This is a genomic window from Phaeobacter italicus, from assembly GCF_019801785.1.
Lineage (GTDB): Bacteria > Pseudomonadota > Alphaproteobacteria > Rhodobacterales > Rhodobacteraceae > Phaeobacter > Phaeobacter italicus.
In genome coordinates this window covers 227,446-440,853 of the sequence record NZ_JAHVIJ010000005.1, presented here as the reverse complement: position 1 = coordinate 440,853, position 213,408 = coordinate 227,446, and the positions used below count along the sequence as shown (strand labels likewise).

Here is a 213,408-nt window from a genome sequence, read left to right as displayed (position 1 = left end):
AAAGACCCAGAGACAAAAACCAACCGGTGCACCCTAACTTCCCGGTGCAACCCGCCGATCATTCCCTCAAATATCAACCTCGCTTCACCGCAGTTCCGACCTCAAGGTCCGTCCCGCCGCTCCGTCCAGCGCCCCGTCAGCGCCTCAGCGCCGCCGGTGAAGGGGGTTCTAAGTAAAACAACAAACACCCGCAACCCGAAAATGAACAGAAATCAGACTTTTTCCAAAAATTCTGAAAATAGACGCAAAAACAAAGGGTTATGAACGATCGCACCGCCCACATATCGCTCTTACCACTCCCTTAGCCTCTGATAATGCCTGTCTTTTCTGGACATCAGGCCGACTCGGGGCAGGAATCCAGCCCCCTGCCCCCGCGAGTCACCTGATTTCACGGACGTTTTTGGCGTCGGCGCCGGGATGATCAGACCAAGCGGAGCTTTTGCAGCGGGGGCAGCCGCATCACCAGGAGCCCCCCAATCAAGGCAAGGTAGATCAGTGGCTCCAGCTGGAACCCTTTGGCCAACATCACATAGTGCAATGCGCCAAGCAGAGCGGTCGGGTAAGTCAGGCGATGGAGCTGGCGCCACTTGGGGCCCAGGCGACGAACCGACATGTTGTTGGAGGTGACGGCAAGCGGCAGCATCAGAACAAAGCCGACCATTCCAATGGTGATATACGGCCGTTTGACGATATCGGCGATGATCTGGTCCAGAAGCTGAACGTCCAGCACCAGCCACACCATCAGGTGGCAGACCACATAAAAGAAACAGAGCAGTCCGATCGCGCGGCGAAATCGCATGAGATTGAGACCGGCAAGACGCCGCAGTGGTGTCACCGCAAGGGTGAGGACCAGAAGCTGCAGGGCCAGTTCACCATAACGATGTTCCAGCGCCTTGACGGGATCAACACCCAGATCACCATTGAGCGCCTGATAGAACAGGACGCCGGCAGGCAGAACACCTGCGACATAGACCAACCAGACGGGCAAGCGGCGGAGGAAGGTATTGATCTGCTGCATCAGAAATTCCGTGCCAGATCCATCCCCTCGTAGAGAGAGGCGACCTCTTTCTCGTAGCCATTGAACATCAGTGTTGGCTGACGGCGGGCAAAGAGACCGCCGCCGATGCGGCGTTCACTGGCCTGGCTCCACCGAGGGTGGGAAACATTGGGGTTCACGTTGCTGTAAAACCCGTACTCGCGCGGGTTGGCCATGTTCCAGCTGGTTGGCGGTTCCTTGTCTGTCAGGGTGATCCGGACAATCGACTTGATCGATTTGAAGCCATATTTCCACGGCACAACAAGACGCAGAGGCGCGCCGTTCTGATTTGGCAGGGGTTTGCCGAATATTCCGGTGGCCATGATTGTCAGCGGGTGGCGGGCCTCGTCAAGGCGCAGCCCCTCACGATAGGGCCAATCCAGCACCTTATAGGCAGTGCCCGGCATCTCGGACGGGCGATAGAGCGTTTCAAAGGCCACGTATTTCGCGCCATCCTGCACGCCTGCCACATCCAGAAGATCGGCGAGTTCGAACCCCTGCCACGGCACGACCATCGACCAGGCCTCTACGCAGCGGAAACGATAGATCCGTTCCTCCAGCGTCATGCCGTCGAGAATCTGCTCCATCGAATAGCTGCCGGGACGATCCACCATACCGTCGATTTCCACACTCCACGGTGTCGTGGTCATCTGACCGGCATATGCTGCGGGATCGGTTTTCCCGGTGCCGAACTCATAGAAATTGCAGTAGGAGGTCACATCCTCCCAGCTGTTTGGCTCCAATGCTTCATCGCCTGCCGCCTGTGCCTGCCCCGCTGTCAGACCAGCCAGCCCCAGCCCCGCAGCTCCACCAAGACCGGCCATGATCTGGCGTCGGTTCAGAAAGGCCGCATAGGGCGTGACATCTTCCTTGGTCAGGTCGTTTTTCCAGCGATGGGCCATTCGGCGTCTCCTTTTCTGTCCTCTGCTCTAGGACCTAAGACAGACGCCGGGGCTTTCCAAAACATATCGCCTCACGTCTCCGCGATGGCACTGTAACCTGGCATCAGCTCATGCATCGGGCGACTGGTGCCATCCTCTTGCATGATGCGCACATGCCGACGCCGCAGTTGCCGGGGTTCATTGACCCCAACCGAATGGGCGATGGTCTCCACCTCGTGGATGATCTCGCGCGCATACCGCGCCACGCGAGTTGATTTTTCCTCGACCACGAGGCCCTTTTGCAGGTGTTTGTCATGGGTGGTGATACCGGTGGGGCAGCTGTTCTTGTTGCACTTGAGCGCCTGGATGCACCCAAGCGAGAACATGAAGCCGCGGGCCGAGGTCACAAAATCGGCGCCTGCCGCAAGCGCCCAGGCCACATCGCCGGGGTTCACCAGCTTACCCGAAGCAATCAGGCGAATCCGATCCCTCAATCCATATTCATCACGCAGATTGCATACAAGCGGGAGCGCCTCGCGCACCGACATGCCCACAAGATCAATCAACGGCATGGGCGCAGCACCGGTGCCGCCTTCACCACCATCCACTGTGATAAAATCGGGCGCACTGTCATCCTTGCGGGCCGCGATATGCAGGAACATCTCTCGCAGGGCAGCTTCTGCCCCCACCACCAGCTTGATCCCGACGGGCTTGCCGGTGATCTCGCGAACATGGGCGATCATGTCGAGCAGTTCATCATAGGTGCCGATCTCGGGATGGCGGTTGGGGGAAATGCTATCTTCGCCTTCAGGGATGCCGCGGATTTCCGCTATCTGTTTGTTCACTTTTGCGCCGGGCAGAATACCGCCTTTTCCGGGCTTCGCGCCCTGGGCCAGCTTCAGCTCGAACATACGCACGCTCTCATGGCTCGCGACCTTGCGCAGCTGTTCGTCGCTCAACCGACCTTCGGCATCGCGGACACCATATTTTGCTGTCCCAATCTGGAACACCACATCGCAGCCGCCCTCAAGATGAAAGGGGCTGAGCCCACCCTCGCCGGTGTTGTACCAAACACCGGCTTCTTTTGCGCCACGGCTGAGGGCGCGCACAGCAGGTGCAGACAGCGCGCCATAGCTCATTCCCGAGATGTTAAAGAAAGAAGGCGCCATGTAGGGCGTTCGCGCCGTTGGCCCGATCAGCAGGGGTTCGCTCTCGGCCTTGCCCGTATCAAGCGCAGGGAATGCCGCGTTCACAAAGATAGGCGTGCCGGGAACGTTGAGGTTTCTGGTTGAGCCAAACGCAACAGTATTGCCTTTGCCTTCTGCTGCCCGACCAACCCACTCTCGCTGGGCACGGTTGAATGGCATCTCTTCGCGGTCCATCGCAAAAAAGTACTGACGAAAGAACTCCCCCAAGGTCGAAAAAAGCCCACGGAACCGCCCGATCACCGGGTAGTTGCGTCGAACGGCATCTTCTGTCTGCAGCCGGTCCACGACAAACAGACATGCAGCCACCAAAACGATGGCGCCAACTGCAAAAACAAATGCGTAGACGAGAAATTCTATGGCGTTTGCCGCGAAACCCATGCAAAAACTCCTATATATTTATGGAACGCGCGACCCATCGGCCTGTCCGCCCCTGACAAGCTTGCCGTAATCCGGTCAGCGGGCAAGTCACCTTTGTTCACAATGGGAGAATATTCATGTTTGCCAGAAACCGTTTGAAGTCTGACCGTGCGCCCGCGTTCCTTGCCGTAGTCATTTCCTGTCTTGCGATGGCCCCAATCCCCGCAGCAGCCGGAGAAGAGGACCAAATCGTCAGCTATCAGACAACTCTGTCATTTGATGATGTGACCTTTGGTCTGGAAAATGCAATCACCGACCGGGGGCTTCTGGTGGATCATACCAGTCACGTTGGTGACATGCTGGAGCGCACGCGCGAGGATGTCGGTTCTGACATTGTGCTGTTCGAGCAGGCCAAGGTTTATTCCTTCTGCTCTGCCCGCTTGTCGCGCGAAGTGATGGAAGCCAATCCGATGAATATCGCGTTCTGCCCCTATGACATTTTTGTCGCCCAGGTCCCCGGCTCTGAAACCGTGACGATTGGCTTTCGCGCGTTCCCAGAGGGAGAGATGCAGGTGATCCAATCCCTGCTTGATGAAATCGTGCTGGAGGCCATCGAGGAGTAATTTCCCCTCAGATCCTTCGCGACCTTTTGCTATAGTCCCTGCAAATACGGATCGGGACACATTCATGATAAAGCATCTGGTTGCAGGCCTTCTGCTGGCAGCATCTTTCCTGAGCGCCTGCGCCGCACCGCCCCCGCCCGAAGACGGTGAGGTCTCGCAACTGGCGGACGCGCTGCAGCAGATGGGGCCAGGCATTGACCCGGACGAGGCCCGCCGCGCCGCTGCGCTGGCCTTTGCGCATTCAACAGATCTGGCCACATCCTATGGGGTGACGACCTCTGCCATTTTGCACAACACACTGGTCAACAGCGGCGTCAAACAGCGTGGACTTTGCAAACACTATGCCGAGGACATGCAAAGAAGACTGTCGCAGGAGGGGTTCACGACCTTGACCGTGCTGCGCGCTATCGCAGAACCACGCAACAGCTTTCGCATTGAACACAGCTCTGCGGTGATCGCGCCCGTTGGTGGTGACATATATAATGGGATCATCATCGACCCCTGGCGCGACGCCGGCGATCTGTATTGGTCGCCGACCCGCGCAGACCCACGTTATGACTGGGAACCCCGCATGACAGTCTTGCGACGCAAACATGAAAGGCGGCTGGCGTCAGATGGCTGAGCCTGCGCCGCACAGGACGCCGACAACGGCAGAACCAACACCAGTGGAAAAACGCAAAAGGCCCGCAAGAAAAAGCGGGCCTTTTTAGTTTCTCACTTCAGGCTGGCTTCAGCCGGGCAGCAGGTCAATGGACCACTGCATCATCCGGTCGCGGCCGGTCCGTCGTTCCGATGCGATCGCCAATGATGAGCCCCTCGGTCCCGGCTGACACCGGTACGGTGTCACCATCGCGGATATCCCCGGCAAGCAACATCTCGGCAAGAGGGTTCTGCAGCGCGCGTTGGATGACCCGCTTCAACGGCCGCGCACCAAAGACAGGATCATAGCCCTCATCAGCAAGCCAAGTTTTGGCGCCATCGTCCAGTTGCAGCGCGATCTTGCGACCAACCAGCCGTTTCTCAAGCCGGGCCAGCTGCAGCTCGACGATGCCATCCATATCCTTGCGCCCCAACCGGTCAAAGATGATCGTCTCATCAAGACGGTTCAGGAACTCCGGCCTGAAATGCGCGCGGACGGCATCCATCACATCGCGCTTGGCATCCGCGGCATCCGCACCATCGGGCAACTGGCTAAGGGCCTGCGCACCGAGGTTCGACGTCAGGATAATAAGCGTCTGCTTAAAGTCGACCGTCCGGCCCTGCCCGTCTGTCAGCACACCGTCATCCAAAACCTGCAGCAGCACGTTGAAGACATCCGGATGTGCCTTCTCGACCTCGTCGAACAGAACCACCTGATACGGCTTGCGCCGGACCGCTTCGGTCAGAACACCACCCTCATCATAGCCGACATAGCCCGGAGGTGCGCCGATCAGCCGGGCCACGGCATGTTTCTCCATGAACTCCGACATGTCCACGCGAACCATCGCGCTGTCATCGTCGAACAGGAACTCGGCAACCGCCTTGGTAAGCTCGGTCTTGCCGACGCCGGTCGGACCAAGGAAGAGGAACGAGCCAAGTGGCCGGTTCTCGTCATTCAGCCCAGCGCGGGCGCGACGCACTGCATTGGCAACAGCGGTCACCGCCGCATCCTGACCAATCACACGGCCATGCAGATCATCTTCCATCCGCAACAGCTTCTCGCGCTCACCCTCCAGCATCTTGGAGGTCGGGATGCCGGTCCAGCGCTCTACCACACCTGCGATCTGCTCAGGGCGCACCGCCTCTTCGACCATCAGCCCGTCGCGTTCAGATGCTTCTGCCTCGCTCAGCTGCTTTTCCAATCCCGGAATGACGCCATAAGACAGCTCCCCCGCGCGGGCGAGGTTGCCCTCACGCTTGGCAATGTCCAAATCAGCGCGCGCCCGATCAAGCTGCTCTTTCAACTCGCGGGCTGAGGCCAATTTATCGCGCTCAGACTGCCATTGCGCTGTCATCTCTGCGGATTGCTCCTGCAGGTCAGACAATTCCTTTTGCAGGGTCTCAAGCCGATCTTTGGATGCGGCATCATCTTCAAGCTTCAGCGCCTCTTCCTCGATCTGCATCTGCAAAATCTGGCGATCCAGCGCATCCAGTTCTTCGGGTTTGCTGTCCACTTGCATTCGCAAACGCGCGGCCGCCTCGTCCACGAGGTCGATCGCCTTATCAGGCAGGAACCGATCAGTGATATAGCGGTGCGACAAGGTCGCAGCGGCAACAAGGGCAGCATCGGCGATGCGCACGCCATGGTGCAGCTCGTATTTTTCCTTGATACCACGCAGGATGGACACGGTGTCTTCAACCGTCGGCTCGCTCACCAACACGGGTTGGAACCGGCGCGCAAGAGCCGCGTCTTTTTCGACGTATTTGCGATATTCATCCAAAGTGGTCGCACCAATACAGTGCAGTTCACCCCGGGCAAGCGCAGGTTTGATCAGGTTGGCCGCGTCCATTGCACCGTCGGATTTACCGGCGCCCACAAGGGTGTGCATCTCATCAATAAAGAGAATGATCTCGCCCGCAGCCTCTGTGACCTCGGTCAGGACCGCCTTAAGACGTTCCTCGAACTCACCTCGGTATTTCGCGCCCGCGATCAGGGCCCCCATATCCAAGGACAGGAGCTGCTTGTCGCGCAGGGATTCAGGCACATCCCCATTGACGATGCGCAAAGCCATCCCTTCAGCGATTGCGGTTTTACCGACACCCGGCTCCCCAATCAGCACTGGATTGTTCTTGGTGCGGCGGCTCAGCACCTGCATCGCACGGCGGATTTCCTCGTCTCGGCCGATGATCGGGTCAATCTTGCCCTCACGAACGGCTTCGGTCAGGTCGCGGGCGTATTTTTTCAGCGCGTCATAACCATCTTCTGCGCTGGCGCTATCCGCCTTGCGCCCCTTGCGAATGTCATTGATCGCCTCGTTCAGGGCCTGAGCTGAAACACCCCCCGCATCAAGGGCGTCCTTTGCCTTGGACTTCACCATGCAGAGCGCCATCAAAACCCGCTCTACAGGGACAAAGCTGTCCCCAGCCTTTTCAGCGATCTTGGCCGCTTCGTCCAAAACCTTCGCGGTCTGACCGTCAAGATAGACGTCAGCAGACGCACCCTGCACCTTTGGCAGCTTGGACATAGACAGATCCAGCGCCTGAACCACTTGGGCCGGGGTGCCGCCTGCACGGGAAATCAGATTGCTCGCGAGCCCCTGATCATCATCCATGAGAGCCTTGAGCAAATGCTCAGGCATAAGTCGTTGATGATCTTCACGTCGCGCAATGGTCTGGGCCGCCTGCACAAAGCCACGGGCCCGTTCAGTGAACTTGTTCAAGTCCATCTTGCTCTCCTTTTATAAGCGCCCCGTTCAGTGGCAACGCCCGCTTTGCGGCACGTCCCGGTCAGGGCCTCGCATCAAATGTGGGAGATCTTGGCGTCTCTTCAAGATCACCATGCGGCAAATATGTCACCAAATCCCTGACTTCGATCAAACTTCCCCGTTTCTGCACGATAGCCACATGGATGAACCTGCACTGCAAGAATTGGGGCTTTCCTCCCTGCTCTGGCGGGTCTAAGCAGGCTGGCAATCCCAGACCATGCCAGCCCAGTAGGAGATCTCTGATGACGACGCTTGCCGATGACCGCCTGATCGTAGCAATGGACGTACCCAACGCCATCGCGGGTTTGAAACTGGCCGAAGATCTCGGAGACGCCGTATCCTTTTACAAGATCGGCCTTGGCATGCTCACAGGAGGTGGGCTTGCGCTGGCGAACGAACTGAAACAGGAACATGGCAAGCGCATTTTTCTGGACATGAAATTGTTCGACATCAGCGCAACGATTGAGGCTGCTGTGCGAGGCCTTGCTCAGTTTGATCTCGATTTTCTGACAGTGCACGGTGACCCGCATGTGGTGCGCGCCGCAAAAGAAGGTGCAGCGGGCACAGATCTCAAGATCCTCGGTGTGACCATTCTGACATCCCTCGACCGGGGCGACCTTGATGAGGGACTGATCAAGGCAGGAGATATCCCGGATCTGGTCCAGGAACGCGCGGGGCTTGCCCTGTCTGCCGGGGCCGATGGAGTTATCGCAAGCCCGCAAGAAGCCGCGCTTATCCGCGCCCTGCCAGAAGCGTCGGGCAAGCTGATCGTTACACCAGGCGTACGCCCCGCAGGTGCAGACCTTGGCGATCAGAAGCGGGTCGCAACCCCTGCAAGCGCTCTTGAAGCTGGCGCAGACCATATCGTTGTCGGCCGCCCGATCTGGGCCGCGCAGTCCCCGCGCACTGCAGCACAGGATATTCTGGCGACCCTACCGCGCTAAGGCAGAAGCCCCGCGCAGATCGCTCTAGCGCTGCTCCAAAATTTCAAAAACACGATATCCCCTGTCGTCGAAGCCCACGGCAGGGGATTTTCAATACCGGACAAAATGACCCTCACGGGCCTACCCTGATCAAAACGCCCAATAATTGGGCAAAAAGAAAATTTGGTGGGAGACCTAGAGAGAGCCGCATATCAGGCCCCCAAAACATACATTGACCTTAGGTCAACTTGCCAAAACCAAAGGAAACTTTTCTTGGGGCTCGCTACAGCTGCGCCGAATTGTCCTGTGCCCCCAAAACCACACACCCAAAAGCAGAATTACATAATCCTGCGCTCGTGCTTTGAGAAATGGACGAAATGACCGACCCTGAGGTCAAGACACTCCCCAAGACGACCAACTCTTCCTGAGGTTCGTCACCTTCCCCCGCTTTCAGCAGCGGGGGCCTTTCTTTTCAGCGACAGATCCGTTTCGGCCCCGCATGCCCATCGGCGTGTGCAAGATACTGCCTTAGATAGTCCGCGAAATGGGGCACTGCGAGGGGATGATCCAGGTACCAGTGCGGCGTCACCAGCGCCCATCCCTGCCCCTCACCTCCCAGAACGATGTCACGCTCCCTTTGCGCGGGCAGATGAGCAGCAAAGAACCAAACCCGGCCATTTCGCCGTTCATAGATTTGGCGCCATGTGATTGCCGACACATCAACCTCAAGCCCGACTTCTTCCCGTGTCTCGCGCAAGGCGCAGGCTTCCGGGGTTTCTTGACCTTCACGTCCGCCTCCGGGGAAATCCCAATGGCCAGGGTAAGGAATATGGGCAAAATCATCCCGTTCGATCACCAAAAGGCGCCGACCGATGAACAAGGCCAGTTTTGCACCGTTGAATGTCATCTGAGCTGTCGTCATTTGAATGCGTCCTAAAGACATTCGCCGCGTCGGAGGATAACTTGCTGTTCTGCCCGGATCGCGCGATTCCCGCCCGCATCTGAACATGTTGTTTTGCCCGATGACAGACCCTGAGACGACACACCCCCATATTGACCCGTCAGAGGAGCAGGCGCCTGTTCCTTTGCAGGTGCTGTGCCGGGAATGTCTGTCCTATGGCGTGATGAAACCAAAAGGTGCCAAAACCCCCGTCGCGCGCCGTTGTCCTAAATGCCAAAGCCCTCGGATTAAGGCCCATAGCGAGCTTTTCTCGCTGTCGATTGCTCACATGGACTGCGACGCTTTCTATGCAAGCGTCGAGAAGCGCGACAATCCCGATCTGGCAGATAAGCCGGTGATCATCGGAGGCGGCCGCCGCGGCGTGGTTTCAACAGCCTGCTATGTGGCCCGCATTCGTGGTGTTCGCTCGGCCATGCCAATGTTTCAGGCGCTCAAGCTGTGTCCGGATGCGGTGGTGATCAAACCGCGGATGGATGTCTACGTCGATGTAAGCCGCAAAATCCGCGCAATGATGGACGAGCTGACCCCCGATGTTGAGCCCCTCTCACTGGATGAGGCCTTTATGGACCTGAGTGGGACGCAACGGCTTCACGGGGCTCCGCCCGCGGTCATGCTAGCCCGCCTTGTGAAGCGGATGAAGGATGAACTGGGGGTCACAGGCTCTATCGGGCTGTCGCACAACAAGTTCCTGGCAAAGGTGGCGTCCGACCTCGACAAACCACGTGGATTTTCAGTCATCGGAGCTGCCGAGACCGCTGATTTTCTGCATGACAAACCCGTTCGCATGATCTGGGGCATCGGTCCCGCTGCCCAGGCCTCTCTCGAAAAGGCAGGGATTCGCCATTTCTCCGATCTGCTGCGCTGGGAGCTCATTGATCTGACCGCCCGCTTTGGCTCGATGGGGGAGCGGCTCTATCACCTCGCGCGGGGCCAGGATCGCAGGCGTGTATCGGCAAATACACCAGTGAAATCCATCTCCAAGGAAACCACCTTCAACGAAGACACTGCCAATATGGAGGTATTGGACGGGCACCTCTGGCGCCTTGCGGAAAAAGTCTCGGACAGGGCCAAGGCAAAGCAGCTCGCTGGCCGTGTTGTCACACTCAAGTTGAAACGCGCCAATCACAGCAGCCTCACACGGCGCCAGTCTTTGCGGGATGCCACCCAGATCGCAGACACGATTTACAGAACTGCCCGCAGCCTGCTTGATCAAGTCGGAGACGAGGGACCTTACCGTTTGCTTGGCTGCGGGATTTCAGAGCTCGTACCAGAAACGCAGGCAGACATCACAGGGGATTTGCTGGACCCTCAGGCCGTCCAGCGGGCAAAGGCCGAACGCGCCACAGATGCCATTCGCCAAAAATTCGGCGATGCTGCCATCCAGAAAGGGCGCGCCCTGCGGTAAACCTATTCGGCGGCCAGGGCGATCCGATCAAATCGGAGTTGCGAGATTTCAGCGACCACATTGGTCAGAACCTTGCGCAGGGGCTCAAAGTTCGCCGTTTTCTCAATTCGCGCTTCATCCATATAGAGGCTTCGGTCGATTTCGACCTGAATGGCGTGCTGCCCCCGCGTTGGCCGACCATAGGCCTGGGTGATATAAGCCCCCGCAAATGGCGCATTGCGGGCGACCTTCAGCCCTGCGGACACAAAAGCCGCCTCGACCCTATCGATGATCTCTGCGCTGGATGCAGCGCCAAATCGATCTCCAAGGACCACATCCGGCAGCCCCCCCATCCGGCGGCCAGACGTGGCGATCGCCTCGTGCGGCATGGAGTGGCAATCGATCAGTACCGCCTGGCCGAACTCGACACGGGCCTGATCCAGAAGATTCTGCAAAGCCGCGTGATAGGGACGCCAATGAGTGTCAATTCTGCGATGAGCCTCTGTCTGGCTCAGCTTCCCGCAATAGATTGCGCGACCATGAGCCACGACACGAGGGATCACGCCCAGCCCAGAGGCCACACGGGGATTTTGCCCCCGTTTCACCACCCCGTCGATAAGCGCGGGATCAAGCTCCTCTATCGATCGATTGAGATCCACATAGGCGCGCGGAGCCTTTGCCATCAGCAGCGGCATCCCGAATCGCGGCGCGGCCTGGAAAAGTTCGTGTACAAAGGCATCTTCTGAACTGCGCAGCTGAAGCGGATCCAGAATCGTCTGGGCCAGAAACGCATCGCTGTAGTCCGAACCACTGTGCGGAGACGCGAAAACCACGCCTGAGCGCAGCTTGCGCGGCCTTTTTACCGAAAAAACTGTCTCAGACATACGGGCTCCGGCCGATGAAATACAAGAAACAGCATAGTCTGGAAATTTCTGTGGTCAAAAGCTCTTGCACCCCCCTCCGACTCATTTTATAGACCCCTTCACCGGCGCGGTTATCCGCGCCCCATTCACTTTGGGGCCAACCGCAAACACTGGTATTCATGGGCGATTAGCTCAGTGGTAGAGCACTTCGTTGACATCGAAGGGGTCACAAGTTCGAACCTTGTATCGCCCACCATGAATTCATTGTTTTGATCCACGGATCGGAACACCCGCTAACCCAGGCGCTGGTTCGCGCCGCAGAACAGGAGATAGGCCATGAAGGTCAAGAACTCGCTCCGCTCGCTCAAGAACCGGCACCGTGACTGCCGCGTTGTGCGTCGTAAGGGCCGTGTCTATGTGATCAACAAGACCCAGCGCCGCTTTAAAGCACGCCAGGGCTGATCGCCAGACGCAGCATAGCTGATTTCGGAAAACCGCATCTTCGGATGCGGTTTTCTTCGTTTCAGGGCCTGGGTTCACCTCTATCTCTCCGTCTTTTCCGACCCGCATTCCCTGCCATCGCAGCGGCAGATTTCCGCTGCGACGCTTTTTCCCGATCATTTTTGTCGGTTTTGATTTGCATCTTTTGCCGAATCCTTTATCTGAGCAAATCAGTCGGGTTCAAAAGCGATTGCTGAGAACCCAAAAAAGTTCTGAATAGATGGGATGTACCATGCTGAAATCGACCACCATTCTGGCCGGCGCCCTGACCGCCGCCGTTGCAACCACTGCCGCAGCCGAGGGTGAGCTGAACCTCTACTCCTCCCGTCACTACGATACCGACGAACGCCTCTACACCGATTTTGAAGAGGCAACCGGTATCACCATCAACCGCATCGAAGGCAAAGCAGACGAGCTGATCGCCCGTATGCAGGCCGAGGGTGAGAACTCTCCCGCAGACGTTCTGCTGACTGTCGACACCTCCCGCCTGGCACGTGCCAAGAACGCAGGCGTCCTGCAGTCGATTGAAAGCGCAACCCTGGAAGAGCGCATTCCTGCAAACCTGCAGGACAACGACAACCAGTGGTTCGGTTTCTCCCAGCGTGCGCGCATTATCTTTGTCGACACCGACGAAGTCGCCAACCCGCCGCAAACCTACCTGGACCTGGCAAAGCCTGAGTACAAAGGCATGGTGTGCCACCGTTCCTCCAGCAACGTTTATTCCCAGACCCTGCTGTCCTCGATCATCGAGAACCACGGCGAAGAAGCCGCACGTGAATGGGCAGCTGGCATGGTCGCGAACTTTGCTCGTGCGCCGCAGGGCGGCGACACAGATCAGCTGCGTGGGATCATCTCGGGCGAATGCGACATCTCCGTCGCGAACTCCTATTACTTTGCCCGCGCTCTGCGCAAAGACGTCAAAGGCCTGACCGCGGACATCGACCAGATCACCTGGATCTTCCCCTCTCAGGACGCTGAAGGCGCGCACATGAACCTTTCCGGCGGCGGCGTTGCAGCCCATGCGCCGAACCGTGAGAATGCCATCAAGTTCCTGGAGTATCTCGCCTCTGATCAGGCTCAGCAGTACTTCTCTGGCGGCAACGACGAATTCCCCACCGTGCCCGGCGTGGAGAAATCCGAAAGCGTTGCCAAACTGGGTGAATTTGTTGCTGACGACGTGAATCTGTCTGACGTGGCAGAGAACCTGCCGACTGCACAGAAAATCTTCAACGACGTTGGCTGGGAATAATTCCAACAACACTGTGAACAGTCACGCCACCCGATGACGTGACACGCAAGGCGCAGGGCTTCCCTGCGCCTTTTCTGTGCGGACAAATGCCCAGCAGCCCGGTCCGAATACTCCCCTCCTGCAATTCTGGCACGCCAATGAAGCCAACAGCTCTCTGGACGGCTGCGGGCGCACCGCCTATAGCATCCTCCCCAACACAGGATGCGCCAATCGGGAGGATCGTCACCAATGACACATCAGTCGCAGCAGCCAGAGGCTCGGGCATGATCCGAACACCGGTTACGATCGTCAGCGGCTACCTTGGCGCGGGAAAAACCACGTTGATCAATCGCCTGCTGCAGGAAGACCACGGTCTGCGACTGGCTGTGCTGGTCAATGACTTCGGCAAGATCAATATTGATGACGCCCTGCTGATGGACCGGGGCGCCGAGACCGTCGCGCTGAGCAACGGATGTGTGTGCTGTTCACTGGGCGATGATCTTGCACTGGCACTGCACCAAACGCTGAGCTCTGACACCGCTCCGGATCATATCGTGATCGAGGCCAGTGGCCTGTCCGACCCAGTGGCAATTGCGAACACAGTCATGAATGACGCGCGGCTGAGCTACGGTGGCATCGTGACGGTCGCAGACGGAGAGAACCTCCCCTCCCTGATAGAGGATGACCTCCTTCGCGATCAGGTCTTGCAACAGATCCGCGCCGCGGACACGGTGTTGATCAGCAAATGCGCGCGCCCCGCTGACGGGGTGATGCAGCAACTCGCCGAGCTTGGTGCAAGAACGCCGGTGGTGTTGGGAGAGGCCCCCGTTGCGGATCTGTTGTTTGATGTCCTTCCCCTGCCACTGGGAGCCAAGACGAGAACAGCACATCGCGCCTATGCGACCTGGCACCATAACTCCACCACTGCAATTGATCGCCGCGCCCTTGGCGACAAGCTGGCAGAGAGACCGGAGGGCATCTATCGGATGAAGGGTTTCGTGCTGACCAACGGTGGCGCGTATGAGCTGCACGTCGTGGGCCGCCAAGTATCGGCCAAACGGTGTGAGGCGAAAGAAACCGCGCTGGTGGCACTGGGCCCGGCAGACCGCGTCACCCGGGATGAAATCGAAGCATGGTGGGCCAGCTGATCCACCGCTCTCTTTAGTCAATAAAAAGCCGCGTTGCCTGACGCGGCTTTTTATTGGGCAAGGCGGCTGAGTTAGTGCCTGCGCCCGACCTGTCGACAGATCAGAATGACAGGCAGCAAACCAACCAGCATGATCACGAGGGATGGCACAGCCGCCCCCTCCAGTCGTTCATCCGAAGCCAACCGATACGCCTGCACAGCCAGGGTGTCATAGTTGAACGGCCGCATGATGAGCGTTGCCGGAAGTTCCTTCATCACGTCGACAAAGACAATCAGCAGGGCAGTCATCAGGCTTGGTGTCAGAATGGGCAGGTGCACCCGGCGCAGCATACCCAATGGCCCCTGCCCCAATGACCTTGCTGCTGCATCCATATTTGCGTGCAGTGTCGCCTGCCCTCCCTCATAGGCGCCAAGCGCGGCGGCCATGAAGCGCACCATATAGGCCGCGACCAATAGCCAGATGGACCCGGTAATCAGCAGACCAGTCCGGATTTCGAAGTTCGCGCGCATCCATGCGTCCAACGCGTTGTCAAAGGCCGCAAAAGGCACCATCAGGCCGACGGCGATCACCCCTCCCGGAACCGCATAGCCCAAACGGGACACATGCCCCGCGAGTGCTGAGGGACGCCCCGGACGCAGCCGCTGATAGAACCCCAGACAGATTGCAGCGCCAACCGTCAGCATCGCTGCCGTCATGGCCAGCGTCACGGAATTCTGAAGGAACCCGAGGTAGCGTTTGCTGAACAGGCTTTGTTCTGATTCCAGCCCCATCTCAAACAGGACCAGAACCGGCAGCACAAACCCCAAAAGAACCGGCAGCGCGCAGAACACAATAGCCAGCGCGGCCTGTCCGCCGCGCAGCTCGACCGGTGGCATCTTTGCTTGCTGCTTGCCAGCATGGTGATACCGTGCCCGGCCCCGACTGGTCCGCTCTGCCAGTGCCAGAGCCAGTGCAAACCCAAGGAGACAAAGCGCCAATTGCGCGGCCCCTGTGCGGTCACCAAGAGAAAACCAGCTGGTATAGATACCCGTCGCAAAGGTCTGGACACCAAAATAGCTGACGGTGCCGAAATCAGCGATTGTTTCCATCACCGCCAGCAACACCCCCGATGCAATCGCCGGACGCGCCATCGGCAAGCTGACCCGCCAAAAGGCCTGCAGGGAGGTATTGCCCAAGGCCCGGGCAGCCAGAAATGCACCTGCGCTCTGCTGCACAAAGGCAGCTCGCGCCAGCAGATAGACATAGGGGTAGAGGACCAGAACAAGCATCAGGGCGGCACCGCCTACTGACCTGATTTCTGGGAACCAGTAATCCCGCGGCCCCCAGCCTGTCACTTCACGCAGGGTGGTCTGCACAATGCCGGGGTGGTCCAGAATGAATGTATAAGCATAAGCCAGAACATAGGCCGGGAAGGCCAATGGCAGAACCAAAACCACTTCAAGGAGACGCACGCCGGGAAACCGGGTCATCGTCACAAGCCACGCCGCGCCAACACCGACCATACCGGTTCCGATAGCCACCAAAAGGACCAGAACAAGGGTCGTGCCGGCATAGCCAGCCAGCACTGTTTCCATCAGGTGACGGATCGTGTCCGTTCCCCCTGTTGCAGCAGCCAGCGCGACGGCAACCATCGGCAGCAGGCAGGCAAGAGCCACAATCCAGGCAACGATCGCAAAAGCGGTGCCGCCGCTTTTCTTGCTGCGTCGTCGTTTGGAAGGAACAGAGGATATCTGCGTCGACTTGCTCATGGGTCCGGGCTCATATCAGTGCAGACCTCTATTTCGATCATTTTCGTCGGAATTGCCAGCAACAAAGGCGGCCCGCATCCATTCGCCGCGCGACCGGGGGGCCAAAGCACAAAAAAGCACGACCAGAGAGATATCTCCGGTCGTGCCAGTCGGGGACCCTCATCAGGTCAATTCACCCATCGGGTTCAGTCGTAGCTGCGTTGATCTTCGATCACGAGCCCATCCTTCGGCAGGGCACCGGGCGCGACGATTTCAATCTTGCCCTTGAGCTTCAGCACCTCAACAACAGACTTTGCATAGGCCATCTCGTCGCCATCAGCCGCCTCAATCTGGACAGTCATGGCATCCATCTCGCCGTCACGGCTCGCAACAACGCGGGCCTTCACGATCTCGTCGTGCTTGTCGACCAATGCAGCGACCTGTTCTGGACGAACAAACATGCCTTTGATTTTGGTCGTCTGATCGGCCCGCCCCATCCAGCCTTTGATCCGCATGTTGGTGCGTCCACAGGGGGATTGACCAGGCAAAACCGCAGACAAATCGCCAGTTGCAAATCGGATCAACGGGTAGTCTGGATTCAAAGTTGTGACGACAACCTCGCCAACCTCACCCGCTGCGACTGGCGTGCCAGTGCCGGGCGTGACGATCTCCACGATGACCTGCTCATCAACGATCATCCCTTCCATCGCCGCACTTTCATACGCGATATTGCCGAGATCCGCAGTCGCATAAGACTGTAGGCAGGTGATCCCACGGTCGGCATATTCTTGGCGCAGTGACGGGAACAGGGCGCCGCCGCCGACAGCCGCCTTGCGAAAGCCCAACTCCACCCCCATCGCATCTGCACGATCCAGGATCACCTTCAGATAATCTGGCGTGCCCGCATAGGCGGTTGCGCCGACATCGCGGGCAGCGGTGACCTGCAGTTCTGTCTGACCCGTTCCTGCAGGAAGGACAGCGGCTCCAACGGCACGTGCCCCGCTTTCAAAGATCATGCCCGCGGGCGTCAGATGATACCCAAAGCAGTTCTGGACGACATCACCAGACCCAATTCCCACCGCATGCAGGAAACGGCCCATCCGCCACCAATCATGATCAACCCCACCTGGTTCGTAGATCGGACCTGGCGACTGGAATACATGCGCAAACCCGCTCGCTGGCTTTACGGTAAAGCCACCAAAGGGTGGGTTGGCGGCCTGGGCCTTGCTCAGATCAGACTTTCGCAGCACCGGCAGACCCGCAAGATCTGTCACGCTTGTGATCGCTGCGGCATCAATCTGCCCCAGGCTGTCACCGTAACCGGCCGCTGTCTGTGCGCGGCCGATCTGCTGAGGCAGCAAGCGCGCGATATCAGCTGCGCGTGCATCCGCGCTGCGGGTTTCCAGCTCGTCAAAATAGCTCATGTCAGCCTCCCCGCCTCAGCTCAACCACCGCTTACGACGGCGATAGGACCGCACATCACGGAAGCTCTTGCGTCCTTCGTCCGACATGCCGAGATAGAATTCCTTCACGTCCGGGTTTTCACGCAGCTCGGCTGCTGGCCCGTCCATAACGACGCGGCCAGATTCGAGAATGTAGCCATAGTGCGAGTAACGCAGAGCGACGTTGGTGTTCTGTTCTGCAAGCAGGAACGTAACGCCCTCATTCTCATTGATCGATTTCACAATCTCGAAAATCTGCTCCACCAACTGCGGGGCCAAGCCCATGGAGGGCTCGTCCAGCAGAATGGTTTCCGGACGGCTCATCAGCGCGCGGCCCATCGCAACCATCTGTTGCTCGCCCCCGGAGGTGTAACCCGCCTGGCTGCGGCGGCGCTCCTTGAGGCGGGGGAAATAGCTGTAAACCATCTCCAAATCGCGCTGGATGTTCGCCTTGCCATCACCGCGGGTATACGCACCGGTCAGGAGGTTCTCCTCGACCGTCAAATGTTCAAAACAATGGCGGCCTTCCATAACCTGGATGACGCCCTTCTTCACCAGCTCGGCGGGATCAAGGTCCTGTACCCGTTCACCGCGATAGGTGATGGAGCCCTTGGTCACTTCGCCGCGCTCTGAGTGCAGGAGATTCGAAACAGCCTTGAGCGTGGTCGTCTTGCCCGCGCCGTTGCCGCCCAGAAGGGCCGTGATACCGCCCTTGGGCACCTTGAGGCTGACACCCTTCAGGACAAGGATCACGTGGTTGTAGATCACTTCGATGTTGTTGACCTCAAGCAGCGTGTCTGCCTGCACATCGGTGGGTTTGGCTGTATCCAGCATCTTTTTTATCCTCACGTGGTCCCGACCGTTTCTGCCCTGGACGGGGTTTGTTGCCGGGTCTGTCTGTGGATGCGGCGCAAGCGCGCCGCATCATGAGTTCACTGCGCAATCAGCGCAGGGTGGTGGACCCCAACCCTTGCAGGTCAGGATCCCGCCACATCAGTTGCAGCGCTGTTCGATGTTGTTCTCTGCCGCATAAGCAGCGGAGTCTTCGTCGATCAGCGGCTGGATCACGTCACGGTCGCTCTGGGCAAAATCAGAGATCAGCGTCCACTCTTTGGCAGAGGCATCCCACTGGGTCATGCCAACCAGACCCGGACCACCGTGATTTTCACAGGAGACGTTGAACGCCGGACCAAACAGCGGCATGCCAAGTGCAGACATGCGCGCTTCAGGCATTTCCAGCGCTTCCATACCGTCGCGCATCATCGCAGGGGTGATGTCGGCGGTACCGTGGATTTCCTGAGCAGTTTTTGCAGCTTCGACAGCCAGCATCGCCGCGTACATACCGCGGTTGTACAGAACATTGCCGATCTGATCGCCAGCACCAGCTGCAAGGCCCTTATCCACAACATGTGTCTGAATGTCGTCAAACACCGGGAAGTCACGGCCAACACCGTGGAAGGTCACAGCCTTGTAGCCATCCGCCTTTTCACCTGCCGGCATCACGTCATGTTCTGCACCGGACCACCAGACGCCGATGAAGTTCTCCATCGGATAGCGGATGTTTGCCGCTTCCTGAATGGCAACCTGGTTCATCACGCCCCAGCCCCACATGATCACGAAATCAGGGCGGTCACGACGAATTTGCAGCCACTGCGACTTCTGCTCCTGACCGGGGTGGTCAACAGGCAGGGTCGACAGGGTGAAACCGTGCTTCTTGGACAGCTCTTCCAGTGTGCGGATCGGCTCTTTGCCATAAGCGGAGTTGTGGAACAGCAGCGAGATCTTCTTACCGTTCAGATCGCCATCGTTGGCTTCGAGCAGGTAGTTGATAACACCCGACGCACCATCCCAGTAGTTCGCGGGATAATTGAAGACGTTGCTGAACACCTTGCCGTTCGCAGCCGAGGTCCGGCCATAGCCCATGGTGTGCAGCGGAATGCCGTCCGCGGTGACTTTGGGGATCAGCTGATAGGTAATCCCGGTGGAGAGCGGTTGATAGATCAGCGCGCCTTCACCTTTGGTGGATTCATAGCATTCCACGCCCTTTTCGGTGTTGTAGCCGGTCTCGCATTCGATAACGCGGGCCTTAACACCGCCGATGCCGCCGTCACGCTCATTCACCAGTGTGAAATAGTCAGCGTAGCCATCCGCGAAGGGAATGCCACCAGCAGCATAGGGGCCGGTCCGGTAGCTCAGCGACGGGAACACAAGGTCTGCCATTGCAGGGCCAGCGGCCATCGCGGCGCCCAGCGCCAGTGTCGTCAGTTTCAGTTTCATCGGGTCTCATCCTCCCTTGAATTGTCCGATGGGGGTCATGCAGGGATTGATCTTATTGTTTCCCCGCCGTCTTGGTCAGCCAGCCCCGCCTTAGTGCGGGAAGGGCCAGAGTCTCAGCTTCTCCTTGGCTACGCGCCACAGCTGGGCCATGCCATGAGGTTCAGCAATCAGGAATACGATGATCAGCGCGCCCACGATCACAAGCTGGAAATGGGCCACGATATCTGTCGGCCAGCCCAACACGTCCACGCCAACCACCTTCAGGATCACCGGCAGAAGGACCAGGAACGCCGCGCCGGCAAAGGATCCGAAGATCGAGCCCAGGCCACCGAGGATAACCATGAAGAGCACGAGGAATGACTTGTTGATACCAAAGGCCTCACCGACCTCTACCGCGCCGAGGTAAACCGCAAAGAACAGTGCGCCGGAGATGCCGATAAAGAACCCCGAGACACCAAAGGCCGAGAGTTTGGCCTTAAGCGGGTTCACACCAATGATTTCGGCAGCAATGTCCATATCACGGATCGCCATCCAGCTACGCCCGACGGTGCCGCGGGTCAGGTTGCGGGCAACAAGCGCGCAGAAGGTCAGGAAAATCAGGCTGAACATGTAGGTAGCCCAGGCCGGTGCATTCGGGCCGGTGATGATGATGCCAAACACATCACGCTCCGGCGCGTTGATCTGACCCGAGGCCGAGTAGTTGTAGAACCACGGCACACGGTTGAAGAGCCACACCAGAAAGAACTGTGCCGCAAGCGTCGCAACCGCAAGGTAGAAGCCCTTGATGCGCAAGGACGGCAGACCAAAGGCAACGCAGACCAGCGCCGTGATCCCACCTGCAAGCAGGACGTGAATGAACATGCTCACCTCGGGGAAGGCAGTCATCAGCTTGTAGCAGGCATAGGCGCCCACCGCCATGAAACCGCCGGTGCCCAGCGACACCTGACCACAGTAGCCGACCAGGATATTCAGTCCGATCGCCGCGATCGAATAAATCAGGAACGGCAGCAGAATTGCATTCGCCCAGTAGTCGTTGATGAAGAACGGAATGACCAGAAAAGCAAAGGCCATGACAGCGTAGTACCGGATCCGGTCAAACTTGATCGGGAAGGTCTGGCTGTCCTCTTGGTAGGAGACTTTGAAATCTCCGGCTTCACGATAGAACATGGCTCAGATGCTCCCTTTTTCCTGCGCGCGGTTTCTCTGCGCCGCGTCGAGTTGATTTGTCTTGCTTGCGTAGCCGGTCTGTTCGGCGGCGCGTGCCAGCCGCAGATAGGCCAGAATTCCGGTAATGAGACCTGCCGCAGCGAGCAGGGAAGCGGTCACCATCTGGGCTTCTGTAAACCCTGTTGCGGAGAGCGCGAGGTAGCCAAAGGCCCAAAAACCTGACCATGCGACCACATTGATGATGGCGACCAGCTTGATCATGGGGTCGCTCCGTTAACCAACGACTCAGATTTCCGGCTTTCGCCACAATTCATCCAGCTCTTTCTGCTAGTCTGTGTGCGGGAAAAGTGAGTGGGAACCATGAGTTCAATTTTACAGGAGATCCGGCGGCTGGAGTCCGCCCGGGATCGCGGAGAGCTATCCGCAGAGGAATTTGCCGCCGCCAAGGAGACGCTGCTTGGCTCGGTCGAAGATGCAACTGTGATCTCGCAGGAGCGCCCGCGACGACGGGCCCGGCCTTCGCCAGCTCCGGTCAGCCGCAACGCCCCTTCGGGGTTCTGGGGCATCGTCGCCATTGCCCTTGTCGCGGCCTTGGCGATGACAGTGCTTGTCGGGCAAATGATCGGCGACTTCACCATTGCGCTGACATTGGTGATCAGCGTGCTGGCTGCCGTTCTGGTCGCTGCCTTCCGACGTTTGGAAGGCTGAGCACCCCGCAGACCCGCTACCTTGTGCGCGGCCCCGAAAGGGGATCGCGCATTTGGCATATGCAGATCAGACGCGTTCAATGATCTTCTCCCCGAACAGGCCCTGCGGACGGAACACCAGGAACAGAAGGGCCAGCACATAGGCAAACCAGTTCTCTGTCGCGCCACCAACCAGTGGTCCGACCATGAACTCGAACAGTTTTTCGCCGACACCGATGATCAGGCCGCCCACAATGGCACCCGGAATAGAGGTGAAGCCACCAAGCATCAGAACCGGCAGAGCCTTGAGCGCGATCAGCGAGAGTGAAAACTGCACACCAGACTTGGTGCCCCACATGATGCCTGCAACCAGCGCAACAAAACCAGCAACAGACCAGACCAGAACCCAGATAAAGTTCAGCGAGATGCCGACCGACAAAGCGGCCTGGTGATCGTCTGCCACCGCACGCATGGCGCGGCCCTGCTTGGTATATTGGGCAAAGGCAACCAGACCAGCCACCAGAAGCGCCGCAATGATGGTCGCGACAAGGTCGAGATTGTCGATGAAGAAGCCGTAGTCAAAGATCTCGAAGGTTCGTTCGTCGATCCACAGGTTGATACCCTGCGGCAGGCCAACGTCCAGCGTCTTGATTTCAGACCCCCACATAAGGTCGGCCACACCCTCAAGGAAATAGGCAAGACCAATCGTCGCCATAAAGAGAATGATCGGCTCCTGTCCAACCAGATGACGCATAACAAACTGCTGCACCATCCAGGCCAAAAGAACCATCACGCCAACCGTCAGCAAGATTGCGACGAACGATGGCACCGTCCAGCCAAAGTGGGTGATGTGGCCGCCAAAGATCGCGTTGATGAGATGCGAGAACGGAACTTGTCCGTTCATGATGCCCACCAGCGTCATGGCAGCAAACAGGGCCATCACACCCTGTGCGTAGTTAAAGATACCCGACGCTTTGTAGATCAGGACAAACCCAAGAGCGACGAGCGCATAAAGCACGCCGGCCATCAGACCGTTGAGCGTGACTTCCATCGCAAAAACCAGTTGTTCAGGCATCCCGCTCTCCTCCTGCAGATGCCACTTCGGACATCGGCGCAATCATCTCGAAATTCATTGTCAGAATGGTCCGGTCAGTCATGGCTGACCCCCAGATAGGCGTCGATCACATCCTGGTTGTTGCGCACCTCGTCCGGGGTGCCGTCACCGATCTTTTTGCCGTAGTCCATAACAACCACGCGGTCGGACAAGTCCATGACCACGCCCATGTCATGTTCGATCAGGGCGATGGTGGTGCCGAACTCATCGTTCACATCCAGGATAAAGCGGGACATGTCCTCTTTTTCCTCGACGTTCATGCCTGCCATCGGCTCATCCAGCAGCAACAGTTTTGGCTCTGCTGCCAACGCGCGTGCCAGTTCGACCCGTTTCTTGAGACCATAAGGCAGACGGGCGACAGGAGTTTTGCGGATCGCCTGGATCTCCAGGAAGTCGATGATCCGTTCGACCACTTCGCGGTTTTCCGTCTCTTCGGCCTCGGCCTTGCCCCGCCAGAGCGCCTGCTGCATGAGGTTGGTCTTCATGTAGTTGAGGCGACCGGTCATGACATTGTCCAGAACGCTCATGCCGTCAAACAGCGCGATATTCTGGAAGGTCCGGGCGATACCCTGGCGCGCGACCTCATAGGGGCGCATGGGCGGCCGTTTGGCCCCACGGAACCAGACTTCGCCCTCCTGCGGAACATAAAAACCGGAAATAACGTTCAGCATTGACGATTTACCAGCGCCGTTCGGGCCGATGATCGCGCGGATTTCGCCTTCGCGGATATCAAAAGAGATATCCTTGATCGCGACCACACCGCCAAACCGCAGGGTGATGTTCTTCATCTCCATGACGACGCCGCCAATGGTGCGCCCGTCCTCGGTGATATAGCCTTCTTCCATATCCTTCACGACACCGCGCCTTTCGCCTTGTTGATTGTTGTGCTCCGGCTCATGGCCAGGCCGTACCGCTTTGCCGCGGCTGTGTTGATGCGCTGTTTCATTCGGCGGCCACCGACTGGGGCCGCACAGGCACAACCTTGGCATCGATGATATCGAGCGTCGCACTGATCGACCCTTTGCGACCATCTTCGTAGGTCACTTCCGTGCGGGTAGAGATCTGCGAGGACCCGTCATAAAGCGCGTTGATGATATCGGAGTATTTGTCTTCCACGATCACACGACGCACCTTGCGGGTCCGGGTCATCTCTCCATCGTCGGCATCCAGTTCTTTGTGCAACACGACAAAGCGATGCACCTGACAGCCGGACAGCATCTGGTCTTCTGCGACGGAGGCATTGACCGTTTCGACGTGCTCTTTGATCGACTGCAGGACTTTCGGATGGCCTGCCAGTTCCTGATAAGAGGCGTAGGCAATATTGTTGCGCTCAGCCCAATTGCCGACTGCGGTGAGGTCGATGTTGATGAACGCAACGCAGCGATCACGGCCGTTGCCGAACAGAACGGCCTCCAGAATGTCCGGATAGAACTTCAGTTTGTTCTCGACATACTTCGGCGCAAACATGGCACCATCTGCCATCTGACCCACGTCCTTGGCGCGGTCGATGATCCGCAAATGGCCGCTGCCCTCTTCAAAGAAACCAGCATCGCCGGTTGCCACCCACCCTTCAGGGTCTTTGGTCGAAGCCGTGGATTCCGGGTTGTTGTAGTATTCAACAAATGTACCGGGAGAGCGGTAGTGGATCTCTCTGCGCTCATCGATCTTGATTTCGACACCCGGCGCAGGAACGCCAACTGTGTCGGCACGCACTTCGCCATCAGGCTGAACAGTGATGAAAACCGTCGCTTCTGTCTGGCCGTACAACTGTTTGAGGTTGATGCCGAGAGAGCGGTAGAACTCGAAAATCTCAGGGCCAATGGCCTCGCCTGCGGTGTAACCGACGCGGATGCGGCCGTAGCCCAACGTGTCCTTGAGCGGGCCATAGACCAGGATATCACCCAGCTTGTACTTCAGGCGATCCATCATGCTGACGGGTTTGCCATCAAGGATCTTGCCACCAACCTTCTTGGCATGTTCAAGGAAGTGGTGGAACATCTTGCGCTTCAGGGCGCCCGCGTCTTCCATCCGGATCATGACGCTGGTCAGCTGACCCTCGAAGACCCGGGGCGGAGCAAAGAAATAGGTCGGGCCGATCTCACGCAGATCGGTCATCATCGTGTCTGCGCTCTCTGGGCAGTTCACGCAGAACCCACACCAATACGCCTGGCCGACCGAAAAGATGAAATCCCCGACCCACGCCATCGGCAGATAGGACAGGATGTTCTCACCAACCGTCAGATTGTCGAAATCTGCCGAGTTCCTGGCGCTCTCGATCACGTTGCGGTTGGACAGAACAACCCCTTTGGGCTTGCCCGTTGTCCCAGAGGTGTAGAGCATCACGCAGGTGCTGTCATAGGTCAGCTTGGCCTTGCGTTCTTCGAGATCCGGGGTCCATTCGTCGCGGGCCGCGCGGCCCTGATCTTGTACATGGGAATACTGGTGCAGCGTATGATGATCGTATTTCCGCATGCCGCGCGGATCGAGATAGATCACCTGTTCCAGGTTGCTCAGCTGATCCTGAACCTCGATCACCTTGTCGACCTGTTCCTGATCACCCGCGATGACGAAACGTGCGCCACAGTGGCCCAGCACATAGGCCATCTCTTCTGCCACCGCATCCTGGTAGAGCGGGACAGGAACGGCGCCGACGGACTGCGCTGCCACCATTGCCCAATAAAGATAGGGCCGGTTGCGACCGATGATGGCGATAAAGTCACCCTCATTGACCCCAAGGTTGATCAACCCAAGGGCAAGCGCATCAATCTCCTGCTTGACCTCGGACCAGGTCCAGCACTGCCAGATGCCGAATTCTTTTTCGCGATAGGCCTGGCGATCGCCAAATTGTGCCGCGTTGCGTTCAAGCAGCGCCGGCAGGGACAACATCCCTGCGGCACCCGACTGCGTCTGAGCCACGTTCTTTCTCCTCCCCTTTCCGGCCGATGCGGCCGGAGCGATCGCTAAGCGCGATTCTGATCCCGATTAGGGACGGCCTCATGCTATGGCGTCAACTTTTTCTTGATGTTTTCTCAAATCTTACGAATTGTAACAGGCTCTCGACTGCGTCATCTCGCCCAGCCGGACAACCGACACCGCGCCGCATTCTCCTTTGCCATCGGGGCATTGGATGGTAGCCATGCAGCGGGGAGACACGATGAACCGATCCGAAAAACACCGCGCTGCGATGACAACCGCTGGGCTCAACCTGATTGCCCAAGCCATGTCGATCTATGACAGCGATCTGCGCCTCGCGGCCTGCAACCGCAGGTTTCAGGAAATGTTCGACCTGCCGGATCACCTGATCACACCCGGCGCCCGGTTCGATGAGACCATCCGCCATATCGCAACCAGCGGAGAATACGGTCCGGTTGATGACATCGAAGCCTTTGTGCAGCAGCGCGTCGATCAAGCGTTGGATTTTGTCCCACATTATCTGGAGCGGGAGCGTAGCAACGGCCAGGTCATTTCGATCGAGGGGGCTCCGCTACCGCAAGGGGGGTGGGTCACGGTCTATACTGACATCACACGCACAAAACGGATCGAACAGTTGCTACGCGCCCGCTCTGAAGAGATGTCGGATCAGCTGATCGCGCACACAGAGGAACTGTCTGCAACCAACCGAAAACTGGCCGCTACGATCACGGCGTTGGAAGAGGCGAAAAACCAGCTGACCGAGATCGAAGCACGCACCCGACTGACCACCGAGATGATGCCTGCGCATATCGCTCACGTGGATGCAGACGGCTATTACACCTATACCAATCGGCGGCTCAGCTCGGTCTTTCCCAGCCGTCCTTCCGAAATCCTCGGGATGCACATCGCAGATGCACTCGGTGGGCCGGCCTATGACAAAATCGCCCCACATCTGATGGCAGCCTATCAGGGTGAAAGCCCGGTGTTCGAGTTCAACGAAGACCACGACAGCCGTCGCATTCGGGTGGCCTTTACCCCCGACAACATGGGCGGTGTCTTTATTCTATCGATGGATGTGACGGAAGAAACCCAGACACGGGTGGCGCTGCAGCAGGCGAGACGACGCGAAATGGCCGCTCAGATGACGAGCGGGCTGGCACATGATTTCTCCAACCTGTTGACGATCATTCTGGGAATGCAGGGCAAGCTGGCGAAATTCGACCTGCCTGCTGATGCTGATGAGCTTGTCCAGGCCACCCTATCAGCCGCGCGCCGCGGTGGACGGTTGCTGAACCGGATTGCAGAAATGACAGGCCATCGGAGCCTGCGGCCGCGCGCGACGGATCTGCACGGACTGCTGCAGGAGTTGCAGGTCCTGGCAACACCATCGCTGCCGCAAGGGGTTGGGCTGAGTATCGTGGACCACACGCCGGATGTCCGCCTGTTGCTTGATCCCGGCAAGCTGCAAGACGCGCTGTTGAACCTTATCCTGAACGCCCGCGATGCCTGTGGCAGCCAAGGACAGATTACCGTCAGTGCCCACGTGGTTGGTCAGACCTGGCTCGAACTCAGCGTCAACGACACCGGCCCCGGGTTTTCCAAAACTGCGCTTGAAAAGGCGCTCAATCCCTTTTTCACCACCAAGGGCAGTGAAGGATCAGGGCTTGGGCTGCCGATGGTCTACGACATGGCCAAATCAACCGGGGGCGATATGCGACTTGGGAATACGGTATCAGGGGCCAGTGTGACCCTGCGCATTCCCTACAGGCTCGCTCCGGACGCGGATGGCGGGCTTGCCCTGCTGGTCGAGGACAGCGAAGAGCTGCGAGCGACATTCCGCGACATGCTCATTGATCTTGGATATGCGGTCATAGAGGCCACCAGCGTTGATGAAGCCTGCGCGTTGACCGCAGACATCGAAGGCATCGCTTTGGTTCTGTCCGATATCAAGCTGCAGGGGGCGGCGACGGGGATTGACCTGGCGGACCGCTTGCAGGGAACCGGCCTGCCCTGCATTCTGATGACCTCCTTGCCGACCTCGGACGCGCTGTTTCGGCAGGCGCTGAAACGCTGTCCGGTTTTGCAAAAGCCCTTTACCACACACCAGCTGTCAGCGCTGATCAAATCGGAGCCCGCCGCATGAGCAGACCCCTGATCACAATTCTCGATGACGAGCCGGAAATCCGCCAAATCCTGACGGAGACGTTGGAAGAGGCCGGGTTTCGCACCCAGAGCTTTTCGCGGGCGCGCGAGTTTGAGGCCTCCCTCAATCGGGTCACTCCGGATGTCTGCCTTGTTGACCTGTCGCTGCCCGACACCGATGGTCTCGCTTTGGTGCATCGCCTTGCGTTGGAGCAGGGTGCAGCGGTCATCATCATATCAGGCCGGGCCCAGGTACAGGACCGTGTGACCGGATTGGAACTGGGAGCGGACGACTACATCACCAAACCCTTTGACCCCGCAGAGGTCGTCGCCCGCATCCGGGCACGTCTGCGGGGAGGGCCAAGAACCGTTGCAACAACGGGCAACACTGCCCAGTTCTCCGGCTGGACGGCGCATTTCGATCGCTACATCCTGGAGGATGACACCGGTGAGGAAACACCGTTTTCCCATGCCGAAGGCGAGGTGTTGCGCCTGTTTCTTGAAAGCCCGAAGCGGCTCATTTCGCGGGCGCAAATGCAAGAAAGCCTCGGGGGCGGCGCAGGGGAGAGCTTTGATCGGGCGATGGACGTACGCATTTCACGTCTGCGCACGAAACTGCGTGAAGATCCCAAAAATCCAAGGTTGATCAAAACGATCTACGGAGCTGGCTACATTTTTCTGGGTGATGTCAGCTGGCTTTGACCCTGCCAGGGACTGCGCCCCCACCACTGCAGACTGGACGGCGCGAATCGGCCTCGATATGATTCGGGCATGGCCACATGTCTGCTCTACCGCCAAGCACCGGCGCGGGCTCCGCGCTATTATCGGATCGAACTTGCGATGAACCTCTTTGCCGAGGTCTCTGTCCTGCGCGAATGGGGCGTTGCTGGTAGGAACGGGCAGAGTACCATCAACATCTATGGCAACCTGCGCGATGCATCTGTTGCTGCAGACAAACACCGCAATCGCATGATCAAACGTGGCTATGACCGGGCCTGACCCACAACCGCGCTGCTGATCCTCGTCCTTGGTTGCAATCCAACAGAACTGCCATAGCTCTTGCTTGATCCGCCAGGCGGCAGGCAATGGCTCTGCATTTGCGCGCTATTCGCGCGACATCACACCCAAATCACATATTGGATCCAAAACTTGCATCTGGCCCTTTCAACTGCAGCAAAGCTTGCTTAAGACTTCCCCGACGAAAAGGAACATCGCATGACGCATATCACCCTGGTCCGTCACGGACAGGCCAATACAGGTGCTCGGGATGAAACCAGCTATGACCGGCTGAGCGATCTGGGACATCAGCAGGCGCATTGGCTGGGTGAGCATCTGCGCGACACCGGTGCGTTCTATCCGCGGGCCTACTGCGGAACACTGCGCCGTCACCTGGAAACGGCACAGGCCATGGGGCTCACAGATGTTGTGCAGGATCCTCGTCTGAACGAGATGGAGTACTTTAATCTCGCCGCGGCAATGGAAACACAGCATGGCCTGCCGATCCCGGTGGAGCGGGAGGGGTTTGTCGCACACATGCCCAAGGTATTTGCCGCTTGGGAGGCAGACAAGATTGCCAACCCACCGGAAAGCTGGCGCGACTTTGCCAACCGCACCCAATCGGCACTAGAGGAAATTGCCGCTGGCGAGGGGCCCGCGATTGTGGTCACCTCTGGTGGGCTGATCGCCATGGCCATGCGCCAGACAATGGGGCTGGATACCGGTGGCACGGCGCGCATGGCGCTTGCCATCATGAACAGTTCGCTACACCGTCTACATCCGATGGGCGGCCAGCTCAGCCCTGTTTTGTTCAACGCGGTGCCCCACCTGGAACACCCAGATCGCCAATTCGCACAAACGCATCTCTAGACAGTCAGCGCAGGCCATAGGACCAGCCAAGGGAGGACCGACCAATGCAGCTTTACTTTGCGCCCAACACGATTTCAGTCGCCGTGGCGATCGCCCTCGAAGAAGCGGGACAGGACTACGAGCCGATCCGCATCGATTTTGCGTCCAAGGAACAGACCGGCGCCGCCTATGCGCAAATCAACCCCAAGGGCCGAGTCCCTGCGTTGGTGGTGGATGGCGGCATCCTCACTGAGACCGGTGCCCTGCTGGAATATATCGCAGACATCAGCCCTGACGCAGCGCTGCGCCCACAAGATCCGGTGCTCTTGGCCCGCATGCGCGAAGTGATGTTCTATCTCGCCTCCACCATGCATGTGAACCACGCTCACAAGATGCGCGGTGCACGCTGGGCAAGCGAACGCTCCAGCTGGAAAGACATGCAGAAGATGGTCCCGCAAACCATGAGCGCCTCTTGCGACTACATTTCACAGTTCGGCCTGCGCGGGCCGTTCGTCTTGGGCGATGAGATTAGCCTGGCTGATTGCTATCTCTATGTGGTGTGCACGTGGCTGGAGGGCGACGGGGTAACCCTATCTGATTTCCCCAAGATTCAGGAATTCATGGCAGCGATGGAGGCGCGCGATTCCGTGCGCGCCGTGACTGCCAAAGGTATGCTTTGAAGGATAAGATGATGACGCATTTGTGGGTAAGGGCTGAGCAGCGCCCAAACGAAGAACGGGTTGGTCTCACCCCGGAGGGCGCAAAGGCGCTGATGGACGCGGGGATCAAAGTCACGGTCGAGGAAAGCTCTGTCCGGGCTATCCCATTGCAGGGTTACATCGACGCAGGATGCGACATCGCGGCAGAGAACTCATGGCCCACGGCACCAGCTGATGCGATCATCTTTGGCCTCAAGGAACTGCCCGAAGATGGAACTGCGTTGCCACATCGGCACATCATGTTCGGGCACGCCTTCAAAGGGCAGCACTCAGGCAAGGCGCTGTTGGAACGCTTTAAGGCCGGTGGCGGCACCCTTTATGATCTTGAGTATCTGGTGGACGAAACCGGCCGCCGTGTCGCGGCCTTTGGCTACTGGGCCGGATATGCAGGTGCAGCCGTCACCCTCAAAACCTGGGCCGCCCAACAGCGCGGGGAAATCTGTGGTCCGGTTGGCGTATATTCGGGCAAGGAGGCCCTGCTTGCGGATCTTGGCGCCGAACTGGATGCACTGAATATCGATCGCCCGACCAGCATCGTTATCGGTGCCTTGGGTCGCGTGGGCACCGGCGCCGCGGATCTTTGTGAGGCAATGGGCGTCAAAGTGACAAAGTGGGATATGGCTGAAACCGCAACAGGCGGCCCATTCCCCGAAATCCTTGACCATGACCTGTTCCTGAACTGCATTTTTGCCCGCCCTGGCACCCCGGTTTTCGTGCCACGCGACGCATTGACTGCAGACCGCAAGCTCAGCGCCATTGGCGATGTCGCCTGCGATCCGGACAGTGATTACAACCCGGTTCCCGTCTACGACCGTGCGACCAGCTGGGATGCCCCGGCCCTGCGCGTCGCAGACACCCCCGTTCTGGACGTGATGGCCATCGACAACCTGCCATCCATGCTCCCTGTCGAAAGCTCAGAGGACTACGCAGCCCAATTGCTGCCGTCCCTGCTGGCATTGGGAGATCTGGGCGCAGGCGTCTGGGGACGTGCGGACGCAACATTCAAAGAACACACCGCAGATTGAATGCGGAAACCCTTGGTGCGGAGCAAACCCGCAACCAATGACCAACAGGGAGACAAATCATGACAATTCACTGGTGCGGCACTGGTCTGTCCGCGATTCCCGGCCTGCGACGCCTGCTGGACGCGGGTCACGACGTTGCCGTCTGGAACCGGACCCCGGAAAAGGCGCGCGAAGCTGTCGGGGATCTGACCAGCAACATTCACGCCTTCAGCATCGCGAATCTTGGCCAGATGCTCAGCCCCAAAGATGTGATTGTGTCGATGCTGCCAGGCGACTGGCACGTTGAGCTGGCGGAACTGGCCATCGCACATGGGGCACATTTCGTGTCGTCGTCCTATATTGCGCCGGACATGCGAGCCCTGGACCAAAAGGCAAAAGACGCAGGCGTATGCCTGATCAACGAGGTCGGTCTCGACCCTGGCATTGACCATCTGATGGCTCATGCGCTGGTGGCGGACTACAAGGCATCCGACGCATTCGACAGCGAGAATGAACTGAGCTTCATCTCCTACTGTGGCGGCATTCCCAAAACACCAAACCCCTTCCGGTACAAGTTCAGCTGGTCTCCCTTGGGGGTGCTCAAGGCGCTGCGCTCTCCGTCCAGATCCATCCGCGACTTCAAGGAGCTGGATGTGGCGCGCCCTTGGGATGCGATCTCCACTTACGAAGCCCCGCTGCCCACTGCAGAGAGCTTTGAAGTCTACCCCAACCGCGACTCCATCCCCTTCATGGCGCAATATGAATTTGAAACCGACTGGAAGGTGAAAGAGTTCGTCCGCGGAACCCTACGCCTGAACGGTTGGTCCGATGCTTGGGCAGACGTGTTCAAGGAGGTCGAGACATTGGAGGGCGAGGCTGGTGATGCCCGGCTCAAGGAAATGTCCGATCAGTTCTGGGCCGAAAACGCCTATGACGAGGGAGAGCCCGATCGGGTCGTGCTTTGCGTGGGGCTGAAGGCCGAGAAAAACGGCAGCCCCGTCTGGCACAAGACCTATGTGATGGACGCCTGGGGGGACGCTCGCGGTACGGCGATGGCGCGCCTTGTGTCTTACCCTGTCTCCTTCGCGATCGAAGCCGCGATGAACAACAAGATCGCCCCCGGTGTTCACGCCGCTCCAAGCGATTTGCCGTTGGTGGACGCCTGGATGAGCGAAATCGGAAAGCTCGCGCAGCACCTTGAGGTGGTCGATCACATCAGCTGATGATCGCCAAGAGAACACATCCAAGGGCACCCCGTAAAACGGGTGCCCTTTTCGTTGACGCGACGGTATTGGCTCGTGGCGATTGCAGGAAACCTAACAGACCGATGTGGCTCTAGCGGCCGATCACATCTTCCTCGGCGCCCTGAACATCCATGCCCAAAGCCTCCATCCCCGCTTCCAGATTATCCGCGAGATGCGGCGTGCCGATAAGGTAGTCCGCAGTGGGAGTGGTTGCTTCTTGGCGGGCCGTAGCGATCGCTTCTTGCAGATCGGAGGCATCGAAACTGTCCCGACCGATCCACATGATTGCGACAAGCTCCGCCTGTTCGTCTTCTCCCATGCGGTCGATAAAGGCGCGCAACTCCCCCTCCGCGCGCTCCAGTTCTCTGGCCATCAGCGCAACCTGGGCCACTTTTCTGGCACTGATCTCTAGCATGGCTTCGCTCCTTCTGTGTCCGCGCTGCTGCAGTCTATCACACTGCAGACGAAACCAGCTGTCCTTGATCTGAGGCAAAGACGATGTGCGGAAGGGGGCCTGTCATTCTTCCTTGGCGAAGATGTCCATGACGCCCGACCGCCCGCGCAAGGCCACCGGTGGCAACGCGCGCCAGCGTCCGCGCGCGGGCGCGATCCCTGCGGCCTCCAGCGTCTGAGCAGAGGCGATGATTGTCTCTGGAACGGTCTTGCTATGTTGTTCGAGCCGCGAGGCGATGTTTACCGCATCGCCGAAAACCGAATATTCGAGCCTGTTTTCACTGCCAACCACGCCAGCAAAAACCTCTCCGGCGTGAACGCCGATGCCAACCTCCACGGTGTCCTCCCCCGCCGCAAGACGCTGATCTGACCAAGCGTGGATCGATTTGCACAGTGTCGCGGCACAGGCCAGCGCGCGGGCCGCTCCATTGGGGGCCCCACGCTCTTCGGGCGCCTCCGAAAACAAGAGCATCGCCGCATCGCCCATGTATTTGTCAATCATGCCATCATGACGGGCCGCGCTGTTTTCTACGTGGCTGCGGAACGTGGTAATGAAATCCCCCACGTCCTGCGGATCACGGGTTTCGGACCATTGGGTAAAGCCCCGTATATCGACGAACAGCACCGCCATCGCTTGCCTCTGTCCGTGTTGCAGGCTGTCCAGCCCGCCGTCAGCCAATTGATCGGCAATTTGAGCAGGCAGATAGCGGGTCAGATTTGCGCGCTCTTCCGCAGAGCTGAGTGCCCGCTGAAACAGGCGCCGCATCCGCGCGGCGGCCAGCACCATGACAAGCCCGGCGAGCAGGATCATCGTCAGCTTCATCACATTTGGCGGCCCCGTCAGGAGCCCGGCAATACGGGCCGCCTGATCCCCTTCTGGCGCAGTTGGCAACCAAAAAATCAGTGCTGTCAGCCCCCCGGTCAGCAGCAAGGTCGCATAAAGCTGCATGCGTGGGTGCATCCGCATCACACCAAACGCCATCACGACCGGCACCAACCAGGCGGGCGGCAACAACAACGCCATGTTTCCGTCAAAGCCCCCATTCAGGATGCTGAGACGCACATTCAGCAACATGAACAGCGCATCCGCCGTAACGGTCAGCCAGGCCATCCACGGCCTGAACCACCCCTGAGAGGTCGCGAGGAAACAGCCCGCGCCAAGGACGAAATAAGCGATCATTGTCAGCAGGGCAAAAAACAACTGACGATGAAGATATGGCGCAAGCGATCCCAGGTCGGTTCCGGAAATAGTCAGACCAAAGACAAGCAGCAGACCAGTGGCGACAGCCATGCGAAGAACTGAGACAAGGCGTTCAGCCGCAACCGTCGCGTCCTGCAGCAGTGGGTTGAGGCCTGCCTCGCGCATCAGCTGTCGGACCGTCCCAATGGCACAACATTCACCGGATCCGCACCTTGTCCAATGCCTGACGAGGGCGCGGCGATTTCCTCGAAATCGAAGTTGTCCAACCGCTGAGCGCGGCGCCCGGCCTTATCGGCACTGATCTTGATTTCCGCGATATCCTTGGCAGCCATTCCGAAATGGCGGTCCAGATTGCCAACACGATCCCCCAACCGCTCCACATCCTTGTGCAGCAGGCCAAGTTCGGTTCGGATCGCGCCGGCCTGTTCGCGCATGCGTGCATCCTTCAAAATCGCACGCATGGTATTCAGCGTGGCCATGCAGGTGGTGGGCGACACAATCCAGACCTTGGCAGCGAAGCCCTCTCTCACCACGTCCGCAAAATTGGCGTGAAGTTCCGCATAGACCGCTTCCGACGGCAGAAACATCAATGCACCATCCGCGGTCTCGCCATCCAGAATGTACTTCTCGGCAATCGCCCGGATATGCGCACGCAAGGCGCCCTTGAGCTGACGCGCCGCACTCGCACGCTGCTCAGGTGTCTCTGCGTTGCGCAACGCATCGTAAGGTTCCAGCGGGAACTTGGAGTCGATGACAATCGGACCCGGAGGATTGGGCAGGTGGATCAGGCAGTCAGCCCGCTTGCCGTTGCTCAGCGTATGCTGAAACGCATAGCTGTCCGCCGGCAGCGCCTTGGACACGATATCATTGAGCTGAATTTCACCAAACGCCCCGCGGGTCTGCTTGTTCGCGAGGATGTCCTGCAAACCCAGGACATCTCCGGACAATTTGGTGATGTTGTCCTGCGCCTTGTCAATCACGGCCAGGCGCTCTTGCAGCTGGGTCAGCGACGTCACCGTGCGTTTGGTTGACCCGTGCAGGCTTTCTTGCATCCGCTCCTGCATCTCTGCCAGCGCCCGTGCCTGTCGCAGCGCATTATCCGCGAGCCGATCGTTCATGCGTTGCTGTACATCGCTCAGGCGGCTTTCCATTGTCTGCAGGATCTGCAGCTGTGCATTCGCCTGCGTGTCCGACACGGCCTGCAGATTTCCCCGAAGCGCCTCCTGCCCCATCGACAGCTGCTGGGTCATCTGTCCCAGCCCGCCAATCTGGTGGCCCAGCGGCTCAATCGCTCGTACCGCCCGCGCAGAATTGCGCAGCGACAAGATCAGCAGAAGAAACAAAAGAAAGATCAGCCCGCCACCGCCAACGATCACAAGGGCCACCGCGTCCATGTTTGCGATTGCCATGTCCATGTTTTCCATATCCGGGATCTCTCAGGTGCGGCCGAACAAGCGTTCGATATCGGCAAGCTTCAGTTCGACGTAGGTGGGCCGTCCGTGGTTGCATTGGCCGGAATGGGGTGTTGCCTCCATTTCTCGCAGGAGCGCGTTCATTTCCTCTCCCCGCATCCAGCGACCCGACCGGATAGAGCCATGGCAGGCAACGCGGCTCAGGATCGCTTCGATCTTGGCCTGCACCAACTGGCTTTCCCCCTGATCGTCAAGTTCATCGAGAATATCGCGCACCATCGCCTCGGCGTTGACGGTCCCGAGAATGGCAGGTGTTTCCCGCACCGCAACCGCACCGCCCCCAAAGGCCTCAATACCCAGACCAAACTTCTGCAGTTCATCTGCAACTGACAGAAGACGGGCGCAGTCATTCTCGCTCAGCTCGACGATATCGGGGATCAAAAGCGCCTGCGCCGCAACCCCGTTTTCGGCCATCTGGCGTTTCAGCTTTTCATATACCAACCGCTCATGCGCCGCGTGTTGATCGACAATGACCATGCCGTCGCGGGTTTGCGCGATGATATAGTTTTCATGCACCTGCCCGCGCGCCGCGCCCAGTGGCAGCTCTTCCGCTCTCTGTTCCGGCGGCTCGGGCTGGTCTTCCTGCACCGCCTGGCCCGCCATAGCGGGATGTGGTGGTGCAGGAGCATCGATGACCCGGCCACTATAAGCCGATGCAAATTCCGAGAAACCGGGCGCATTGTCGTCGCCTTGCGGCACAGGGGCTCCGTCCGCGCGGTAGGGGGCCTGTGCCGCATAGGACAGGCTGCGCGCGCCCATAGAGGGTCTGTCCATCTGATAAACACGCGGCGCACCAGTTGCTGTTGGCTGTTCGGGGCGCATCGCGCCCAGCGTCGCCCCGGCAACGGTGGTCGACGCGCGGTGTCCGGCCTCAGCCAGTGCATGTCGCAGGCTGGAGACAATCAGCCCTCGCGCAAGACCCGGATCGCGGAACCGAACTTCTGATTTGGCGGGGTGGACGTTCACGTCAACCAGTGTCGGATCACAGTCGATGAACAGCGCAGCGGCCGGATGGCGATCGCGGCTGAGAAAATCGAAATAAGCCGCACGCAACGCGCCGGTCAGCATCTTGTCCTTAACCGGGCGGGTGTTCACAAAAAGAAACTGCGCCACGGCGGCACCGCGCGAATAGGTCGGCAACGCCGCATAACCGTAAAGCCGAATGCCTTCGCGGCTGGCATCTATCTTGAGAGCATTTTCCGCAAACTCGCGCCCCAGAACAGCAGCCAAACGCCCGTGCAGAGCATCAAACAAATCCCCGCTCAGAGGATCTGCCCGAAAGGTCACTCTCCCGTCACCGCCGCCCGACACATCCCGCAGCGTAAAGCCAACCGACGGCTCTGCCATCGCCAACCGCTTGATCACGTCACCAATCGCCTGACTTTCGGCCCGATCACTGCGCATGAATTTCAACCGCGCAGGCGTCGCGTAAAACAGATCGCGTAGCTCAACCACCGTGCCACCGCGCAAGGCAGCGGGCTTAACCGGATCAAGCTTGCCACCGGACACTCGAATTTGTGCTGCATCATGACCCGCAGCCCGGCTGGTGATGGTCAGCCTGCCAACCGCGCCAAGACTGGGCAGAGCCTCACCCCGAAATCCGAAGGTGTGGATATTCAGCAGGTCCGAGCCATCAATCTTTGATGTGGCATGACGCGACAGGGCCAGCGGCAGATCATCCGGCGTCATGCCGCACCCGTCATCGGTTACGCGGATCAGGGTCTTGCCACCATCGGCGATATCGATCGTGATCCGCGTCGCCCCGGCGTCGATCGCGTTTTCGACCAGTTCCTTGACGGCAGAAGCTGGCCGTTCAACCACCTCGCCCGCTGCAATTCTATTGATTGCGCTGTCGTCAAGCTGCCGGATCACCGGTCGCGAGTTTTCGCTGATGTGGGGGTCTGCATGTGCCATGCCGCTAGATTTAGCACGCAGCGCCACGATTCTTCCAGCCGCATTCGGGACGTAGACAACCACGTTCAAGCGCCTGCACACCACCTACAGGGGAGATGGCTTCAGACGCCTGCAGGGGCCCCCGAGCGCAGGCGACAGGGGCCGAACCGGGCTGCGACTGCCAGCAAAACACCCGACACGGTGGCAATCATTCCGGCTGCACTCACCGCGTCAGAGGCCCCGAGCCACAACGGACCATATCCTGCCAGAACATATCCCAGCACGGCAGAAACTACGGCAAAAACCACGCTCCAGCCAACCTGCCCTTCCAGCCGGTTTGACATCATCCGCGCCGCGGCTGGCGGACAGATGAACATGGCAATCACGATGATGGACCCCACGGCATCAAAGGCTGAAACAGCCGCAATCGCCGCAGTGATCACCAACGCAAGCCCCAACATGTTGGTCCGGATCCCCAGCGTGCGGGCAAAACCTTCGTCAAAGGTAGAGATCTTCAGCGGTCGCCAGAACAACGTGACAAACACCAGAACCCCCAGCAGGGTCAGCGCCATCCTTGACAGCTCTGGCGGCAGGTAGCTCAGCGCCACTGGATCAACAAGGGAGGCCCAGCCAGTCGCATCCAACCAGATCAGACTTTCGAGATTGCCATAAAGGGCGTGTTCCACATCCAGGTGGACCGAAGACGTGTCGGTCTGCTCCAACAGCAATACGCCGCCAGCAAACATGGTCGTAAAGACCACGCCCATTGCCGCGCCGGGCTCGATCCGCCCAAGTCGGCGGATCAGCTCGATCAAAACCACCGCGACGACCGCGGCACCGGCTGCCCCGAACATCATCGGGCCTGCCGCAATCACCCCGGTCAACAAAAAGGCAACGACAATGCCCGGCAGAACCACATGGCTGATCGCGTCTCCGATCAACGCCTGACGACGCAGCAACAGGAAGTTGCCGGGCAGCGCACAGGCCACTGCGGCGAATACACCAATCAAGAGCGGCGTCAGGGACAGCGGGACAAATTCGGATCCACTCATGCCGATACCTCCTTTGGGCCACCAATCAAGGTGTCAATTTCACGTATCTGATCAGCTGTCAGAACCGTTTCGATATCGCGCAAGCCATCATACATCGCAGCTGCGGCTTCGTGGCTCTGATCGCTCCGGACCAAGGCCCAGCGATGCTCGTCGCGCAGCGCTTTGGCTGCGCGGGCCCGCCCCTTCTCCGTCGGCACCCCATCTGCACGCAACAACCCATGACGGCGCAACAGGCGCAGGGTAAGCGGCTCATAAATGAGCTGTTCCTGGGCAACGGCCAACAGCCCCTGACGCAGATGCACTTGTCTCTGGAAACGGATATGGCGCAGCACCGCGGCCAGAACGCCACGATTGGGTGCAAACAGCAGCGAAAGCGCAAAAAGTGCAAAGCTCACCAACACGATGATCGGGCCCGTGGGAAGGTTCGGCGCAGACGCCGAAAGCGCCGCGCCCACATAGGCAGCAACACCACCGGCCACCCCCGCGAGCAGAACCACGAGATCAGAGCGTTCGGTCCAAAACCGCGCGGTCACAGCCGGGATGATGAGGAGAGCCACAATCAGGATCAGGCCGACGATTTTCAGCCCGACAACCGTGACGGCCATCACCAGCCCCATCATCGCCATGTCGATGCGCGACACTGAAATGCCCCGCGCTGCTGCATATTCGGGATCAAAGGCGACCATGGTCATGGGGCGCCGCATCAGAACGATCAGCAGCAGAGCCGCAGCACCGCCCCCCGCGATGACCAACGCATCATTCCACAGCATCCCCGCAGTCGAGCCCAGCAAAAACCCCTCCAGGCCCGCCTGGCGGCCAACCCCGAGCGTCTGGATCACGGTCAGGATCACAATGCCGAATCCGAAGAAGACGGACAGGACCGCGCCGATGGCCGCGTCCTCAGCCAGGCGGGTGTTGCGCGTCAACCAGTTGAGACACCACAGCCCGATCCCGGCCGAAATCGCAGATCCCAGCAACAGACCGGCCAGGTTCCGGCCATCCCCACCAAGCGCGACCATGACAAGAAAAGCGATACCAACCCCCGGCAGAGTGGCATGGCTGACCGCATCACTGACCAGCGCGCGTTTGCGGAGGAACAGAAATGTCCCGGTAATACCTGCTGAAACACCAAGAAGGGTCGCACCGATGGCAACCAGCGTGGCGTTATACCCCAGCTGCAACAGCAGCGCGTCAAGCAACATGATTAATAGGCCCCGCCCAACACGGGTGCCACGCCAAGCTGATCCACCTGCGCTGTTGCCAGGCGCCCGCCATAGGCCGCTTGCAGGGTATCGGCGGTGAAGGCCTCGGACACCGGCCCTTCGGCAACCTTGCGGGTGTTGATCAGAAACACATTGTCGAAATAGTCAGTCACAGTCGCAAGGTCATGATGGACGACAACGACGGTCTTTCCCTCTGCCCGAAGCTGTTTCAGGACCGCAATGATCGCTTTTTCTGTTGCAGCGTCCACGCCGGCAAAGGGTTCATCCAAGAGATAGAGATCTGCCCCCTGTGCCAGAGCACGTGCCAGAAACACGCGCTGCTGCTGGCCGCCTGACAGCTGGCCGATCTGGCGATCTGCGAAATCCGCCATTCCCACACGCTCAAGACAATCCCTTGCAGCAGCCTTGTGGCGGCCAGTGATCCGGCCAAGGAGACCCAGTTCGCGGTAAAGCCCCATAATCACCACGTCGATCACGCGGGTTGGGAAATCCCAGTCGACGCTTGCTCTTTGGGGTACATAAGCGATCCGAGCGCGCTGGGTATCCAGCGGCTTTCCAAACACCTGGACCCGCCCGGAGACCGGAGGCACCACACCCAATGCAGCCTTCAGGAGTGTCGACTTCCCCGCACCGTTTGGCCCGATGATGGCGGTCATCTTGCCTGCTTCAACAGTCATATCCACCGAGAACACGGCTGGTTTTTCGCCGTAGCTGACCGTCAGCCCCCGGATCGCAAAGGGGGACTGCTCCAATGCGGCGGTTCCGTTTGTGGCCGCCGGCATGCCATTGTCCCGAGCAAGTTCGAGTGTCATCAATCCTACCTCTTACAAACCGGCGTGCGACAGCTGGCCTGACATCCCCTTAGCAGGGACATCCGCGCCCAACGCACCGGCGATCGTCGTCATGTTGTGGTCCAGCATGCCGATATAGGTGCCTTCATATGTGCCATCTGCCCCCATCGCGTCCGAAAACAATTCGCCGCCGATGCGGACATCATGACCCCGCGCCGCAGCGCCTTCGATCAGGGCTCTGACAGAGCGGTCAGATACGGAGCTTTCGACAAAGACAGCAGAGACACCGCGCTCCACCAGAACATCGACAAGGGTGCCAATCCGGTTCAGCCCCGCCTCAGACTGGGTCGAGATGCCCTGAATGCCCATCACCTCAAAGCCATACTCTCCACCGAAATAGCCAAATGCGTCATGGGCTGTGACCAGCACGCGGTTTTCTTCGGGCACTTGGGTCAGAATATCTGCGCCATAGGCGATCAGCTGATCCAGCTCCGCCAGATGGGCCGCTGCATTTGCCGCAAACAGCTCTGCTTGGTCGGGACGCGCCTCTGTCAGGGCCTTTTGCACCTCTACCACCACATCCTTCCACAGAACTGGGGTCATCCAGACATGGGGGTCAAATTTGTCTGCATAATCGTCATGTCCGCGCAGCTTTTCCTTTGGAAGCCCCTCTGCCACGGCCACGACAGTCCGCTTGCGGGCCAGATCATGAAAAAACTCTTCCATCTGCGCCTCAAGATAAAGCCCGTGCCACAACACCAGATCCGCGCGGGTCATGGCCACGATGTCAGATCGGGTCTGGCGATAGGCATGAGGGTCGACACCCGGACCCATCAAGGCGCGAACCTCGACAGCATCACCACCAACCTGCCGCACCGCGTCTGCGATCATCCCGGTCGTGGCCACAACATTCAGCGGTGTCTGTGCGCGAGCCATCGCCGACTTGCCCGCGACAAATGGCGCCGCCAACAGGGCCGCAATGGCCAGAAAGGTCACTGCAACCAGCCGACGGTTCAAACCCGTTGCGCGTGTCAGATCTGCGATTTTCAACCACATGGGGAGCCCCCTTCCAGCGTTTCACTGACCTCAATAAGAGCGTGAGTCTCGCGCCTGTCAATGAAAATGCGAATTATTCGCAAAAAGAAATGAGAATCGTTCGCAAAATGCCCGATTTTTTGTCCAAATAGTCAAAAATTCACCACGTCACCCTGGCCCGTCGCTTGCCAAGCAAGGGGTGGCGTGCGATTTTCGCACCAAATTCCAACGAGGATTCCCGGCATGGAAAGCCAAATTGCAGAGCACACTGCGCAGCTGCCGCAGGTGGGCGAACCCCGTAATCCCGGCATGGAGCTGGATCTGGACTGGGCGCTTGGCGTTGAGGCAAACACCTCGGCGATCGAACGTCGCTGTGCCACCCTGCCCGGCCGTCGCAGCGTAAAGAAAGACTATCAGGCAGCCTGGCTGCTGAAGGCGATCACCTTGATCGACCTGACCACCCTGTCCGGCGACGACACGGCCGGTCGCGTCCGCCGTCTGTGTGCCAAAGCACGCCAGCCGGTGCGCGCGGACCTGCTCAAGGCATTGGACATGGGCCCGATCACCACTGGCGCGGTCTGTGTCTATCACGACATGATTGAAACAGCGGTTTCGGCGCTGGACGGATCCGGCATTCCAGTTGCTGCGGTTTCGACCGGCTTCCCGGGCGGTCTGTCTCCGTTTCACCTGCGTCTTGCTGAGATCGAAGAAAGCGTGAAGGCCGGCGCAAAGGAAATCGATATTGTCATTTCCCGCCGGCACGTTCTGTCAGGCAACTGGCAGGCGCTTTATGATGAGATGAAGGCCTTCCGCGAGGCCTGTGGGGATGCCCATGTCAAAGCCATTCTGGCGACCGGCGAACTTGGCACGCTGCGCAACGTGGCGCGCGCCTCGCTGATCTGCATGATGGCAGGTGCCGATTTCATCAAGACGTCCACCGGCAAGGAAAGCGTGAACGCGACCCTTCCCGTGAGCCTCGTGATGATCCGTGCCATTCGCGATTATCACGAACGCACCGGCTATCGCGTGGGCTACAAGCCTGCGGGCGGAATTTCCAAGGCAAAGGACGCCCTGGTCTATCTGTCTCTGATGAAAGACGAGCTGGGCGACCGCTGGCTGCAGCCTGATTTGTTCCGCTTTGGCGCATCCTCCTTGCTGGGCGATATCGAACGCCAACTCGAACACCACGTGACTGGCGCCTATTCCGCAGGCTACCGTCACGCATTGGCCTAAAGAACGGAGAGGCAGATGCCATCTGAATGGGTCGTCAGTGCGATCTTTATCAGTCTCTGGATTGTTGCATTCCAGTGGCGGCGATGGCGTCTGCGTCTTGAAGCATCCGAATTGCCGGAGGCTGCGCGTGATCGTCTAGGGCCTGCGCCCTATTTCACGCCGCCCCCGCGCGATCGCCTTACACCCGAGCTGGTTCAGTTCGCCCGGTTTCACCGCAAAAGCCGGCTGCCGGGGCTAATCCTGCTCTTCCTTTATCTGACAGTCTTTGTCCTGTCGTTCCAAACCGGACAGTAACCGCGATGACCGTAAAAGAGATCTTTGAAACGATGGACTATGGCCCCGCTCCTGAAAGTGCTGCCGACGCTCTGGCGTGGCTGGTCGACCAAGGGGCCCGTTTTGGCCACTTCATCAATGGGGAGTTCACCTCCCCAGCTGACGGGTTTGACAGCAAGAACCCTGCAAATGGCGAGACCCTGGCAACGCTGAGCCAGGCAAGCCAGGACGATGTCGATGCCGCCGTCGCCGCGGCACGCAAGGCCCAAGGGAAATGGGCCGCACTGGGTGGCGCAGGGCGTGCCCGCTACATCTATGCCATCGCGCGCCTGATGCAAAAGCACGCACGCCTGTTTGCGGTTCTCGAAACCCTTGATAACGGCAAGCCGATCCGCGAAAGCCGCGACATTGATGTCCCTCTCGCACAGCGGCATTTCTACTATCACGCTGGCATGGCCCAGCTGATGGAAAGCGAACTGCCTGACCGCGAGGCACTGGGTGTTTGTGGCCAGATCATTCCGTGGAACTTTCCGCTCCTGATGCTGGCGTGGAAGGTCGCACCAGCCATCGCAATGGGCAACACCGTTGTCCTGAAGCCAGCAGAATACACCTCTCTGACCGCGCTTTTGTTTGCTGACATCTGCCGTCAGGCGGGCCTGCCCAAAGGTGTCGTGAACATCGTCACCGGCGATGGTGCAGTTGGCGAAGTGATCGTGAATGCCGATGTCGACAAGATCGCCTTTACCGGTTCAACTGCTGTGGGTCGTAGAATTCGTGAAGCAACGGCCGGCAGCGGCAAGGCGCTGACGCTCGAATTGGGCGGCAAGTCCCCGTACATCGTGTTTGATGACGCCGATATCGACAGCGCGATCGAAGGTCTGGTCGACGCCATCTGGTTCAACCAGGGTCAAGTGTGCTGCGCCGGGTCGCGCCTGCTGGTGCAGGAAGGGATCGCAGATCGCTTCCACGACAAGCTGCGCGCGCGCATGGACAAGCTGCGCGTGGGCAACCCGCTCGACAAGTGCATCGACGTTGGTGCCATCGTGGATCCTGTTCAGTTGAACACGATCAGCGAAATGGTGGCGGCCAACACCGCAGGCAAGGTGCATCAAGCGCGTGTCGACATGCCGGAAGGCGGCTGTTTCTATCCGCCCACGCTGGTTGAAGGGCTCGCCCCGTCTGATGCGCTGATGCAAGAAGAAATCTTCGGCCCGGTTCTGGTCTCCACCACGTTCCGTACGCCGGGTGAAGCGGTCGAACTGGCCAACAACACCCGCTATGGATTGGCCGCGACGGTCTGGACAGAGAACGTCAACCTGGCGCTTGATATCGCGCCCAAGCTGGTTGCGGGCGTCGTCTGGGTCAATGCGACCAATCTGTTTGACGCGGCGGCTGGTTTTGGCGGCACACGCGAAAGCGGATTTGGACGGGAAGGCGGCTGGGAAGGTCTCAGCGCCTACACCAAGCCCAAAACAAAGGCGAAACCACTGGAAAAGCTCATCGGTTTTGCAGGTGAAGGCGCGCCAGTTGATGCTGTCGACCGCACCGCAAAATTGTACATCGGCGGCAAACAGGCGCGTCCGGACGGCGGCTATTCCAAAGCAGTCTACGGCAAATCCGGTGCTTTGCTGGGCCATGTCGGCCTTGGCAACCGCAAGGATGTGCGCAACGCCGTAGAGGCGGCAGCTGGCGCCAAGTCCTGGTCGAAGACGACTGGCCACCTGCGTGCCCAGATCCTCTACTACATCGGAGAGAACCTGTCCGCGCGGGCAGCCGAGTTTGCAGACCGGATCGACGCCATGACAGGCAAGAAATCCGGCGCCGATGAAGTCGAGGCCTCAATCCAGAGATTGTTCACCGCCGCGGCCTGGGCAGACAAATACGACGGTCAGGCGCACGGGGTCCCGATCCGCGGGGTGGCACTCGCCATGAAGGAAGCCGTTGGCGTGATCGGTGCGGTCTGCGCGGATGAAGCACCGCTTTTGGGGCTGGTGTCCGTCATGGCCCCCGCGATGGCGATGGGCAACCGAGTGGTCCTGGCCGCGTCGGAGGCTTATCCGCTTGCCGCGACGGACTTCTATCAGGTTCTGGACACTTCCGATGTCCCTGCTGGCGTGGTCAATATCTTGACCGGTAGCCACGCAGAGCTGGCTGCGCCGATGGCATCACACCTGAATCTGGATGCAGTCTGGAGCTTCTCTTCCACCGATCTTTCTGCCGAGATTGAAAAGGCGTCTGCGGGCAACCTCAAGCGGACCTGGGTCAACAACGCGACAGCTATGGACTGGTCAACGGATCAGACCCGTCGCTTTCTCGAAGCCGGGACCGAGGTCAAAAACATCTGGATCCCCTACGGCGAGTAAATCTTGCCAACCGGGCAACATAAAAGGGGCGCGACCAGCAATGGCCGCGCCCTTTTCATACCCTTCACCAGAGGTGATCAGTTGGTCGACTGCAGACCTTCTGGTCGACCAACGACGACGAAATGAAGCTTCTCCGGCAGCAGAATTTCACGAGCAACCCGATTGACCTCTTCCAAGGTTACAGCGTTCACCTTGTCATTGCGGGTTACGACATAATCGATCGGCAGGTCGTCCATCTGCATGCCCGCAAGGATAGAGGCAATCCGGCTGTTGCCATCAAACCGCAAGGGGTAGGCGCCGGTAAGATAGGTTTTGGCATCTGCCAGCTCCTTCTCAGTTACGCCCTCTGTCGCCAGGCGCGCCCATTCGGTCTGAATGACCTCCACGGTCTCGGCAATCTTGCTGTTATCAGAGGCCACGGACCCCATGTAGACAGCCGCCAGATCCCGTGGGACCAAGTAGCTGTAAACGCCGTAGGTCAGCCCGCGCTTTTCCCGCACCTCAGTCATGAGGCGGCTGTTGAAGGAACCACCACCGAGAACTTGGTTCAGAAGATAGGCCGCAAAGTAGCGCGGATCATCCAGATCGATGCCAACGTGGCCAAACAGTGCAACGGATTGTGGTGTGTCATAGTCGATCACTGTAACCCCACCATCGATTGCCACCTCGGCAGGGCCCGGAATGGGAGCCCCGGTTGCGGGCAAATCCCCCAGCAACTCGTCCAGAAGCGCACCCAACTCTTCAGCCGTAATATCGCCGACCGCGCCGACAAATAACCGGTCCCGGGCAAACGCCGCTTCATGCGCATCAAACATGTCCTGACGGGTCAAAGCCGAGACGCTGTCGATGGTGCCCTCTCCCTCGCTGCCGTAGGGGTGATCACCAAACGCCATCTTTGAAAACGCACGGCTGGCAATCTCATTTGGGTCTTTTTCGTCAGAGCGCAGACCCGCCAGAACCTGTGCGCGAACACGATCCAGCGCATCCTGATCAAAACGCGGTTCGTGAATGGTCAAGCGCAGCAGATCAACGGCCTCCGCCCGGTTTTCACTCAGGAACTGGGCCGAAATCGACACCGTGTCACGATCAGCATCATAAGAGAAACGGGCAGCAAGACTTTCGAGCTCGCGCGCGTAGTCCTGTGCAGCCAAACCACCTGCGCCCTCCTCCAGCAGTCCGGCCATCAGATAGGTCGCACCCCGTTTGCCGGGCTGATCAAGAGAGGTTCCGCCCCGAAACCGCAATTCCAGCGCCGTAAAGGGAATGCTGTGATCCTCGACCAGCCACGCCGTGATCCCACCGGGCGAAACCACTTCCTTGATTTTGACCTCAGCCCAGACAGGCAATGCCAGAAAACACAGGGCCAGCGCGGCACTGATGAATTTCAACGCCTTCATTGGCTCACCTCTTCGTCTCGCATCATCCAGCCCGTTACCGAAACCTCGGGGCGCAGAACCTCACGGGCCACGGCGATGATCTCGTCTGCTGTCACCGATTGCAGAATTTGCGGCCACGCCTGAACGTCCTCGATCGTCAGGCCCGATGTCAGGGCCCGACCGTAACGGTTCGCAATGCCATCCACATTGTCGCGCGCATAGATCTCGGACGCACGCAGCTGCAGCTTGATCCTCTCTAGCTGCGCTTCATCAACGCCTTCTTCAAGAAAACGCGCAAAGGTTTCGTCCAGTGCGGCCTCCGCCTCTTCAAGCGATACATCCGCGCCAGGCACGATCAGAAAATCAAAGGTCGTGTCATCCAGTGACACACCGGAATAAAATGCACCGGTATAGACGGCGACCTGCTGATCGAATTGCAGCGCATTTGTCAGATATGATGTGCTGCCCCCTCCCAACAGCTCTGCCAGGAGGTAAAGCGCGGCCGCCTGCTCCTGTGCCCCGCTGTCACGCTCGGGTGCAAGATAAGAGCGCTGCATGTAGGGCTGGGCAACACGCGCGTCCTTGTAAACCAAACGGCGCGCAGCGGTTTGCGGCGGCTCTTGGCTGCGCATACGCTCCGGGAGATCCGGGTTCGCCGGGATCTTGCCATAGTGTTTTTCGGCCAGACTGCGCACCTCATCCGGTGTCACATCACCAGATACGACAAGGATCGCATTATTAGGCGCATAATACGTGCCGTAAAATGAAAGTGCGTCTTCCATATCCAGCTCTTCCATCTCATGCCGCCAGCCGATGATCGGCTGACCGTAGCGATGGTTCAGATATTGCGCGGCATTCATCTGCTCGCGAAACAAGGACCGTGGTTCACTGTCGGTGCGTTGGTTGCGCTCTTCCAAGATCACCTCGCGCTCGGTTTCGATGTCCCGTCCCGTAAGGCGAATGTTGACCATCCGATCGCTTTCCATCTGCATCATAAGGTCCAGACGATCCGATGCGACGCGCTGGAAATAAGCGGTGTAATCATAGCTGGTAAAGGCATTGTCGCGCCCGCCATTGGCTGCAACCGTTGCCGAGAGCTCGCCCGCCTCCAGCGTGTCTGTTGCCTTGAACAGCAGATGTTCCAGAAAATGCGCAACACCGGACTGGCCGATAGGTTCATCAGCAGAGCCTGCCCGGTACCAGACCATATGCTGCACTACAGGGGCACGGTGATCTTCTATGACAACCACCTGCATACCGTTTTCGAGCGTGAAACTGGTCACTAGGTCATCGGCAGTGGGCTGAGTGGCGCCGCTATCGGCCCTTGCCTGTGCGACCATGAGGCCGGTTTCAGGCACGGTTGCCTCAACTGCCAAAAGGGTCGCAACCACTGCTGCAGCCCGCGTGATCCGCTGGATCATCTGGCGATCTCCTTTCAGGGGCCTTCGTCCAATCCGGGAAAAGGCCAAATTATCTTAGTGCTGCATCGCCCCGCGAACGACCGGAGCAAGAACAGGTGCAGAGCTATCCATGCAAGCTGCACCCTGCACTCCGGAACGGGCGACGCAACACACCCTTGGCGTCCGATCCCGGAAACATAGGATCGGCGTGGCTAAAATCAAACTACGCTTGAAGACACCCTATACAAGGGGAATGGCGTTTTCGTGAACTGCCCCAAGCGGCAAAAGCGCGAAAACGGACCGGTGTTTTACTGGTTCGGTGGCGGGGCCGAAGGTGTTTCGAAACCGGACCGGCGGAACAGTGCATTGACCTCGTCGGGGCGGATTGCCTCGCGTTTGTAGGCTTCCTGATAGCGATCCACCGGGAATAGCTTGAAGCGCGCAGTGCGGTTTTCGCGTTTGCGCTTTTTTGCATCCAAAGCGGCCAGATCGGTCCGCACATTGGGATCGACGCCATAACGACTTGCCGCAGAAACCAAGGCACCGTCGGATGCTGGCACACCTTCCCCCGGAACCAGAGCAGACGCGCGGCCGCCAAGCGCGGCAACGGCTTCACCTTTAGGATTGCGATCGGTCAGGTTGCCCTGGCCCGGTGTCGGTGCCGGCAGGCTGTCATAGGTTGTCGGCTCTTCCAGTGGCTTGCTTGGCAAGATCAGGAATTCGTCCGGCCCGGTGCCAGAGGGTCGCAGATCACGTAGACCTTTTTGCCCGCAGGCAGAAACGGCCAGAGCACCCATCAAAACAATAACACCAAAATGGATCCGCATGACCCGTCACTCCTGCCTGTTCAAAGGCTGTTTATCGCATTTGCCGCGTGAGGTCACGCAGGGTTTTTATGCCGCCCGTCAAATAGAATAAGCCCGGCCGCACCTGCAAAAATAAAGATGTCCGCGACATTGAAGACAAACGGATTGTTGATGCCGCAGCAAGACATATTCAGGAAATCGAGCACATAGCCAAAAATCACCCTATCCACGACGTTCCCCAAAGCGCCGCCAATCACCAGGCCCGCAGAAATCTGCATGGCGCGCGCCTGTGCAGGCAAACGCAGGATCCAGATCACCAGGGCAACACAAATCACCAGTGACAGACCAATGAGGATCCATCGTGTCGTATCCGTCCCGCCGCCAAACAGACCAAAATTGATGCCGGTGTTTTCCCCGTAGCGGAACCGCAGCAGAGGCGGGAAAACGTCAACGGAGAAGCGACTGGGCAGATCCATAACCTGTATCACCAGATATTTGCTGAGCTGATCCAGTATCAGCGCCAGTGCTGCTGCCCAGACCATCATCTTCGCGCGCATACCCACTTCCTTTTGCCTCGTCCCGTCTGCCCCTATCGGGGCTCTATATGCAAAAGCCGGGCAATGAATTGCCCGGCCCGTTGTTCATTCACTCAGCGATCAGTGGCGGAAGTGGCGCATACCGGTAAAGACCATCGCGAGGCCTTTTTCGTTTGCCGCCTTGATCACCTCATCGTCGCGCATAGAACCGCCCGGCTGAATTACGCAGGCACCACCTGCTGCGGCCGCTTCCAACAAGCCGTCCGCAAACGGGAAAAACGCATCCGACGCGACGGCGCAACCTTTGGCAAGGCTTTCTTCGAGGCCCAGCTCGGCGGCCATGCGACCAGCTTTTGCAGCTGCGACGTTGGCGCTGTCCAGGCGGCTCATCTGACCTGCACCAACCCCGACGGTCGCGTTGTCTTTCACATAGACAATTGCGTTGGATTTGACGTGTTTGGCGACTTTCCACGCGAACAGCATATCTTGCATCTGCGCATCTGTGGGTGCCTTTTCAGTGACCACTTTCAGGTCTTCCATGCCGACGTAACCAACATCCTTGTCCTGGACGAGCACACCGCCTGCCACCTGCTTGTAGGCCACGATGGGCTTGCGCGGATCCGGCAGACCATCGGTCAGCAGCAGGCGCAGGTTCTTCTTGGCGGCGAAGATCTCTTTTGCCTCATCCGAAGCACCAGGTGCGATCACCACCTCGGTAAAAATCTCGACGATTTTCTGCGCGGTTGCCGCATCCAGCGGCTGGTTCAGAGCGACAATGCCGCCAAAGGCAGATGTGCGGTCACAATCAAACGCCTTCTGATAGGCCTCGACCAAGGTGGCACCTTTCGCCACACCACAGGGGTTTGCGTGTTTGATAATCGCCACGGCGGCGCTGTCGGCCGGGTCAAACTCCGCCACCAGTTCATAGGCCGCGTCAGTGTCGTTGATGTTGTTGTAGGACAGTTCCTTGCCCTGCAGCTGGACAGCCGTCGCGACACCCGGACGGTTGGTCCCGTCGGTATAGAACGCTGCCTGCTGGTGGCTATTCTCACCATAACGCAGGGTCTGTTTCAATTCACCGGCAAAGGCACGGCGGCGCGGGGCCTTCTCTTCAATCGCCGTCGCCATCCAGTTCGACACTGCCGCGTCGTAGGCTGCGGTACGGGCATAGGCGATCTGCGACAGGCGCTGACGGAAGGCATATGTTGTCTGGCCGTCATTTGCGTCCAGCTCAGCCAGCAGCGCCTCGTAGTCCTGCACGTCGGTCACAACGTTCACAAACAGATGGTTCTTCGATGCCGCACGGATCATCGCCGGACCGCCGATATCGATGTTTTCGATCATCTCGTCATAGTCTGCGCCCCGTGCCAACGCCGCCTCAAACGGATAGAGGTTCACCACCAGCAGATCGATGGCGCCGATGCCGTGCTCGTTCATCGCAGCGACATGGGTGTCGTTGTCCCGCAGGGCCAGCAGACCACCATGCACCATCGGATGCAGGGTCTTGACGCGACCGTCCATCATCTCCGGAAATCCTGTCACGTCGGAGACGTCTTTCACGGTCAGCCCTGCATCACGCAGCGCTTTGGCAGAACCACCGGTTGAAAGCAATTCAACACCACGCGCAGCCAGCGCCTTGCCCAAATCAATCAGGCCGGTCTTGTCGGATACGGAAAGCAGCGCACGGCGTACGGGGTGAAGGTCGGTCATGGCAGGGCAGGTCCTTTTCAGGCTCAGTCGATTAACGCGGGGTCGTCCCGGTTCAGGTCTCGCACGGCAACGGCAGTTTCCTGCGCTTTACTGAGCGTCCACCGGATGCGCGTTGCATAGTTCATTGCCCGCCCGGAGAGAACGATCTGTTTTGCCGCACGCGGCTTCAAGCGGGTCTTTTCCAGGTAGACACTGGGTTCCAGCTTCAGTTCGCAGGTCCCATCATGACGGAACACCCAGATTTCCCCGCTCTTGAGCGCCATGGATACCGCTGCGCCGCCCAAGTCAAGAGCCGCGTCCACATCAGGGTGCAAATGTAGCCGGATGTCGAACCCAACTCCGCCCAAAGATTGGGCATCCATTGCCTTGTCAAAGCGGCGCTTGTTTCGGGTATCTATCGCCAGCAGCATGTCCTCGCCTGCCAGTCCCCGACCGTCCACGGCCAGCTCCAATGTGCGAGCATGGGTCAGGCCAAAGAGACGTTCGTAGCCATTATGCCCGCCCTGAAAGCGATAGCCGTCTTCCAGATCCGACACTTCCAGCGGCACGGTGTCCGGTGCCTCGACCATGATCTCATGACCGCTGCCGCGTTCCGGCGAAGACAGGCGAGCGCTGGAATGCCCTTCAATACACAAGGTCGAATGAGACGGCGACGCCCGACCGGCGCGGCGCCATTCAACGCCAAACGTTTCCCCCGACCCGCAGTTGACAATCAACGGTCGCCGTCCGGATGTCAGCTCGAACGCAAGTGTCGAGGCATGCCCATTCCAGGATGCGCGTCCTTTTGGCGGTACAGAAGCGTCTATGATCACCGAGGTGCGACGCGCCGACAGCCGTGCGTAGCCCATCGCCAGCCCATCGGCGTGGCGCGACGTGACATGGCTGGCTGCAAGCGCATGATCCAAGCGACCTTCCAATCCGCGCCCGCCTCCGTGGAAACGCGCAAGCCCGCCGTCGCTGTGGCGCAGAGTCCGCAAGGTTGGGGCAATACGTTCGATCGCCTGTGTCTGTGCGGCTGGCACGCCGCGCCCTGCATCCACCAGGGCCGCTGACGCCCAGGTCAGAAGTGTGAAAACCTCCAGCAGCTCTTCGGGGTTGCGCGTAGGCAAGCCCCCCTGCTCGTCAATCTGGCTTGCGCATTCTTCGGCCAGAGCCTTCAGCGCGGGATCCACCTGATCCTCGTGCCCCTTCAAAGCAAGCCCTGCATAGATCAGCCCAGTCAACGCCTCGAACCTTGGCAAGCCGGGAGACGCCCCCTGCCAACGCTTGGACAAGAACCAGGTCTGCCGCGACAATGCCTGAAAGAAAGCCTGCGACTGAACAGACGTGCGGCCAGACAAGAGGAACAGCGCATGATTGATCCAGCGGATCACCCTGCGCCCGGTGAGATCCGGAGACCAACCCGGCCCCTTGCCAGTGCCATAGGCATCAATCCAGCCCCAGACCCACAGCTGCGCCTTTTCCCGCGCCTTGAAGTCACCGACAGCAGCAAGATCATCCAACCAGGCGAACCCGTGCCGCTCGGCATCAAATGCCACATCCGGAGCCGCCACATCCCAGAGTGCGGTGGTTGGCGATTCCACCAGATAGCCCGCAAACAAAAGGTTGCCGGCCACCAACTGGCGACCCCTTGCAAAACTGCCGATCGTGCGCGGCTCTGGCTGAGACACAAATTCTGTCGCGCCCGGCTGGCGCCGGGAGCGTCTTGCATAGTAGCGGTTCAGCAATCGTGTGCCACGCCGCGCCATTCTGTCGTATCTGGACATGCTCTCTTGCCTCACGCCGTTGGAATGGTCCGGGGCGTTTTGGCCTGAGCATAGCGACGCAAATGCGCCAAGTCACCGATAATGCGGCACTCTCTTGTTTCCAGAGGCAACAAGCCGCCACCCACTGGCGGCAGCCCAATCGTTCAGGAGGCTTTGCGCAGCTCCGCCAAGTAAAAACCATCCATGCCGCCAAGCTCCGGCCAGTAGTCCGGTCGCAGACGCAGCCCCCCCTCCTCGGTGATCCAGGCAGGATCGATACCGGCCAGATTACGCAGCCCTTCACCAACCTGCATGTCCGGGAACATGTCGAGTGCATCCTCGATTTGGCACTCTCCCTCGTCCGGCAGAAGTGAGCAGGTGCAATAAACCAGGCGCCCTCCCGGTTTCACGAGGCTCCAGGCGTGGGCAAGCATCTGGGCCTGCAACTCGATCAATTCGCCAAAGCCGCTGCCGTCCTTGGCATGAGGCAAATCCGGATGGCGGCGAATGGTGCCCGTCGCAGAGCACGGCGCGTCCAGAAGCACGGCGTCATATTGGCCGGTCTCTTCCAGCGCATCGCCGACCACAACTGTCGCGCTCAGGCCTGTCCGTTCCAGGTTTTCCCGGAGCCGCGCCATCCGGCCCTCGGACTGGTCCACCGCCGTCACATCAGCCCCCGAGGCAGCCATCTGCATTGTTTTGCCCCCTGGAGCGGCGCAGAGATCAAGCACCTTCTCTCCCGGTTTGGCCGCGAGCAACTGCGCCGGCAGGGCAGCGGCGGCGTCCTGGACCCACCAATTGCCTTCTGCAAAACCGGGCAGGTTAGAGACCTGCACGGACCCATGCAGGCGATAGGACCCCGTGGGAAGCTTCACCGCATCATGAGCAGACAGATCCACCCCCGGTTTCGCGGTGAGATCAAGAGGCGCACCAGCCGCATGTGCGGCTTCGATCTCCAGCATTGCCGGAGCCCCCCAAGCCTGCGATAGCGGACTGCGCAGCCATTTGGGCAGGCGCGGCACCCGCAATTTGGCCCATTCTGCCGGCCCCTGGTCTGCCACCTTGCGCAGGACCGCGTTGACCAGCCCCTTCAGCTTGCCATGGCGTTTGTGCGCTGCAACGATGTTGACCATCTCGTTGACCACACCGTGTGCAGCACCGCCCTGACACAGTTCAACCGTTCCGATACGCAATGCGTTGTGCACCATCAGCGGCGTCGATTTCTTGAGGTGTTTTTGCAGAACGCGGTCAGCCCTCTCAAGATTGCGCAGGGTATCGGCTGCGAGCCGTTGCGCACGGGCGCGATCTTCGGGGGCGAGTTTGTCCAAGGCCCCTGCTGCATAACATTCCGACAGCAGCCTGCCCTCTCCCAAGACCTGATCCAGCAGGTAGATGGCACGGCGGCGGGCGTGGGTTCCATTGGACATTGGCGTCTCCTGATGCGGGCAGCGGCGGCATGGGTTGTCGCCAGCGGACGCGGGCGTATATCATAGAACGTGAACAAAGGAACCCGGCATGAGCGACGCTGATATATCCAACATCGAAAACCTGCCTCCCGCCGCCCAGCGCGCCCTGGCAGAGGCTGCAGAACGACGCAAGGCCGCAGAAGCAGAGCGTCAGTCCCAACCAAAGGAACTGGGTGGGCGAGACGGCCCGGACCCCGCGCGCTATGGCGACTGGGAGAAAAAAGGCATCGCCATCGATTTCTGAACGGCCTCAGCAGAGGCCGCCCAATCTATATCGCGGGACTTGATCAGAGCCCCAGCACATCCACCATGTCGTATTGACCGGGCTCCTTGCCCAGGCCCCACAGCGCGGCCTTGACCGCGCCACGCGCAAAAATCGCGCGATCTGTGGCGAGGTGGCGCAAAACGATCCGTTCACCTTGACCAGCAAACAGCACGTCATGCTCTCCCACGATGTCACCGCCGCGGATTGCGCTAAAGCCGATATCGCCACGCTTGCGCGCGCCAGTGATACCGTCGCGCCCGCTGTCACTGACCTCTGACAGGCTGACACCGCGCCCTTCGGCCGCAGCTTCACCCAACATAAGGGCGGTACCAGATGGGGCATCAACCTTGTGGTGATGATGCGCTTCGATGACCTCGATATCGAAATCCTCATCCAGTGCAGCAGCAACTTTCTTGGTCAGCTGCACGAGGAGGTTCACACCAAGGCTCATGTTGCCGGCACGCACCTGTGCACAATGACGCGATGCCGGTTCCAATTGTGCGATCTGTTCGTCGCTCATGCCCGTGGTTCCGATCACATGCACGGCACGGGCCTGCGCAGCAAGGTCGGCAAAGGCAAGCGTGGCTTCCGGGCCGGTGAAATCGATCACAGCCTGAGCCTTGGAGAATGCCTCTAGTGCATCATCTGTGACGGTGACGCCGACCTCGGCCCCGCCCATGGCGGCTCCGATGTCCTGTCCAACCCACTGATGACCGCTGCGTTCGACCGCACCTACCAGCCGGGCAGACGGGTTATCGAGGATTGTGCGGATCAACATCTGGCCCATACGCCCGGAGGCCCCTGTCACCACGATGCCGGGAATGTCGGTGCTGGTCTCTGCCATCGGATCGCTCCTTGCTTGGTTCTGCGCTTGGTTCTGCCGGACCATTGCCCGGATCTCTGTGCTGGATTTCTCCTACCCGCTTGCGCTGCGCTTGGCAAAGCCCCGCTTTCGGCATACATCGAAGGTATGGCTAAGAACAAACTCAATGAGGGCGCAGGCCCCTCCCAACGGCAGCTTCGCGTCGGCGAATTGATTCGTCGTGCGCTGTCAGAGATTTTCACCCGCGGCGACATTCATGACCCGGATCTGAACCGCATGTCGATCACCGTCGGCGAGGTGCGCGTGACCTCTGACCTGCGCATCGCGACTGCCTACGTGCTGCCGCTTGGCGGCAAGGGACAGGACGAGATCCTGAAGCTGATGGCCCGCAACAAAGGCGAGCTGCGCCGGATGATCGGAAAAAAGCTGGGGCTGAAGTTCACGCCCGAACTGCGCTTCCAGTTGGACGAGACCTTTGACCGGATGGATGACACCCGCCGCATCCTGTCCCAGGACGCGGTGCGCCGCGACACCGGTCAGTGATCGCACGGGCGGTGGCCGTGGTGCTGGCCCTTTGGGCCGCACCAGTGGCAGCGGTGGATTGCCGCGACATCGCCTATGACGGGAACCGCTACACAATCTGCGAAGTCGACGCTGCCCAGGACAAGCTGCAGCTGTTTCTGCGAGACGGGGATGGCCAGATCTACGGGCATTTCTCCACCCTCGAAGACGATCTGAACAACCGGGGCAAAGTGCTGAGCTTTGCGACCAACGCGGGCATGTATCACCGCGACCGCTCACCGGTTGGGCTTTACCGTGATGGTGACACAGAAGAGATGCGGCTGGTCACAAACCCAGGTCCTGGAAATTTCGGCCTACTGCCTAACGGAGTGTTTTGCATCGGTGACACCCGGACCGATGTGATTGAAACCCTGACATTCGATGCCACACAGCCTGATTGCCGTTATGCAACGCAATCGGGCCCGATGCTGGTCATTGATGGGGAATTGCATCCCCGGTTCTTGCCCGATTCGACGTCGTATTTCATTCGCAATGGTGTCGGCACCAGCGCCGATGGCCAGCGGGTGGTTTTTGCCATTTCGCGCAATGCCGTGACCTTTCATCAATTCGGGCGTCTGTTCCGGGATGAACTGAACCTGCCAAATGCGCTCTATTTTGACGGCAACATCTCACGTCTGCACGCGCCCCAGATCAACCGAAGCGATGCCGGCTTCATGATGGGGCCAATTGTGGGAGTAGTGGAGCCTGCAACGGACAACCCGGATGCCGACGACGCGACCAACTGATGTAGCTGGCTGATTGACAGGCCAGCGAGGCTGGGCTAACTCGCCCGCCTCTCACTCATAGACGCACGATCGGGGTACGACATGGGACGCAAACGCAAAGGGCGCGATATTTCCGGCTGGCTGGTAGTCGACAAACCTGCGGGGCTGACGTCCACAGCTGTCGTAAACAAGGTACGCTGGGCCTTTGACGCTAAGAAAGCAGGCCATGCGGGCACACTTGATCCAGAGGCAACTGGCGTATTGGCTGTTGCCCTGGGAGAGGCGACAAAAACCGTGCCCTACATCACTGACGCCCTAAAGGCCTATACCTTTACCGTGCGCCTTGGTCAGGCGACCAATACCGACGACGCCGAAGGCGAAGTCATCGCCGAAAGCAGTGACCGGCCCAGTGATGATGCCATCAAGGACGCGCTTTTGCCGTTTCTGGGAGAGATCCAACAAGTCCCACCGAAATTTTCGGCGGTCAAGGTTGATGGCCAGCGCGCCTACAAGCTTGCACGCGACGGGGAAGAGATCGAACTCGCTGCACGCCCCTTGTGGGTCGAAGAGCTGATTCTGGTCGATCGCCCCGACCCCGATCACGTCGTGCTGGAAATGACATGCGGCAAGGGTGGTTATGTCCGCTCCATCGCGCGCGATCTGGGCGAGGCGCTGGGATGCCACGCTCACGTGAAATGCCTGCGCCGCATCTGGTCTGGTCCATTTGATGCGGAGGACGGGATCAGCCTTGAAACGCTGGACGACCTTGCGAAATCCCCCGAGCTCGACACCTATCTGCGCCCGCTCGAAGAAGGGCTAGCCGACCTGCCGGAACTGACCTGTACCCCGGAAGGGGCCAGCAAACTGCGCAACGGCAACCCCGGCATGGTATTGGCTTCGGATGTGGAATACGGCGAAGAGGCTTGGGCCTCTTACGAGGGGAAAGCAGTCGCTGTGGGTCAGTACAAATCCGGTCAACTGCACCCAAGTCGGGTGTTTGTCGGCTGACATGCCCGTGTTTGGCCCGGCCCCGAGTTGACAGCCGGGTACCAGACCGGCACCACGGATGCCATGATCACACGTACCCACACCAAGGGCGATGCCCCATCGACCGCAGTCTATTCGGACTGTGAGCGTTACAGATACAGCCTGACCCGCATCTGGGATGCTGCGGGCGATCGGGTGATGTTTGTGATGCTCAATCCCTCCACCGCAACCGAAGTACAGAACGACCCGACGATTGAGCGCTGTGAACGGCGGGCTCGGACGCTTGGGTTTGGTGGGTTCTGCGCCACCAATATTTTTGCCTTTCGCGCGACCGATCCCCGCGACATGAAACAGGCTGATGATCCGATCGGACCCGATAATCTCGATGCGATCCTCAACGGTGCGGCCTGGGCAGATCAGGTTATCTGTGCTTGGGGGACCCACGGCGCCTTTCGCGATCAGGGCGCTGCGGTCGCCAATCGCCTCGCGGGGGCGGGAAAGCCCCTGTTTCATCTGGGGCTGAGCAAGGCAGGTCATCCCAAACATCCGCTCTACATCCGCTATGCGCAGCAGCCTGAGCTTTGGGATCATCCACACAGCTAGCCAAAGCACAACGTAGCAACGCTCTGCTAACCAATGTTCTCCGTTTGTTTTGATTGCAACTATGACGTGTGCAAGGATGACGGCCTGTGATCCATCTGCTCAAAGGGGCGTCTGATGTTGATGCTGGCCGCACTGCTGGGAATGGCTGCCGTTGGGGGCTTTCTCCTGTTTGACGAGGCTGACGCTACCCCATCCGACACTGATGACGATACCCAGGACCGTGACGCGCCAGACAATTCCCCAGCCGAGCAGCCAACCATTCCGATGGAAGAATTCCTGATCACTGGAAGCGACGGTAGCGATCACCTATCCGGAACAGAACTGCCCGACCGCCTACAGGGCCTAGGAGGCAACGACCAGCTAAACGGATATGGCGGCAATGATGATCTGGCGGGCGACGACGGCGATGACAGACTGTTTGGCGGCACAGGGGATGACACCCTTTCCGGTGGCAACAATTCCGACCTGCTGCACGGCGAGGGTGGCAATGACCTGATCAATGGGGGCAATGGCGTTGACACGCTTTACGGCCATTTCGGCAATGACCACCTTTCAGGCGACGAAGGCGACGACGTGGCCCACGGTGGCGTTGGGCAGGACACGTTGACAGGTGGCAGCGGTGCAGATGCGCTACACGGCAATGACGGGGGCGACAATATCAGTGGGGGCGCCGATCAGGATAGCCTGTTTGGTGGAGGCGGCGACGATCTGCTGAACGGCAGCGACGACGGTGCCCAAAAGGACTATCTAAACGGCGGCGAGGGCAATGACACGATCATCGCTGGAGCAAACGATGTGGTCACAGGAGGCCAAGGCGCCGATCATATCGTATTTGCCCAAACAACCATCGAACCGCGGGTGACGGATCCGGATCACTCTGATGAGACCACCACTCAGCTGGAGCTGATTGATTTTGAACCCGGCGAGGACCAACTGGCTCTCCATTGGGATCATGACGGCAACACAACACCAAGGGTGGAAGTCAAGCTGCAAGAGGGCAGCACAAACAGCCACGTCATCTCGATTGATGGGCAGGAAGCGGTGGTTGTTATCGGCCCCGACACTCTCCAGGCATCTGACATAACCCTTCTGGATCAGGATCAGGCGGCAAACCTGGGCCTGGCTGGGGATGCGCCTGCAAACCCCAGCTGAAACCACAGCCAGATGTAGGCGGCACCTGCGGCACGGATCGCCTACGCGATTCTCTTTGCGTTTCTTTCAGAATCTGCATATATGCGCGTCTTGTTCCAAAGCTGGTCCGCCCTTTCACACGAGCGCGGCGCAGCGGAGGACACCTCCATGGGCCTGCGCTGGACGACATCCCGGCCTGTGCCATTCACACAAACCTTTAAAGGAGACCCCGATGTCGATCACTGCTGAAGAAAAAGCACGCCTGATGAAAGAATTCGCAACCAAAGAAGGCGACACCGGTTCCCCGGAAGTCCAGGTTGCAATCCTGACCTCGCGCATCAACACCCTGACCGAGCACTTCAAGACCCACAAAAAAGACAACCACGGTCGTCGCGGTCTGCTGAAGATGGTTGCTCAGCGTCGTAAGCTGCTGGACTACACCAAAGCCAAAGACGTGGCCCGCTACCAGGACCTGATCAAGCGCCTGGGTATCCGCCGCTAATCGCGTCGGTTTACCGGTCAAAGACAACGCCCGCTTCCATGGAAGCGGGCGTTTCTTCTTTGGAGGCCTGGTTGCCCTGCTTAGGCTGCTGCACTCGAGGCAACAGAGGCCTCCTGTTCCGTCGCGATCGGCTGGAGCGAAATCCCCAATTGCTCCAGAATACGCACCCGGCGGGCTGCAAATGATTGTGCCCGGACCTGCAAGACGGCGATGTTCTCCTCCGCCGTTTCAAGCACTTTTCCGTCCTGTTCCAACCGCTGCCCCTGGGGTGCAAGGATCTGCCAGGCAAACAGCGCCCAGCTTTCCGGGGTCTCATGCCCCTCACTGCGCGCAAGGAGGAACAGCTGCTCCATCCGGTCAACCGCCACGCCGCCACCGGTGACCGGTGATGCAAGGAACGACAGCTTCTGGGTTTCCTCGGACTGTTTGCAAACCGCCAGATTGAACTGACGACACCCTTCAGACCGCTCTGCAATGCCGTCCAACGGCAGGCAAGGAACGATAAAGCCCGCCCCGACAAGATATTTCATCATCCGGGTGATATCAGCCCACTGCATCGCACCAAAGAGCCCCTGCGCGAGCAAATCGCGTACGGTCGCCGGACCCTCGGAGAGTTTCTGCAGGACCGGATCATAGTCGAGCCCTGTCATGTCGACCTCCAGCCCGCGCCACGTCATCTTGACCGGGCCCGTAGAATAACGGCGCGCCAGCGCAAATGGCGTAGCAAACCACGCGCCAACAGCCCCCCGTTCGGTAAACGGAACGCCGCCTTTCACAAACAAATCTGCCCGAAATTGTTCGTTGAGCATGACATCACGCAGGGATTCACGTCGGACCTGATCACATTCGTTATCAAGGATCTCAAGTTGCGCCTTGCTCATGCACAGCTCATCCATCTGATCAAGCAGGTTGGCCGCACCCAAGTAGTCAAGCTTGGCCTGCCCCATGTCTGCCGCGACATCAGCGAAATGAAACGGCGTCCAGTCTTTGTTGAAGAACTCATGTGCAAGGTAGTTGCGAGGCATAGCCCGCATCTTGGTCAGTCGGGTCACCTGATCTGGGTTATAAGCGAAAAAATCTGCGCCGGATTTGCGTAGGGTTTCGGCAAAGGCAATGGCATCATCAATCCGTTTTTCAAGCGGGCCGGTTCCGCGCTCGGCATGGTCGGTGAGGATCCGACGCATTGGCATCGCCGCCGCCCACCCTGGTTGAGTGTTGAAACTCGCGTAGACCACACCACCCGGTTTCAGATGTTTGGCGATGAAATCATAGACCAACTTTTGATTGTCCCGTGAAACCCAGCTCAAGATGCCATGCAGCGCGATCACGTCAAACTCGCTCGGCAGACCGGGAGAGCCTGCAAAATCCGCAAACGAGCGCTCATAGAAGTGGACATTTTGAACGCCGCCCTGTTCGGCCAGCGCCCGCGCCTCCGCAATATGTGCTGGATTGAAGTCCATCGCATGTACGTCAATGTGCGGATTTGCTGCTGCAATCACATTGGCCGTGAACCCCTGACCACAGCCCAGCTCGCAGTAGCTGAATGTTTCGCGACCAAACGGATGCTGGACCCCCTTTGACAGGGCCGCAAGCCCCATGCGGGTTGGCGTCATCGCATGGAAGAAATCGTAGGTATAGCCAATTTCGGCTACATAGCCGGAAGTCCAGTCGTTCATTTAGCACCTTCTGCTGCTGATGAGGGCATGCGCCCTTTTGATCAGCAATTTGGCTAAATTTATTGATGATCCCGTTAACGGCTTCGCAGTTCACAAAGTTGTCAGGAAATCGCCCCATCAACGGCGCACGCGCTGAACCCGCGCCGGCGCTTTTCCTTTCAATCTGTGGAAAAATCCTGTATGCGCCCCCCATCTGAGACGATGTGCCGAGGCCCTGGCACGCGAAGAAAGATAGATTGGGCCGGCGGCAATGGGGCCGCCACGCAAACGGGAGACCCGGAGGGCCGGGAGCGCTCCCTTTTAGGATACGACAGATGTTCAACGTAACTAAGAAATCGATGCAGTGGGGCGAAGAGACGCTCACACTGGAGACCGGCAAGGTCGCCCGTCAGGCTGATGGCACAGTGATTGCCACCCTGGGCGAGACCTCGGTTATGGCAAACGTGACGTTTGCCAAGGAACAAAAGCCTGGTCAGGACTTCTTCCCGCTGACCGTGCACTACCAAGAGAAATACTACGCTGCGGGCAAGGTTCCCGGCGGCTTCTTCAAACGTGAAGCCCGCCCGACCGAAAAAGAAACCCTGACCGCGCGCCTGATTGACCGTCCGATCCGCCCGCTGTTCGTTCCCGGCTTCAAAAACGAAGTTCTGGTCATGTGCACCGTGCTGAGCCACGACCTGGTCAATGACCCGGACATCGTTGCAATGATCGCTGCCTCCGCTGCGCTGACCATCTCTGGCGCGCCGTTCATGGGCCCGATCGCTGGCGCACGTGTTGGTTTCACCGATGGCGAATACGTCCTGAACCCGACCGTCGACGACATGCAGGATCTGCGTCTGAACCCTGAACAGCGTCTGGATCTGGTTGTTGCCGGCACCAAGAACGCCGTGATGATGGTGGAATCGGAAGCCTACGAGCTGACCGAAGCAGAGATGCTGGGTGCGGTGAACTTTGCACACGAGCAGATCCAGCCGGTGATCGACCTGATCATCTCGCTGGCCGAAGAAGCCGCAAAAGAGCCGTTCGATTTCCAGGCACCGGACTACTCCGAGCTGTACGAAGCGGTGAAAGCCGCTGGTGAAACCGAAATGCGTGCAGCATTTGCGATCACCGACAAGCAAGAGCGCACCGCCGCTGTTGCAGCTGCTCGTGAAACCATCAAGGCAGCTCTGAGCGAAGAGCAGCTGGAGGACGCGAACCTCGGTTCCGCGATGAAGAAGCTGGAAGCAGGCATCCTGCGCGGTGACGTCGTCAAAGGCGGCAAGCGCATCGACGGCCGTGACACCACCACAGTCCGTCAGATCGTTTCTGAAACCGGCATGCTGCCCCGTACCCACGGTTCCGCCCTGTTCACCCGCGGTGAAACACAGGCGCTGGCAGTGACGACCCTGGGCACCGGCGATGACGAACAGTTCATCGACGCGCTGCACGGCAACTTCAAATCCAACTTCCTGCTGCACTATAACTTCCCTCCCTATTCGGTTGGTGAAGTTGGTCGCGTTGGTTCGCCCGGCCGTCGTGAAATCGGCCATGGTAAACTGGCATGGCGTGCACTGCAGGCTGTTCTGCCCGCACCGACCGATTTCCCCTACACCATCCGCGTTGTGTCCGAGATCACCGAATCGAACGGCTCCTCCTCGATGGCGTCGGTTTGCGGTGGCTCGCTGTCCATGATGGACGCAGGCGTTCCGCTGAAGGCACCTGTTGCCGGTGTCGCCATGGGTCTGATCCTGGAAGACGACGGTTCCTACGCGATCCTGTCCGACATTCTGGGTGACGAAGACCACCTGGGCGACATGGACTTTAAAGTGGCAGGCACTGAAAACGGCATCACCTCGCTGCAGATGGACATCAAGGTCGCAGGCATCACCCCTGAGATCATGGAAAAAGCCCTGGCCCAGGCCAAGGACGGCCGGATGCACATCCTGGGCGAGATGTCCAAGGCCCTGTCGGAAACCAATGCGTTCTCCGTACACGCGCCGCGCATCGAAACCATGCAGATCCCGACCGACAAGATCCGTGAAGTAATCGGCTCTGGCGGCAAGGTCATCCGTGAAATCGTGGAAACCTCTGGCGCGAAAGTCGACATCAACGACGACGGCGTGATCAAGATTGCATCCGCTGACGGCACTGCGATCCAGAAGGCCTACGACATGATCCATTCGATCGTGGCTGAGCCGGAAGAAGGCGCAGTTTACACCGGCAAGGTCGTGAAAATCGTCGATTTTGGTGCGTTCGTGAACTTCTTTGGCAAACGCGATGGTCTGGTACACGTTTCCCAGATCGAAAACCGCCGCCTGAACCACCCTTCGGATGTTCTGAAGGAAGGCCAGGAAGTTAAGGTCAAGCTGCTGGGCTTTGACGATCGCGGCAAGGTTCGCCTGTCCATGAAGGTTGTGGATCAGGAAACCGGCGAAGAAATCAAAGCCGAAAAGAAAGAAGAGAAAGCGGATTAATCCCTCCTCTTGCTTCTGAAAAAGAGAAAGCCCCGGTGTTTCACCGGGGCTTTTTGCTGGATGGCCAGACTGGACGGCTTGCTGCAAAACACCTAGCAAGACTCCATGACCAAATCATACGTGATACATCTCGCGGCAAGCACAGCGCGCACAGATCTCGTCTCTGCACTGGTTCAGACACTCCCAGGCGGGCAGGTTCTGGACGCTGTGGACGGGCGAAAGATGTCGGCTCAGGAACGTGCCCAGGTTTCAGTGCCGCATTTGCTGGATCCGCGCTATCCCTTCCCGCTCATGCCCTCAGAGATCGGCTGCTTTCTCTCCCATCGCAAAGCCTGGAAGGCCATCGCGGAGGGCGAGGCGGATTTTGGTTTTGTCGCAGAAGATGACGTTGTCACGACTGATGGTTTCGCTGATGCCTTGCAAATCGCATTGGACCACGCAGACAGGCAGAGCCTGATCCGATTTCCCATGGCCCCGCGCGAAAAGCCCAAATCGGTAGTCGCAACGAAGGGTTATGTGAGGCTGTTTCGCCCTCAAGAGATCGGCCTGACCGCCGCGCTTTACCTGCTTGGCAAGGACGCAGCACATTCATTGTGGTCTCAATCAGAGCGGTTTGACCGTCCGGTAGATACCTGGCTGCAGATGCGGTGGGAAACAGGCGTCGATAGTCTGACGCTCTGGCCCAGCTGCATCAAGAGCGCTGCCGCAAGCCACGGCGGCTCCACCATACAGAAAAAACGCAGCCGCATGGACCAGCTCAAGCGAACTTGGCACCGGGCGCGCTATCGCGCAGCTATTACAAGTTTGTCGAAAGGCGGTTAGGAAGCGGCCGCCAGACTGCAAAACGAAAAAAGGGGCCATGCGGCCCCTTTGTTGTTCATTGCGCAGGTCTGCGCGATCACTGCGGCGCTTTGGTTTTGCGCAGGTAAGGGAAGATCGTCTCGAACTCGCCAAACTTGGCTTTTGCGTCCTCGTTCGAAACGGTTGGCGGGATAATGACATCCTCGCCCGGAACCCAGTTGGCAGGTGTGGCAACACCGTTGCCGATCGACATCTGCAGACCGTCAAGCGCCCGCAGGATTTCCGCAAAGTTGCGGCCAACTGTCATTGGATAGGTCATGGACAGTTTCAGCTGCTTGTCGGGCCCGATGATGAAGACAGAGCGCACCGTTGCGCTATCGGCGGGCGTCCGGCCATCGGGCAGATAGGCCTCGGCAGGAAGCATGTCGAACGCTTTGGACACCGCAAGACCTTCATCCGCGATAATCGGGAAGCCCGCGGGGGTGCCCGCAAATGTTTCGATATCGCCTTTCCACTTTTTGTGGTCCTCGGCACCGTCGACGGAAACACCAATCACCTTGGTATTGCGCTTGGCCCATTCATCCGCCAGCTGCGCGACCGCGCCGAATTCGGTGGTGCAGACAGGGGTAAAGTCCTTGGGGTGAGAAAACAGAATCGCCCAGCTGTCTCCGATCCAATCATGGAACGAGATGGTGCCCTGGTCGGTTTCTGCGGTGAAATCCGGAACCACATCATTGATACGCAAACCCATGGGTCTCTCCTCTGCTGTCAAATGGATACATGGTATGGCGCTAACCTAACCACTGCGGAGGCAGGTTAAACCCTTGATGCGCAAACTTCACCGGAAAAGACGATCACGATTGAGGCGCGACCCACAGTGCAGTGATTGTTCCGGACCCGGCGAAAAAGGGAGAACATTTCCCTTGTCCTGCCAACAGGTGGATAATTTGATCAAATTTCTCGCGCCCCCTTGCCGATCCGATATCGCAATGACAGAGTGACGCCAATTGCGGGCAAGGCCCGTCAAATTCTGACATCTGGGAGGTCAGTCATGATCGAAAAACGTGATTTCTACATCAACGGCCAATGGGTCGCCCCCGCGTCTTCCAATGACTTCGAGGTCATCGACCCATCCACCGAATCCCCCTGTGCTGTGATCTCTCTCGGTGGTGAAGCTGACACAAATGCTGCAGTTGCCGCAGCCAAAGCCGCGCTGCCGGGTTGGATGGCGACCCCGGTTGAAGACCGCATCGCGCTGGTTGAAAAGCTGATCGCCATCTACGAGACCCGCACCGAAGATCTGGCACAGGCCATGAGCGCGGAGATGGGCGCACCGATTGACATGGCGCGGACCCAACAGGCCGGGGCCGGCAGCTACCACCTGCAAAACTTCATTCGCGCAGCAAAGAACTTTGCGTTTGAACACCCGCTCGGCGATCACGCTCCCAACGACCGCATCATCCACGAAGCGGTAGGGGTCGCTGCACTGATCACGCCCTGGAACTGGCCGATGAACCAGATCACACTCAAAGTCGGAGCCGCAGCCATTGCGGGCTGCACAATGGTGCTGAAACCCTCCGAGCAGAGCCCGCTCAATGCGATGATCTTTGCGGAAATGATGGACGAAGCAGGCTTCCCTCCTGGTGTGTTCAATCTGGTCAACGGGGATGGCGCAGGTGTAGGCACCCAGCTGTCCAGCCACCCGGATATCGACATGGTCTCTTTCACCGGCTCTACCCGCGCAGGCACTGCCATCTCCAAGGCCGCCGCAGACACCCTCAAGAAGGTTCATCTCGAACTGGGCGGCAAAGGGGCAAATGTCATTTTTGAAGATGCCGACGAAAAGGCGGTCAAACGTGGCGTGCTGCACATGATGAACAACACAGGCCAGAGCTGTAACGCTCCGAGCCGGATGCTGGTTCAGAAAGGCATTTACGATCAAGCCGTCGAAGAAGCCGCTGCTGTCGCCGCCAAGGTAGAAGTCGGCCCCGCCTCCAAGGAAGGCCGGCACATCGGCCCCGTTGTGAACGAACTGCAGTGGAACAAAATCCAGGACCTGATCCAGAAAGGCATCGACGAAGGCGCGCGCCTTGTTGCTGGCGGCACCGGGCGCCCGGATGGGCTGAACAAAGGGTTCTATGTCAAACCCACCGTATTTGCTGATGTGAACAATCAGATGACCATCGCCCGCGAGGAGATTTTTGGCCCGGTTCTGTCAATCATTCCCTTCGAGACCGAAGAAGAGGCTATCGAGATCGCCAATGACACGCCCTATGGCCTGACCAACTATGTTCAGACCCAGGACGCAAACCGCGCAAATCGCATGGCCCGCAAACTGCGTGCCGGTATGATTGAGATGAACGGTAAATCCCGCTCGGCAGGCTCTCCGTTCGGCGGCATGAAGCAATCTGGCAATGGTCGCGAAGGTGGCAGCTGGGGGATCGAGGATTTCCTCGAGATCAAAGCCGTCGGTGGCTGGGCTGCTGAATAAGCACCCGCCGAAATCGTAGATGAGAAGAGCCGCCTAAACGGGCGGCTCTTTGTTTTTCAGGGGGTCAAAACAGGCTCTAATCAGGGAGATGCAACACTAGCTGCGGTTGTCCGTCCGACGTGCATTCAGCTGAACGCCCGTCCCATCCAATGGTCCCCGTAATCCTTTGGCGCCAGGCCGAGAAGCTGTCAAACTGCACCACGTCGACCGCTTCATGCAGATGCAGCGTCACGCGCCGGCGCGCGCCTTCTGCAAAGACTTTGAGGCCCAGAAGTTCTGCGGTGAAGGGCTGCCCAAGATATGTGCCGCGCAGCGTCTGCCCAACCCTAAGGGTCTGCGGTCGTCCGTTTGACAACGGTCTTTCGGCCTTGGCGCTGAGCGTGTTCCAGTCGCGAAAGCCGTACTGCTGCGCAACCATCTCAAGCGCCGCACTATGTGACAGGTCCAGATTACGGGTTTGCAGCTGCTGGCGGAGCCTGCGCGCCTGCTGTTTGAGGTTCCCGACAGTTGGGAGCTCGTCTTGATGTGTCATTTGTCTTGCCTCTTGTTCAATCAACAAGATGCGCCTGAAAACGGGGCCCGCATTGCCATTGGCGCATCGCGTGGATGAGCAAAAGACAGAGAAATCAATTCGAGGGTTCACCTTGGTTCAAAACCGCGGGCGGCGGGGCCTCGTCCCCTGCAAACCGGCATAGTGACATAAGCGTGGTCACGTCAAGTCTGCATGATCACCGGATAAGGAGGACAAATCGCTTGACCTCAACCTGACTTGAGCATGCAGGCTCGCCATTCCTGATCAACTGAGTGACAAGGAAAAGGACAGATGAACCACCACGTGACCGCCACAGCCACCATCGGCACAGAACTCACCGGGGTATATGAAACCCACCTAACAGTCCGCGATCTGGATCGTTCCATCGCATTTTATCGCGACATCATCGGGCTTGAACTGGCCCGCGTCCTGCCGGAACGTCAGGTTGCGTTTCTCTGGGTGGGTGGCCCAGAACAGGGGATGCTGGGCCTGTGGGGGACGGGGACGGCCCCGATGGGCATGCGCCTGCACATGGCGTTTCGCAGCACGCCCGCCGCAATGGATGGCATTTGCGACCGGCTGAGCGATGTCGGCGTGCAGCCCCTCGATTTCAACGGCGCCCCCACAGAAGAGCCAGTGGTTCTTGGCTGGATGCCTGCGCTTTCGGTCTATTTCAAGGATCCTGACGGCCACTCGATCGAAATCCTGAGCTACCTGAACGAGGAGCCAGACCCTGCCTTCGGGGTTGCCGGATTCGCGCAATGGGAAACGCAAAGACGTACCGCCCAATAGCAAGGCTGGCCAGAACCGCCGCAGAAGCATATGACATCGCAAGAGCCGAGAGGAGCCTGCGATGATCATCACCCGCCTGCATGGCCGACTGGGAAACCAGATGTTCCAATATGCCGCCGGCCGCGCCCTGGCGGACCGGGTGGGCGTTCCGCTTGCATTGGACAGCCGTGCGGCCATTTTGCGCGGTGAGGGCGTACTGACCCGCGTGTTTGATCTAGAGCTTGCCGATCCCGTTCACCTGCCGCCTTTGAAACAGACGAATCCGCTGCGGTACGCAATCTGGCGCGGCATCGGGCAGAAAGTCGGCGCCAAACCATATTTTCGCCGCGAGCGCGGTCTTGGGTATAATCCGGCTTTCGAGGACTGGGGCGACAACAGCTATCTTCATGGCTATTGGCAGAGCCAGAAGTATTTTCAAAACAGCGCTGAACGTATCCGGAGCGAATTCACTTTCCCCGCGTTTTCCAATCAGAAAAACGCCGAAATGGCCGCCAGAATCGCGGAAAGCACTGCGATTTCTCTGCATGTGCGACGGGGCGATTACCTGACCTTTGCGGCACATGTTCTGTGTGATCAGGCCTACTACGATGCGGCATTGGCAAAGGTGCTGGATGGTCTGCAGGGCGACCCAGTCGTCTATGTCTTTTCCGATGACCCCCAGTGGGCCAAGGACAACCTGTCACTGCCTTGCGAAAAGGTCGTTGTCGACTTCAATGGGCCAGAGACCGATTTTGAAGACATGCGCCTGATGAGCCTGTGTCAGCACAACGTCATCGGCAACAGTTCTTTCTCCTGGTGGGCGGCATGGCTCAATCAAACGCCAGGTCGACGGGTCGCGGGGCCTGCCAAGTGGTTTGGAGACCCCAAGCTGAGCAATCCCGACATCTTTCCACATGATTGGCTGCGGATCTCCGTCTGACCTCAAAACGGGGCTTTTGCGCGGAACTTCATGGATTCTCCGCTATCGGGGTGTTTGACCCGCAGCTCTTCCGAATGGAGCATCAGCCGCTCATGGTTCCTTGCGGGGCCTTCGGCATAGATCGGATCCCCAAGGATGACATGGCCTAGCGCCAGCATATGCACCCGCAATTGATGCGACCGACCCGTTTTCGGCGTAAGACGCACCCGTGTCGCGGCCTCCTCGTATTTGGTCACGCGCCAATCCGTCACGGCTGGTTTCCCGGTCTCATGGCAAACCATCTGGCGGGGACGGTTGGGCCAGTCAACGATCAACGGCAGATCAACTGTCCCGCTTCTCGGCTCAAGACGCCCGTGCACGCGCGCGACATAGGCCTTTTTCGTCGTGCGCTTTTCAAACTGCATCGACAAATGCCGCTGCGCATGGGCGGTCATGCCAAAGATCATCACGCCAGAGGTGTCCCGGTCCAGCCGATGCACCAGAAGTGCCTCGGGAAAGACGGCCTGAACCCGCGAGATCAAACAATCGGCAAGATGTTCCCCTCGTCCCGGCACACTCAGCAATCCGTGCGGTTTGTTCACCACCACGATTTCTGCGTCGTGGTAGAGAATATCCAACGGATCCTGCGGCGGGTTGTATTCGCTTGAGAGTGTCATGGTCGCGTCCCTAGCGCCCTGCACACCACAGGGCAAGCTTTCGCAACGTCGTGCTTGCCGCGGCAGACCGCCCCCGTCAGGGTTGAAAGCACCATCCGATTGAAGGACCAGATCGATACCATGACCCACCCGACGATCGAGACCCTGCTGAACGTCGTTGCCAAGGGCGATGATAAGGCGATTGCCGCCCTGCTGGCTGAGGACGTGCAGTTTCTGCCGCCGACTTATTGGAAAACATGGACGGGTCGGGCGCCTGTTGCTGCCATTCTAGGGCATGTCGGGCAGATCTTTACCGAATTCCGCTACCGCCGGATCATGGGTGATGGCGCTGATTGGGCGCTGGAGTTTCAATGCAAGGTCGGGGAGCTGGACGCAGTTGGTGTCGATTTGATCACCTTGGACGACACCGGGCTTATCACCCAGTTCGAGGTCGTCATGCGCCCCTACAAGACCGTCGGCGCGTTGCGGGACGCAATCATGGAACGGGTTATGCAAGATCCGCGGTTCATCGGCTTTCAGTCCGCGCTCAGCTGATTGAAATGGACCGTGTCCTGAGGGTCATTCTTTTCCCGGTTCTGGTCGCACAAGCCATTTCCGTCCGTCGAAGCGCGCTGCGCCTGCCAGAACCCATCGGACCACGCAGTGGCGATGTCATTCGCAAGGTCGATCATCCGCCTCTGCGTATCCTGATTGCAGGGGACAGTTCCGCTGCGGGGGTGGGCGTTTCCACCCAGGCAGAGGCGCTCTCGGGTCAGTTGGCAGCACAGCTTTCCTGCACCCACGCCGTGCACTGGCGTCTGCTTGCAACCAACGGGCACCGCACGGCCGACACGCTGTTGCGCCTGCAACAGGAACCGACAGGTCGGGATGTGGATGTCGTGGTGCTGGCCTTGGGGGTAAACGATGTGACCCGACTGACCAGCAAGACGCGGTTTCACATGGAACAGTCAGCCCTGATCAATTTGCTGAAACGGAAATACCGGGCCAAAGTGATCATTCTATGTGGCGTCCCGCCAATGGCTCGTTTCCCAGCCCTGCCTAATCCTCTCGCCTGGTTTCTGGGGCAGCATGCCGCCCGTCTTGACCAGGTGCTTGCCCGCCTCGCTGAAACACAGGCAGACGTGCTGCACCTGCCATTCCAGATTGACCTGTCACCGGACATGGCGGCCCGGGACGGCTATCACCCGTCAGCTAGGGCCTATCGCCTCTGGGCCGAGGTTCTCTGCAAAACCATAAGGGGCTGGGGACACCCCGCTAGGCGCGACGCATCTGACGGACAAGCGACGTGGAATAGATAATCAGAGCCAGCCAGATCATCGGAAAGGCAATCATCCTCGCACGCCCGAACTCCTCTCCAAACAGGAATACAGCAGCGAGAAAAATCATCGTCGGCGCGATATACTGCAGGATGCCAATCGTGGACAGCCGCAACAGCTTGGCACCGTTGGCATAGGTGATGAGCGGCACCGCCGTCACCACACCGCATCCAACCAACAGCACCGTATCCCCAAGATCACCACCAAAATGCGCGCCGCCGGTTGACGCAAGATAGACCAGATACCCGATGGCTGGCGGTGTCAGGATCAAAACCTCCAGCATGAAGCCCTGATTGGGGCCAACCGGGAGGGATTTCTTGAAGAAGGCGTAAAACCCCCAGCTGAGCGTTAGGCCAATCGCAGCCCAAGGCAAACTTCCTGCGTCCACCGCCAGCACAACGACGGCAAGGGCGGCCAAACCGATCGCGACCAGCTGGGCAACAGTCAGGCGCTCTCCCAGCAGTAGGGCGCCCAGCATGACGCTGAACAATGGATTGATGTAGTAGCCCAATGCGGCGTCCAGGGCATGCCCTGTGGCAATGGACCAGACATAGATCCCCCAATTCACGGAAATCAGCGCCGCAGTGACACAGCCCATCGCCAAAACCTTGGGGGACCGCAAAGCAGACTGCAAATCGCGGGTGCGGCGCAGAACCACCAGAAGAATGCCAGCCACCGGGACCGACCACAGAACACGGTGCGCAACGACCTCTGCCGCGGGCATATGAGAAAGCGCCTTCATATAAAGCGGCAGGAAACCCCACATCAGATATGCTGAAATCGCAAAGGCGAGCCCTTGGGGCGTATCGACATTCTCGCGTTTTTGCTGCGACATCCTGTGCCCCTTTTCCTTGCGACAAAGTTGATCCGCAGGATTGCAGCTCTCTCAAGAGTGAAGCGGACACGCCTTTATCGCAGCTCTGCGAAAAAGAAAAAGAGACCTTTGTGTTATCACCGGCATCAACAAAAATGATGGCCCGCGGTCAAATGATCGACTGCGGGCCAATGTTTCACGTGAGAGAGCGGAGCGGCGGTCAGGCCTTCACACGCTCCGATTTGGGGTCGTACATCGGCTTCAGCGAAGCCTCGGCCTTCACCTTCACACCGCAGACGTCGATCTCGTAGGTCGATCCCAGCACATCTGCTGCGCTTTCTCCTTCGCAAGGCACATAGCCCATGCCGATGGCGGCACCCAGCGTATGGCCATAGTTGCCGGAGCTGAGGTAGCCCACGTATTTGCCGTCGCGGATGATCGGTTCGTTGTGGAACAAGAGCGGCTCGGGATCGGTCAGCTTGAACTGGACCATCCGGGCCTTGGGGCCGGTTTCCTTGCGCTCCAGCACCGCAGCCTTGCCGATGAAATCGTCCTTGCCGGTGGCGACCGCAAAGCCGAGCCCTGCGTCGATCACATTGTCCTCGCAGGTGATGTCGTGGCCGAAGTGGCGAAAGCCCTTTTCGATCCGGCAGCTGTCCATCATGTGCATCCCGCAGAGTTTCAGCCCCATGTCCTGCCCTGCCTCCCACAGGGTTTCAAACACGTGGCCCGCCATGTCTGCACCGACATAGATTTCCCAGCCCAATTCGCCCACATAGGTCACCCGATGCACACGGGCGAGGCCCATGCCCAGCTCGATCTCCTGCGCGGTGCCGAAGGGATTCACCTCGTTGGAGAAGTCGTTGGGCGACACTTTCTGCAGCAGTTCGCGGGAGTTCGGACCCATCACTGCCAGCACCCCCTCGCCTGCGGTCACATCGGTGAGCACGACGTTGAAACCGCCCTTGTTACGCATCATCCAGGTCTGGTCGGCAAGGCGGGTCACCGCAGGGGTCACCACCAGATAGACGGTCTCGCTCAGGCGGGTGACGGTCACATCCGCCTCGATCCCGCCGCGGGAGTTCAGGAACTGGGTGTAGACGATCTTGCCCGCCGGAACCGAGACGTTGGCACCGCAGATGTAGTTCAGAAAGGTCTCGGCATCCGGGCCTTCGACGCGGATCTTGCCGAAGGAGGACATGTCGTACATGCCGACGTTTTCGCGCACAGCGCGGTGTTCGGCGGCAGAGTTTTCGAACCAATTCTGCCGCTTCCAGCTGTACTGGTATTCGCGTTCCTGGCCCTCGTTAGCGAACCAGTTGGCGCGCTCCCAGCCGCCGATTTCACCGAAGACCGCGCCCTGTTCTTTCAGATGATAGTGGAACGGTGTGCGGCGCACGCCGCGGGCAGTTGCCTTTTGCCGGTAGGGGAAGTGATCAGCGTACAAAAGGCCCAGCGTCTCTTTGGAACGTTCAAACAGATAGTGCTTGTTGCCTTGGAACGGGTGCATGCGCGAGATATCGACGTCGCCCAGGTCAAACGGTTTCTGGCCGTCTTCCATCCACTGCGCCAGCGCCATACCTGCGCCGCCCGCCGACTGGATGCCGATTGAGTTGAAGCCCGCAGCAACCCAGAAGTTGTCCATCTCCGGCGCCAGACCCAGGTGATAGGCATCATCCGGGGTAAAGGACTCCGGGCCGTTGAAGAAGGTGTGGATACCGGCCTCGGCCAGCATCGGCATACGGTTGCAGGCGGCTTCCAAGATCGGCTCAAAGTGGTCGAAGTCTTCCGGCAGCTGGTCGAATTCAAAGGTGTCAGGGATACCGTTCATCGCCCAGGGTTTGGCGTTTGGCTCAAACGCCCCCAGCAGGATCTTACCCGCATCTTCCTTGTAATACGCACATTCGTCAGGCACCCGCAGGACCGGCATCTGGGTGTGGCCCTCGATGCCTTCGGTGACGATGTAAAAATGCTCGCAGGCGTGCAGAGGTACGTTGACGCCAGCCATCCGGCCAACCTCATGGCCCCACATGCCGGCGCAGTTCACCACCATGTCGGCCTGAATGTGACCCTGGGACTGGCCATCATCGCTGATCCAGTCGACACCAGTGACGCGACGGCCATTTTTGGAGATACCCGTGACCTTGATCCGCTCCTTGACCAGCGCGCCGCGCTGGCGAGCGCCTTTGGCGAGAGCCAGCGCGATGTTTGCGGGATCACCCTGACCGTCCTTGGGCAGCCATACCCCACCGGTAACATCACCGACGTTCAGATGCTCGTAGCGGTCCTTGACCTCAGCAGGAGAGATTTCCTCGACATCGACGCCAAACGCGCGCGCCATGGCGGCCTGGCGGAAAATCTCTTCCTTGCGCTCTTCGGTCAGGGCCACGGTGATAGAACCGCAACGTTTGAAGCCCGTGGCAACGCCGGTTTCTGTCTCCAGCGAGCCGTAGAGTTCCTGACTGTATTTCGCCAACTTGGTCATGTTGGCGGTCGCGCGCAGCTGGGCGATCAGGCCCGCGGCGTGCCAAGTGGTGCCGGACGTCAGCTGCTTGCGCTCCAGCAGAACCACATCCTTCCAGCCCAGCTTGGTCAGATGATAGGCCACCGAACATCCGATCACACCACCGCCGATAATGACCACGCGGGCCTTGTTGGGAAGATCGCTCATCTCATGTCTCCAGATCTCTCTTTGGTCTGAGAATGACACGATCAGGCGACACAAAATGTATGAAAAGCGCCAAGAAGACCCGAGATTTCACCCGCCCCTTCTTCCCCCTCCCGGAGCCCGCCCATTTTCCAGCCGCGATTTGCGAAGGCTAAGCGGGGTAATCCCGAAAAAGGCCTTATATAGGGTCGAAAACCCATTCGAAAATCCACAAGCCAGCCCAATCTCCCGAACGCTCATCGTTGTGTTGAGAAGCAGGTTATTCGCCTTGTTCAGCCGCATTTCCCGATAAAAACCATTGGGGGTCGTCCCCAGATAGGTTTTGAACTTTCGCTCAAGCGATCGGGTCGAGATACCGAGGTGATCGACGATTTCGTTGATGGGCAGCGGATCCTCGATGTGATCCTGCATGACGCGGATTGCCTGGTCCAGATCCGCATCACCCGTGATCGTCGGCTTCACCCCTGAAAAAGGCTGCAAAGAACCATAGTCGCGCACTTTCTCATGCAGCAGAATGTTGGCGACCGTCATCTGCGCGGCGGCTGTTGTCAGCTGACCAATCAAGGTGAGAACCACATCCACAGTGGCCCCCATCCCGGCGCAAGTGACCACCTGGCCGTCTTCGCTGGCGAGCGCGAAGTTGGCGTCAAACAACCCCGAGCGCTCCCGCAGGAGTGTGGCATTCTCCCAATGCGTGGTATGCAGTCGGCCGTCACTCGCATGATCGCTGATATATCTGCTGGCTGCTTCCGCCAAAAGATATACCTTAGCGCCCCGGGTTCGGTAGGTTGCGATTTCCGGCCCAAGGGACAAGGCAGGGCAATCCGGATCACTATTGCCAAGGACGAAAACGCAGTCCGCATCAGGGCGCGGCACAAAGGGGTCGGTTTCGACAACAGCGCCCGCCCGGCAACCGACCTTTCCGCCTGCGGCAGAGCGTAATGTCCACTGAAACGGTGGCTGTGCCAGCACCCGGTTCGCCAGCCGCAGCGGCTCTATCACTGCCGAGAATTCTGTCAGGACAAACCCCTCGGCAAGCAGGATGTCTACTTGCCAAGGGCCATGCTCCGCCCCGGTCTCATGGGGCGGGATGTCGCGCGGATCAGGCGCGGAGCCGTTCATTGTCCGGATCCCACATCGGCGCATCGGCCTGAACGACAGCACGGCACAGCTCTCCGTAGATGTCGACCTGCAGTTCGGTTCCCGGCTCAGCCAAATCTGCCCGCACCATTCCCAGCGCTATTGATGCACCAACACGGTAGCCCCATGCTCCCGAAGTGGTTTCACCCACAATCGCATCGCCGTGGCGAATGCAGGACATGTAAGGGGCATCTGCTTCACCGGCATCGACCTTCAAGGTCACAAACCGCTTGGCCACACCGCGCTGCTTTTCCGCCAGAATGGCAGCCTTGCCGGGAAACGCCTGTGGCTTGTCGAGCTTCACGAACCGCTCCAGCCCACCTTCCAACAGCGAATAGTCGGTCGAGAGATCACCTTTCCAAGCGCGATAGCCTTTCTCGATCCGCAGAGAATTCAGCGCATACATGCCAAAGGGAACTGCGCCTGCCTCCAGAACGGCCTCATAGATTACCGGCATATCTTCGTTCAGTGCGTGAACCTCCCAGCCCAGCTCCCCGGCGAACGACACCCGGATAAGGAATGCCTCACGGCCCGCGACGGTCGCCGACTGATGGGTGAGCCATCCGCTCTCGAAATCGCCATCACTGAGACCTGCAAGAATGTCGCGAGACTTGGGGCCTGTCACGATCAGCGTGTCGCGTGTGGTGGTAACATCGTCCACGGAAACAGAGGCGGGCATCGCAGAAAGCAGAATATCCCTGTCATGCCACTGCGCCGTCGCTGCGGTAATCATCATGAACGCCTCATCCGCCAATCGGACACAGGACATCTCTGTCAGAATGCGACCGCGGTCATCAGCGATATAGACCAGATTGATCCGGCCCACCTTTGGCAGACCACCTGTTATGAGACCTCGCAGCGCCTCGGTGGCGCCTTCGCCTGTGACCATGAACCGCGAAAAGCCCGGCAGATCCAGAACCCCGCAATGGTCACGCACGGCCTCACATTCTTCCTTGATGCGCTGTTCCCACGGCCCTGACCGGCCCCATGTATGCGTGGCTTCAAGGGATGTGTCATCACCGGGCTTGGCAAACCAATTTGCCCGCTCCCACCCGTTGTAGGCCCCCATCTGTCCGCCCAGTTCTTTGACCTTGGCATGTACGGGCGACAGCTTCTTCTCACGCGCAGCGGGCCATTCGTGGTGCGGGAAGTGCATGGCATATTCGTTGCCATAAACTTCCATGCCCTTTTGGTTGCAATAATCCTGATCGGTGTAATCGGTGTAACGACGTGGATCGACAGCCCACATGTCCCATTCGGTATGACCATCCACGATCCACTCTGCCAGCACCTTGCCAGCACCACCGCCCTGCGCGATGCCAAAGGTGAAGGTGTGCGCCTCAAACGCGTTGCTGACACCAGGCATGGGGCCGATCAATGGCAGGCCATCCGGCGCATAGGGAATCGGCCCGTTGATGACGCGACCGACACCGGATGTCGCCATCAAAGGAACCCGTTCCATAGCATCTGTGACGATATCCTCGATGCGGTCCAGATCGTCATTCCAAAGCTGAAAGCTGAAATCCTCGGGCATCGGATCATCTTCGGTCATCCAATGCCCCCTGCAGTTCGGCTCATAGGGGCCAAGGTTAAAGCCGTTCTTCTCCTGCCGCAGGTAATACGAGACATCCACGTCGCGCAGCAGCGGCAGCTTGCCTCCATTTTCCTTGGACCAAGCTTCGATCTCCGGGACTTCATCGGTCAGAAGATACTGGTGGCTCATCACCATGGCAGGCACCGTACGGCCGCCATAGGGTTTGAACCATTCCCCGACGCGCTGTGCATAGTAACCCGCAGCATTGACCACGTAATCGCAGGTGATGTCGCCCTTTTCCGTATGGACGATCCAGCTGCCATCATCTTTCTGGGTAACATCGGTGGCCGGGCAGAAACGGACGATCTTCTGTCCCAGGTCCCGCGCGCCTTTGGCCAAGGCCTGGGTCAGCTGGGCCGGATCGATATCCCCATCGGTCGGATCATACAGCACCCCTTCCAGATCATGCGTCTCCAGAAACGGATAACGCGCCTTTGCCTGTTCGGGGGTCCACATCTCCATCGGAATGCCCTGATAGCGGCCCATCGACATGGCGCGCTCAAACTCCTGCATCCGTTCCTTGCTATGCGCGAGCCGGATCGAACCCGAGACATGGTAATTCATTGGATAATCCACCTCGTCAGCGAGGCGCGAATACAGCTCGGTCGAATAGCGCTGCATGTTCATGATCGCCCAAGAGGTCGAGAACGTCGGCACATTGCCCGCTGCATGCCAGGTCGACCCCGCCGTCAGCTCGTTCTTCTCAAGGAGCACACAATCGCTCCACCCCTTTTTGGCAAGATGATAGAGCGCCGAGCAGCCGACGACACCGCCGCCGATGATGACCACTTTGGCCTTGGTTGGAAAATCAGACATGGTGCCTCCCTGTGTGGCAAAGACCTCTTTGGGTCCTGGTTTCATGTTCCGCCCTGGAACGGATGAGATATGTTTGAAAGATGCGCGGCCTCATCGCATGCCCGCCTGCGGCGCAGAGCTGAGCCCCAAAAGAACGCCGTAGATGACAAAACAGATGGCCAGCAGACGGCGAATCCAGACATTGAACACCGCCGCCATCGCAGCCTTGCCCATGACAACCCCGATCAGTGTGAACCCCGTATAGCTGAGCGTCGTCAGAACCAGCGCAGTCGGCATGATCACGACCATCTGCTCCCAGATCGGCACATCCGGCTGAACAAATTGGGAAAAAGCTGCAAGATATCCGGCCACGCTCTTGGGATTGATCGTCGCTACCGCCAATGCGTGCAGATAGACATGGCGGACAGGCCGCTCCGTCTGGGGCACCGGCCGCGTGGCATTTTGCCAACCGCGCAGTCCCAGATAGATCAGGAAGCCCGCTCCTATCATTTTCGCCAGCCAGAACCCGGTCGGAGACGCCGCAATCAGCGCGGTCACCCCAAGCGCAGACAGAACCAGAAACAGGCTCGCCTGGGTCAGAATGGCAAGAACTCCCACCATCGCCCGCAGAAAGCCAAGGTTCATTCCGTTTGAAATGCAGTTGACGGCGTTCGGGCCCGGCGTGGTGACAAACACCGCCCAGAACAGGGCAAAGACGCTCCAGGCTTCAAAACTCATCAGTACACCGGCGGAGCAATGACCCAAACGGCAACGCAGGGCTCATCATAGGGGTTCGACCACTGATAGGGTTCGTGGCGGATCCGGAAACTGTCTCCCGGCCCGACTGAGAATTCCCGCCCACCAATGACCAGATCCAACCGGCCTGAGATCACATAACCCACCTCCTGGGTCGGCCGATCTGCCGGCGTCTGCATCTGTGACCGGGGCTGAAATGTGGAGTGCACCATTTCGAAATCATCGGTCAGATCAGGAGACAACAGCTCTTCAATCAACCCCTCCTCGCCCGAGCCCATCGGTCGGCGCGCGCCTGCCCGCACCACATACCCCTGCTCATCAGCGGGGGAGGCAGAATGGGCAAACAACATGGACATCGGGACATCAAGACATTTGGCGATGGCCCGCAGATCAGAGATCGAGGGCTCGGATTTGTCCCGTTCCACCTGGCTCAACCAACCAACCGAACGCCCAAGTCTCGCGGCCAGGTCTGTAAGGGTAAGGCTGCGCGACTTACGCAGCGCACGCAAATCAGCACCAAGGGTGGCAGGCTGGGGGCTTTGATCGGTCACAGATATGTCTCGTGAAAAAATGATCTACTTTTTCACAGTGGCGCGAATCGGTGAAAATTCCAAGAATTTTTTCATGCCCTTCCCCCATTCCCGGCCCAAAACGCAAACAGCCCGGCACAGGCGCCAGGCTGTCATCTTTCCCCAAATACTCTGGGGTGAGGCCCGTCAGGGCCGAGGGGCAAAGCCCCTGCGCATTCACAGACGGCCGAAAACCGCCTTCAGGATTTCCGTCAGCGCATCCGCATCTTCCGGGGTAAAGGCGTCAGGCAGATCACTGTCCAGATCAAACACCGCGATAACCTCCCCGGCACCGTTCAAGACCGGCAGAACCAGTTCGGATCGGGTCGAAGAGGCGCAGGCGATGTGACCAGGGAAGGCGTCGACATCCGGCACCAATTGCACCTCGCCGGTACGCGCGGCCGCACCGCAAACCCCACGAGCAAAAGGGATCTGCAGACAACCATGTCCCCCCTGATAGGGGCCGATCTTCAACAGTTCCGGTGCCACTACCCTGTAAAACCCGGTCCAGTTGAACCGCTCATCACTGTGATGCACCTCGCAGGCGACCGTCGCCATCAGCGCCACATCATCGGTTTCCCCCTCGGTGAGGGCAGCAATTGTTCGGGCCAGATCGGCGTAATCTACTCGGGTCATTTCAGTCTCTGCAGGTCAAAGGACAGGAAGGGGGCATTTCTGCCCCCTTCCCTGCGATTGGTCAATTGTCAGCAGTCACAGCTGTCGAAATCAGTCGCGCTCGATCGCGATGGCCGTGCCTTCGCCACCTCCGATGCAGATCGCTGCGATCCCACGCTTGAGCCCGCGCTTTTCCAGCGCGTTCAGCAATGTGACCATGATCCGCGCGCCAGATGCTCCGATCGGATGCCCCAACGCACAGGCCCCGCCGTTCACGTTCACCTTGTCACGCGGGATACCCATCTCGCGCATGAAAGCCATCGGCACGACGGCAAAGGCTTCGTTTACCTCCCAGAGATCCACATCATCGACGCTCCAGCCCAGACGATCCATCAGCTTGCGCGCCGCCGGAACCGGTGCCGTGGTAAAAAGACCCGGCGCCTGCGCATGACTCGCATGGCCCATGACCCGCGCCCGCACGGTCAGCCCTTGCGCCTCGGCGGCCTCTGCCGACGCCATGACCAGGGCCGCTGCCCCATCAGAAATCGACGACGCATTGGCCGCCGTAACGGTTCCATCCTTGCGGAATGCAGGCTTCAGAGTGGGGATCTTGTCAGGTCGCGCGGACTTGGGCTGCTCATCAGCATCGGTCACAACCTCACCCTTGCGGGTTTTCACAGTGACAGCGGCGATCTCACCATCAAAAGCGCCGCTCTCCTGCGCTTCCAACGCGTTGGACAGGGACTTCAGCGCATAGTCATCCTGCTCTTCGCGGGTGAACTGATAGGTTTCTGCGCAATCCTCGGCAAAGGTTCCCATCAGACGGCCCTTGTCGTAGGCGTCTTCCAGACCATCCAGGAACATGTGGTCGACGACCTGGCCATGACCGATCCGCGCACCACCTCGCATCTTGGGCAGCAGGTAGGGGGCGTTGGTCATGCTTTCCATACCACCTGCGATCATCGTGTCTGTCTGCCCCAGCGCGATCTGGTCATAGGCAATCATCGCAGCCTTCATGCCAGAGCCGCACATCTTGTTGAGCGTTGTGGCAGGAACCTCTTCACCCAGCCCCGCAGCAAAGCCAGCTTGGCGCGCAGGCGCCTGGCCCTGCCCTGCGGGCAACACGCAGCCCATCAGCACCTCATCAACGGTCTTGGCACCCGCGCCTTCCAGCGCCGCACGGATCGCTGTCCCGCCCAAATCAGCCGCAGAGACACCATCGTACATGCCCTGAAACCCACCCATCGGCGTGCGGGCCGCACCCGCAATAACAACAGTTTTCATCAATTATTCCTCCCAATGTCGAAATAGTGCATACAAAATCGTAAGGATTAACGTCTAGATTGATCGTCAACACATATTGACGCGGGGACACTCACTCATGAGCCTGACCAGTACAACAGCCGATGGAACACAGATCGTAACCGTCAATGCCGAACGTATTGATGCAGCTATGGCAATCCAGTTCAAGGAGGACATGCGCTCCACGACCGAGAACGGTCCGGATCGCGTCATTCTCGATTTGTCAGAAGTCAAATTCATTGATTCGAGTGGCCTGGGCGCCATCGTTGCAGCGATGAAACAGCTGGGCCAAGGTCGCAAACTGGATCTCGCCGGCCTCACACCGATGGTGGACAAGGTGTTTCGTCTGACCCGCATGGATACTGTCTTTGACCTGTACCCCTCCCTGCCGGATGCGCAGGCGGTGAACCGCGTAGAATCTTGATTCAGGGCGCGCTGAAAAGGCGGAGCGACACGATCATGGTAGATAGTTTTTCCTGCTCGTTCACAGCGACTGAACTGGATGCCCGCACGGGCGTTCAGGATGTTGTGAACCGTCTGCGTGAAATGGGCGTCCCCGAAGCCCGCGCAGACGAGGTTCAGATTGCCCTGACCGAGGCAGTAAACAACGTGGTCGAACATGCCTATGCAGGTATGGACGTGGGCGATGTGCGCATCCGCTGCAATCTCGACCCCGAACAGCTCTGGATATCAATTGGCGATGCGGGTGTTCCATTCAAGGATGGCCAACTCCCCGCTGGCACCCGACAAGACCTGAACGTCAGTCTGGAAGAGCTGCCAGAAGGCGGGTTTGGCTGGCTCTTGATCCGGGAACTTGCCACAGATGTTCAATATGAACGCAATGACGCAGGCAACAACCTATCCCTCCGCTTTGAAATCCAGATGCGCAATGCAAAGCCGGCCTAAGTTCGACAACGGTCAGTTTTTTTGTGGTCCAGACCCGATTGGGTCAGCTTTCATGAACTTGTGAACAAAACCTGACGGCACGGCATCAGATTGCCATTGCCATCCCCCCTTCGCGCTCTAACCTTGCTCCTAGTTGGAGGAGGCATCATGCGCGATTTTCATTTCCCAGGCCGCTCAGCTGTTTACGCTGAAAATGGTATCTGTGCGACATCCCACCCTTTGGCGGCCGGTGTTGCCATCGACATCCTCAAACGCGGTGGAAACGCCATGGATGCCGCCATTGCAGGCGCGGTCCTTCTGGGAATCTGCGAACCGCAGATGACCGGGATTGGCGGCGATTGCTTTGCGCTTTATTCGCGACCGGGGGAGCCCGTGAAGGCGATGAACGGCTCTGGCCGCGCGCCCGCAGCTGCAGACGCCTCTGCCTTGCGCGCCGAAGGGCACGACAGCATTCCACTCCGCAGCGCCCATGCCGTCACCGTGCCTGGTGCCATCGATGCCTTCTGCAAATTGTCCGAAGAAGAGGGCAAGCTGGGGCTTGATGCCCTTCTTGCTCCGGCGATCCACTACGCCGAGGCAGGCGTCCCGGTTGCGCCGCGCGTGGCATTTGACTGGCAGAACGATCAGGATACCCTGCAAGGAGCGGCCCGACAGTCGTACCTGATTGACGGCAAAGCACCAACCATCGGGCAGATGTTCCGCGCGCCGGGGCAGGCAGAAGTCCTGCGCCGTATAGCAAAAGACGGTCGCGATGCCTTTTACTCGGGCGAGATCGCCGAAGACATGCTTTCGGCACTGAACGCCCTGGGGGGGGTGCATACCGCCGAAGACTTCGCTGGTGTGAGCGCGGATGCCACCACCCCAGTCGCGGGGGACTACAAAGGCATAGATCTAGTCGAGCATCCGCCAAACGGTCAGGGTGCGACCGCCATTCTCATGCTCAACATGCTCAAGCATTTTGACATCGCAGGCATGAACCCCATCGGTGCCGAGCGCGTGCATATCGAAGCAGAGGCCGCCAAGCTCGCCTATGACGCCCGCAACCGGTTCATTGCTGACCCAGACCACACCAGTCGCCTTGACCACATGCTGTCACCCGAAACAGCCGTTCAGCTGGCCGAGTTGATCAACCCCCGAAAAGCCATGGCAGGCCCCAAGGCAATCAGCGAAGCGGTGCATAAGGACACGATCTACATCACCGTCGTCGACAAGGATCGGATGGCGGTATCGCTGATCTATTCGATTTTCCACGGCTTTGGCTCTGGCATCGCGTCGGAGAAGTTCGGCATCCTTTTGCAAAACCGTGGAGCCGGCTTCACTCTGGAGGACGGGCAGCCCAACATGCTGGCGGGCGGAAAACGCCCGATGCACACGATCATCCCGGGCATGCTTCGCAAAGATGGGGAGGTTACGATGCCGTTTGGCGTGATGGGCGGGGCCTATCAACCCTGTGGTCACGCACGGTTCGTCTCCAACTTGACCGATTTTGCCATGGACCCGCAGGCAGCGATTGATTTGCCCCGCGCCTTTGCAGATGGCGATGTCCTGAAAGTCGAGCGCGGCTATAGCGATGACGTGCGTCAGGAGCTGGCGGACATGGGGCATGACATCACCATCCCTGACACCGCAATCGGTGGCGCGCAGGCCATCCAGATCCATTCAGCCGGCATTCTTGAAGGGGCAAGCGATCCGCGCAAGGACGGCTGCGCTCTCGGCTATTGACGAATGTTGCCCCCATTTCTGCAGCACAGCAGTGGGGGCAGCGATCAGGAGATCAGTTCAGCTGATACTGCAGCGCGTAGACACCATCGTCAAAGCTTCCAAACATCTCTGACACATCAGGGTGGCCAATCGGCTCCCCGGAATAGTCGGGCAAGAGATTTTGCTCGGATACGTAGGCGACGTAATAGGTCTGATCGTTTTCAGCCAGCAGATGGTAGTAGGGCTGTTCCTTGATTGGACGGCTGTCCTCGGGGATGGCCTGGTACCACTCTTCTGTGTTGGCAAATTCCGGATCCACATCAAAAACAACACCGCGAAAGGGATGCTTGCGATGCCGGACGACCTGGCCAAGGCTGAATTTTGCGCGTGTTCTGAGCATGGATGCTGTACCTACTCTCTGAACATAGGGCGGGACAAGGGAAAATGTCCATAAAACGGCAGAGTTAACGTGGAAACAGACTGTAGGCAGAGATACGACAGTCCACGATCTGCCGTCTCAATCCCTAAAACGCCCCCATATCTGCGCCGATCAGCTGCGGTTTCGGCGGTTCCGCTCTTGGTTTCTTGGCTGTCAGCTTTCATATAAGGGGCAACGACGAAATGGAGAAAAAGCGCATGATCGATATTCTTGGCGGCGCGGGAGACAACGCCCCCGCAGGTGATCTGATCAAGGACGTTACCGAGGCCACCTTCATGCAGGACGTGGTCGACGCGTCGATGCAGGCACCGGTGATTGTTGATTTCTGGGCGCCATGGTGCGGCCCCTGCAAAACCCTTGGTCCGGCTCTGGAAGCCGCAGTGACCAAGGCAAAAGGCGCCGTGACAATGGCGAAGATCGACGTGGACCAGAACCAAAGGCTGGTTCAGGCTCTGGCGCAGCAGGGCCTGCCGCTGCAGTCGATCCCGACGGTTGTGGCTTTTGTACAGGGTCGCCCGATCGACATGTTTCAGGGCGCGGTCGCACCTTCAGAGATTGACGCCTTCATCAAGCGCGCAATCGAAGCCGGTGGCGGCTCTGCAGACGGCGGCCTGGGCGAAGCCGTCGAGATGGCCGAACAAATGCTGGCGGAGGGCAACATCGCGGATGCCGCTCAGACATTTGCTGCGGTGATCGGTGAAGACGACAAAAACGCCGCCGCCTACAGTGGTCTGGCCCGTGCACATGTCGCGATGGGTGACCTGGATCAGGCAGAAGCAGTGCTGAACGGTGCCCCCGCCGAAATTTCGACTGCCCCCGAAATCGAAGCCGCCCATGCCCAAATCGCCCTGGCCCGTCAGGCCGAAAACGCGGGCCCGGTTGCAGAGCTGCGCGCAAAAGTGGACGCAAACCCGGATGATCTGCAGGCCCGTTTCGATCTTGCTCAAGCGCTGCATGCCGCCGGTGATGCAGAAGCAGCGGTAGAAGAGCTGCTGGCCCTGTTCCGCAAGGACCGAGAATGGAACGACGGTGCTGCAAAAGCCCAGCTGTTCACCATTTTCGACGCACTCAAGCCCAACGATCCGATCGTGCTGAATGGGCGGCGCAAACTTAGCTCGATGATATTTGCCTAAGCGGACCCCAGCACTACAGTCCCTAGTCATGATACAGGCTAATGACTTGCCAGACACCTTGCCGGTGTTTCCGTTACCCGGGGCGCTTTTGCTGCCCCGGTCCCGGCTGCCGTTGCACATCTTTGAACCTCGGTATCTTCAGATGCTGGAGGACGCATTAAAGACACCGCAGCGGCTGATCGGGATGGTGCAACCTTTCCCCGGCAAGGACGGCACCAACGAACTGCATAGCATCGGCTGTGCCGGACGCGTCACCCAGTTCTCAGAAACAGAGGACGGGCGCTATCTGATCACACTCTCTGGGGTTTCCAGATTCCGAATTTCAAACGAAATCGACGGTTTCACCCCGTACCGACGCTGCAAGATCACATGGGACGGCTTTGAACGGGATCTGGGCAAGGGCGAGCATGACACCCACTTTAACCGTCCAGGGTTTCTTGATCTGCTTGAGCGGTATTTTGAATCGCGCAACCTGTCGACCGATTGGGAAACGCTCAAGGATGCGGACGACGAATTGCTGATCAACTCGCTGTCCATGCTTCTGGACTTTGATCCGGAGGACAAACAAGCCTTGCTAGAGGCGCCCTGCCTTGCGACAAGACGCGAAACCCTCGTCACGCTGATCGAATTTCTTCTGCGTGGCGGCTCGCATGAGGAAACCCTGCAATGAGCCCTGACACCACCCATTCTGGTCAGCCCGAAGCCCCAGCCTTTGACCGCCGTATGCTTGAGGCTCTGGTTTGCCCCCGCACCCAGACGACGCTTGAATATGATGCTGATAGTCAGGAGCTTATTTCACGCGCCGCCAATCTCGCATTTCCCATCCGCAATGGCATTCCCGTAATGTTGGTGGATGAGGCGCGGGTTCTGGACTGATCCGTCAGACGACAAATAAAAAGCCGGGCCTGATGCCCGGCTTTTTTGGTTAGATCGGACGACCTTGCAAAAGGCGGGGCAAATCCCCTGTGAGGCCAGCCGCCTCTCGGATAAAACTCTGGCGCAGGCCAGGGATAGCACCGACAACTCCCATCCCGATATCTCGCCCCAAACGCAGCAACGGGTTGTCGTTGGAAAACAATCGATTGAATGCATCGGTTGCAGCCGCAAGGCTGGCGGTGTCAAAGCGGCGCCATTGCTGGTAGCGGTCCAGAACAAGCGAAGAAGCGATGTCTTCGCCCCGGCGCCTTGCCTCTGTCAGCACCTCTGCCAATGCACCAACATCACGAAGCCCAGCATTGAGCCCCTGCCCTGCGATCGGATGCACCCCATGGGCCGCATCACCAACCAGCGCCAGCCGCTCTGCGACAAAAGCATTCGCAAGCGTCAAATTCAGCGGATAGGTAAAGCGGTCCCCGGCCAGCCGGATGTCCCCCATGAAATCACCGAACCGCGGGCGCAGAATGGACAGATAGCTTTCTTCGTCGAGCGACTGGATGGCCGCCGCGCGATCGCTGCGCTCACTCCAGACGATCGAAGAGCGATTTCCAGGTAGCGGCAAAATGGCAAGTGGCCCGGGGGGCATGAAGAACTGATGGGCAATCCCGTTGTGCGGACGGTCGTGTTCGATTGCGCAGACCAGCGCGGTCTGCCCATAGTCCCACCCGGTCCGCTTAATACCGGCACGTTCCGCGGTGCCACTGCGCCGCCCATCTGCCCCCACAAGCAAACGTCCCCGCAGGCTATCTCCCGAGGCAAGCGTGACCGTCACGCCTGTGGCATCGGCCTCTTGCGCTATGACCGTCTGCTCATCAACCAGGGTGATCGCTGGCTCGGCCTCCATCGCGTCGCGCAAGGCCCGGCGGAGGTAACGATCCTCGATCATGTACCCCATCGGGCCTTCTTCGATTTCTGCGTGGTCGAAATGCATGAAAAAGGGCGAAGGCCCCTGTCCGGCACGCCCATCGGTCACTTTGATTTCCAGCATCGGCTGGGCTTGCCCTGCCACCGCGCCCCAGACGCCGATCTGGTCGATCAGTTTCTGAGAGGCCAAGGCCAGCGCGTAGCTGCGCCCGTCAAAATCTTCGCGCGCCCGCGCATCGCGGGGCAAGGCATCAATCAGCGTAACAGTATGTCCGGTCTGAGCCAGCGCCAGGGCCAGCGCCGGACCGTTAAGACCACCGCCGACGATCAGGATATCCGATGTGTTTTTCATGCCTCGCAATATGCCCCTGTCTTTGGGATTGTCCATGGGGCGCGGTGCCGCTACCGTCGCCTCATTTCGATAAGCAGGGAGAGACGCCGCGATGCAGGAATGGCTGACACAGACCGCAGCAGAGCTGGGACGCGGCATCGAGGCAGGGGAAATCTGCCCTCTGGCTTTGACCCAAACCTATCTGGACGCAATTGATGCGCACCCTCTGAGGGACCGCATATTCTCGGCGGTCACGCACGACCGCGCCATTGCCGAAGCCACCGCCGCCAAAGCGAGGGCGGAACAAGGCCAGCGCCTGTCTTTGGTGGATGGCGTCCCGATCAGCTGGAAAGATCTGTTTGATACCGCAGGGACCGCAACAGAGGCTGGCTCCGATCTCCTCGCCGGGCGTATCCCGGAAACCGATGCCCTGGTTCTGCGTGCCGCGACATCCCTTGGCACGGTCTGTCTCGGCAAAACCCACATGAGTGAGCTGGCCTTTTCGGGACTGGGTCTCAACCCGGTCAAGGCGACCCCGCCGTGCGTGCATGATGCTGATGCCGCGCCTGGCGGCTCCTCCTCTGGTGCGGCGGCATCCGTCGCCTTTGGACTGGCGGCTTGCGGGATCGGCTCTGACACAGGGGGATCTGTGCGCATTCCTTCTGCCTGGAACGATCTCGTTGGCCTGAAAACCACCTCCGGTCGGCTCAGCCTGGAGGGGGTCGTTCCGCTTTGTCTGAAGTTCGACACCATCGGCCCGCTGGCACGATCGGTCGAGGACGCAGCGATTTATCTGGGGGTGATGGAAGGGACATCCGGGCCAGATTTGCGGGGCAGTTCAATCAAGGGAATGCGCTTTGCAGACCTGCGGACTGTCGCACAGGACGATCTGGAGCCGACGATTGCCGACGCCTATGCCGATGCGCTGACCAGGCTGCGCAACGCTGGCGCCGACATCATCCCGCTTGAAGTTCCCGCACTGCAAGAAGCGATGGGGCTCAGCCCAGTTCTGTTCACCGCTGAGGCCTATGGCCTGTGGCGCGACGTGATCGAGGCCGCGCCACATCTGATGTTCCCGGAAATCCTGGAACGTTTCCGTTCTGGCAAGACGTTCAGCGGGCCGGACTATGTCGCTGCCTGGGCCAAGCTGGAACAGATTCGCATGGAATGGGATCAGGCCACAGCCGGCTTTGACGGCATCCTGTGTCCCGCCTCGCCGATCCTGCCCCCGAACATGCAGCGCCTTCAGGACGATCATGACTACTACGTGCGATCAAACCTTATGGCCCTTCGCAACACACGGATCGGAAACCTGATGGGGCTTTGCGGTCTTTCTCTCCCGACAGGGGTGCCGTCATGCGGCCTGCAGATCCTCGGCCAACCTGATTGCGAAGAGGCTTTGCTGCGGGTTGGCGCCGCAGTGGAACAGGCACTGGCGTGAAAGCCACATTTTGCTCAGGCTGAAATTGCGCGGCTGGACGCAGGGGTATCGGCTCTGTACTTTGTTCGTAAACGGGACACTAACGATCCCGGACCTGAGGCCAGAAACATGAATTTTCCTGAGCGGTTTTCCAACCTGCCGCCTTATGCATTTCCGCGCCTGCGGGCATTGCTGGACCACCACACGCCCGGCGGCGATGTGGTGCATATGACTATTGGCGAACCCAAACATGACTTTCCGTCTTGGGTCACGGACGTCATCGTTGAAAACGCAGCAGGTTTCCAAAGTTACCCTCCAAATGAGGGGAGCGTAGACCTGCGGAATGCAATCGCGGATTGGGTCCAGCGTCGCTATGGCGTTGCAGTTGATCCGATGGCGCAGGTCATGGCGCTGAACGGCACCCGCGAAGGCCTGTACAACGCGGCCATGGCGCTCTGCCCTGAGCAGAAGAATGGTCAAAAACCCGTCGTTTTGATCCCGAACCCGTTCTATCAGGTCTACATGGTCGCCTCGATTTCTGTTGCGGCAGAACCCGTCTTTGTTCCCGCGACTGCAGAAACAGGCCATCTGCCCGATTATGCAAGCCTGCCAGAGGACGTTCTGAACCGAACCGCCGTGGCCTATATCTGCTCGCCTGCGAACCCGCAGGGCGCAGTTGCAAGCCGGGCGTATTGGGCCGAGCTGATCCGTCTGGCTGAGAAATACGATTTCCGCATCTTTGCTGACGAATGCTACTCTGAGATCTATCGCGACAGCGCCCCCGTGGGCGCGTTGACTGTCGCCCAAGAGCTTGGCGCTGATCCTGAGCGGGTCGTCCTGTTCAACTCATTGTCCAAGCGGTCCAATCTGGCCGGCCTGCGCTCTGGTCTGATTGTGTCAGGCCCCGAAACCATGAAGCGGGTTCACCAATTGCGGTCGTATTCGGGCGCGCCGCTCCCTGCCCCGCTGCAGGCTGCAGCTGCCCGTGTCTGGGCGGACGAAACCCATGTTGAGGAAAACCGCGCGCTCTACCGCGAAAAATACCTGATTGCAGACAAGGTGTTTGACGGACTTGATGGTTACATGGCGCCAGAAGCCGGTTTTTTCCTCTGGCTTCCCGTTCCAAACGGCGAAGAGGCCGCATTGAAACTGTGGACGGAAACGGGCGTGCGCGTTCTTCCCGGTGCTTATCTCGCGCAGGGGCAAGGCGCGGACAATCCCGGCCACGGCTACATCCGTGTCGCGCTGGTCGCACCGGCGGCGCAGACAGAGACAGCCCTGCAGAAACTGCGCAGTTGTCTCTACTGAAATTCCGCGCCGCGCCCTCTCCCGGGGGACCGGCGCCAAAAACGATAAGACCCATGGGAACGTACCTGCGGCAAACAGCAGGGCCCCAGACGGACATAATGAAACGAGGTTGGCATGGCATTTCAGACGCGCAGTCGTGATCCCCTGTTGGACAGCACGATGCAGGCAGCCATAGAGAAACGCGGCAAGGAACTGATCGGCGCATTGCTGGTCGGTCTCGGCCTTTTGGTTGCCCTGATGATCGGAAGCTATTCAGCAGATGATCCTAACTGGATGGTCTCGACCGACGCACCGGTACAGAACATCCTGGGACGCACCGGCGCCTCTGTTGCCTTTATTCTGATCACCCTCTTTGGCAAGGCCAGCTGGGCCATCTCGCTGTTCCTAACGGTTTGGGGCGCGCGCTGTATCCTGCACAAAGGCGAAGACCGGTTCCTCTGGCCGCTTTTGCTGTCACTTCCTTGGCTCCTTTTGGTCTCGTTGCATTTTGAAACCCTTGTCCCGGCAGAGGGCTGGCGATCCGCTCATACCTTTGGGCTGGGTGGCATGATCGGCTACACCTTCCTTGGCATGTTGTTGGCCCTGCTGCCCGTCGGGCTGATTTTTCTGGTCAAGTTCCTGTCTCTGCTGACAGCGATTGGCATGCTCACCCTTGGGGCAACCGTTCTGGGCTTCACCCGTCCCGAAGTCATGCGTGGACTGCGGTTCGTCTTTGTCGGACTGGTGGTCATTTACGGCGCGATCGCCGGCCTTCTGGGGCGGGGTGCCGCAAGCGGTATGAAAGCCGCGCTGGACTATCGCAGTCGCCGCGCCGAACGTACCGCAGCAGCTGTTGCCATGACGGATGTCATGGACAACACCGACACGGACCCGCAGATGTTCGAGCCCGTTGATTATGATGATACCGCCTATGCCGCAGCTGCCGCGAGCGGCGCGCCCGCATTGGGGGGCGTACATGATCTCTCTGGCCGGGCGGAGCCGGGTTTTACCGCCCACAGCACGGCAGAACCCGCAGCAGCAAAGGAGAAAACCGGGCTGTTTGCGCGCGTTCCCAGCCTGATCCGCCGTGCGGATCCCGTCATGCCGGAACCGGAACTGGTAGAGCCTGTGCTTGCAGATACAGGCCTTCCGGACAATATCGACGACCTGCCGGGCGACGAACGGATCGCAGAAAAAATCGCCTCTGCCGTGCGCATCCGCCGTGCTGCAGATGTTCCTGTTGAGGACAGCTTCCCGTTGACGAAAGGCCGCGGCCAGCGGCCCGAGCCGTTGATCTTCAACCCAAACCACCCTGATGCCGGCCTGCCAGCTGAGCCGCCTTTGACAGCTGCGGGGAATGCCGCCTTTGTCTCAGCTGCGGATGAGATCGGAACCGCCACTGCCACTGCTGGTTTCCCCCCCGCGCCGTCGGTCCATATGGACATTCCCTCCGCTCCGGTTGATGCAGACGACGTGCCCCTTGGCTGGGATGAGCAGATTGCGCCAGATGCGCCGCAAGCGCCCACACCTGCGACCTTTGTCGATCACGTTCCATCCGAGGACCTGCCCCAGCCCGCGCAGGTACTGCGGCGTGAACCCCAGGTCTCCACTCCGGCCGACGGGCCTCTGGCTCCGGCAGCAGAGGCACCAAGCGCGCCGGTAGACATTCCGATTGCAACCCCACGCAAGGCCGTTGTCGAACAGCCAGTCCGCAAACCCCAACAGCCATCGAGCCGGGCCAAGGCAGAGGCGGAACCGAAACTGGCGTTTGAAGACAACCAGGCCGATTTCGAACTGCCGCCTCTGTCGTTGCTCATGAACCCAGCCAGCATCGAGCGCCATCACCTCAGTGATGAGGCATTGGAAGAAAACGCACGGATGCTTGAATCGGTTTTGGATGACTATGGCGTCAAAGGTGACATCGTATCTGTCCGGCCAGGTCCAGTTGTCACCATGTATGAACTGGAGCCCGCTCCGGGCCTCAAGGCGAGCCGCGTCATTGGTCTCGCTGACGATATCGCGCGCTCCATGTCGGCGCTGTCCGCACGGGTATCTACCGTTCCCGGCCGCTCTGTGATTGGCATCGAACTGCCCAACGACAATCGGGAGAAAGTTGTTCTCCGCGAGATCCTGGGGAGCCGCGATTTCGGCGACGGCACACATGCCCTTCCTCTGGCGCTTGGCAAGGATATTGGCGGCGATTCCGTTGTCGCAAACCTTGCCAAAATGCCCCACCTGCTGATCGCGGGGACCACCGGCTCTGGTAAGTCTGTTGCGATCAACACGATGATCTTGTCGCTGCTCTACAAGCTGACCCCGGCAGAGTGCCGCCTGATCATGATCGACCCGAAGATGCTGGAACTGTCGGTTTACGACGGCATTCCACACCTGCTGTCACCTGTTGTCACCGACCCCAAGAAGGCTGTTGTGGCCCTCAAGTGGGTGGTGGGTGAAATGGAAGACCGCTATCGCAAGATGTCCAAGATGGGCGTGCGCAACATTGCAGGATTTAACAGCCGGGTAAAAGAAGCACTGGCCAAAGGCGAGATGTTCTCGCGCACTGTACAAACCGGTTTTGACGATGACACCGGTGAGCCCGTGTTCGAGACCGAAGAGTTCGCCCCCGAGGCGCTGCCCTATATCGTCGTGATCGTCGATGAAATGGCAGACCTGATGATGGTTGCAGGTAAAGAGATCGAAGCCTGCATCCAGCGTCTGGCGCAGATGGCGCGGGCCTCTGGTATTCACCTTATCATGGCCACCCAGCGTCCGTCCGTGGACGTCATCACCGGTACCATCAAGGCAAACTTCCCAACCCGGATTTCTTTCCAGGTGACCTCCAAGGTCGACAGCCGGACCATTCTTGGTGAAATGGGCGCAGAACAGCTGCTGGGCATGGGCGACATGCTTTATATGGCTGGCGGCGCAAAGATCACCCGCTGCCACGGTCCGTTTGTCTCTGATGAAGAAGTCGAAGAAGTGGTGAACCACCTCAAACAGTTCGGCCCACCGGATTACATCGGCAATGTTCTTGAAGGCCCCGATGAAGACAAGGCAGACAACATCGATGCCGTTCTTGGCCTGTCCACGGGTGGAAACACAGATACCGAGGATGCGCTCTATGACACGGCGGTTCAGATCGTCATCAAGGACCGCAAATGCTCGACCTCCTACATCCAGCGAAAACTCGCCATCGGTTACAACAAAGCTGCACGTTTGGTTGAGCAGATGGAGGAAGAAGGGCTCGTTTCTCCGGCAAACCATGTCGGTAAAAGGGAAATTTTGGTCCCTGAGCAATAAGTCACAAGGGCGGAGCCAGGCTGGCTTCGCCCTCTTCACATTTGGCAAAGCGCACTTATTTTGGACGTATGAAACAGATTGCCTGCGCGCTCGCGCTGACGCTTTGCTCTTCTGCTGCATGGGCGGCCGAAAAGCTCAGCCTAAATGAAGTCTCGCAATACTTGAACGGGATCACCACAGCTCAGGCCCCGTTCAGCCAGATCAATGATGACGGCAGCCTGTCGACGGGAAAGTTGTATGTGCACCGCCCCGGCAAGATGCGGTTTGAATATGACGCTCCAAACAGCGGCGTTGTGATTGCTGGTGCAGGCGCAGTTGTGATCCAGGACCCCAAATCGAACCAGCCGCCCGAAACCTACCCGCTAAAGCGCACCCCGCTGTCGCTGATACTTGCCCGAACCGTTAATCTGGGTCAGGCGAACATGGTGGTGGGACATGATTTTGACGGCACTTCCACCATCGTGCGGGCCCAGGATCCAAAGAACCCGGAATACGGCAGTATCGAAATGATGTTCACCGATAGCCCCGTAGAGCTGCGGAAATGGGTGATCCATGACGGCTCAGGCGGCAAGACCACGGTCATCCTGGGCGGGCTGGAAACCGGCGTGACCCTGTCTTCCCGACTGTTCAACACCAGCGCCCCGCCATCCCGCTGATTGGTTTGCCTAGATCGAAACGCCCCCGCACTGTTACCGAACAGGCGGGGGCGTGTTTGTTTGTCTGTGGCGTTTAGCGGCGGGCCTGCCTGCAGGTTGCCAGCTGGGTCTGATACATGTTCGCCCGCGCCTGTACCTGCCCGGCAATCCGGATCAGCCATGGTTTGGAGCGATAGGTGCCACGTGCAAATCCCGTATGCCCATCATGATAGGCCAGGTATTGGTTGCGGGCATCATAAAGCGACACGCCGTTTCGTTCGCGGGTCTGGTTCATGTACCAGCCCATGAAATCGGTGGCATCCTTGATGCGGTTCCGCTTGGCCCCGCGACGGCCCGCCGATTTCCGATAGTCGTCCCACGTCCCATCTAGCGCCTGACTGTAACCGTAGGCGCTGGACTGGCGACCCAGAGGAATCACCCCCAAGGCAAAGCGATGTGGCGTGCGCGCATCAGACCGGAACCGGCTTTCCTGATAGATCGTGGCCATCTGCACATGCATCGGCACGCCCCACTTTCTCTCGGTCGCGCGGAAGGCTTTCAGGTATTCAGGGCGCTGTTTGATGATGCTGCACGCATTATCAAGATTTCGCGGCGGAGACCCGCTGCCACCACCGCAAGATGCCACGATCAACAAAAGGATCATGGCCCCAATGACTCTGCTCATTACTCTGCCTCTTTATAAACGTCTCGGGCTTCGTTGGCGGCAGTTTAGCCAATTGCCCGCTTCGTGAAAATCACATTTCCGCAGACCCGGCCGCATCGGTGCAACCGGGTCAAACGAAGGCGAAACAGGCGGCACAGGGCCACCTGTTTCAGTCTTCTAAAGATCAAATGTCGCAAAAACAGGGGCATGATCGCTGGGTTTTTCCCACCCGCGCGCGTCCCGCAAAACCCGGCTGGAATGTGCCGACGACTTGATGTCGGACGTCGCCCAGACATGATCGAGACGACGCCCCTTGTCAGCTGCGTCCCAATCCTTGGCCCGGTAGCTCCACCAGCTATACAGCCGCCCGTCAGGGATATCGTTGCGGGTGACATCAGACCAACCACCGGCCTCCATCACATCGGCGAAATGCTCCACTTCAACTGGCGTATGGCTCACAACTTTCAGCAGCTTCTTGTGATCCCAGACATCGTCTTCACGCGGTGCAATGTTCAGATCCCCAACCAACACGGATTTCTCCGGGCGGTCCGCATGAAACCAATCCCGCATGTCGGTCAGATAGTCGAGCTTCTGACCGAACTTCTCGTTCACCTCTCGGTCCGGGACATCACCGCCAGCGGGAACGTAGAAATTGTGGATGGTCACGCCATTTTCCAGCCGCCCCGCAACATGGCGGGCATGGCCAAGACCTGCGAAATCCTTATCGCCCACATCCTCAATCGGCAGGCGGGACAGGATCGCGACCCCGTTATAGCCCTTTTGCCCGCGGGCGATCATGTGACGGTAGCCAAGAGCGGCGAACTGCTCCATCGGGATCTTGTCGACCGGGCTCTTGCATTCCTGCAGGCAGAGCACATCTGGCCCTTCTTCCTCCAGAAGTTTGACGACGATCGGTTCGCGCAGGCGAACTGAATTGATGTTCCATGTTGCAAGAGTAAAGGGCATCGCGGTTTCCTATGATCAGTTGGCCCAATATTGCCCAGCCACCCCGAAAAGCGCCAGACACCCAAAGGCGATCTGCAAAATAATGTTCAACAGGCACGAAATTTCGCGAACAGGTCTTGCCGGTCCTGGTGGTGGACCCGACTGCTGCGAAACCCAGGCGAGACGCAAAGACCACTTGACGCCCTCAGAAAAAAAGCCGGGCACAAAGGCCCGGCAGTCCAACAGGGAGGTGCATGTCATAACCCGGACATGCGCGGGAACTTTCGGAAGCGCCGTCTGCCAGATAGCGGAAGGCGCGTCCACTCAAATCGCGAGCTTGTATCCACCTGACTCGGTAACAAGAATGCGTGCGTTCGACGGATCTGGTTCAATCTTTTGGCGCAGGCGGTAAATGTGGGTCTCGAGCGTGTGGGTCGTGACCCCTGCATTATAGCCCCAGACCTCGTGCAAGAGCACATCCCGCTGCACCACACTTTCATTGGAGCGATAGAGGAATTTCAGAATGTTCGTCTCTTTCTCGGTAAGACGAATCTTGCGCTCATCTTCGGTTACCAACAGCTTCATCGACGGTTTGAAGGTGTAGGGCCCCAGCGCAAAAACCGCATCCTCGGATTGCTCGTGCTGACGCAGCTGGGCGCGGATACGGGCAAGGAGGACCGGGAATTTGAATGGCTTGGTCACATAGTCATTCGCACCTGCATCCAACCCCAAAATGGTATCGGCATCGCTGTCATGACCGGTCAGCATCAGGATGGGCGCCTTAACCCCCTGCTTGCGCATCAAGCGGCACAGCTCGCGGCCATCGGTGTCTGGCAGGCCGACATCAAGAATAATCAGATCATAGAGCGCCTCTTTCGCACGCTCCATCGCGCCAGACCCGTTCTCGGCTTCGAACACGTCAAAGTCTTCGGTCATGACCAACTGTTCGCTCAGCGCCTCGCGCAGATCTTCGTCATCATCGACAAGCAGAATTTTCTTCAGTTGGGCCATCGCCTTGTCCTCCTGTGCTGTTCCCAACAGATGCGCAGTCCTGAGCCCAAGCACAAGATTTGCTGCAAGGGTTTCACGCCGACGTGTCTCTCAGACCGGATTTGTTTCACTTTCCTCCGCTTTCTGACTAGTAAATGGGTCGATGGGCCAGCCAGATGACATGGCCTACCCCAAATGACACGATAGGATTCGCCGCATGAGTCTGATGCCCTCCATGATTGACCTCCTTGCTCGCGCGCGGGTGGACCTGCGGATGGGGCTGCCGGTGGTTTTGACACAACCGGGCCGGGCCGTTCTGGCGCTTGCCGCCGAACAGCTTGATTCTGCGCGGCTGGCGGATCTGCGGGCACTCGGCCCTGTCGACCTCACCCTGACGGCGCGGCGGGCCGAAACCCTGAAGGCACGTGTCTATGACGGCGATATTGCGCGGATCATGATTCCCGCTGACGCAGATCTGGCGTGGGTACAGGCGGTGGCTGATCCTGCAGACGATCTCAACACACCAATGAAAGGCCCGTTGCAAAGCAACCGTGAAGGAGACGCAGACCTGCACCGTCTGGCGATTTCCCTTGCTAAGTCTGCTCATCTTCTGCCCGCAGCGCTGGTCTGCCCGCTGGATCACCCTGCCCAATTTGCACAAAGCCACGGGTTGACCGTATTGCCGCTGGCTGCGGTCGAACCCCTGATGGTTGAAAGTTCACCCCTGCATCCGGTGGCTGCGGCCCGTCTTCCAATGGATGCGGCAGAGGCCGGACGCCTGCATATCTACCGCCCCGAAGACGGTGGAGAAGAGCATTATGCCATCGAAATTGGTCGCCCCGATCGCAACGCCCCCGTACTGGCCCGCCTGCATTCTGCGTGCTTCACCGGCGATGTACTCGGGTCATTGAAATGCGACTGCGGGCCTCAGCTGCGTGGTGCGCTCGCTCAGATGGGGGCTGAGGGCAACGGTGTTCTCCTGTACCTCAACCAGGAAGGGCGCGGTATTGGTCTTGCCAACAAGATGCGCGCCTATTCCCTGCAGGATCAGGGGTTTGATACGGTAGAGGCCAATCATCGTCTCGGTTTTGAAGACGATGAGCGCGACTTCCGGCTGGGCTCTGCCATTCTAAAGAAACTGGGATTTTCCTCCGTTCGATTGCTTACTAACAATCCCAACAAGATCAGGATGATGGAGAATACGGGCATCAAGGTCGCTGAACGGGTGCCGCTGAAAGTCGGCGAAACTGCCTTTAATCAGCACTATCTGGCGACAAAGGCCGCCAAGTCAGGACACATGCTGTAATGGCTGATCTTCTACGGGGCACACGCCCGGAAGACATGGTGCTGACCCCACACGGGGTACGGTTTCAGGGGCGTACCCTGCCCTGTTCCATCGGCAAGGGCGGGCTCAGCAATCACAAAGTCGAAGGGGATGGGGCCACCCCTGTTGGATGTCACCGGATCGTCGGGATGCTGTATCGTCCAGACCGTCTCTCGCGACCGGCGCCATGGGCTGAGATGATCGGACCGCGTGATCTGTGGTCGGATGACACAGACGATGCCGCATACAATCATCATGTCCGCGCCCCCTATACGAAGAGCCACGAAGCGCTGCGACGCGCTGATCCGCTTTACGACCTTGTGTTCATCACCGACTGGAACTGGCCGAAGGCAACGCCTGGTCGTGGATCTGCCATCTTCATCCACCAATGGCGCCGCCCTCGATTTGGCACCGAGGGCTGCATCGCATTTTCCCGTAGCGACCTGTTGTGGCTCGCCCGCCGGGTCACCATTGGCACAAGGCTGATCGTGCCACCGCTCGCAAGCATGACAGTTGCTGGAACGTCAGGGCAATAGCGCCCCACAGGGCGACCTATTACCTGCGAGCAGGGCTGTCAGATTTCGTAGGCACGCGCGCCGAAAATCGCGGAACCTACGCGTACATGGGTCGCCCCAAGCGCGACGGCCGATTCGAAATCGCCACTCATCCCCATCGAAAGCCCAGTCAGGCCATTGCGCTCTGCAATCTTGCGCAAAAGCGAGAAATGCAGGCTGGGCTCTTCCTCTGCGGGGGGAATGCACATCAGACCTTCGATCACCAGATCCATGTCGCGGCATTCCTTAACGAATGCATCCGCATCACGGGGGACGATTCCGGCCTTTTGGGGTTCTTCGCCAGTGTTCACCTGAATGAACAGTTTAGGGCAATGCCCCAGCTCCTGCGCCAATCGGGCAATGGTTTTTGCCAGTTTCGGGCGATCCACAGTGTGAATGTTCTGAAACAGCTCCATCGCTTGGCGCGCCTTGTTGGTTTGCAGCGGACCAATCAGATGCAGATCCAGCCCATCAAACCGAGTCGCGAAATCAGGCCATTTGCCCGCAGCTTCCTGAACCCGGTTTTCGCCAAAGCAGCGATGACCCTCGTTCAATACCGACTCAACCCGCTCGTTGGGCTGGACCTTGGACACAGCGATCAGCTGCGTCGAGCCGACGGCGCGACCGGCCTTTTCCTCTGCGGTATGGATGCGGGATTGAATGTCCTGAAGTGACATGACGGCCTCTCTGAAGTCTTGATCGCGCGCAGAGAAACACGGTTTTTGCACAAAAGAAAAGGGCGAGCTCCTAAGAGCCCGCCCTCGAACCGTGTGGTTCAGATCAACTTAGAAGCTGAACTGAGCACCGAAGTCGGCACGCATCTGACCGTCGGCGTTGCCCGCTTTGGTCTCGCCGATACCACCACGCAGGGAGACACCGCCGCCCAGGTCGTGGATCACGCCCAGACCAACGTTGCGGGTGTCTGCGTCGCCGGAGCCGTCGCCGTAAGCGAAGGTCAGGGTGGTTGCAGAGCTTACGTCGTACGCTGCGGAAACACCGTAGAAGGTGTCAGAAGCTGCAACGTTGCCGCCAATGGTTTCGTCACCAACCAGCAGGGTGCCGGAGAATGCGCCCCAGGAGCCGCCCAGCGACAGAACAACGATGTCGTCGTCTTCAGCTGCACCGTTGTCGGTCTCACCATATGCCAGAGCAGCGGTGATGTTGCCGAAGGTGTAAGCAGCGTGGATGTCGAAACGGTCGCCGTCGCCACCGTTCGGTGCTTGGTCGTAAGACGCTGCAACTGCGAAGTCACCAACTGCGTAACGTGCGTACACGCCGTTGGAACCTGCGCCACCGGAGGAGTAACCCAGGAAGCCGTAGTCAACACCGGAGTACTGACCGACGAAGTTTTCCAGACCCGGCTCGTTGCCGTAGTAGTTGGGCAGGTTGTCGATTGCGCCAGCAACGTTGCCTACGTCAACACGCAGACCGCCGTACTCAACGGAGAAACGCGCGCCGTTCAGGCCAGCTGCGTTTGCTTCGCCGGAAGCAGCATCTTCGTCAGCCTGCAGACGAACGCGAGCGGAGAATTTCACGCCTGCGTCGGTTTCTGCGGAACCGTCGATGTTCAGACGGAAACGGCTTACGATCACGGTGTCGGAGGTGCCGCCAACGGTGCGATCTTCAACGTAACCGATACCAAAGCGGCCGTAGCCACCGAACGAAACGTCTGCAGCTGCAACACCAGCGGTTGCGACCAGCGCAGTCGAAGCGAAGAGAATCTTTTTCATGTTTTTCCCTCGGGTTTAAATTTCCAAGCTCAAACAGGCGCTGAGTGGCACAAGTCTGAGTACGCAATCCGTTTCGCTCTTTTTGGGGTGGTTGCGCAAGCGTGGGAGGAGAGGCGCAAACCTTTCGAGGATAAGTTGATGCATCGATGCCACAGTATCTTAACCCTTGCCGCATCAACAGCTTCGCACAGGGGGAGTCTATTAAAGAATAGGCTTGTTGCCGCCTGATCGCTTGTCTAGGACTAGTCCGCAACCGGTAATAGTAACGGATCTTGCCCATCATGCGCTGGCTTACGACTCTCGGACTTCTTTCGCTTGTGGCTGTAACAGCCAGCTGTGGTGCATTTGGCGGCAAGAGCCGCAAAGGCCCGTCTACCTACAGTGAAAACGTGATTGGCGGAAACCCTCGGGATCCGGACACATACAAGGGGACCACTATCTGGGACGCCTTCAAACCGACAAAGGCCGAGCAGATCGTTCAGGTGAATCGCTATCTTTGGACTGCGACGCTGGATGTGCTGGATTTCCTGCCACTTCAAACGGTTGAGCCCTACACCGGCGTTATCGTGACGGGCTATGGCACACCTCCGGGTGGTGGTCGGGCCTATCGTGCGACTGTTCACATCAAAGACCCGGCGCTGGATGCCCGCTCACTGAATGTCTCGCTGCAGACCCGGAATGGTCCCGTCAGCGCCAGTACCGCCCGCGCGATTGAGGATGCGATTCTCTCGCGGGCCCGCCAGTTGCGGATTGCCGATCGCAAGCTCTGACGCGAGGCGCCCCCCTTTTCTGCCCACTGGAACAGCTGGGCAAACATCACTATCACAAGCGCCAGGCCAAAAACCTGGCGTTTTTATCTACGAAGGACTGCTGTGATGCCCCGTTATGTTGCCCCGGAAATCGAAGCGCGTTGGCAGGACGCCTGGGAAAAAGCCGGGATTTTTCAGGCAAACCGCACAGACGACAAACCCAAATACTACGTGCTGGAAATGTTCCCCTATCCGTCCGGACGTATTCATATGGGACATGTGCGCAACTACACCATGGGTGACGTTGTCGCCCGCTACAAGCTGTCGACCGGCCACAACGTGCTGCATCCGATGGGGTGGGACGCCTTCGGGATGCCCGCAGAAAACGCCGCGATGGCATCCGGGGGCCATCCCAAAGACTGGACCTACAAAAACATCGCGGACATGCGCGGTCAGATGAAGCCTCTGGGATTGTCGATCGACTGGAGCCGCGAATTTGCGACCTGTGATCCGGAATACTATGGTCAGCAGCAGGCCCTCTTCCTTGATTTCCTTGAAAAAGGCCTGGTTTACCGCAAGAACGCGGTGGTGAACTGGGACCCGGTCGATATGACCGTTCTGGCCAACGAACAGGTTGAAAACGGGCGCGGCTGGCGCTCGGGCGCGCTGGTGGAACGGCGTGAGCTGACCCAGTGGTTCTTCAAGATCTCCGACTATTCAGAAGAGCTTCTGGACGCGCTCGACAGCCTCGAGAACTGGCCTGCCAAGGTCCGCCTGATGCAGGAAAACTGGATCGGCAAGTCGCGCGGGTTGCAGTTCTCCTTTGAACGCACCGATGGCGGCGAAGCGATTGAAGTCTACACCACACGGCCCGACACGCTGATGGGGGCGTCCTTTGTCGGCATTTCGCCCGACCACCCGATTGCCAAAGCGCTGGAGGCCGAATCGGACGAAGTCGCGGCATTTGTTGCCGAGTGCCGCAAGGGCGGCACCACAGAGGAAGCCATCGAGACCGCTGAAAAGCTGGGCTATGACACCGGCATCAAAGTGAAACACCCCCTCGATCCGAACTGGGAACTGCCTGTCTGGATCGCGAACTTCATTCTGATGGACTATGGCACTGGCGCGATCTTTGCGTGCCCGGCTCACGATCAGCGCGATTTCGAATTCGCCACCAAATACGACCTGCCGATCATCCCGGTGTTTGAAGATCCCAGCAGTGAAGGCGGCGATCTGAGCGAAGCCTACGTCCCGACAAAGGCCGAGAAAGTCCGCTACGTAAAAGGTTTCTCCGGAAACGGCGAACAAACCGGCGAAGAGGCCGTAAATGCGGCCGTCGACAAGGCAGAGGCTGATGGCTGGGGTGAAGGCGTAACCAAGTTCCGTCTGCGCGATTGGGGTCTGTCCCGGCAGCGCTATTGGGGATGCCCGATTCCCGTCGTCCATTGTGACAGCTGTGGCGTCGTTCCCGAAAAGAAAGAGAACCTGCCTGTCCGCCTGCCCGACGATGTCAGCTTTGACAAGCCCGGCAACCCGCTGGATCGTCACCCGACTTGGCGTGACTGCGACTGCCCGACCTGCGGCAAACCGGCCAAACGTGAAACCGACACGATGGATACATTCGTCGATTCGTCTTGGTACTTTGCCCGCTTCACCGCGCCGGATGCAGATACTCCGACCCGGATGGAGGACGCGGAATATTGGATGAATGTCGATCAGTACATCGGCGGCATCGAACACGCGATTCTTCACCTGCTCTATTCGCGCTTCTTTGCTCGTGCGATGCAGATCTGTGGCCACCTGCCTGAAAAGGCAAAAGAGCCGTTCAACGCGCTCTTTACACAGGGCATGGTGACCCATGCGATCTACAAGAACGCAGAACGCAAGACCGAGAATGGGCGCCCGATCTACCACTACCCCGAAGAGGTGGAAGAACGGGATGGCGGCGTCTACGTCAAAGACACTGGCGAAGCGATCAAGGTGATTCCATCCGCCAAGATGTCGAAGTCGAAGAACAACGTGGTCGATCCGCTACAGATCATCTCGTCCTATGGTGCGGACACCGCGCGCTGGTTCGTGCTGTCCGATAGCCCGCCCGAGCGGGACGTGGAATGGACCGCCGCAGGTGCAGAAGCCGCGCACAAACACCTGAACCGTGTCTGGAACCTCTGCGACAAGATCGCCAGCATGGAGCCCGACGCAACAGGCAGCGGTGATGACGAGCTGCTGCGCGAAATGCACAAGGCGATCCGTGATGTCACCCTCAGCATCGAAACCTTCGGGTTCAATGCCGCCATCGCCAAGCTCTATGGCTTTACCAACACGCTGGCCAAATCCAAGGCGGGCACCGCGGCACAAAAGCAGGCCATCATGACGCTGGCACAGCTGATGTCACCTATGACCCCGCACCTGGCAGAGGACATCTGGCATCATCAAGGTGGCGCAGATCTCTGCGCAACGGCGCCTTGGCCGGTGGCCGACGACACGATGCTGGTCGAAGACAGCGTAACCCTGCCCATCCAGATCAACGGCAAACGTCGTGGTGAAATCACCGTTGCCAAGGATCTCGACAAGGCAGAGGTTGAAAAACTCGCCCTCGCGCATGAAGCTGTGCAAAAGGCGCTGAATGGCGGCGCCCCGAAAAAGGTGATCGTTGTGCCGGGTCGTATTGTGAATGTCGTGGCTTAAACACGGATATCTCGCCGCTTTGGCCGCAACCTTTCTGGTTGCGGCCTGCGGGTTTACGCCGGTCTACGCGCCGGGCGGCACGGGCACGGCTCTTTATGGTGCCGTGACGGTTCAGGCCCCCGAAACGCTTGGGGCCAAGGACGATTCGGACGCCTATTTTCTCGTTCAAAACCTTGAGGAACGACTGGGGCGAACCGCAACAGGGGCCTATACGCTTGATCTGAACCTGCGCACCCGCAGCGAAGGTCAGGCGATCACCGCCGACAACGAAATCACCCGCTATTCCGTCGTCGGTTACGTCGACTACATTCTGACCCGTCAGGCCGATGGCATGATCGTTGCCAGCGGCAATGTGCAGAACTTCACTGGTTATTCGGCAACGGGCAGCACGGTGGAAACACTTGCTGGCGAACGCGACGCGCAGCGCAGGCTGATGACGATTCTTGCTGATCAGATCACGATCGAACTGCTGACCACGGTCAATCTGGCCGAGGGCCGCCAATCAACGGAACAGGCCGGGGAATGAAGCTGAGCCCGCGCGAGGCCGAGGGCTATTTTGCCCGCCCGGATTCGGGCAAGACCGGTATCCTGATTTATGGGTCCGATGCGATGCGCGTATCTCTCAAGCGTCAGCAGATGCTTGCGGCCCTGCTTGGCCCGACGGCCGAAGAGGAAATGCGCCTGACCCGGATGCCCGCCTCTGATCTGCGCAAGGATCCGGCCCAGTTGATGGATGCGGTCAAGGCCGTTGGATTTTTCCCAGGTATCCGGGCGGTCTTTGTCGAGGACGCCAACGACACCGCGACGCCAGCGATCATCTCGGCTCTTGAGGCCTGGCAGCCGGGGGACGCGCAGATTGTCGTGACGGCCGGCCAACTCAAGGCGACATCCAAACTGCGAAAAGCCTTCGAAGGGCACGGTAATGCCTATGCCACCGGCATCTATGACGACCCACCCTCGCGCAGCGAAATCGAACGTATTCTGAGCGAAGCGCAGATTCGCGATGTGCCCGGGGACAGCATGTCCGCACTGGTCGACATCGCCAACGATATTGGCCCCGGCGATTTTTCCCGCATGGTGGAAAAACTCGCGTTGTACAAATACGAAGACAGCTCTCCCCTGACGCTCGACGACATTCAGGCCGTCGCGCCGCAATCCACCGAAGCTGCGCTGGATGACATGCTCAATATCGTGGCCGAGGGACGCGGAGCAGAAATCGGACCATTGATGGGCCGGCTGCAAGCCCAGGGCACCAACGCGGTTACGCTCTGCATCGGGGCAACCCGCCATTTCCGCACCCTTTACACCATCGCATCAGACCCCGGTGGCCCCGCACAGGGCATCGGACGGCTTCGGCCTCCCGCCTACGGGAAACGGCGCGACCGCCTGTTGCGCCAGGCGCAAAGCTGGGGCGCCTTCAAGCTGGAAACTGCGTTGACGCTGCTTACCGACACGGATCTGCAGCTGCGGTCTGCCGGGCAGACGGCACCGGCCCTGGCCTTGATGGAGCGCGCGCTTATTCAGCTGGCCCGCCTCAGCCGAGTGAACTGAGCCAACGTCTTCGACGCTGCGTCGCCTTCACAGCCGGGTGAGGCTGGCTTGACCTGCGCCCTGCAAACCGCTTCCTTTCGCGTAAGAGAGTTAGGGAGATTGGACGTCATGTACACCGTCATCGGCAAGCAGCTTACCCGTTGCTATCGTGTTCTTTGGGCGCTGGAAGAGTTGGGGCAGGAGTATGATCTGAACCCCGCCCTACCGCAGAGCCCGGATGTCCTTGCGCTCAATCCGTCGGGCAAGGTGCCGATCCTGGTAGAGGACGGCGAGACGATCACGGATTCGACTGCGATCATCACCTATCTCGCTGACAAGCACGGACAGCTAACCGCCCCAGCTGGTACGCTTGCACGGGCAAAACAGGACGCCGTGACGCATATGTTGCTTGATGAACTGGACGCCGTGCTTTGGACGGCTGCGCGCCACAGCTTCATCCTGCCAGAGGACAAACGCGTCCCTGAGGTGAAAGACAGCCTGAAATGGGAATTTGCCCGCAGCCTGAACCGGCTCGAAGCGCGCATGCTGGGCCCCTACCTGATGGGGGAAGACTTCACCATCGCAGACATCATCTGCACGCACTGCCTAAACTGGGCATACTCTGCGAAATTTCCGCTCGAAAACAAGGCGCTGCTTGAATACAGCAAGCGGATGCGCAGTCGGCCCGCGTTTCAGAAGGTCGCGGCCTCGGTCAAGTAAGATCGCGCAGATATGCAATTGCGCCCTGCCCGGCCCAGCGACCTGTGGCCAGGCAGGCGGTAAGCAGATACCCACCCGTCGGGGCCTCCCAGTCCAGCATTTCACCAGCGCAGAACACGCCGGGAAGCGCACGCAGCATCAGCTGGTCATCCAAGGCCTCAACAGTCACCCCACCCGCTGTTGAAATCGCCTCGTCCATCGGCCGCAGTCCGGCGTGTTGAACAGGGATCGATTTCAATACACCGGCAAGCGCCTCAGGATCAGTGGGCAGCGGGCGGCAAAACTCCTGCAGCAGAGCAAGCCGCGGTGGACTAAGCTTCAGCACTTTTCGCATATGGCTGGACCAGCTGGCCTTGCCGCGCGGGCGCGCCAGCCTTTGGGCGATTTCTTTCGCGCTCAGATCCGGCAGCAAATCTATCGTCAGCGGCGCCCCATCGCGCACTGCCGCGCAGACAGTGTAAACACCACCCCCTTCAAGACCGCGATCCGAAATCACGGCCTCTCCCCGGCTCACCAGATCACCCGCCATGAGGGCGATCCCCTTGAGCGGGGCTCCAAAATGGGACGCCATATAGGCAGACCAGTCCACCAAGAGACCAACATTTGCCGGTTTGAAAGGTGCCAGCGGCACGGCCTTGCGCTTCAGGACATCGGCCCAGGCCCCATCTGACCCCAACCGCGACCAACTCGCGCCGCCCATTGCCAGAACCGTGCAGCGGGCATCAACGCGTTGCGGGCCCTCCACGGTGTCAAACAAAAGCGCGTCGCCGTCCCAGCCCTGCCAACGCCATCGGGTTCGGCGCTCTACCCCATAGCTGTCGAGCCGGGACAGCCAGGCCCGCAATAGGGGTGACGCCTTCATTTCGACAGGAAACACCCGCCCGGTTGAGCCGGAAAACAGCGTCACGCCCAATCCACGGGCCCAGTCCTGCACCTCCTGCGCGCTGCAATGCGCCAGCATGGGTGCAAGCCAGGCAGCCTTGTCGCCATAGTTTGCCTGCAACTGCTCGCGGGGTTCGTCCTTGGTCAGGTTCAGCCCCGACTTGCCTGCCATCAGGAACTTTCGGGCGACCGACGGTTTGGCGTCGGCAATCAGAACACGATAGCCGGCCGCGCCCAGCGTTTCAGCCGCACGCAAACCTGCGGGTCCGGCCCCCACGACCACAGCGTCCCAGATCTCTGCCTGCTGTTTCGCCACTCTCTCATGCCTCTAATTACGGATTGCCGCCTCACCGCTTGTCATCAGCCGTGCGCGCTGCATCTTTGCATCATCGCCCAGCCATACCCAGAGAGCCTGCAAATGTCACCGCCTGCCGAAACGCCGCCGATCTGCCCCTTGTGCGGGCGCCCGATCCCTGCGGATGTTGACCAGAGCCTGCACCACCTGATCCCCAAGCTGAAGGGCGGCAAGGGCGGCCCCACGGTGCTGCTGCATCACATCTGCCACAAGGAAATCCATGCAACGCTGAGCGAAGCTGAGCTGGCACGCAGTTACAACACGGTTGCTGCCTTGCGGACCCACCCGCGTCTCGCCAAATTCATAGCGTGGATCCAAAAGCGACCGCCCGCATTCCGGTCACGTGTGACGGGCGGGCGGCGCAAAAGGTAAGCCGGGTCACAGCTCGCGGGTGCAGTCCGCAAGGATGGCTGCCGCTGTTGCCGCATCCGCGGCAAGCGCATCGGCCATCAGCTCCCGAGCGGTGTCCAGCAGCTCCTCCGGTGGGACGATGCGGTCCACAAGACCGAACGCAAAGGCGTCCTCTGCGGGTATTTTCTGCCCAGCGGCAAGGATCAGCTTGGTGCGGGCCGGACCTATCAGCGCTGTCATTCGCCATGCATCTGACGGTTGCGGGCGATAGCCAAGCTTCATCACTGGATAAAACACCTTGGCCGTCGGCACTGCAATTCGCAGATCACAGGCAAGGGCCATGCCGTTTGCCCCACCCGCCAGCGTGCCATTGAGGGCCGCAATCGTGAGGCATGGCAAATCCGCGATCGCGCCTGACAGGCGCTCCCACAGGGGAGAGGTGGCAAGCCCTGCCCGCGCAGCATCAAGGTCGGCACCGGCGCTGAACACCTTGCCCGCCCCTGTCAGGATCAGGCCGCGCGCGACATGAGCCTGCCCAGCGATATCACAGAGCTCTTCCAACATCTGTGCCGTAAGAGCATTTGCCTTTTCCGGACGGTTCAACGTAACCGTCCAAAGCCCATTCTCCGCGATATCCAGCTGGATCATATCAGACCGACCCGTTTGCGGATGGCCTCTTCGCGCAATGAAATCTCTTCGCCCAGAAACTCATCCGCATCCGAGCCGCACATCCATAGCAACGCACGGGCGGGCCATTCGGCCGGAATATGGACAGACCAATCAAGCTGGCTGACAGGGTTGACGCCGCTTGCCTTGATCACGCGCTGCATTTCGGTAGCAACTGTTCCCGGGGACAGCCCCATGGCGCGAATGCCGTTTTCCGCCTCTTCCAGATGCAGGCTGCGGGTCAGCATCGCTGCCCCAGCCTTGGATGTGCAATAGCCGCTCCATCCCTCGACAGGGTTATGTGCGGCCCCAGAACTAACGGTGAGGATGGTTCCCTTACCCGCTGCCTTCATGACGGGAAGCGCTGCACGCATGCCGTAGAAAACGCCTTTGACGTTGATATCAATCAGCTTGCCCCAATCATCGGGCTCTGCGGCCTCCAGCCGGGCAATCGGATCCACGACGCCAGCGTTGTTGATCAGGACATCCAGGGAACCGAAATGCGCATGGGTCTTTTCAATTGCGTCGGCCACAGCAGCATAGTCGGACACATCACAGGCAAAGGTCAGCACATTTTCGCCGATCTCTTCTGCCAGCGCTGTCAGGCTGTCTTTGCTCCTTGCCAGCAAGGCCAGATTGGCGCCCTCGGCTGCAAAAACACGGGCAGCATCGGCCCCGATACCTCGGCTGGCGCCGGTGATCACAACTGTCTTGCCCTTGATGTCCATCTGATAAATCTCCAAATCCCTGTTTTGAAATGTGGTAGACTGCTTACGGGGAACGGTCCAGAGCGATGCCCCCTTGTTTCGGCGGTCCGACCTGCCAATGTTGGCGCAAATTTTTTGACCATGAAAGGTATTCTCATGTCCGTTTCATTCGCACGCAGCTGCGGCGCAGCGATTGTCCTGAGCCTGTCCGCACAGGCCGCACTGGCCGATGTGTCTGCACAGGACGTCTGGTCGGACTGGAAGTCCTACATGACGACCACGGGCTATAAGGTCACGGGGACAGAAGCCAAGTCAGGCAATACGCTGACAGTCTCCGATCTGCTTTTGGAAATGCCGGTGATGGACGCTGAGGCAAGCGGTTCCATCGCAATGCCGAACATTCAGTTCGTCGAAAACGGCGACGGAACCGTCAACATCCTCCTGCCAAAGGAAATGCCGCTGCAGTTCAAGATGGATGGCCCCGACGGCGCGGTCGAAGGCACCTTCATCTACTCCCATGACGGCAGCCCGATGCTGGTCTCCGGTGATACGGATGAAATGACCTATGACTATGCCACTGCCCTTATGGGGTTCTCCCTTTCTGGTCTGAGCGTCCCGGGAGAGGACATTCCGGCAGAGGCCGTAAAATTCAACGCGACGCTGACCGATGTGGTCACAAAGACGGTAATGACAAAAACCGATCTGCGCAGCTACGAGCAGACCCTGACCAGCGCGTCACTGGACTATGACTTTGGCGTCACGGACCCCGAAGGCAAGGGTGAGGGCAGCTTCAAAGGGGCTTTGCAGGGTCTGACGTTCAACGGCACGACATCCATTCCTGACGGAACGGAAAGCGCCGACATGGCCGCACTTTTGCGCAATGGTCTGAGCGCCTCGGGTCGTTTCGACTTTGCCGGCGGCAACAGCGCAATCTCCGGCCGCGAGCGTCGCGACAGTTTTGCAATGGAAAGCGCGTCGCAAGGGGGGTCGATCTCCTTTGACATGAGCGACGCAGGCCTCACCTATGACGTGCGTCAGAACCAGACCGAGTTGAACATCAGCGGGTCGGACATTCCGTTCCCCCTGGCCCTTTCCATGGCCGAGACCGGGTTTAAGCTCATGGTGCCTGTGACCAAATCGGACGAAGAGCAGGACTTTGGCTTGGCGGTGTTCCTTCGCGACTTCGACGTCCCCGAGGTGCTCTGGGGTATGGTTGACCCGACCGGCGCACTGCCTCACGATCCGGCAACCATCGCGATTGATCTGGCAGGCAAGGCCAAGCTGGCGTTTGACATGTTTGACCCGGCCTCGATGGAAGCAATCGACAAGGGTGAGCTGGCTCCGGGTGAGCTGAATGCCCTTTCGGTCAACGCGCTCGAAGTCTCTGTGGCAGGCGCCGAACTGACTGGAACCGGCGACTTTACCTTCAACAACGATGATCTGGAAACCTACGATGGCATGCCCGCACCTTCTGGTGAGGCCAATCTCAAACTTGTCGGCGCCAACACCCTGCTCGACACCCTGATCAGCATGGGGCTGGTGTCTGACAGCGACGCAATGGGCGCCCGCATGATGATGGGTCTGCTGGCTGTACCGGGCGACGGCGAAGATACTCTGACCTCCAAGATCGAACTGACCGAGGATGGCCAGATCAAAGCAAACGGCCAGCGCATCAAGTAATCGCATTTCCTGCGTCAATCTCTCAAAGGGGCTGCATTTTGCGGCCCCTTTTTTCGTCTGCGCCCTTGCGACGGCTGGCGGGTCTGTCTAGCTCTAGGTGCAACCAAACCGATGTAGGTGCACATGACACAGACCCCAGAAAGCCTCTGCCAAGCCCTGATTGACGCCGCTCGCAAAGCGGGCGCTGACGCTGCCGATGCAATGGCCGCTGAAGGCAGCTCTCTGTCTATCGAGGTCCGTCAGGGTGCACTGGAACACGCTGAGCGCTCAGAAGGCATCGATCTCGGGCTGCGGGTCTTCATCGGGCAGCGCCAAGCCACAGTATCGGCTTCGGACACCCGCGCCGAAACCATCGAGGCAATGGCCGAACGCGCGGTCGCTATGGCAAAGGAAGCCCCCGAAGATCCATATGCCGGGCTGGCAGATGCGGAACAGCTCGCGACGGACTGGGATCTGGACGCGCTGGAACTTTTCGATCCGGCAGAGGAACCGGCCCCCGCGATGCTGCAGGCCGATGCACTCGCGGCTGAGGCAGCAGGTCTGGCCATCGAAGGTGTCACACAGGTCCAATCTGCTGCGGCTGGATACGGCAGTCACGCCGTTCACCTCGCTGCGACCAACGGCTTTTCCGGGGGCTACAAACGTTCCAGCCGTTCGATTTCCTGTACTGCGATCGCTGGCACAGGAACAGGGATGGAACGGGACTATGACGGGGATTCGCGGACATTTCAGTCCGATCTGCGCAGCGCCGCAGACATCGGCCAGCAGGCAGGCGAACGCGCTATTGCCCGCCTGAACGCACGTCGTCCCAAGACCGGCAGCTACCCTGTCTTGTTTGACGAACGGGTCTCCTCGTCCCTCATTGGCCATCTGTTGGCTGCAGTGAACGGTGGCTCTATCGCGCGGGGATCTTCCTGGCTGAAGGACGCAATGGGAGAGCAGATCCTGCCCGATACACTCAGCGTGCTCGAAGATCCCTATCGCCCACGGATGGCTGGCTCGCGTCCGTTTGACGGTGAAGGTCTGCCAACCCAAAGGCGTGCGATCATCAAGGACGGTATTCTCACCGGCTGGACACTCGATCTTGCCTCAGCGCGCAAACTGGGGCTCAGCAGCACGGGCAACGCGGCACGCGGCATTGGGTCTGTCCCCTCGCCGTCGCAGTGGAATATCGCCCTGACCCAGGGACACCAGTCGCGCGAACAACTGTTGACCGATATGGGCACCGGTCTTTTGGTGACATCCATGATCGGATCCACCATCAATCCCAACACCGGCGATTATTCCCGTGGGGCGGCTGGCTTCTGGGTGGAGAACGGAGAGATTGCCTACCCGGTCAATGAATGCACCATCGCAGGCAACCTGCGCGACATGTTGCGCAGCATCGTGCCCGCCAATGACGCCCGCAGCCACCTGTCGCGGGTTGTTCCATCACTGCTGGTCGAGGGGATGACACTTGCCGGCAACTGACCCGGAGACAGATCTTGCGCTTCTGATCAGGGCGGCGGAAATCGCCGGGGATACCGCAAGCCGGTATTCCGGGCCTGATGCACGCAAATGGGACAAACCCGATGGTGCGGGCCCCGTGACAGAGGCAGATCTGGCCGTCAACGCAGCACTGGCAGATCTGCTGCCGGCGGCACGACCCGATTACGGTTGGCTGTCCGAGGAAACGGAAGACAATACAGACCGGCTCTCGCATGAGCGGCTGTTTATCATCGATCCGATTGATGGCACCCGCAGCTTTGCCGAAGGTTCGCGCACCTGGGCCCACGCCTTGGCTGTTGCCGATCGCGGTCGCATTACGGCAGCGGTCATTTATCTGCCCCAGCGCGAGCTGATGTATACCGCCGCTGTCGGCGAAGGCGCCAAATGTAACGGCACCGCAATTACCATCTCACCCCGGGAGGATCTCGAAAACGCAGAGATCCTGGCAGCCCGCCCGATGCAGGATCCTGTTCACTGGCTGGAAGGCAATGTCCCCCCTTTCCGCCGCAGCCACCGACCTTCGCTGGCGTATCGCATGGCACGGGTTGCCGATGCGCGCTTTGACGGGATGTTGACGCTGCGCCCCAGCTGGGAATGGGACATCGCAGCCGGAGATCTGATCCTGCGCGAAGCGGGGGGCCGCTGCAGCGACCGATTTGGCCGCGACTTGCGGTTCAACAATCCTCATCCTACGCTTAACGGGGTAGTGGCGGCCGCGCCGTCTCTGCACCGTCAACTGATTGCCGCGCTCGACCCCAAGAGCCCGGGCCTGCGCCCGCTTTGACAGCGGCGCGTTTGCAGGAAGATCAACGCAATGGTGAGGCCGACAGCCCTACAAGACCGCAGCCTGCAATGGCCCCCGCGCCCCGCGGGAGAGCTGCTTTGGGTCCACGCAAGCACCACGGAACGATACATGGCGCTCTGCGACGTCGGCCATCGCCTGAAATCGCTGCGCCCTGATCTGTCGATCCTCGTGTCCTGGGGACCGGAAATCACCACGCGCCCCAAGATTGAAGGCTGCGATCTCGCTGTTGGGGCCCCGCCAGAGGATACCCCATCCGATGTTCGCCTGTTTCTCGATCATTGGCGACCTGATCTCTGTATCTGGTCCGGGGGCGATCTGCGCCGGGTTCTGATGCGCCAACTGGCCGAACGGCAGATCGACACGCTTCTTGTCGACATCACCCCAAAGGAATTGCCCGAACGCACCAGTCGCTGGCTGCCGGATCAACGCCGCCGCATGCTGGATCGGTTTACGGAAATCCTAACCCCTTCTCATGAAGCTGAGGCACGGCTTCTGCGCATTGGTGTGGCGCGGGACAAGCTAACGCTCAGTGATCCGCTGCGGTTGTCTGCGACGCCGCCAGGCTGCAACAACGACGAACTCGTCCATATGCAGTCCATCCTCGGCAGTCGGCCAATCTGGTTTTCCTCTGACACCGATCTGCAGGATCTCTATACGATACTGAACGCTCATCGCAGCGTTCTGAAATTGCTGCACCGCCTTCTGCTAGTGGTGGCGATGCGCGACGAAGATGACCTTGCTGAGGCCCGCGACGCAATTCAGCACAGTGGCCTACAGCTCGCAGATTGGGACAGCGGAGAAGAGCCCGACGACTACACACAGGTTCTTTTGTGTTCCTCCGAAGACAGCGGGCTTTGGTACAGGCTCGCGCCTCTCTCGCTGCTGGCGGGCAGTCTGGCGCGGGGCAATGGCGGTCAGAACCCGCTGGATGCCGCCGCGCTTGGATCTGCGATCTTGCATGGTCCCGGTCTTGGCACCCATCACGCCGCCTACAAACGCCTGCATGATGCCGGTGCCGCCCTAGAGGTTGACGGCGTGGAAGGACTGGCACAAGGGGTGCTGAGCCTGTCCGCACCGGATAGGGCTGCAGAAATGGCTCTTGCGGGATGGGACATCGTAACCGAAGGGGCGGGCATGACAGATCATCTTCTGGAACTGATCCAGGACCTGCTGGACAGGAGAGAGGACAGATATGAAAGCTCCTGATTTCTGGGACAAACCCCCACGTGACTTTGACCTGCGCGCCACCCTGTTGGCTCCGCTTGGCCAAATCTACGGTCATGCCACAGCTCGACGGATCGCAAAGACCGAGGGGCTGCGCGTCCCTGTCCCTGTCATTTGCATCGGCAATATCAACGCCGGTGGCACCGGAAAGACCCCCACCGTCATCTGGTTTCAGGAACGCCTGCGGGATATGGGACACGATCCCCATGTCGTGACCCGCGGCTATGGTGGCGCGCTCAAGGGTCCGATCCAGGTCGACCCCAGCCGCCACCGCGCGAGCCAGGTCGGAGATGAGCCACTGCTGCTGGCCGCCTTTGGCGAGGTCTGGAAGGCAGAGGACCGCGCCGCCGGGGCCAAAGCGGCTGTGGCGGCCGGGGCCACGGTCATCCTGCTGGACGACGGCTTTCAGAATCCGAGCGTGGCCAAAGACATGTCTGTGGTCGTGGTCGATGCAGCACGGGGGTTCGGCAATGGCCGCTGTCTGCCTGCCGGTCCTTTGCGCGAACCAGTTCAGGCCGGGCTGAAACGCGCAGACCTTGTTTTGTCCCTTGGGTCAGCGGCTGCCCAGCAGACGTTTGCGCAGAATTGGTCAAACAGCATCGCTCCGCTTCCCCATTTCACCGGGGCACTACAGCCGCTGCAGACGGGGATGCCCTGGGCTGGCACGCCGGTTCTGGCCTTCGCCGGCATCGGACATCCCGAAAAATTCTTTGCAACCCTGCGGGACCTGGGGGCTGATCTGCGCCGGGCCGAGGCGCTGGATGACCACCAGCCTTTGTCCGCTGCCCTGATGACCCGGCTGGAAAACGAAGCCAAGCTCTTGAGTGCGCAGCTGGTCACGACGGAAAAGGACGCCGTTCGCCTCCCCGATAGCTTTCGCAGCAAGGTCATCACCCTGCCTGTCCGGCTTCAGATTGCGGGCGAAGAAGCACTGTTGGCGCAGCTGCGTGAGATTGCACCACCCCCACCCTAGCGATGGAAGTGGTCGAACCAAAGCACGCGACAGATACAAAAAACCCGCCCTCTTGGGCGGGTTTTGTTTGTCTCGGATCACATCATTCGCAACTCAGCCATCAAGTTCCGCATCAATGAGCGCCTTGAAGTCTGCGTAGGACTGGTTGGAGATCTTCTTGCCGTTCAGAATGAAGGACGGCGTGGATTCGATGCCGTGCTCGGTCGCGTTTTCCTGATACCAGTTCACGAGGGTCTGCGCCTTGGCGCCATCCTGCAGACATGCTTCGAGCTGCTCTTCTTCCAGCCCCGCGAGAAGGCCGATCTTGCGCAACGCATCGACGATTTCGGTCGCGCCGCCCGCGCGAGCCCAGTCAGACTGCCCTTTGTAGATCAGGTCGCTGATGCCAAAGAACTTCTCTGGGCCACCACAACGCGCAATCATCGAAGCCCAAAGACCGTAGCGGTCGAAATAGACTTCACGGTAGATGAATTTCACCTTGCCGGTGTCGATGTAGTCTTCTTTCAGCTGTTTGTACGCGCCCTGGTGAAAGTTCGCGCAATGCGGGCAGGTGTAGGACGCATATTCGATCAGCGTAACGGGCGCATCTTCGGCCCCCTGCACCATTTCGATGATGGTGGAGGTATCGACTTCGGCCTCCTGCGCATGGGCGGCGCCAATCAGCGGGTTGCTCGGCAGGGCAGAGCTCCCCTGGAATGAGGCATAACCATAAACGCCAGCCGCTACCGCGAGCGACGCAAAGATACCGGACATCAAACGGGTCATTCGTACCCCTTTCTGAGTGATTTTTGTTTGGTCAGAACATTGCGCCCAAGCCGTTCAAGGGCCGCGCGCAAGTCATCATTTTCAACCCCGGTCGCCGCCTTGGCTGCCGCAGCTACATCTTGCGGATCCGGCTGTTGGGGCTTTTGCACCTTGGGGGCGTATTTGAACGAAACCTGCCCGTCGGCAAAACCGGTGGGCGCGGTCTGGGTGATGCGCACCTTGGAAATGGCATTGTAGCCATAAACCGCATTCACCTTGGCCCGCAGCGTTTCCTTTTGCATTTCAAGCATTGGCGCATTGGCACCGGTTGTCAGCAAAGTCAGTGTCGCCCCAAAACCACCACGACCGTAATTCACATTCACCGGTCTGGCGATTGGCGCGATATCCGGGCCCGCGACCTCTTCCCAATGGGTCAACAGCCGTGACACCGCAAAGCCCCGGCTTTCGCCAGCCTTGCGGATCTGGTCGTTGAGAAGCTGCGACGTGCGTTTGAAACCGCGAGATTTTGTCCGTTGCGTTGCCATGATCATGGTTTTGCTTGACTGCCCGCCCTAATGTAAAGGGCTGCAATGCAAGCGCCAGCGAAACCCGGCCAAAAGAGATAAAGAATGCGTGACCTAGACAGCCAGCCCAAGCCACACAGCGACACCCTGCTGGAATGGTACGATCAGCACGCCCGCGATTTGCCCTGGCGGATCAGCCCTGCGGATCGCGCACGAGGGGTCTGGTCTGATCCTTATCGAATCTGGCTGAGCGAAGTGATGCTTCAGCAGACGACGGTGGCCGCGGTTAAGGACTACTTCCATCGGTTCACCACCCGCTGGCCAACAGTTGCAGACCTCGCCGCAGCCGAAGATGCCGATGTTATGGGAGAATGGGCAGGACTTGGCTATTATGCCCGCGCCCGCAACCTGCTCAAATGTGCGCGCGTGGTTGCGCAGGATCATGGGGGCGTCTTTCCCGACACCTACGACGGTCTGATCAAACTTCCGGGGATCGGACCTTATACTGCGGCAGCCATCTCTGCGATCGCGTTTGACCGCAAAGAAACGGTGCTGGATGGCAATGTCGAACGGGTGATGGCCCGATTGTATGACATCCACACGCCTCTTCCGGCGGCAAAACCCAAGCTGAAGGAAAAAGCCGCGGATCTGACCCCCACAGGCCGCCCGGGCGATCACGCACAGGCTGTCATGGATCTGGGGGCGACAATCTGCACTCCGCGCAACCCGGCCTGCGGCATCTGTCCCTGGCGCACACCCTGCGCAGCGCGGCTCGCGGGAACAGCCACCGAACTCCCCAAGAAGACACCAAAGAAACCCAAACCAACCCGGCTTGGCTTCATCTATCTGGCGCGCAGCGAGGCTGGTGACTGGCTGTTGGAACAGCGGCCGGACAAGGGGCTGCTTGGCGGGATGTTGGGCTGGCCCGGAAGCGACTGGAACGAAGATCCGGTGGACAGGCCGCCGTTTGACGCCGACTGGCAAGAGCTCGGCGCAGAGGTGCGCCATACATTCACGCACTTCCACCTGATCCTGCGTGTAAAACTGGCACAATTGCCAACCGATTATCAGCCCCAAGGGTCAGAACAGATCATCGCCCGGCATGACTTCAGACCATCTGACCTGCCGACGGTCATGCGCAAGGCATTTGACCTTTGGAAAGGGCGCTGATCCCTTCTCATTTGGGTGCAAGAACGCCATAGTTGGCCCAATCTCGCAGCCTGAGATAGGAGGCCCCGGCCCATGATCGCCCCTGACAAACTGCACAGTTGGCAAACAGCCCTGCCGTTCTGGCTGTCATTTCTGCTTGTGCCCCTGCTGGCCATCTCTGCGCTGTTTGGTGGCTGGCTCATCCTGCTGCCCCCTTTGGCGACCTGGTATCTGTTTGCGGCGCTTGATGGCGTTTTCGGATTGAACACCGAAAACGCAGACCCGATGACACCGGACAGTGATCTGCGCTGGTATACCGCTCTCACGATGGCATGGGTGCCTGTGCAGTTTGTTCTGCTGATCGGTCTTCTGATCTATGTTCCGCAGGCTGACCATCTGTCGGCAGTTGAACGGATCGGTGTCTTTTTCGGGATGGGCGTTCTCAGTGGCACGGTTGGGATCAACTACAGTCACGAACTGATGCACCAGAAAAGCAGGTTGGAGCGCTGGCTGGCAGATCTCCTTCTGGCGATGGTCCTTTATTCGCACTTCCGCTCAGAACATCTCTTGGTGCACCACCGGCATGTCGCCACCCCCCGTGACCCCGTTACCGCGCGCTACAACGAAGGGTTTCACCGGTTTTACCCCCGTGTGTTGCGGCAATGCTGGCTGTCGGCCTTTCGGGCCGAAAAGGAACAGCTTTCACGCCGAAACCAGCACTGGACCCATCCCCGTAACCCGTTCTATCGCTACTGGGCTCTGCAGGGGGCGATGCTGCTGATAGCATTTCTTGCCGGAGGGTTGAGTGGTCTGATGCTGTTCTGCATTCAAGCCGGTGTTGCGATTTGGCAGCTGGAACTGGTCAACTATGTCGAACATTACGGTCTGACCCGGAAATATCTGGGAGACGGAAAATTCGAACATGTCCTGCCGCGACATTCATGGAATGCCGCTCATAAGGCGTCGAACTGGCTATTGATCAATCTGCAACGCCATTCCGATCACCACTACAAACCGGACCGGCGGTTTCCCTTGTTGCAGAACCACACCGAAACAGATGCGCCTCAACTGCCCTATGGCTATCCAGTGATGACCGTTGCTGCGATGGTTCCGCCGCTCTGGCGCAGGGTGATGAACCCAAAGGTCCGGAACTGGCGGCAAACCTATTATCCGGAGATCACCGACTGGACACCCTACAACAAGGCCCTCCCAGCCTCTGACCGGCCAGAGCCGACCTAGGATCAGGCCAAAGGACCACGCCCTATCCGGTCAAACCCGCGGCAGAGCCCATAACGACAGGGGTTGGTTCAATCCGCGCAGCTCCTGATCCGGGTGGGCAACAAATCCCTCCCACAGGTCGGGGTCTCCGCCCTCCTCCCGCGCGCGCTGCAGCAGGGCATCGCTGATGATGATCTGCGCCCCCAGTCGTCTGGTGCGCTCTTCCAGCCGGGCCGCAACGTTCACCGTATTTCCGATCACCGCATATTCCAGCCGGTTCGCGCCGATATCGCCCAGAACCGTTTCACCAAAATGCACGCCCATGCCGACCTGCAACTCTTGTTCACCCGCACGGCGACGGTCGGTGTTCCAGCGCTCCAGGGTGAGCTGCATTGATCGGGCACAGGCAAGCGCATTTGTGGCGTCCCTTGCGCCTGCGACCGGTGTCCCGAATGTCGCCATAAGCCCGTCTCCCAGGTATTTGTCCAAGGTTCCGTCATGGCGGAAAACCTCCGTCTCCATCCGGCCATGGAACTCCTGCAAGAGCTGAATGACGTGATAGGCGTCCTGCTCAGCAGCGAGCTTGGTAAAGCCAATGATGTCGATGAACATCACGGCCACATCCTGCCTGCGGACCTGTTTCAGCGGCTCGTCATTCTGGGACAGCTGGCTGACCACATTGGGCGAGAAATAGCGCGACAGGTTGGCTCTTTCCCGTTCCAGCCCGGCATTGTTCTGGATCAGGATATAGAAACGACGCGAGGACGCCGCCAAAGTCGCTGCGACGATCAGGAAAACCACGGCCTCTTGCAGCCGCAGCTGCAATCCAAAGCTGTTGGGGTCCATGAACTCCGCCATGATCGGGTCGTACCCTACCACCGCCATGACACCTTCTGTCAGCCCCGGTACAGGGTCCGTGAGCCACCAGGCAATCAGCGCGGCCACCAGCCACATCGTGACCGTCCAGACGCCAATAGCCATGACGGTCCGCCACGAATAGGCCAGCGTTCCGGCTGCAAGAATGATGAAGAAATACAGGAAATTGTCGAACCGGTACTGCATCGGCAGTGGGGTGGAATTGTCGCTGAACGGATTGGGCACCACCATGCCAAACGTCATGATCGCCAGATCAATGTAGATCAGCAAAAGCTCCATTCGGGACTGGCCGACACGTCCGACCCGGCGGATGAACCAGCCGTTGATGCAGATCAGGGCCAGAATGAAATGGTAGTACAGAACATCCCATTGCGGGTTGATGTAGACAAGGAACACCGCCGTGATCGCCATCGCAATCCAACGTGCCCGCACAGCCAGTTCAAGACCGTTACGTTTGTGCTCTGTCAGCGCGTCCAGCGCATAGGGCGTTTCCTGGCTCGCCAGAGCTGCATCACTATCCAATGGTGGCGGCGGGGCCGTTTTTTCCATCGTGCTGGGTTCCATGCATCAGCGCCTGTCCTGCCATCAAACTAACTGCTGACGGGATCGTTTGCACGTGCGTATCACGCGCGTGAACAGGTCGGAATGTGCGTCCGGGCCGCACCCGCACGAGGACACCCCAGATAGCAAAAAGGCCCCGCCGGACGGGCGGGGCAAGTCTGGCGCCGCCCCAATGGACGGCGCCTGCGGTTTCACACAGGTTGTGAAAAGGGTGGGATCAGTTCTGCAACTCTGCCCGGATCTGCTGACGCAGCACGTCGATTGGCACGGTCTTGCCATCGCGCTTAAAGCACCAGTAGGTCCAGCCGTTGCAGGAAGGCGCGTTTTCCAGATGCGCACCGACCTGATGGATCGATCCTTTGATGTTGTCGCCAATCAAGGTTCCGTCTGCACGGACCTTTGCCTTGTGGCGACGGTTCATCGAGTAAAGCTCTTCGCCCGGGCGCAGCATGCCGCGTTCGACCAACTGGCCAAAGGGCACCCGCGGTTCGGCGCGTTTGCTGGCCGACACCTGAAGCGCCTCGCGGTCGAACTTGCGAACGGATTTGATCCGCTTTTCCGCAACTTCGCGGTAGGCCGCTTCACGCTCGATGCCAATGAACTCGCGCCCCAGCATCTTGGCGACTGCGCCAGTCGTACCAGTGCCAAAGAAGGGATCAAGAACCACGTCACCGGGGTTGGTGGAGCCCAGAAGGATGCGGTGCAGCAGCGATTCCGGTTTCTGGGTCGGGTGGGCCTTGTTGCCGGCCTCGTCTTTCAGACGCTCATGGCCTGTGCAGATCGGCAGCACCCAGTCAGAGCGCATCTGCAAGCCTTCGTTCAGCGCCTTCAGGGCTTCGTAGTTGAAGGTGTATTTTGCACCTTCGGATTTCGACGCCCAGATCATCGTTTCGTGGGCGTTGGTGAAACGCTTGCCGCGGAAGTTCGGCATTGGGTTCGACTTGCGCCAGATCACATCGTTGAGGATCCAGAAGCCCTCATCCTGCATCGCGGTGCCGACGCGGAAGATGTTGTGATAGGAGCCGATCACCCAGATCGAGCCGTTCGGCTTCAGGATCCGGCGGGCTTCCTTCAGCCAGTCGCGGGTAAATTTGTCGTAGACGCCAAAGCTGGAAAACTGATCCCAGTGATCATCAACCGCATCGACCTTGCTGTTGTCCGGGCGGTGCAATTGGCCCTTCAGTTGCAGGTTGTACGGGGGATCCGCAAAGATCATGTCGACCGAATTTGACGGAAGACCAGCCATCACCTCGATGCAGTCACCATCAAGGATCGCGTTTAGAGGGAGCGCTGACGCGCCCCGTGTAAGTGTTTTGTTCATTTGCTCTGCCTCGATAACCACGGCGCATTTTTGCGCTCATTTTGGTTGTCCACAGGATGAGTTATCGGGGAATCGAGGTCAATTTGTTTTTTAGAACAACGCCGTGCGCTTCACTCTTGATACAATATCTTGTGTACCGGCTTAAAGGAACGACGATGATGTGGGGTCACACCGATCTCGATCAGCGCTTCGCGATGTTGTTTGGACGGGTAGCCCGCATTTTTATCCCAACCATATCCCGGAAACTGTTGCGCCAAATCCACCATGATCCGATCGCGTGCCAGCTTTGCGACGATCGAGGCCGCGGCGATCGAAACTGATTTGCCATCCCCCTTGATCACGAATTCCGCAGGCTGCTGCACACCCTTCGGGATCAGGTTGCCATCAATCAACAGATAGTCAGGGGGAGGGTCGAGCGCAGCGACAGCACGTTCCATCGCAAGATGCGACGCGCGCAAAATGTTCAATGAATCAATCTCTTCCACGCCAGCGTGTGCAATAGACACCTCTGCCGACTGAAATATGTCAGCCTCTACCGCCTCTCGTTTTTTGGCGCTCAGCTTTTTTGAATCATTCAGCCCGTCGGGAATGGCGTCCGGGTCAAGAATGACAGCCGCAGCCGTGACCGGCCCTGCCAAAGGGCCACGGCCCACCTCGTCCACGCCAGCGATGCGTCTATGGCCACGCGCGATGGCGGCCGCTTCCAAACTGTAATCAGGATGTTCCATATGACTGTCTGATCCGGTTTTGCGGCGCGGCGCAAGCCACACGCTCTCAAACAGCAAAAAAGGGGGGCCAAGCCCCCCAGGTCTGCTCGACACCCGTCGCCTTATTTCAGCGACGTGTGATGCGATAGCCACGGTTTGTCAGGCACTCGGGCCGGTATCCTGTTCGGTTGCGCTGACCGTTCCAAAAGGTCACGCGGCAGGCGCTCGGCAGGTCGTGCTCGTAGCGATAATTCTTGCGCAGGCAGCCCCGCCCGATCAGCGTGCGGCTCTGGCTGTAGCGGGGGAAATACTTCACGCACTGCGCAGGCAGATCATATCGTGCGATACGCGGGGGCAGCGGCTTGGGCCGATGCGGGTGATGCGGGCGACTGACATGGTGATTGTCGTTATCGTCTGCCTTGTTGACAATCGCCCCGATGATACCCAGCACGGCAAGCCCCGCGAGAACCTTTGCAACATCTTCATCAGCACGGGCCGGTGCAGCAGTAAAACCCGTGATGGCCACCGCTGCGGCCACGACAAGTGTGATGAACTTATGGTGGTGTTTGGTCTTGCCGGTTGTCTGACCAGCGGTGTCCTTGGCGGCGCTGCGAATGCGGAACATGGTGTATCCTTCCTGAGAAGCTGCAAATCAATTGGTCCTGGGACCGATGCAGTCAGCCTGTCTCCACCCCCGCCGGACAGGCAATAACGCCCGCTTGATATCCGATATCAACGCCCGCAACGGCCTGTGGTTATTGAATATCGCGTCCCGAACGCGCAGGGTGATGGCATGAAACAGATGCTTCTTCCCTGTGCACTGATCGCAGCCCTTGTGGGTGGACTGATCGCAGATGCGCGACCAGCGTCGGCAGCGGAATGCTATGCCGATTACAAAGCCAAACAGGATTCACCGCTGCGGCTCCACTATGGTGTGGCGCAGATCGGCGGAGCCTGCAGCAAGCCTGCCGCCAAGGCTGAAATCGCCAGTCGCCTGTCGGCGGAAGGCTGGACCCTTCTCAATGTCATGTCGGTTTTCGGACCCGAAGGACTGGCCCAAAGGAAAGCCGATGCCGGACCCTACTATCTCCGTTTCTGAGGTCCGCGCAGCGGGGAGCCGGGTGATCGCGCTGGGGATTGCGGCCATCGTGGCGCTTTTGGCGATTGCCGGCACCGTTCTGCTTCTGACCCTACCCGACGCCAACGCATTCAACGCCCGGGTCGAGCGGGTGTTTATTGAAAATGACCTGACCACCCAGGCCGAGATCAAGCTGCTGGAAATCCTCGCACAGTCTGGCACAGCTTTCGCGGAAACACTGACCAGCTACCGGATGGTGATTTTCGTGCTGCTGGTTTTTGCGACCATGATGATGGTTGCGGCCTTGGTCGTGCTGGCGATGCTCGTGATGCTGAACAGACGCATGGCACAGATCGAACGGGCGGGTATCCAGGTGACAGAGCTGCTGATCAGCCGCGAGGAAAATACCGTCTACCTCAACAACATGGGTTTCAAGCTGAGCGCCGCGGCGATGGAGACGCTATCGGTTCTCGCAGAAGCCCGCCTGGATGACGACGTCCTGTCAGGTGCGGAAATCGAGGCGATGATCTCTGGCCGTCCCGCCATCGACTGCGAAGAGGCCGCTGGCGCAACCCGGATCAAGCGTCTGCGTGATACGTTGGGCAACCAAATGGTCAGCGAGTTGCTGGTCAAGAACATTGCCAAACGGGGCTATGTCCTGTCGATCAACAAGGATGTCATCCGTATGGTATGATGCCCATTGCCGGATCAGGTCTGGAAAATCCTGACCCGGCGCACCACATCGGTTTTGATATTTGACAGGGACATGTCCCTGCCGACCAGATCCGGGACATCCGAATGAACATGCGCGCCGCTTCCGCCCGCCCGGCCTATGGCATCCTCGTAGAACCCCTGCGCGGACCCGTCACCGCTCGCCTCGGAGGGCGCATCATCGCTCAGAGCACGCAAGCCAAGGTGATGTACGAAACCCGCCTCCCACCTGCGGTCTACTTCCCGCGAGAAGACGTGCACAGCTGTATCGGCGCAGCTAACGGCCACCAGACCTTTTGCCCCTTCAAGGGGACAGCGGGCTACCGGGATCTGGACATCGGCCAAAAGCATCTGGAAAACGCGGTCTGGTCCTATGATGATGCACTGCCCGAAGCCGCTGGCATCGCGGGCCATGTGAGTTTCATGCCGAATTCCGAGGTTGAAATCGACCTTGGAACCAACACCCTTGATGCCCCGGACTACGGGAGCATCTCCGGCCCACTCGTCGATTGGCTGATGCGAGAGGCCGCACAACACGCAACACCCGAGGATTTCACCCAGAACCTGGCGGAAAAACTGGTAGAACACGGGGTTCATCTGTCGCGCTTGTCAGTGATGGCCTGGTCGCTCCATCCCATGATTGCGGGCAAGAATTTCATCTGGAGCCGCAAGGACAGTTCCGTCACCACCTACGCGCCGAGCTACGAAATCCACGACCACCCAGCGTTTCAAAACAGCCCGCTCCGCCATGTGTCAAACGGGTTGGGTGGCATCCGTCACAGGCTGGGTACAGACCAGCCAAGCGATGCCTTTCCCATCCTCAAGGATCTGCAGGAAGACGGCGCAACCGATTATGTCGCGATGCCACTGCCTTTTTCCGACGGGCGGATCAACGTGCTGACAGTCGCCTCAAATCACCCTGACGGGTTCTCGACCGAGAACCTTGGCTTGATCTTTGAATGCTCTGCGGTAATCGCCCGCTTCTACGAGGTGTTCATGCAGCGCGAGAATGCGCAATCGCTGCTTGAAACCTATGTCGGCAAACGCAGTGGCGCACGGGTGCTCGGAGGTGAAATCCGCCGGGGTGACGGGGATGACATCGATGCCGCCATCATGTTCTGCGATCTGCGCAACTCAACCCGCCTGGAAGAGGAGCTGGGACGGACGGCCTACATCGACCTGCTCAACACCTTTTTTGAAACCGCATCGACCATCGTCCATGATCACGGCGGCGAGGTGCTGAAGTTCATCGGCGACGCGGTTCTGGCGGTGTTCCCTGCAGGCGACACGCCAGACGCAGCCCGCGCGCAAGCCCTGAAATCCGCTCGCTGCATTGTTGCTCATCTAGACAAGGCCGTTCACGAAGACACCGGTCAACGCAGCGAGTGCGCGATCGGGCTTGCGTATGGCGGTGTCACATATGGCAATGTTGGTTCGCGCGAACGGCTGGACTTCACTGTCATTGGCCAGGCCGCAAACATTGCGGCCCGGTTGGGGGACTATGGCAAGACCTGTGGCCATCCAATCGTTGTCAGTCGCGATCTCTTGGGCGATGCCGAGGATGGCATCTCTCTTGGGGCTGTCAGCCTGCACAATGTGTCTCGCCCGGTGGAGGCATACGCGATCCCCCTCGCGGATCTTTCCTCTCGACCTGACTGATCAGGGTGTGACCACTTTGCGTTGCTCAGCGTCGCCCATCGAGATGACCATCGGATTGTCAGCCTGACGCGCCTTGAACTCCGCTTTACCCGACAGGCCACACCAATTGATTTGAACCAGCGACTGCGCAACGGCACCGCCCAGCGTGGTGCCGGGCCCGGTAATGATAAAAAGATCCGGCGCAAATTCGCGTGCTGCAACCTGAACCGCACGAGTAAAGTCGTATGGTTCGACCACCTGGGTGCCAAGGGTATAGGACCACAGCGCCTCAACCGTGTTTGCGCCGGGCCACCAGATCTGGCCGCGTCCATCAATCATCGGTTTGACAGGCTGGCGGAACAGATCCGCAGACAGCCGGGCGCGGCCTTCAGCGGCCACAGGCTCCTGCAGCTTGGTGTGGAACGCCGCATGATTGGGCAGGCGCATCGGGAACCGCTCCTGCAGCACAGGCACTGTTTTTTCAAAAGCCGAAAGACCGGCTTCGTTTCCGGCAAGAACCAGCATCCCTCCCAGGTCAATCGACAGAGAGAGGTCATGTTCCGCACGGTGATTGATCTCATCGACCTTCGACAACAGATCAGCCTTGGCAACAAGGTCCAGCTGCCAGTCTTCGCTCTGACAGGGATAGACCAGCTGCCCGCCAATCAGCTGCGACTGCATCAGCCCGCCCATTGTGTTCACGACCTCAAAACCGGCCTGATCGCTCAGCGCTCCGGCCGCTGCGAGGGCGATATACCACCCCATAGAGTTACCGGTCACGGCGACCACCTCGATATCCTCTGCCAGTGACTGCGCATCCGCGAGCGCACTGGCATAGATCAGAGGCGAGGCGACATCACCCCGCGAGAACCTGGCCATCGAAAACCGATCAGCCCCATCCAACGCAGTCACCGTTTCCTGCCCCCTGTCCACGCGCTGCGCGTCAAACCCTGCCAACAACTCCGCCTTGTCACCGTGAAACCGTGACAGGTAGCCAAGCTCGGCCTTGTTGTAGGTGCCGCGACCGGGGCAGATGAGAACGGCGGTACGGGTCATTGATCTTCTCCAATCAGACGCAGGGCTGCTGCAACGATGCTGTCTTTTGACGGCAAGGTCGCGGCATAGGCCGGGCCGGTGGGAATAAAACAGTCTTCGGCCACGACGCGGGCCATTTGGCTGGTGCCTGCCTCATGGAACATGGCCATAAGCCCCTCAGACTGGCTTCCCGTTGTCCGGCATTCGTCGACGATAAGAATGCGGCTGCACTCTTTGGTAGCTGCCAACAGCGCATCTTTGGAAAGCGGCGCCAGCCAACGCAGGTCGATGACGCGCGCATTGATGCCCTGATTGTGCAGCTCTGCCTGAGCCTGCGTCGACAGGTAACGCCCATTGCCATAGGTGACGATGGCAAGGTCTGTCCCCTCTCCGTGTACGCCAACATCACCCAGAGCGATCCGCTGATCCGGCGAGGGATAGCTGCGCATCCAAGCGCCATCCTTGGCCTCATGCAGGTCACGCATGGGGTAGAGCGCGATCGGCTCGATAAAGACAACGACACGTTGCTCTTCGCGAGCCAAACGCACCGCCTCCCGCAGCATCATTGCGGCCTCGGCCCCATCTGATGGGCAGGCAATGACGATGCCCGGAATGTCGCGCAGCACCGCGAGCGAGTTGTCGTTGTGAAAGTGCCCGCCAAACCCCTTTTGATACCCCAGACCTGCAATCCGCAGCACCATAGGGTTGGCAAATTGCCCGTTAGAGAAAAACGGAAGTGTCGCCGCCTCTCCCCGGATCTGATCTTCGGCATTGTGCAGATAGGCAAGGAACTGGATTTCCGGGATTGGAACAAACCCGTTATGCCCCATCCCGATTGCCAGCCCCAGAATGGACTGCTCATCCAGCAGCGTATCAATCACCCGATCCGGACCAAACCGCTGCTGCAGTTTCTGCGTCACGCCATAAACACCGCCCTTGCGGCCGACGTCTTCGCCCATGGCGACCAGCTCGCCATGCTCCAGCATCAGATCGGTCAGCGCCCAGTTGATCAGACGGCTCATCGGTTGCGGCTCTGACTGGGCACGCAGATCGCTGCCGAAAACCTCGGCTCGGGCCTCTGGGCTCGGGCCATTGCCGGACCTGCAGGTGCGCGCCGGTGGAATGAGGCTGGCGCTGACATCGGTTGCGGTTTCAAGATGCGGTCTGTTGACCGCCTCCGACCGAATCCGCTCTACCCGCGCGCAGGTGTCGGTATAAATCTGGGCGGCCTCCTGCCGCGACAGGGTGCCGGCCTGTGACAGCAATCGCACACTGTGCAGCAGGGGATCATTGGCTTCATCCGCCTCCACTTCTGCCTTTGACAGATATGTGGTGGGAACGTCGGCCCCCGCATGGCCATAAAGACGCACGGTGCGAACATGCAGGAACGCCGGTTTGCGTTGCTCTCGCACGTATCTTGCAGCCTCGCAGGCCACCTCGTAGGTGTCATGAATGTTCAGACCATCTGCCTGAAAATAGCGCATCCCCGGACGATGCGACATGGAAGCCTCGATCCACCCCTTGGGTGTTTTGGTCGAGATGCCGATCCCATTGTCTTCGCAAACAAAGAGCAGCGGCAGCGGGGTCGACTGCACCGACGCCCAGCAGGCCGTGTTGATCGCCCCCTGAGCGGTCGAATGATTGGCCGAAGCATCCCCAAAGGAGCACATCACAAGACCATCCTGCGGCAGGACGCGGTGCTCTGGATCATGCCGCCGCGCAGCGCCAATCGAATAGGCCGCACCAACCGCCTTGGGGAGGTGGCTGGCAATGGTCGAGGTCTGGGGCGGGATCATCAGTGCCTTGGAGCCCAGCACCTTGTGGCGCCCGCCCGACGTCGGGTCCTCTCGCGAGCAGGCAAAGGACAAAAGCATGTCCCAAGCGATATTCTGTCCCGGCACCTGATCGGCGCGCGCAATCTGGAACGCTGCATCGCGGTAGTGCAGAAACGCCATATCAGTTGGCCGCAGCGCCCTAGCCACCGCTGCCATGCCCTCATGCCCGGACGATCCGATGGTATAAAACCCCTGACCCGCCTTCTGCATAGCGCGGCTGGTACGATCAAGCGCCCGGCTGAGGACCTGAGCACGATAGATGGAGACGGCCAGTTCAGGTGAAAGCCTGCCTGATGGGGCCGCACCTTCGGGCAAGTTGCCCTTCACCGCATGGTCAAGAAAGTTCTGATGCACGATTTCGGCGCGATCCATGGCCGTACCCCTTTATCTTACTGGGTTTTTTATTGCCCAATCCGATGTCATTTTCCAATGAGATTGCAGCACCCCTATATGAGCAAAGCTCATAGATTGGTTCCAGACCCCGGAAACAACGAAGGGCCGCGCAATGCGCGGCCCTTCTCAACTGGCGAAATGGCGGGGATCAATCAGCCTTTTCGCGCAGATTGTCGCGATAGAGCGCCTTGATCAGCGAAATCAGCATCAGCACCATCACGATGGTAAAGGGCAGAGCACCGATAATCATCGCATTCTGCAACGCACCGAATGGGTTCGCAGCCGCGCCACTGTTGCCAGCAATGATCAGCGCGCCGATTACAGCGGTCAGGATCAGACCCCAGATGATGCGGTGCTTGATCCCGGTTTCCTGCTCACCACCCGACATGATGGTGTTCATCACCAGAATGCCCGAGTCGGCAGAGGTCACGAGGAAGGTCAGGATCAGCACCACGCACATGATGGTGATGCCGGCCAGGAACCCGCCAGAGATCATCTGCTCAAGCGTTGCAAACAGCTTTGCCGTGTTGCTGGCACCAATCAGTGCGCCAGCGGCATCGCCATTCAGCTCAAGATCAATTGCGGTACCGCCAAGAATGGTCATCCACAGGAAGCAGACGATTGCCGGAGCGATCACGCAGCCAAAGATGAACTCGCGCACGGTGCGACCACGGGAAATGCGTGCCAGGAACAAACCAACAAACGGCGAGAACGCGATCCACCAAGCCCAGTAGAATGTGGTCCAGCCAGCCTGCCAACCAAACTGACGGCCCTGTTCACCTGCGGCATAGATCGCCTCTGCATCCAATGCTGCGGCAGGGGCAGGCAGACCTTCAGCAAAGCCGCTGAACGAACCCCACGGCGAGGTGGCCGAGCTGTAGACCGCGCTCAGATCCTCAGCCGGCAGGGACTGCGCAGCAGATGGGATCGCTGCCGCAAACGCATCTGCGGTCTGCGGGCCATAGGCACCGAAAGACAGCTGCAGGAAATGCAGGATGTAGTCGACCAGACCGCTGCCAAATTTGCTCATGGCAAAGAAGAAAGACCCGAAGAAGACAAATGTCAGCAACAGGATCAGCGACAGAACCAGGTTCAGGTTCGACAGATATTTGATGCCGCGACCAACACCCGACACCGCCGACAGGATCGACAGCCCCATGATAACGATCAGCGCGGCAATCAGCCCGACAACACCCGGCTGCGGCGCCTCTGCGTCACCATTCATCAGCCATTCCATTCCGGACACCGCATAGACACCGTTGACGAACTGGCTGACGCCAAAGCCGATGGTTACCGACACACCAAGGATGGTTGCCACAACGCCAAGCACATCGACCAGGTGGCCAATGAACCCGTTCGCGGCCTTGCCCAGCAGCGGGGTCAGCGCCGAGCGAATGGTCAGCGGCATATCACGTGTATAGGCGTAATAGGCCAGCGACAGACCGGTCATCACGTAGATGGCCCATGCATGGAACCCGTAGTGAAGAAACGTGTAGCGATACGCTGATTGCACTGCGGCCTCGGAATTGGCCTCAACCGCACCGGACAGAACCACGGGGTTAGAGCCCCACAGGCCAAGCGGCTCGGCGGTGGCAAAAACCATGAGACCAACACCCAGACCGGCGCCGAACATCATCGAGAACCAAGAGAAGTTGTTGAACTCCGGCGTCGCATCAGCCGGGCCCAGCTTCTTGCTACCTGTCGACGGGAGAATCGCGAGGATGAAAAGGAAGACGGCAAACAGGCCGACCGAGATGATGTAGAAAGAGTTGAACCCGTTCAGCAGCGTGCTGTTGACGGCGGACAGGACAGCATTTGCGTTGCCCGGCCAGATCAGCGCCCAGAGGACCAATGCGGTCATCACTGTTTTACTGATCAATGCGATGGGCAGACTGTAGCCCTCATAAAATCCTGACGGAGCCTTTTCGATCTCAAGGTCCGTGAATGGTGGTTTTATCGACATGAGTGTTCCCTGTTAGCTGTGATGCGCCACTGTTTTTTGACCCGCTCCCCCAGGCGCTTCGGGGGCAGGTTTTAGGATCGACACCATCTGCAGAGGTCGACCAATGCGTCCGCTTTTGGCCCAACCTGTCTGACCACAGCTCCGCCCGCCCGGTTCGAAACCGGCAAAATGAGGACGGCGACAGCCAATCTGGAAAGGGCCATTTTGTTCGCATTCCGAGCTTTGTCCGGGGAATGGACAAAGGTGTCGGTTTCAAATCGGACATTTCAACCGCCAAGAACGACAGCGCAGGCAGAGAAAAGGCCGCAAAAACGACAATCCGCACCCGCCAACTGGACAGAAGGTGCGGGTCAGAGAGTTTGTTATCGCTAGCATTTCGATGCGGCTTTAAGCACGGAATCAGAACGCACCGCTGCTCAGTTTGGCAGCACAGACCGCGAATCTTGCCGTAATTTTGGGCAGGCCAGCCCCTTCACGCGGCGTCCGCTACGGTTCGCAATCGCGCTTCTGGGGTGGCATGATGAAATTGTCGGCATGACGCCTGTTTCTTCATCTCCTCGCGCGACGCCCAGCGCGATGACAGATCGACCTGCCAATACGCCTGATGCCCCCCGCATCGGGTGTACACAGCCGCGCGCACGTGGATTGGCAAATCTATCGGTAAAGGCCCGAGGCAACACCTCTGTCCTCAACAGCCTGCGCCATTCCGGCTCACTGAAACTGCTGTTCCCCCGTCCCCACCAGCCCGCGCTTGAGGCCGTCATGATCAACACGGCCGGGGGTGTCACCGGCGGCGACCGTTTTGACCTGACTGCAACGGCAGCGGCAGGCACCGAACTCACCCTGACCACACAAGCGGCAGAGCGTGCCTACCGGGCCCAACCGGGCGAAACCGGCCGGATCCGCACCCATCTCATCGTTGGCGATGGGGCTCGTGCGAACTGGTTGCCACAGGAAACGATCCTGTTTCAGGGGTGTCGTCTCGATCGGCATCTGCAGATCGATCTAGAGGCATCATCCCGTCTCCTGATGTGCGAGGCCCTCGTATTTGGGCGCGCCGCCATGGGCGAGCGGCTCACCGATGGGGTCATGCAGGACCGCATCGACATCCGACGTTGCGATCAGCCACTGTTTCAGGACGCGATGACATTCTGCGGCGATATCGCAGCCCATCTGGCCAAGCCAACAGTGGCAGCCGGGGCCGGGGCATTGGCCACAGTCATATTTGTTGCCCCCGACGCTGAAGGTCGGCTCGCACCTTTGCGCAGAATGCTCGGCTCCACCGCCGGCGCCAGCCTCATTGGGTCCGACCTCCTGATCCTGCGGGCGCTCGCACCAGACAGCTATGCCCTGCGCAAAGTCCTGATGCCGATCCTGACAGATCTGCTTGCCGCGCCCCTCCCCAAGCCATGGATGACATGACATGAACCTGACCCCACGCGAAAAAGACAAACTCCTCATCGCGATGGCCGCAGAGGTCGCGAGGCGCCGCCTGAGCCGCGGTGTCAAACTGAACCATCCAGAAGCCATTGCCCTCATCACTGACGCCGTCGTCGAAGGGGCCCGTGATGGGCGCTCCGTTGCCGACATGATGGAAGCGGGCGCCAAGGTCATCACCCGCGACGACTGTATGGAAGGCGTCGCAGAGATGATCCACGACATCCAGGTCGAGGCGACATTTCGCGATGGCACCAAACTCGTCACCGTCCACAACCCCATTCGTTGATCCCATTCAGGAGACTCCGCCCTATGACACTGCGCCCAGCCTTTCTCTTGCCCCTGCTGCTAGGCAGCGGACCCGCCTTTGCCCACGGCGGCGCACATATGCATCCCCACGGTGCAGACACCTGGCTTATCGCGGCACTTGTTGCGACCGTCGTCGTCGGCTGCGCAAGTCTTCTGTGGCGGCGCAAATGATCCCCGGCGAGCTGATCCCCGCCGCTGGCAGTCTGGACCTCAACCCTGATCGCCCCGTGACGCTTTTGATGGTGGCCAACACCGGTGACCGCCCGATCCAGGTCGGATCACACTATCATTTTGCAGAGACAAACCCGGCGCTCGACTTTGACAGGACCGCCGCGCGGGGCCAGCGGCTTAATATCGCGGCGGGCACCGCCGTGCGGTTCGAACCGGGCCAGCGCCGCGAGGTCCAGCTGATCCCGATTTCAGGCGCGCGCCGCATCTTTGGCTTTAATGCTGCCATCATGGGGGATCTGTGATGCCCGCCCAGATCACCCGTGCCGATTATGCGGCAATGTTTGGCCCGACAGTCGGCGACCGCCTGCGCCTGGCAGACACCGATCTGATTATCGAGGTGGAGCGCGATCTGATCGCTGAAGCCAGCGGAGGCGGCACTGCGCTCGGCTATGGCGAAGAGGTGAAATTCGGCGGCGGCAAGGTGATCCGCGATGGCATGGGGCAATCACAGGCCAGCCGCGCTGACGGTGCTGTCGACACGGTTATCACCAACGCGCTGATTGTCGATCATAGCGGGATCTACAAGGCTGATGTGGGACTGAGAGACGGACGCATCGCCGCCATCGGCAAGGCCGGCAACCCGGACACACAACCCGGCGTCACAATCATCATCGGGCCGGGAACCGAGATCATCGCAGGAGAGGGACGCATCCTCACAGCTGGCGGTTTTGACAGCCACATCCATTTCATCTGCCCACAGCAGATCGAAGAAGCGCTGCATTCCGGTCTGACCACCATGCTGGGGGGCGGCACGGGGCCCGCTCATGGAACGCTGGCCACCACCTGTACACCGGGGCCCTGGCACATCGGACGCATGTTGCAGGCGGCGGATGCCTTCCCCATGAACATGGCTTTTGCGGGCAAGGGCAACGCCTCTCAGCCCCGCGCATTGGAAGAGCAGATCACCGCTGGCGCCTGTGCGATGAAGCTGCACGAGGATTGGGGCACCACCCCAGCTGCCATCGATTGCTGTCTTTCAGTGGCAGACGCGATGGACGTGCAGGTGATGATCCACACCGACACGCTCAATGAATCGGGTTTTGTTGAACACACGGTCGCAGCGATGAAGGGGCGTACCATCCATGCCTTTCACACCGAAGGCGCGGGAGGCGGGCACGCCCCGGACATCATCAAGATCTGCGGAGAAGCGCATGTTCTGCCCTCTTCGACCAACCCAACGCGCCCCTTCACCGTCAACACCATCGAGGAACATCTCGATATGCTGATGGTCTGCCATCACCTCGACAAATCCATTCCCGAAGACGTTGCCTTTGCCGAAAGCCGCATCCGGCGCGAAACCATCGCAGCAGAGGACATTCTGCATGACATGGGCGCCTTTTCGATCATCGCATCGGACAGTCAGGCAATGGGGCGGGTGGGAGAGGTGCTGATCCGCACCTGGCAAACAGCCGACAAGATGAAAAAGCAGCGCGGACGATTGCCGGAAGAGACCGGAGAAAACGACAACTTCCGCGTCCGCCGATATATTGCAAAATACACGATCAACCCGGCCATTGCTCACGGTATCGCCCATGAAATCGGCAGTATCGAGGTCGGCAAACGCGCCGATCTGGTGCTATGGAATCCGGCCTTCTTTGGGGTGAAACCTGAAATGGTTCTGCTCGGCGGCTCGATTGCGATGGCACAGATGGGTGATCCCAACGCCTCGATCCCCACACCACAGCCTGTCTATTCCCGGCAGATGTTTGCAGCCTTCGGCCGCTCGGTGGAACACTCCGCCGTCACCTTTGTGTCAGAGGCCGCACAGGCGGCAGGCATAGCCCAGCACCTTGGGCTCGCCAAACAGACCTGCGCGGTCAGACACACGCGCGACATTGGCAAATCGGATCTCAAGCTGAACACAGCCCTGCCCGAAATCGAGGTCCACCCCGAAACCTACGAGGTGCGCGCCGATGGCGAGCTTTTGACCTGTGCCCCGGCCGATAACCTGCCGATGGCCCAGCGCTATTTCCTTTTCTGACGGAGCCTGCAGATGTCTCTCCCGCTGAGCCAACACAAAATCCATAGCCATGATGCAGAGGATCAGATCACCCTCACCTACGAAGACCGTTTCCTGCGCCGCAAAGTGTTGACCAGTGATAGTGGCCTGCGGTTTCTGGCCGATTTTCCGTCCACCCAATCGCTGGATGCAGGCGACGCCTTCGTCCTTGAAGACGGGCGCAAGATCAGCGTCAGCCCCGCAAAGGAAGCCCTTCTGGAAGTCACGGGAGACAACATCCTGCGGCTCGCCTGGCACATCGGCAACCGCCATATGCCCTGCCAGATCGAAACCAATCGCCTGCTGATCCAGCGCGATCATGTCATCCGGGATATGCTGCAAAAGCTTGGCGCGACGCTGCGCGATGTGGTGGAACCCTTCACCCCCGAAGGCGGGGCCTACGGCCATGGCCGGACCCACAGCCATTCATACTCGCACTCTCATGATGACGGGCACGGACATTCTCATGCCCACTGACAGCCAATTGCTGATCCTGGCGCAGTGGTTCTCTCCTGGCTACCCAGTGGGGGCGTTCAGCTATTCGCACGGGTTGGAATGGGCGATGACATCTGACGCGGTGAGCACCGCAACAGAGGTGCAGGATTGGATCGCAACAGTGCTGCGCGATGGTGGCGGTTGGTCGGATGCCCTGTTTCTGGCCGCAGCCTACCATGCCCCGGATATTGACGCAGTGGCGCAGACCGATGCCCGGTGCCGCGCCTTTGCACCGTCACTGGAACGCCTGCGCGAAACCGATCTGCAAGGCGCAGCCTTTTGCCAGATCACCCGAACAGTCTGGCCGCAAACACACCCGCACGGCATTCCCTCCAAACTCACCTATCCCGTTGCTGTCGGCTTTGCCGCAAAGTGCTGTGGTCTGCCCCTGCGCGCGACAACCACGCTCTACCTTCATGCCTTTGCAGCGAATCTCGTTGCGGCGGCTCAGCGGCTTGCTCCCATCGGGCAAAGCGAGGCGCAGGCATGCCTTCACGCCCTTGCGCCGCTATGCCGGGACATCGCCGAACAAACCGACGATGGCGACCTCGCACGGCTGTCCTCAACCAGCTTCCTTGCCGATATCGCCGCAATGAAACACGAAATCCAGCATTCAAGGATCTTTCGCACATGAGCACTCTCAACGGCCCCCTGCGCATTGGAATTGGCGGACCGGTCGGTGCGGGCAAGACCACCCTCACTGCGGCGCTCAGCGAAGTGTTCCGCGACAGCCACTCCATCGCGGTGATAACCAATGACATCTACACGCAAGAAGATGCCGAGGCCCTCATGCGCCTGCAAATTCTGCCGCAGGACCGTATCCTGGGTGTCGAGACCGGCGGCTGCCCCCACACCGCCATCCGCGAAGATGCCTCAATCAACCTCGGCGCGGTCGCTGAGCTGCGCGAACGCCACCCGGATCTTGAGCTCATCCTGATTGAAAGCGGCGGTGACAATCTTTCCGCCACCTTCAGCCCTGAACTCGCCGATCTGACCATCTACGTGATCGATGTCGCCGCGGGCGAGGAAATCCCCCGCAAGGGCGGCCCGGCGATCACCCGTTCAGATCTGCTCATCATCAACAAAACGGATCTTGCGCCGCATGTTGGTGCTGATCTCTCAGTGATGGAGCGTGATGCCACAAGAATGCGGGGCGCGCGCCCCTTTGTCTTCGCCAACCTCAGGGCCCGCGACGGAGTCAGCGCAATTCGTGACCTGATCTGCGATCTAGGAGGGTTGGGCAACTGATCTAACCGTGGTTTTTACCCAATCACGCACCCCCATGCGAAACATAGCGGCATCACTATCGCACCAGAAAATCGCTTCTTGTTGATCCAGCGGTTCCTGATCGTTCAATATCAGGGTAGTGAGGGGAGTTGATACTCCTGCGCATCCGCCATTCGGCGCCTGCGCGCTCCCGATACGCATGACAGGTTAGAAGACCGTGATGAAAGAATCCAATCCCTTGACCTCCATCCGCGAGAACAGCGTCTTCAAAGAAGGCGACATCTTTGTTCTGTTCGGAGAACTGTTCGGCCGCGGCTATGCCACCGGTCTGATCAATGCCGCGAAAGAGGCCGGCATGACCATCATCGGGGTCACCGTTGGTCGTCGCGACGACACCAACGCCCTGCGCCCGCTCACCGATGAAGAACTGGCCGAAGCCGAGGCAAATCTGGGCGGCAAGATCATCAACGTTCCGTTGATGGCCGGCTTTGACATGGACGCCCCGGAAGGCGAGAAAAATCCGACCGATCTGGTCAATGAAATGACCATCGACACCTGGCAGGAGCACAAGCTCGACTGGGATCTGATCGAACGCTGCCGCGAAATTGGCGTCAATCGCTTCAAAACCTCCGTCGCCGAAGTCATGACGCAGCTCGACGCCATGATCCCGGCAGGCAAGAACGTGTTCTTTGCCCACACCATGGCCGGCGGCATTCCCCGCGCAAAGGTGTTCATGGCCATCGCCAACCGCGTCTACAAGGGCCGGGGCAAGCGCTACATGTCGTCCCAATCCCTGATCGACAGCGATCTGGGCAAATTGATCCTGCAAAACTTTGACGAGGTCTCCGCCAACACCTTTGGCCACCTCCTCGAAGCAAGCAGCGACCTGCGTGCCCGCATCGAAGGCGAAGGCGGGCAGGTCCGTTACACGGCCTATGGCTACCACGGCACCCGCATCCTGATCGGCGATGAATACCGCTGGCAGACCTACACCAACTACACCCAAGGCTACGCCAAAAAACGTCTCGAGGGCATCGCAACCGAAGCCTGGAACAACGGCGTAAAGGCCACTGTCTTCAACTGCCCGGAAATCCGCACCAACTCTTCCGACGTGTTTGCCGGCATCGAACTGTCGCTGGTTCCACTGCTTTCCGCACTCAAGAAAGAAGGCGGCGGTGACTGGGTTGATGCGCAATGGGCGGCCTGCCAGGCCCTGCTGAAAGATGACGTCTCGCTGGACTCTGTCCTGCAGACTGTCCGCGCCTACCAGCAAGACCCCGTCATGGTGACCTTTTCAGATTTCGAAGCCTGGCCCATGCCCAACAGCGCCGAACAGGTCGACAAGACCGTTGGCACATCCCAGGATATCGTTGCCCTGCACAAGGACCGCAAGGCGCTCGTCAGCGATCTGCTCAGCACCCATGTGGTCAACGCCACCGGCCAGCTGATGTTCGGCGAAGCCAGCGACCCCAGCGCACCGGTTCTGTGGCTCGACCACGACATCGTGGCCCAACAGCTGATCGCCTCCAACAGCTGATCTGGCGCTGACTGCAACATCCAAAGGCCCGTCTGACCCAACACGGTCAGTCGGGCCTTTTTCAGTCCGGCAACCCGAAAATCTGTAAACCCGACGCAGAACCGCCAGCGCCCCCGTGGGACGCGATACCAAGGACTGTAGGAAAAACGCCAACCCTTTGGCGACCCCGGCAGGATTCGAACCTGCAACCTGCCCCTTAGGAGGGGGCTGCTCTATCCAGTTGAGCCACGGGGCCTGACTTGGGCCAGTGGTTTACGCGATAACAAATGACCCGTGGCAAAACAATCCTGACGAATTGGTTTTCGCAGCGTCCGCGCCCCATTGTGCAGGTTGCTCTCTCTGCGCTAACCTGAACACAACAACAATGTGAGGCCATCGACGTGACCACGGACAACAAGCGCCCGCTCACCCTTCGTGATGTATCAGAAGCCACCGGTGTTTCCGAAATGACTGTCAGCCGCGTTTTGCGCAATCGTGGCGATGTCTCGGAAAAGACCCGCCAAAAGGTTCTGACCGCAGCCAAGGAACTGGGCTATGTCCCCAACAAGATCGCTGGTGCGCTGGCGTCGAACCGGGTGAACCTGGTGGCGGTCATCATTCCATCGCTCTCAAACATGGTGTTTCCCGAGGTTCTGACCGGTATCAATTCGGTTCTGGAAAACACGGATCTGCAGCCCGTTGTCGGTGTTACGGACTATCAGCCGGAGAAGGAGGAGAAAGTCCTCTACGAGATGCTGTCCTGGCGGCCCTCTGGCGTCATCATCGCGGGTCTCGAACATACTGAGGCGGCGCGCGCCATGCTCAATGCCTCTGGCATTCCGGTCGTTGAGATCATGGACACCGATGGCAAGCCGGTGGATGCGATGGTCGGCATTTCACACCGCCGCGCAGGCCGGGAAATGGCCAAGGCAATCCTGAAAGCGGGCTACCGCAACATCGGGTTCATGGGTACCAAAATGCCGCTGGACCACCGCGCCCGAAAACGGTTTGAAGGCTTCACCGAGGCGCTCGCCAAGGAAGGCGTAGAGATCATGGATCGCGCTTTCTATTCCGGCGGGTCTGCGCTGGCCAAGGGCCGCGAGATGACGCAGGAGATGCTGGAACGTTCTCCTGAACTGGATTTCCTGTATTATTCCAACGACATGATCGGCGCAGGTGGCATGCTCTACCTGATGGATCAAAAGATCGACATTCCCGGTCAAATCGGCCTTGCCGGCTTTAACGGGGTCGAACTGTTGCAGGGGCTGCCACGGCAGCTGGCCACGATGGATGCCTGTCGTCTGGAAATCGGGCGCAAGGCGGCAGAGATCATTGCCGCACAGCTCGACAATCCGGATGCCGAGATCGAAAAACACGTGACCCTGACGCCCACGATCACCTTTGGTGACACGCTCAAGCGACGCTGATGGCGGTCGCGCGGCTGGACAACCGGGCCGCGCGGCGCCTGTTCATGGATCGGCATGCCCTGCTGGAGCAACCCAGCGGGCCAGCCAAGGGTGATGCGCTTCTGGATCTGATCACCCGGCTTGGGTTTGTTCAGCTCGACAGCATCAATACCGTCGCCCGTGCCCATGACATGATCCTGTTTTCGCGCAGGCCCAGCTATCGGCCAGCAGCGCTGAAGCGGCTCTATGAGCAGGACCAGCATCTGTTTGAGCATTGGACCCACGATGCCGCCGTTCTGCCGATGGAATTCTACCCCCATTGGCACCTGCGGTTTCAGCGCGATGCTGAGGTTCTGCGCAAAAGATACCGCAACTGGCGACGCGACGGGTACGAGGCAAAGTTCCAGCATGTTCTCGACCATATCCGAGAGCACGGCCCGGTCAGCTCTTCGGATGTGGGCAAGGATGAAAGGAAAGGCAGCGGTGGCTGGTGGGACTGGCACCCATCAAAAACCGCGCTGGAATACCTGTGGCGTTCAGGCGCGCTGGCGGTGGTCGGGCGCAGTGGCTTTCAGAAACGCTATGATCTCAGCGAACGGGTCATCGACTTCCGTCACCTCCCCGCTCAAGGCTCCCCCGCGCCGCAGGATACGCTGGACTGGCTGTGCAACGCGGCGCTGGACCGGCTGGGCTTTGCCACCTCGGGAGAGCTGGCTGCCTTCTGGGCGACAGCCTCCCCCGCAGAATGTGCCACGTGGTGCAAACAGGCGCTGGCGGATGGGCAGATCGAACCGGTTGATATCACACTCGCGGATGGCCGCAGTCGCCGCGTCTTTGCCCGCCCCGGCACTGTTGAGCAGGCCGCCGCCCTGCCGCCACCACCCGGCCGGCTGCGCGTCCTCAGCCCATTTGATCCGGCCCTGCGCGATCGCAAGCGGGCAGAGGGGTTGTTTGGCTTCCACTACCGGATCGAGGTTTTCACTCCTGCCGAGAAACGACGCTATGGCTATTACGTTTTTCCGCTGATGGAAGGCGACCGTCTGGTCGGGCGGATTGACATGAAAGCCCACCGTCAGGCGGGTGATCTGGCAGGCAGCCTGCATGTCACCGCCCTTTGGCCGGAACGGGGCGTCAAATGGTCCCCGGCACGACAAAATCGGCTGGAGGCCGAACTGGAGCGGGTCCGCCGTTTTGCCGACATGGAACGGGTGACATTTGCAAATGACTGGCAGCGCGATCCGCTGTGATTGCGGCTCTAATCCGCGAAAAACTGCACCTTATGCGAGGTCAGGCCGCAGCAAGGGCTCAATGACCGCGCGATAATCTGCGGGCGCTGGCTTGGCGCTAAAGTCGCTTGGCTCGATAAAGACGCAGACAAATTTGCCTTCAAAACACAGCGTGCCGTCCTGCCGTGCCTCTACCCGGAAGGTCACGGATTTCTGCCCCAAGGCCACGGGCCAGACAGAACAGGCCAGACGGTGGCGCGGTGTGACCGGGGACCGGAAATCGATGCTCATATGTACAAAGGGCGTGCCGGTGCCGCGGTCCAGCTCCATCTGATACCAGCCGTCCCCATCCAGCTGATGTTCCCACCAGGCATCAATCGCCTGCAGCGCAAAACCCGGCAGGTGACCGGTATAGGCAATGCGCGCCGGGTCACAATCGCCCCAGCCCACGCGGATTTCATGAACAAAATCGGTTGTCTGACTATTGGTCATTCGGGATCTCACGTCTGGCAAGCGGGTTGGAAAAGGGAACGGCCACCCGTCGAACCAGTGGTCAGACAGATGGCCGCATGGATCTGCAATAGGCCTCAGCGCATCAACATCAGCGGCAATAGCGTGATGATCGGAAAGGCCACCAAAATCACAACCCGGATCAGGTCAGAGGCGACAAAGAACATCACCGCCTTATAGGTATCGACCATGCGAGTGGTGCGATCCATCGCATTGATAACAAACAGGTTCATGCCAACCGGCGGGGTAATCAGGCCGACCTCGACCACGATCAGAACCAGAATGCCGAACCAGATGGCGACATATTCGGTCTCAAGCCGGTTCGCCATGCCCTTGGTCACGCGAATGCCCAGCTCTTTCATCTGCTCGCGGGTCAGTTCGGTGCCGGTGGCAATCGCCTCCTGGATCGAGGCGAGCATTTCAGCCCCCATCCCCTGCGGCACCCCTGCTTTCAACACCTCCATCGCGGCCTCAGCCTGCATCGCGGGCAGGTTCACCAGACCAAAATCCATCGCCGAAATGACAGGATAGAAAATCGGGATTGTCAGCAGGATCATCGACAGGCTGTCCATCAGGCAGCCGAACACCAGATAAAAGGCAAGGATCAGCATCAATACGACCCAGGGGCTCAACCCCTGTGAGACAACGAAATCAGCCAGTTCCTGCGGCACCTTGGTCAGGGCAAGAAACCCGTTGTAGAACCCGGCCCCCAGCACGATGAAAAAGATCATCGCGGTCGAGCGCGCCGTGACCATGAAGCTGTCGGTCAGGGTCTCGCGATTAAGCCCGCCGTTCAGCCAGGCAATCAACCCGGTCCCCAGCGCGCCAACAGCCGCGCCTTCGGTCGGGGTGAACCAACCAAGGTAGATACCACCAACGACAAGCCCAAAGACCAAGAGAACCGGCCAGACATGGAACAGCGCCGCAAACCGCTCGCCCCAGGGAACTGGCGGGCGGGTGCCGGCGCTTCCGGGAAAGACGCGAACGTAGATGGAAATTGCGATCACATAGCCGATGGCCGCCAGAATACCGGGAATGAAGGCGGCCAGGAACAGCTTGGCAATGTTCTGTTCGGTCAGGATGGCATAGATCACCAGCACCACAGAGGGCGGGATCAGAATGCCCAGGGTGCCCCCAGCTGCCAGCGTCGCGGTCGAAAAACCACCAGCATAGCCATAATTGCGCAGCTCAGGCAGGGCCACGCGCCCCATCGTCGCCGCCGTCGCGAGGGACGAGCCGCAGATCGCACCAAAGCCCGCACAGGCCCCGATGGCGGCCATGGCAACACCGCCCTTCTTGTGGCCAAGGAACCCCTCCGCCGCCTTGAACAGCGCAGTGGACATCCCCCCAAGTGTCGCAAAATGCCCCATCAACAGGAACATCGGCACGATGGTCAGGGAATAGGACGAAAAGGTCGTGTAGGTCTCACTCTTCATCCGGCCAAAGGCCACCTGCGTGCCGTCGGTCACAATGATCAGCCCGACCAGACCAACCAGAAACATCGACAGGCCGATCGGCACCCGCAGGAAAATCAGCATCATCAGGACGGGAAAAGAGGCAATCCCGATTTCAAGCGCAGTCACTGTTCGCCCTCCACGCCGTCCCAGACAAGGATGCGGCCAGTCATGAATTCAGTCGTACGTACGGCGGCCATGTAGATGCCCACCAATGCGGCCACGCCGGCCGCGACAAGGCTGGCGGCATAGGCCCACCAGACCGGAAACTCGAGCAGGAAAGACGTCTCGCCGTTTTGGAACTTGCTCAGCGTGCCTGCCCCCAGGCGGACTGCAATCAACACCAGAACAGCGGCAAAAACGATTTCCGTCACCATCCGCAGGAACCGTTTGGCTCCCCTCGGAAAACTGTTGGTGACAATATCCACCGATGCATGGCCGGCGGTGATCTGACACAGCGGCAAAAACGCAAAGATCGCAAAGGCAACACCGGCCTCGACAATCTCGAAATCCCCGTTGATTGGTCCGACACCGATGGCGATCAGCCATTCGGCCAGATCCGGCGCGATGCTCTGCATCAGGGCGCCATGCAGCCCCCCGTTCAAGAGACGCCCGGCAATCGACAGACATGTCAGCAGGATCAGCAGCGACAGCACAACGCCGCCCACCATGGCCATTGTTCTGGCCAGTCCCATCATCAGCTTGTGCATGAAAAGCCTACCCTTTCAGGTGGGGTGGACCCGCAAAAGCAGCAGGTCCACCGGTCGTGCGCTCAGTTAGTTGTGCTGAGCGGTGTATTTGTCGATCAGATAGGTGGCCTGCTCCAGCAGCGCGTCACCATCGACGCCTTTTGCTTTCATATCGTCGAGCCACTGCTGATAGATCGGCTGTGCCGCTTCACGCCAGATCGCTGTCTGCTCTTCATCCAGCGTGATGACATTGTTGCCCTCATCCAGCGCAAACTCACGCGATGGACCATCCGCATCGGCCATAGTGCCGCCCGCAAAGACAGAGAATTCCAAACCCGAGTTTTCATCCACGGCCTTTTTCAGGTCGTCCGGCAGGCTCTCATATTTGTCTTTGTTCATCGCCAGAACAAAGGTCAGCGTGTAAAGCGCGCGACCAGTGAACTCGGTGTGGTTTTCAACCAGCTCCGGCACTTTCAGTGCAGCGGTGACTTCCCACGGGATGGTGGTGCCGTCGATCACACCCTTGGACAGCGCTTCCGGGATAGCCGGAACCGGCATGCCCACCGGGGTTGCCCCCAGCTCTGTCAGCAGCGCATTCACCGAACGGCCACCACCGCGGATTTTCATGCCGCGCAGGTCATCAGGTGATTCAACCGGCTCAGAGGTGTGAATGATGCCGGGGCCGTGCACCCAGGTGCCAAGGATTTTCACGTCCTTGAACTCGCCATCTTTCATGTGTTCTTCGAACATTTCCCAATAGGCATGCGACGCCGCGCGCGCATTGGTCATCATGAACGGCAGTTCGAAAACTTCGGTCGAGGGGTAGCGGCCAGGCGTATAGCCCACCACGGTCCAGACGATATCCGCCACACCGTCAATGGCCTGGTCCATCAACTCTGGTGGTTTGCCACCCAGCTGCATGGAAGGATAGCGGTCAATCTTGATGCGGCCATCGGACGAGGCCTCCACCTTGTCCGCCCAGACGTCCAGAATCAGCTTGGGCACATTGGCCTGAGCCGGCAGAAACTGGTGCAGCTTCAGCGTCACCTCCTGCGCCATGGCGGACGTCGCGCCCATCGCCATGAGAGCAACGGCCCCAGCCGCGCCAAGTAGCTTTCTCCGAGTGGTCATGTGTTTCCTCCCTCTGACCCTATGTCTTTTCTCAACTATCGCGCTCAGATGTCTCTGATGCAACAAACCCAACGCGCCCGCCAAAGCATCGCCCACATCCAAATGCGCCCCCTGACACCCTCAGCTATTAGGTGCATTTGTAACCATCAACAGATGATTATGCATTTCTGCCGCATGATTTTTCAAACATACTTGGCTGAGCCCGCTTTCTGAAACAAAAATACGTTACAGAAATACATTCGCAACAAAAATATGGATACGTAAAAATACGTCCCGCTCACGACGGCGACAATGACAGCCGGACATTGCCCAGCCCCGTGATGCCGCCCTCAATTCGGTCTCCTGCCACCACAGGCCCGACACCAGCGGGCGTTCCGGTCATGATCAGATCCCCGGCCCGCAGATCGTAGAACCCAGACAGGTGGCATAGAATTTCTTCGACCGACCAGACCAGCTCTGCCAGCGTTGCGTCTTGGCGCGGTTCATCATTGACCGTCAGCCAGATTCGCTGATCAGCAACCGGCCCCCACTCTGCAGCTCGCGTCAGCGGCGCAAAGACGCTGCCCGCCTCCAGATCCTTCCCAAGGCTCCAGGGGCGCTGTTTCTTGCGCTCGCTGAGCTGCAGATCGCGGCGCGTCATATCCAGCGCGCAGCCATAGCCGAAAATGGCTGCACGGGCCGCGGTTGGCGAAACCTCTGAAAGGGGGCGACCAATCGCAACCACCAGTTCCATCTCGTGATGAAAATTCTCTGTCCCCTTGGGATAAGAGACCTCCGCCCCGCTCAACACCGCGTTGGCTGCGGATTTGGTGAAATAGAACGGCTTTTCGCGATCGACCTCGACACCCATCTCGGCCGCATGGGCAGCATAGTTGCGCCCCACACAAAAGATTCGGCCAATCGGAAATCCGCCCTCCTGACCCTCAACCGGAATCACGGGAATCGCAGGCAGCTCAAACATTGGCGATACCATCACAGGCTCCTTACCTCTGGAACAAAGCCGGCAACCGCCCGCAGGCCGCGCCGCTTCGTGTTAGCGCTCGCCGCACCCTAGCAACCCAGAGAGGCCCCCGCGACCACAGAGCCACGAAAACACAGGATTTTTGCAGGAAAACACTGAGAAACACCCAGCAGCGACAGCTGCGCTGGTCTGCAGATCATCTGGTGGTTTTCAGTGGTAAAAGGAGGAAGTGGTGAGCCGTGCAGGATTCGAACCTGCGACCCACTGATTAAAAGTCAGTGGATAGACTCCTGGCACAACTCGCCACGTCTCGTCAGATTTCGACATAAAGCACTGAAAGAATAGATTAATTATTGACGTATTTAGTCACGAGCTGTCACTGTTCTGACAAGACTCGACGCGAATCTATCCGAAAATAATCCGAAAAGTTTGCCATGCCCAAGACACTCCACTCGAAGTTCACGACCGCAATGATCAGCAGGGCTCTGTCCAACCGGACGGAGGCTGTCACCTATCGCGACACAGAGGTTTCGGGCCTTGTGCTCCGAGTAGGGCCTCGCAGCGCATCCTACTACCTGGAGTACAAACCCACCGGCTTTCGCGAGGATGGTCGCCAGTTCCCCACCAAGAAGATCAAGATTGGCACAACAGCCTCTCACAGCCCGGCTGAAGCCAGAAACGCCGCTGCTCGCTTGAAGGTCGAAGTCTCCAGTGGAGGCGATCCAGCTGCTGACAAGAAGGCAGAAAAGCGCGCCCGCGCCATTGAGGATGCGAGGGCCACCACCATGCAGGACGCTGTTGAGGCCTACATCGCGTCTTCGGTGTCTGGTAGTCGACGCCATATCACAACCGAAAGCGGCGCGTTGCGGAACGGCCTGAAGGAAATGCAGGCTGAAGGGATGTCGCCTGTGGAGGTGACAGTTCAAGATGTCCTCAGGATGCTGGACAAGAACAAAGGGCGGGCCTGTGCCGTACACCGTCTTGGGGCAATGAGCCGCTTCTTTGACGAGCTGGTCCTGCGAGAGGTCGTCCCGTCCAACCCCTGCAAGAAGATCCCGAAGCGCCTTAGGCCGTCACCCCCTGCATCGCGAACCCGCGTTTACACCGCAGAAGAGGTGAGATCGCTCTGGAATACGACCGGCCTTTCCGAGTTGCAGCTGCGCTTCCTGCGCACGTTGATCGTACTGCCGCTTCGTTTCAATGAACTCTGTGAGCTGCGTGCCAATGAGGTGCAACTGGCCAAGTCCAAACTCGTGCTGCCGGGCAAGAAGACCAAGAACGGTGATGCGTTTGCCATGCCCTTGCCGAAGATTGCCGCCGACCTTCTGGATGTCTCTGTGGATACCGAAGACCCGCGTGTCTTCCCGATGTCCGCCGTGGGCAAAGGGTACACCTCATGGACCTCATTCAAGAAGAAAGTCCGAAAGGGGTCCGGGGTTGAGGACTTCAGATTTCACGACCTGCGCCGGACTTTCATGACGGTTCTTGCAGATCAGGGTATCGGTGACCCTTCTGTCGCGGACGCCCTGCTCAATCATCGACAGTCGGCAACAAAGGCAGGTGTCATCGCCGCATACAATCAGGCTGCCCTGTGGCCCCAGAAGGTGCGATTGATGGACGCTTGGGCTGCCTTGCTGTCAAATGCCCTTGACCACGGCGAATGGACCTCTGAGGCCAGTGTGGTGCCTCTACGAGCTTCTGAGCTGCGCTGAGCGGCTGCCAGCCGGGGAAGACAGGGGGGAAGACCCAAACGGCTGCTTGAGAGGCTGGCAACAGTTGCCATAGAAGACGCTGTGCATGGGTAGCTACCCCCGGAACAGGAAGGCGCTCCCAGCGCGTCTCTGTGGGCAAGAGCATCCTCGCTGGAACTACGAGCATGCCAGCCTGGCAGCCGGATGACGGCGGTTAGCCCAAAGCTGACGTAACCGATCTATATGTCGGGCAGGGCAACCGTTCGCTGCGGCTACTCGGCCTTCACCTCATTTCCGCACCAGCAGTCTCACTCGGCGCAACCGGACAGTAAGGGCACCTCTGGGTAAGCTGAAACCTGGTGAGTAGGGATTGAACTCGATTTGGTTTCGTGCGCAACCTCCCCGTTAGTTGAACCTTTGGCGGCTTGCATGGATATCGAGAAATTTATTGAGCGTTGGCAAATGTCTGGCGGTAGCGAAATGGCAACTGCACAGAGTTTTGCAATTGAATTAACTGAGATTTTGGGCGTCGAACGTCCCTACGTCTCGGACAAAGATGGCGATTTTCTCGACTACCGTTTTGAACGCCCCGTCACCCTGACTCATACGGGTCGCACACGGAATGGTCGCATTGATCTCTACAAAAAAGGCCACTTCATTCTTGAGGCAAAGCAGTTCACCTCAACCGAGACCAAAGACAAAAACACCCTCGAGATGTTCCTTGGCAAGGACGCGCCCAAACAAACCGGACATGGCAAACGCGGCACGGCCAAGTTTGACGACACCATGCTCAAAGCGCGCGCCCAAGCAGACAACTACGCCCGTGCCGTGTCAAAAGAGGACGGCTGGCCTCCATTCCTGATGATCGTCGACGTGGGCCATGTGATTGAGCTTTACTCCGACTTTTCAGGCCAAGGACAGGGCTACACCCAGTTTCCCGATGGCAACCGGTATCGAATTTATCTGGAAGACCTGCGACAGCCCGAGACATTGGACCTGTTGCGTGCCATTTGGAGCGATCCGCAAAGCCTGGACCCCTCGCTTAAATCCGCCGAAGTCACCCGCGATATTGCTGAACATTTGGCCGAGCTGGGCAAGAGCTTTGAGGGACAGGGCCATGATAGCGAAACCGTCGCCCGGTTCCTAATGCGCTGCCTATTTTCCATGTTTGCCGAAGATGTCGATCTGATCCCCTACGGCAGCTTCACTGCCAAGCTCAAAGAGTTGCGCGGCCATCCGGAACATGCCCAGCCGACGCTCAAAAGCCTGTGGCAAACGATGAACACCGGCGGTTTTTCCCCCGTGCTTACCCAAGACCTGAAACGCTTTAACGGCGGGTTGTTCAAGGATGCCGATGCCCTGCCGTTGGACAATCTCCAACTTGGTCTCTTGATCGAAGCCGCTGAGGCCGATTGGAAACAGGTTGAACCCGCGATCTTTGGCACCCTGTTGGAACGCGCGCTAGATGCCAAGCAACGCCACAAGCTGGGGGCGCATTACACGCCGCGGGCCTATGTCGAACGCCTTGTCACCCCCACGATCATGGAGCCCCTGCGCGACGATTGGCGCAACGTGCAGATCGCGGTGCAACGCCTGAACGCCGATGGCAAGACCGATCAGGCGTTGAAACTGGTCAAGGACTTTCACCACGACCTGTGTGAGGTGCGTGTGTTGGACCCCGCCTGTGGATCGGGCAACTTTCTTTATGTCGCCTTGGAGATGATGAAACGGCTGGAGGGCGAGGTCACCAGCCTGATGGAGGAGCTAGGCGAAACACAAACCAGCTTTATCACCGTGGACCCGCATCAGTTTTTGGGGATTGAGCTGAATACCTGGGCCGCCAACGTGGCAGAGCTGGTGCTGTGGATTGGCTATCTGCAATGGCACTACCGCACCCATGGCATTGCCGCCCCGTCCGAGCCCGTTTTGCGCGACTTCAAGAATATTGAAAACCGCGATGCGGTGCTGGAGTGGTCCGAGCGCACGCCGCGTCTGGATGACACTGGCGCGCCTGTGACCCGTTGGGATGGGGTGACCACTGTGCGTCACCAAGTCACCGGGGAAGAGGTGCCAGACCCCGCCGCCCAAGTGCAGGTCTATGACTATGCCAAACCCAAAGCCACCACTTGGCCCAAGGCCACCTTCATCGTCGGCAACCCGCCCTTTATTGGCAACAAGCGGATGCGCGACGCCCTGGGCGATGGCTATGTGGAGGCGCTGTGGTCCGCCTATCCCAAAATGCCGCAAAGCGCCGATCTGGTGATGTTCTGGTGGGAGAAGGCCGCGCTGATGGCGCGGGCGTTCAACGTCAAGACCCGTGTCGGCACCCGGCGTTTTGGCTTGATCACCACCAACTCCCTGCGCCAAACGTTCAATCGGCGTGTGTTGGAGCCGCATTTGAAAGATCCGAAAAAGCCTCTGTCGCTGCTGTTTGCTGTGCCAGATCACCCTTGGGTCGATACGCTCTATGGGGCGGCGGTGCGCATCGCCATGACCGTCGGAGCCGCAGGCAATCGTGCAGGGAACTTGCTGACGGTGATCCGTGAAAGCAAAGACAATGAAGACATAGACGGGCGTGTGGTAAGTTTTGACCATCAAATTGGGAGAATTTGGGCCAATTTGAAAGTTGGGGCAAACCTTTCAGATGGTCAGAAGCTAAATTCAAACTTGGGCCTTGGATTTATGGGTGTCATACCACATGGCGAAGGCATGGTTGTGTCTAAGGCCGTCGCAAAGCAGCTAGAATGCAATGAACCGTTGCCCAAAGGCCTATTGAGGCCATATTGCAATGGGCGAGAGCTTACAGCTGGCATACTGGACCGGCTCGTGATCGACGCATTTCCAATGACCGAACAAGAATTGCGCTCCGAAGCTCCCAGCGTCTTTCAGTGGCTTTTGGACAATGTGAAACCCTTCCGGGACGCAAACCGAGACAAAGATCTCCGCGAGAAATGGTGGCTTCACAGACGCAGCAATCAAGACCTGCGTCGCGCCCAAGTTGGCATATCTAGATTCATTGCGACCGTGGAAACTTCTAAGCATCGTACTTTCAGCTTCCTTTCCAGTGCAGTTTTACCTGACCAAAAGCTGAGGATCGTTGCATCATCCGATGCATCCATTTTGGCTTGTCTATCTAGTCGCTTCCATACGACCTGGTCAGACGCAACAGGAGGAATGCAAGGAGTAGGAAATGACCCAGTCTATACTCATTCACGTTGCTTCGACCCGTTCCCCTTCCCCGACCTCACCGATGACCAGCGCACCCTCCTCCGCGCCCTGGGCGAAGAGCTGGACGCGCATCGCAAAAGCCAACAGGCGGCGCATCCGAAACTGACGCTGACCCAGATGTATAACGTGCTGGAAAAACTCCGCGCAGGCGACACCATCGCGGGCAAGGACAAAGAGATCTACGACCAAGGCCTCATCGGCATCTTACGCGATCTGCATGATCAAATCGACGCCGCCGTGGCCGATGCCTATGGCTGGCCATGCGACCTCAGCGACGAAGAGATCCTGATGCGGCTGGTGGACCTCAATAAAGAACGCGCCGCCGAAGAGGCCGCAGGCCATATCCGCTGGCTGCGGCCCGACTATCAAAACCCGACCGGCGCGAAGATCGAAAAAGGCAAAACCGCCGATCTGGATCTGGGCGTTGTTGCCAAGGTGGAAAAGGCCCCATGGCCCAAAGGCCTCCCCGATCAAATCGCCGCCGTGCGCGAGGCTCTGGTGGAGCTGGGCGAGGCCTCCCCCGAACAAATCGCCCGCCGCTTTGCCCGCGCCCGCACCACAGCCGTGCAGCCTTTGCTCGAAAGTTTGGCGGCCCTGGGGCAAGCGGACAGAACAGAGGACGGAAAATATGCGGCCTAGCGCCATGATGGAAGCACGCCATGCGCAGATTTGAGATCGACCAAAACAGCCTTCCCGATCTACCGGGAATGATGCTGGCCACAGTCGAGGCGCTGCGCAAGCTTGGCGGCTCTGCCACCATCCAGGAGCTGGATGAAGAGGTGATTTCGCTCGAAGGCGTCACCGAAGCTGAACAAAGCTACATGATGGCCAATAACAGTGGCCCACGGGTGAACTACTATCTGTCCTGGGCGCGCACCTATCTGAAACGCGGCGGAGCGCTAGAGAACTCGGCGCGTGGTGTCTGGGCCTTGACGGAAACTGGGGCCAAAATACTGGATGTTGCCTCGACGCGCGCAATTTATGATCAGGTCACGCAAGAGGAAAAAGAACGAGCCAAAGCAAAGCGCCAAAAGGAACGCGACCGGCTGCAAGCAAAGCGTAACGAGCAAAAGCGCAAAACGTCTGAGGTTGAAACAACGAGCGAAGAAGATCCGGATACTCGCGACGACTGGAAGTCCAGCCTGTTGGATGTCATGAAAGCCATGCAGCCCGACGCCTTTGAGCGCTTGGCACAAAGACTGTTGCGAGAGGCCGGTTTCGTGAAGGTCGAAGTGCGCGGCAAATCCGGTGATGGTGGCATTGATGGCGTCGGGGTTCTACGGGTTAACCTGGTTTCCTTCCAGGTCTACTTCCAGTGCAAGCGCTACAAGGGCAGCGTAGGCTCCAAAGAGATCCGGGATTTTCGCGGTGCATTGGAAGGCCGCGCCGACAAGGGCCTGTTTATCACCACCGGCCACTTTACGAGCCAAGCCTCAGAGGAAGCGACGCGCGATGGGGCAAAGGCCATCGACTTGATAGATGGTGAACGCCTGTGTGACTTGTTGAAAGCCAACAAGTTAGGTGTGCAAACCGAGATGGTCGAACAAGTGACTGTAGATGCCCATTGGTTTGATGGCGTTTGAGTTTTTTTGGGGGGCTTGTCGTTCAAGTGCCTGTCCCGCCATGCACGCCCCTTGAATGACAACCGGCCAGCAGCGGTTTGATGGCTTATCCCTGGCAAGCAAACTTCTGTGCGTAGAGCTAGTGATTCGCCGAAACGGTCCACCGCCCTGATAGCTGAGTTTCGCATTTCTCCAATAAAGACGGAAAAAGAATTTATACTTGTCAGTCACTTATGGTGTTTCCCCGAAAAAAGCTCCCCGATGAGGACGACCGATACTTGGCCGGACTGGTTTGCTGGTGACCAGAGGAAACCAGCAAAGGTCAAAGCATGACGACACCCGTCAAAACGAATCCCGTCTTCTGCGAATGCGGAGGCATTTTGCCTAAATACGCCGACCGGGCCACGGTGGCTGATCTTGTCACCCGGCTCTACTTCCCGGTCACAGCGCGCACGATCCGGACGTGGCCTCTGGTCGCAAGGCACCCGAACAAGAAGGCAGTGCTGAACGTCAGGGAAGCCTTGGAGTATGCGGCCCAGAAACTGGCCAACTCTCCTGGCATGAAGCAGGGGGGCTGAGTGATGGAGCGGTCGACCGATCCCCGCGAAGAGCATCTGAGCGGTAGTGCTCTGGAGTTCTATCAAGCTTGCAAGGAACTGATCGACAGGGGGTTCTTCGTGTTCCCCTGTCGGCAGAACAAGCAGCCTTTCACTCCGCATGGATACAAGGATGCGACAAGGGACCTCGCCGAGGTTTTCATTTGGGCGCAGGATTTGCTGGACGCACAACCGGCTGTTGCCTGCGAGATGTCCAGGCTGATTGTTGTCGATATCGATGACCCTGAGGCCTACGAGGTCTTTCTGGCAAAGCACGGCCTCGAAGAGCCGCAGACCCTCGCGGCTACGACGCCGAGCGGCGGGCGGCATCTCTACTTCCGGGCAGAGGAGGGTGCCGCCCCTGCAGGGCAGCTGTGCCCTGGGGTGGATTTGAAATATCGCGGTTATGTTCTTGCCCCGCCTGCCATGGCCATCTCGAAACGGGCTCAGACTCTTGGTCAGTACCAATGGGTCGACGTTGGCCATGAGATTGCGCCTATGCCGCATTGGCCTGGCCTCGTTTCGAAGGGACTGCCGCCTGTGGAAGAGCCGACTTCGCCGTTACTCTACGATGAGGATACGGTGAAGGGCGAAACGTCTTTGGCAGAGTTGCGGGAGCTGCTCTGGTATATTCCTCCTGACATTTCTCGCCCGGAATGGCTGCCAGTTCTTGGCGCGGTATATGCCGCCACGCAAGGTTCCAGCGCGGGGCTTGAATTGGCTGATCGCTGGTCCTCTGGTGGGGAGAAGTATAAGTCCGGCGAAGTTGACCGTATCTGGAAAACGCTGTCGTCTCACAAGTCGGCAGGCACTCCTTATATCGCGGCCAAAGCGGCGAGGTTTGGTGCTGACCTCAGCGCGATCCACCAGCGCCATAATCCTTCTGTCAGCCACGGAATGCCTGACGTCAGCGGTCTGTTGCGATCTGAGGGGGGTGGTGATGCCTCGCCGCTGACCGTCGCTCACGGGACTTCCCCTGCGTTGTCTGAGGCAGAGGGACGTGTCAGGCAGCGTGTATCGGTTCTTCAGTCCAACACCGTTTCCGGGGATCAGGTCGAGCCGAACCTGGGCAGCGACTACCTTATCAAAAACTGGTTGCTTCGCAATGAAACCTCGGTGCTTTACGGTCCTTCGAACGTTGGGAAGACGTTTGCCGCCCTCCATATCGCCAATCACATTGCTAAGGGTACGGAGTGGAATGGACACCGCGTGAAGGGCGGGCCTGTCCTCTACATTGCATCTGAGGGCGGACGCGCACTCATGAATCGCCTGATTGCTTTACCGAATGGCCCTAGTGCCAACCTCTACCTCGTCACGGAGACTATCGATCTGTTTAGTGACGACATCGATGTGCAGGCAATCGTGCAGCTTTGTAACGATATCTTGGGTGCCGACGTCTGCCCTGCTTTGATTGTCATCGACACCCTGGCTCGGTCCATCGGCAACGCAGATGAAAATACTGCGAAAGATATGAATACTGTTTACAAACGTGTGGACCTCATTCGCAGGGCCACTGGGTCAAGTGTCATGCTGGTACACCATACCGGCAAAGATGTTGAACGTGGTGCCCGTGGCAGTTCATCCCTTCGCGGGGCTGTGGATACTGAACTCTTTTGCGGGAAGAAGGATGGGCTCTGCTTCATCCAATCCAAGAAGCAACGAAACCTTGAAGGCGAAGCTGAGCTGCCTTTCCAGCTGGAGCCCTATGTCCTTGGTGTTGATGCGGATGGCGATGAGAAAACGACCTGCTATGCGGCTTTCTTGGAGTCGGGGGAGGCAGCGGGGGCAAGGAAGGTCAAAGGCAAAAATCAGGTAAAGGTCCTGCGTTTACTGGAAGAGTTTCTGTCTGAGACAGCTAAACCTCACTGTGCGGACCCTGCCTATGAGGCGCAAGTGAAGCGGGATGCATTTATTGAGCGGGCTGCGCCCCAGATGGGGAAAGGCACCCCCAAACAGGGGAAGCGTGCTGTGCACGAAGCTTTGGTCGCTCTCAAAAACATGGGGCAGATTGTCGATGATGGCACCTGCCTGTCTATCACCTCGAAGCACGAACCCCGTGTTTCGTAACTTCAGTCGCACCCATCTCAACTGCAAAGCAGCGGGTACGAACGGAACGGTTCCCTTTAGGGGACCGTTTCGTTCGTTCGGGTGCAGTCCGTATCTGCCAAAGAAAAACCAAAACCACCCTCAAGAGCTGGTTGAGAGAGGGTGTTTGGCGTCACGACTGACAAGCAATAGTTCTGAGGGACTCATCATCCAATCGAATGTATGGGTTTCCCGATGCGAGCGTTTCTAGCTCGTAGCGCGACAATTCTGTCAGCTCTCGCTCCGCAGGCTCGCTGATTGGGTCAGGGCGCTTAGGCGGGACCCAACCCAGACGATCCAGCACATCCCGAGCGGCCTGTAGGCGCAGCTGAGGGCTGACATTCTCGCTCAACAGCAGTTCCTCAATCACACCGACCGCCTGAGGTCCCAAGGCTTTCAGGCGGTCATTCATGGCGTTTCTGATCATCTCAGTCACTTGCGGGTCGCGGAGCCATCTATAGCCCATGCTATGGGCAGAGGATTGCGGGACACCCGCGCTGAGCGCTGCCTGCGTCGCGTTGCCGGAATCAGCGTATGCTTCCGCAAACCGGGCACGCTTCTCCCAATCGGGCTTGGCCATCACAAAGGTCTCCTAAGGGTGTGGGGTGGGCTAAGCTTAGCCCAGTCGCCCCAACGAATCGTCCTTTGAGTGTTTGCGCAGATCTGCTCCGGATGGTCGTAGGGGATGGGAGGTAGGCATATGTGCAGGAGTCCCATCGGCGAGAGGGGTATACCCCCCGGGGGGGCGCCGCCAACGCCTTGGCGCGGGAATAACGCGCTTACTCCCAAAAAACCAAGAACGCCTATTCTCATCCGAAAATACTCCGAAAAATTCGGGGCATCGGCGTAAGTCTTGCGCTATGCTGGTGTTCAGTGGTTTGATTTTATTGGAGGAAGTGGTGAGCCGTGCAGGATTCGAACCTGCGACCCACTGATTAAAAGTCAGTTGCTCTACCAACTGAGCTAACGGCCCACTTCTTCATCGGAACATTGTGTCGTTCCTTGCTCGCTCTTTAAGGACATAATCCAGAAGGATCAAGTACTTAATTTGCTTCGGAACGTTGTGTCTGTGTCAGTCACCGTGTCCCGATAGGCGGCGTATCTAGGGGTATGCGCAGGAACGGTCAACCCCTTTTTTCAACTTTCTTGCCACAAGACTGGATTCATCTTCGGTGGGGGTCTATATGCCCGAAATGACCACAGCATCCGACACCCGCCTGCCCTTTATGAAGATGCACGGCCTTGGCAATGATTTCGTTGTCGTGGACGCGCGCGATCAGTCCTGGGACATTACCCCGGCCATGGCCGAGGGAATCGCGCATCGACAGATGGGCATCGGCTTTGATCAGCTGACGGTCATTACCAAAGGCCATGAAGACGCTCATCTGACGTTCTACAACGCGGACGGGTCGACCTCCGGCGCCTGCGGCAATGCCACCCGCTGTATCGCCCGCTATCTGCTGGATGAAAGCGGCACGTCGAAACTGCGCCTGACCACGGATCGCGGCCTCCTTCTGGCGGAAGATGTCGGAAACGGGCTCACATCCGTCAACATGGGTCAGCCCCAGCTCGACTGGCAGGACATCCCGCTGGCCGAGGATGTCGATACGCTCGAACTCCCCATCGAAGGGACCCCGACAGCCACAGGCATGGGCAACCCCCACTGCACCTTCTTTGTGGAGAATGCAGAGGTGATTCCCCTGGCCGAGTTTGGCGCCCGTTACGAACATCATCCGCTTTATCCCGAACGCACGAATGTGCAGGTCGCCCATGTGGTTGGCCCCGATCATCTGCGGATGCGCGTCTGGGAACGCGGTGTCGGCATTACACTTGCCTCCGGCTCCTCCTCCTGTGCCACCGCCGTGGCCGCTGTGCGTCGCGGACTGACCGGGCACAAGGTGCAGATTGATCTGGACGGGGGCACCCTCTGGGTCGACTGGCGTGACGATGGTGTCTGGATGACCGGACCCACCATGCATGTGGCCGATGGCCATTTTACCCGCGAATTCCTCGAAAGCCTCTCCAAGTGACCAATCCCCCAAAGTTCACAACACTCGGTTGTCGGCTGAACGCCTATGAAACCGAAGCCATGAAGGAGCTGAGCCAGCAGGCTGGGCTTCAGAATGCGGTCGTGGTGAACACCTGCGCCGTCACCGCAGAGGCTGTGCGCAAGGCCCGCCAGGAGATTCGCAAGTTGCGCCGTGAAAACCCGGATGCGCCAATCATCGTCACCGGCTGCGCCGCTCAGACCGAACCGGAAACCTTTGCCGCGATGGAAGAGGTCACACAGGTCATCGGCAACACCGAGAAAATGCAGCCAAAGACCTGGCAGCAGATCGCCAAGGGCCCGGATTTCATTGGCACAACGGAAAAGGTGCAGGTGGATGACATCATGTCGGTCACCGAAACCGCCGGCCATCTGATTGATGGCTTCGGCACCCGCAGCCGCGCCTATGTGCAGGTCCAGAACGGCTGCGATCACCGCTGCACCTTCTGCATCATCCCCTATGGCCGGGGCAATTCCCGGTCTGTTCCCGCAGGCGTGGTGGTCGATCAGATCAAGCGCCTGGTGGACAAGGGGTTCAACGAGGTGGTGCTCACCGGTGTTGATCTCACGTCCTGGGGCGCAGACCTTCCCGCCACGCCAAAGCTGGGCGATCTGGTGATGCGCATTCTGAAACTGGTCCCGGATCTGCCACGCCTGCGGATCTCATCGATTGATTCGATCGAGGTGGATGAGAACCTGATGCAGGCCATCGCCACCGAATCTCGTCTCATGCCGCACCTGCATCTGTCACTGCAGCACGGCGACGACCTGATTCTGAAACGCATGGCCCGCCGCCACCTGCGCGACGACGCCATCCGCTTTACGGAGGAGGCCTCGCGCCTACGCCCTGATATGACCTATGGGGCCGATATCATTGCAGGGTTCCCCACCGAAACCGACGCGCATTTTGAGAACTCGCTCAAATTGGTGAAGGACTGCAATCTCACCTGGCTGCACGTCTTCCCTTACTCCAAACGCGAAGGCACCCCAGCAGCCCGCATTCCCAATCAGGTCAATGGCACCGTGATCAAGGACCGCGCCGCCCGGCTGCGGGCCGCAGGTGATGCGCAGGTGCAGGCCCATCTCGCCGCCCAGGTCGGGCGGACCCATCACATCCTGATGGAAAACCCCCATATGGGGCGCACGGAACAGTTTACCGAAGTGACCTTTGCCACACCCCAGATCGAGGGGCAGATCGTCACCGCAACGCCCACTGGCATTCAGGGCGCCCAGCTGACAGTCTAGACCGAGACCCGGCACCGCAAAGCAGGACAGGAAAGGGGCCCCAAGCATGGCGCGCATTCTCTTTCTCCACGGCCCGTCCAGCAGCGGCAAATCCACGTTGGCGTCTGCCATACGTGCAAAGTCGGCAACACCCTTCCTGCACCTCTCGATCGACCATCTGCGCGACAGCGGCGCTTGGCGTCCTGACGCCTATGCCAACTGGCCTGCCGCGCGACCTGCTTTCTTTGATGGCTTCCATCGCATGCTCGCAGGCTTTGCCGACGCGGGGTGCGATCTGATTGTGGAGCATATTCTCGACACCGTCGGCTGGCATACCCAGTTGCAGACGCTCTTTGCCCCGCATGACGTGCTTTTTGTCGGCCTTACCCCCTCCCTCGCTGCGCTCACACAGCGCGAGGCAGCACGGGAAAACAGGCCCATCGGCAGCGCCGCACAGGATGCAGCCCATGTTCATGATGGATTGCACTACGACCTGACGTTTGACGGCAGCACCCCGGTCGAGGACATGGCGCAGCTGCTCCTGACCCATCTGGACGGGCCCAGGCCTCGCTCCCGGTTCTTCAGCTGATCCCCCACAGCAACTGCCACCTCCCGCCCGGGGGTCCCGGCAGGCCACCTGCCCCCACACTTGGTACGGCGTCACCCCCCGGGGGCGTTCTCATCTTTCCGCAAATACTCCGGGGTGAATGCCCGCAAGGGCAGAGGGGCAGCGCCCCTTCTCTCAGCGGCAAAAAGAAACCCCCGCAAAGGTCATTTGCGGGGGTGTCGATCTTGTCGGAAGGAAAACCGGCTTAGCTGGTTTTCTTGCCTTTGTGCGGTGCCCACAGACGCTTGTTGGTCAGATAAAGCAGAACCGACAGAACCGTCAGGAACAGAACACCCACAAAACCGGCCTGCTTGCGCGCCATCATCTTGGGTTCAGCCGTCCACATCAGGAAGGCCGACACGTCCTTGGACAGGCTTTCCAGATCGTTCGGTGCGCCGTCGATGAATTCGACCTGCTCATCCGACAGCGGCGGTGCCATAGAGATCCAGCCACCGGGGAAGGCAGTGTTCTCATAGAAGGTGGTGCCAGCTTCTTCCTTGGTTTCGCCAGTGTAGCCCGCCAGCAGCGACGCGATGTATTCTGCGCCACCCATGCCTTTGAACATCTGGTTCAGACCCAGGCCGTAAGGACCGTGGAAGCCCGCGCGTGCCTTTGCCATCAGAGACAGGTCAGGTGCGCCAGCGTTGTTGTTTTCCGGGAAGTGGTCGGTCGGGATCGCAGGGCGATCTTCGTCCAGTTCCGGATCATAAACGCTGAAGTTGTCAGCCGCGTAGGCGCGGACCTGATCTGCAGGCAGATTCGGGCCACCTTCATCAGACAGAGTGCGGATCGGCACCTGCTTCAGACCGTGACATGCTGCGCAGACCTCGGTGTAGATCTGCAGGCCGCGCTGCAGCTGGTTGGTGTCGTAGGTGCCGAACGGACCCTCAAAAGAGAAGTCGTAGTCTTCGACATGGCCTGCCCCGCCTGCCGCAAAAGATGCGGCAGGAACGAGCGCCAGAGCGAAGGCGGCACCGGTTGCAAGTTTTTTCAACATGGTTGCTGTCCTTCTCAATTACTCAGCAGGAGTGGCGTCGCCGCCAGCAGACTTGCCGTAGTGTGCATCGAAATCTGCTTCGATGGTTTCCGGCGTCGCAATCGGCTTCTCGATCACACCCAAGAGCGGCAGGATCACCAGGAAGTAAGCGAACCAGTAGGCCGATGCGATCAGCGAGAAGGAGGCATAGGGCTCTTCCGCAGGCATCGCACCCAGCCACATCAGGGCAAAGAAGTCGATGACCAGCAGCAGGAACCACCACTTGAACTGCGGACGGTAGCGGCCAGAACGCACGCGGCTGGTGTCCAGCCAAGGTGCCAGCGCCATCACAGCAATCGCGCCGAACATCGCCAGAACACCAAAGAACTTGGCGTCGATGATGCCACCGGTCACGAAGGACGCGATCTGCACAACCCAGACCTCGGAGGTGAAGGCACGCAGGATCGCGTAGAACGGCAGGAAGTACCATTCCGGAACGATGTGCGCAGGGGTCTGCAGCGGGTTGGCTTCGATATAGTTGTCCGGGTGGCCCAGGTAGTTCGGCATGAAACCGACGATGGCCCAGAAGATCACCAGAACAACGGCCAGACCCAGGAAGTCCTTGATCACGAAATACGGCCAGAACGGCAGAGTATCTTTTGCCGCGTCTTCCTTGGAGGTGCGACGCACTTCAACACCGGTCGGGTTGTTGTTGCCAGTGGTGTGGAACGCCCAGATGTGAACGATCACGAGGCCAGCAATCACGAACGGCAGCAGATAGTGCAGCGAGAAGAAGCGGTTCAGGGTCGCGTTGTCCACGGCCGGACCGCCAAGCAGCAGGGTCTGGATCGGCTCACCGATGAACGGAATCGCGCCAAACAGGCCGGTGATAACGGTTGCACCCCAGAAGGACATCTGACCCCAGGGCAGAACGTAGCCCATGAAGGCGGTGCCCATCATCATCAGATAGATCAGCATGCCGATGATCCATGTGATCTCGCGCGGGGCCTTGTAGGAGCCGTAGTACAGACCACGGAAGATGTGGATGTAGACCGCGATAAAGAACAGCGAGGCGCCGTTGGCGTGCAGATAGCGGATCATATAGCCGCCATTCACGTTGCGCATGATGTGCTCAACAGAGGCAAAAGCCAGATCCACATGCGGGGTGTAGTGCATCACCAGGATGATACCGGTGACGATTTGCAGGGCCAGACAGAAGGCCAGAACGATACCCCAGATCCACAACCAGTTCAGGTTCTTGGGCGTGGGGATCATGATTGTGTCGTAGATCAGGCCGACGATGGGCAGACGGCTGTGAAGCCACTTCTCGCCACCGGTTTTCGGCTCGTAATGATCGTGCGGAATGCCGGACATGTGTGCCTCCCTTATCCCAGTTGGATGGTCGTTGCGTCAATGAACTCCGCAGTCGGAACCGGGAGGTTCTCGGGCGCGGGGCCTTTGCGGATACGACCAGCGGTGTCGTAGTGCGAACCGTGGCAGGGGCAGAACCAGCCATTGAACTCGCCTGCACCATCACCGAGCGGCACACAGCCGAGGTGGGTACACACACCCATCATGACCAGCCATTCACCGGCGTCATCAAGGGTGCGGTTTTCGTCAGATGCATCCAGACCCGGCTTGTTCGCGTTGCGGTCCAGCTGATCGGGCAGTTCTGCCAGATCGACAGCACGCGCTTCGTCGATTTCTTCTTGGGTACGACGGCGAATGAACACCGGCTTGCCAAGGAACATGACAGAGATCTGGGTCCCGACTTCCACGCCGCTCACGTCCACGATGATCGAGGACAGAGCCTGAACGTCAGCCGAGGGGTTCATCTGGTTGACCAGGGGCCAAATAGCGGCACCCGCAGTCACTGCCCCGGCGCCAGCAGTGGCGTAGTAGAGGAAATCTCTCCGGGTTCCTTCGTTGTCTTCTGCGTGGGACACGAGGTTTTCTCCAATTCCAGCGCCCGTTTAGGGCAAACATGCGCATTCACTGCGCTCAAGACACAGTGACTCATCGCGGGTATCTAACGGGGAGAAGGGCTTTCGTCCAGCGGTCATAGACGCGCAGATGGACGCAGCCTCAAGTAATTGCATGGAACTGTTGCAAACTGGATCACATATTTGCAGCGATCCGGCCCATTTCAAGGGGCGCAAGGGGCAAGATCTTTGCCTGCCCCGCCAATTCGGGCGCGAATCGTCCTGTCATGTGGCCTGTTGCGGGATGGCGACAGCCACGCCACCCCGATCCGGATGAACAGCTCGCTCAGAGCTCGACACGCACCTCATGCATCCACAGCTTTGGCGGGCGTGACAGCATGAAAACAACAACATCCGCCAGATCATCCGGCTCGGTAAAGATGTGGTTGGGCACGTCTTCGTCTGCCTTGGCGAACATGCCGGTGTTGGTGCCGCTCTGATAAAGCCCCGCAACCCGGACACCGGTTTCGGCCTCATCCACCTTCAGCACATCGGTAAAGCCCCGCACGCCGTATTTGGTGGCAGAATAAACCGACTGCCCCGCCTGCGCCACAACACCCGATTTCGACGCAACATTCAGGATCGCGGCCTCTTCCTGCTGCCGCAGAACCGGCAGCACATGGCGGGTCAGCTGCATCAGAGCGGTCAGATTGGTCTGCACCGTTGCCACCAGCATGTCGGCATCAATGCTGTCCAGCGGACCCGCCTTGTGCCAGATGCCTGCATTGTTGATCAGGATATCCATGCCGCCAAAATCATCCAGCATCGCCGCAGCAGTCTGTTCGATTGCCGCCGCATCGGTCAGATCCGCCGTATAGGCCCGTGCCTCTGCGGCACCGCGCGCCTTGCACTCGGCCACCACCGCATCCAGACGCGCCTGATTGCGCCCCACAATCGCGATCGCGCAGCCCTGATCTGCCAGTTTCAGGCAGATGTGGCGCCCGATACCATCGCTGCCACCGGTCACGATGACCCGCTTTCCCGTCAAATTCATCGCTGTCTCCTTTTCCGCAGACCATGCAATCGGGCCCGCTGTCTTTCTGTCGCTGCGACACTCTTGATCTTGCGGGCGCAAATTGGCAATGCTCACCCTGTTCTCAGGGCGGGGCGGAATTCCCCACCGGCGGTAAGCGGGCCAGTCCCGCAAGCCCGCGAGCGGCTTTCATGTATTTGGAAGTGTCAGCAGATCTGGTGCGATTCCAGAGCCGACGGTCATAGTCCGGATGGAAGAGAACGTGTGACAGGGCCACGGGTGACGTGTGCCCTTATCACTCGTGATCGCCTTGGGTGACGTGTCAAACCTATAGGAGTTATCGATCATGACACACACCCGTTTCGCGTTTATCAGAGCCCGCTGGCATGCGGACATCGTGGATCGCGCGCTGGATGGTTTCCAGGAGCTGATCCCGGCTGAGCAAATCGACGTGTTCGACGTTCCCGGTGCATTTGAAATGCCCTTGCTCGCCAAAGAGCTGGCCAAGACCGGCAAATACTCGGCCATCGCCTGTGCCGCCTTTGTGGTGGATGGCGGGATCTATCGCCACGATTTCGTCGCGCAGGCTGTCGTGGATGGCCTGATGCAAGCCGGGATGGAAACCAACGTGCCGGTCCTGTCCGTGTCCCTGACACCGCACCATTATCAGGAAACCGATCACCACAACGCCATCTACCGCGCGCATTTCGTCGACAAGGGACGTGAAGCCGCAAACGCTGCGCTGATGATCACCAAAACCCGCCAAGAGGCGCTCGGCGCTTAGGCCCCTTCCGGGGCGAAGGCCTATCCCAGATAGGCCTTCAACGCAGGCGGCGGATTGTCCAGCAAATCAGCCGTCGGCATCGGCGGATGCGCAGTGCCATCCGCCACCAAAACCACCTGATCCGCAATCCGACGCGCATCTGCGGGATCATGGCTGACCATCAGGACAGTGGCCCCGGTTTCCTCTGCCAGCTCTGCCACAAGATCCAGCATCTCGACCTTGAGCGCAGGCCCCAGCGCCGCGAAAGGCTCGTCCAGCAGCAGCAGATCGCGCCCCTGCACCAGCACCCGCCCCAGCGCCACGCGGCTTTGCTGCCCCCCGGACAGGGCGGCCGGCTTACGCTCTTCCATACCCTGAAGCCCGACCCGGGCGATTGCCACGCGCACCCTGTCCTGTTGCTCGCTGCTCAGCCGGAGGTTCGGGCGGATCCCCAGCCCCACGTTCTGCGCTACGCTCAGATGTGGGAACAGGTTGCCATCCTGAAACAGCATCGCAATCGGGCGCTGCCCCGGTGCCACGTCCGTCAGCTCCTGCCCTTTCCAGCTGAGCTTGCCCTCGGAGATCGGAACAAACCCGGCAATCGCTTCGATCAGTGTGGTTTTCCCGGCACCGGACGGGCCGATCACCGCGATCCGGCGACCTGCGTCGATCTCCAGATCCGCAGCAAGGCGAAAGCTGCCATTTTCCAGCAGACAGCGATCAAGTTTCAGCATGTCGGCGACCTCCCCGGTCGAGAATGTAGAACGCCCCCATCGACAGGCACAAAAGCAACAGCGCCCCACCCGATGCTGCCTCCATCCGGTAGGCCCCCATCAGGCGATAGACCTGCAGCGGCAGCGTCGCGGTTTCGCTGTCCGCAAAAAGCGCGATAACTCCGAGATCCCCCATCGACAACGCAGCCGCCAACCCGGCGGCAAACCCGATCTGAGGCCGCATCCGTGGCAGCAGAACCCGACGGATAAAATCCCACCCCCGCACATCCAGCGAGAGCGACAGGCGCCCGTATCGTGACAGGATTTCGCGGGTGCGCGGCACCAAAATGCGCAGCGCGAAGGGCAACGACATCAGCGCATTGACAAGGGCCGTGACCGGCAGCGCCAGCGCAAAGGGGTCTGCAATGGGATAGATCACAACAAACAGGCCAGTACCGATCACCAGCGGTGACACCGCCAACCCAAGGAGACCGGCCATCTCGACCAGCGCACCACCTCCGCGGGCAGAGCCCAGCGCCACGGCCACCGCCATCGGCAGCGCCATAATCACAAGCACCCCGGTGCTGACTGCTGAAATCACGACAGAGTTTGCAGCCGCTGACCAGATCGCCGCCGCTGACCGCCCCCCCATCGCCGCCAGCCCCGGCACGCCGGCCAAGACAATCGCGCTTAGCGGCAGGATCAGGAACAAGGCTGCGGCACAGATCCAAAGGCTGTCCCAAATGCGCGCCGCAGGGGTTTGCCCATCCCAGCGCCGCAACGAACGGTCCAATCCGGTGCCAAAGCCTTCGCCGGTTGCGACCCGCAGCGCGACAATGGCCGCCGCCCCCGTCAGCACCAGCTGCACCCCCGACAAAAGCGCCGCACGCCCCAGATCGAAATCAAATCGAAACGCCTGATAGATTGCCAGTTCAATAGTGGTGGCACGGGGTCCGCCCCCCAGTGTCAGCGCCACGGCAAAGCTCGACAAGCAGATGGCAAAGACAACCGCCAGCGCGCCGGGCACCACCTGCCGCAGCATCGGCGCTTCCAGCAGGCGCCACATGGCGCGCGGATCCGCATTGATCTGCGCCGCCAGACGAAACCGTTCTGCTGGGATCTCCTGCCAGCCCTGCAAAATCAAACGGGTGGCCAGCGGCAAGTTGAAAAACACATGCGCCAGCACAACCCCGTGCAGGCCATAGATCTGGATCGGTTCAAAACCGAACACCGCCAACGCATCGCTCAGCCAGCCAGAGCGGCCAAAAACTGCGAGAATACCAAGGATCGCCACGATCACCGGCAGGATGAAGGGTGCACCCATCAAGGCAATCAGAAAACGCCGGCCCGGAAATCGCCGCCGCGCAAGAGCCCGGGCAACCGGGACGGCCAGCGCAACGCTCACACCGGCAGAGAGGATCGCCTGCACAACCGTAAAGTGGATTGCAGCCCAGTCGGCAGGGCCGATGCCCCGCCCCACCTCGGCGCGCCAGACCACAGCGGCCAGCGCCCCAAGGATAAGCGCCGCCACACATGCGGCGACGCCCAAACCCCAGCGGGATCTTAGCGGCTGAGCGCGCTCAGCCATTCTTCCAGCGCCATATCACGCAGATCTGCTGCGTCATTCTCGGTCAGCAGCAGCGATTTCTCTGGCGAGATGAGGGTTTCAAACCCTTCGGGCAGCCCCTCTGCCGGGGTCACGGCCGGGTACATCCAGTTGGTGGTCGGAATGATCGACTGGAACGCATCCGACACCATGAAGGCCAGGAACTGATCTGCCAGTTCCGGCTGATCGGTTGCCGCCAGCTTGCCGGCCACTTCCACCTGCATGTAGTGCCCTTCGTCAAAGGCAGCAGCTGCCTTGCTGGCGTCTTTCTCTGCGATCAGGTGATATGCGGGGGAGGTGGTGTAAGAGAGCACCATATCCGCCTCACCTTCGAGGAACAGACCATAGGCCTCGGACCAGCCCTTGGTGACGGTCAGCACGTTATCGGCCAGACCTTCCCAGATTTCCGGTGCCTTGTCGCCATAAGCTGCCTTGACCCACATCAGCAGGCCCAGACCGGGGGTCGAGGAACGGGGATCCTGAATCACGATTTTCAGATCGCTCGCCGCCAGTTCGCCAAAGTTCTTGGGCGCGGTGGCGTCTGCGTTGTGCACAAAGGCAAAGTAGCCCCAGTCATACGGAGCAAAAGTGGTGTCTTCCCAAGCGAAAGGCAGTGCATAATCGGCGCTGACAGCATGGTCAGCAAACAGGCCGGTGGCTTTGGCCGCAGAAGTGAGGTTGGTATCCAGCCCCAGCACCACATCCGCGTCAGAGCGCGCACCTTCCAGTTTGATCCGCGCCAGCAGGGCTGCGCCGTCACCGGCCCCGACCAGTTTCAGGTCACAGCCGCATTCCGCTTCAAAGGCCTTTTCAACCGCAGGGCCCGGGCCCCAGTCGGAGACAAAGCTGTCATATGTGTAGACGATCAGTTCGGGCGTATCGGCAAATGCCGCTGTTGCGCCCAGCATGCCTGCTGCAAAAGCAAGATGTTTCATGGCATCCTCCAATGCGGCGACGGGCAAGGGTGGAATGCTGTCCAAAACCTTCCCTCCGCCGGTTCTAGCCGGTTCAGGTTCTACGGGTGTGATCTCAGCGTCTGCGACGCACCCCGAGGTGACGCGGACCCTAGGCAGAGGTGCACAAAAACACAAGCATCCCCGGCACCTGGTCCGTGACTTCGGCCTGTCCGGCAACACGACAGCGCGGAAATACGGCAGATTCCGGCCAAAAGATCAGTCAGAACCTCTGACCAAATGTTTCGCGTGCGAAACATTGGGGGAGTCTGCCTGTCCTTTCTGCGGGGTTAATATCTGCGGCGAGAGGCGGGGCCCTGTCACAGGAAACCCCTTGAGACAGCGGCCTGCGACCGCTAAGCACTCCCGCAGCATCAGGGTCGCGTGATCAGGCCCGACAAAGGAGAGCGCATCCATGTCGATGAACAGTTTTGGCCATTTGTTCCGCGTCACCACCTGGGGCGAAAGCCACGGACCCGCGCTTGGCGCAACCGTCGACGGCTGCCCGCCGAATGTGCCGATCGAACCCGAGATGCTGCAGCACTGGCTGGACAAACGTCGCCCCGGTCAGAACAAGAACATGACCCAGCGCAACGAACCTGATGCGGTGAAAATCCTCTCTGGCGTGTTCGAGGGCAAATCCACCGGCACCCCCATTCAGCTGATGATCGAAAACACCGATCAGCGCTCCAAGGATTATGGCGACATCGCCCAGACTTTCCGTCCGGGGCATGCCGACATCACCTATTTCCAGAAATACGGAAACCGCGATTACCGCGGCGGTGGTCGCTCCTCTGCCCGCGAGACCGCGGCGCGCGTCGCAGCGGGGGGCATTGCCCGCGAAGCGATCAAGACGTTGGTTCCTGGCCTGGAGATCAAGGGCTACATGACCCGCATGGGGGAGATGGAAATCGACCGCAGCCGGTTCGACTGGGACGCGATTGATCAGAATGATTTCTGGATTCCTGATGCTGCCGCCGTTCAGGACTGGGAAGATTACCTGCAAACACTGCGCAAAGCGCATGATTCCGTGGGCGCCGTGATCGAGGTCGTCGCACGTGGCGTGCCCGCAGGCATCGGCGCGCCCATCTATGGCAAGCTGGACACCGACCTTGCCGCCGCGATGATGTCGATCAACGCCGTAAAGGGCGTCGAGATTGGTGAAGGCATGAATGCGGCAGTCCTGAAGGGGTCGGAAAACGCTGACGAGATCTTCCTCGGCAATGACGGCGCTCCGGTTTACTCGTCCAACCATGCAGGTGGTATCCTGGGCGGGATTTCTACCGGTCAGGATGTTGTGGTGCGATTTGCTGTCAAACCGACTTCTTCGATCCTGACCCCGCGCCAGTCGATCCGCAAAGACGGCAGCCCAGCTGAAGTCATTACAAAAGGTCGCCACGACCCCTGTGTCGGCATTCGCGCCGTGCCCGTCGCCGAAGCGATGATGGCCTGTGTGATCCTGGATCACCTGCTGCTGCATCGTGGGCAGATTGGGGAAAATCAGGGCCAGATCGGCGGCTGATAAAATCCTCGAAAAAGGACGACCCTGCCCTTGAAGCTCTAGTGACTAGAGCAATTACCTTGGTCTCGAATCGAAAAGAGGACAGGTAAAATGGCAGGTTGCTGCAATCATAACGCGCGCTTTGACGGCGTTTCGGCAGACTACAAACGCAGGCTCTGGCTGGTCATTGCGATCAACGCCGCGATGTTTGCAGTCGAAATGGGGGCTGGGCAGATGTCCGGCAGTCAGGCGCTGAAGGCCGACGCGCTGGACTTTCTGGGCGATGCGCTCACCTACGGTATTTCCCTCGCCGTGATCGGCGCGACTCTGCGCACCCGTGCGCTGGCAGCGCTCGGCAAGGGGGTCAGCCTGCTGTTGATGGGGATCTGGGTGTTCGGCTCTACCGTCTATCAGGTATTCTACGTCGGCGTCCCGCAGGCTGAGATCATGGGTGTGATCGGCTTCATGGCGCTGGCGGCGAATCTGATCTCGGTCATGCTGCTGGCCCGCTACAAGGACGGCGACGCCAATGTGCGCTCTGTCTGGCTGTGTTCGCGCAATGATGCCATCGGCAATGTCGCGGTAATGATCGCCGCGCTGGGGGTCTGGGGCACGGCCACTGGCTGGCCGGACCTTGTGGTTGCGGGGATCATGGCAGGTCTGTTCCTGAACTCCGCCTTTCAGATCCTCACGCAAGCTGTGCGGGAATGGCGCGAAGAAGAGGCGCACGCCCACGCGCACTAACCCGCCTGCAGCGCCCGTCCCGCCCCCGCCGGGCCGGGCGTTGCCCCTCAAGCAAACAGCCCCGCGTATTCCTCGCGCAGGGCTTTTTTCTGCACCTTGCCCATTGTGTTGCGTGGCAGCGCATCCAGCAGGATGATTTCCTTGGGCTGTTTGAATCTGGCCAACTGGCCTGAGAGCGCGGCCGTTATCGCCTCCGCGCTGGTGCCCTCGCCCTCCGGCACCACCACTGCGACCACCGCCTCGCCGAAATCCGGATGCGGCACGCCGATCACTGCGCTTTCCAGAACCCCGGGCAGGTCATCGATCAGGCTCTCGACCTCCTTGGGGTAGACATTGAAGCCACCGGTGATGACCAGATCCTTCTGTCGCCCGACAATGGTGACATAGCCGTCGGCGTCGATCTTTGCCATGTCGCCCGTGATGAACCAGCCGTCCGCCTGCAGTTCCTCGGCTGTCTTTTCCGGCATCTGCCAATAGCCCTGAAACACATTCGGGCCGCGCACTTCCAGCACGCCGATTTCGCCGGTTGGCACCTCGGCCCCCTCTTTCATCACCCGCGCCTCCACGCCCGGCAGAGGAAAGCCCACGGTGCCTGCGCGACGCTCCCCTTTATAGGGGTTCGACGTGCTCATATTGGTTTCGGTCATCCCGTAGCGTTCGAGAATACGGTGACCTGTCCGCATCTCCCATTGTTCGTGGGTATCAACCAACAGGGGGGCAGAGCCGGAGATGAACAGGCGCATATTGGCGGCACGCTCGCGCGTCAGCCGCGGATCGGCCAGAAGGCGGGTGTAAAAGGTCGGCACCCCCATCAACGCCGTCGCGCCCGGCATGGCGTCCAGAATCGCCTCACCATCAAACCCCGGCAGGAACACCACCGACGCCCCGGACAAAAGCGCCACATTGGTCGCCACGAACAGCCCGTGGGTGTGAAAGATCGGCAGAGCATGGATCAGCACATCATCTGACGTGAACTGCCAATAATCCCGCAGGGTGAGCGAATTGGAATAGAGGTTGGCATGGCTGAGCATGGCCCCCTTGGACCGCCCCGTCGTGCCGGAAGTATAAAGAATTGCCGCAAGATCATCTGCCTCCCGTGCCACCGGGTCAAAACCGCCCTGCCCATCTGCCAAAACACTGAGCGTGCCCTGCCCGTTCCTATCGAGCGTGACAATCTCAGCCGCGCCTGCCACCTCGCGCAGACCGGTTTCGCGATCCGGATCACACACAAAGACACGCGGTGTTGCGTCTGCGATGAAATAAGCAACCTCTGCATCGGTGTAGGCCGTGTTGAGCGGCAGGAAAATGGCGCCGGCCATGACAGTGCCGAGGTACAGCTCAATCGCGGCAAGTGATTTGAGAACCTGAACCGCCACCCGATCACCCGGTTCCACTCCACGTGAAACAAGTGCCGCAGCCATCTGTTCTGCGCGGGCAAAAAGCGCACCAAAAGTGACATCGCCACCGGCCGTCTTGGGCTGGGTGGCAAACACCGCGTCTTCACGCCCGACAGAGGCGGCGCGCAAATGCTGGATCAGGGGGTTGGCATCATACATTGGAACTCTCTCCTTGCGGGTAGGGCGACCTTGGACACTGCGGGCTGGAAAAATCAACCCGTTGCACTTTCCGGTGCAAGGGCGCAGGGTCTGCGCATGTCGAGTTCCTTAACATCGCATCAACCGGGCCGCGCCATTGCGCTGAAGGTCGCAGCCATTGGCCTGTTCACAGGTCTGTCGGCCATCATCAAGGCGACATCCGATGTTGTCCCTGCTGGTGAAGCGGTGTTCTTTCGATCGTTTTTCGCAATTCCCGTTATCCTGGTGTGGCTTGCCATGCGCAAGGAACTGGGCCGCGGACTGCGCACCGCGCATCCGGGCAAGCATTTTCTGCGCGGTCTTCTGGGCACAACCGCGATGGGAATGACGTTCATGGGGCTGGGGATGCTGCCGCTGCCTGAGGTGACGGCGATTGGCTATGCCACGCCGATTTTCACACTGATTCTGGCCGCGCTGCTGCTAGGTGAGCGGATCCGCCTGATCCGTATCACCGCCGTTACCATTGGCCTGATCGGGGTTCTGGTGATGCTTTGGCCTCGGTTGGGGGGCGGTGATCTGGGGGATGCGGCAACGCTGGGGGCCATCCTGATCCTGATTGCGACGGTGGCCCGCGGGCTGGTGCAAATACATATCCGCCGGATGGTGATGACAGAGCACACCGCTGCCATAGTGTTCTATTTCTCCCTGACAGCCTCGCTGCTGTCACTGTGCACGCTCCCCTTTGGGTGGGTCTGGCCTGATCCGGCCACGCTTGCCCTGTTGATCAGCGCAGGACTGGTAGGTGGGGTTGCGCAAATATTGGTGACGTCTTCCTACCGCTTTGCACCCGCGTCGATGCTGGCACCTTATGATTATTCATCAATGCTGTTTGCCATTGTGCTGGGGTATGTCTGGTTCAACGAACTGCCGACGCTCGTCATGCTGGCGGGGGCGGGGCTGGTGATTGTCGGCAATGTTCTGGTGATCTGGCGTGAAAGCCGCCTGGGCCTGGAACGTGGCAAGGCGCGCGCCGTCACCGACCCCAAGGGTTGAGCTGCCGCAAACCGGCAGCTGGGTCATGCGCCAGTCGCCTGGGGTCAGGTTGCCCCCATCCGGGAGCGCAGGGCATTCACCCGGTCGCGCAGATCCAGCAGCTCTTCCAGATCGCCACCCATACCCTCAACGATGCAGGCGGTGATCTCTCCCACCTTGGCCGCCCGCTCTGCACCTGTTTCTGTCAGCTCCAGCAATCGGCTTCGATCATCCTGTGGATTGGGAACACGTCGCAGCAGCTCTGCCTCCTCCATCCTTTTCAGAAGAGGGGTAAGGGTGTTGGTCTCAAGATCCAGCTGCTGGCCAAGCGCCTTGATGGTCTGACCGGGATTGTGCCGAAGCGAGATCAGGACAAGATACTGAGGATAGGTCAGCCCAAGGGGCGCGAGGAGCGGGCGGTATAGCCGGGTCAGCGCATGGTTGGCGGAATAGATCGCAAAACACAGCAGGTCGGAAATTTCAGGTCCATCCGGCGGTATGGCCGGTTGGTTTTGCTGTCCCTGAGCGGGGGCGTGGCTGACTGGTTTGTTCGGCGACTGGGTCATTTTATTGATTTAGGTCGCACACGATGCGTCCGCAACACTTGACGTTCGACACAGACGCCCCACTTTATGTCGTGCACGATATAAATATGCGAGGCGCCGCCCGCATGCCACCCCGACAGGAAAGGATCCTGATATGAGCGTTTCACCCGTCTACACCGCATTTGCCACTGCCACCGGCGGGCGTGATGGCAAGGCCACCATTCAGGGCAGCGATCTGGTGATTGATCTGGATCCGCCCAAGGAAATGGGCGGCAAAGGCGAAGGCAACAACCCAGAGCAGCTCTTTGCGGCCGGCTATGCGGCCTGCTACATCGGCGCCATGAAATTCGCGACCAGCCAGAACGATCAGCTGGCAAAAGTGCCAAATGACGTCTCGGTTGCAGCCGAAGTTGGCATCGGTCCCCGCGATGAGGGCGGGTTTGGTCTGGTTGTCACCCTCAAGGTTGCCCTGCCCGGCCTCAGCCCGGAAGACGCACAGACCGTTGCGGATGCAGGTCACAAGATCTGTCCCTATTCCAACGCGGTGCGTGGCAATGTGGTTGTGACCACCGAACTGGTCTGAGACCTGCCCATCCGAATACGGCCCTTACCTGCCTCTCAGGCAGGTCAGGGCTTAAACAGAAAAAGCGCGGAGACATCTCCGCGCTTTTGCATTTTCCGAAACTGGACAGCGATCAGCTGCGCACCAGTTCCTCATAGGCTTTGGCGATCTCCTGGGTCAGCTCTCCGACTTCAAAACGGTGCGGACCAATCTCGCCAACCGGTGTGACCTCAGCTGCGGTGCCTGTCAGCCAGCATTGTTCAAACCCATCCAGCTCTTCCGGCATGATGTGGCGCTCATGCACGGTGATGCCGCGGTCTTTCAGCATGCCGATCACGGTCTGACGGGTGATGCCATTCAGGAAGCAGTCGGGCTTTGGTGTGTGAACCTCGCCGTCCTTCACGAAGAAGATGTTGGCGCCGGTCGCCTCTGCCACATAGCCGCGATAGTCCATGAACAGCGCATCCGAGCAGCCCTTGGCCTCCGCCTTGTGCTTGGAAATGGTGCAGATCATGTAGAGACCCGCCGCTTTGGCGTGAACCGGGATGGTTTCGGGGCTTGGGCGTTTCCACTCTGCGATGTCGAGCTTGGCACCCTTCATCTTGGCGTCGCCGTAGTATGCGCCCCATCCCCAGACCGCGATGGCCATGCGGACCGGGTTTTTCGCCGACGCGACACCCATGTCTTCGCCAGAACCACGCCAGACGATTGCACGCACATACGCGTCCTGCAGGCCAGAGGCCTTCAGCGTTTCTTCCTTTGCCGCCTCGATCTGGTCGACGGTGTATGGCATCGGCATATCCAGCGCCTCTGCGCTGGCGATCAGACGCTCGGAATGCTCGCGGCTCTTGAAGATTTTGCCGTTGTAGGCGCGCTCACCCTCAAAGACGGAGGAGGCATAATGCATGGCATGGGTCAGGATGTGGACCTTGGCATCACGCCATTCGACCATCTCGCCATCCATCCAGATCAAACCGTCACGATCTTCGTATCCTGCCATGGCGCACCCTCCTTAAGCCTCGCCCAATTTTCAAATGTTGCGCCAATTACGACCGATCCGGACATAAAGTTGCGCTAAACCTGCGATTCGATACATCTTCAGACTTGGAATGTCAACAAGGCTGACTTAAAATGACCCAAGCACAAAAGGGAGACACCCATGGCAGAAGGGCGACCAGGGCAGGGATTTGGCGGCGAAAGCCTGCTGTTTCTGACGGATGAGCAGTTGCGGCAAGGCATTGAGGCAATGTTCTTTGCCTATCGCGGGTTCACAGCAGATCCGGACCGGATCCTGGCCGAGATGGCCTATGGGCGCGCGCATCACCGGGCGATCCACTTTATCAATCGCGCACCTGGCACGACCGTCAACAATCTCTTGTCGATCCTGGGTGTCACCAAGCAATCGCTCAACCGGGTGCTGCGTGCCCTGATCAGCGACGGGCTGGTTGAAAGCCGCGTGGGTGTGACCGACAAACGCGAACGCCATCTGTTTCTGACGGACAAGGGACGAGCGCTGGAAACCAGCCTGTCGGATGCGCAGCGCGCCCGCATGCGCGCCGCGTACAAGGATGCAGGCCCAGAGGCAGTGCAGGGTTTCAAACGGGTTCTGGAAGCAATGATGGATTCCGACATGCGTCGCGCCTATGCGAAATTGCGGGAGACCGGCGCATGAGCAATTTCGATTCCCATCTGCTGATCGTCGACGACGATGAGCGCATTCGTGGCCTGTTGAAGAAATTCCTGATGCGCGCTGGTTTTCTGGTGACCGCAGCGCGTGATGCTGCCCATGCGCGTCGGGTGCTGTCAGGGCTCGATTTCGATCTCATCGTGATGGATGTGATGATGCCCGGCGAAGATGGCATCTCCCTGACCCGCGCGCTGCGCGAAACCATGAGCACGCCGATCCTTTTGCTGACCGCAAAGGGAGAGACCGAGGATCGTATTGAAGGGCTGGAAGCGGGCGCGGATGACTATCTGGCGAAACCCTTTGAGCCCAAGGAGCTGCTGTTGCGGATCAACGCGATCCTGCGCCGCATGCCCGAACCCACGGCCAAGGACGCAGCCCCCAAGGTCCTGCATCTGGGGCCGATCCGCTATGACATTGAACGCGGCGAGATGTGGCAGGGTGAAGAGCTGATCCGTCTGACCGGCACCGAAAGCCAGCTGATGAAGATCTTTTCCGCCTGCCCCGGTGAACCGGTCAGCCGCACCAAACTGGTCGAAGATCTGGGGCGCGACCGCGGTCAGGCACAGGAACGCGCGGTGGATGTTCAGATCACCCGTCTGCGCCGCAAGATCGAACCCAACCCCAAACAGCCGCAATATCTGCAGACGGTACGGGGCGCGGGTTATATGCTGGCACCGGATTAAGCCACCAGACCTGCAACCGCCACGCGGCGCTTTGAGCCCCTGGCGGGGATATTTCTGGCAAAAGGAAACGGGGGCCCTGATGACGACTGCCTTGATCACCCATGCTGACTGTCTGAACCACGTGACGCCTGATGGCCACCCAGAGCGCGTGGCCCGTCTGGAGCATGTGCTGCACGCCCTGGAAGGACTTGCGCTGAAACGGGTCACCGGGCCGATGGCCGCGGAAGACGACATCCTGCGCATTCATCCGGCCAGTTACCTCGCTGATCTGCGCAATGCTGTGCCACAGGACGGTCGCGTACAGCTGGACGCGGATACATATATGTCACCGGGATCGCTGGATGCGGCCTTTCGCGCGGCGGGGGCTGTCGTGCGCGCGGTGGATATGGTGCTCAGCGGCGAGGTGCAAAACGCCTTTGCCGCCGTGCGCCCGCCCGGGCATCACGCCGAAACCGACACAGCAATGGGGTTTTGCCTGTTCGGCAATGCCGCGCTTGCCGCCAAACATGCGCTGGATCACCACGGTCTGGCCCGTGTGGCGGTGGTGGATTTTGATGTGCATCACGGCAATGGCACGCAGGATCTGTTGTGGGACGAACCACGCGCGCTGTTCATTTCCAGTCAGCAGATGCCCCTGTGGCCCGGATCGGGCCGACCAGAGGAAGACGGCGCCCATGGCCAGATCCTGAACCTGCCCCTGCCACCCGGCTCGGGCGGTGTGCAGATGAAGGCCGCCTATGTCGATCAGGCCTTTCCACGCTTGCGGGCCTTCAAACCCGAGCTGATTATTATTTCTGCGGGTTTTGACGCCCATCAGGATGATCCACTGGCCGAACTGGCCTGGAGCACAGAGGATTTTCGCTGGCTGAGCCGCGAACTCTGCTCTCTCGCACAGGAGCTTTGCGGGGGTCGTATCGTCTCGACTTTGGAGGGCGGATATGATCTGAACGCCCTGGCCGCATCGGCCAAGGCCCACGCGGAAGAACTGATAGAGGCAGGCACATGACCGACACCACCAGTCCCGAAACCCCCGTTGAAGAACTGAGCTTTGAGCAGGCGATGCGCGCGCTTGAAACTGTAGTGGATCAGCTGGAGCGCGGTGACGTGGCGCTGGATGCGTCTATCGCCCTTTATGAACGCGGCGCAGCCCTCAAGAAACGCTGCGAAGATGAGCTTAAGCGGGCTGAGGAAAAGGTGGCTGCGATCACGCTTGACGCCAAGGGCGCACCGACCGGCACCCAGCCGCTGGATGCCGGCTGAGACATGGCTGCTGCAGCAGATGCACAGAGCCGCCCGTTTGCGCAGGCTCTGAAAGAGGCACAGTCCCGGATCACGGCCCATATGGAGGCCCGGCTGGGTGGGAATGACCCGCTGCATGCCGCGATGCGTTACGCCATCACCGGCGGCAAGATGCTGCGCGGATTTCTGGTTCTGGAAAGCGCACGCCTGCACGGTGTTGACGAGGATGCAGCACTTGAAGCCGCGCTGGCGATCGAGTGCATTCATGCCTACTCGCTGGTGCATGATGATCTGCCCTGCATGGATGACGACGATCTGCGTCGCGGCCAGCCCACTGTGCACAAGAAATGGGATGAGGCGATGGCGGTTCTGGCTGGTGACAGCCTGCAGACCTTTGCCTTCGAACTGCTGGCCGACCCCAAGATCGGCCCCAATGCGCTGGTGCTTATCCGCGGACTGGCCCAATCCTCTGGCAAGGATGGCATGGTGTCCGGGCAGATGCTGGACATTGCTGCGGAAACCGCCACCACGCCACTGGATCTTGATCAGATCACACGGCTGCAAAACCGCAAGACGGGCTGCCTGATTTCCTGGTCTGCCACTGCGGGCGCGGTCATGGCTGGCGCGGATGAGGCACCGCTGCGACGCTATGCCGATGCGCTTGGCCTTGCTTTTCAGATTGCCGATGACATCCTTGATGTAGAAGGCGATGCCGCCAAGGTCGGCAAGGCGGTCCGCAAGGATGCGGATGCAGGCAAAGCCACATTTGTTTCGCTCTTGGGGCTGGACGCTGCCAAGGATCGCGCCAGAACCTTGATGGAACAAGCTTGTGATGCGCTGAGCCCGTATGGCAGTGCCGCCGAAACCTTGAAGGAAGCCGCGCGCTTCGTTATCTCGCGCGATAGCTGAGCCGCACAATGCGTGCACCGCCAAAGCAACACGCCCAAGGAGCTGCCATGTCAGACCGGCCCCAGACCCCTCTTCTGGATCAGATCACCCGCCCTGCGGATCTGAAATCCTTGAGCGATGCGCAGCTGACGCAGGTCGCGCAGGAACTGCGGCAGGAAACAATTTCCGCCGTCTCTGTGACCGGTGGACATCTGGGCGCAGGTCTGGGGGTCGTCGAGCTGACCACCGCGCTGCACGCGGTGTTTGACACTCCGCGGGACAAGATCATCTGGGATGTTTCGCACCAGTGCTATCCGCACAAGATCCTGACTGGACGGCGCGACCGCATTCGCACCCTGCGGATGAAGGACGGGCTAAGCGGCTTTACCAAACGTTCGGAATCACCCTTCGATCCTTTTGGCGCCGCGCATAGCTCTACCTCGATCAGCGCGGCGCTTGGTTTTGCGGTGGCGCGCGACCTGGGCGGTGTGATCCCCGAGGGCAATGGCGATGCGATTGCCGTCATTGGCGACGGGTCGATGTCTGCCGGCATGGCGTTTGAGGCGATGAACAACGCAGGCCATCTGGGCAAGCGGCTGATTGTCATTCTGAACGACAACGAGATGTCGATTGCCCCCCCGGTTGGGGCGCTGTCGTCCTATCTGTCGCGGCTTTATGCCGAGGAACCGTTTCAGGAGCTGAAGGCGGTGGCCAAGGGCGCTGCATCCTTGCTGCCGGAACCCTTCCGCGAAGGTGCCAAGCGCGCCAAAGACATGCTGAAGGGCATGGCTGTTGGCGGCACTTTGTTTGAAAGCCTGGGCTTTTCCTATCTCGGGCCGATTGATGGCCACGATATGGACCAGCTGCTGCCGGTGCTGCGTACCGTGAAGGCCCGTGCCACCGGTCCGATCCTGATCCATGTGCTGACGAAGAAGGGCAAGGGTTATGCCCCGGCGGAACGCGCCCGCGACAAGGGCCATGCCACTGCCAAATTCGACATGGTGACCGGCGAACAGAAGAAAGCGCCCTCGAACGCGCCCTCCTACACCGCTGTCTTTGGCAAGGAATTGGTGCGGCTGGCGGCCGAGGATGACAAGATCTGCGCCGTCACCGCAGCGATGCCCGATGGCACCGGCCTGAACCTGATGGCCGAACGCTACCCCTCGCGCACCTTTGACGTCGGCATCGCAGAACAACATGGCGTCACCTTTGCCGCCGCGCTGGCCGCTGGTGGGATGAAACCTTTCTGCGCGATGTATTCCACATTCCTGCAGCGCGGTTATGACCAGGTGGTGCATGACGTGGCGATCCAGCGCCTGCCGGTGCGCTTTGCCATCGACCGTGCGGGTCTGGTGGGCGCGGATGGGGCAACCCATGCGGGCAGTTTCGACATTGCCTATATGGCAAACCTGCCCGGCATGGTGGTGATGGCCGCCGCCGATGAAGCAGAGCTGGTGCATATGACAGCCACCGCTGCGGCCTATGATGACGGCCCCATCGCCTTCCGCTATCCGCGGGGTGAGGGCGAAGGCGTCGATATGCCAGAGGTGCCAGAGGTCTTGGAAATCGGCAAAGGCCGGATGATCCAGAACGGCAAACGCGTGGCGATCCTGTCGTTCGGCACCCGTCTGGGCGAAGTCAAAAAGGCCGCCGAGGCGTTGTCTGCCAAGGGGATCACCCCAACCATCGCGGACGCCCGTTTCGCCAAACCGCTGGATCGCGACATGATTCTGCAGCTGGCTGCCGATCACGAAGCCCTCATCACCATTGAAGAGGGCGCAGTGGGGGGCTTTGGCTCACACGTGGCGCAGCTTCTGGCGGAGGAAGGCGTCTTTGATAGCGGGCTGAAGTTCCGCTCCATGGTGCTGCCCGACACCTTCATCGACCAGGCCAGCCCGGCGGACATGTATGAGATCGCGGCGATGAACGCGCCGCAGATCGAAGCCAAGGTGCTCGAAGTTCTGGGCGTGGCGACGATTGGAGAGAAGCGGGCCTAAACCCCCGTCGTCTCCTGCGGGGGAACGAAGGTTTCCAGATCTTCGGCGGCGCGGACGGCGCGCAGGCCTTCGCGGTAGCTGGGATAGAGCAGATCCACCCCCAGATCATCTTTGATGCGCTGGTTTCTGACGCGCTTGTTCTCGCCATAGAAGCTGCGCGCCATGGGGGTCATGCCGGCCTCATCAAAGGGGACTTCGGCAGGGACAGGCAGGCCCAGCAGCTCGGCCGCAAAGCCCAGCACATCCTGCGGCGGGGCGGGATCATCATCACAGAGGTTGTAGATCGCACCAGGATCGGGCCGCGCAATCGAAGCGGCAAGAACCTGTGCGATATCATCGACGTGAATGCGCGAAAACACCTGTCCCGGCTTCACGATGCGCCGCGCCTTTCCTGCCATCAGCTTGGCAAACGGGCCGCGACCGGGACCATAGATCCCTGCGAGACGAAAGATATGCAGCGGCAGGTCGGGAATGGCCTGCCAACCTGTTTCCGCCGCAGCGCGCCAGCGGCCACGCTGGCTGGACGGGGTGACGGCGGTGTCCTCATCCACCCAGGCGCCATCATGGTCGCCATAGACCGCAGTGGTCGAGAGATAGCCAACCCATTCCAGCGTATCGCCCTGCGCTGCCTCTGCCAGAGCGTCGGCCAGTTCGTTCAGCACCGGGTCCCCCTCTGCGGTTGGCCCGACGGACGACAGGATATGGGTCACCCCATCCAGAGAGAGGGGGGCACCGGGCCAGGTGATCAACTCGACCCCGTGGACGGGCACGGCATCATCTGCTGATCGGGTGGTGCCAATAACCTTCCAGCCCGCCTGAAGCAGCTGGGGGGCCAATGCGCGGGCAGTATAGCCAAATCCAAGACAGAGCAGTGTTTTCGTCATGCCCCATAGATGCGCGCGGGCCTGTTTGGGTGCAAGGGTTGATTCCTCTGCCGATTGCGCATTTGCTGGGTCCATGGACAAAAAACCGATTGATGTGGATGCAGCATACGGGCTTGCGGGCCCAGAGCAGTCGCGTGCCCTTTATGCAGATTGGGCAGAGACCTACGACAGCGGCTTTGCGAACGAAACAGACTACATCCTGCCCGAACAGGTCGCGTTGGTTTTTGCGGCCGCTGGTGGCAGGGGGCCAGTTCTCGATGTGGGGGCCGGTACTGGATTATGCGGGGTTGCCCTTGCAAAGCAGAACCTTGGCCCGATTGACGCCACCGACATCAGCCCCGACATGCTGGCACAGGCGCTGCGCAAGGATGTGTATCGCGATGTGATCGAAGCCGACCTGACAGAGGGTATCCCGGTGCCACAGGGGGCCTATTGCGGTTTGGTATCCTCTGGCACCTTCACCCATGGCCACGTCGGACCGGAGGCCTTGCCAACCCTCCTGCGGGTGGCTCGTCCTGACGCGATTTTCGCCCTGGCCATCAACGCGCGGTTTGCGGCGACGTCCGGCTTTGACGACGCGTTGCACCGCTTGCAACGCGGTGGCTGGATCAGGGATCTGCGGTTGCCGGAAGTGGCAATCTACGGCTCTGCGGCCAAGGGCATCCATCGCGCGGACACTGCCCTTGTCGCTGTATTTGCAAAGGTCTGAGACGGTGATCAGCGCCCTTTCCACACCGGATCGCGTTTTTCGGCAAAGGCGCGCGCGCCCTCCAGCTGATCCTCGCTATCATAAAGCACATCAACACTGCGCAACTGGCGTTTGGTGATCCGGTTCATGGCGTCCTGGAATTTGCTGTCCTCGGCATCGCGCACGATTTCCTTGATTGCGGCGTAGACCAGCGGCGGGCCAGAGGCCAGGAGACGCGCCAGTTCCCAAGCGCGATCCATCAGCTGATCCGCTGCCACGATCTCATTGACCAGCCCCCAGCGGTTGGCCTCTTCGGCATCAAACCAGCGCCCGGTCAGCAAGAGCTCCATCGCAATGTGATAGGGAATGCGTTTGGGCAGTTTCACACTGGCTGCATCCGCCACGGTGCCAGAGCGGATTTCCGGCAACGCAAAGGTGGCATGATCGGCCGCAATGATCATGTCCGCAGACAAGGCCAGCTCCAGCCCGCCGCCACAGGCGATCCCGTTCACCGCAGCAATCACCGGCTTGTTCATGTCGCGCAGCTCCTGCAATCCACCGAACCCGCCGACACCATAGTCGCCATCCACCGCATCACCGTCAGCCGCCGCTTTCAGATCCCAACCGGGGCAAAAGAACTTCTCTCCTCCACCCGTCAGGATTGCCACCCTGAGGTCAGGATCATCGCGGAAATCGCGGAAGACCTCACCCATGACCTTGCTGGTCGCCAGATCAATGGCGTTGGCCTTGGGCCGGTCCAGCGTCACTTCCAGAATGGCACCGTCGCGGCGGGTTTTCACGGGGCTGCTGCCGGTGTCTTCACTCATGTCGTCTCCTCCTGGCATGTGGCATGCCTGTCTGTTGTCAGGCCGCAGCCCTAGTATTTCCGCCGCATCAGCGCATCCGCGGCCACGGCATCTGTTGGCGTGCACAGAAGCGGGTTGATCTCGATCTCCTCCAACCCCAGCGCATTCTCAAGCACATAGGCCTCAACCGCGCGGATGGCCGCCATGAGAGCCTCGCGATTGGCAGCAGCAGCGCCACGATACCCGTTGAGCAACCGTGACACCCGCAGGCTGTTCAGCGCGGTTTCAAGATCCGCCTCAGACGCGGGTAATAGAACCGATGCGCTGTCCTGCAGGACTTCGGTCAGCGTACCACCCGCCGCAAGGGTCATGACAAATCCGTGGGCCGGATCCTTGACCACACCGATCAGCAGCTCTGCCACCGCACCTGTCACCATTTCCTCGATCAGGAAACTGCGGGCCGGCATGTCATGTGCTGCATCGCTGACCGCCTGACCTGAGGTCAGGTTCAGCACAACGGCTCCTGCCTCAGTCTTGTGGGCGACCCCTTCTCCCTTGAGAACAACGGGGAAGCCGAGATCAACAGCCACGGCCCGTGCGTTGGTAGCCGAGATGGCGCGTTTGGAATGTGGCACCCGCAACCCATAGGCCGAGAGCTGACGCTTGGCCTCGGCTTCGGGGATCAGATCGGGCTCTACTGTGGCTGTTGGCAACAACAGCGGCTCCGGTGGTTCGGGCAGACACAGGCTTGCCGCTTCGCAGGCAGCAATTGCTTCTGACAGCCCGGAAAACGGGACCACACCGGCCTCCATCAGCCGGGCTGCGACCTCCTCTGGCATGAGTTCGGGAAGGGTCGCGATAAAACCGGCGTTGGCGCCGGTCCGCTCCCGCGCTGCGATCATTGCAGCAATGGTACATTCCCAGTCAGACGCATCACAGCGATCCCCGCGCGGAAAATCGGCAATCAACATGGTCATCGCCAGTTGCGGATCCATCATCGCAGCGAAGGCGTTGGTCATCGCCTCGGTGTCGCGCCAGATATAGGTGTGATAATCAAGCGGATTGGCCAGCGCCACCATCGGGCCGAGTGCGGCGCGCAGATCGGTTTTCTGGCGGTCATTCAGGGGTGGGAACGTCACCCTGCGCGCATGAGCGGTATCCGCGGCCAGGCTTGCCTCGCCCCCCGAACAGCTGATGGTCGCAATACGGTTCGAGGGCAGACGCCCCGCTACATGCAACAGCTTCAGCGTCTCCAGGAAAGACGGCAGATCATCCAGACGCGGAATACCAAATCGCGACAGCAAAGCCCCTGCCCCCGCGTCGCCGCCCGCAAGCGAGGCGGTATGAGAAACAGTTGCGGCCTGGGCCTCGGCCGACTTGCCAACCTTCAAGGCGATGATGGGCTTGCCCAATGCGCGGGCACGGGCGGCAAGTGCCTCAAAGGCGCGCAGATCACCAAACCCCTCGATGTGCAGACCCAGCGCAGTGACCCGGTCGTCCTCCAGCAGCGCCTCGCCAATTGCAGCAATGCCCGATTGTGCCTGATTGCCCGCAGTCACCACATAGGCCAGCGGCAGGCCACGCTTCTGCATGGTCAGGTTGATTGCGATGTTGGAGCTTTGAGTGACCAGGGCCACGCCTGTCTCAGCCCGCTGGCCGCCATGCTGGTCAGGCCACAAAAGCGCACCGTCCAGATAGTTGATGAAGCCATAGCAATTGGGGCCGAGGAAGGGCATATCGCCCGCCGCCTCTAACAGCTGCGCCTGCAAATCAGCCCCTTCGGCGTCCTCTGCTGCGGCTTCCAGAAAACCGGACGCAAAGCACACTGCCCCGCCAGCCCCGCGCGTCGACAGCGCCCGCACCACGTCGATCGTGGCAAAGCGGTTCACCCCGACAAAGGCCGCATCTGGTGCCTCTGGAAGACTGTCCACGTCTTTGAACGCAGGCAGGCCCGCGACCTCTTCGGCCTTGGGGTGGACGGGCCAGATGGTGCCCCCGAACCCCATCTTCTGGCACTGCTCGATCACCAGGCGGCACCATGCGCCGCCGCCGATCACAGCTATGGATTTGGGACGGAAAAGGCGGGAAAGGTCGCGTGTCATCGTCTTGCGGTTCCGCTGGGTGAGAGTTCGGGAGCCTCCGGCGGGGATATTTTCAGCCAGAAGAAGCGTAGGGTTTCATTAACCAGAATCGGCAACGCTGATTGCGCGGTACAGGCGGGGACGCCGATGACCGCGCCAGGAGAAGGCCCCCGGTTGCGGCGTTGCCCTCCGGGGGCTGGATCTGGTTTCATTCTTCTTCTGGCCTTCAAATATCCTCGCCGAAGGCGAAAAAACTGCTGGGTTTCAATGTGCCGGCCGGTCGAGATGGCCCAGATCCCGGTCCGGGTCAATCCGGTCGCGCACCCGGGTTTTCAGCGCCTTCACATCCGGAAAACCGCCGTCGCGTTTGCGTTCCCAGATCAGATCACCGTCCAGTCGGATTTCGAACACACCACCCATGTCACCGGGGATCAGGGTGACTCCCCCCAGTTGATCCTGAAATGTCTGCAACAATTCCTGTGCCATCCAGTCCGCGCGCAGCAGCCAGTTGCAGCCGATGCAGTAGGTGATGGTCACATTGGGTTTCACAGCCTGTGGTGCGGTTTGGGTCATGGATCAACCTCCGACGGCGCGCAGCATCTCGCGGCTGATGATGTGCCGCTGGATTTCACTGGTGCCTTCCCAGATACGCTCCACCCGCGCGTCGCGCCAGATGCGTTCCAGCGGCAGTTCATCCATCAATCCCATGCCGCCGTGAATTTGGATCGCCTCATCCGCGACAAAGGCCAGCATCTCGGTCGCCTTCAGCTTGGCCATCGACATGTCGCTTTCGGTGACGGTGCCCTGGTCGAATTTCCAGCCCGCTTCCCAGGTCAAAAGGTTCGCCGCCTTCAGCTCCAGCGCCATATCGGCGAGTTTGAAGGACACACCCTGGAACTTGCCGATCTGCTGGCCGAACTGTTTGCGCTCGGCGGCGTAGTCGATCGAATGCTGCAAGGCACGGTCTGCGCGACCAAGGCAGGTGGCGGCCACTTGCAGGCGGGTCGCGCCCAGCCAGGTATTGGCAACATCAAACCCCTTGTCGACCTCGCCCAGAATGGCCGAGGACGGCAGGCGGCAGTCGTCGAACTCCAACACCGCGTTGGTATAGCCGCGGTGGCTGACGTTGCCGTAGCCGTCGCGCACCTCAAAACCCGGGGTGCCCTTGTCGACGAAGAAGGCGGTGATCTTCTTCTTCGGCCCGCGCGGGGTGTCCTCGACCCCGGTGGCCATGAAGCAGATGGCGAAATCGGCGATATCGGCGTGGCTGATGAAATGCTTGGTGCCGTTCAGGATCCAGTCATCACCATCCCTGCGCGCCGTCGCCTTCATCCCGCGCAGGTCCGAGCCCGCGTCCGGCTCTGTCATCGCCAGACAGTCCCATTTCTCGCCTTTCATACAGGGGAACAGGTATTTTTCCTTCTGCTCCTCGGTGCCTGCCAGCAGGATGTTCGATGGCCGCGCCACGCCGGTCCAGTGCAGCGCATAGTTGGCGCGGCCCAGTTCTTTTTCATACATCAGCCAGCTCAGCGTATCGAGGCCGGCACCCCCCACCTCCTCTGGCATGTTGGCGGCATAAAGCCCTGCCTCCATCGCCTTTTTCTGCACATCGCGGATCACATCCATGTCGAGGTGGCCGGTGCGTTCGATCTCCGCCTCGTGGGGGTAGAGCTCTTTCTCCACAAAGGCGCGGGTGGTTTCCACAATCATGGCCTGTTCTTCGGTCATTGCGAACTGCATCGGTCCCTCCCGTCAGGGTAATTCTGTTGACTTGCCCCTGAGCGTAGGTCTGGATGAACAGTATATCATGCACTATCGGACATCATCGTGCCAAAATGGAAGAAACAACACGCTGCAACGCAGCAGATTGACCTGTTGCTGTTTGATCAGTTTTCGGGCCATTGCCTTGCCAATACCGTCGAGCCACTCCGCGCGGCAAATGGCTTTGCTGGACGAAATCTCTATTCCTGGCGGTTCCTGACCCTTTCAGGTGCGCCTGCCGTGTCATCCGCCGGCATGGAGGTTATCGCGCAGAGGGCACTGGCGCGGGCTGAGGGTGATATGCTCATCGCGATGCCGAGCTATGGCTATCTGCGTCACGCAACCGATGCGACGGCGCGGGGGCTTCGGGCTGCTGCCGCCCGATACCGTGTGATGGCGGGTTTTGATACTGGCGCCTGGCTTCTGGCCGCTGCCGGGTTGCTGACGGGCTATCGCGCCACCATTCACCGCGCCGAGATGGAGGAGTTCACCGACTGCTTTCCCGAGGTGGACGCCAGCCAGCAGCGCTATCTGTGGGATCGTGACCGGTTGACCTGTTCAGGAGCGATGTCTGCCTTTGACAGCATTCTTGACATGATCGGACAGCAGCACGGTCAGGCGCTGCGCCTGGATGTTGCCGATCTATTCATGAGCACAGACCCGGAGCCGACATCTGGCAACAACCTGTCCAGCACGCCCTTGCGCAGCACCACTGTGGCGCGGGCGGTCAAGGTGATGGAGGACAATCTGGAGAATCCGCTGCCCCTGACCGACGTGGCCCGCCAGACCGGGCGCAGCCTGCGCGAGCTGGCCCGCCGGACACAGGCCGAATTGGGTGTGACGCCACAGGGGCTGTATCGCCATTTTCGTCTGAAACGGGCAAAACGCCTTGTATTAGAGACGGAATACAGCGTCGCGGAGATCGCCCTCCGCTGCGGCTATGAAAACCCAAGCGCGCTGACACGGGCGTTTCGGGCAGAGTTTCAGACAACGCCCCGACAGTTGCGCAGCGCACGGCGCTGACCATCGGCGGCGCATCGCTGATACCGATCTTATGGTTTCACAAAAAAGAGCTATTGTTTGCGCTAGACCTGAAGGGGCCTTGCGCTTGCTCAGGTAATCAGAACAATTGGCACATGACAGATATCGCATTCCCAAGCTGGCCCGATGTAGCCCCCCAGTTGATCGAAGTTGCGGCAGGTCGCCGCCCGGCGGATACGGTGATCCGCAAGGGGGTCTGGGTCAATGTTCACACCCGTGAACTCCTCCCCGATCATGACATTGCCATAAGCGCAGGACGTATTGCCTATGTCGGGCCTGACGCGGGCTATTGCACCGGTCCCGACACCGAGGTGATCGAGGCAAACGGGCGCTACATGATGCCCGGCCTGTGTGATGCGCATATGCACATCGAATCCGGCATGCTGACCCCAGCAGAATTTGCCCGCGCCGTGATCCCCCATGGCACCACCTCGATGTTCACCGACCCGCACGAAATCGCCAATGTGCTGGGCCTTGAAGGCGTGCGGCTGATGCATGACGAAGCGCTGCTGCAGCCGGTCAATATCTTTACCCAGATGCCGAGCTGTGCGCCCTCTGCGCCAGGGCTGGAAACCACCGGCTACGAGATCTCGCCCGAGGATGTTGGCGAGGCGATGAACTGGCCGGGAATCATCGGCCTTGGCGAGATGATGAACTTTCCCGGTGTTGCCAATGGCGACCCCAAGATGCTGGCCGAAATCGCCGCGACCCAGCGCGCAGGGAAAACCGTTGGCGGGCATTATGCCTCTCCTGACCTTGGCCCTGATTTTGCGGCCTATGTGGCAGGTGGCCCGGCTGACGATCACGAAGGCACCTGTGAGGCAGATGCCATTGCCCGCATGCGCCAAGGTATGCGCGCGATGGTGCGGCTGGGATCGGCCTGGTACGATGTTGAGGCGCAGATCACCGCGATCACCGAAAAGGGGCTGGATCCCCGCAACTTCATCCTGTGTACCGATGATTGCCATTCCGGCACGCTGGTCAACGATGGCCATATGAACCGGGTTGTGCGTCACGCGATCGACTGCGGCTGCGACCCCTTGGTTGCCATCCAGATGGCCACGATCAATACAGCCACCCATTTCGGTCTTGAGCGAGAGCTGGGCTCTATCACCCCGGGCCGCCGGGCAGATGTGATTTTGACCTCTGACCTCAAGTCCTTGCCGATCGAGGTGGTGGTGGCGCGAGGCCAGATCGTGGCCGAGGCCGGAGAAATCAAAGTGGACTGCCCGCACCTCGACTGGCCAGACAGCGCCCGAGGCACAGTCCATCTGGGCCATGAATTGTCCGCACGTGATTTTGAGATCAGCGCACCTGAAGGGGCCAATGCGGTCACTGCAAATGTGATTGGGGTTGTCGAGAACCAGGCCCCCACCAAAGCCCTTCAGGCAGAATTGCCGGTGGTTGACGGGCTGGTCGAGGGCAGTGGCGATGTTTGCCAGATTGCCCTTGTCGAACGGCATCGGGCAACCGGCGGCGTGACCAACGCCTTTGTCTCCGGGTTTGGCTATTCCGGCAAAATGGCGATGGCCTCGACCGTGGCCCATGACAGCCATCATATGATTGTCGTCGGAACCGATCGTGCACAGATGGCGCTGGCCGCGAACCGGCTGGCCGAGGTCGGTGGAGGCATCACCATTTTCCGCGAGGGGCAGGAACTGGCATTGGTTGAACTGCCGATTGCCGGGCTGATGTCCGACAGCCCCGCAACCGAGGTTGCCGCGAAGGCGCAGAAGATGGTCGACGCGATGGAGGCCTGTGGCTGCACGCTGAACAATGCCTATATGCAACATTCCCTGCTGGCGCTTGTCGTCATCCCAGAGCTGCGTATTTCCGACCTTGGACTGGTCGACGTTCGCAGCTTCAAGAAAATTCCAGTGATCGAGCCGCTTTCATGACAACAGTAAAAACCCCACAACTTCCTGCCGCTGAGGAATTCACCGACGCGGCCGCAGCCGTCGCCCGTCTGGAGCAGCTTTATTCGGAGGCGACACAGTTCCTGTGCACCGAATTCTCCAGCGTGATTGCCGATGGCGCCGCAGTACCGCACCGCATCCGCGCCTATTACCCGGAGATCCGCTTTACCACCTCGTCGTTTGCACAGGTGGATAGTCGGCTCAGCTATGGGCATGTGTCAGCGCCCGGCACCTATGCCACGACGGTGACACGCCCGGATCTGTTTCGTCATTATTTGACCCAACAGATCGGCCTGTTGATCCGCAATCACGGCCAGCCTGTCACCATTGCGGTCTCGGACACACCAATCCCGGTGCATTTTGCTGTCGCCTCAGACCCCAATCTGACCGTTCCGCAAGAGGGGGCGGCAGGCTTTACCCTGCGCGATGTGTTCGATGTGCCGGATCTGGCGACCACCAACGATGACATCGTGAACGGCACCTATCAGGCCAGCGACAACACCGGGCCGCTCTCGCTGTTTACGGCGCAGCGCATCGACTATTCGCTGGCCCGCCTGTCGCACTATACGGCGACGGATCCACAGCATTTCCAGAACCATGTGCTGTTCACCAACTACCAGTTCTACGTCGCGGAGTTCGAGGCCTATGCCCGCGCCCAGCTGGCTGACCCGCAGTCAGGCTACATCAGCTTTGTCAGCACCGGCGACCACGAGATCACCCATGCGGATGCCGAAATCCCGCCAACCACCAAACTGCCGCAGATGCCGACCTACCACCTGAAGCGGGAAGACGGCAGTGGCATCACCCTGGTGAACATCGGCGTCGGCCCGTCCAACGCAAAGACCGCCACGGACCACATCGCCGTATTGCGCCCGCATGCGTGGTTGATGGTTGGCCACTGTGCCGGTCTTCGCAATACGCAAACCCTGGGGGATTTCGTGCTTGGCCACGGGTATCTGCGCGAGGACCACGTGCTGGACGACGATCTGCCGATCTGGACCCCGATCCCCGCGCTTGCGGAAATTCAGGTCGCGCTGGAAAATGCCGTTGCTGAGGTGACCGAACTGGAAGGTTATGATCTGAAACGGATCATGCGGACCGGCACCGTTGCCACCATCGACAACCGTAACTGGGAATTGCGCGACCAATCCGGCCCGGTCCAGCGGCTATCACAGTCCCGCGCCATCGCGCTGGATATGGAAAGCGCAACAATCGCGGCCAATGGATATCGCTTCCGCGTGCCATACGGAACGCTGCTGTGCGTGTCGGACAAACCCCTGCATGGTGAGCTGAAACTGCCAGGCATGGCATCTGATTTCTACCGCACGCAGGTTGCGCGGCATTTGCAGATCGGGATAAAGGCGATGGAACAGTTGCGCGGCATGCCACTTGAGCGTTTGCACAGTCGAAAACTGCGCTCCTTCGACGAAACAGCCTTTCTTTAAGGCGAGTTTTCCACCGAAATCTGCCAAAAACCCCTATTTTGTTGGGCTAAATGCTACACAATGCGTTGTGTTACGACACAACATAACGCTAAGGTTACGCGATGAGGCCCCATAACTCGGGCAGTGACAAGGAGACCTAAGAATGTCCAAACCGATGACCAAGACCCAGCTTGTTGCCGCTCTGGCTGAAGAAATGGGCAGCGACAAGAAAGCCGCCGGCGCCGCTCTGGATGCCGTTTGCGCGCTGATCACCCGCGAAGTTTCCGGCGGTGGCGCAGTGACCCTGCCCGGCGTTGGCAAGATCTACTGCCGCGAGCGCCCCGAGCGCGAAGTGCGCAACCCCGCGACCGGTGAAAAGTTCACCAAAGAAGCGGACAAGGTCGTGAAAATGACCATCGCCAAAGCGCTGAAAGACAGCGTGAACGGCTAAGTTCACATCACGACCAAGATCGTGTTGCGGGTCGCCTTTCAGGCGGCCCTTTCTTTTTGCCCGGTCTTGCGCAGCTATGGACATCATCCGCGCGTCGCTTCAGGGTCACGCCATTGGATCGGCAGGGAGAGACGGCCATGGATCTGCGCGCATTGGCGATGGGGCTTGCATTTGCCTTCATGTGGTCGTCGGCCTTTACCTCGGCCCGGATCATTGTGGCGGATGCCTCGCCGCTTTATTCGCTGGCGTTCCGCTTCCTGATTTCCGGTTTGATCGGGGTCGCCGTTGCCCGGTATCTCGGGCAGAGCTGGCGCCTGACCCGCGGCCAGATGAAGGCCACAATCGTTTTCGGGATCTGCCAGAATGCCCTCTATCTCGGGCTCAACTTCGTCGCGATGGAGAGCATCGAGGCGTCACTGGCTGCGATCATCGCATCGACCATGCCGATGTTGGTCGCAATAGCGCTGTGGGCGGTTTACGGCGAACGCCTGCCGCGGCTCGGCGTGGCCGGGTTGATTGCCGGGGTCATTGGCGTTGCACTGATCATGGGGACGCGCATCAGCGCCGGCGTGGATCTCTTTGGTGTCATGCTTTGCGGCATTGGCGTGCTGGCCCTGACGCTGGCGACCCTTGCCCTGCGTGGGGCAACATCTGGCGGCAACTACATGATGGTCGTTGGTCTGCAGATGTTGATCGGTTCAGCAGTTCTGTTTTTCGTTGCCCCGATGGTTGAAACCTTCCGGTTGGAACCCAGTTGGCCGCTCGCCCTCGCCTTTATTTACACCACGCTCGTGCCGGGGCTGACCGCGACCTTTATCTGGGTTCTTCTGCTGAACCGGATCGGTGCGGTGCGCGCGGCAACGTTCCACTTTCTGAACCCGGTTTTCGGCGTTGCGGTGGCCAGCGTTCTTCTGGGAGAGCGGCTGGGTTTTCTGGATCTGGTCGGTGTCGCCATTGTCACCTTTGGCATTCTGGCGGTGCAGCTTGCCCGCCAAAAGGCCCAAGCCGATGCAGCCACCACGGCCACCAGAACCCTGCCAGAGGCGCCCGGCCGGGCCCGCCCCTAACGTGGGCAGCCAAACACGGTCGCGCGAGGTCATGAAATAGCGCTTTGCTTTTTCCGCCCCCTGCCCCCATTTACTGACAAACGCCAAAGATCGGAGGACAAGATGCGCAGCTATTCCAAAGACCCCGACGCCATTGCGGCCCTCTCGGAAGAAGAATTCTACGTCACCCAGCAATCGGGCACGGAACGTCCCGGTACTGGCAAACTGCTCTACAACAAAGAACCCGGCATCTATGTGGATATCGTTTCGGGAGAGCCATTGTTTGCCTCGTCCGACAAATATGAATCCGGATGTGGCTGGCCCAGCTTTACCAAGCCGATCGAGCCCGCCCATGTTCAGGAGCTTGAGGATCGCACCCACGGGATGATCCGCACTGAGGTCCGTTCTTCCCATGGCGACAGCCATCTCGGCCATGTGTTCCCGGATGGGCCGCGCGACCGTGGCGGCCTGCGCTATTGCATCAATTCCGCCTCTCTTCGCTTTGTGCATCTCGACGACATGCAGGCAGAAGGTTACGGCGACTATATCGACCAAGTGGAGGATAGATCATGAGCACCGCAACTGAACGGGCCGTTCTGGCCGGTGGGTGTTTCTGGGGTATGCAAGACCTGATCCGCAAGCGTCCGGGCGTCATCAGCACGCGCGTAGGCTACAGCGGCGGTGACGTGCCCAACGCAACCTACAAGAACCACGGCACTCATGCCGAGGCGATCGAGATCATCTTTGATCCTGCCCAGACCAGCTATCGCACGCTGCTGGAATTCTTCTTTCAGATCCACGACCCAACCACCGTGGACCGCCAGGGCAATGACATTGGCACCAGCTATCGCTCTGCAATCTTTTTCGTCGACGAGACGCAAAAGCAGATTGCAGAAGACACCATCGCCGATGTGAACGCCTCTGGAATCTGGCCCGGCAAGGTCGTCACCGAACTGGCACCTGTAGGCGACTTCTGGGAAGCCGAACCAGAGCATCAGGACTATCTTGAGCGGCTCCCGAATGGCTACACCTGCCACTTCCCCCGCCCCGATTGGGTCCTGCCCAAACGCAGCGAGACGGCCGCCGAATAAGCGCCCGAGCAAAAAGCCCCGCCAAATGGCGGGGCTTCGTCATTCTCAGAATGCAAAATCAGGCGTGGGCGATGCGGGGTCGGCCGCTGGCCTCGACTGTCAGAAATGCCTCGACGAAGACATCACGCGCCTCGACCCTCGCGGTGCGAATATCCCGCTCGATCTGAGTGGCGATATCCTCGGCTCCGGCCTCTTCGGCGGCTGCGGTGGCTTCTCCATGAAGATGCGCTTCGAGCAGGTTCAGCGCCTCCTCCGGGGTGGAAAAATCCTGCGGCCCGTCATCCAAATGGACGCGGAATTTGCCCTCAGCCGGAGAGGTCACCGTTCCGCTGCGGCGCATGGTGATGCGACCGACAACAGCCCCGATTGCATTCGCAACCCCCGCATGTTCAGGCAGGATCATGTTGCAATGCAGCCGCGCGCCCACCGCGGGATAGTAGCTCGGGGCGGACGCGCCGAGACCAACCACGTCCACGTTCAGCCCACTTTGCAGGGAAATCAGACCGCGATGGCCATTCAACCCACGCTGCATCAGAACATGGCGCGCCAGCTGATCAGGCGGGGGGCCGAACGGGCTGCTTTCTTCGGCAAATGCAGTCTCTAACAAGGTCAAAGCGGTCTGCTCGGTCATTTGGTCGATGATGATCTGCGCCAGTGACGGCGCATCCGGCGCAAGGCGATCCCCCGAGCCAACACGACGGCGGGCAAACAGAGTGAGAGCCTTTTCAGCCGCCTCACTGTCCCAGGCGGACAGGCGGCCAAGAACGTGGCTCGCATCGGACGGAGTGATGGCGGAGACCTGCACCAGCCCTCGATCCACCAGTCGCATCAACGCAGTTTGTTCGATCCGGCTTTGCAGGATTGCCCCAGTGGGATGGGTCGCGTCGCCAATTCGCTCCAGAATGCGCGCATCGCGATCGGCAAGGCCGACAGCGGACTGTCCGGGCACCGCACGCACGAACTGGCCGTCATATTCACCGACTGTGGGCGCGCGCAACTGCGTATCCAGTGCCGCGTGCACCACATCCGGTGCCGTCATTGCAACCAGAGACACCGGCAAAACCCGGCGAGGGCCAAGCGTGACCCCACCGTCCATGCCGCTGGTCACCAGATGGACCTGACTATCGCCGCCAAGGCCAGAGGTGCGCATCGCAACCGCCTCGACCATCGTGCGATAGCCGCCGACCTGCGCCCCTGCAGGGTCGATCTTGGGCTTGCCGTTTTCGATCAGGGCCACGTCGGTCGTCGTACCGCCGATATCACTGACCAGCGCCCGCTCCACACCCGTCAACCACCGTGCACCAACCAGCGAAGCGGCAGGGCCGCTCAGGATGGTTTCGATCGGACGGGCGCGCGCTTGTTCCGCCGACATCAGTGCACCATCGCCACGCACAACAATCATCTGCGCGGCAATCCCCAGCTCTGACAGCCGCGTTTCTGCCCTGCCGATCAACCGGTCAATCATCCCGATCAGCCGGGCATTCAAAACCGCAGTCAGCGCCCGTTTCGGCCCATTCAGCCGCGCAGAGAGCTGATGGGAACAAGTGACGGGAATGCCGGTTTCTTCGGTGATGATGCGCGCCACCTCCAGTTCATGCGCGGGATTGCGGGTGGCGAACTGACCTGCAACTGCAAAGCCGCTGACGTGGGCTGCCTCGGTTTGCAGAAAACTGCGAAGAGCGGCGGTATCCAGTGGCGCCGCCTCCCCGCCTGCGTGGTTGTGGCCGCCTACAAGAACCAGCGCCGGATCGCCCTTGAGCGCGTCGCGCAGACCGTGCCGATCCAGATCTGCCTCGGCAAAGCCGACATAGACCAGCGCCACGCGTCCGCCCTGGCCTTCAACCAGCGCATTGGTTGCCAATGTCGTCGACAACGCCGCCAGCGTGACCGCGGATGGTGACACTCCAGCCTCAGACAACACCGCCTCAACCGCTTTGCCGACACCAATCGCCAGATCCTGCCGGGTTGTCAGGGATTTCGCCGTGGCAAGCACATGTGTCTCATCACGGATCAGCACCGCATCGGTATAGGTTCCGCCGGTATCGACCCCCAAAAGCAGTGTCATTCATCATCCTCCTGTTCGCACCATCCCGCCTAGCGAAGCAAAAGCGGCACCGCATGTCTGGAAGCGGCATTCTGCTGGACGTGCTGAGAAAAGCGTTGGCTAAGCAAGTTGCGCCGCAGCCCAGCGGGCGGCATCGGCAACCGTTGGCTCCGGGTCCGTGGTCAGCGATTGGGCAACGGCGCGCAACCCCGGCTGAGCAGAGTTGCCAATCGCATACAAAACGTTGCGCACAAACCGATCCCGGCCGATCCGTTTTATCGGCGAGCCCGAAAACAAGGCACGAAACGCCGCGTCGTCCAAAGTGGCCAGCTCTGCCAGTTTCGGCGCGGTAAATTCGGGTCGGGCCTCATAGCGGATGTCGCTCGCCGCGACGGCAAACTTGTTCCAGGGGCAGGCCGCAAGGCAATCATCGCATCCATAGATCCGGTTGCCCAGTTTGCTGCGCAGTTCCTCGTCAATCGGACCTTTGTGTTCGATGGTCAGGTAGGAAATGCAGCGGCGGGCATCGAGCTGATAAGGCGCCGGAAAGGCATCGGTGGGGCAGGCTGCAATACAGGATCGACAGGATCCGCAGTGGTCGCGCTCTGCAGGGTCGGCAGGCAGGTCAAGCGTTGTAAAAACAGACCCTATAAAGGCCCAATTGCCCCAATCCCGACTGACCAGATTGGTGTGTTTCCCCTGCCAGCCAAGCCCCGCTGCCTGTCCCAGCGGCTTTTCCGGCACCGGCGCGGTATCCACAAAGACCTTTACCTCGGCTTCATGGCCCTGCTTCTGGGCTTCGGCGATCAACCAGCGCGCCAGCCGCTTGAGCCGTTTTTTCACAAGGTCATGATAATCCTTGTTTCGGGCATAAACCGAAATGGCCCCGCGATCGGACTGCCCCACGATTTCCATCGGATCGACGTCAGGGGTATAGCTTTCGGCCAGCATGATGACCGAACGCGCCTCTGGCCACAGTTGTGCGGGATCACCACGCCAGTGGCTCCGCTCCTCCATCCAGGCCATCTGTCCATGATAGCCCGCGTCCAGAAAGGCCTGCAGCCGATCCGGCACCTCAGGCACATCCCAGGGTCGGCAGATCCGGCAGGACACAAAGCCCTCGGCCAGGGCTTGCGCCACCAGTTGATCCTTGAGACTGGAATGATCCGTCATCGGGCGTTACGTCCTTGGCTCACGCGGCGCGAACCGCACCGGCGGCAGCTGCAGACATTGTCTTATCAGAAATCGAGATCTGCGTAATGGGGCGGCGGGCTGAAACCCGGAATCTGATCCGCGAGGATAGAGCGGAAGGCCGGGCGGGATTTGATCTTGGCGTACCAGTCCTTGACGACAGCCGACCGGTTCCAATCCACATCAGAGATGTAGTCCAGCGACGACAGATGCGCAGCAGCCGCAAAGTCGGCAAGGGTCATCTGATCCCCCGCCAGCCAGCGCCGGTGATCGAGCAACCACGCCAGATAGTCGAGATGATATTTGATCGCCCGCGCGCCGGCCTTGACGTTGCTGCTGTCGGGATAGCCCTGCCCGGTCACCTTTTTGTTGACCCGTTCATAGAGCAGCTTTGATGTCACCTCGTTGTGAAACTTGTCGTCAAACCAATTGACCAGCCGGCGCACCTCGTAGCGGCCATCGGGATCGCTCGGCATCAGAGAGGGTTCGGGGCGGGTTTCTTCGAGGTACTCGCAAATCGCCGCACTTTCGGCCATCAGCTTTCCATCCAGTCGGATCACCGGAACCTTGGCCGCGGGGTTGCGGCGCAGAAAATCCGCTTCCTTTTCCCAGTAGCGTTCCTCGACCAGCTCAACCTCGATGCGCTTTTCCGCAAGCGACAGCCGTACTTTTCGGCAGAACGGGGACAGGGGCACGTGATAGAGGCGGGCCATGGGTCGTCAGGTCTCCTGTTGCGTGTGGTCGGGGGTCAGACAGCAATGCCCCGAAGCGCAGGAAGTTTCAATCCTCGAAACAGGCCGCGCGGCCATCTGCGCGAATGGTGGCCGCCCCGTCCATGATCTGCGCCGCACGCTTGCGCATGAAGGCGGATGGTTTTGCGGCAGAGCGGTCCTTGGGGTTGGGCAGGACAGAGGCCAGAAGCGCGGCCTGGCGCGGGCTCAGCTCATCCGGGCCAACGCCGAAATAATGCCGGGCTGCGGCCTCGGCTCCGAAAACACCCTCGCCCATTTCAGCGACGTTGAGATAGACCTCAAGGATACGCCGCTTGCTCCATACTGCTTCAACCATCGGGGTCATCAGTGTTTCAAGCGCCTTGCGGATCCAGCTGCGCCCCTGCCAGAGAAAGACATTCTTGACCACCTGCTGCGAGATCGTCGACGCCCCTCGCTGACCACCTTCCGCGATGGCCTTGCGAATGGCCTCGGCATCCAATCCCCAATGCTGGCAGAACCGCGCATCTTCAGCCGCGACCACGGATCGCGCCAGCACTGGCGCCATTGCTTCGATCGGCATCCATTCGCGATCAATGTCGCCCAGGCGGCGGTATTCTGACCAGATGGTGAATGTGGTGGGCGGGTTGACCACCGAAAACAGCAGGATCGGCAGCAACATGACTGCAACGCCAACAAGCGCGGCGCGGCCGATCCAGCGTTTGGCCAGACGGCCCGGTGAAATATCAGGGCGCGCCTTTGCCTTGCCCGCAGATTTTCCGCGCGCCTTGGTCTTCTTGGAAGAGCCCGATTTTCCGCCTGTTTTTGCTGCCTTCGCCATAGCCTCTCTATACGGCAGAGTGGCGTCCTGCTCCAACCGGGAAATCAAGCCGCCTGCAAGAGATCGCCAAAGCAGGCATCAGACAGGCATCTTGATGTGAAAAGGCCCCGACCGTTGAAACCGTCGGGGCCTGTCCAAGGCAATGCAGAGGAGTTGGCGGGGCCTATTCCGCCGGTACGGCTGCTACGTCCAGTGTCAGGGGCTGGGGCAGCTTGTCCAACATCTCGGTCGGGCAAACCTGCAAGAAGTTCGCTTTCTCGCTCTCCCAGTGCTGGAGAATATCAGCGGCCTTGCGGCTGCCGGTTTCTGCCAGATGACGCTCGACCAGTCCTTTGAGCTGCTGTTCCCAATGCTCCACGCCGACCTGGCAGGTGACGAGGGATTCCATGTTCATCAGCGTCTCGGCCTTGCCTTCCGGGTCGTAGATATAAGCCATGCCGCCGGTCATACCTGCACCAAAGTTGGCGCCAATAGAGCCGAGGATCACCGCGACACCGCCGGTCATGTATTCACAACCGCAGGCACCACAGCCTTCGACCACCACGCTGGCACCGGAGTTGCGGACCGCGAAGCGTTCACCGGCACGACCTGCCGCAAAGAGATAGCCATCGGTTGCACCATAAAGGACGGTGTTGCCAACGATGGTGTTCTCGCTTGCTGTCAGCGGCGATGCCATCGGCGGACGTACCACAATGGTACCACCGGACAGACCCTTGCCGACGTAGTCGTTCGCATCGCCCGAAACCTCCAGCTTGAGCCCCGGCGCTGCAAAGGCACCAAGAGACTGACCAGCAGAGCCTTGCAGTTTTACCGTCAGGTGGTCGGGCTGCAGCGTGTTGCGCATGCCAAAGTTGCGGACAATGTGGCTGGATGTGCGGGTGCCCACGGTCCGATGTGTGTTCTGAACCGCATAGGACAGCTGCATCTTTTCGCCGTCCTGCAGGAAGCGGGCGGCATCGCGCACGATTTCCTTGTCCAGAGTGTCCGGCACAGCATTGCGTTCACGATCACGGTTATAGTCGATGTCATGCGCACCATCGACGGTGATCAACATCGGGTTGAGGTCCAGATCATCAAGATGTGCCGAACCACGGGACACCTGCGCCAGCAGATCCGCCCGACCGATCACCTCGTCCAGAGAGCGCGCGCCGATTGAAGCGAGGATCTCGCGGACTTCCTGTGCGTAGAAGGTGATGAGGTTCACAACTTTGTCCGCGTTGCCGGTGAACTTGCCGCGCAGGGCTTCGTCCTGGGTACAGACACCAACGGGACAGGTGTTGGACTGGCACTGGCGCACCATGATGCACCCCATTGCGATCAGCGCCGCGGTGCCGATGCCGTATTCTTCGGCCCCCAGCATTGCGGCCATCACGATGTCACGACCGGTCCGCAGACCACCATCGGTCCGCAGGGTGACCCGATCACGCAGGTTGTTCATCGCCAGAACCTGATGCGCCTCGGTCAGGCCCATCTCCCACGGCAGACCCGCGTACTTGATCGAAGTCGCCGGTGACGCGCCGGTGCCACCGTTGTGGCCCGAAATCAGGATGATGTCGGCCTTCGCCTTGGCAACGCCCGCAGCAATGGTGCCAACGCCGGAAGACGCCACCAGTTTCACCGTCACCTTGCAGCGCGGGTTGATCTGCTTCAGGTCATAGATCAGCTGCGCCAGATCCTCGATCGAGTAGATATCGTGGTGCGGCGGCGGCGAGATCAGCGTCACGCCCTTGGTGGAGTGGCGCAGACGGGCAATCAGGTCGGTGACCTTCATCCCCGGCAGCTGGCCGCCTTCACCGGGCTTGGCGCCCTGGGCTACCTTGATTTCCAGCTCTTCGCACTGGTTCAGGTATTCGGCTGTCACACCAAAGCGGCCCGACGCCACCTGCTTGATTTTCGCAGACGGGTTGTCGCCGTTCGGCTCTGGAACGAAGTGCGCCGGATCTTCACCGCCCTCACCAGAGTCGGACTTGGCGCCGATCCGGTTCATTGCCACGTTCAGCGTCTTGTGCGCCTCGGGGCTCAACGCGCCCAAGGACATGCCCGGTGTCACGAACCGTTTGCGGATCGAAGTGATCGATTCCACTTCCTCAATCGGCACGGCCTTGCCCAGCGGCTTGATCTGCAGCAGGTCGCGCAGGTGGATCGGCGGGTTAGATTGCATTTTTGCCGAGTACTGCTTCCACAACTCATAAGAGGCGCGGTTGCAGGCCATCTGCATCATATGCATGGACGTGGCTTCCCAGGCGTGGGTCTCGCCAGACTTGCGGGCTTTGTAGAAGCCGCCGATTGGCAGGACATCCTGGGCACCCAACCATGCCTTGGCGTGGATTTCTTCCAGCTTGGTTTGAATACCTGTCACACCAATACCGGAAATCCGCGAGATCATGCCGGGGAAGTATTCCGCACACATCGCGCGCGAAAGGCCAACAGCCTCAAAGTTCAAGCCACCGCGGTAAGAGGAAATCACCGAGATTCCCATCTTGGCCATGATCTTCAACAGGCCCTGGTCGATCGCTTCACGGTAGCGGGCGACGTTCTCGGTCAGGCTGCCGTCCAGCAGGCCGCGCTCGATACGGTCGGCGAGCGAATCCTCGGCCAGGTAGGCGTTCACAACGGTTGCGCCACAGCCAATCAACACCGCGAAATAATGCGGGTCGATGCATTCAGCAGAACGTACGTTGAGCGAGCAGAAGGTACGCAGCCCCTTGCGGGTCAGATGCGAATGCACGGCAGAGGTGGCCAGAATCATCGGCATCGCAACCTTGTCAGCATTGGAGTGCTGATCGGTCAGAACGATGTGGCCGGCCCCCGAGCTGACGGCCTCTTCGGCTTCGGCGCGGATACGGGCGAGTGCGGCGCTCAGGCTGCCCTGGCCAGGTTCAAAGCTACAGTCGATTTCTGCCAGAGGTGCGTTCAGGTTTTCAACCAGCTCGTCCCACTGGGCATTGCCGACAAAGGGGCTCTCAAGGACGATGATCTCAGTCTGAGAGCTGTCCTCGTCCAGTACGTTTTTCAGGTTACCAAAGCGCGTCTTCAGCGACATCACGCGATATTCACGCAGGCTGTCGATCGGCGGGTTGGTCACCTGAGAGAAGTTCTGACGGAAGAAATGGCTCAGCGGGCGGTACATCTTGGACAGAACAGCCGACGGGGTGTCATCGCCCATCGAGGCCAGCGTTTCCTTGCCATCCTCAGCCATCGGCGCGAGGATCTGTTCCAGCTCTTCGATGGTGTAACCGGCAGCGACCTGACGGCGACGCAGCTCATCGCCGCTGAACAGCGCCTTTTCAGTGACTTTCGCAAGGGTGCTGTCGAGATCGTTGATCTTCTGAACCCAATCACCAAACGGCAGCGCAGCAGCCAGTTTGTCCTTGATCTCGGTGTCGTGGAACAGCTTGCCCTTTTGCATGTCGACGGCCAGCATCTGACCGGGGCCAAGCGCGCCTTTTTCGACAACGGTGGCCTCGTCAATCGGGACCATCCCCGCCTCAGAGCCCGCAATCACAAGCCCATCACCGGTCACGACATAACGCATCGGGCGCAGACCGTTGCGATCAAGGCCCGCACAAACCCAGCGACCATCCGTCATCGCCAGCGCAGCAGGGCCGTCCCACGGTTCCATAACGGAGTTGCAGTAGGAATACATATCCCGCCAGGCTTGCGGCAGTTCCACCGCCTGCTTGGACCAGCTTTCGGGCACCAGCATGGTTTTGGCCATCGGTGCAGAACGGCCTGCGCGCACCAGAACCTCAAACACCGAATCCAGCGCAGCAGAGTCGGACGAACCGCTCGCCACGATCGGCTTGATGTCCTCGGCGTAGTCGCCAAAGGTGGACGAGGCCATGCGGATTTCGTGGCTCTTCATCCAGTTCAGGTTGCCCTTGAGGGTATTCACCTCGCCGTTGTGGGCCAGCATGCGGAACGGCTGAGCAAGCCACCACTGAGGGAAAGTGTTGGTGGAATAGCGCTGGTGGTAGATCGCAAAGGCGCTTTCGAACCGCTCGTCCATCAGGTCAGGGTAAAAGACCGCAACCTGCTCTGCGAGCATCATGCCCTTGTAGATGATCGACCGGCAGGACAGGGATGCGATGTACAGCTGACCAACCTGCGCAGCAGCGGCCGCTTTTTCGATCCGACGGCGGATAACATAAAGCTCACGCTCAAAGGTTTCTTCGTCCACACCTTTGGAGTTGGAGATCAGGATCTGCTCGATCTCCGGACGGGTCGCATTTGCTTTTTCGCCCAGGCAGGTCACATCGACCGGCACATGGCGCCAGCCGTAGATGTAATAGCCCATCCGCAGAACTTCTGTTTCCACGATGGTCCGGCAGCGCTCTTGCGCGCCAAAGTCGGTGCGCGGCAGGAAGACCTGACCAACGGCCAGCAGCTGATCTTCGCGTGGCTCGTGGCCAGTGCGGCGGACCTGATCATAAAAGAAAGGTGCCGGAATTTGCACGTGGATGCCCGCGCCATCGCCGGTCTTGCCGTCGGCATCAACAGCGCCGCGGTGCCAGATTGCTTTCAGCGCGTCGATACCCGCCTCGACAACCTTCCGGCTGCGTGCGCCATCGACCGACACCACAAGGCCAACCCCGCAGGACGAATGCTCTTCTTCCTCGGCATAGAGACCGTTTTCGGCCATCCACTTGCGCTTGGCTTCTTCGGCGCGTGCCCAGTCTGCATCAAATTTTGTCATATCATTGCTCCCGTTCCGGTGGGCGGCCCTGCAAGGGCTGCGCCTGCCCGGTAGAATATCTGTCTTACTCAGCGGCGATGCTGCTGGCGGCGGCGTCAAAGCGGCTCAGGATGGCGTCGGCACAATCACGGCCGTCCTTGATGGCCCAGACCACCAGCGACGCGCCACGTACGATGTCACCCACGGCGTAGACCCCGTCGAGCTCGGTCGCGCCGGTCTGGAAGGCTGCTTTGATCGTGCCCCAGCGGGTCACAGGCAGTTCAGGCTGGTCCCAGAGGGTCGGCAGGTCTTCCGGCTCAAACCCAAGCGCCTTGATCACGAGATCGGCAGGTTCCACGTAGTCAGCGCCTTCGATCACTTCGGGGGCCTGACGACCGGATGCATCCGGCTGGCCCAGACGCATTTTCTGCACCATCACGCCCGCAACCTTGCCGCCCTCATCGGTGAAGCCCTTGGGCGCCGACAGCCATTCGAACACCACGCCTTCTTCCTCGGCGTTTTGGGTTTCCCGCTGCGAGCCCGGCATATTGGCGCGGTCACGGCGATAGAGACATTTAACAGAGGTCGCGCCCTGACGAATTGAGGTCCGCACGCAATCCATCGCGGTATCACCGCCACCGATCACCACAACGCGCTTGCCATCGGCGTTCAGCGTGCCGTTGTCGAATTCCTCGATGCTGTCGCCAAAGTTCGACGCTTTGTTCGATACGGTCAGGAAATCAATCGCCTTGACGATGCCGGTGGCACCGGAGCCCGGCATTTCCAGATCGCGGGATTTGTAGACACCCGTCGCGATGATGACGGCATCATGTTTCGCGCGGATATCGTCAAAGGAAATATCCTGCCCGACGTTGCAGTTCATCACGAACTCAACCCCACCATCAGCCAACAGCTGATTGCGGCGCATCACCACGTCCTTTTCCAGCTTGAACCCCGGAATCCCGTAGGTGAGCAGCCCGCCAGCGCGGTCGTAACGATCATAGATGGTGACCTTAACACCTGCGCGACGCAGCATGTCAGCTGCCGCCAGACCGCCGGGGCCTGCGCCGATGATCCCTACGGATTCGCTGCGTTCCTGCGCCGGTTTGATCGGCTGTACCCAGCCCTGATCCCAAGCGGTATCGGTGATGTATTTCTCCACCGCGCCGATGGTCACGGTACCGTGGCCGGATTGTTCGATCACACAGTTTCCTTCGCACAGGCGGTCCTGCGGGCAGATGCGGCCACAGATCTCTGGGAAGGTATTGGTCGCCTGGCTGGTCTCATAGGCCTCTTGCAGGCGACCTGTCGCCGTCAGGCGGAGCCAGTCGGGAATATTGTTGTGCAGCGGGCAGTGTGACTGACAATAAGGGACACCACACTGGCTGCAGCGGCTTGCCTGTTCCTCGGCCTTGGCGGCCGCGAATTCAGCGTAGATTTCATTGAAATCTTCCTTGCGATCCTCTGCGGCCCGCTTGTTGGGCATGTCGCGATCGATCTGCACGAATTTGAGCATCGGTTGCTTGGCCACGGGACGGACTCCATGTTGGGCTGGCTGCGATTTCTGGTCTATCGGAGCGGAGCGAATTAAAAGTCAACATTGCTGACCTAAAATGACAGCAGTTACCTGCCTGATACCCTCTCTGGCGGAAATGTACAGAAATTTTAGGTCCGTATCGGTCATAAAAACCACAGAGCTCAATAAAATCAATGCATTTACACAGAAAGCGATCTTTGCGATCCCTTCAGGACATATAGCGGACGGTCACCATGCCCCTTTTCCAACTGATCCTGATCGCCCTGATTCAGGGAATTACCGAGTTTCTGCCGGTCTCCTCCTCCGGACATCTCATTTTGCTGCCTGGCCTGACGGGGCTGGAGGACCAGGGGCAGGTGATCGACGTCGCTGTTCATGTTGGCACCCTTGCCGCTGTTGTCCTTTTCTTCTGGAAGGACGTGCGTGAGGGATTGATAGGCCTGCCCCGTGCCCTCACCGGCAAGACAGATACGCCAGGCGCGCAGCTGGCGATGGGGCTGATCATCGCAACCATTCCAACTGTTCTGTTTGGTGCGTTCCTGCATTTCTCGGGGCTCAGCGATGCCCTGCGCTCCATCACCGTTATCGGCTGGACGATGTTGGGGTTTGGAATCGTGCTGTATTTTGCCGACAAATTCGGCCGCACAGGCAAAACGGTTGAGGACTGGAGACCCAAAGACGCGCTGATCATGGGGCTGTGGCAGATGCTGGCGCTGATTCCCGGCACCTCCCGATCAGGCATCACCATCACCGGCGCCCGGCAGCTGGGCTATGCGCGATTGGATGCGGCACGGATTTCCATGCTCATGTCGATCCCCACAATCATCGCCTCCGGTGTATTGCTCGGCGCAGAAGTCGCCATCGAAGCCAATGCCAACGTCCTGCGAGACGCTGCCATTGCTGCCGGGTTGTCGATGCTGGCCGCGCTCGCGGCGCTGGCCCTCATGATGCGGCTTCTGCGGTCCGTCAGTTTCACGCCATACGTAATCTACCGAGTGATCCTTGGCCTCGTCCTGCTGAGCATCGCCTATCAGGGCTGAGCCCCCGCATCACAAAGCCAGAACAACAAAAAAAGGCGCAGGATGATCCCGCGCCTTTTTCATTCAGTTCCGTCAGAAAATCAGAGGTCATTCCGCAGGTTGCGGGCCGAATCCATGATATCGTCGTACTGACCCGCCGGGCGGAATTTCCAGAGGTAGTCAGGCAGCACCGACCCTGCGGTCACGGGACGAATACCAAGATCCTCGAACCCCTTGGCATCTGCCGAGACAACATTGTCCAGCTTCAGGTTCTTGAGCTGATCACGAGTCAGCATCTTGTTTTCGATCAGCTGGAAGCTCACGAATTGCAGAAGGTCAAAACCAAGGGCAACCAGCTTGGCAATCGGCCCCGGCAGCGAGACCACCAGACGACGACGGTTGATGACATCCAGCATCTGCTGCATCAGCGCGCCAAAGCTCTTCACCTCGGGACCGCCCAGTTCGTAAACGCCAGCAGCGGCCTTACCGGTCAGGGCAGCGACAGCAGCCTTGGCCACATCATCAACATAAACCGGCTGGAATTTCGTGTCCGCATGCGCGATCGGAAGCAGTGGCGACAAACGGGTCATGCCGGCAAAGCGGTTAAAGAACTGATCTTCAGCGCCAAAGATGATGGAAGGGCGCAGGATAACTGCGTTCGGCTGGTGCTTCAGCACCGCGGTTTCACCTGCGGCTTTGGTGCGGGCATATTCGCTTGCACCGTCAGCATCTGCACCGATGGCGGACACGTGCACCATGTTGGTGATGCCCTGCTCTGCTGCGATTCGCGCGATGCGCTCTGCGCCTTCGGTCTGCACAGCATCAAAGGTGTTCTTGCCCACCTCGTTCAGAATACCCACGCAGTTTACAACCGCATCAGCACCCTGCATCACAGCCGCGACGGATGCATCATTGCGAATGTTGCACAAAACCGGCTCCACCTGGCCCGGAACACCATATGGCTTGACGAACATGGCTTCGTTGGGGCGGCGAACGGCGACGCGAACACGCCAGCCTTCCTTGGCCATGCGGCGTGCGATGTAACGGCCGACAAAACCGGACCCGCCATAGATCGTGACCAGTTTGGACATCTTTTGGCTCCTACATTAGCTGTTGACCCGATTTACCGCCCCAAGCCCAACGGAACAAGGCGCAAATCGCCCTAGCGCGTCTCAATCGTGACAGCATCGCGAAATAATTGATGTCATATTGCCGCGCCTGACGGCAAAGCTAACTTTATTGTCGTGAAAGAGAAGTGAACTGAGAGCACAACGCATGAATCCAAGCGCAGAAACCGTGGCCCCCGCGGACCGAGACCTGATTTTGGCCAGCGTCGAGAGTCAGAAGATGGAGCTCGACCAGTTTGTATCCCTGTTTTACGCCAAGTTCTTTGAGCGCTGCCCGGACACCCGGCCAATGTTCCCCCACGACATGTCCCTGCAAGAAGAAAAACTGCTCATGTCGCTCACTCACATCATAGAGGCGTTGGAGCACCCGGCGAAACTGCGGCTGATTCTGCTGGATCAGGGGGAACGCCACAAAGCCCTGCAAATCAACGACGATCACTTTGCAGGTTTCATCGACAGCTTTACCGGCGCACTGAAAGACACGCTGCAGGAGGCTTGGTCCGAGGAAACCCGCCAGGCGTGGCTCCGTTTTCTGCAATATGTGGCCTATCAGATGGGGTTTCTGAAGTAGCCAAAAGTCCAGCCTTGATCGGTGGCGACGACCAAGTGCAGGAAAACACAGGAACCCGCCAAAACGCTGCATTTTCCGTTTGACGCCCCTTTCGGTTCTGCGTATACGCCCCCTCACGACACCTGCCCAGGTGGCGGAATTGGTAGACGCGCTAGCTTCAGGTGCTAGTGTCCGTATGGACGTGGAGGTTCGAGTCCTCTCCTGGGCACCATATCCCCGACATCGTTAGACTAACGCAGCGCCAGAAATGGCGTTTTGATCCTTTCGTGGACACGATCTAACGATTTGGGCTTGCTCAATAATTCCTGCCATCTCCCCGCGCCCAAGCGCGTTTGCTGGAAAAATCGCCGAGCTGCATTTTCCATTTGACGCCCCCTTTGGTTCTGCGTATACGCCCCCTCACGACACCTGCCCAGGTGGCGGAATTGGTAGACGCGCTAGCTTCAGGTGCTAGTGTCCGTATGGACGTGGAGGTTCGAGTCCTCTCCTGGGCACCATATCCCCGACATCGATGGATAATGACAATGACGCCTCTGGGCGGCTTCTGTCTGTGCCAGATCGACCGCTTCCACCCCCTCAACCATGACAGGGTTTCTGCCCCTGAAGCCAACCCGCAGCAGCTGCGAGAGTTGAGTTTGGCAGAAGGAAAGCCTATTTCGGTCGCAAACCTATTGCATCCGCAAGACAAAGGACCGCGTTTTGGCCAATCATCTGTATCAAAATGACCTGCCCGATGGGCTTGATCTCGGCCCTGTGGTCGCCATCGATTGTGAAACGATGGGGCTAAATCCACACCGTGATCGGCTGTGCGTGATCCAGATGTCCGGCGGCGACGGCAATGCGCATATCGTTCAGGTGGCCAAAGGTCAGACCGAGGCCCCAAACCTGTGCCGCATGCTTGAGGATCCCAATGTGCTGAAGCTGTTCCACTTTGGCCGCTTTGACATTGCCGCGATGTATCACGCCTTTGGCGCATTGGCGGCACCCGTCTACTGCACCAAGATCGCAAGCCGTCTGGTTCGCACCTACACGGATCGCCATGGGCTTAAAAACCTGACGCAAGAGCTGATCGGCGTCGACATCTCCAAGCAGCAGCAAATGAGCGACTGGGGCGCGGCACAGCTGAGCGATGCACAGCTGGATTACGCAGCCTCTGATGTCTTGCATCTGCACCGCTTGCGTGCAGCGCTGGACAAACGTCTGGATCGCGAAGGGCGAACCGAAATGGCTCAGGCCTGCTTTGACTTCCTGCCGATGCGTGCAAAGCTCGATCTCGCTGGCTGGCCTGAAACAGACATCTTTGCACACTCATGAACAGCGCAGAGACATTCCTCGCCACCGCGCGACAGGTCATCACCGATGAAGCCAAGGCGCTTGACGCCCTGGCCGACGCTCTGGATTCGCGTTTTGCCGACGCAGTTGAACTGGTTTTAAAGGCAAAGGGCCGGGTGATCGTCAGCGGCATCGGAAAATCGGGCCACATCGGGCATAAAATTGCTGCGACTTTGGCATCGACCGGGACGCCCGCCTTTTTTGTCCACCCTGCCGAGGCGAGCCACGGCGATCTAGGCATGGTATCGCAGGACGACGTTGTCTTGGCGATTTCCAATTCGGGCGAAGCTCCGGAGCTGGCCAACCTGCTCGCCTTTACCCGCAGATTTGGCATTCCGTTGATCGGCCTGTCCAGCCGGATGGACAGCACGCTGATGAAAGAGGCCGATGTCCACCTGCAAATCCCCGCAATGGGCGAGGCCTGCGGCTTTGGCATGGTGCCGTCGATTTCGACCACTTTGACCCTCGCCATTGGGGATGCGCTGGCCATTGCGCTGATGAAGCACCGTGATTTTCGCCCAGAGAATTTCCGCGCCTTTCATCCCGGTGGCAAACTGGGCGCGCGCCTGTCGCGGGTCAGCGACCTGATGCACGGCGATGATGCCCTGCCCCTGGTCCGGCAGGACACGCCAATGTCCGATGCCCTGATTGAAATCAGCCAAAAGGGATTTGGCGTCTCTGGCGTGATCAATGACGATGGCGCGCTGATCGGTATCATCACCGACGGTGACCTTCGCCGCCACATGGATGGCCTGTTGGGAAAAACAGCGGCAGATGTCATGACCGCCAATCCAACCACCATCGCATCCGATTCAATGGCCGAAGAAGCCGTGGCGATCATGAACGAACGCAAGATCACCTGCCTGTTCGTCGTTGATCCTGAGGCCAAGGACGGCGTTGCCAGAGGTCTCTTGCATATCCACGATTGCCTGCGCGTCGGCCTGGGCTAGGGGTCATCGCGGATGGACGGTTATTCACGCCTTGTCGCCTATCTGAAGGTCCTGCTGCCGCTCACGGCGCTGGCGCTGATGTCGACCGTTTTCCTGTTGTCTCGTGGTGTCGAAACCGACGCTGTCATCCCCTTTGCCCAGAAAGATCTGAAGGACCGCACCAGCGGGCAGCAGATCACGGCGCCTTTCTTCTCTGGCACAACCACCCAAGGGGACGAAATCATGGTCACGGCCCAGTCTGCGCGTCCGGGCGGGGCGAATGGACCTGCAACCGCGATCGACCTGCAGGCCGAAATCCGCATGGCCGAGGGCGGCACGATACACGTCAGCTCGGACATCGGGGAATTACGTCCCGAAAAGGAAATCGCAAGCTTTCGCGGTGATGTTGAGATCCTCTCCAGCGACGGCCTGCGGGTCACAACACAAGAGCTGAACGCGGCGCTGAACGGTGTCAAAGCAGACAGCCCTGGCCCCGTCGAAGCCCGTGGCCCCATTGGCACACTTACCGCCGGTGCCATGGAGATTGACACAAAAACCGAAAACGGGCCGGTACATATGGTTTTCAACAAAGGGGTCAAACTGCTATACGACCCGCAACAATCGGAAAGATAACCTGTGTTGTATCTGCGTGTTTTGATGTTCTGCCTGCCGTTTGCCCTGCTGTCAGCGGGGGTTTCTGCGCAGAACGCCTCTATCGCCTTTGGTGCGGTTAAGGCTGATCCATCCCTTCCGGTGGAGGTGACAGCAGATGCGCTGGACGTAAACCAGCAGGATGGCTCTGCCCGGTTTGTTGGCAATGTGATCATCATTCAGGGCGTGATGCGCCTGTCAGCGGATGATGTGCTGGTGATCTACAAACAGGACGATGGCGGCAAGACCGGTGTCGAACGGCTGGAAGCAGCTGGCAATGTCATCCTGGTCAACGGCCCGGACGCAGCCGAAGCAGACAAGGCGGAATACACCATCGATTCCGGCACCGTCGTCATGACCGGCAATGTCCTGCTGAGCCAGGGCACCGGCACGCTGACATCGAACCGCCTGGTGGTGAATCTGACCACCGGCACCGCCAGCATGTCCGGGCGCGTCAAGACGATCCTGAACGGCGGATCGGACTGATGGCGAAACCAACGCTTACAGTGACTGAAGGCAGCTCTGGCCTGCGTATCGAAAAGCTGCGCAAGTCCTACAGCAAGAAGGTCGTGATCCGCGATGTTTCGATGTCGCTAGACCGCGGTGAGGTCGTCGCTCTTCTTGGGCCGAACGGATCCGGCAAGACAACCAGCTTTTACGCGATCGCAGGGCTCGTTTTTCCCGAAGCCGGAACCGTGACCATCGACGGGCAGAACGCAACGACGCTGCCGATGTATCGCCGGGCGCGGATGGGTATCGGATATCTGCCGCAGGAGATGTCGATCTTCCGTGGTCTGTCGGTAGAGGACAACATCTCTTCTGTTCTGGATATCGCGGTCAAACACCCCCACAAGCGTCGTGAACGGCTGGAAGAACTGCTTTCCGATTTCTCGATCGAACACCTGCGCCGCGCACCTGCGCTCGCTTTGTCGGGCGGGGAACGACGCCGGGTCGAGATCGCACGCTGCCTTGCTGCAGATCCCAAATACCTCTTGCTGGATGAACCTTTCGCCGGTGTGGATCCTATTTCTGTCGGCGATATCCGGCATCTGGTAGGTGATCTGAAAAAGCGTGGAATTGGCGTGCTCATCACCGACCATAATGTCCGCGAGACGCTGGAAATCGTCGATCGCGCCTATATCCTGCACGACGGCAAGGTGCTGATGTCCGGCACCCCATCCGAAGTTGTGGACAACGAAAATGTTCGCCGCGTCTATCTGGGCGATAATTTCCGGATTTCCTGATCGCTCTCGGCGCAATTGCGCCGATTCGGCCACGGCGCCCCGTCTCTGTTGTCAGAATTCGGTAACCGATTAACGCCGATTTGCATTGACTCTGCCGCCTCGTTGTCATGGAATTGACCCATGGCAAACTTGCAGTCCGACGCTGTCCTCGCTCCAGCCTTGTTGACAAGGCCCAGACGAATGCGACCGACTGATTTGCCTAAATCCCTCTTTCAAAACTGAATTTTCGGCCGGGCTTGGCCTGGCCTGGGTTTTGGAAGTCTTTTTGTGAAGGAGATCACATGCGTTACCAGATCAGCGGAAAACAGATCGACATTGGCGAAGCTCTGCAATCCCATGTGCAGACTGAGCTTGGAGCGGCAGTCGAGAAATATGCTGAACGCCCCACCGACGCCAACGTCGTGTTTTCAAGGTCTGCGCATGAATATGTTTGTGAAACGACCGTTCACCTGTCGACCGGTCTGACCGCGCAAGCAAAAGCGCATGCCACTGAAATTTATGCAGCATTTGAAGCCTGCAACGAAAAGATGGAAAAGCAGCTGCGTCGCTACAAGCGCCGCCTGAAGGACCATCACCGCGAGCGGAGCGAGCCGGTTGAACTCTCCGGCGCGAGCTCTTATATCCTCGCCTCTGAAGACGCTGGCGCCGAGTCTGAACCAGAGTCCCTGCAGCCGATCATCGTCGCCGAGATGGAAACCAAAATTCCGTCTCTGTCCGTCGGTGAAGCCGTGATGCAGATGGAACTGGCAGGCGCACCTGTGCTGGTGTTTCGAAACGAAGGCAAGGACGGCCTGAATGTCGTCTATCGCAGGGATGACGGAAACATCGGTTGGATCGATCCGTAAACCCGGCTTTGGCCACATCTGAGCTGAGCGGAGCAGTAAGAGAATGCAAATTTCTGACATCCTGAAACCGGAGGCCGTCCGTGTCTTTGGTGCTGCCTCCAGCAAAAAGCGTCTCTTTCAGGAGATCGCTGATGTGGCTCAGCTTGCCTATGGTCTGTCTTCTCAGACCACGGTCGAGGCTCTCTTGGATCGCGAGAGCCTTGGCCCCACCGGTGTAGGGCACGGCGTTGCCCTGCCCCACGCCCGCCTTGATGGGCTGGACAAGGTGGTCGGTGCCTTTGTCAAACTGGACACCCCTTTGGAATTTGGTGCTGTGGATCGCCAGCCGATCGACATCGCCTTTGCCCTGTTTGCACCCGAAGACGCAGGCGTCGAACATCTGAAAGCCCTTGCTCTGGTGTCGCGTACGCTGCGAGAACAGAGCTTTTGCACCAAGCTGCGTGCAAACCCGGATCCGGCCACACTTTATACCATTTTGACCGAAAACCAGTCGGTTCAGGCCGCCTGATCCGACAGACGGTCAAAGCCGCTCAGCCGCACCATTCAGAGAATCCAAAAAGCAGGTAGTCGCGCTGATAGACAGCTGCGATTTTCTCTTCCAGTTCCGCATCGTGAATGTCAGCAAGCCCGTATGGCTTATCCGCATCGCTGCTATTGCCAACCTCAACAGCATCATGGCCGACCCAGCGCGCAAGGTCCGGCAAAGCCGTGGCCAATTCGTCCTCGCGCAGGATAACGTCTGGCGACTGGACCGTTGCAAACCCGGCCAGCGTCTGCGCCTGCGACGCCCAGGATGCGTCGGTGCGAAACCCGGTCTGCCCGGCCAGATTATTGCCGATCACCTCGACGAACCGTTCAAACGCTGCCCTGTGTTGGTCACGTCCATAGCTGCTGTCCGGATCCTCCTTTGGCAGAGGCACAGCGAACTGATTACGCAAAAGGTTTCGGATCTGGCGCAGGCAACCCTCGCCGGTCTGAAGAATACGGTGACAGAAAACATGGTGCAGCCGCTCCGCCGGGTGGCGCAGCACTGTCAGGCTGCGAAATCCGGGGTGACCCCGTTTCCATTGCCTCAACTGCTTTTGGTTCATTTCAGAAATCAGCCCGGCAGGGCCGTCCGGCTCTTGCGCGGCCATCCACGCATTGACCTGATCCGTCGGCCCTCCTGAAATCGGCAGAAACAGCAGTGGCAGCTGCTGCCCGGCGATATAGTCCGGCACCGCGGGCCCGCGACGGGGTTCAAAATTCGGGGTGCGGCTCAGGTCAAACCTGTCAATCCGCGCCATCGCTCGCTCCAGCTCCGCTGGATTGGCAACCTTGCTTTCCAAACTGCCCGGGTTTTGTGGTTTGAGACTGTCATCCAGTGCATCCAACCGAGCTGAAACGCCAAGCCATGTTGCGAGGCCATTCAGAATCTCGACGTCCTGCAGATCCTCGTAAGCGATGTAA

Annotated in this window: 199 protein-coding genes, 6 tRNA genes and 2 riboswitches (1 of these 207 only partly in view); of the genes, 111 read left to right on the top strand and 94 right to left on the bottom strand. The window is 59.4% G+C overall.

Annotated elements, in window-relative coordinates; translation table 11 throughout:
- Window positions 1-264, top strand: a 264-nt coding sequence (locus KUV39_RS14785; protein ID WP_222460131.1) for a hypothetical protein, incomplete at its 5' end; no start/stop codon positions are given.
- A 157-nt stretch (window positions 265-421) separates the two neighbouring features.
- On the opposite strand, the gene msrQ is transcribed toward KUV39_RS14785, so the two are convergent.
- The 3 genes from msrQ to KUV39_RS14770 all read right to left on the bottom strand — a co-directional run bounded on the left by msrQ (window position 422) and on the right by KUV39_RS14770 (window position 3,503).
- Window positions 422-1,018, bottom strand: coding sequence for a protein-methionine-sulfoxide reductase heme-binding subunit MsrQ (gene msrQ, locus KUV39_RS14780; protein ID WP_222460130.1), 597 nt, complete (start codon window positions 1,016-1,018; stop codon window positions 422-424).
- The gene (gene msrP / locus KUV39_RS14775; RefSeq protein WP_222460129.1) at window positions 1,018-1,938 is read right to left on the bottom strand and encodes a protein-methionine-sulfoxide reductase catalytic subunit MsrP; all 921 of its coding nucleotides are present in this window, start codon (window positions 1,936-1,938) and stop codon (window positions 1,018-1,020) included. The genes msrQ and msrP overlap by 1 nt, the downstream gene beginning before the upstream one ends.
- Before the next feature lie 71 nt (window positions 1,939-2,009).
- Entirely contained in the window at window positions 2,010-3,503 is a 1,494-nt protein-coding gene (locus KUV39_RS14770; protein WP_222460128.1) for an FMN-binding glutamate synthase family protein, read from the bottom strand.
- 116 nt (window positions 3,504-3,619) lie between these two features.
- Here KUV39_RS14770 and KUV39_RS14765 point away from each other — a divergent pair, with 116 nt between their 5' ends.
- On the top strand, window positions 3,620-4,105 hold the full coding sequence (locus KUV39_RS14765; RefSeq protein ID WP_222460127.1) for a DUF302 domain-containing protein: 486 nt from the start codon (window positions 3,620-3,622) through the stop codon (window positions 4,103-4,105).
- Window positions 4,106-4,169: 64 nt separating this feature from the next.
- On the top strand, window positions 4,170-4,727 hold the full coding sequence (locus KUV39_RS14760) for a hypothetical protein (protein WP_222460126.1): 558 nt from the start codon (window positions 4,170-4,172) through the stop codon (window positions 4,725-4,727).
- A gap of 124 nt (window positions 4,728-4,851) precedes the next feature.
- Here KUV39_RS14760 and clpB read toward each other — a convergent pair whose 3' ends face one another.
- Window positions 4,852-7,470: an ATP-dependent chaperone ClpB gene (gene clpB / locus KUV39_RS14755; RefSeq protein WP_222460125.1), complete on the bottom strand. Its 2,619-nt coding sequence runs from the start codon at window positions 7,468-7,470 to the stop codon at window positions 4,852-4,854.
- Window positions 7,471-7,751: 281 nt separating this feature from the next.
- Between clpB and pyrF the strand changes: the two genes are divergently transcribed.
- A complete protein-coding gene (gene pyrF / locus KUV39_RS14750) occupies window positions 7,752-8,453 on the top strand; it encodes an orotidine-5'-phosphate decarboxylase (RefSeq protein ID WP_168578335.1) in 702 nt (233 codons plus the stop codon).
- A gap of 451 nt (window positions 8,454-8,904) precedes the next feature.
- Here the strand turns inward: pyrF and KUV39_RS14745 are convergent, their stop codons facing one another.
- Window positions 8,905-9,339, bottom strand: a complete 435-nt coding sequence (locus tag KUV39_RS14745; RefSeq protein ID WP_222460145.1) for an NUDIX hydrolase — start codon at window positions 9,337-9,339, stop codon at window positions 8,905-8,907.
- Between the two features lie 178 nt (window positions 9,340-9,517).
- On the opposite strand from KUV39_RS14745, the gene KUV39_RS14740 reads away from it, so the two are divergent.
- Complete coding sequence (locus KUV39_RS14740) at window positions 9,518-10,798, top strand: DNA polymerase IV (protein WP_419555539.1); 1,281 nt, start codon at window positions 9,518-9,520, stop codon at window positions 10,796-10,798.
- 2 nt (window positions 10,799-10,800) lie between these two features.
- Here KUV39_RS14740 and KUV39_RS14735 read toward each other — a convergent pair whose 3' ends face one another.
- A complete protein-coding gene (locus KUV39_RS14735) occupies window positions 10,801-11,661 on the bottom strand; it encodes an N-formylglutamate amidohydrolase (RefSeq protein WP_222460123.1) in 861 nt (286 codons plus the stop codon).
- Window positions 11,662-11,821: 160 nt separating this feature from the next.
- On the opposite strand from KUV39_RS14735, the gene KUV39_RS14730 reads away from it, so the two are divergent.
- The 4 genes from KUV39_RS14730 to KUV39_RS14715 all read left to right on the top strand — a co-directional run bounded on the left by KUV39_RS14730 (window position 11,822) and on the right by KUV39_RS14715 (window position 14,517).
- Window positions 11,822-11,896 (top strand) — tRNA-Val (locus KUV39_RS14730).
- Window positions 11,897-11,976: 80 nt separating this feature from the next.
- Complete coding sequence (ykgO, locus tag KUV39_RS14725; RefSeq protein WP_008562923.1) at window positions 11,977-12,102, top strand: type B 50S ribosomal protein L36; 126 nt, start codon at window positions 11,977-11,979, stop codon at window positions 12,100-12,102.
- A 271-nt stretch (window positions 12,103-12,373) separates the two neighbouring features.
- On the top strand, window positions 12,374-13,390 hold the full coding sequence (locus KUV39_RS14720; protein ID WP_008559147.1) for a Fe(3+) ABC transporter substrate-binding protein: 1,017 nt from the start codon (window positions 12,374-12,376) through the stop codon (window positions 13,388-13,390).
- A gap of 263 nt (window positions 13,391-13,653) precedes the next feature.
- Entirely contained in the window at window positions 13,654-14,517 is an 864-nt protein-coding gene (locus tag KUV39_RS14715) for a CobW family GTP-binding protein (protein WP_222460122.1), read from the top strand.
- 71 nt (window positions 14,518-14,588) lie between these two features.
- Here the strand turns inward: KUV39_RS14715 and KUV39_RS14710 are convergent, their stop codons facing one another.
- From KUV39_RS14710 to KUV39_RS14685, 6 genes are all read right to left on the bottom strand, one after another.
- Window positions 14,589-16,265, bottom strand: a complete 1,677-nt coding sequence (locus KUV39_RS14710; protein WP_046211704.1) for an ABC transporter permease — start codon at window positions 16,263-16,265, stop codon at window positions 14,589-14,591.
- Window positions 16,266-16,450: 185 nt separating this feature from the next.
- Window positions 16,451-17,668, bottom strand: a complete 1,218-nt coding sequence (locus KUV39_RS14705) for a phenylacetate--CoA ligase family protein (protein ID WP_008563016.1) — start codon at window positions 17,666-17,668, stop codon at window positions 16,451-16,453.
- Between the two features lie 15 nt (window positions 17,669-17,683).
- Entirely contained in the window at window positions 17,684-18,520 is an 837-nt protein-coding gene (locus tag KUV39_RS14700; protein ID WP_008561702.1) for an ABC transporter ATP-binding protein, read from the bottom strand.
- A 159-nt stretch (window positions 18,521-18,679) separates the two neighbouring features.
- Window positions 18,680-19,963: an ABC transporter substrate-binding protein gene (locus KUV39_RS14695; RefSeq protein ID WP_008562529.1), complete on the bottom strand. Its 1,284-nt coding sequence runs from the start codon at window positions 19,961-19,963 to the stop codon at window positions 18,680-18,682.
- Between the two features lie 90 nt (window positions 19,964-20,053).
- Window positions 20,054-21,130 (bottom strand): branched-chain amino acid ABC transporter permease, encoded by a 1,077-nt coding sequence (locus KUV39_RS14690; RefSeq protein ID WP_008561035.1) that lies wholly within the window; start codon window positions 21,128-21,130, stop codon window positions 20,054-20,056.
- A 3-nt stretch (window positions 21,131-21,133) separates the two neighbouring features.
- Complete coding sequence (locus tag KUV39_RS14685) at window positions 21,134-21,391, bottom strand: hypothetical protein (RefSeq protein WP_008560279.1); 258 nt, start codon at window positions 21,389-21,391, stop codon at window positions 21,134-21,136.
- Window positions 21,392-21,490: 99 nt separating this feature from the next.
- Here KUV39_RS14685 and KUV39_RS14680 point away from each other — a divergent pair, with 99 nt between their 5' ends.
- The gene (locus KUV39_RS14680; protein WP_008560226.1) at window positions 21,491-21,838 is read left to right on the top strand and encodes an SHOCT domain-containing protein; all 348 of its coding nucleotides are present in this window, start codon (window positions 21,491-21,493) and stop codon (window positions 21,836-21,838) included.
- A gap of 66 nt (window positions 21,839-21,904) precedes the next feature.
- On the opposite strand, the gene KUV39_RS14675 is transcribed toward KUV39_RS14680, so the two are convergent.
- The 3 genes from KUV39_RS14675 to KUV39_RS14665 form a co-directional block, all read right to left on the bottom strand.
- A complete protein-coding gene (locus tag KUV39_RS14675; protein WP_046211706.1) occupies window positions 21,905-22,891 on the bottom strand; it encodes a branched-chain amino acid ABC transporter permease in 987 nt (328 codons plus the stop codon).
- A gap of 74 nt (window positions 22,892-22,965) precedes the next feature.
- Complete coding sequence (locus tag KUV39_RS14670) at window positions 22,966-23,775, bottom strand: ABC transporter ATP-binding protein (protein WP_008559579.1); 810 nt, start codon at window positions 23,773-23,775, stop codon at window positions 22,966-22,968.
- A 97-nt stretch (window positions 23,776-23,872) separates the two neighbouring features.
- A complete protein-coding gene (locus KUV39_RS14665; protein WP_222460144.1) occupies window positions 23,873-25,816 on the bottom strand; it encodes an AMP-binding protein in 1,944 nt (647 codons plus the stop codon).
- 268 nt (window positions 25,817-26,084) lie between these two features.
- Between KUV39_RS14665 and KUV39_RS14660 the strand changes: the two genes are divergently transcribed.
- The 7 genes from KUV39_RS14660 (at window position 26,085) to KUV39_RS14630 (ending at window position 32,776) form a co-directional block, all read left to right on the top strand.
- Complete coding sequence (locus KUV39_RS14660; RefSeq protein WP_046211802.1) at window positions 26,085-27,986, top strand: hybrid sensor histidine kinase/response regulator; 1,902 nt, start codon at window positions 26,085-26,087, stop codon at window positions 27,984-27,986.
- On the top strand, window positions 27,983-28,687 hold the full coding sequence (locus KUV39_RS14655) for a response regulator transcription factor (RefSeq protein ID WP_008559694.1): 705 nt from the start codon (window positions 27,983-27,985) through the stop codon (window positions 28,685-28,687). Before KUV39_RS14660 ends, KUV39_RS14655 begins: the two co-directional genes overlap by 4 nt.
- 69 nt (window positions 28,688-28,756) lie before the next feature.
- Window positions 28,757-28,984, top strand: coding sequence for a WGR domain-containing protein (locus KUV39_RS14650; protein ID WP_008561423.1), 228 nt, complete (start codon window positions 28,757-28,759; stop codon window positions 28,982-28,984).
- Window positions 28,985-29,200: 216 nt separating this feature from the next.
- Window positions 29,201-29,851: a histidine phosphatase family protein gene (locus tag KUV39_RS14645; protein WP_222460121.1), complete on the top strand. Its 651-nt coding sequence runs from the start codon at window positions 29,201-29,203 to the stop codon at window positions 29,849-29,851.
- A 44-nt stretch (window positions 29,852-29,895) separates the two neighbouring features.
- The gene (locus KUV39_RS14640; protein ID WP_046211709.1) at window positions 29,896-30,510 is read left to right on the top strand and encodes a glutathione S-transferase family protein; all 615 of its coding nucleotides are present in this window, start codon (window positions 29,896-29,898) and stop codon (window positions 30,508-30,510) included.
- Window positions 30,511-30,521: 11 nt separating this feature from the next.
- Window positions 30,522-31,574 carry a saccharopine dehydrogenase gene (locus KUV39_RS14635; RefSeq protein ID WP_222460120.1) on the top strand — a complete coding sequence of 351 codons (1,053 nt, stop codon included), beginning with the start codon at window positions 30,522-30,524 and terminating at the stop codon, window positions 31,572-31,574.
- 59 nt (window positions 31,575-31,633) lie between these two features.
- Window positions 31,634-32,776 (top strand): saccharopine dehydrogenase family protein, encoded by a 1,143-nt coding sequence (locus KUV39_RS14630; protein ID WP_222460119.1) that lies wholly within the window; start codon window positions 31,634-31,636, stop codon window positions 32,774-32,776.
- Between the two features lie 112 nt (window positions 32,777-32,888).
- Here the strand turns inward: KUV39_RS14630 and KUV39_RS14625 are convergent, their stop codons facing one another.
- The 8 genes from KUV39_RS14625 to KUV39_RS14590 form a co-directional block, all read right to left on the bottom strand.
- Window positions 32,889-33,212, bottom strand: a complete 324-nt coding sequence (locus tag KUV39_RS14625) for a DUF3775 domain-containing protein (RefSeq protein ID WP_008561071.1) — start codon at window positions 33,210-33,212, stop codon at window positions 32,889-32,891.
- A 102-nt stretch (window positions 33,213-33,314) separates the two neighbouring features.
- Window positions 33,315-34,616 (bottom strand): adenylate/guanylate cyclase domain-containing protein, encoded by a 1,302-nt coding sequence (locus tag KUV39_RS14620; RefSeq protein ID WP_222460118.1) that lies wholly within the window; start codon window positions 34,614-34,616, stop codon window positions 33,315-33,317.
- On the bottom strand, window positions 34,616-35,875 hold the full coding sequence (locus tag KUV39_RS14615; protein ID WP_222460117.1) for a DNA recombination protein RmuC: 1,260 nt from the start codon (window positions 35,873-35,875) through the stop codon (window positions 34,616-34,618). The genes KUV39_RS14620 and KUV39_RS14615 overlap by 1 nt, the downstream gene beginning before the upstream one ends.
- Before the next feature lie 12 nt (window positions 35,876-35,887).
- Window positions 35,888-37,837 carry a DNA mismatch repair endonuclease MutL gene (mutL, locus tag KUV39_RS14610; protein WP_222460143.1) on the bottom strand — a complete coding sequence of 650 codons (1,950 nt, stop codon included), beginning with the start codon at window positions 37,835-37,837 and terminating at the stop codon, window positions 35,888-35,890.
- A gap of 101 nt (window positions 37,838-37,938) precedes the next feature.
- Window positions 37,939-38,868 (bottom strand): metal ABC transporter permease, encoded by a 930-nt coding sequence (locus KUV39_RS14605; RefSeq protein WP_222460116.1) that lies wholly within the window; start codon window positions 38,866-38,868, stop codon window positions 37,939-37,941.
- Window positions 38,865-40,070, bottom strand: a complete 1,206-nt coding sequence (locus KUV39_RS14600) for a metal ABC transporter permease (protein ID WP_222460115.1) — start codon at window positions 40,068-40,070, stop codon at window positions 38,865-38,867. The genes KUV39_RS14605 and KUV39_RS14600 overlap by 4 nt, the downstream gene beginning before the upstream one ends.
- A 2-nt stretch (window positions 40,071-40,072) precedes the next feature.
- Window positions 40,073-40,903, bottom strand: a complete 831-nt coding sequence (locus KUV39_RS14595; protein ID WP_272877482.1) for a metal ABC transporter ATP-binding protein — start codon at window positions 40,901-40,903, stop codon at window positions 40,073-40,075.
- A gap of 12 nt (window positions 40,904-40,915) precedes the next feature.
- A complete protein-coding gene (locus KUV39_RS14590) occupies window positions 40,916-41,938 on the bottom strand; it encodes a metal ABC transporter solute-binding protein, Zn/Mn family (RefSeq protein WP_222460114.1) in 1,023 nt (340 codons plus the stop codon).
- A 222-nt stretch (window positions 41,939-42,160) separates the two neighbouring features.
- Here KUV39_RS14590 and deoC point away from each other — a divergent pair, with 222 nt between their 5' ends.
- From deoC to KUV39_RS14575, 3 genes are read left to right on the top strand one after another with little or no spacing between them, the layout of a single operon-like run.
- The gene (gene deoC / locus KUV39_RS14585; RefSeq protein ID WP_008559559.1) at window positions 42,161-43,150 is read left to right on the top strand and encodes a deoxyribose-phosphate aldolase; all 990 of its coding nucleotides are present in this window, start codon (window positions 42,161-42,163) and stop codon (window positions 43,148-43,150) included.
- A 15-nt stretch (window positions 43,151-43,165) separates the two neighbouring features.
- A complete protein-coding gene (locus KUV39_RS14580; RefSeq protein ID WP_008561259.1) occupies window positions 43,166-43,444 on the top strand; it encodes a hypothetical protein in 279 nt (92 codons plus the stop codon).
- A gap of 5 nt (window positions 43,445-43,449) precedes the next feature.
- The gene (locus KUV39_RS14575) at window positions 43,450-45,786 is read left to right on the top strand and encodes an aldehyde dehydrogenase family protein (RefSeq protein ID WP_222460113.1); all 2,337 of its coding nucleotides are present in this window, start codon (window positions 43,450-43,452) and stop codon (window positions 45,784-45,786) included.
- Between the two features lie 77 nt (window positions 45,787-45,863).
- On the opposite strand, the gene KUV39_RS14570 is transcribed toward KUV39_RS14575, so the two are convergent.
- The 7 genes from KUV39_RS14570 to KUV39_RS14540 all read right to left on the bottom strand — a co-directional run bounded on the left by KUV39_RS14570 (window position 45,864) and on the right by KUV39_RS14540 (window position 54,786).
- Complete coding sequence (locus KUV39_RS14570) at window positions 45,864-47,183, bottom strand: M16 family metallopeptidase (RefSeq protein ID WP_222460112.1); 1,320 nt, start codon at window positions 47,181-47,183, stop codon at window positions 45,864-45,866.
- Complete coding sequence (locus KUV39_RS14565; protein ID WP_046211804.1) at window positions 47,180-48,502, bottom strand: M16 family metallopeptidase; 1,323 nt, start codon at window positions 48,500-48,502, stop codon at window positions 47,180-47,182. Before KUV39_RS14565 ends, KUV39_RS14570 begins: the two co-directional genes overlap by 4 nt.
- A 368-nt stretch (window positions 48,503-48,870) precedes the next feature.
- Window positions 48,871-49,389 carry a DUF3035 domain-containing protein gene (locus KUV39_RS14560; protein WP_222460110.1) on the bottom strand — a complete coding sequence of 173 codons (519 nt, stop codon included), beginning with the start codon at window positions 49,387-49,389 and terminating at the stop codon, window positions 48,871-48,873.
- Window positions 49,390-49,442: 53 nt separating this feature from the next.
- Window positions 49,443-49,925, bottom strand: a complete 483-nt coding sequence (lspA, locus tag KUV39_RS14555; RefSeq protein WP_046211720.1) for a signal peptidase II — start codon at window positions 49,923-49,925, stop codon at window positions 49,443-49,445.
- 99 nt (window positions 49,926-50,024) lie between these two features.
- A complete protein-coding gene (gene purH / locus KUV39_RS14550) occupies window positions 50,025-51,614 on the bottom strand; it encodes a bifunctional phosphoribosylaminoimidazolecarboxamide formyltransferase/IMP cyclohydrolase (RefSeq protein ID WP_008561913.1) in 1,590 nt (529 codons plus the stop codon).
- A 23-nt stretch (window positions 51,615-51,637) separates the two neighbouring features.
- Complete coding sequence (locus KUV39_RS14545) at window positions 51,638-53,380, bottom strand: heparinase II/III family protein (RefSeq protein WP_046211722.1); 1,743 nt, start codon at window positions 53,378-53,380, stop codon at window positions 51,638-51,640.
- A 143-nt stretch (window positions 53,381-53,523) separates the two neighbouring features.
- The gene (locus KUV39_RS14540) at window positions 53,524-54,786 is read right to left on the bottom strand and encodes an RsmB/NOP family class I SAM-dependent RNA methyltransferase (RefSeq protein WP_222460109.1); all 1,263 of its coding nucleotides are present in this window, start codon (window positions 54,784-54,786) and stop codon (window positions 53,524-53,526) included.
- 88 nt (window positions 54,787-54,874) lie between these two features.
- Between KUV39_RS14540 and KUV39_RS14535 the strand changes: the two genes are divergently transcribed.
- Window positions 54,875-55,069 (top strand): DUF1674 domain-containing protein, encoded by a 195-nt coding sequence (locus KUV39_RS14535; RefSeq protein WP_222460108.1) that lies wholly within the window; start codon window positions 54,875-54,877, stop codon window positions 55,067-55,069.
- A 43-nt stretch (window positions 55,070-55,112) separates the two neighbouring features.
- Here the strand turns inward: KUV39_RS14535 and dapB are convergent, their stop codons facing one another.
- Window positions 55,113-55,934 (bottom strand): 4-hydroxy-tetrahydrodipicolinate reductase, encoded by an 822-nt coding sequence (dapB, locus tag KUV39_RS14530; protein ID WP_046211805.1) that lies wholly within the window; start codon window positions 55,932-55,934, stop codon window positions 55,113-55,115.
- A 126-nt stretch (window positions 55,935-56,060) separates the two neighbouring features.
- On the opposite strand from dapB, the gene rbfA reads away from it, so the two are divergent.
- The 6 genes from rbfA (at window position 56,061) to rpsO (ending at window position 60,422) form a co-directional block, all read left to right on the top strand.
- Entirely contained in the window at window positions 56,061-56,456 is a 396-nt protein-coding gene (gene rbfA / locus KUV39_RS14525) for a 30S ribosome-binding factor RbfA (protein ID WP_008563212.1), read from the top strand.
- The gene (locus KUV39_RS14520; protein ID WP_336512826.1) at window positions 56,453-57,220 is read left to right on the top strand and encodes a phosphodiester glycosidase family protein; all 768 of its coding nucleotides are present in this window, start codon (window positions 56,453-56,455) and stop codon (window positions 57,218-57,220) included. The genes rbfA and KUV39_RS14520 overlap by 4 nt, the downstream gene beginning before the upstream one ends.
- Before the next feature lie 81 nt (window positions 57,221-57,301).
- Window positions 57,302-58,207 carry a tRNA pseudouridine(55) synthase TruB gene (truB, locus tag KUV39_RS14515; RefSeq protein ID WP_222460107.1) on the top strand — a complete coding sequence of 302 codons (906 nt, stop codon included), beginning with the start codon at window positions 57,302-57,304 and terminating at the stop codon, window positions 58,205-58,207.
- Window positions 58,208-58,270: 63 nt separating this feature from the next.
- The gene (locus tag KUV39_RS14510) at window positions 58,271-58,789 is read left to right on the top strand and encodes a DUF1643 domain-containing protein (RefSeq protein ID WP_222460106.1); all 519 of its coding nucleotides are present in this window, start codon (window positions 58,271-58,273) and stop codon (window positions 58,787-58,789) included.
- A gap of 114 nt (window positions 58,790-58,903) precedes the next feature.
- A complete protein-coding gene (locus tag KUV39_RS14505) occupies window positions 58,904-59,941 on the top strand; it encodes a calcium-binding protein (protein WP_222460105.1) in 1,038 nt (345 codons plus the stop codon).
- 211 nt (window positions 59,942-60,152) lie between these two features.
- Entirely contained in the window at window positions 60,153-60,422 is a 270-nt protein-coding gene (gene rpsO, locus KUV39_RS14500) for a 30S ribosomal protein S15 (RefSeq protein ID WP_008561536.1), read from the top strand.
- A gap of 80 nt (window positions 60,423-60,502) precedes the next feature.
- On the opposite strand, the gene KUV39_RS14495 is transcribed toward rpsO, so the two are convergent.
- Entirely contained in the window at window positions 60,503-62,098 is a 1,596-nt protein-coding gene (locus KUV39_RS14495; RefSeq protein WP_222460104.1) for a methyltransferase regulatory domain-containing protein, read from the bottom strand.
- A gap of 314 nt (window positions 62,099-62,412) precedes the next feature.
- On the opposite strand from KUV39_RS14495, the gene pnp reads away from it, so the two are divergent.
- Together pnp and KUV39_RS14485 are read left to right on the top strand one after the other, a co-directional pair.
- On the top strand, window positions 62,413-64,554 hold the full coding sequence (gene pnp, locus KUV39_RS14490) for a polyribonucleotide nucleotidyltransferase (protein ID WP_037302597.1): 2,142 nt from the start codon (window positions 62,413-62,415) through the stop codon (window positions 64,552-64,554).
- A gap of 105 nt (window positions 64,555-64,659) precedes the next feature.
- On the top strand, window positions 64,660-65,376 hold the full coding sequence (locus KUV39_RS14485) for a glycosyltransferase family 25 protein (RefSeq protein WP_222460103.1): 717 nt from the start codon (window positions 64,660-64,662) through the stop codon (window positions 65,374-65,376).
- A 76-nt stretch (window positions 65,377-65,452) separates the two neighbouring features.
- On the opposite strand, the gene KUV39_RS14480 is transcribed toward KUV39_RS14485, so the two are convergent.
- Window positions 65,453-66,106 (bottom strand): peroxiredoxin, encoded by a 654-nt coding sequence (locus tag KUV39_RS14480; RefSeq protein WP_008560131.1) that lies wholly within the window; start codon window positions 66,104-66,106, stop codon window positions 65,453-65,455.
- 300 nt (window positions 66,107-66,406) lie between these two features.
- On the opposite strand from KUV39_RS14480, the gene KUV39_RS14475 reads away from it, so the two are divergent.
- Entirely contained in the window at window positions 66,407-67,846 is a 1,440-nt protein-coding gene (locus KUV39_RS14475; protein WP_222460102.1) for an aldehyde dehydrogenase family protein, read from the top strand.
- A gap of 76 nt (window positions 67,847-67,922) precedes the next feature.
- Here KUV39_RS14475 and KUV39_RS14470 read toward each other — a convergent pair whose 3' ends face one another.
- Window positions 67,923-68,378: a glyoxalase superfamily protein gene (locus KUV39_RS14470; protein ID WP_222460101.1), complete on the bottom strand. Its 456-nt coding sequence runs from the start codon at window positions 68,376-68,378 to the stop codon at window positions 67,923-67,925.
- A gap of 291 nt (window positions 68,379-68,669) precedes the next feature.
- On the opposite strand from KUV39_RS14470, the gene KUV39_RS14465 reads away from it, so the two are divergent.
- Together KUV39_RS14465 and KUV39_RS14460 are read left to right on the top strand one after the other, a co-directional pair.
- Complete coding sequence (locus KUV39_RS14465) at window positions 68,670-69,170, top strand: VOC family protein (protein ID WP_222460100.1); 501 nt, start codon at window positions 68,670-68,672, stop codon at window positions 69,168-69,170.
- Window positions 69,171-69,231: 61 nt separating this feature from the next.
- Window positions 69,232-70,089, top strand: coding sequence for an alpha-1,2-fucosyltransferase (locus KUV39_RS14460; RefSeq protein WP_222460099.1), 858 nt, complete (start codon window positions 69,232-69,234; stop codon window positions 70,087-70,089).
- A gap of 2 nt (window positions 70,090-70,091) precedes the next feature.
- Here KUV39_RS14460 and KUV39_RS14455 read toward each other — a convergent pair whose 3' ends face one another.
- The gene (locus KUV39_RS14455; RefSeq protein ID WP_008560586.1) at window positions 70,092-70,745 is read right to left on the bottom strand and encodes an RluA family pseudouridine synthase; all 654 of its coding nucleotides are present in this window, start codon (window positions 70,743-70,745) and stop codon (window positions 70,092-70,094) included.
- Window positions 70,746-70,865: 120 nt separating this feature from the next.
- On the opposite strand from KUV39_RS14455, the gene KUV39_RS14450 reads away from it, so the two are divergent.
- Window positions 70,866-71,279, top strand: coding sequence for a nuclear transport factor 2 family protein (locus KUV39_RS14450; RefSeq protein ID WP_050674248.1), 414 nt, complete (start codon window positions 70,866-70,868; stop codon window positions 71,277-71,279).
- A gap of 5 nt (window positions 71,280-71,284) precedes the next feature.
- Window positions 71,285-72,043, top strand: coding sequence for an SGNH/GDSL hydrolase family protein (locus tag KUV39_RS14445; RefSeq protein WP_222460098.1), 759 nt, complete (start codon window positions 71,285-71,287; stop codon window positions 72,041-72,043).
- Here the strand turns inward: KUV39_RS14445 and rarD are convergent.
- From rarD to KUV39_RS14405, 8 genes are all read right to left on the bottom strand, one after another.
- A complete protein-coding gene (rarD, locus tag KUV39_RS14440; RefSeq protein WP_222460097.1) occupies window positions 72,000-72,896 on the bottom strand; it encodes an EamA family transporter RarD in 897 nt (298 codons plus the stop codon). The genes KUV39_RS14445 and rarD overlap by 44 nt on opposite strands.
- Before the next feature lie 199 nt (window positions 72,897-73,095).
- The gene (locus tag KUV39_RS14435; RefSeq protein WP_336512825.1) at window positions 73,096-75,585 is read right to left on the bottom strand and encodes a GcvT family protein; all 2,490 of its coding nucleotides are present in this window, start codon (window positions 75,583-75,585) and stop codon (window positions 73,096-73,098) included.
- A 48-nt stretch (window positions 75,586-75,633) separates the two neighbouring features.
- Entirely contained in the window at window positions 75,634-76,665 is a 1,032-nt protein-coding gene (locus KUV39_RS14430) for a GlxA family transcriptional regulator (RefSeq protein ID WP_244998371.1), read from the bottom strand.
- Window positions 76,646-79,093: a GcvT family protein gene (locus tag KUV39_RS14425; protein ID WP_222460095.1), complete on the bottom strand. Its 2,448-nt coding sequence runs from the start codon at window positions 79,091-79,093 to the stop codon at window positions 76,646-76,648. The genes KUV39_RS14430 and KUV39_RS14425 overlap by 20 nt, the downstream gene beginning before the upstream one ends.
- Before the next feature lie 90 nt (window positions 79,094-79,183).
- A complete protein-coding gene (locus KUV39_RS14420) occupies window positions 79,184-79,810 on the bottom strand; it encodes a LysE family translocator (protein WP_222460094.1) in 627 nt (208 codons plus the stop codon).
- Window positions 79,810-80,379, bottom strand: coding sequence for a helix-turn-helix domain-containing protein (locus KUV39_RS14415; protein ID WP_008559056.1), 570 nt, complete (start codon window positions 80,377-80,379; stop codon window positions 79,810-79,812). Before KUV39_RS14415 ends, KUV39_RS14420 begins: the two co-directional genes overlap by 1 nt.
- Window positions 80,380-80,574: 195 nt before the next feature.
- Window positions 80,575-81,033 carry a GAF domain-containing protein gene (locus tag KUV39_RS14410; protein ID WP_222460093.1) on the bottom strand — a complete coding sequence of 153 codons (459 nt, stop codon included), beginning with the start codon at window positions 81,031-81,033 and terminating at the stop codon, window positions 80,575-80,577.
- Between the two features lie 90 nt (window positions 81,034-81,123).
- Window positions 81,124-82,296: a thiolase family protein gene (locus tag KUV39_RS14405; RefSeq protein ID WP_046211736.1), complete on the bottom strand. Its 1,173-nt coding sequence runs from the start codon at window positions 82,294-82,296 to the stop codon at window positions 81,124-81,126.
- Between the two features lie 97 nt (window positions 82,297-82,393).
- Here KUV39_RS14405 and KUV39_RS14400 point away from each other — a divergent pair, with 97 nt between their 5' ends.
- The 3 genes from KUV39_RS14400 to KUV39_RS14390 all read left to right on the top strand — a co-directional run bounded on the left by KUV39_RS14400 (window position 82,394) and on the right by KUV39_RS14390 (window position 84,942).
- Window positions 82,394-82,738 carry an STAS domain-containing protein gene (locus tag KUV39_RS14400; RefSeq protein ID WP_008559381.1) on the top strand — a complete coding sequence of 115 codons (345 nt, stop codon included), beginning with the start codon at window positions 82,394-82,396 and terminating at the stop codon, window positions 82,736-82,738.
- A 35-nt stretch (window positions 82,739-82,773) separates the two neighbouring features.
- Entirely contained in the window at window positions 82,774-83,220 is a 447-nt protein-coding gene (locus tag KUV39_RS14395) for an ATP-binding protein (protein WP_008560172.1), read from the top strand.
- A gap of 147 nt (window positions 83,221-83,367) precedes the next feature.
- The gene (locus KUV39_RS14390) at window positions 83,368-84,942 is read left to right on the top strand and encodes a gamma-glutamyltransferase family protein (protein ID WP_222460092.1); all 1,575 of its coding nucleotides are present in this window, start codon (window positions 83,368-83,370) and stop codon (window positions 84,940-84,942) included.
- A gap of 52 nt (window positions 84,943-84,994) precedes the next feature.
- Here the strand turns inward: KUV39_RS14390 and hspQ are convergent, their stop codons facing one another.
- Window positions 84,995-85,321, bottom strand: coding sequence for a heat shock protein HspQ (hspQ, locus tag KUV39_RS14385; RefSeq protein WP_008560778.1), 327 nt, complete (start codon window positions 85,319-85,321; stop codon window positions 84,995-84,997).
- Between the two features lie 236 nt (window positions 85,322-85,557).
- On the opposite strand from hspQ, the gene KUV39_RS14380 reads away from it, so the two are divergent.
- The 3 genes from KUV39_RS14380 to KUV39_RS14370 are packed head-to-tail and all read left to right on the top strand — an operon-like array spanning window position 85,558 to window position 87,369.
- Complete coding sequence (locus KUV39_RS14380) at window positions 85,558-86,493, top strand: tetratricopeptide repeat protein (protein ID WP_222460091.1); 936 nt, start codon at window positions 85,558-85,560, stop codon at window positions 86,491-86,493.
- A gap of 28 nt (window positions 86,494-86,521) precedes the next feature.
- Window positions 86,522-87,163, top strand: coding sequence for an LON peptidase substrate-binding domain-containing protein (locus tag KUV39_RS14375; protein WP_037302598.1), 642 nt, complete (start codon window positions 86,522-86,524; stop codon window positions 87,161-87,163).
- The gene (locus tag KUV39_RS14370) at window positions 87,160-87,369 is read left to right on the top strand and encodes a Trm112 family protein (RefSeq protein ID WP_008561237.1); all 210 of its coding nucleotides are present in this window, start codon (window positions 87,160-87,162) and stop codon (window positions 87,367-87,369) included. The genes KUV39_RS14375 and KUV39_RS14370 overlap by 4 nt, the downstream gene beginning before the upstream one ends.
- 49 nt (window positions 87,370-87,418) lie before the next feature.
- On the opposite strand, the gene KUV39_RS14365 is transcribed toward KUV39_RS14370, so the two are convergent.
- Window positions 87,419-88,645, bottom strand: coding sequence for an FAD-dependent monooxygenase (locus KUV39_RS14365; RefSeq protein ID WP_222460090.1), 1,227 nt, complete (start codon window positions 88,643-88,645; stop codon window positions 87,419-87,421).
- A 91-nt stretch (window positions 88,646-88,736) separates the two neighbouring features.
- Here KUV39_RS14365 and KUV39_RS14360 point away from each other — a divergent pair, with 91 nt between their 5' ends.
- From KUV39_RS14360 to KUV39_RS14345, 4 genes are all read left to right on the top strand, one after another.
- On the top strand, window positions 88,737-90,065 hold the full coding sequence (locus KUV39_RS14360; protein WP_222460089.1) for an amidase: 1,329 nt from the start codon (window positions 88,737-88,739) through the stop codon (window positions 90,063-90,065).
- 108 nt (window positions 90,066-90,173) lie between these two features.
- The gene (locus KUV39_RS14355) at window positions 90,174-91,352 is read left to right on the top strand and encodes an aminotransferase class I/II-fold pyridoxal phosphate-dependent enzyme (protein WP_008561659.1); all 1,179 of its coding nucleotides are present in this window, start codon (window positions 90,174-90,176) and stop codon (window positions 91,350-91,352) included.
- A gap of 114 nt (window positions 91,353-91,466) precedes the next feature.
- Window positions 91,467-94,631: a DNA translocase FtsK 4TM domain-containing protein gene (locus tag KUV39_RS14350; RefSeq protein WP_222460088.1), complete on the top strand. Its 3,165-nt coding sequence runs from the start codon at window positions 91,467-91,469 to the stop codon at window positions 94,629-94,631.
- Window positions 94,632-94,699: 68 nt separating this feature from the next.
- A complete protein-coding gene (locus KUV39_RS14345; RefSeq protein ID WP_222460087.1) occupies window positions 94,700-95,287 on the top strand; it encodes a LolA family protein in 588 nt (195 codons plus the stop codon).
- A gap of 73 nt (window positions 95,288-95,360) precedes the next feature.
- On the opposite strand, the gene KUV39_RS14340 is transcribed toward KUV39_RS14345, so the two are convergent.
- From KUV39_RS14340 to KUV39_RS14330, 3 genes are all read right to left on the bottom strand, one after another.
- Window positions 95,361-95,951, bottom strand: a complete 591-nt coding sequence (locus tag KUV39_RS14340) for a transglycosylase SLT domain-containing protein (protein ID WP_037302599.1) — start codon at window positions 95,949-95,951, stop codon at window positions 95,361-95,363.
- A 156-nt stretch (window positions 95,952-96,107) separates the two neighbouring features.
- Complete coding sequence (locus KUV39_RS14335; protein ID WP_222460086.1) at window positions 96,108-96,896, bottom strand: exodeoxyribonuclease III; 789 nt, start codon at window positions 96,894-96,896, stop codon at window positions 96,108-96,110.
- Window positions 96,897-97,199: 303 nt separating this feature from the next.
- Entirely contained in the window at window positions 97,200-97,886 is a 687-nt protein-coding gene (locus KUV39_RS14330) for a response regulator transcription factor (protein WP_008559188.1), read from the bottom strand.
- Between the two features lie 196 nt (window positions 97,887-98,082).
- On the opposite strand from KUV39_RS14330, the gene ribA reads away from it, so the two are divergent.
- Both ribA and KUV39_RS14320 read left to right on the top strand, forming a co-directional pair.
- Window positions 98,083-99,171 (top strand): GTP cyclohydrolase II, encoded by a 1,089-nt coding sequence (gene ribA / locus KUV39_RS14325; RefSeq protein WP_046211744.1) that lies wholly within the window; start codon window positions 98,083-98,085, stop codon window positions 99,169-99,171.
- Window positions 99,171-99,725, top strand: a complete 555-nt coding sequence (locus KUV39_RS14320; RefSeq protein ID WP_244998370.1) for a L,D-transpeptidase family protein — start codon at window positions 99,171-99,173, stop codon at window positions 99,723-99,725. Before ribA ends, KUV39_RS14320 begins: the two co-directional genes overlap by 1 nt.
- A 38-nt stretch (window positions 99,726-99,763) precedes the next feature.
- Here the strand turns inward: KUV39_RS14320 and KUV39_RS14315 are convergent, their stop codons facing one another.
- A complete protein-coding gene (locus tag KUV39_RS14315) occupies window positions 99,764-100,420 on the bottom strand; it encodes a YggS family pyridoxal phosphate-dependent enzyme (protein WP_222460085.1) in 657 nt (218 codons plus the stop codon).
- A 108-nt stretch (window positions 100,421-100,528) separates the two neighbouring features.
- Window positions 100,529-101,473: a porin gene (locus tag KUV39_RS14310; protein ID WP_046211746.1), complete on the bottom strand. Its 945-nt coding sequence runs from the start codon at window positions 101,471-101,473 to the stop codon at window positions 100,529-100,531.
- 281 nt (window positions 101,474-101,754) lie between these two features.
- On the opposite strand from KUV39_RS14310, the gene KUV39_RS14305 reads away from it, so the two are divergent.
- The 5 genes from KUV39_RS14305 (at window position 101,755) to KUV39_RS14285 (ending at window position 107,160) form a co-directional block, all read left to right on the top strand.
- Window positions 101,755-102,243 carry a DUF3576 domain-containing protein gene (locus KUV39_RS14305; protein WP_037302601.1) on the top strand — a complete coding sequence of 163 codons (489 nt, stop codon included), beginning with the start codon at window positions 101,755-101,757 and terminating at the stop codon, window positions 102,241-102,243.
- Window positions 102,244-102,348: 105 nt separating this feature from the next.
- The gene (leuS, locus tag KUV39_RS14300; RefSeq protein WP_222460084.1) at window positions 102,349-104,910 is read left to right on the top strand and encodes a leucine--tRNA ligase; all 2,562 of its coding nucleotides are present in this window, start codon (window positions 102,349-102,351) and stop codon (window positions 104,908-104,910) included.
- Window positions 104,897-105,436, top strand: coding sequence for a lipoprotein (locus KUV39_RS14295; RefSeq protein WP_037302602.1), 540 nt, complete (start codon window positions 104,897-104,899; stop codon window positions 105,434-105,436). Before leuS ends, KUV39_RS14295 begins: the two co-directional genes overlap by 14 nt.
- Entirely contained in the window at window positions 105,433-106,461 is a 1,029-nt protein-coding gene (holA, locus tag KUV39_RS14290; protein WP_008562548.1) for a DNA polymerase III subunit delta, read from the top strand. The genes KUV39_RS14295 and holA overlap by 4 nt, the downstream gene beginning before the upstream one ends.
- A 108-nt stretch (window positions 106,462-106,569) precedes the next feature.
- Window positions 106,570-107,160 carry a glutathione S-transferase family protein gene (locus KUV39_RS14285; RefSeq protein ID WP_222460083.1) on the top strand — a complete coding sequence of 197 codons (591 nt, stop codon included), beginning with the start codon at window positions 106,570-106,572 and terminating at the stop codon, window positions 107,158-107,160.
- Here KUV39_RS14285 and KUV39_RS14280 read toward each other — a convergent pair.
- The gene (locus tag KUV39_RS14280) at window positions 107,153-108,358 is read right to left on the bottom strand and encodes a TIGR03862 family flavoprotein (RefSeq protein ID WP_222460082.1); all 1,206 of its coding nucleotides are present in this window, start codon (window positions 108,356-108,358) and stop codon (window positions 107,153-107,155) included. The genes KUV39_RS14285 and KUV39_RS14280 overlap by 8 nt on opposite strands.
- A 102-nt stretch (window positions 108,359-108,460) precedes the next feature.
- Between KUV39_RS14280 and KUV39_RS14275 the strand changes: the two genes are divergently transcribed.
- Complete coding sequence (locus KUV39_RS14275; protein WP_046211751.1) at window positions 108,461-108,769, top strand: HNH endonuclease family protein; 309 nt, start codon at window positions 108,461-108,463, stop codon at window positions 108,767-108,769.
- A 6-nt stretch (window positions 108,770-108,775) separates the two neighbouring features.
- Here the strand turns inward: KUV39_RS14275 and KUV39_RS14270 are convergent, their stop codons facing one another.
- Both KUV39_RS14270 and KUV39_RS14265 read right to left on the bottom strand, forming a co-directional pair.
- Window positions 108,776-109,396, bottom strand: a complete 621-nt coding sequence (locus KUV39_RS14270) for an enoyl-CoA hydratase/isomerase family protein (RefSeq protein ID WP_222460081.1) — start codon at window positions 109,394-109,396, stop codon at window positions 108,776-108,778.
- A complete protein-coding gene (locus KUV39_RS14265; RefSeq protein ID WP_222460080.1) occupies window positions 109,393-110,142 on the bottom strand; it encodes an SDR family oxidoreductase in 750 nt (249 codons plus the stop codon). Before KUV39_RS14265 ends, KUV39_RS14270 begins: the two co-directional genes overlap by 4 nt.
- A 135-nt stretch (window positions 110,143-110,277) precedes the next feature.
- Between KUV39_RS14265 and KUV39_RS14260 the strand changes: the two genes are divergently transcribed.
- The 5 genes from KUV39_RS14260 to lpxK all read left to right on the top strand — a co-directional run bounded on the left by KUV39_RS14260 (window position 110,278) and on the right by lpxK (window position 116,291).
- Complete coding sequence (locus KUV39_RS14260; protein WP_222460079.1) at window positions 110,278-111,801, top strand: DUF2125 domain-containing protein; 1,524 nt, start codon at window positions 110,278-110,280, stop codon at window positions 111,799-111,801.
- A 123-nt stretch (window positions 111,802-111,924) separates the two neighbouring features.
- Window positions 111,925-113,271, top strand: coding sequence for a TldD/PmbA family protein (locus KUV39_RS14255; RefSeq protein ID WP_222460078.1), 1,347 nt, complete (start codon window positions 111,925-111,927; stop codon window positions 113,269-113,271).
- Window positions 113,258-114,073: a 3'(2'),5'-bisphosphate nucleotidase CysQ gene (locus tag KUV39_RS14250; RefSeq protein WP_222460077.1), complete on the top strand. Its 816-nt coding sequence runs from the start codon at window positions 113,258-113,260 to the stop codon at window positions 114,071-114,073. The genes KUV39_RS14255 and KUV39_RS14250 overlap by 14 nt, the downstream gene beginning before the upstream one ends.
- A 30-nt stretch (window positions 114,074-114,103) precedes the next feature.
- Entirely contained in the window at window positions 114,104-115,300 is a 1,197-nt protein-coding gene (locus KUV39_RS14245; protein ID WP_046211755.1) for a 3-deoxy-D-manno-octulosonic acid transferase, read from the top strand.
- On the top strand, window positions 115,287-116,291 hold the full coding sequence (lpxK, locus tag KUV39_RS14240; protein ID WP_222460076.1) for a tetraacyldisaccharide 4'-kinase: 1,005 nt from the start codon (window positions 115,287-115,289) through the stop codon (window positions 116,289-116,291). Before KUV39_RS14245 ends, lpxK begins: the two co-directional genes overlap by 14 nt.
- A 93-nt stretch (window positions 116,292-116,384) precedes the next feature.
- Here the strand turns inward: lpxK and KUV39_RS14235 are convergent, their stop codons facing one another.
- Entirely contained in the window at window positions 116,385-117,056 is a 672-nt protein-coding gene (locus tag KUV39_RS14235; RefSeq protein WP_008562503.1) for a DsbA family protein, read from the bottom strand.
- A complete protein-coding gene (locus tag KUV39_RS14230; RefSeq protein WP_008562156.1) occupies window positions 117,053-117,580 on the bottom strand; it encodes a DUF721 domain-containing protein in 528 nt (175 codons plus the stop codon). Before KUV39_RS14230 ends, KUV39_RS14235 begins: the two co-directional genes overlap by 4 nt.
- 84 nt (window positions 117,581-117,664) lie before the next feature.
- Here KUV39_RS14230 and mutY point away from each other — a divergent pair, with 84 nt between their 5' ends.
- Window positions 117,665-118,729 (top strand): A/G-specific adenine glycosylase, encoded by a 1,065-nt coding sequence (gene mutY / locus KUV39_RS14225; protein WP_222460075.1) that lies wholly within the window; start codon window positions 117,665-117,667, stop codon window positions 118,727-118,729.
- 72 nt (window positions 118,730-118,801) lie between these two features.
- Window positions 118,802-119,947, top strand: coding sequence for an alkane 1-monooxygenase (locus KUV39_RS14220; RefSeq protein WP_222460074.1), 1,146 nt, complete (start codon window positions 118,802-118,804; stop codon window positions 119,945-119,947).
- A gap of 30 nt (window positions 119,948-119,977) precedes the next feature.
- Here KUV39_RS14220 and KUV39_RS14215 read toward each other — a convergent pair whose 3' ends face one another.
- The 4 genes from KUV39_RS14215 to KUV39_RS14200 all read right to left on the bottom strand — a co-directional run bounded on the left by KUV39_RS14215 (window position 119,978) and on the right by KUV39_RS14200 (window position 124,016).
- The gene (locus KUV39_RS14215; RefSeq protein WP_222460073.1) at window positions 119,978-121,366 is read right to left on the bottom strand and encodes an adenylate/guanylate cyclase domain-containing protein; all 1,389 of its coding nucleotides are present in this window, start codon (window positions 121,364-121,366) and stop codon (window positions 119,978-119,980) included.
- 214 nt (window positions 121,367-121,580) lie between these two features.
- Complete coding sequence (locus KUV39_RS14210; RefSeq protein WP_046211759.1) at window positions 121,581-122,684, bottom strand: site-specific DNA-methyltransferase; 1,104 nt, start codon at window positions 122,682-122,684, stop codon at window positions 121,581-121,583.
- Window positions 122,685-122,794: 110 nt separating this feature from the next.
- A complete protein-coding gene (locus tag KUV39_RS14205) occupies window positions 122,795-123,412 on the bottom strand; it encodes a ribonuclease HII (protein WP_222460072.1) in 618 nt (205 codons plus the stop codon).
- Window positions 123,413-123,518: 106 nt separating this feature from the next.
- Window positions 123,519-124,016, bottom strand: coding sequence for a hypothetical protein (locus KUV39_RS14200; RefSeq protein ID WP_050674173.1), 498 nt, complete (start codon window positions 124,014-124,016; stop codon window positions 123,519-123,521).
- A gap of 168 nt (window positions 124,017-124,184) precedes the next feature.
- Between KUV39_RS14200 and KUV39_RS14195 the strand changes: the two genes are divergently transcribed.
- From KUV39_RS14195 to KUV39_RS14185, 3 genes are all read left to right on the top strand, one after another.
- Window positions 124,185-124,490 carry a hypothetical protein gene (locus tag KUV39_RS14195; RefSeq protein ID WP_222460071.1) on the top strand — a complete coding sequence of 102 codons (306 nt, stop codon included), beginning with the start codon at window positions 124,185-124,187 and terminating at the stop codon, window positions 124,488-124,490.
- A complete protein-coding gene (locus tag KUV39_RS14190) occupies window positions 124,462-125,163 on the top strand; it encodes a winged helix-turn-helix domain-containing protein (protein WP_008562584.1) in 702 nt (233 codons plus the stop codon). Before KUV39_RS14195 ends, KUV39_RS14190 begins: the two co-directional genes overlap by 29 nt.
- Before the next feature lie 104 nt (window positions 125,164-125,267).
- Window positions 125,268-126,839, top strand: coding sequence for a DUF427 domain-containing protein (locus KUV39_RS14185; protein WP_222460070.1), 1,572 nt, complete (start codon window positions 125,268-125,270; stop codon window positions 126,837-126,839).
- On the opposite strand, the gene KUV39_RS14180 is transcribed toward KUV39_RS14185, so the two are convergent.
- The 3 genes from KUV39_RS14180 to KUV39_RS14170 form a co-directional block, all read right to left on the bottom strand.
- Window positions 126,840-127,874 carry an ACP S-malonyltransferase gene (locus KUV39_RS14180; protein WP_222460069.1) on the bottom strand — a complete coding sequence of 345 codons (1,035 nt, stop codon included), beginning with the start codon at window positions 127,872-127,874 and terminating at the stop codon, window positions 126,840-126,842.
- The gene (locus KUV39_RS14175; protein WP_222460068.1) at window positions 127,871-130,060 is read right to left on the bottom strand and encodes a dehydrogenase E1 component subunit alpha/beta; all 2,190 of its coding nucleotides are present in this window, start codon (window positions 130,058-130,060) and stop codon (window positions 127,871-127,873) included. Before KUV39_RS14175 ends, KUV39_RS14180 begins: the two co-directional genes overlap by 4 nt.
- Window positions 130,061-130,229: 169 nt before the next feature.
- The gene (locus tag KUV39_RS14170; protein ID WP_222460067.1) at window positions 130,230-132,044 is read right to left on the bottom strand and encodes a BCCT family transporter; all 1,815 of its coding nucleotides are present in this window, start codon (window positions 132,042-132,044) and stop codon (window positions 130,230-130,232) included.
- A gap of 576 nt (window positions 132,045-132,620) precedes the next feature.
- Between KUV39_RS14170 and KUV39_RS14165 the strand changes: the two genes are divergently transcribed.
- From KUV39_RS14165 to KUV39_RS14125, 9 genes are all read left to right on the top strand, one after another.
- Entirely contained in the window at window positions 132,621-133,466 is an 846-nt protein-coding gene (locus KUV39_RS14165; protein ID WP_244998369.1) for an urease accessory protein UreD, read from the top strand.
- Between the two features lies 1 nt (window position 133,467).
- Complete coding sequence (locus KUV39_RS14160; protein ID WP_222460065.1) at window positions 133,468-133,770, top strand: urease subunit gamma; 303 nt, start codon at window positions 133,468-133,470, stop codon at window positions 133,768-133,770.
- A gap of 23 nt (window positions 133,771-133,793) precedes the next feature.
- Window positions 133,794-133,961 carry a hypothetical protein gene (locus KUV39_RS14155; protein ID WP_008562111.1) on the top strand — a complete coding sequence of 56 codons (168 nt, stop codon included), beginning with the start codon at window positions 133,794-133,796 and terminating at the stop codon, window positions 133,959-133,961.
- Window positions 133,958-134,263 (top strand): urease subunit beta, encoded by a 306-nt coding sequence (locus KUV39_RS14150; protein ID WP_222460064.1) that lies wholly within the window; start codon window positions 133,958-133,960, stop codon window positions 134,261-134,263. Before KUV39_RS14155 ends, KUV39_RS14150 begins: the two co-directional genes overlap by 4 nt.
- Window positions 134,263-136,002: an urease subunit alpha gene (ureC, locus tag KUV39_RS14145; protein WP_222460063.1), complete on the top strand. Its 1,740-nt coding sequence runs from the start codon at window positions 134,263-134,265 to the stop codon at window positions 136,000-136,002. Before KUV39_RS14150 ends, ureC begins: the two co-directional genes overlap by 1 nt.
- Window positions 136,003-136,014: 12 nt before the next feature.
- A complete protein-coding gene (locus tag KUV39_RS14140) occupies window positions 136,015-136,497 on the top strand; it encodes an urease accessory protein UreE (RefSeq protein WP_222460062.1) in 483 nt (160 codons plus the stop codon).
- Window positions 136,487-137,149: an urease accessory protein UreF gene (locus KUV39_RS14135; protein ID WP_222460061.1), complete on the top strand. Its 663-nt coding sequence runs from the start codon at window positions 136,487-136,489 to the stop codon at window positions 137,147-137,149. The genes KUV39_RS14140 and KUV39_RS14135 overlap by 11 nt, the downstream gene beginning before the upstream one ends.
- On the top strand, window positions 137,146-137,763 hold the full coding sequence (ureG, locus tag KUV39_RS14130; protein WP_222460060.1) for an urease accessory protein UreG: 618 nt from the start codon (window positions 137,146-137,148) through the stop codon (window positions 137,761-137,763). Before KUV39_RS14135 ends, ureG begins: the two co-directional genes overlap by 4 nt.
- 199 nt (window positions 137,764-137,962) lie before the next feature.
- Window positions 137,963-139,279 (top strand): enoyl ACP reductase FabMG family protein, encoded by a 1,317-nt coding sequence (locus KUV39_RS14125; protein ID WP_222460059.1) that lies wholly within the window; start codon window positions 137,963-137,965, stop codon window positions 139,277-139,279.
- A 158-nt stretch (window positions 139,280-139,437) separates the two neighbouring features.
- Here KUV39_RS14125 and KUV39_RS14120 read toward each other — a convergent pair.
- A tRNA-Arg gene (locus KUV39_RS14120) sits at window positions 139,438-139,514 on the bottom strand.
- Window positions 139,515-139,659: 145 nt separating this feature from the next.
- On the opposite strand from KUV39_RS14120, the gene KUV39_RS14115 reads away from it, so the two are divergent.
- Together KUV39_RS14115 and KUV39_RS14110 are read left to right on the top strand one after the other, a co-directional pair.
- Complete coding sequence (locus KUV39_RS14115) at window positions 139,660-140,685, top strand: LacI family DNA-binding transcriptional regulator (RefSeq protein ID WP_008561355.1); 1,026 nt, start codon at window positions 139,660-139,662, stop codon at window positions 140,683-140,685.
- Entirely contained in the window at window positions 140,685-141,911 is a 1,227-nt protein-coding gene (locus KUV39_RS14110) for a winged helix-turn-helix domain-containing protein (RefSeq protein ID WP_222460058.1), read from the top strand. Before KUV39_RS14115 ends, KUV39_RS14110 begins: the two co-directional genes overlap by 1 nt.
- 30 nt (window positions 141,912-141,941) lie before the next feature.
- Here the strand turns inward: KUV39_RS14110 and KUV39_RS14105 are convergent, their stop codons facing one another.
- The 6 genes from KUV39_RS14105 to KUV39_RS14080 all read right to left on the bottom strand — a co-directional run bounded on the left by KUV39_RS14105 (window position 141,942) and on the right by KUV39_RS14080 (window position 146,947).
- Window positions 141,942-142,382, bottom strand: a complete 441-nt coding sequence (locus KUV39_RS14105; RefSeq protein ID WP_008561486.1) for an acyl-CoA thioesterase — start codon at window positions 142,380-142,382, stop codon at window positions 141,942-141,944.
- A gap of 95 nt (window positions 142,383-142,477) precedes the next feature.
- Window positions 142,478-143,983 carry a TRAP transporter large permease gene (locus KUV39_RS14100; protein WP_008559965.1) on the bottom strand — a complete coding sequence of 502 codons (1,506 nt, stop codon included), beginning with the start codon at window positions 143,981-143,983 and terminating at the stop codon, window positions 142,478-142,480.
- Window positions 143,980-144,564, bottom strand: a complete 585-nt coding sequence (locus tag KUV39_RS14095) for a TRAP transporter small permease (RefSeq protein WP_222460057.1) — start codon at window positions 144,562-144,564, stop codon at window positions 143,980-143,982. Before KUV39_RS14095 ends, KUV39_RS14100 begins: the two co-directional genes overlap by 4 nt.
- Window positions 144,565-144,630: 66 nt before the next feature.
- On the bottom strand, window positions 144,631-145,674 hold the full coding sequence (locus tag KUV39_RS14090) for a TRAP transporter substrate-binding protein (protein ID WP_222460056.1): 1,044 nt from the start codon (window positions 145,672-145,674) through the stop codon (window positions 144,631-144,633).
- Window positions 145,675-145,951: 277 nt separating this feature from the next.
- Entirely contained in the window at window positions 145,952-146,647 is a 696-nt protein-coding gene (locus KUV39_RS14085; RefSeq protein ID WP_222460055.1) for a fumarylacetoacetate hydrolase family protein, read from the bottom strand.
- A 218-nt stretch (window positions 146,648-146,865) separates the two neighbouring features.
- Window positions 146,866-146,947: transfer RNA gene (locus tag KUV39_RS14080), tRNA-Ser, on the bottom strand.
- Window positions 146,948-147,069: 122 nt separating this feature from the next.
- On the opposite strand from KUV39_RS14080, the gene KUV39_RS14075 reads away from it, so the two are divergent.
- The 5 genes from KUV39_RS14075 to KUV39_RS14055 all read left to right on the top strand — a co-directional run bounded on the left by KUV39_RS14075 (window position 147,070) and on the right by KUV39_RS14055 (window position 155,779).
- Window positions 147,070-148,347 (top strand): tyrosine-type recombinase/integrase, encoded by a 1,278-nt coding sequence (locus tag KUV39_RS14075; protein WP_222460054.1) that lies wholly within the window; start codon window positions 147,070-147,072, stop codon window positions 148,345-148,347.
- Between the two features lie 408 nt (window positions 148,348-148,755).
- Window positions 148,756-152,193 carry a class I SAM-dependent DNA methyltransferase gene (locus KUV39_RS14070; RefSeq protein WP_222460053.1) on the top strand — a complete coding sequence of 1,146 codons (3,438 nt, stop codon included), beginning with the start codon at window positions 148,756-148,758 and terminating at the stop codon, window positions 152,191-152,193.
- Window positions 152,194-152,213: 20 nt separating this feature from the next.
- Window positions 152,214-153,137, top strand: coding sequence for a restriction endonuclease (locus KUV39_RS14065; RefSeq protein WP_222460052.1), 924 nt, complete (start codon window positions 152,214-152,216; stop codon window positions 153,135-153,137).
- Between the two features lie 359 nt (window positions 153,138-153,496).
- Entirely contained in the window at window positions 153,497-153,694 is a 198-nt protein-coding gene (locus KUV39_RS14060; protein ID WP_222460051.1) for a hypothetical protein, read from the top strand.
- Window positions 153,695-153,697: 3 nt separating this feature from the next.
- Complete coding sequence (locus tag KUV39_RS14055) at window positions 153,698-155,779, top strand: AAA family ATPase (RefSeq protein WP_222460050.1); 2,082 nt, start codon at window positions 153,698-153,700, stop codon at window positions 155,777-155,779.
- A gap of 151 nt (window positions 155,780-155,930) precedes the next feature.
- Here the strand turns inward: KUV39_RS14055 and KUV39_RS14050 are convergent, their stop codons facing one another.
- On the bottom strand, window positions 155,931-156,377 hold the full coding sequence (locus KUV39_RS14050; protein ID WP_222460049.1) for a terminase small subunit: 447 nt from the start codon (window positions 156,375-156,377) through the stop codon (window positions 155,931-155,933).
- A 317-nt stretch (window positions 156,378-156,694) separates the two neighbouring features.
- Window positions 156,695-156,770: transfer RNA gene (locus KUV39_RS14045), tRNA-Lys, on the bottom strand.
- A gap of 211 nt (window positions 156,771-156,981) precedes the next feature.
- On the opposite strand from KUV39_RS14045, the gene dapF reads away from it, so the two are divergent.
- Genes dapF through KUV39_RS14030 form a run of 3 tightly spaced genes read left to right on the top strand, consistent with a single transcriptional unit; the run spans window position 156,982 to window position 159,657 of the window.
- Window positions 156,982-157,827, top strand: coding sequence for a diaminopimelate epimerase (dapF, locus tag KUV39_RS14040; protein ID WP_222460048.1), 846 nt, complete (start codon window positions 156,982-156,984; stop codon window positions 157,825-157,827).
- Window positions 157,824-159,089 (top strand): tRNA (N(6)-L-threonylcarbamoyladenosine(37)-C(2))-methylthiotransferase MtaB, encoded by a 1,266-nt coding sequence (mtaB, locus tag KUV39_RS14035; protein WP_222460047.1) that lies wholly within the window; start codon window positions 157,824-157,826, stop codon window positions 159,087-159,089. The genes dapF and mtaB overlap by 4 nt, the downstream gene beginning before the upstream one ends.
- A gap of 46 nt (window positions 159,090-159,135) precedes the next feature.
- Complete coding sequence (locus KUV39_RS14030) at window positions 159,136-159,657, top strand: chloramphenicol phosphotransferase CPT family protein (RefSeq protein WP_222460046.1); 522 nt, start codon at window positions 159,136-159,138, stop codon at window positions 159,655-159,657.
- A 223-nt stretch (window positions 159,658-159,880) separates the two neighbouring features.
- Here the strand turns inward: KUV39_RS14030 and KUV39_RS14025 are convergent, their stop codons facing one another.
- The 4 genes from KUV39_RS14025 to KUV39_RS14010 all read right to left on the bottom strand — a co-directional run bounded on the left by KUV39_RS14025 (window position 159,881) and on the right by KUV39_RS14010 (window position 163,627).
- Window positions 159,881-160,672: a cytochrome c1 gene (locus KUV39_RS14025; protein WP_008563132.1), complete on the bottom strand. Its 792-nt coding sequence runs from the start codon at window positions 160,670-160,672 to the stop codon at window positions 159,881-159,883.
- An 18-nt stretch (window positions 160,673-160,690) separates the two neighbouring features.
- Window positions 160,691-162,025, bottom strand: coding sequence for a cytochrome b (gene petB, locus KUV39_RS14020; RefSeq protein ID WP_008562385.1), 1,335 nt, complete (start codon window positions 162,023-162,025; stop codon window positions 160,691-160,693).
- Window positions 162,026-162,036: 11 nt separating this feature from the next.
- The gene (petA, locus tag KUV39_RS14015) at window positions 162,037-162,597 is read right to left on the bottom strand and encodes a ubiquinol-cytochrome c reductase iron-sulfur subunit (RefSeq protein WP_008561240.1); all 561 of its coding nucleotides are present in this window, start codon (window positions 162,595-162,597) and stop codon (window positions 162,037-162,039) included.
- Between the two features lie 322 nt (window positions 162,598-162,919).
- On the bottom strand, window positions 162,920-163,627 hold the full coding sequence (locus KUV39_RS14010; RefSeq protein ID WP_222460045.1) for an SDR family NAD(P)-dependent oxidoreductase: 708 nt from the start codon (window positions 163,625-163,627) through the stop codon (window positions 162,920-162,922).
- Between the two features lie 95 nt (window positions 163,628-163,722).
- A riboswitch (FMN riboswitch) is annotated at window positions 163,723-163,872 on the top strand.
- 80 nt (window positions 163,873-163,952) lie between these two features.
- Between KUV39_RS14010 and KUV39_RS14005 the strand changes: the two genes are divergently transcribed.
- Window positions 163,953-164,390 (top strand): 6,7-dimethyl-8-ribityllumazine synthase, encoded by a 438-nt coding sequence (locus tag KUV39_RS14005; RefSeq protein WP_050674147.1) that lies wholly within the window; start codon window positions 163,953-163,955, stop codon window positions 164,388-164,390.
- Between the two features lie 20 nt (window positions 164,391-164,410).
- Here KUV39_RS14005 and KUV39_RS14000 read toward each other — a convergent pair whose 3' ends face one another.
- The 3 genes from KUV39_RS14000 to thiB are packed head-to-tail and all read right to left on the bottom strand — an operon-like array spanning window position 164,411 to window position 167,623.
- On the bottom strand, window positions 164,411-165,103 hold the full coding sequence (locus tag KUV39_RS14000) for a thiamine ABC transporter ATP-binding protein (protein WP_222460044.1): 693 nt from the start codon (window positions 165,101-165,103) through the stop codon (window positions 164,411-164,413).
- Window positions 165,090-166,670, bottom strand: a complete 1,581-nt coding sequence (locus KUV39_RS13995) for a thiamine/thiamine pyrophosphate ABC transporter permease ThiP (protein WP_222460043.1) — start codon at window positions 166,668-166,670, stop codon at window positions 165,090-165,092. Before KUV39_RS13995 ends, KUV39_RS14000 begins: the two co-directional genes overlap by 14 nt.
- Window positions 166,646-167,623, bottom strand: coding sequence for a thiamine ABC transporter substrate binding subunit (thiB, locus tag KUV39_RS13990; RefSeq protein WP_222460042.1), 978 nt, complete (start codon window positions 167,621-167,623; stop codon window positions 166,646-166,648). Before thiB ends, KUV39_RS13995 begins: the two co-directional genes overlap by 25 nt.
- Before the next feature lie 33 nt (window positions 167,624-167,656).
- Window positions 167,657-167,749: riboswitch (TPP riboswitch) on the bottom strand.
- A 307-nt stretch (window positions 167,750-168,056) separates the two neighbouring features.
- On the opposite strand from thiB, the gene aroC reads away from it, so the two are divergent.
- Window positions 168,057-169,163, top strand: coding sequence for a chorismate synthase (gene aroC / locus KUV39_RS13985; RefSeq protein ID WP_222460041.1), 1,107 nt, complete (start codon window positions 168,057-168,059; stop codon window positions 169,161-169,163).
- Window positions 169,164-169,253: 90 nt separating this feature from the next.
- The gene (locus tag KUV39_RS13980; RefSeq protein WP_008558996.1) at window positions 169,254-169,886 is read left to right on the top strand and encodes a cation efflux transmembrane domain-containing protein; all 633 of its coding nucleotides are present in this window, start codon (window positions 169,254-169,256) and stop codon (window positions 169,884-169,886) included.
- Window positions 169,887-169,933: 47 nt separating this feature from the next.
- Here KUV39_RS13980 and KUV39_RS13975 read toward each other — a convergent pair whose 3' ends face one another.
- Window positions 169,934-171,442 carry a malonate--CoA ligase gene (locus tag KUV39_RS13975; RefSeq protein ID WP_222460040.1) on the bottom strand — a complete coding sequence of 503 codons (1,509 nt, stop codon included), beginning with the start codon at window positions 171,440-171,442 and terminating at the stop codon, window positions 169,934-169,936.
- 96 nt (window positions 171,443-171,538) lie between these two features.
- On the opposite strand from KUV39_RS13975, the gene KUV39_RS13970 reads away from it, so the two are divergent.
- Window positions 171,539-172,474: a DMT family transporter gene (locus tag KUV39_RS13970; protein WP_037302610.1), complete on the top strand. Its 936-nt coding sequence runs from the start codon at window positions 171,539-171,541 to the stop codon at window positions 172,472-172,474.
- A gap of 44 nt (window positions 172,475-172,518) precedes the next feature.
- Here the strand turns inward: KUV39_RS13970 and KUV39_RS13965 are convergent, their stop codons facing one another.
- Window positions 172,519-173,019 carry a MarR family winged helix-turn-helix transcriptional regulator gene (locus tag KUV39_RS13965; protein WP_222460039.1) on the bottom strand — a complete coding sequence of 167 codons (501 nt, stop codon included), beginning with the start codon at window positions 173,017-173,019 and terminating at the stop codon, window positions 172,519-172,521.
- A gap of 133 nt (window positions 173,020-173,152) precedes the next feature.
- Here KUV39_RS13965 and KUV39_RS13960 point away from each other — a divergent pair, with 133 nt between their 5' ends.
- Entirely contained in the window at window positions 173,153-173,581 is a 429-nt protein-coding gene (locus tag KUV39_RS13960; RefSeq protein ID WP_222460038.1) for an organic hydroperoxide resistance protein, read from the top strand.
- A 112-nt stretch (window positions 173,582-173,693) separates the two neighbouring features.
- Here KUV39_RS13960 and KUV39_RS13955 read toward each other — a convergent pair whose 3' ends face one another.
- Window positions 173,694-174,560 carry a branched-chain amino acid aminotransferase gene (locus KUV39_RS13955; RefSeq protein ID WP_008560626.1) on the bottom strand — a complete coding sequence of 289 codons (867 nt, stop codon included), beginning with the start codon at window positions 174,558-174,560 and terminating at the stop codon, window positions 173,694-173,696.
- A 159-nt stretch (window positions 174,561-174,719) separates the two neighbouring features.
- On the opposite strand from KUV39_RS13955, the gene KUV39_RS13950 reads away from it, so the two are divergent.
- From KUV39_RS13950 to dxs, 6 genes are all read left to right on the top strand, one after another.
- A complete protein-coding gene (locus KUV39_RS13950; protein ID WP_008559286.1) occupies window positions 174,720-175,232 on the top strand; it encodes a MarR family winged helix-turn-helix transcriptional regulator in 513 nt (170 codons plus the stop codon).
- Window positions 175,229-175,930 carry a response regulator gene (locus tag KUV39_RS13945; protein ID WP_008559332.1) on the top strand — a complete coding sequence of 234 codons (702 nt, stop codon included), beginning with the start codon at window positions 175,229-175,231 and terminating at the stop codon, window positions 175,928-175,930. The genes KUV39_RS13950 and KUV39_RS13945 overlap by 4 nt, the downstream gene beginning before the upstream one ends.
- 79 nt (window positions 175,931-176,009) lie before the next feature.
- Window positions 176,010-176,936: a histone deacetylase family protein gene (locus tag KUV39_RS13940; RefSeq protein ID WP_222460037.1), complete on the top strand. Its 927-nt coding sequence runs from the start codon at window positions 176,010-176,012 to the stop codon at window positions 176,934-176,936.
- The gene (locus tag KUV39_RS13935; protein WP_008562988.1) at window positions 176,933-177,190 is read left to right on the top strand and encodes an exodeoxyribonuclease VII small subunit; all 258 of its coding nucleotides are present in this window, start codon (window positions 176,933-176,935) and stop codon (window positions 177,188-177,190) included. Before KUV39_RS13940 ends, KUV39_RS13935 begins: the two co-directional genes overlap by 4 nt.
- A 3-nt stretch (window positions 177,191-177,193) precedes the next feature.
- A complete protein-coding gene (locus KUV39_RS13930) occupies window positions 177,194-178,078 on the top strand; it encodes a polyprenyl synthetase family protein (protein ID WP_222460036.1) in 885 nt (294 codons plus the stop codon).
- 47 nt (window positions 178,079-178,125) lie between these two features.
- Window positions 178,126-180,054 (top strand): 1-deoxy-D-xylulose-5-phosphate synthase, encoded by a 1,929-nt coding sequence (dxs, locus tag KUV39_RS13925; RefSeq protein ID WP_046211784.1) that lies wholly within the window; start codon window positions 178,126-178,128, stop codon window positions 180,052-180,054.
- Here dxs and KUV39_RS13920 read toward each other — a convergent pair.
- On the bottom strand, window positions 180,051-180,938 hold the full coding sequence (locus KUV39_RS13920) for an SDR family oxidoreductase (protein ID WP_209035377.1): 888 nt from the start codon (window positions 180,936-180,938) through the stop codon (window positions 180,051-180,053). The genes dxs and KUV39_RS13920 overlap by 4 nt on opposite strands.
- Before the next feature lie 73 nt (window positions 180,939-181,011).
- Here KUV39_RS13920 and KUV39_RS13915 point away from each other — a divergent pair, with 73 nt between their 5' ends.
- Window positions 181,012-181,647: a class I SAM-dependent DNA methyltransferase gene (locus KUV39_RS13915; RefSeq protein WP_222460035.1), complete on the top strand. Its 636-nt coding sequence runs from the start codon at window positions 181,012-181,014 to the stop codon at window positions 181,645-181,647.
- Window positions 181,648-181,655: 8 nt separating this feature from the next.
- Here the strand turns inward: KUV39_RS13915 and KUV39_RS13910 are convergent, their stop codons facing one another.
- The 4 genes from KUV39_RS13910 to KUV39_RS13895 form a co-directional block, all read right to left on the bottom strand.
- Entirely contained in the window at window positions 181,656-182,453 is a 798-nt protein-coding gene (locus tag KUV39_RS13910) for a carnitinyl-CoA dehydratase (RefSeq protein WP_008561091.1), read from the bottom strand.
- Between the two features lie 50 nt (window positions 182,454-182,503).
- Window positions 182,504-184,534, bottom strand: a complete 2,031-nt coding sequence (locus KUV39_RS13905; RefSeq protein ID WP_222460034.1) for an acetate--CoA ligase family protein — start codon at window positions 184,532-184,534, stop codon at window positions 182,504-182,506.
- Window positions 184,535-184,777: 243 nt separating this feature from the next.
- Window positions 184,778-185,086, bottom strand: coding sequence for an Rdx family protein (locus tag KUV39_RS13900; protein ID WP_222460033.1), 309 nt, complete (start codon window positions 185,084-185,086; stop codon window positions 184,778-184,780).
- Window positions 185,087-185,089: 3 nt separating this feature from the next.
- Entirely contained in the window at window positions 185,090-186,253 is a 1,164-nt protein-coding gene (locus tag KUV39_RS13895) for an acyl-CoA dehydrogenase family protein (protein WP_222460032.1), read from the bottom strand.
- Window positions 186,254-186,340: 87 nt separating this feature from the next.
- Here KUV39_RS13895 and KUV39_RS13890 point away from each other — a divergent pair, with 87 nt between their 5' ends.
- From KUV39_RS13890 to msrA, 7 genes are all read left to right on the top strand, one after another.
- Window positions 186,341-187,297: a GlxA family transcriptional regulator gene (locus KUV39_RS13890; protein ID WP_222460031.1), complete on the top strand. Its 957-nt coding sequence runs from the start codon at window positions 186,341-186,343 to the stop codon at window positions 187,295-187,297.
- Window positions 187,298-187,410: 113 nt separating this feature from the next.
- The gene (gene ade / locus KUV39_RS13885) at window positions 187,411-189,213 is read left to right on the top strand and encodes an adenine deaminase (protein WP_008560544.1); all 1,803 of its coding nucleotides are present in this window, start codon (window positions 187,411-187,413) and stop codon (window positions 189,211-189,213) included.
- Window positions 189,210-190,676, top strand: coding sequence for an AMP nucleosidase (locus tag KUV39_RS13880; protein WP_008562516.1), 1,467 nt, complete (start codon window positions 189,210-189,212; stop codon window positions 190,674-190,676). Before ade ends, KUV39_RS13880 begins: the two co-directional genes overlap by 4 nt.
- Before the next feature lie 142 nt (window positions 190,677-190,818).
- Window positions 190,819-191,106, top strand: coding sequence for an HU family DNA-binding protein (locus KUV39_RS13875; RefSeq protein WP_008561673.1), 288 nt, complete (start codon window positions 190,819-190,821; stop codon window positions 191,104-191,106).
- A 137-nt stretch (window positions 191,107-191,243) separates the two neighbouring features.
- Window positions 191,244-192,173 (top strand): DMT family transporter, encoded by a 930-nt coding sequence (locus tag KUV39_RS13870; RefSeq protein WP_222460030.1) that lies wholly within the window; start codon window positions 191,244-191,246, stop codon window positions 192,171-192,173.
- A 102-nt stretch (window positions 192,174-192,275) separates the two neighbouring features.
- Entirely contained in the window at window positions 192,276-192,725 is a 450-nt protein-coding gene (gene msrB, locus KUV39_RS13865) for a peptide-methionine (R)-S-oxide reductase MsrB (protein ID WP_008559649.1), read from the top strand.
- Window positions 192,722-193,243: a peptide-methionine (S)-S-oxide reductase MsrA gene (gene msrA, locus KUV39_RS13860; protein WP_008562392.1), complete on the top strand. Its 522-nt coding sequence runs from the start codon at window positions 192,722-192,724 to the stop codon at window positions 193,241-193,243. Before msrB ends, msrA begins: the two co-directional genes overlap by 4 nt.
- Window positions 193,244-193,301: 58 nt before the next feature.
- On the opposite strand, the gene KUV39_RS13855 is transcribed toward msrA, so the two are convergent.
- The 6 genes from KUV39_RS13855 to KUV39_RS13830 form a co-directional block, all read right to left on the bottom strand.
- The gene (locus tag KUV39_RS13855; protein ID WP_222460029.1) at window positions 193,302-195,308 is read right to left on the bottom strand and encodes a hydantoinase/oxoprolinase family protein; all 2,007 of its coding nucleotides are present in this window, start codon (window positions 195,306-195,308) and stop codon (window positions 193,302-193,304) included.
- A gap of 99 nt (window positions 195,309-195,407) precedes the next feature.
- Entirely contained in the window at window positions 195,408-196,460 is a 1,053-nt protein-coding gene (gene queG / locus KUV39_RS13850; RefSeq protein WP_222460028.1) for a tRNA epoxyqueuosine(34) reductase QueG, read from the bottom strand.
- Window positions 196,461-196,525: 65 nt separating this feature from the next.
- On the bottom strand, window positions 196,526-197,191 hold the full coding sequence (gene fzlA / locus KUV39_RS13845; protein ID WP_008560007.1) for an FtsZ-binding protein FzlA: 666 nt from the start codon (window positions 197,189-197,191) through the stop codon (window positions 196,526-196,528).
- A 67-nt stretch (window positions 197,192-197,258) separates the two neighbouring features.
- Window positions 197,259-198,029 (bottom strand): monofunctional biosynthetic peptidoglycan transglycosylase, encoded by a 771-nt coding sequence (gene mtgA / locus KUV39_RS13840; RefSeq protein WP_008560513.1) that lies wholly within the window; start codon window positions 198,027-198,029, stop codon window positions 197,259-197,261.
- 163 nt (window positions 198,030-198,192) lie between these two features.
- Complete coding sequence (gltB, locus tag KUV39_RS13835) at window positions 198,193-202,725, bottom strand: glutamate synthase large subunit (RefSeq protein WP_008560395.1); 4,533 nt, start codon at window positions 202,723-202,725, stop codon at window positions 198,193-198,195.
- Window positions 202,726-202,789: 64 nt separating this feature from the next.
- Window positions 202,790-204,235: an NAD(P)-dependent oxidoreductase gene (locus tag KUV39_RS13830; protein WP_168578796.1), complete on the bottom strand. Its 1,446-nt coding sequence runs from the start codon at window positions 204,233-204,235 to the stop codon at window positions 202,790-202,792.
- Window positions 204,236-204,474: 239 nt separating this feature from the next.
- On the opposite strand from KUV39_RS13830, the gene KUV39_RS13825 reads away from it, so the two are divergent.
- Window positions 204,475-205,281 carry an undecaprenyl-diphosphate phosphatase gene (locus KUV39_RS13825; protein ID WP_008562576.1) on the top strand — a complete coding sequence of 269 codons (807 nt, stop codon included), beginning with the start codon at window positions 204,475-204,477 and terminating at the stop codon, window positions 205,279-205,281.
- Between the two features lie 80 nt (window positions 205,282-205,361).
- On the opposite strand, the gene KUV39_RS13820 is transcribed toward KUV39_RS13825, so the two are convergent.
- Window positions 205,362-206,351 (bottom strand): complex I NDUFA9 subunit family protein, encoded by a 990-nt coding sequence (locus tag KUV39_RS13820; RefSeq protein WP_209035387.1) that lies wholly within the window; start codon window positions 206,349-206,351, stop codon window positions 205,362-205,364.
- Between the two features lie 184 nt (window positions 206,352-206,535).
- On the opposite strand from KUV39_RS13820, the gene KUV39_RS13815 reads away from it, so the two are divergent.
- The 10 genes from KUV39_RS13815 (at window position 206,536) to KUV39_RS13770 (ending at window position 212,467) form a co-directional block, all read left to right on the top strand.
- Window positions 206,536-206,958: a globin domain-containing protein gene (locus KUV39_RS13815; protein ID WP_222460027.1), complete on the top strand. Its 423-nt coding sequence runs from the start codon at window positions 206,536-206,538 to the stop codon at window positions 206,956-206,958.
- 124 nt (window positions 206,959-207,082) lie between these two features.
- A tRNA-Leu gene (locus KUV39_RS13810) sits at window positions 207,083-207,169 on the top strand.
- A 199-nt stretch (window positions 207,170-207,368) separates the two neighbouring features.
- Window positions 207,369-207,455 (top strand) — tRNA-Leu (locus tag KUV39_RS13805).
- 202 nt (window positions 207,456-207,657) lie between these two features.
- Entirely contained in the window at window positions 207,658-208,272 is a 615-nt protein-coding gene (locus tag KUV39_RS13800) for a ribonuclease D (protein WP_008561916.1), read from the top strand.
- The gene (locus KUV39_RS13795) at window positions 208,269-209,240 is read left to right on the top strand and encodes a KpsF/GutQ family sugar-phosphate isomerase (RefSeq protein WP_222460026.1); all 972 of its coding nucleotides are present in this window, start codon (window positions 208,269-208,271) and stop codon (window positions 209,238-209,240) included. The genes KUV39_RS13800 and KUV39_RS13795 overlap by 4 nt, the downstream gene beginning before the upstream one ends.
- A 12-nt stretch (window positions 209,241-209,252) precedes the next feature.
- Complete coding sequence (gene lptC / locus KUV39_RS13790) at window positions 209,253-209,852, top strand: LPS export ABC transporter periplasmic protein LptC (RefSeq protein ID WP_008562394.1); 600 nt, start codon at window positions 209,253-209,255, stop codon at window positions 209,850-209,852.
- A 24-nt stretch (window positions 209,853-209,876) separates the two neighbouring features.
- Window positions 209,877-210,356 carry an LptA/OstA family protein gene (locus KUV39_RS13785; RefSeq protein ID WP_050674125.1) on the top strand — a complete coding sequence of 160 codons (480 nt, stop codon included), beginning with the start codon at window positions 209,877-209,879 and terminating at the stop codon, window positions 210,354-210,356.
- Window positions 210,356-211,114 (top strand): LPS export ABC transporter ATP-binding protein, encoded by a 759-nt coding sequence (gene lptB / locus KUV39_RS13780; RefSeq protein WP_008559443.1) that lies wholly within the window; start codon window positions 210,356-210,358, stop codon window positions 211,112-211,114. Before KUV39_RS13785 ends, lptB begins: the two co-directional genes overlap by 1 nt.
- A gap of 281 nt (window positions 211,115-211,395) precedes the next feature.
- Window positions 211,396-211,959 (top strand): ribosome hibernation-promoting factor, HPF/YfiA family, encoded by a 564-nt coding sequence (hpf, locus tag KUV39_RS13775; protein ID WP_008561766.1) that lies wholly within the window; start codon window positions 211,396-211,398, stop codon window positions 211,957-211,959.
- Window positions 211,960-212,002: 43 nt separating this feature from the next.
- Window positions 212,003-212,467 carry a PTS sugar transporter subunit IIA gene (locus KUV39_RS13770; RefSeq protein WP_008563014.1) on the top strand — a complete coding sequence of 155 codons (465 nt, stop codon included), beginning with the start codon at window positions 212,003-212,005 and terminating at the stop codon, window positions 212,465-212,467.
- Between the two features lie 22 nt (window positions 212,468-212,489).
- Here the strand turns inward: KUV39_RS13770 and KUV39_RS13765 are convergent, their stop codons facing one another.
- Window positions 212,490-213,408 carry the 3' portion of a sulfotransferase family 2 domain-containing protein gene (locus tag KUV39_RS13765; RefSeq protein WP_222460025.1) on the bottom strand. 509 nt of this gene lie beyond the right edge of the window, so the window shows 919 of its 1,428 coding nt (coding positions 510-1,428); its start codon lies off the right edge, out of view; it ends in the stop codon at window positions 212,490-212,492.

Excerpts from the sequence above, each read along its gene's own strand:
- KUV39_RS14305 (WP_037302601.1), top strand. The coding sequence starts at position 101,755 with ATGCGCTGGCTTACGACTCTCGGACTTCTTTCGCTTGTGGCTGTAACA.
- rbfA (WP_008563212.1), top strand. The coding sequence starts at position 56,061 with ATGGCTAAGAACAAACTCAATGAGGGCGCAGGCCCCTCCCAACGGCAG.
- KUV39_RS14700 (WP_008561702.1), bottom strand. The coding sequence starts at position 18,520 with ATGCTGGATACAGCCAAACCCACCGATGTGCAGGCAGACACGCTGCTT.
- KUV39_RS13965 (WP_222460039.1), bottom strand. The coding sequence starts at position 173,019 with ATGACCCAGTCGCCGAACAAACCAGTCAGCCACGCCCCCGCTCAGGGA.
- mtgA (WP_008560513.1), bottom strand. The coding sequence starts at position 198,029 with ATGGCGAAGGCAGCAAAAACAGGCGGAAAATCGGGCTCTTCCAAGAAG.
- KUV39_RS14285 (WP_222460083.1), top strand. The coding sequence starts at position 106,570 with ATGTACACCGTCATCGGCAAGCAGCTTACCCGTTGCTATCGTGTTCTT.
- KUV39_RS13855 (WP_222460029.1), bottom strand. The coding sequence starts at position 195,308 with ATGACACTGCTTTTGGGGGTCGATACCGGCGGAACCTATACCGATGCG.
- KUV39_RS14545 (WP_046211722.1), bottom strand. The coding sequence starts at position 53,380 with ATGTCCAGATACGACAGAATGGCGCGGCGTGGCACACGATTGCTGAAC.
- KUV39_RS14155 (WP_008562111.1), top strand. The coding sequence starts at position 133,794 with ATGACACTGCGCCCAGCCTTTCTCTTGCCCCTGCTGCTAGGCAGCGGA.
- KUV39_RS14260 (WP_222460079.1), top strand. The coding sequence starts at position 110,278 with ATGTCCGTTTCATTCGCACGCAGCTGCGGCGCAGCGATTGTCCTGAGC.
- KUV39_RS14220 (WP_222460074.1), top strand. The coding sequence starts at position 118,802 with ATGATCGCCCCTGACAAACTGCACAGTTGGCAAACAGCCCTGCCGTTC.
- KUV39_RS14375 (WP_037302598.1), top strand. The coding sequence starts at position 86,522 with ATGATACAGGCTAATGACTTGCCAGACACCTTGCCGGTGTTTCCGTTA.
- KUV39_RS14410 (WP_222460093.1), bottom strand. The coding sequence starts at position 81,033 with ATGACCCGAGTAGATTACGCCGATCTGGCCCGAACAATTGCTGCCCTC.
- KUV39_RS14495 (WP_222460104.1), bottom strand. The coding sequence starts at position 62,098 with ATGAACGACTGGACTTCCGGCTATGTAGCCGAAATTGGCTATACCTAC.
- KUV39_RS14650 (WP_008561423.1), top strand. The coding sequence starts at position 28,757 with ATGGCCACATGTCTGCTCTACCGCCAAGCACCGGCGCGGGCTCCGCGC.
- KUV39_RS14615 (WP_222460117.1), bottom strand. The coding sequence starts at position 35,875 with ATGGAAAACATGGACATGGCAATCGCAAACATGGACGCGGTGGCCCTT.
- KUV39_RS14665 (WP_222460144.1), bottom strand. The coding sequence starts at position 25,816 with ATGTTGTCCCTGCCGGCGCTGCTTGAACGCAACGCGGCACAATTTGGC.
- KUV39_RS14180 (WP_222460069.1), bottom strand. The coding sequence starts at position 127,874 with ATGACCCGTACCGCCGTTCTCATCTGCCCCGGTCGCGGCACCTACAAC.
- KUV39_RS14150 (WP_222460064.1), top strand. The coding sequence starts at position 133,958 with ATGATCCCCGGCGAGCTGATCCCCGCCGCTGGCAGTCTGGACCTCAAC.
- KUV39_RS14405 (WP_046211736.1), bottom strand. The coding sequence starts at position 82,296 with ATGAAAACTGTTGTTATTGCGGGTGCGGCCCGCACGCCGATGGGTGGG.
- KUV39_RS14770 (WP_222460128.1), bottom strand. The coding sequence starts at position 3,503 with ATGGGTTTCGCGGCAAACGCCATAGAATTTCTCGTCTACGCATTTGTT.
- KUV39_RS13825 (WP_008562576.1), top strand. The coding sequence starts at position 204,475 with ATGCCCCTTTTCCAACTGATCCTGATCGCCCTGATTCAGGGAATTACC.
- deoC (WP_008559559.1), top strand. The coding sequence starts at position 42,161 with ATGGAAAGCCAAATTGCAGAGCACACTGCGCAGCTGCCGCAGGTGGGC.
- KUV39_RS13920 (WP_209035377.1), bottom strand. The coding sequence starts at position 180,938 with ATGACGAAAACACTGCTCTGTCTTGGATTTGGCTATACTGCCCGCGCA.
- KUV39_RS14565 (WP_046211804.1), bottom strand. The coding sequence starts at position 48,502 with ATGGTCGCACAGGCAAGGGCCGATAGCGGCGCCACTCAGCCCACTGCC.
- KUV39_RS14030 (WP_222460046.1), top strand. The coding sequence starts at position 159,136 with ATGGCGCGCATTCTCTTTCTCCACGGCCCGTCCAGCAGCGGCAAATCC.
- ade (WP_008560544.1), top strand. The coding sequence starts at position 187,411 with ATGACAGATATCGCATTCCCAAGCTGGCCCGATGTAGCCCCCCAGTTG.
- KUV39_RS14635 (WP_222460120.1), top strand. The coding sequence starts at position 30,522 with ATGACGCATTTGTGGGTAAGGGCTGAGCAGCGCCCAAACGAAGAACGG.
- dapB (WP_046211805.1), bottom strand. The coding sequence starts at position 55,934 with ATGGCAGAGACCAGCACCGACATTCCCGGCATCGTGGTGACAGGGGCC.
- KUV39_RS14235 (WP_008562503.1), bottom strand. The coding sequence starts at position 117,056 with ATGACCCGTTTGATGTCCGGTATCTTTGCGTCGCTCGCGGTAGCGGCT.
- KUV39_RS13910 (WP_008561091.1), bottom strand. The coding sequence starts at position 182,453 with ATGAGTGAAGACACCGGCAGCAGCCCCGTGAAAACCCGCCGCGACGGT.
- KUV39_RS13950 (WP_008559286.1), top strand. The coding sequence starts at position 174,720 with ATGGCAGAAGGGCGACCAGGGCAGGGATTTGGCGGCGAAAGCCTGCTG.
- hspQ (WP_008560778.1), bottom strand. The coding sequence starts at position 85,321 with ATGCTCAGAACACGCGCAAAATTCAGCCTTGGCCAGGTCGTCCGGCAT.
- KUV39_RS14485 (WP_222460103.1), top strand. The coding sequence starts at position 64,660 with ATGACCAAATCATACGTGATACATCTCGCGGCAAGCACAGCGCGCACA.
- KUV39_RS14070 (WP_222460053.1), top strand. The coding sequence starts at position 148,756 with ATGGATATCGAGAAATTTATTGAGCGTTGGCAAATGTCTGGCGGTAGC.
- KUV39_RS14710 (WP_046211704.1), bottom strand. The coding sequence starts at position 16,265 with ATGAGCAAGTCGACGCAGATATCCTCTGTTCCTTCCAAACGACGACGC.
- KUV39_RS14140 (WP_222460062.1), top strand. The coding sequence starts at position 136,015 with ATGTCTCTCCCGCTGAGCCAACACAAAATCCATAGCCATGATGCAGAG.
- KUV39_RS14370 (WP_008561237.1), top strand. The coding sequence starts at position 87,160 with ATGAGCCCTGACACCACCCATTCTGGTCAGCCCGAAGCCCCAGCCTTT.
- ribA (WP_046211744.1), top strand. The coding sequence starts at position 98,083 with ATGAGTCTGATGCCCTCCATGATTGACCTCCTTGCTCGCGCGCGGGTG.
- KUV39_RS13940 (WP_222460037.1), top strand. The coding sequence starts at position 176,010 with ATGACGACTGCCTTGATCACCCATGCTGACTGTCTGAACCACGTGACG.
- purH (WP_008561913.1), bottom strand. The coding sequence starts at position 51,614 with ATGACCGACCTTCACCCCGTACGCCGTGCGCTGCTTTCCGTATCCGAC.
- KUV39_RS13970 (WP_037302610.1), top strand. The coding sequence starts at position 171,539 with ATGTCGAGTTCCTTAACATCGCATCAACCGGGCCGCGCCATTGCGCTG.
- KUV39_RS14690 (WP_008561035.1), bottom strand. The coding sequence starts at position 21,130 with ATGTTCTATCGTGAAGCCGGAGATTTCAAAGTCTCCTACCAAGAGGAC.
- KUV39_RS14735 (WP_222460123.1), bottom strand. The coding sequence starts at position 11,661 with ATGTCTGAGACAGTTTTTTCGGTAAAAAGGCCGCGCAAGCTGCGCTCA.
- rarD (WP_222460097.1), bottom strand. The coding sequence starts at position 72,896 with ATGTCGCAGCAAAAACGCGAGAATGTCGATACGCCCCAAGGGCTCGCC.
- pnp (WP_037302597.1), top strand. The coding sequence starts at position 62,413 with ATGTTCAACGTAACTAAGAAATCGATGCAGTGGGGCGAAGAGACGCTC.
- KUV39_RS14065 (WP_222460052.1), top strand. The coding sequence starts at position 152,214 with ATGCGCAGATTTGAGATCGACCAAAACAGCCTTCCCGATCTACCGGGA.
- dapF (WP_222460048.1), top strand. The coding sequence starts at position 156,982 with ATGCCCGAAATGACCACAGCATCCGACACCCGCCTGCCCTTTATGAAG.
- KUV39_RS14430 (WP_244998371.1), bottom strand. The coding sequence starts at position 76,665 with ATGAACGGCTCCGCGCCTGATCCGCGCGACATCCCGCCCCATGAGACC.
- gltB (WP_008560395.1), bottom strand. The coding sequence starts at position 202,725 with ATGACAAAATTTGATGCAGACTGGGCACGCGCCGAAGAAGCCAAGCGC.
- KUV39_RS14090 (WP_222460056.1), bottom strand. The coding sequence starts at position 145,674 with ATGACCACTCGGAGAAAGCTACTTGGCGCGGCTGGGGCCGTTGCTCTC.
- KUV39_RS14685 (WP_008560279.1), bottom strand. The coding sequence starts at position 21,391 with ATGATCAAGCTGGTCGCCATCATCAATGTGGTCGCATGGTCAGGTTTT.
- KUV39_RS14745 (WP_222460145.1), bottom strand. The coding sequence starts at position 9,339 with ATGACATTCAACGGTGCAAAACTGGCCTTGTTCATCGGTCGGCGCCTT.
- KUV39_RS14505 (WP_222460105.1), top strand. The coding sequence starts at position 58,904 with ATGTTGATGCTGGCCGCACTGCTGGGAATGGCTGCCGTTGGGGGCTTT.
- KUV39_RS14335 (WP_222460086.1), bottom strand. The coding sequence starts at position 96,896 with ATGCCCTTTACTCTTGCAACATGGAACATCAATTCAGTTCGCCTGCGC.
- KUV39_RS14450 (WP_050674248.1), top strand. The coding sequence starts at position 70,866 with ATGACCCACCCGACGATCGAGACCCTGCTGAACGTCGTTGCCAAGGGC.
- mutL (WP_222460143.1), bottom strand. The coding sequence starts at position 37,837 with ATGGCACATGCAGACCCCCACATCAGCGAAAACTCGCGACCGGTGATC.
- KUV39_RS13785 (WP_050674125.1), top strand. The coding sequence starts at position 209,877 with ATGTTCTGCCTGCCGTTTGCCCTGCTGTCAGCGGGGGTTTCTGCGCAG.
- KUV39_RS13820 (WP_209035387.1), bottom strand. The coding sequence starts at position 206,351 with ATGTCCAAACTGGTCACGATCTATGGCGGGTCCGGTTTTGTCGGCCGT.
- KUV39_RS14165 (WP_244998369.1), top strand. The coding sequence starts at position 132,621 with ATGACAGATCGACCTGCCAATACGCCTGATGCCCCCCGCATCGGGTGT.
- KUV39_RS14655 (WP_008559694.1), top strand. The coding sequence starts at position 27,983 with ATGAGCAGACCCCTGATCACAATTCTCGATGACGAGCCGGAAATCCGC.
- KUV39_RS14135 (WP_222460061.1), top strand. The coding sequence starts at position 136,487 with ATGCCCACTGACAGCCAATTGCTGATCCTGGCGCAGTGGTTCTCTCCT.
- KUV39_RS14395 (WP_008560172.1), top strand. The coding sequence starts at position 82,774 with ATGGTAGATAGTTTTTCCTGCTCGTTCACAGCGACTGAACTGGATGCC.
- msrB (WP_008559649.1), top strand. The coding sequence starts at position 192,276 with ATGCGCAGCTATTCCAAAGACCCCGACGCCATTGCGGCCCTCTCGGAA.
- KUV39_RS14075 (WP_222460054.1), top strand. The coding sequence starts at position 147,070 with ATGCCCAAGACACTCCACTCGAAGTTCACGACCGCAATGATCAGCAGG.
- holA (WP_008562548.1), top strand. The coding sequence starts at position 105,433 with ATGAAGCTGAGCCCGCGCGAGGCCGAGGGCTATTTTGCCCGCCCGGAT.
- KUV39_RS14390 (WP_222460092.1), top strand. The coding sequence starts at position 83,368 with ATGCGCGATTTTCATTTCCCAGGCCGCTCAGCTGTTTACGCTGAAAAT.
- KUV39_RS14330 (WP_008559188.1), bottom strand. The coding sequence starts at position 97,886 with ATGGCCCAACTGAAGAAAATTCTGCTTGTCGATGATGACGAAGATCTG.
- KUV39_RS14465 (WP_222460100.1), top strand. The coding sequence starts at position 68,670 with ATGAACCACCACGTGACCGCCACAGCCACCATCGGCACAGAACTCACC.
- KUV39_RS14460 (WP_222460099.1), top strand. The coding sequence starts at position 69,232 with ATGATCATCACCCGCCTGCATGGCCGACTGGGAAACCAGATGTTCCAA.
- KUV39_RS14095 (WP_222460057.1), bottom strand. The coding sequence starts at position 144,564 with ATGCACAAGCTGATGATGGGACTGGCCAGAACAATGGCCATGGTGGGC.
- rpsO (WP_008561536.1), top strand. The coding sequence starts at position 60,153 with ATGTCGATCACTGCTGAAGAAAAAGCACGCCTGATGAAAGAATTCGCA.
- KUV39_RS14425 (WP_222460095.1), bottom strand. The coding sequence starts at position 79,093 with ATGTCTGATTTTCCAACCAAGGCCAAAGTGGTCATCATCGGCGGCGGT.
- KUV39_RS14245 (WP_046211755.1), top strand. The coding sequence starts at position 114,104 with ATGGTGAGGCCGACAGCCCTACAAGACCGCAGCCTGCAATGGCCCCCG.
- KUV39_RS14105 (WP_008561486.1), bottom strand. The coding sequence starts at position 142,382 with ATGACCAATAGTCAGACAACCGATTTTGTTCATGAAATCCGCGTGGGC.
- KUV39_RS14680 (WP_008560226.1), top strand. The coding sequence starts at position 21,491 with ATGAGTTCAATTTTACAGGAGATCCGGCGGCTGGAGTCCGCCCGGGAT.
- KUV39_RS14315 (WP_222460085.1), bottom strand. The coding sequence starts at position 100,420 with ATGTCACTTCAGGACATTCAATCCCGCATCCATACCGCAGAGGAAAAG.
- KUV39_RS14295 (WP_037302602.1), top strand. The coding sequence starts at position 104,897 with ATGTCGTGGCTTAAACACGGATATCTCGCCGCTTTGGCCGCAACCTTT.
- KUV39_RS14715 (WP_222460122.1), top strand. The coding sequence starts at position 13,654 with ATGATCCGAACACCGGTTACGATCGTCAGCGGCTACCTTGGCGCGGGA.
- KUV39_RS14660 (WP_046211802.1), top strand. The coding sequence starts at position 26,085 with ATGAACCGATCCGAAAAACACCGCGCTGCGATGACAACCGCTGGGCTC.
- KUV39_RS14010 (WP_222460045.1), bottom strand. The coding sequence starts at position 163,627 with ATGAATTTGACGGGAAAGCGGGTCATCGTGACCGGTGGCAGCGATGGT.
- KUV39_RS14350 (WP_222460088.1), top strand. The coding sequence starts at position 91,467 with ATGGCATTTCAGACGCGCAGTCGTGATCCCCTGTTGGACAGCACGATG.
- KUV39_RS14475 (WP_222460102.1), top strand. The coding sequence starts at position 66,407 with ATGATCGAAAAACGTGATTTCTACATCAACGGCCAATGGGTCGCCCCC.
- dxs (WP_046211784.1), top strand. The coding sequence starts at position 178,126 with ATGTCAGACCGGCCCCAGACCCCTCTTCTGGATCAGATCACCCGCCCT.
- petB (WP_008562385.1), bottom strand. The coding sequence starts at position 162,025 with ATGTCCGGCATTCCGCACGATCATTACGAGCCGAAAACCGGTGGCGAG.
- KUV39_RS14620 (WP_222460118.1), bottom strand. The coding sequence starts at position 34,616 with ATGCGCGAGGCAGGCCTCAACCCACTGCTGCAGGACGCGACGGTTGCG.
- KUV39_RS14160 (WP_222460065.1), top strand. The coding sequence starts at position 133,468 with ATGAACCTGACCCCACGCGAAAAAGACAAACTCCTCATCGCGATGGCC.
- clpB (WP_222460125.1), bottom strand. The coding sequence starts at position 7,470 with ATGGACTTGAACAAGTTCACTGAACGGGCCCGTGGCTTTGTGCAGGCG.
- KUV39_RS13930 (WP_222460036.1), top strand. The coding sequence starts at position 177,194 with ATGGCTGCTGCAGCAGATGCACAGAGCCGCCCGTTTGCGCAGGCTCTG.
- KUV39_RS14205 (WP_222460072.1), bottom strand. The coding sequence starts at position 123,412 with ATGGAACATCCTGATTACAGTTTGGAAGCGGCCGCCATCGCGCGTGGC.
- KUV39_RS14190 (WP_008562584.1), top strand. The coding sequence starts at position 124,462 with ATGCCGGACCCTACTATCTCCGTTTCTGAGGTCCGCGCAGCGGGGAGC.
- KUV39_RS13915 (WP_222460035.1), top strand. The coding sequence starts at position 181,012 with ATGGACAAAAAACCGATTGATGTGGATGCAGCATACGGGCTTGCGGGC.
- KUV39_RS14720 (WP_008559147.1), top strand. The coding sequence starts at position 12,374 with ATGCTGAAATCGACCACCATTCTGGCCGGCGCCCTGACCGCCGCCGTT.
- KUV39_RS14110 (WP_222460058.1), top strand. The coding sequence starts at position 140,685 with ATGGCGGTCGCGCGGCTGGACAACCGGGCCGCGCGGCGCCTGTTCATG.
- mutY (WP_222460075.1), top strand. The coding sequence starts at position 117,665 with ATGCGTGACCTAGACAGCCAGCCCAAGCCACACAGCGACACCCTGCTG.
- KUV39_RS14380 (WP_222460091.1), top strand. The coding sequence starts at position 85,558 with ATGATCGATATTCTTGGCGGCGCGGGAGACAACGCCCCCGCAGGTGAT.
- KUV39_RS14765 (WP_222460127.1), top strand. The coding sequence starts at position 3,620 with ATGTTTGCCAGAAACCGTTTGAAGTCTGACCGTGCGCCCGCGTTCCTT.
- KUV39_RS14255 (WP_222460078.1), top strand. The coding sequence starts at position 111,925 with ATGACACAGACCCCAGAAAGCCTCTGCCAAGCCCTGATTGACGCCGCT.
- KUV39_RS14355 (WP_008561659.1), top strand. The coding sequence starts at position 90,174 with ATGAATTTTCCTGAGCGGTTTTCCAACCTGCCGCCTTATGCATTTCCG.
- KUV39_RS14185 (WP_222460070.1), top strand. The coding sequence starts at position 125,268 with ATGAACATGCGCGCCGCTTCCGCCCGCCCGGCCTATGGCATCCTCGTA.
- KUV39_RS14170 (WP_222460067.1), bottom strand. The coding sequence starts at position 132,044 with ATGTCGATAAAACCACCATTCACGGACCTTGAGATCGAAAAGGCTCCG.
- KUV39_RS14400 (WP_008559381.1), top strand. The coding sequence starts at position 82,394 with ATGAGCCTGACCAGTACAACAGCCGATGGAACACAGATCGTAACCGTC.
- KUV39_RS14570 (WP_222460112.1), bottom strand. The coding sequence starts at position 47,183 with ATGAAGGCGTTGAAATTCATCAGTGCCGCGCTGGCCCTGTGTTTTCTG.
- msrP (WP_222460129.1), bottom strand. The coding sequence starts at position 1,938 with ATGGCCCATCGCTGGAAAAACGACCTGACCAAGGAAGATGTCACGCCC.
- lspA (WP_046211720.1), bottom strand. The coding sequence starts at position 49,925 with ATGCGCGCGAAGATGATGGTCTGGGCAGCAGCACTGGCGCTGATACTG.
- KUV39_RS14470 (WP_222460101.1), bottom strand. The coding sequence starts at position 68,378 with ATGACACATCAAGACGAGCTCCCAACTGTCGGGAACCTCAAACAGCAG.
- ykgO (WP_008562923.1), top strand. The coding sequence starts at position 11,977 with ATGAAGGTCAAGAACTCGCTCCGCTCGCTCAAGAACCGGCACCGTGAC.
- truB (WP_222460107.1), top strand. The coding sequence starts at position 57,302 with ATGGGACGCAAACGCAAAGGGCGCGATATTTCCGGCTGGCTGGTAGTC.
- KUV39_RS14605 (WP_222460116.1), bottom strand. The coding sequence starts at position 38,868 with ATGAGTGGATCCGAATTTGTCCCGCTGTCCCTGACGCCGCTCTTGATT.
- fzlA (WP_008560007.1), bottom strand. The coding sequence starts at position 197,191 with ATGGCCCGCCTCTATCACGTGCCCCTGTCCCCGTTCTGCCGAAAAGTA.
- KUV39_RS14195 (WP_222460071.1), top strand. The coding sequence starts at position 124,185 with ATGAAACAGATGCTTCTTCCCTGTGCACTGATCGCAGCCCTTGTGGGT.
- KUV39_RS14365 (WP_222460090.1), bottom strand. The coding sequence starts at position 88,645 with ATGAAAAACACATCGGATATCCTGATCGTCGGCGGTGGTCTTAACGGT.
- KUV39_RS14600 (WP_222460115.1), bottom strand. The coding sequence starts at position 40,070 with ATGTTGCTTGACGCGCTGCTGTTGCAGCTGGGGTATAACGCCACGCTG.
- KUV39_RS14005 (WP_050674147.1), top strand. The coding sequence starts at position 163,953 with ATGACACACACCCGTTTCGCGTTTATCAGAGCCCGCTGGCATGCGGAC.
- KUV39_RS14760 (WP_222460126.1), top strand. The coding sequence starts at position 4,170 with ATGATAAAGCATCTGGTTGCAGGCCTTCTGCTGGCAGCATCTTTCCTG.
- KUV39_RS14675 (WP_046211706.1), bottom strand. The coding sequence starts at position 22,891 with ATGCCTGAACAACTGGTTTTTGCGATGGAAGTCACGCTCAACGGTCTG.
- KUV39_RS14050 (WP_222460049.1), bottom strand. The coding sequence starts at position 156,377 with ATGGCCAAGCCCGATTGGGAGAAGCGTGCCCGGTTTGCGGAAGCATAC.
- KUV39_RS14215 (WP_222460073.1), bottom strand. The coding sequence starts at position 121,366 with ATGGAACCCAGCACGATGGAAAAAACGGCCCCGCCGCCACCATTGGAT.
- pyrF (WP_168578335.1), top strand. The coding sequence starts at position 7,752 with ATGACGACGCTTGCCGATGACCGCCTGATCGTAGCAATGGACGTACCC.
- KUV39_RS14275 (WP_046211751.1), top strand. The coding sequence starts at position 108,461 with ATGTCACCGCCTGCCGAAACGCCGCCGATCTGCCCCTTGTGCGGGCGC.
- KUV39_RS14445 (WP_222460098.1), top strand. The coding sequence starts at position 71,285 with ATGGACCGTGTCCTGAGGGTCATTCTTTTCCCGGTTCTGGTCGCACAA.
- thiB (WP_222460042.1), bottom strand. The coding sequence starts at position 167,623 with ATGAAACATCTTGCTTTTGCAGCAGGCATGCTGGGCGCAACAGCGGCA.
- KUV39_RS13955 (WP_008560626.1), bottom strand. The coding sequence starts at position 174,560 with ATGGCAGGATACGAAGATCGTGACGGTTTGATCTGGATGGATGGCGAG.
- KUV39_RS14575 (WP_222460113.1), top strand. The coding sequence starts at position 43,450 with ATGACCGTAAAAGAGATCTTTGAAACGATGGACTATGGCCCCGCTCCT.
- queG (WP_222460028.1), bottom strand. The coding sequence starts at position 196,460 with ATGACGGATCATTCCAGTCTCAAGGATCAACTGGTGGCGCAAGCCCTG.
- KUV39_RS13875 (WP_008561673.1), top strand. The coding sequence starts at position 190,819 with ATGTCCAAACCGATGACCAAGACCCAGCTTGTTGCCGCTCTGGCTGAA.
- KUV39_RS14590 (WP_222460114.1), bottom strand. The coding sequence starts at position 41,938 with ATGTGGTTGAAAATCGCAGATCTGACACGCGCAACGGGTTTGAACCGT.
- KUV39_RS13880 (WP_008562516.1), top strand. The coding sequence starts at position 189,210 with ATGACAACAGTAAAAACCCCACAACTTCCTGCCGCTGAGGAATTCACC.
- KUV39_RS14265 (WP_222460080.1), bottom strand. The coding sequence starts at position 110,142 with ATGGACATCAAGGGCAAGACAGTTGTGATCACCGGCGCCAGCCGAGGT.
- KUV39_RS13960 (WP_222460038.1), top strand. The coding sequence starts at position 173,153 with ATGAGCGTTTCACCCGTCTACACCGCATTTGCCACTGCCACCGGCGGG.
- KUV39_RS14210 (WP_046211759.1), bottom strand. The coding sequence starts at position 122,684 with ATGAACAAAACACTTACACGGGGCGCGTCAGCGCTCCCTCTAAACGCG.
- lpxK (WP_222460076.1), top strand. The coding sequence starts at position 115,287 with ATGAAAGCTCCTGATTTCTGGGACAAACCCCCACGTGACTTTGACCTG.
- KUV39_RS14320 (WP_244998370.1), top strand. The coding sequence starts at position 99,171 with ATGGCTGATCTTCTACGGGGCACACGCCCGGAAGACATGGTGCTGACC.
- KUV39_RS14000 (WP_222460044.1), bottom strand. The coding sequence starts at position 165,103 with ATGCTGAAACTTGATCGCTGTCTGCTGGAAAATGGCAGCTTTCGCCTT.
- KUV39_RS14200 (WP_050674173.1), bottom strand. The coding sequence starts at position 124,016 with ATGTTCCGCATTCGCAGCGCCGCCAAGGACACCGCTGGTCAGACAACC.
- KUV39_RS13975 (WP_222460040.1), bottom strand. The coding sequence starts at position 171,442 with ATGTATGATGCCAACCCCCTGATCCAGCATTTGCGCGCCGCCTCTGTC.
- KUV39_RS14695 (WP_008562529.1), bottom strand. The coding sequence starts at position 19,963 with ATGAAACTGAAACTGACGACACTGGCGCTGGGCGCCGCGATGGCCGCT.
- KUV39_RS14420 (WP_222460094.1), bottom strand. The coding sequence starts at position 79,810 with ATGAGTTTTGAAGCCTGGAGCGTCTTTGCCCTGTTCTGGGCGGTGTTT.
- KUV39_RS14625 (WP_008561071.1), bottom strand. The coding sequence starts at position 33,212 with ATGCTAGAGATCAGTGCCAGAAAAGTGGCCCAGGTTGCGCTGATGGCC.
- KUV39_RS14360 (WP_222460089.1), top strand. The coding sequence starts at position 88,737 with ATGCAGGAATGGCTGACACAGACCGCAGCAGAGCTGGGACGCGGCATC.
- aroC (WP_222460041.1), top strand. The coding sequence starts at position 168,057 with ATGTCGATGAACAGTTTTGGCCATTTGTTCCGCGTCACCACCTGGGGC.
- KUV39_RS13795 (WP_222460026.1), top strand. The coding sequence starts at position 208,269 with ATGAACAGCGCAGAGACATTCCTCGCCACCGCGCGACAGGTCATCACC.
- msrQ (WP_222460130.1), bottom strand. The coding sequence starts at position 1,018 with ATGCAGCAGATCAATACCTTCCTCCGCCGCTTGCCCGTCTGGTTGGTC.
- KUV39_RS13815 (WP_222460027.1), top strand. The coding sequence starts at position 206,536 with ATGAATCCAAGCGCAGAAACCGTGGCCCCCGCGGACCGAGACCTGATT.
- KUV39_RS14670 (WP_008559579.1), bottom strand. The coding sequence starts at position 23,775 with ATGGAAGAAGGCTATATCACCGAGGACGGGCGCACCATTGGCGGCGTC.
- ureG (WP_222460060.1), top strand. The coding sequence starts at position 137,146 with ATGAGCACTCTCAACGGCCCCCTGCGCATTGGAATTGGCGGACCGGTC.
- ureC (WP_222460063.1), top strand. The coding sequence starts at position 134,263 with ATGCCCGCCCAGATCACCCGTGCCGATTATGCGGCAATGTTTGGCCCG.
- KUV39_RS14705 (WP_008563016.1), bottom strand. The coding sequence starts at position 17,668 with ATGAGCTATTTTGACGAGCTGGAAACCCGCAGCGCGGATGCACGCGCA.
- KUV39_RS14125 (WP_222460059.1), top strand. The coding sequence starts at position 137,963 with ATGAAAGAATCCAATCCCTTGACCTCCATCCGCGAGAACAGCGTCTTC.
- KUV39_RS14055 (WP_222460050.1), top strand. The coding sequence starts at position 153,698 with ATGGAGCGGTCGACCGATCCCCGCGAAGAGCATCTGAGCGGTAGTGCT.
- KUV39_RS14175 (WP_222460068.1), bottom strand. The coding sequence starts at position 130,060 with ATGGATCGCGCCGAAATCGTGCATCAGAACTTTCTTGACCATGCGGTG.
- KUV39_RS13980 (WP_008558996.1), top strand. The coding sequence starts at position 169,254 with ATGGCAGGTTGCTGCAATCATAACGCGCGCTTTGACGGCGTTTCGGCA.
- lptC (WP_008562394.1), top strand. The coding sequence starts at position 209,253 with ATGGACGGTTATTCACGCCTTGTCGCCTATCTGAAGGTCCTGCTGCCG.
- KUV39_RS14540 (WP_222460109.1), bottom strand. The coding sequence starts at position 54,786 with ATGTCCAATGGAACCCACGCCCGCCGCCGTGCCATCTACCTGCTGGAT.
- KUV39_RS14510 (WP_222460106.1), top strand. The coding sequence starts at position 58,271 with ATGATCACACGTACCCACACCAAGGGCGATGCCCCATCGACCGCAGTC.
- KUV39_RS13900 (WP_222460033.1), bottom strand. The coding sequence starts at position 185,086 with ATGACCCAAACCGCACCACAGGCTGTGAAACCCAATGTGACCATCACC.
- KUV39_RS14480 (WP_008560131.1), bottom strand. The coding sequence starts at position 66,106 with ATGGGTTTGCGTATCAATGATGTGGTTCCGGATTTCACCGCAGAAACC.
- KUV39_RS14310 (WP_046211746.1), bottom strand. The coding sequence starts at position 101,473 with ATGAAAAAGATTCTCTTCGCTTCGACTGCGCTGGTCGCAACCGCTGGT.
- leuS (WP_222460084.1), top strand. The coding sequence starts at position 102,349 with ATGCCCCGTTATGTTGCCCCGGAAATCGAAGCGCGTTGGCAGGACGCC.
- KUV39_RS13935 (WP_008562988.1), top strand. The coding sequence starts at position 176,933 with ATGACCGACACCACCAGTCCCGAAACCCCCGTTGAAGAACTGAGCTTT.
- KUV39_RS13870 (WP_222460030.1), top strand. The coding sequence starts at position 191,244 with ATGGATCTGCGCGCATTGGCGATGGGGCTTGCATTTGCCTTCATGTGG.
- KUV39_RS14580 (WP_008561259.1), top strand. The coding sequence starts at position 43,166 with ATGCCATCTGAATGGGTCGTCAGTGCGATCTTTATCAGTCTCTGGATT.
- msrA (WP_008562392.1), top strand. The coding sequence starts at position 192,722 with ATGAGCACCGCAACTGAACGGGCCGTTCTGGCCGGTGGGTGTTTCTGG.
- lptB (WP_008559443.1), top strand. The coding sequence starts at position 210,356 with ATGGCGAAACCAACGCTTACAGTGACTGAAGGCAGCTCTGGCCTGCGT.
- KUV39_RS14085 (WP_222460055.1), bottom strand. The coding sequence starts at position 146,647 with ATGGTATCGCCAATGTTTGAGCTGCCTGCGATTCCCGTGATTCCGGTT.
- KUV39_RS14640 (WP_046211709.1), top strand. The coding sequence starts at position 29,896 with ATGCAGCTTTACTTTGCGCCCAACACGATTTCAGTCGCCGTGGCGATC.
- KUV39_RS14270 (WP_222460081.1), bottom strand. The coding sequence starts at position 109,396 with ATGATCCAGCTGGATATCGCGGAGAATGGGCTTTGGACGGTTACGTTG.
- KUV39_RS14645 (WP_222460121.1), top strand. The coding sequence starts at position 29,201 with ATGACGCATATCACCCTGGTCCGTCACGGACAGGCCAATACAGGTGCT.
- KUV39_RS14595 (WP_272877482.1), bottom strand. The coding sequence starts at position 40,903 with ATGACACTCGAACTTGCTCGGGACAATGGCATGCCGGCGGCCACAAAC.
- KUV39_RS14025 (WP_008563132.1), bottom strand. The coding sequence starts at position 160,672 with ATGTTGAAAAAACTTGCAACCGGTGCCGCCTTCGCTCTGGCGCTCGTT.
- KUV39_RS13895 (WP_222460032.1), bottom strand. The coding sequence starts at position 186,253 with ATGCAGTTCGCAATGACCGAAGAACAGGCCATGATTGTGGAAACCACC.
- KUV39_RS13905 (WP_222460034.1), bottom strand. The coding sequence starts at position 184,534 with ATGACACGCGACCTTTCCCGCCTTTTCCGTCCCAAATCCATAGCTGTG.
- KUV39_RS14560 (WP_222460110.1), bottom strand. The coding sequence starts at position 49,389 with ATGCGGATCCATTTTGGTGTTATTGTTTTGATGGGTGCTCTGGCCGTT.
- KUV39_RS13995 (WP_222460043.1), bottom strand. The coding sequence starts at position 166,670 with ATGGCTGAGCGCGCTCAGCCGCTAAGATCCCGCTGGGGTTTGGGCGTC.
- KUV39_RS13770 (WP_008563014.1), top strand. The coding sequence starts at position 212,003 with ATGCAAATTTCTGACATCCTGAAACCGGAGGCCGTCCGTGTCTTTGGT.
- KUV39_RS13945 (WP_008559332.1), top strand. The coding sequence starts at position 175,229 with ATGAGCAATTTCGATTCCCATCTGCTGATCGTCGACGACGATGAGCGC.
- KUV39_RS14340 (WP_037302599.1), bottom strand. The coding sequence starts at position 95,951 with ATGAGCAGAGTCATTGGGGCCATGATCCTTTTGTTGATCGTGGCATCT.
- KUV39_RS14630 (WP_222460119.1), top strand. The coding sequence starts at position 31,634 with ATGACAATTCACTGGTGCGGCACTGGTCTGTCCGCGATTCCCGGCCTG.
- KUV39_RS14455 (WP_008560586.1), bottom strand. The coding sequence starts at position 70,745 with ATGACACTCTCAAGCGAATACAACCCGCCGCAGGATCCGTTGGATATT.
- KUV39_RS14535 (WP_222460108.1), top strand. The coding sequence starts at position 54,875 with ATGAGCGACGCTGATATATCCAACATCGAAAACCTGCCTCCCGCCGCC.
- hpf (WP_008561766.1), top strand. The coding sequence starts at position 211,396 with ATGCGTTACCAGATCAGCGGAAAACAGATCGACATTGGCGAAGCTCTG.
- KUV39_RS14345 (WP_222460087.1), top strand. The coding sequence starts at position 94,700 with ATGAAACAGATTGCCTGCGCGCTCGCGCTGACGCTTTGCTCTTCTGCT.
- KUV39_RS14230 (WP_008562156.1), bottom strand. The coding sequence starts at position 117,580 with ATGGCAACGCAACGGACAAAATCTCGCGGTTTCAAACGCACGTCGCAG.